Below are 230,686 nucleotides of genomic sequence, written 5' to 3'. Positions count from 1 at the left end.
ATCGAGAATGGTGAGCACCACACCCCACACGAGCGGAATGCCGAAGAGCAGGTTGATGGCAATGGCCGAGCCGATGACTTCGGCCAGGTCGCAGGCAGCAATGGCAATTTCGCACAGCACCCAGAGCACGAACGAAACGGGCCGCGAGTAATGGTCGCGGCAGGCCTGGGCCAGGTCGCGGCCCGTCACGATGCCCAGCTTCACAGCCAGGTGCTGGAGCAGCATGGCAAAGAAGTTGGAAATCAGAATCACCGACAGCAGCATGTAGCCGTAGCGGGCGCCGCCCTCGATGTCGGTGGCCCAGTTGCCGGGGTCCATGTAGCCGACGGCCACCATCAGGCCCGGCCCGGTGAAGGCCCAGAGCTTGCGCCAGAACGAGGCCCCCTCGGGCGGCACCGTAATCGAGGCGTATACCTCGGACAACGAATTGGCGCGGCGGGGGTGCCGCCAGCCGGGTTCGGGAGCAGTAGCGGGCTGGAAGGGCGTGTCGGGGGAGGAGGCGGGTAGCGTTGAGGGCATAGGAGCCGGCAAGAAATCGGGGGGAGTACTTCTCACAAAGTACGGGAATTTTTAGGCCTGTCTAAATTTTAATTTCAAACCGTCTATCTACTCCGTTGTTCAGGAAAAGTTGCGGGCTGCCAGAAAAGAAGGAGTTTTGCTGGGCTGGCTGGCGTCCGGTGTGCTCCTTCAGAACGGTGTAGGGGCGGGGTTTGCCCCCGCCCGTCGTTGAACGATGAAGTTCTGACGGCGGGCGGGGGCAAGCCCCGCCCCTACGTCGTTCCGTGTGACTAGCTCCCCCCACTTTAGTAGCTTGCGCCTTCCTATCTGCTTTGCCATGCCCTTACCGCTGAAAACCCGCTACGCCATTCTCTCGCTCGTGGTAAGCGTGGGGCTGATTGGAATAAAATTCTATGCCTGGGCCGTCACCCGTTCCCAGGTGGTACTGACAGACGCGTTGGAATCCATTATCAACGTGGTGGCCAGCGGTTTTGCGCTTTACAGCATCTACCTGGCCAGCCTGCCCAAGGACGAAAACCACCCCTACGGCCACGGTAAAATCGAGTATCTGTCGGTAGGTTTCGAAGGCGGGCTGATTCTGATAGCCGGTGGCTACGTGTTCTATGCGGCCCTCCAGAGCCTGCTGCACCCCCACGCCGTGGCCCGGCCCGACTGGGGCATTGCGCTGCTGGCCGCCACGGCCCTCGTGAACCTGGTCGTCGGTTTCCTGCTGGTGCGGGCGGGCCGCGAGCACCACTCACCGGCCTTGGTCGGCGACGGCCAGCACCTCTACCTCGACGCCGTGAGCACGTTTGTTTCGTGCGTGGCGCTGGGTTTGGTCATCCTCACCGGCAACGTGCTCTACGACTCGCTGGCGGCGCTGCTGCTGGGCGTGTTCATCGTAGTGAACGGCTACCGCATGGTGCGCCGCTCGGTGTCGGGCCTTATGGACGAGGCCGACGTGACTACCGTGCAGCAGGTAGTGGCCGAGCTGCAGGAGCATCGCCAGCCAAGCTGGATCGACGTGCACAACCTGCGCGTGCAGCGCTACGGCGCCAGCCTGCACATCGACTGCCACGTAACGATGCCTTACTACCTGAGCCTGGAGCAAACCCACGAACAAGTCCACGGCATCGAGGAAGTCGTAACCCAGGAGTTCGGCGTGCCGGTCGAGATGTTCGTGCACGCCGACCCCTGCACGTTTTCGGCCTGCTCGCACTGCCACGTGGCCGCCTGCCCCGTCCGCCAGCATCCGTTCACCCGCGAAATCACCTGGACCCTGGCCAACGTGGCCAAGAACGAGCGGCACGCGCTGGGGCTGAGCGAATGAACTGTTCTGCCGTTGCGCCTCACTCCACTACCAACCGCTGAGTGCTGCGGCCAGTCTGTACCGAGTATAAACCCGGCGTCAACCCCTCAACTGACAGCGTGAGCCGGGTTTGGCCAGCCGGGAAACGGATGGTGCGCACGGTGCGGCCCAGCGCGTCGCGGACTATAACCGTAGCAGCGGCCGTTGGCGCGGGCAGTTCCAGCATGACGGTGCGTTGGGCCGGATTGGGATAGAGGCGCAGTTGGACGGCGGCCGCGCCGGTGGTGGCCGTCACTACAAAGTCGCGGTTTTCGAGCACCACCAGCTGGTCGGCGCCGGCCGCGTTGTTGCTGGTGCTCAGGTACACGCGTCCCTGCGGCGACACGCACACGGCCCGCAGCCGCCCGTAAACGCCCGTCAGGAAATCCTGCTGGCCGCTGATGCCGTTGTTGGTGGCGTTGAGGCGCAGCTGAATAAGCTTGGAGGCCTTGAGAGTTGCTAGCAGCAGGCTGCCGCGCCACTCCGGAATGGCCGGCGAGTTGTAGAACTGCAGGCCGGCGGTGGCAATGGTAGGCGTCCAGGTAACCAGGGGCTCGCGCACGTTGTTGGCGGCGCAGAAGGCCAGCTCGTCGGTGGTGTTGCACACGCCTTCCACGTTGGGCCAGCCGTAGTTGCGGCCTTTCTCAATCAGGTTGATTTCGTCCTCGATGGCGTCGCCGTGCTCAGAGCTGATGATCTGGCCGGTGGGTAGCTGCGTCAGGCCCTGGGGGTTGCGGTGGCCGAAGCTATACACCGGGCTGCCGGGGGTGGGGTTGTCGGCCGGCACGGTCCCGTCGAGGTTCAGGCGCAGGATTTTGCCGTTGAGCGAAGCCATATTCTGGGCTTCGGGCCGCAGTTGGGCGTCGCCGGTGCTCATGAGCAGGGTGCGGTCGGCGAGGATGAGCAAGCGCGAGCCGCTGTGGGTGGTAGTGGAAATGATGCCGTCGAGCAGCACCAGGGGGCTGCTCAGCGTGCCGGCCGTAGCCGAGTAGGTGTAGCGTACCAGCTTTTCCTTCAGCCCGTTATCGGTGTAGTTGTAGACGATGTAGAGGTAGGGCAAGGTGGCAAAATCGGGGTGTAGCACCATGCCCAACAGGCCGCTTTCGCCGGCAGGCGTTACGTCGGGCACCTGTAGCAGGGGCAGCACCGTGCCCGTAGTGGGGTTCACGCGGCTGATGCGGCCCCCGCGCTCCGTCATCCAGAGGAAATTGTCGGGACCCCACACCAGCTCCCAGGGGATGGTGAGGCCCGTAGTGAGGGGAGCGGCCGTAACGGTGGTGGCGCCCACGGCGAAAGTAGTGGTTTGGGCGGCTAGGGGAGCAGCAGTACTTAGCAGCGCCGCCGTTAGCAGGGAATGGATGCGGTTCATGGGCAAGGAGTTGCGGTGGTGGTTGGCCTGGGAAGATAAGCAAAAGGGCGGGCTCAGTAGGCAAGCGGCAACCGTTTCTGGCGGCGGCTGCCGTTCTTGCGGCCTCCCGCCAATTTCCGCCCGCCCATGTTCACCGTCAGCACCGACCCTGCCCGCCTCGACGTGGCCCTGATTCACGACTACCTCAGCCAGCAGTCCTACTGGGCCCTGGGCATGCCCCGCGAAACCCTGGACCGGGCGCTTACAAACTCGCTCAACTTCGGCCTCTACGCCCCCGATGGCCGGCAGGCCGCCTTTGCCCGCGTTGTCACTGATTACGCCACCTTCGCCTGGCTCTGCGACGTATTCGTGCTACCCGAATTCCAGGGCCAGAGCCTGGGTAAGCAGCTCATGCAGGCCGTATTCGAACACCCTGAGTTGCAGGGGTTGCGCCGGTTTCTGCTGGCCACCCTCGACGCCCACGGCCTTTACCGCCGCTTCGGCTTCCAGGATCTGGTCGCCCCCGACCGCTACCTGGAAATCAAGAAAGCCAACCCCTACGGTGTGCCCACGGGGAATTGAGGGAAATTAGCCAACGATGGAAGAACGTCGTTTTGTTGACAGCACTAAACCCTTCCCATGCAAACCCGCTGGAACGCCCTCGTAAGCCCCCTGCTACCCGACGCGGCCCTGCGCGACGCCACGTACCAGCAGCTCGTAGCGGCCTACGACGGCCCGGGCCGCTACTACCACAACCTGCACCACGTACAAACCCTGCTGGCTACGGTAGACGAGTACGTTGAACTGGTTAAGGACCGGCCGGTGCTGGAGCTGGCCATCTGGTTTCACGACGCGGTGTACGACTACCTCTCGTCGGAAAATGAAACCCGCAGCGCCGAGCTGGCCCGGCAGTTTCTGGCCCGCACCAACCTCAGTTTAGAGCGGCAGGCGCGGGTGGCTTACCTCATCGAATGTACTGCCCACCACACCGCGCCCCATGCCCCGGCCCCCGACCTGGATTTCTTCCTCGATGCCGACCTGCGCGTGCTAGGGGCGGAGCCGGCCGCATATGCCGAATACGCCCGCCAGATCCGGCAGGAGTACCGCCTCGTGCCCAATTTTCTCTACCGCCGGGGCCGTCGCAAGGTGCTGGAGCAACTGCTGAACACGCCGGAGCTGTACCGTACCGCCGAGTTCCGGGAGCGGCTGGATGCGGCGGCCCGCCGCAACCTGCGGGCAGAGTTGAACGGGCTGTAGCGCGAAGCGCCAGCTTCGCGTTTTGTTGAACAGAATCGTTTTGAAGTCAGCAGCGACACGCGAAGCCGGCGCTTCGTGCTACGGCGCAACGCCGCCGTTCCGGCCGCGTCCCTTACCTTCCCGCTCAAACCTGCCCCTTATGACCCACCGCTACCTGCTGCCCCTGGCGGCGCTTCTGCTGGCCGGCACCGCCCAGGCCCAGCAACTTGGCCCGCTTACCGTCGAGAAAATCATGCGCGACCCGGCCCAGTGGCTCGGTACTTCGCCCTCCAATATTTCCTGGGCCGAAGATGGCAAGGCCATCTACTTTAGCTGGAATCCCGAAAAGGCCCGCCGCGATTCGCTCTACCGCATCGCCCCCGTCGGGGGGGTAGCCCGCAAGGTAAGCCTGCGTGAACAGCCGGGGTTGCCCGCTGCCGAGGGCGAGTACGACCGGCGCTACGCCCGCAAGCTCTACGAAAAGGCCGGCGACATTTATTTGCTCGACCTCAAAACCCAGCGCATCCGGCGCGTTACCAACACGGCCGAGCAGGAAACCGATCCGCACTTCGCGTTGCAGGACCAGGCCATCAGCTACACCCGCGGCGGCAACCTGTTCACCTGGGACCCCGCCACCGGCGAAACCACCCAGCGCACCGATTTCCGCAAGGGTAACCGCCCGGCTACCGGCGAGCCCACGGAGAAGGCCGAGAAATTCCTCAAAGCCCAGCAACTGGCTTTGTTTGAGGTGCTGCGCGGCAAGGAGCAGGACGCCAAGGCCCGGCAACAGCAGCAGAAGGCGCTGGCCCGGCTGCGGCCCAAGGCCATCTGGCTCGGCACCCAGACCGTGCGCAACCTGCGCCTCGCCCCCGATGGCCGCTACGTGACCTACACCCTGGCCCAGGAGCCCTCGGCCGAGAAAGTGGCCCTGGTGCCCAACTTCGTGACGGCCTCGGGCTTCACGGAGGATATCAACACCCGCACCAAAGTGGGCGCGGCGCAGACGGCCTACCAGCTCGGCCTCTACGACGTGGGCCGCGACACGACTTTCGTGCTGGGTTACGCGGAGCTAAAGGGCCTCGACGAGCAGCCGGCCTACCGCAAAGAGTATCAGCTGAAAGCCCAGGCCCCCGCGCCCGCCGATTCGGCGAAAGCGGCCAAAACGGCCAAAACGGAGAAACCGGCCCCCGATCAGCGCCGGGTGGCACCCTTCGGCCCGTTCTGGTCGCCCGACGGGCAGCACGCCTTCCTCGTCATCCGCAGCACCGACAACAAGGACCGCTGGATCGTGGGCCTCGACCCGGCCACCCAGAAAATCAAGCTCCTCGACCGCCAGCACGACGATGCCTGGATCAACGGCCCCGGCATTGGTTACGACGAGGGCAACGTGGGCTGGCTGCCTGATTCGCGCCACCTCTGGTTCCAGAGCGAGGCCACCGGCTACTCCCACCTTTATAGCTACGACATCGTCAGCGGCCAGAAGCAGGCCCTGACCAGCGGCGCGTTCGAGGTGCAGAAAACCCAGCTCAGCCGCGACGGCAAAACGTGGTACCTGCTGGCCAACAAAACCCACCCCGGCGAGCAGCACCTTTACCGGATGCCGGTAGGAGGTGGCGCGCTCACCCAGCTCACCACCCAGCCCGGCGGCTACGACGAAGCCACCCTCTCGCCCGACGAGAAAACCTGGGCCCTGCGCTACAGCACCAGCAATACGCCCTGGGAGCTGTACACCATGGACAACAAGCCGGGGGCCAAACTGCGCCGCCTCACCCACAGCACGACGCCCGAATTCGAGAGCTACGCCTGGCGCCAGCCCGAGGTAATCGAGTACAAGGCCCGCGACGGGGCCGGCGTGTATGCCCGCCTCTACCGCCCCAGTAACCCCCAGGCCCAGGGCCCGGCCGTGGTATTCGTGCACGGCGCAGGCTACCTCCAGAACGCCCACAAGTGGTGGAGCAGCTACTTCCGCGAGTACATGTTCCACAACCTGCTGGTGGATAAAGGCTACACGGTGCTCGATATCGACTACCGGGGCTCGGCTGGCTACGGCCGCGACGTGCGCACCGGCATCTACCGCTACATGGGCGGCAAAGACCTCACCGACCAGGTGGACGGGGCCAAGCTCCTGACCGAGAAATACGGCGTCAGCCCCCAGCGCATCGGCATTTACGGCGGCTCCTACGGCGGCTTCATCACCCTGATGGCCATGTTCACCCAGCCCGACGTGTTCCAGGCCGGGGCCGCCCTGCGCTCCGTTACCGACTGGGCCCACTACAACCACGGCTACACCGACAACATCCTCAACGAGCCCTACAACGACTCGCTGGCCTACGCCCGCTCCTCGCCCATCAACTACGCCGCCGGCCTCAAAGGGCACCTGCTCATGTGCCACGGCATGGTCGATACCAACGTGCACTTCCAGGATATCGTGCGTCTGAGCCAGCGCCTCATCGAGCTCAAAAAGGAGAACTGGGAACTGGCCGTGTACCCGGTCGAAAACCACGGTTTCGTGGAGCCCTCCTCCTGGACCGACGAGTACCGCCGCATTCTCAGGCTGTTCGAGGAAAACCTGAAGCCCGCCGGAACGGCAGCAGGTAGTACGGGCGGGGAGTAGCGCGCAGCAGCAGCAGCGCTTGTTGTGGAACGAAACGGGCTGGTAGGGAAGGTAATGCGCTGGCCCCGCTGCTGGCGGGCGCACTTGCCAGCAGCGGGGCCACCAGAAGAGCGGAAAGTCGTTTCCTTATCGGGCAACGAAACCAAAAACTGCTCCGGGGCCTAAACGAAACCGGAAGTTGTGGGTTGACTCAGCGCGTAAAGGTTTCGGCTTCTCTTGGGAAACAGCTTCGGCTAACTTCCATAAAACTCGTAGCTTTGCGGCCCCATGTTGGCCCTTCGGCCGTAGTGGGGCAGGGGCTACCGGCCTCTCGCGTACTTCTACCTCATCCAGCCGATGCCCTACCTGTTCACTTCCGAATCTGTTTCGGAAGGCCACCCTGATAAAGTAGCCGACCAGATTTCCGACGCCATCCTCGACGAATATCTGCGCCAGGACCCCACTGCAAAAGTGGCCTGCGAAACCCTGGTAACCACCGATTTTGCCTTGGTTGCCGGCGAAATCAAATCCACGGCCCACGTAGAAGCGGAGCCCATTATCCGGGAAGTGATTCGCCGCATCGGCTACAACAAGCCCGAGTATCTGTTCAACGCCGACACCTGCGAGGTGCTCAACAAGCTGCACGAACAGTCGCCCGACATCAACCAGGGTGTGGAGCGTGCGACGGCCGAAGAACAGGGTGCCGGCGACCAGGGCATGATGTTCGGGTACGCCACCAAGGAAACGGCCAACTACATGCCCCTGGCCCTCGACTTGTCGCACCGTTTGCTGCGCGAACTCTCTGCCATCCGCAAGGCCGGCCAGGAAATGACCTACCTGCGCCCCGATGCCAAAAGCCAGGTAACCATCCGCTACGCCGACGACAACACGCCGGAGGCCATTGAAACCATCGTGGTCAGCACCCAGCACGATGAGTTTGCGGCCACCGAAGCCGAGATGCTCCGCCGGATCGATGAGGACATCCGCACCATTCTGGTGCCCCGCGTGAAGGCCCAGCTCGATGCCGATACCCAACGCCTGTTCACCGCCGACATCATCTACCACATCAACCCGACCGGTAAATTCGTCATCGGTGGTCCCCACGGCGACTCCGGCCTGACGGGTCGTAAAATTATCGTCGATACCTACGGCGGTAAGGGAGCCCACGGCGGCGGCGCTTTCTCGGGCAAGGATTCCAGCAAAGTCGACCGCTCGGCGGCCTACGCGGCCCGGCACATCGCTAAAAACCTGGTGGCCGCCGGTGTGGCCGACCAGGTGCTCGTGCAGGTGGCCTATGCCATCGGGGTGGCCAAGCCGGTGGGCGTATTCGTGACGACCTACAACACCACCAACGCTACTGCCGCCAACGGCGACAAGCTCACCGACGGCCAGATTGCCGAGAAGGTACAGCGCCTCTTCGATCTGCGCCCCTACGCCATCGTGCAGCGGCTGGGCCTCCAGAACCCCATCTTTGCCGAGTCGGCTGCCTATGGCCACATGGGCCGCGAAGCCGGCACCAAAACGGTAAGCCTGCCCGATGGCAGCACCAAAACGGTGGAAACCTTTACCTGGGAAAAGCTGGACTACGTGGACCGCATCAAAGCCGAATTTGGTCTGTAGCCTGATGTTTGAGCTCATAACAAAGCCCCGCCTGACGATTCAGGCGGGGCTTTGTTATGGGCTCAAACATCAGGCTGCAACCGCCGGGTTAATAGTTCACCAGTTTCTCCTTGTGCTTCATGAGCTGGCGGCGCATGCATTCGTAGGCGGCGTCGGTGGCAGCTTCAAACGTGGGCGCTTCCTCCTGGCAGAAGAGGGTGGCACCGGGTACGAGCAGCTTTATTTCCACGGTCTTGTTGGCAACACCGTCCTTATTGTTCAGCTTCAGAATCACTTCGCCTTCCGTGACGCGGTCATAGAAGGTTTCGAGTTTGTCGAGGCGTTTCTGGATGAAATCGAGCAGTTTTTGGTCGGCATCAAAATGGACCGAATGCGTCTGTACTTTCATCGACGGGGGGGTTAAGAGTAAAAAAAGAAACAAATTCAGGCCTTGGGATGGGCCTTCTCAAAAACCGACCTGAGTTTGTCGATACTCAGGTGGGTGTATACCTGGGTGGCTGCCAGATTGGCGTGTCCGAGCAGCTCCTTAATGGCGTTCAGATCAGCCCCTTTGCTGAGCAGATGCGTGGCGAACGAGTGCCGCAGCACGTGGGGGTGCTGCTGGCCAGTAGCCGTGGTAATCTGACTCAAATAGTGCTTCACGGTACGGTAAACAAACTTTTCGTAGAGCGATTCTCCTTTATCCGTAACGAGCAGCGCGCCTTCGGCGTTGCTGCCCGCCCCAAATTCCTGCTCCTGCCGCGCTATATAACGCTCCAGCACCAGTACCAGGGTGGGGTTGAGCGGCACGATGCGCTGCTTGTTGCCCTTGCCGGTTACGCGCACCGTACGGCCGGGCAAGCTCAGATCGGTGGGCCGGATGCCAATGAGCTCCGAGAGCCGAATGCCGGTGCCGTAGAGAAGCTCCAGAATCAACTGGTCGCGGATGCCGGCGAAGGTGTCGGGAAAAGCAAAGGAGTTGAGCAGCCCGTTAAGCGCTTCTTCGGGCACGAACTCGGGGAGCTTTTTGGCCACTTTGGGCGAGGTGATGCGCAGCATCGGATTTTTTTGAATCCGGCCGGTGCGCAGCAGGTAGCTGTAATAGGAGCGCAGGCAGGCAATCTTCCGGTTCACCGTACGCGGGTCGCGCTGCTGCTGCATAAGTTGCACCACCCAGGAACGGACGAGCGTATGATCGGCCTGGGCGGGCTCAGCCAGTTCGTAGGTGCTGTGCAGAAACTCAGCAAACTGCCTCAGATCAGTCTGGTAAGACACGACCGTGTGCGGGCTGTAACGCTTTTCGAACCGCAAGTAGTCAAAAAATAACTCCATACTTCGGGGGCCGGCCCTGGGGGTCGGGCAACCAATGTAGGGATTTCAGCGCAGGAAAAAAACCAGCGGCCATCCGCACGAAAAACCCACCCGATTTACTCCGGAAAGGAGTATCGGGTGGGTTATCGGCTCGAAAAACGGGTAAACCGTAGACGTCGGGCTACTTAGGCTGCGCGTCCGGGCCGTAAGTAGAGAGCTTGTAGATAGCCTTCTGCTTCAGCTTGCGGTTGGTGATGGACGGCTTTTGGAAGAACGTACGGCGACGCAACTCTTTCAGAACGCCGGTGCGCTCGAATTTCTTCTTGAAGCGCTTGAGCGCACGGTCAACCGACTCGTTTTCTTTGATTTGTACGATGATCATATCAGCAGTGAACTTGAGAATGCAAACCTGTGAAGGGCCGCAAAGATACTTACAGATTTTGCGGATTCAAAAAGATAATCGCAGATGGTGCAGATAAAAAGGATAATGCAGATTCGTGCGGGCAACTGTTCATCCAGTCACAGCTTCTGCCAGCACGAATCTGCGTTATTTTTTTACCTGCATCATCTGCGATTTACTTGAGAATGGCGCGGGCAATAACGAGCTTCTGAATCTCGGAAGTGCCCTCGCCGATGGTGCAGAGCTTGGCGTCGCGGTAGTATTTCTCAGCCGGGTAGTCCTTGGTGTAGCCGTAGCCGCCAAAGATCTGCACGCCTTCGTTGGCCACGCGCACGCTCACCTCGGAAGCGTAAAGCTTGGCCATTGCCGATTCCAGGTTCACGTTCAGGCCGCGGTCCTTCATATCGGCGGCGCGGTAAGTCAGCAGCGAAGCCGCTTCGATTTCCGTAGCCATGTCGGCCAGCTTAAAGCTAATGCCCTGGAAGTTGCTGATAGGCTGGTTGAACTGGTGGCGCTCCTTGGAATATTGCAGGGCCGCCTCGTAGGCTCCCTGCGCAATGCCCAGGCTCAGGGCCGCGATGCTGATGCGGCCGCCGTCGAGCACTTTCAGGGCCTGCACGAAACCGTCGCCGACCTTGCCAATCACATTCTCCTTAGGAATCCGGCAATCAGTGAAAATAAGCTCGGTTGTTTCCGAGGCCCGCATTCCCAGTTTGTCTTCCTTGCGGCCGGCCTCGAAGCCGGGCGTGCCCCGCTCCACGATGAAGGCCGTCATGGCCCGTGAATCGCCCACTTCGCCGGTGCGGGCAATCACGACGGCCACGTTACCCGTTTTGCCGTGAGTAATAAAGTTCTTGGCCCCGTTGAGCACGTAATGGTCCCCGTCGGCTATGGCCACGGTACGCATATTGCCCGCGTCGGAGCCAGTGTTCGGCTCGGTGAGGCCCCAAGCCCCGATCCACTCGCCGGAGGCCAGTTTGGGCAGGTACTTGTGCTTCTGCTCCTCCGAGGCATGTTGCAGAATGTGACCAGTGCAAAGCGAGTTGTGCGCCGCCATGCTCAGGCCGATGCTGCCGTCAATCTTGGACAGCTCGGCAATGGCCGTAACGTACTCCACGTACCCGAAGCCTGATCCGCCGTATTCCTGCGGTACCAGCACGCCCATCAGGCCCAGTTCCCCGAGCTGATGGAAGATGTGTTTGGGAAATTCCTGCGACTCATCCCACTCCATCATGTGGGGTTTGATGTGCTGGGCGCCGAAGTCGCGCACCATCTGGGCAATCATGGTCTGATTTTCAGTAGCTACCAGTTCCATAGGGGTGGGGGTGGGATTGGTGAGAATCAAAAGAGGTCCTGAGCCAGCGGAAAGTGCCCTGGCCCCGACTTTGGGTCCGCGAAAGTACGATTTTACGGCCGCACAAGCCAGTACAGGATTCCGGCTTACGAAGGTGTGAATTTTGAAAGAGGCGGTTAATTCGGTTTCTTTGATGGTTTTTAGGCAAATTTCGCCTCGTCCGAAGGGCGGTATTTCGCCCGTAGTTTTCTACCTGAACCCGGTCTGAGCCGGTTTACATGCATAAATCCCTCTTCCGCCGCTTCTTCTACCTGGTGCTGTTGTACGTCCCGACAGCACTGTTTTTTGGTTCCTGTACGGCCAGCCGCATTCAGCAGCAGAATATCCTGTTTCGCACGGATGGGGCGGCCCGCATCGACACGGCGAAGCTACGCGACGTAGTAAATCGGGCTGAGCGCAACTACCTCATTCAGCCCAACGATTACCTGGAAGTACACGTGTACACCAACAACGGAGAGCGAATTCTGGATCCTAACGGGGAACTGCAGTTTGGTACGCCCAGCGGGGTTACTGGTGGGGGCAGCAGTGGCAACCGGCAGGCCGGCAGTGGCGGAGGAACGGTTGGCTCCGGGGCTCGGGGCGGCGGAGGTGCGCAGGGCGGCTCTGAGTTTCTGGTGCAACACGACGGGGTAGTGCGCCTGCCCTTGGTAAACTACCAGCGGATAGCCAACTTAACGCTGTTGCAGGCCGACAGCCTGCTGCAGGTGAAATACACGGAGTTCTACAAGGATGTATTTGTTACTACCCGCGTATCTAACAACCGCATCATCGTAATGGGCGCCATTTCGGGCGGTTCCGGGCAGGTTCTTTCCATGACCAATGACAACATGAACCTGCTGGAGATACTGGCCGCCGCCGGTGGCCTCGATGGGGGGGCAATCGGAACCACCGGGCAGAGCCGGGTTGGCCGGGCAGACAACATCCGCCTGATTCGGGGAGATCTGAAAAACCCGCAGGTTCAAATCATCGACCTGACCACTATTGATGGGATGCGCCGGGCCAACCTGCAAGTGGAACCGAATGATATCATTTATGTTGAGCCCATCCGACGGCCGTTCTACGAACGGCTACAGGAGATTACGCCGCTTTTTAGCCTGGTTGGAAGTCTGGCCGCGCTGGCGAGTTCCGTCTATTTTATTTCCCGCGTAAAATAGGTAGCGACCGAAGGGTTCAATCCAATTTCTGACATTAACCAACGCTACATGGCGGCGAAAGAAGACGCTGAACTGGAAGAACTCATCCGTAACGCAGGCGGAGAACCAGAGGAAGAAGAAGAGGGCGGCGGCCTAGACCTTACGACGCTACTCATGGTAGCCCGCCGGAGTCTGCCGTGGATGGTGCTGCTGATCATGATTGGACTGACTGCCTCGTGGCTGTTTTTGCGCTACACTCCCCCGGTGTACCGGGCATCGTCGACGCTGAAAATTGACGAAAAGTCGGAAGCCGGGGTTTTGCTGGGCGGTATCGGCCAAGCCGCAGAACAAAAGCAGACCCTCAATAAGCTCTCGGGTGAAGTCGAACTCATCAAATCCGATATCATCTATCGGCGGTTGAAAGATTCGCTTACGCTGGACGTCAATTACTACGTTCAGGGCACGGTGCTGGAGTCAGAGCTGTATAGCCTGTCGCCGGTGCGGATTGAATACAAGGCCGGTAAAGGGGCTATGTTCAACCAGAAAATAGGGCTGCAACTTCTCGAAAACGACCGGTTTAGTCTGCAATTGCCGAATGGAGCAAGCGCAACACAAGCGCTGAAATTCGGGCAGCCCATCGATATTGCCGGATTTACGTTGTACATGTACAAAACCGCGCAATATGAGGGGGCTAATCGGGATGCGAATTATTCGTTCATCATTAACGACCAAAATGCAATAAATGGGTATTTAAATCAGAATTTATCGGTCGATATTATAAATCCTGACGCGAGTACGATCAGTATTTCCTTCACGGATTACAACCCGTCGAAAGCAAGTGATATTGTTAATTATGTTGATTCGGTCTATCTGGTAGAAAAGATATTGCGCAAGCAGGAAACCATGGCCCGCGCGACTAATTATATTGACCGGCAGTTAGGCGTCAATAGCGATAAGCTGAGCCAGGCAGAGGCTAAAATGCAGGATTTTGTCCGGAAAAATAAGGTGTTCGACGTAAAATCGGAAGCCGGCCTGGTAACCAACCAGCTTAATATGCTGGAAAGTCAGCAGGAAGAATTGCAGGAACAGGCTGATATGCTGGCGGAGTTGTCCCGGTTGGTGGAGCAGGAACGCCTGACGAGCCGGCAGGACGGGGATGTAATGCAAACCATTCCGGCACTGAGCACCATCGAAGACGCGCAGCTAACCAAGCGGATTACGGAACTCAGCGACTTGCAACTGGACTTAAGTCAGTTGCTGAAATCATATCAGGAAACGACTACGGCCGTCAAATTGCGGCGGGCTGAAATTGCGAACATCAAGGCAATTATCCGGGAGCTGCTGAGTAAGGACCGGCAGCTGGTGCGTCGGAAAATAGCCAAAATGGCCGCCAAGAAAGCGGAGCTGGAGAGCAAGCTGGGCAACCTTCCCGAAAAGCAAACGGAGCAGGCACGGCTGCAACGGCCCTTGGAATTGTACGAAAAGTACAATATGCTGATGATGGATAGCAAAATCCAATTTGGGATTTCGATGGCTGGCACAACCGCCGACTTTCAGATTTTATCGCCCGCTATTGTGCCGGCAGTGCCTATCTCGCCGGTGCGGCTGATGATATATGCTATCGGATTGGCCGCTGGTATTGCGCTGGGGTTAGCCCTGATTGCCGTTCGGTATCTTTTGCATAATACGGTTACCAATATTCGGGAGCTGGAACGAAATACCAATGCCTCGGTACTGGGAGTTATTCCAACCTACGATAAAGAGAAGATGGCCGTGTCGAAACTGGTGGTGGACCGCAACCCCAAATCGGCGCTTTCCGAAGCAATCCGCTCTATCCGGACCAACCTGGAGTTTGTGGCTACTTCCAAGAAAAAACGATTAATCTCCATTACGTCAACTATTAGCGGCGAAGGCAAAACATTTGTCACCGTGAACCTGGCCGGTATCATTGCCGCCTCGGATCAGCGCGTCGTGATTCTGGACCTGGACATGCGCAAGCCGAAAGTAAACCTGGCCTTCGAAGCCGAGAATACCAAAGGCATCAGCACTATTCTGATCGAGAAACACACCTGGCAGGACTGCCTGCAACATACTAGTATTCCTACGCTGGACTTTATTTCGGCCGGCCCCACGCCGCCGAATCCGTCGGAGCTTATTCTGAGTCCGAACTTCGACGCGCTTATTGTGCAATTGCATCAACACTACGACGTTGTGATAATTGATACTCCGCCCGTTGGTCTGGTAACGGACGGTATTCTTATCATGCGGAAAGCCGATGTGCCGATTTATATCGTGCGGGCTAACTACTCCAAAAAGTCTTTTCTGAAGAACATCAATAAGCTGATGCGTGCGAACAACTTCACGAAGCTGACGACCATTCTCAACGATGCCCAGACGACGGGTGGCTACGGCTACGGCTATGGCTATGGCTACGGCTACGGCTACGGCCAAGGCTACTACGACGAGGAAGCCGCGCCGACCGGACTGTTCAGCCGGTTGCGGAAGCGTTTCTCCTGATCCTGTTGGTGCCGCACATGTCCTTTTTTCAGAAGCTATTCAGGCGGCCGAATACCGCGCAGGTCCAGGCGTCTTTGGCGGTATTGGGTGCCGATATGCATTCGCACCTGCTGCCCGGGCTGGACGATGGGGCCGAAACGATAGAACAATCCGTGGAGCTGCTGCGGCAGTTGCAGGCGCTGGGGTACCGCAAGCTCATCATGACGCCCCACGTTATGGGCGACTTCTACCGCAACACGCCCGAGGGCATCCGGGGGGCGTTGGCTTCGTTGCGGCAGGCAGCCGCAGCGGCCGGCATGGGGGGCGTTCAGTTGGAGTGCGCCGCCGAATACTACCTGGACGAGAGCTTCGGGCAGCGGCTGGAGCGGGGGGAGGACCTGCTCACGTTCGGTGGTGAGCAGCGGCTGGTGCTCGTTGAAACCTCCTATATCAACGAGCCCTTCAACCTGGCCGAAACCATCTTCAACCTCAAAGCGGCCGGTTACCAGCCAGTGCTGGCCCACCCCGAGCGCTACACCTATCTGTACGGCCGGTTCGAGGAACTGGTACGGATCCGCGAGCAAGGCGTACTCCTACAGGTCAACCTGAACTCGCTGACCGGTTATTACTCGGCCGGGGCCAAGCGCGTGGCAGAAAAGCTCATTGACGGCGGGCTGGTGGATTTGCTGGGCACGGACGCCCACCACCTCAAACACCTGGATACGCTGCGAACGAAGGTGCTTTCCAGTGCTTATCTGGCCAAGGCGCTGGCCTTGCCGCTGCTCAACAACACGCTTTAAAACGCAGCTTTTTTGGGGATTTGTACACCGGTGAGGTCTGCTGGTAGCGCAAAACACCTCGTTCCGGCCGGACAAAGAGACAGGGGAGAGAATGATGGCTTGCGAAAACGAAAACCACATCCCGAAAAACGAAAGCATGATTCTCGTAACCGGCGGCAGCGGCTTGGTAGGTAGCTTTCTGATAACGGAGCTGCTAGGGCGCGGCCTGAGCGTTCGGGCACTGTACCGCGAGAAGATACCCGTGGCAGCGCATCCGGGCCGCGTGGAGTGGGTGCAGGCCGATATCCGGGATGTTCTGGCGGTACGCGCCGCGCTGGCGGGCATCACGCATGTGTTCCACTGCGCCGGCCTGGTATCGTATGCCCCCCAGGATGAGGAGGCGCTGCTCCGGGTGAACGTGGAGGGAACAGCCAACATCGTGGATGCCTGTTTGGAACAGCCGGGAATCCGGCTGGGGTTTGTGTCGTCGGTGGCGGCTTTGGGGCAGGTGCCGGCCGCGCAGCAGCAAGCACCCGGCCCGCTGCTGGTAGACGAGCAGGCCAAGTGGGATCTGGGGGCCGAGCACAATGCCTATGCCACGTCGAAATACCTGGCCGAGCTGGAAGTATGGCGCGGGGTGGCCGAGGGGCTGTGGGCCGTGATGGTGAACCCCGCCGTGATTCTGGGGCCGGGCAACTGGCAGCGCAGCAGCACCCGTCTGTTGCGGTATGCATACCAGGAGCATCGCTTCTACACGCCCTCCACTATGAATCTGGTGGACGTGCGCGACGTGGTAGCCATGCTGGCGCAACTCACCCTGAACACGGAGCGAAGCGGGGAGCGGTACGTGCTGAGCGCGGGAAGCCTGCCCCTGCGGGAGTTGCTGACGCAAGTGGCCGCCTGCTTCGGCAAGCGCCCTCCCACGGTGCCCGTGCCCGGCTGGGCCGGGGAAGTCGTCTGGCGTCTGGAGCATGTGCGCGCCGTGCTTACGGGCGCGCGCCCCCTCATCACCAAAGCCACTGCCCGCGCCGGCCGCCGCCCGCTGGAATACCGGGCCGATAAAATCCGGCGGGAATTGGGCCAGGAGTTCCGACCTTTGCCGGAAACCATCCGCTGGTGCTGCGAGCAGCTCGTGGCCAACGAGCAGCTCGGTGGCTGAGGCAAGCGCTGTGCGTGTGCGTGTGGGCGAAGGACTGATCCGGCAAGCCAGGCGGTCCTGGCAGTTCCGCTCTTTCCAGGGCCTTGGCCCCGCCCTGAAAGGCAGCGCTTGCTCCCGGTTTCCGAGTCGTCCCGTCACTTATTGTCCGGAGTGGTTGTTGTATATTATGGGCGGAGCGAATTCAACGCTGAAAACGCGCCCGTTCACCCACGAAGCCTGTCTTTTTGGCGGGTTCGTGCTGATAGCTGAAGCATGAGAATGAACGAAAATTTTGAAGACCGGGAAGAAGTGCTGGCCACCGTGCGTCGATTTGAAGACATGGTTGCCAGCAACGAGTCCGTGTTTTTTGATCTGGCCGATTTTGAGAACATCATCGACCATTACACTACCAACACGCAGTACGAAAAAGCCCTCCAGGCCTGCGAGGCGGCCATTGCGCAGTATCCGTTCAGCACGGAGCTGCTCATCGACCGCTCCCAGGTGCTGGCCATGAAGGGCGAATACGGGGCCGCCAGCAGTCAGATTGAGGACGTGGCCCACCTAGACCCCGACAACCCCGATGTGGCCGTGACGCGCGGCATTATTGCCACCCAGAAGGGCGAATTTGCGGAGGCTGTGGCTTTCTTCCTGCAAGCCGTGGAGCGGACCGAGGACCGCGACGACATTTTCTTCAACCTCGGCCTGGCTTACCAGAGCTGGCAGAAGTTCAAGAGTGCCGCCAAGTACTACAAGCAGAGCCTGCGCCTCAACCCCGACAACGAGGTGGCCGTGCAGGAGCTGCTGTATTGCCTGGAAGTGAGCGAGCGGCTGGAAAGCAACCTCGAATTCTTCCGCCGCTTCACCGATGAGGACCCCTACTCGGCCGTGGCCTGGTACAACCTGGGGCAGGCCCACTTCCGGGCCGGCCAGTTCGATGACGCCGTCCGGGCCTTCGATTACGCCATTCTCATTGATGGCGAGTTTTACGATGCGCACGGCTACCTCGCCAGCACCTACGTGAGCCTGGAGCGGTACCGGGCAGCCATCAGCGAGTTTGAGCTGAGCCACCCGCCCGGCGAGCCCAGCCCCGAAGCACTGTGCAACATTGGGGAGTGCCACGAAAAGCTGGCCGAATGGGACCTGGCCCGGCGCTTCTACCAGCGGGCCGTGGATCTGGAGCCCGAAATGGACGAGGCCTGGTTTGGCATCGGCGTGATTATGCAGGCCCAGGAAAAATATTTTGAGGCCATTCACTTCTTCCGCAAAGCGGTGAGTCTGTACGCCGAAAGCGTGGAATACTGGTTGGCCCTGGCTGCCGCCGAGTACCAGATCGGCAACATCGTATCGGCCATTGAAGCGTATGAGAAGGGCACGGAAGTAGGACCTGAGAACAAGGATGGCTGGCTGAACTGGAGCATTCTGCTCTACGAGCAAGGCAACTTCGACGGGGCCATTGACCTGATGCGCAATGCCCTGGAAATCAGTCCGGCCGAGGCGGAGCTGCACTACCGGCTGTGCGCCTACCTGCTGGCGGCCGGCCGCTACCGCGAGGCCTACGCCTGCCTGGAAGGCGCGTTGCTGCTCGATTTCGACAAGCACCGCCTGCTGTTTGAGTACTTCCCCGAGCTGGAGTCGCAGCAGGCCCTGGCCCGCCTGATCGATCAGTACCGGAAGTAGCGAGTCCAAGCGAAAGAGTCAACAGGAAAAGCCGTTGAAGCAGTTTATACCACTGTTCAGCGGCTTTTCTTTTTGACCTTTCTTCCTGGGCTTTTCCCCAAAACCGCACTTACAGAATACGGGCGTACTTTTGCCCCCACAACATCCAAGACTTAAAGCCCTCCGTTTCCAAGCCCCTGCTGCATGAACTACTCCCTCAATCAACTGCCCGAACGTACCGCCAAACCCCGCGAGCAGGGCTTCACCATGGTCATGGACAAAGGCCTGAGCGTGCGGGAAGCCGAAGACTTTTTGGAAGTAGGGGCCGCCTACACCGATATCGTGAAGCTGGGCTGGGCCACTTCCTACGTAAACCCCAACCTCAAGCGCAAGCTGGCCGTGTACAGGGAGGCCGGCATTCCGGTGTATTTCGGGGGCACGCTGTTTGAAGCCTTTATCATCCGCAACCAGTTCGAAGACTACCGCCGCCTGCTCGATACCTTCGGCATGGAGTACGCCGAGGTGTCAGATGGCTCCATCGACCTTAACCACGACAAGAAGCTCGAATTTATCCGCACTCTTTCGCGGGATGTGAAGGTGCTGAGCGAAGTAGGCTCCAAGGATGCGGAGAAGATTATTCCGCCCTACAAGTGGATTTCGCAGATGAAAACGGAGCTTGAAGCCGGGGCCGTGAAGGTGATTGGCGAAGCCCGGGAGGCCGGCAACGTGGGCCTGTTCCGCAGTACCGGGGAGGTGCGCTCGGGGCTGGTAGAAGAAATTCTGACCCAGATTCCGTTCGAGAAAATCATCTGGGAAGCCCCCCAGAAAGCCCAGCAGGTGTGGTTTATCAAGCTGCTCGGGGCCAACGTGAACCTGGGCAACATTGCGCCCAACGAAATCATCAGCCTCGAAACCATCCGTCTGGGCCTGCGCGGCGACACGTTCACCGACTTCCTCGACATGGACGCGGTGGATGAAATGTTCCGGCCCGCGCCCAAAAATCCAAGTCGCCCCGGCACCTCCATGCCCCGGGGCTAGGGGAGGAATAGGGCATGAATCGAAAAGAAGCAGGCTCCGCACTCATGGCGGGGCCTTTTTCGTGCCGGCCGGGGCATCTGGCCCGAAGCTTGCGCGCCCGCCGGGACTGGCGTGGCTAACCCGCAGCCCGCGAAATCAGTAAACGGACAAAGCCGGGCGGCAAGTGGTGCCGGCCTTGCCTATTTCGTACTTTACCCCCTCTATGAATCATATTTTCTCTACCTCGGCAGTGGCCGCCCTGATGTTGCTGGCCGCCTGCGGGGAGCCCACGAAAAAGGAAAAGACTGAAGCGGCCCTTGTTACGCCCGCCGATACCGTGGCCACGGCCACCGACTCGGTGGCGCTGCCGGTGCCCTACGCCACCGAGTCGGTGACCAAGCGCAGCCGGATTGTGGAGTGGCCCCAGGCCGAGATGCCCGCCGTGCCCACCGGCTTTCTGGTGACCCAGTACGCGGCCGGGCTGGAGAGTCCGCGCAATATGTACGTGCTGCCCAACGGCGACGTGCTGGTGGCCGAGGCCAACACGGTGCCGACGGATACCAAGGAAAAAGTAGCCGCCGCCCTCAAGCTGGACCCCTCCAAATCGTTGCGGCCCACCAGTGCCAACCGCATTACGCTGCTACGCGACGAAAAGCAGGACGGCCGCCCCGACGTTCGATCCGTGTTTTTGAAGGACCTGAACCAGCCGTTCGGCATGTTGCTGCTAGGCGGCTTCTTCTACGTGGCCAACACCGATGGCGTGTGGCGTTACCCCTATAAAGAGGGTCAGATGAGCATCACGGCTAAGGGTGAAAAAATTCTGGACCTGCCCGCCGGCGGCTACAACAACCACTGGACCCGCAACCTGCTGGCCCGCCCCGACGGGCAGAAAATCTATGTTTCGGTGGGCTCGGCTTCCAACGTGGGCGAGCACGGCATGGAAGAAGAAAAACGCCGGGCCGATATTCTGGAAATAAACCCCGACGGCAGCGGCGAGCAAGTGTACGCCGCCGGCCTGCGCAACCCTGTGGGCATGGACTGGGCGCCCGGCAGCAACGTGCTCTGGACGGCCGTGAACGAGCGCGACGAGCTGGGCGATGAGCTGGTGCCCGACTACCTGACCAGCGTGCAGGCGGGCGGCTTTTACGGCTGGCCGTATTCCTACTTCGGTCAGCACGAGGACCCGCGCCGCAAGGGCGAAAAGCCGGAGCTGGTGAAAAAGGCTTTGGTGCCCGAAGTGCCGCTGGGCGCGCATACGGCTTCGTTGGGCCTAGCATTTTACGACGCCGAGGCCTTTCCGGAACGCTACCGCAACGGGGCCTTTATCGGGCAGCACGGCTCCTGGAACCGCTCCGAGTTTTCGGGCTACAAAGTGGTGTTCGTGCCCTTCAGCGGGGGCAAACCCAGCGGCCCGCCCGAAGATTTCCTGACCGGCTTCATTGCCAACGCCGAGAAAAACGAGGTGTACGGCCGGCCCGTGGGCGTTACGGTGCTGCCCAACGGCGTGCTATTGGTGGCCGACGATGCCAGCGGCAAAATCTGGCGCGTGGCGGCCCAGTAACCCACTACCGCTGTGCCTGCTCAGGCCCAAGCGCTGCCATCAGAAATACCATCAGAAAAGCAAAAGCCATTTCCCGCCGGGAGGTGGCTTTTGCTTTGGGCGTACCTTCGGGGCCTATGAATAAGCTGCTGAATGCCGGGCGTCGTCTGCTGAGCTACGTGCTGCCCCTCACGCGCCGGGTGGCCTCCGTGCACAGCGGCACGTTGCGCGTCACGCTCTGGCGGGGCCACAAGGTGCTCGACACGGCCCACGCCAACTATAGCTACGGCACCTTGCAGCGGGTGCTGCGCTACGGCCTGCTGTTCGCGCCGGCCCACCCGGCCGGGCCGGTGCTGCTGCTGGGGCTGGGCGGCGGCTCGGTGGTGCCCACGCTGCGGCAGGAGCGGGGCGTTACCGGCCCCATCACGGCCGTGGAGCTAGACCCGGTCGTGATTCGGGTGGCGGCCGAGGAGTTCGGGATTGAGACGGGGCCGGGGCTGCATATCGTCTGCGCCGATGCTTTTGTCTGGGTGCGTACGGCCCCGGCGGCGGCTTTTGAGCTGGTGGTGGTGGATCTGTTTCTCGACCTGGAGCTGCCCGCCGGGCTGGGCGACGGCGCCTTCTGGCGGCACCTGCTGCGCCTCACGCGGCCGGGGGGCTGGGTGCTGTGCAACCTGCTGACCAGCGCCGAGCTATGGCCCGAAGGCCAGCCGTTATCCGGATTTCTGGAACAGCTTGGTTTTGAGGTGAAGGATGTGGAAGTGGAACAGTTCAACCGCCTGCTGATTCTGCGCAAAGCTGGGGACTGAACCACCGGGAGTTGACACCTGATTCGCAGTCGTTTGCTGCTAACCTGCTTTCTTTGCAGGCTCAACCCCCTTCTATGGAAATCCTGAAGCACATCATCGACTTCGTTCTACACCTGGATAAGCACCTGGCGGCCATTATTCAGGACTACGGGGCCTGGACCTACGCCATTCTGTTCCTGATCATCTTCGTGGAAACGGGGGTAGTGGTGCTGCCCTTCCTGCCCGGCGACTCGCTGCTGTTCGCGGCCGGCTCGCTGGTGGCCCTGCCCGGCTCCCCGCTCAACGTGTGGGTGATGATGGGCCTGCTGATTGTGGCTGCCGTACTCGGCGACGCCCTCAACTACCATATTGGCGACTACCTGGGGCCGCGGGTGTTTCGCGAAAATTCGCGCTTCCTGAAGCGTGAGCATTTGGAGCGCACCCAGGCATTTTACGCCAAGCACGGGGCAAAAACCATTATTCTGGCCCGCTTCATCCCCATTCTCCGCACCTTCGCGCCCTTCGTGGCGGGCGTGGGCACCATGAAGTACAGCAAGTTTCTCTCCTACAACTTCACCGGCGCGGTACTGTGGGTGGTGCTGCTCACGGGGGCCGGCTACTTCTTCGGTACTATCCCCATCGTGCAGAAAAACTTCTCGCTGGTAGTGCTGGCCATCATCGTGCTATCGGTGCTGCCGGCGGTGTGGGAGTTCATGAAGGCCCGCCGCGAGAAGAAGACGCCGGTGGCGTAGTCTGGAAAATTCTGCGCCGATACGCGTGAAAACCGCCTGCTTCATGAGGAAAGCAGGCGGTTTTTTTGTTGCTTACCTCCGTATCCACCCCTGCCTTATGCCCGAATTCGGATTGCTCGGCCGCACCCTCCAACATTCGTTCTCCCAGACCTACTTCACCCAGAAGTTCCACAACCTGGACCTGCCGGATCATGAGTACGGGCTGTTTGAGCTGAGCGCCCTGCACGAGCTGCCGGCCCTGCTGGCGGCCCGCCCGGGTCTGCGCGGCCTCAACGTTACGATTCCTTACAAGGAGCAGATCTGGCCGTTTCTGGATGAGGTGGCTCCCTCGGCGGCCCGGGTGGGCGCCGTGAACGTGGTCGAGTTTCGGGCCGACGGCTGCCTGATCGGCCACAACACAGATTATCTGGGCTTCCGCGAGTCGGTGCGCAACCTGTTGCCCGTCCACCTGCCCGCCGACTTCCGGGCTCTGGTACTGGGCAGCGGCGGGGCCTCGAAGGCGGTGGAAGTCGCCCTGCGCGACCTGAACATCGGCTACTGGGTAGTTTCGCGCAACCCGCTGGGCAGCGGCCTGACCTACGACGACCTCACGCCCCGCCTGCTCCACGACCATCCGCTCATCATCAACACCACGCCCCTGGGTACTTTTCCCAACGTGCAGGAGTGCCCGCCCATTCCCTACGCCGCCCTCACGCCCCACCACTACCTGCACGACCTGATTTACAATCCCGCCGAAACCGAATTTATGAAGCGCGGAGCCGCTGCCGGAGCCCAGGTTAAAAACGGCTTCGAAATGCTCTGCCTCCAGGCCGAAGCCTCCTGGAACATCTGGCAGGGGTAGGGCGAAATGGTGAGGGAGGTGAGGGGGTGGGTTTGAGGTTCGGGGCGGCCCCAAGGCGCTACTTGCGCTAATGGTGCATGTTGCGCCAGCGGAACAGCAACTCACCATTTCACCCTCTCACCGTCAGCTGCCCTGGCTACCCTATCAACCAACGGAGGGGGCCGGAACCTGCGTTGTGGCCCGCCCGCCGGCGTTGGTTGATAGGGTGGCTGGGGCTGGTTGAAAATTACGGGGCCGGCGTTGGCCGATGTCGTACTTTGGCCCGCCTTCAACCCCGCACTGCCCTGATACCTCCGGCTACTTCCCGGCCCCGCCGCCTGCTCCCGCTTTCCCCGCCCCCGGCCTGGCTCCGGCGCATTCCGTGGGTGCACCTGGCCTGGGCGAGCCTGCTGCTCTACTTCGATTGGCAGGACTTGCTGCGCCAGAGCGTGCCGGTGCCGCCCGTGCCCGAGGACCACTTCTGGTCCCGGGCCCTCACCACCGATGTGCTCGACTCGGGCCTGTTCTACCTTAACTGGCTGCTGATGCCCCGCCTGTTCCGGCGCGGGTGGCTGGGGGCCTATCTGGCGGTGCTGGTAGTGGGCCTGGCGGCGTTTTGCGCGCTCCGGATTGGGATGAGCTACGGCTTTGACGAAGTGAAAGTGCAGGGCCAGTCGCAGCCGTTGCGTTATTACGTGTGGGTGCTGCAACCCTACTACCTGCTGCTGGGGGGGCAGATTCTGCTGCTGAGCTTCTTTCTGCGGCTGGCCGGCGACTACTTGCGCGAGCGGGAACAGCGCCATGAGCTGGAGCAGCAGCACCTGCGCACCGAGCTGGCCCTGCTCAAAACCCAGCTTCACCCGCACTTCCTGTTCAACACGCTCAACAACATCTATTCGCTCACCCTGCACGCCTCGCCCCAGGCACCCGAGGCGGTGCTGCGCCTGGCCGAGCTCATGCGCTACCAGCTCTACGAAAGCACCGACGACCTGGTGCCGCTGGCCCGCGAAATCAGCCACCTGCAAAGCTTCCTCACGCTCCAGCAGCTGCGCCTGCCCACCGCCGACGAAGCCGACGAGGCCATCGAGTTCCGCATTCTGCTGCCGCCCGGGGCCGCGCACACCCTGCGCCTGCCGCCCATGCTGCTGCTGCCGCTGGTCGAAAACGCCTTCAAGCACGGCGACCTCACGGCCCGCCCCCACGTGGTCCGTCTCAACCTGGAGCTGGCCCCCGGCGGGCAGCTGCACTTCCTGGTCCGCAACCGCGTGGCCCCCGAAGCCGCCCCGCCCGGCGGCGTGGGCCTGGCCAACCTGCGCCGCCGCCTGGAACTGCTCTACCCGGGAACGCACGCGCTGGTAATCACAGCAAATCAGCAGGAGTATGCCGTGCGGCTATCGGTGAAGGTGAAATAGGGCGGTGGGGAAATAGCTGTCATCCTGAGCGGAGCGAAGGACCTTGCACCATCAGCCGTAGTATGGTACAAGGTCCTTCGCTCCGCTCAGGATGACAGCTATTTCCCCACTGCTCCACCCACACCATTTCCGCCGTCCAAATAGCAATTCACTCACTCACTCACTCACTCACTCATTCACCACCCATGGAAACCCGTCGTCCGATTAGCTGTATTGTGGTGGATGATGAGCCGCTGGCGCTGCAAGTGCTGGTGGATTTCTGCCAGCAGGTGCCGTTTCTGGAGTTGCGGGGGCAGTTTCAGGAGGCCCTGGCGGCGGCGGCCTTTTTGCAGGATACGCCCGTGGACGTGGTGTTTCTCGATATTCAGATGCCCCGGCTCACGGGTTTGCAGCTGGCCCAGCTGCTGCCCGCGCCCCGGCCGCGCATCATCTTCACCACCGCCCACCCCGACTACGCCGTGCAGAGCTACGAGCTGCCGGCCCTGGATTACCTGCTCAAGCCGGTTTCCTTCGAGCGGTTTGTGCAGGCCGCCCACCGCGCCCGCGCCGCCCTGTTGCCGCCCGCCGCCCCGGCCGCAGTTGCTGCCGCCCCCGAAAGCCCGGAAGCCGCCGACGAGGTCTTGTTCGTGCGCCACGACGGCCGCCTGCGCCGGGTGCCGGTCGATGCTATGTACTACGTGGAGGGCCAGAAGGAGTACCTGATGTACTACACGGCCACCGGCAAGCTGCTGATTCTGCAGTCCTTCCGCAAGCTCGAAGAGCAGCTGCCGGCCGGCCGCTTCGTGCGCATCCACAAATCCTACCTCATCAACCTGCGCCACCTCGAGTTCGTGGAGCGCCACCGCGTGCAGGTCCACGGTACGTCCCTGCCCATCGGCGAAACCTACCGCGAAGGGCTGCTGGAAGTGCTGCGGTATCATGGGAAATTGGGATAAAAGAACTGTCATCCTGAGCAGAGCGAAGGATCTTATCATGGCTGCGCAATGGCGGCTCAGATGTGATAAGATCCTTCGCTCCGCTCAGGATGACAAACTTTTCGACTTTCTAGATAGCTTCGTTCACTATTTCACTACGCCAAATCGGCGGCCCTTAAAATCGAGCACCACCACGTTGTTTTGGAATAAGGCGTTGCCGGTAATGCCTGCCACTTTTGCCGCTTTCATGAATTCCAGTTGGCGCTGGTCGCGCGTGAACCAGGCGTTGGCGGGGGGCATTTGATACGAGCCTAAATACACCCGCGACTGCATGGGGGCGGCATAGAACGCTACCTGCTTACCCCAGGAATTTACTGTTATGGTGTCGGTTGGCGGTCCTGGCTGGGCCAGTCCGCGCCAGGTTTGCTCGTCGCTGGTGAAGGAGAATAAACTGGACCCCGTATCAAACAATACCCAGTGCGTCTGCTGGGCGATGATGAGGGGGATGTGCATGCGGTTGTTGCTGACCCGGCTCGTTACAAAGGTGGTTCTTGCCTCCCAATAAGTATCAACTGAATTGAGCACGCACATGCGCTGCTGCGGGTAATCGATGACGAGCACCTTGCCCGCGACAAAATCGCCCCCAATAGTACCGACCGATTTCGGCGACTTGGTATGCAGCGAGTCCCGCGAAACTTCATCCCCGTAATCCGACATAAACAGCGGCCGGGCCACCTGCATGGGGCCGAAAACCACGGGCAAGCCAGTGGTGCCGTAGTTGCGGATGCCCGAGTCACTCATCCCGCTGCGGGTGGTATCGAGCAGGGCGTACAGCTGGGCCCGGGTAGCGAAGTAGTTCTTCAGAGCGTCGCCGTACAGGAGAGTTGCATCGCTGCCCAAATCGAACTGCGCAATGAAATTGGCGTCTAAATCCTTGACCTTAACGGGCACCAGAAGAGCAACTTTGTGCTCTTTGTCGCTGAATTTGGCCGTGTGCCAGGTGAACGGAAACCACGGATAAGTAGCGGGCGACTTCGTAACAGGGCGCGGCGCGGCGCAGGCGCTCAGCAGGATGGTGGTAGCGAGCAGGAGCGGCCGGATAGCTAATTTCAAGCAAGTAAGTATAGGTGTGATGGTCGCCCAATAACGGGCAATTCCTTTTAATTTCCCTGCTGGCCTTGCTGCCCGTCGCCGCCGCTCTTGGTGTCGTCGTTGCGGATGCTGCGGCGGCGCTTGGGGGGCTGGTTCGAGACTTTGCCGAAGCGGTAGTTAAAGGCCAGGCGCACCCCACGCAGGTAGATGTAGTTATTGCTTTCCTGGCGGAATTGGTCGGTGTTGAGGGTGGTGCTCAGGTTGCGGGTGGCCGAGAGGAAGTTGTCGGCGTTCAGCGTCAGGTCGGCTTTGTCGTTGAGCAGGTTTTTGCGCAGGCCCAGCGAGTAGAACGTCCAGGCCGCCTGCCGGCCCTGGAGCTGCACCCGGGGCGAGTTCAGGCCCCCGAAAAATTGCAGGCTCAGGCCTTTTTCAAATTTGTAGCTTGAATTCAGGTTCAGGTTGTACTGCACGCCGCCGTTGCTCAGGCCCAGCGAAGGGCTTTTCAGCGAGACGTAGTACACGTTCACGTTGCCGCTCACATCCCATTTCTTGGTGGGCTTGAACGAGCCGAACACGCTGCCCCCGTAGGTGGCGTTGCGGCCGATGTTGGCGTACGTTTGCTCGTTCACACCCTTTTTAACCTCCCGCACTGCTTCGATGGAGTTGCCGGTGCGGCGGGCGTAGGTGCTCAGGTTCAGCACCGAGCCCTTGATGAAAGTCGTGTAGTTGAGTTCGTAGCTGTCGGTGGTTTCGGGTTTCAGCTGGGGGTTGCCGAAGCTTACATTGAGCGTATCGGCGGTGTTGCGGAAAGGGTTGAGGTAGAAAATCTGGGGGCGCTGGATGCGGCGCGAATACGCCAGCCGCACCGATTCGCCGGGTTTCTTCTCGTTCTTGGGCTGGAAGTTCAGGCTCAGGTTGGGTAGCATATTGGTGTAGTTCTGCTCCACGCCCGAGTTCTCGTTTTGCTGCTGCTGAAAGCGGCCATCGATGCGCGTGTTTTCCACCCGGGTGCCCAGCTTGAAGCTCAGCTTCTTGGAGGCCGCAAAGCCGTAGCTCGCGTAGCCGGCCACCACGTCCTGGTCGTAGCTGAACTCATTGGAGCGGGCGGGGTTGAACTGCGGGTCTAGGGTGGCGGCGTTGGGCAGGCTGTTGGCCACGTCGTAGGTGCTGCTCACGCGGCGCAGGATGGCCTTGGCCCCGGTTTCGAGGTTGCTGGTTTCCGAGAATGGGTGGGCGTAATCGGTCTGGAGGGTGGTTTCGAGGTTGCGGGAGAGGTTGTTGCTGGCCTCGCGGTAGTTTCTGGCCGCGTTGTCGGTGGTGCGCCCCCCAAACTGGTCGAGGCTGTAGTCCTGCACGTTGCGGTTGCGCGTGTGCTGGGCCAGCACGCTCCACTCGCGGCCCTTCTGCCCGTCGAAGGTGCGGGCGTAGCCCCCGTTCACGTCGTAGCTCTGGGTGCGGAACTTGCGGTCGGTGTCGCGGGTGAACTCGTTGGCGACGGGCAGCAGCACGTTGTTGTACTGCTCGTAGTTGCCGCTGTTGCGGAACAGGTTGCCCTGCACGTTCAGCGTCAGGTTATGAAACGGGGCCGGGTCGTAGTCGAGGCCCAGCCGGCCGAAGCCGCCGCCGCCCAGCGTGTTGCCGTTGCCCGCTTGGCGCAGGGTTTCGGTTTCCGTCCCGTTCGGCCCCTTGAGTGAGCGGGTGAGGTCGTTGCGGTTGGGGCTGTAGAAAGCAAATCCGCTTGCTGAACTGGTAAGCCCGATTTTACCCTTGCGGTAGTTGAGCGAGGCGTTGCCGTTGGAGCTGCGCGTGCCGGCCGCCGCGCCCACCGAGCCGTTGAGGCCCTGTAAATTGTTCTTCTTGAGGATGATGTTGATGATGCCACCCGTGCCTTCGGCGTCGTACTTGGCCGAGGGCGTCGTAATCACCTCCACGCTCTTAATCTGGTCGGCCGGAATCTGCTTAAGTGCGTCGGCCACGCTGCCGGCCACGATGGCCGAGGGCTTGTTGTCGATGAGCACCCGGATGTTGCTGGAGCCCCGCAGTTGCAGGCCGCCGTCGGGGTCCACGCTCAGCAGGGGTACTTTGCGCAGCACATCGGCCGCCGTGCCGCCCGCGTTGGTCAGGTCCTTGTCGGCATTGTACACAATGCGGTCGGGCTTGGTTTCGATAACGGCCCGCTCCCCGGTCACGGTCACTTCGCCCAGTTTCTGGGCTGTTGAGGCGAGCGTGAGGGTGGGCACCGTCGTCAGGCCTTCACCCACAGTCACGGGCACCGTCTGGGCCACGTACCCAATAAAGCTGATCTGGAGCCGGTACTGCCCGGCGGCCAGCCCCTTCAGGTCGTAGCGGCCCTTCTCGTCGCAAATGGTGCCATCCAGCGGCGTGGTGCCGGTGGCAGGCAGCAAAGCCACGGTGGCAAACTCCACGGGTTTTCGGGTGGTGGCATCCAGCACGGTGCCTTCGAGCCGGCCCGGGCCTTTGGGGGCAATGGGCAGAATGGGTTTGGCCGCCGTGCCGGCCGGTGCCGCGGCCGGGCGCTGGCCGGTGGGCGGAGTGGTCTGGGCCAGGGCCGGGGTAGCCAGCAGGCCGCTGAACAGTAGCAGGAGGGAGGTAGCAGGTTTCATAAGCAAGGGGTATAGCGTGCCGCAACGGGCGGAAAGGGGGGGCGTGAGTAAAAAATCGGGTGACGTTGTACGAGCATAAAAGCGGCGACCATCCGTGCCCGGGCCGGGTGTCCGGCCGGGAATACCGGCCTTCGGCGGATTCGTTACAGGGCCTGGATACTTTGCCGGGTAGCCGCCTCCCCACTGAGCGGGCCGCAGACTGGGCAAGAAGCCGGGGACAAACAGCTGGTCCCGGCCGCCAGCCGCAGGGGCAAGGTGCGGGCAGTGTAGAAGGGGCCACAACCGCCAAGGCCGTTACTGCCTGCGTAAGCGCCCTGTGCGGCCAGCCAGGGAGAACGACTGCAAACATACGGGCCGCGCTATAGTGGCGCGGCCCTATTCAACCAACCTCTCCGTACCACCCCGAAACACGGACTTTTGCCCCCCCAAACGACTCCCGGGGTGTTTCGTAGCCTGGAGCTGGGGATTCGTCGGGCGGGCGGCGGCGTTGGGGCGGTGGCGGCGGGGGTTGATTGAAAAAAAAGCCTGCAAACCGGGACAACGTGGTAGTTTCGAACATGGAAACTGCCTCCTTACCGTCTGCCGGGGCGGGTGTCGCTGCTACCCTCACGCCGCGCGTGGGCTGGCGCCACCGGGTCCGGACCTGGCTGCGACCCACCAACTGGTCGGCCACGGCGGAAGCGGCCAAGGTGCCCCGGTGGGTGCACATCCTGCTCTGGCTCTGGCTGCTGGTGCTCGACGGACTCAAAATCAATAACACGCTTTCGATGCTGCCCCGGCTGCCCGCCACCACTGCCGAGTGGCAGCTGCAACTGCCGTTGCTGGGGCGCCTGCTGGTGGAGGATGCCTGCGCGGCCATGCTGTTCTACCTGACCTGGCGCTGGCTGGTACCCGGCACGCTGGGGCGGGCCCGGGTAATCCAGTACGTGCTGGGGGCGGCCCTGCTGGTATTGCCCTACGCGGCCGTAGTTGGCTGGACGGCTACCCAAACGGCCCGCAAAGGCGTGCAGGTTTCCGCCTATCGGATTACGCGGCCCGTGCCGGGCAGGGGCCGCGGCCAACTGGAAACTACGATTGTGGAGGCCGGCAAAACCCCGGGCCTGACGCCAACTTTCTGGATGCGCCTGTTCAGCTCCTGCATCGTGGGCACGTTCATCGTGGGCAGCGCTTCGGCCCTGCGCATCACCGGCGACTACGTGCGGGGCCAGCGCAACCGCCGGGAGCTGGAGCGCCAGCAGCTGCTCACGGAGCTGGCCATGCTCAAAACCCAGATCAACCCGCACTTTCTTTTCAACACGCTCAACAACATCTACTCGCTCACCAGCCGCAAGTCGGATAAAGCACCGGAAGCGGTGCTGCGCCTGGCCGAAATCATGCGCTACCTGCTCTACGAAAGCAGCACCGATACTGTGCCCCTGAGCCGGGAGCTGACCCATTTGCGCAGCTTCCTGGATTTGCAGCGGCTGCGGCTGGCGGCTTCGGCCCAGGAAGCCATTGTGCTGGAGGTGGCCGGCACCCACCCCGACTGCGCCCACCCCATCGCGCCGCTGCTGCTGCTGCCGCTGGTAGAAAACGCCTTCAAGCACGGCGACCTCACGGCCCGGCCCGTAGCGGTGCACATTGCCCTGCACCTGGCCCCCGACGGGCAGCTGCGCTTTTCGGTCCTCAACTCCGTGGCCCCCGCCGATGCCGGCCGGGAGCTGCCCCGGCAGCCCGGTGGCGTGGGCCTCGTAAATTTGCGCCGCCGCCTGGAACTGCTCTACCCCACCCGCTACGCCCTCGACGTGCAAACGACCCCCGAGCAACACCGCGTCACGCTGGTGCTGCTGCCGTAACGGTGGCTTGGTGAGTGAGTGACTGCTGTTACGCAGGTCGCTTCCGGTATCTGCGGTGGCAGTTCGTTGTTCGTTGCTCGTTTTTCGGGGCTGATTGGTTACTGAAGGTGAAGCAGCCCCGAAAAACGAGCAACGAAAAACGCATGCTTCAACGGCTACTGCGTAACAGCAGTAAGTGAATGAGTGCTGGTGGGTATTGCCCCGGCCGCGCTGCCAATAGTTTCTCCAACTTGTATTCTTCGTCTGCCTACTCACCGAGTCGCTCATTCACCGAGTCGCTCATTCACTCCTTCCCCGATGACCTGCGTAATCCTCGACGACGAACCGCTGGCCCTGGATTTGCTGGCCGACTACTGCGCTCAGGTGCCGGGGCTGGAGCTCAAGGGCCAGTTCGATGATGCGCTGGCGGGCCTGGCCTTTTTGCAGGATAACCCCGTGGATGTCGTGTTTCTGGACATCCACATGCCCCGCCTCACCGGCGTGCAGCTGGCCCAGCTGCTGCCCCAGCCCGGCCCGCGCATCGTCTTCACCACCGCCTACGACCAGTACGCGGTGCGCAGTTACGAGCTGAACGCGGCCGATTACCTGCTCAAGCCCATTGCCTTCGAGCGGTTCGTGCAGGCCGTGCAAAAGGTGCGGCAGCAACTTCAGGCGCCGGCGGCGGCCGGCGGAGCGGTGGCGGCCGCTGCCCCGGCCGAGCCAGTGGCGGCCGATGCTATGTTCGTCAAGAATGAGCACCGGCTGCAACGGGTGGCGTTCGATGATTTGCTCTACATCGAGGGTATGAAGGAATACCTGATGCTTTACACCACCACCGGCAAGGTACTCACGTTGCAGTCGTTCCGGCGGGTGGAGGAAGTGCTGCCGCCCGACCGGTTCGCCCGCATCCACAAATCCTACCTCGTGGCCCTGAGCCACATCGAGCATGTGGAGCGCGGCAAAGTACAGGTAGCGGGCCGCCTGCTGCCCATCGGCGACACTTACCGCGAATCCTTCAACGCCCTCATCAAAGCGTATAATCAGCTCTGATTCAGAGGTGCGTACAAAGAAGGGAGAGGTGAGACGTCCGTGCTGGCAGCCCAATATGTTTGGGTATCAGCACGGGCGTCTCACCTCTCCCTTCTTTGTACGCACCTCTCCGCTACGCCGACAGCTTCTTGGCTATTTCGGCGGAGTGGCGGCCCTGGAAGCGGGCGCCTTCCAGCTCGTTGCTGCTGGGCTGCCGCTCGCCCTGGCCGCCGGCTACGGTGCTGGCTCCGTAGGGCGTGCCGCCGGTTACTTCGTGGTGGCCCATCTGGCCCTGCCAGGCGTAGGGCAGGCCCACAATCACCATGCCCTGGTGCAGGAGCTCGGTGTGCAGGGCGCGCAGGGTGGTTTCCTGGCCGCCGTGCTGGGTGGCCGTACTCACGAAGCCGCCGCCCACTTTGCCGATGAGCTTGCCCTCGGCCCATAGCGCGCCGGTGCCGTCCAGAAATGCCTGAATCTGGCCGCAGACGTTGCCGTAGCGCGTGGGCGTACCGATGAGGATGGCATCGTACTGGTCGAGTTCCCCGGGCGAGGCCACCGGAATATGGGCGAAAGCCTTCTGGGCTTCGGTGGCCCCGATTTTATCGAGTACTTCCCGGGCCAGCGTTTCGGGCACGCGCTTGATAACCACGTCGTTGCCGGCAACCTCGCGGGCACCCTCGGCCACGGCTTCGGCCAGCTTGTACACGTGGCCATAGGTGGAGTAGAACAGGATGAGCGTTTTCATAGGTACAGGGGGTAAAAGGTGAAAAAAGGCGCCTTCAGCCGGATGCGGTGAGTTAGCGAAGTTACTGGTGTATGTACACGAAAAAGCCGGAGGCAGGGTTATCGAAGGAGTAAAAAATTGGGTTGAAACTATTGGTGACGAAAGGATTATCTTGCTGATTCGAAAAAGTGCCGGGGGCCATGCAACCTCCGGTTACCCGTCCGTCCTCTTACGAGCGAACCCCCGGTAGCTAGCCGGGCCGCCTGAATTATTTATCCGACTTCGCAGCATATGCCCCTTTCTTACTTGAGCGCAAACAGCCTCCCGCAGGGAGCTGCCGCAGGTGAGCATCCAGCCACCGGCTCCGGCCGGATTGCCCGATGAGCGCCCTTTCGGTTACGATGGACGACGGGCTGCGCAGCCTGCTGCCCGGCCGCGCAGCCGCGCGGCCGGAGGCTGTATCCTCGTCGTTATCCGCTCCCGTGCGCACCCTTACTCCGCCTTCCCAACTCTCCGACCTGGAGCTGATTGATGGTTGCCTGGCCGGCAGCCGTCTGATGCAGAAGTACCTGTACGAACGATTCGCGGGCCGCATGATGGCCGTGTGCCTGCGCTATGCCCAAACCACCTTCGAGGCCGAGGACGTGTTGCAGGAAGGCTTTCTGACCGTATTCAAAAACCTGGGGAGTTTCCGCCGCGAATGCCCGTTGGAGTTCTGGGTCCGGCGCATTATGGTGAATGCGGCCCTGCGCCAGCACCGCCGCAACGCCCCGCTGGTAGCCGTCAGCGACGGGGGCGAGTACCCCGAAGACCTGGCCGGCGAGGAATTCACGCTTTCTAACTACAACTTTGAAGAGCTGCTGGGCCTGGTTCAGGACCTGGCCCCGCGCTACCAGATGGTGTTCAACCTGTTTGCCATCGAAGGCTACGGCCACAAGGAAATCGGCGAGCTGCTGGGCATTTCCGAAGGAACCAGCAAGTCGCAGTATTCCCGGGCCCGGGCCATTCTCAAAAACAAAATCGAGCGTCTCGACGCTCACCGCTCTCATGGCTTCCGCTCCTAATACACCTACTACTCCCCAGCCCCCGCGCCCATCCGGCGACCTGGAGCACCTGTTCCGGCAGAAAATGGCCGAAGCCGAGGTGACTCCGCGCGCCAACTTCTGGGACCACCTCGACCACGAGCTGGTGGCCCAGCAGCATGAGCAGATCGTGCAACAAAACACCGTGTACCGGCAGCGCGCCGCCGTGTACCGCTGGGTGGCGGCGGCCTGCCTGGTGCTGGCCCTGGGCTTCGGCGGCTGGGCTTTCCTGAACCATTCGGGGCTGGGCAGCAGCCCGCAACTTGCCGCCCAACTGCCCGCGGCGGCCCCGGGCTCCGGAGAAACAGGCCTGCGCTACGGTAACCCGGCTCTGGCTTCGGAGGGGGCAAACAGCCTCGGTTTCGGTACGGCTGCCGACCGGCTCTCCCGCGCCACCACCCAGCAGTCGGCTTATGCTGCTGAAGCCGCGCCTGCCGCGCCGAACCAGTCCGGCCAGCTGCGCACTATGCTGGCCGCGCTCTCCGGTGCCGGCGAAAGCGCGGGGCAGGAATCCCGTTCCGGGGTGGGTCGTTCAGAAGCCTACGCCGGTAGTTTCGAGCGTTTCTTTACGGGGCAGTCGGGTACTTTGAACAACGGTTCTGAAACAGCTTTCCTGGCCAACTTCAATACCCTGGTGCCCCGCTCTTCGCGCCTGCGCGGTGGCTTGGGCTTAGGTTTGGGCCGCCCCGATACTTTGAGAGCGGCCCTGCCGGCCGGCCCCAGCCTGCCCGCTACGGCGCTGGCCGCCGTGGCACCGGAAGCCGAGCCCAAGCCAGCGGCTAAACTGTGGAAGCGCCTGCGTATCGGCGGCAGCTACGCCGTGGGCTCCTTCAACCCCAACATCAACTTCTCCCGCACCGATGCCCGCACCCAGGCCGACCCGGTGACCAGCGCCCTGCGCACGTATTATCAGGAAGAAGCCGAGAACGAGTACCGCCGCAACCTGCGTGCCGGCCTCAGCCAGCGCGTAGCCCTGACGGCCTCCTACGCCCTGGGGCGCCACTGGACGGTGGCCTCCGGGCTGGAAGCGGCCGAGCAACAGGCTACGTCGGCCACCACCTACGGCTTCCTCGATGGCAAGCAGGTGGGCCGCGAGTCGGCCGCGCTGTTTAACCGGCCGGCGGCTTTCGCGGCCCCTAGCCAGCCCCGCACCACTTCTTACCGCTACCGCACAGCCGCCGTGCCCCTGAGCGTGGCCTACGGCTCCAGTAATAAGCCGGGCCTGTCGCTCTACGCCAAGGTAGGGGCGGTGGTAAGCGTGCTGCTGAGCAGCCGCTCGGAGCTGGAGGGCTCCCCCGAGGCCACCCGGAACTACTCACTCAAATCGGCTGAATCGCCGTACCGGCCGGTATTTGCCTCCGTGCGGGGCGGGGCCGGCATCCATTACCAGCCCGTGCTGGCTACCTGGAACGTGGCCGTGGGCCCCACCGCCGAAACCTTCGTAACCACACTCAACGCCAACCCTACCCAGCGCGCCATGAACCAAAGCCGGCCCTACAGCCTTGGGTTGGAAGCCAGCCTGGAATTCGGCGGTACCAAGCCCATGCCGGGCGTTCAATAGCATCTCATTTGGAAAAATCATGACCCGTTTGCGTCTTTATCTGGTCGGCTGGCCGTTGCTTCTGTGGGGGGCAACGGCTTGCTCGGTTACGGCCGATGAGGTGCTGCCCCAGGACTGTCCGGGCAACTTCTCGCTCACCCTCATCGAGCAGCTTAAGCAGCAGCCCAAGCAAACGCCCGCCGCCGAAATCACCCAGTACACCTACCAGGGCCGCACCGTCTACCTCGTCACGGGCGGCGACCCGAGCAACCCCAGCTACCTGTTCAATAACTGCGGTACCGTGGTCTGCGCGGCGGCCGGCGGACCTAAAAACGCCGGCGACGGCCGCTGCTCCGACTTTGCCGCTACCGCCACCAACCCCACCCTCATCTGGCGCGACCAGCGGTGAGATGGCGGGTTTACCGTGTTTGTAGCCCGCTTCTGGCAACAGAAGCGGGCTTTTTGCCTGATTGAACGGCTCTGCGTTTCCTCTGCGGACCTCTGCGGGAAAGCTATTTGCGCCAGCAAAACAATATCCCGAACCCGCCCGAACCAACGCCCCCCGAAAGCAGTTACCACAGGCTACCTAACTTGCCTGCATGAACTACCAGCTCACCTCGGAATTCCAACCCACCGGCGACCAGCCCAAGGCCATCAAGCAGCTCGTGGAAGGCGTGAACAACGGCGAGCCGGCCCAGGTGCTGCTCGGGGCTACGGGCACGGGCAAAACCTTCACCATGGCCAACGTGATTGCCGAAACCGGCAAGCCGGCCCTGGTGCTCTGCCACAACAAAACCCTGGCCGCCCAGCTCTACGGCGAGTTCAAGCAGTTCTTTCCCAACAACGCCGTCGAGTACTACATCAGCTACTACGACTACTACCAGCCCGAGGCCTACATTGCCTCCTCCGACGTATTTATTGAGAAAGACCTGGCCATCAACCAGGAAATTGAGAAGCTGCGCCTGCACACCACTTCCACGCTGCTGAGCGGCCGGCGCGATGTGATTGTGATTGCCTCGGTGTCGTGCATCTACGGCATCGGCAACCCGGAGGAGTTCAGCAAAAACGTGATTTACATGGCTCCCGGCCTGCGGTATTCGCGCAACAACCTGCTCTACCAGTTCGTGCAGATTCTGTACTCGCGCACCGAGGTGGAGTTCACCCGCGGCACGTTCCGGGTGAAGGGCGACACCGTGGACGTGTATCCGGCCTACGCCGACTACGCCTACCGCCTGTTCTTTTTCGGCGACGAAATTGAGGCCATCCACCGCATCGACCCCACCAGCGGCAAGAAGCTGGCCGACGAGAAATCGGTGACCCTGTACCCGGCCCAGCTGTTTGTAACCGGCAAGGACACGCTCAACCAGGCCATCAAGGAAATTCAGGACGACCTGGTGCAGCAGCATGCCTACTTCGAGAAGGAGGGCCGCGACTCGGAGGCCAAGCGGATTATGGAGCGCACCGAGTTCGATCTGGAGATGATCCGGGAGCTGGGCTACTGCTCGGGCATTGAAAACTACTCGCGCTACTTCGACGGCCGCCAGCCCGGGACCCGCCCGTTCTGCCTGCTCGACTACTTCCCCGACGACTACCTGCTGGTGGTAGACGAAAGCCACGCCACTATGCCCCAGATCCGGGCCATGTGGGGCGGCGACCGGAGCCGGAAGACGGCGCTGATTGAGTACGGTTTCCGGCTGCCCTCGGCCTTTGATAACCGCCCGCTCACCTTCAACGAGTTCGAGAGCATGTACCGCCAGGCCGTGTTCGTGAGCGCCACGCCGGCCGACTACGAACTGACCCAATCCAACGGCATCATTGTGGAGCAGATTATCCGGCCTACCGGCCTGCTCGACCCCGAAATTGACCTGCGCCCCAGCACCAACCAGATCGACGACCTGCTCGATGAAGTAGACAACCGCGTGAAAATGGGCGACCGGGTGCTGGTCACCACCCTCACCAAGCGCATGGCCGAGGAGCTCCAGAAGTACATGGAACGCCTCGGCATCAAGTCCAGCTACGTGCACTCCGACGTGAAGACGCTCGACCGGGTGGAAATCCTGCGCCAGCTGCGGCTGGGCGAAATCGACGTGCTCATCGGCGTAAACCTGCTCCGCGAGGGCCTCGACTTGCCCGAGGTGAGCCTCGTAGCCATTCTGGATGCCGACAAGGAAGGCTTCCTGCGCGACCAGCGCAGCCTGATTCAGACCATGGGCCGGGCCGCCCGCAACGACCGGGGCAAGGTGATTATGTACGCCGACCGCATGACGGGCTCCATGCAAAGGGCCATTGACGAAACTAACCGCCGCCGCGCCACCCAGCTGGCCTACAACCAGGAACACGGCATCACGCCCCGCACGGTGCGCAAGAGCCACGCCGAAATCCTGGGCCAGACCTCGCTTTCGGACTACCGCATCCAGGACAACACGGTGTATGCCGGTGCCGACGCCGATGTGAATTTGGCCATTGCCGCCGAGCCGGTCATTTCCACCATGAACCGGGTGGACCTGGAGAAGCTCATCAAGCAGACCGAGAAGAAGATGGAAGCCGCCGCCAAAGACCTCGACTTCCTCACCGCCGCCAAGCTCCGCGACGAACTGGCCGCGCTGAAGCAGGTGCTGAAAACGAAGCGGGAGTAGTTCTGACTATAGCACGGACTTTAGGATGTAGCCCCACCGCTGCCCGCAACCAGCTAATCCGTACAGGGTAGCTTAATTGCGGGCAGTCTACTTGGCATCATCTCTCGATAAATCGGCTATGTTTGCTTTATACATTTATCCAAATCCCCCTCACCATGTATCAAAAATTACCCCGTCTACTGTTCTTCTTTATGCTGCTGCTAAGTACACAGGCAGCTGTAGCCCAAAGCAAGCCGACGTATCAGTATATGCAGCTGTTTTATTACGGGAATGGACCTGTTCTCGGAGCTATTGGCCGCTTTAGTCCAGCGCTGCGAGGTGAAACATATATCACCCTAACCAAGCCAACTACTTATCAACAGCAGCTTATAGCAATTATAGAAGGTCCTGTAGATGGCCAAATCCAAACATCCTACACGGGTAGTGATGGTGCAGGAGGCATATTTATCGACGGAAGAAAACTAACACCTGCCGAAGCCCGGCAAATGAAGGAGAGGGAAAACCGGGAGCAGAAAGAGGCAGAAAAGAAACGCAGCCGTATGATGACCGAGCATACAGATGCCATTACGGAGAGATTGATGCAAAGCATCAACAATGCCGCCGAAGACGGTTGGGAAGTGGTTCAAATGACTGGCACGGATTCCAATGGCTTGGTATATCTGTTGCGCAAGGCCAAATAGCCTACTTGGACGATATCAATCCTTCCAGCCACGCCGGCACTTCGGCCACCGACTGCATTTCGTAGAACGCCACGCCGGCCCGCTCGGCCTCCGATACGCGCTCCATTACCCAGGTGGTGTGGTAGGGCACGTAGGCCGCGTGGCCGCCCAGGCGGGCTACCGGCAGCACATCCGACTTGAGCGAGTTGCCCACCATCACGAACTCGGCAGGGGCCACGTTGTGGCGGTCGAGGATGCGCTGGTAAGTGCCCTCGTTCTTCTCGCTCACGATTTCCACGCGGTCGAACAGGTGGCCGAGGCCGGAGCGGGCCAGCTTGCTTTCCTGATCGAACAAATCCCCCTTGGTGAGCAGCATTAGCGGCAGGCCCAAGGCTTTGACGGCGGCCAGCGTGTCGGCCACGGCGGGCAATAGCTCGATGGGGAAGTCGAGCAGGCGCTTGCCCAGGTCGAGGATGTGCTGGATTTCCCGGCCCGTAATCTGCCCGTCGGTGAGCTGGAGCACGGTTTCAATCATGGAGAGCATGAAGGGCTTGGCCCCGTAGCCGAACAGGGGCAGGTTCTGGCGCTGCACGGCAAAAAACTGGTCGCTGAACTGCTGCGGGGTGCCGTAGTGGGCCAGCAGCTCGTAGAGGCGGGCCTCGGCGGCATCAAAATGGGGCTGGTTGGGCCAGAGCGTATCGTCGGCGTCGAAGGCAATAAGGCGGGGAGTGGGCATGGGCGAAGGTAGCGGCAAAGACGGGCGCGAAGTTACCTTTGCGCCCGTATGAAACACCGTATCGAGCAGGCTGGTTGGAACCGGCAGGAGCATTTTGCCTTCTTCTCGCAGTTTGAGGAGCCCTTCTTCGGCGTGGTAGCCGACCTGGACGCTACCCGGGCCTACGCCCGCGCCGGCGAGCTGAGCGTGTCGTTCTTCCAGCTCTACCTGCACGCCACGCTGGCGGCCGTGCAGACCGTGGAAAACCTGCGCTACCGCATCAACCCCGATGGCCAGGTCGACTGCTACGACCAAATCCACGTTTCGCCCACCCTGGCCCGCCCCGACCACACGTTCGGCTTTGGTTTCGTGCCCTACGTGCCGGATTTAGCCGAATTCGGCCTTGGCCTGGCCGCCGAAAAGGAGCTGGTGCGCCAGACCCCCGGCCTGTGCCTGAGCCCCCGCACGGCCCGGTCCGACGTGATTCACTTCTCGGCCATGCCCTGGATTGCCTTCACCGGCCTCACCCACGCCCGCAGCTTCGCCCACCCCGACAGCATTCCCAAAATATCCGTTGGCCGCCTGCGCCCCGAGGGCAACCGGCAACTCATGTCGGTCGCCATCAACGTCCACCACGGCCTGGCCGACGGCTACCACGTGGGCTTGTTTCTGGCCGAATTGCAGCGGCGGCTGGATGGCTGATCAGGTATTAGTTGTTGAAGGAACGTCATTCCGAGCGGAGCCGAGGAATCTCGCGTGCTGATGTTGGAATGGTAACTCAACATCAGCACGCGAGATTCCTCGGCAAGCTCGGAATGACGTTCCTTCAACTTATCAACTTATCAACTTATCAACTGCCAGCTGCCTACAAGCTCCGCGTGATGCCCAACTCCAAACCGCGCAGTTCGGCCAGGCCGCGCAGGCGGCCGATGGCGGAGTAGCCGGGGTTGGTATGCTTGTGGAGGTCGTCGAGCATCTGGTGGCCGTGGTCGGGGCGCATGGGCAGGCTGGTCTGGCGCTGCCGCATCACTAGCACCACCTCCCGCAGTACGGCGTACATGTCCACGTCGCCTTCGAGGTGGTTGGCTTCGTAGAAGTTGCCGGCCGCGTCGCGCTGGGTGCTGCGCAGGTGCAGGAAGTGAATCCGGTCGGCGAACTGGCGGACCATGCCGGGCAGGTCGTTATCGGGGCGTACGCCGAAGGAGCCGGTGCAGAAGCACAGGCCGTTGTTGGGCGAGGGCACCGCCTCGAACAGGGCCTGCACATCGGCGGCGGTGCTCACCACCCGGGGCAGGCCGAGGATGGGGTAGGGCGGGTCGTCGGGGTGAATGGCCAAGTGGATGCCCACTTCCTCGGCTACCGGCACGATGTCGCGCAGAAACAGCACCAGATGTTCCCGCAATTGGGCTGCGTCGAGGCCGGCGTAGGCGTCCAGGGCCTGCTGGAACTGCTGGAGCGTAAAGCTCTCCTCGCTGCCCGGCAGGCCGGCAATGATGTTGCGCTGGAGCTGCTGCTGCTGCCCGGCGCTCAGGCCGGCCAGGTGGGCTTCGGCGGCGGCTAATTCGGCCGCTGAATACCCGGCGCGGGCACCGGGGCGTTGCAGCAGCAGGGCATCGAAGGCCACGAAGGCTCGCCGCTCGAAGCGCAGGGCCCGGGAACCGTCGGCCAGTGCGTAGGCCAGGTCGGTGCGGGTCCAGTCGAGGACCGGCATAAAGTTGTAGGTAACAGTGCGGATGCCGCAGGCCGCCAGGTGACGCAGGCTCTGCTGGTAGTTGCGGATGTAGCGCTGGTAGTCGCCGGTGCGGGTTTTGATGTGCTCGTGCACCGGCACGCTTTCCACCACGCTCCAGCACAGGCCGGCGGCGGCTACTTCGGCCTGTCGCCGCTCAATTTCCGCCACCGGCCACACCTCCCCGTTCGGAATGTGGTGCAGGGCCGATACCACGTCGGTGGCGCCGGCCTGGCGGATGTCGGTGAGGGAAACGGGGTCCTGGGGGCCGTACCAGCGCCAGCTTTGGATGAGGGGCATTGCGGGGGAGAGGTTGAGGAAGGAAAAACGAGCGAGGGAGGCGGCCAGCGCGGCCGGCCGGAACCGGTTCAGGGCCTCAAATACCGCATTATCGGGCAGGCAGAAGCCAGGGAGCCGGCACTTTATTTACGTAATCGTTTCCGTTTGCCGCCGCTCGTCGGGAGTTGAAATTGGGGGCGAGCGGAAACGATTACGTGAATAAATGTCGCGCAACCTACGGGAGCTCAGCGCTATTCCGTGTACTTATGTGCCGGATTCAGGTTGATAATGTCCTGAAATTCAGCGCGAAGCTTTGCCCCGCTCCGGTGGGTGCTCCGGCCCCGGCTGTTCCGAGCCCGCTTCGCCCTTCTTCCTCCGCTCCGCTTTTCCTCCACCAATTCCCACAACCCCTATGAAGCACCCTTTCCTCTCGTGTTGTGCCGCGTTGCTGCTGGGCCTGCTGGCTTCCAGCGCGCAGGCGCAAACCGGCCGCAAGCCGGCCACGGCCAGCCAGACGGCCGCCGTTATCAATTGCAGCAGCGTGGCGGCCATCCAGAATGCCCTCGCCAATGCCAAACCCGGCGACGAAATCGTGGTGGCGGCCGGCACCTACAAGAGCCTGACCGTAACGGACCTGGCCTGGTTCTCCGCGAAGGCCAGCGGCACGGCGGCCCAGCCCATTACCCTGCGCGGGGCCAGTGCCACCAACCGGCCCATTCTGGAAGGAGCCGGACCCAGTACGGCGGGCTACGTGCTGCGGATTCTGGGCGGCAACTACTGGAAAATTAAGGATCTGGAGCTGCGTCAGGGCTCTAAGGGGCTGGTGTTCGATAACGTCAGCTTCGGCCAGATTACCAACGTGTCGGTGCACGATGTGGCCGACGAAGCCCTGCACCTGCGCGACGGCTCGGGCCGCAACGTGGTGGATGGCTGCCAGATTTATAATACCGGCCTCGTGCAGCCCGGCTACGGGGAAGGCATCTACATCGGCTCCGACGTGGGCCAGCACGACAAGTACCGCCCGCACTGCGACTTCAACACGGTGCAAAACTGCACCATTGGACCCAACGTGGCCGCTGAGGGCTTGGACCTGAAGGAAGGCACCCGTGGGACCATTATCCGCAACAATACCTTTTCGGCCCAGGGGATCAGCGGGGTGAACAGCGCCGACGCTTTTATCGACCTGAAAGGCTCCTACGCCTTCGTGTACGGCAACACCTTTAACCGGGCGGGCTCCACGGTGCTGGCGTCGGGCCTCGATATTCTGGACCGGGGCCTGCCCAGCCGCACGGCCGACAGCCTGGCTATTTTCAACAACACGTTCAACCTGCAAACCGCCGGCGGCCAGATTCCGACGGTGCGCAAGAAGCAGGGCAGCCCCAGCAACATCCACGTCTGGAACAACACCCGGGTGCCCAACACGCCCGATTTTCCGCTCAGCGACGGCACGGAAAGCATCATCACCAAGTCCTGCCCGAGCTGGAACATGGTGGCCTGCAACGGCGGCAGTACGCCGCCGGTTAACCAGCCGCCCACGGTTTCGCTCACCTCCCCGGCCAGCAACAACCAGGAGTACGTGCTGGGTACCACCATCACGCTGGCGGCCACCGCCGCCGACCCCGACGGCTCGATTCAGCAGGTGAGCTTCAAAATCAACGGCACCTTCTACCAGCAGGATACCTCGGCCCCGTACAGCGTGATGTGGACGCCCCCGGCTACGGGTACCTACACCGTGACGGCGCGGGCCATTGAGGCCGGTGCCCAGGCCCTGGCTACCGAAGTTTCCCGGACGGTGATTGTCAAAACGGCCCCGGCGGGTGGGGGAAGTGCCTGCTCGTTCGGTACACCCACGGCCGCCGGGCTGCCCACGTTCAACAACGTGAGCTTTAGCAACGTGCACGTGCTGGGCAGCGGCGGCCCGGCCCTGGGCAACTTCAAAAAATTCAGCCTCTACTGGAACGCTTCGGCCAATGCCCTCTATAAATTCGCCTTCAATACGACCGATGGCGTGCCCGATTACTACGTGGATTTCAGCAAAGCCATGACGTTCCAGCTCAAAAACGCCCGGCCGGAAGTCATGCTCACCAACACCGGCCTGGCCGGCCTAGATGGGGCCTACTGGGTAACCAACGACGGCACCAACTTCGTGCTGGTGTCGAAAACCGGGGGCTTCACGCTCTACTTCAGCAACTCGGCCACCCGCCCCACCTGCGCCAGCTCAGCCACAACCACCGTGCTGAAAACCGCCGCTGCCACCCGTGCCACGGCCCTGCGCGTGTACCCCAATCCGGCTCCTGATGGCGTGCTGACCGTAACCGGCATCGGCGCCCGGAGCACAGCCCTCACCATCACCGACCTGCTGGGCCGCACGGTGCTGCGCCAGTCGCTGGCGGCCGGTGCACCAGAAGTTACCGTGCGCGTGGCGGCTCTGCGTCCCGGCATCTACCTGGTAGTGGTGGGCGAGGGCCGGGACCGGGAAACCGCGCTGTTCAGCCGGCCGTAACGGCGGCGGTCTGGGGTCGGGGAACTCCCCCCCCCGGCCCCCGGCCCCCGGTTCGCTGGATGCGCGAAGCCTCGGGGAGAGGGGGAGCCTGACGAAAAAGCAGGGGTTCCATTTCGCTTGGCCGCTTACGTGTAATAAAAATGCCCCATCCTGCGAGCAGCGTGGGGCATTTGCTATTGTGCTTTGAATAGCCCACCGGCCCGCCGGGCTACTGCAAAGTGGCCAGCGGTACGGCGTCCATGTCGGTGTACGCGCGGTTTTCGCCGGCCATGCCCCAGATGAAGGCGTAGGCGCTGGTGCCGCAGCCGGTGTGGATGGACCAGGGCGGCGAGAGAATGGCCTGCTCGTTGAAAACCCAGAGCGGGCGGGTCTGGGTGGGCTCGCCCATCAGGTGGAGCACCCGCTGGCCCTCGGGTAGGTGGAAGTAGAGGTAGGCCTCCATGCGCCGGTCGTGGGTGTGGGCGGGCATGGTGTTCCACACGTTGCCCGGCTGGAGCTGGGTGAGGCCCATCACCAGCTGGCAGCTCTGGATGCCCTCGGCGTAGATGTACTTGTAAATAGTGCGCTGGTTGGCGGCTTCGGGGGTACCCATTCCCACGGGCGTGGCCTCGGCCTGAGTGCGCCGGGTAGTGGGGTGAGTGGCGTGGGCCGGGGCCGAGAGCAGGTAGTACCGCGCTCCGTTGCCGCCAAACCGCACGTTTTGCGCGCCCCGGCCCACGTACAGGCAGTCCTGGTTGCCCAGCTCGTGGCGGGTACCGTCCACTAGCACGTAGCCGGCCGTGCCCACGTTGAGGATGCCCAGCTCCCGGCGCTCCAGGAAGTAATCGGCTTTGAGGGCTTCGGGGTTGGGCAGCGGGAGTTCCGCGCCGGCCGGCACGGCCCCGCCCACCACCATGCGGTCATAGTGGGTGTACACCAGGGAAATCTGCCCGGTCAGGAACAGGTTTTCGAGCAGAAAATGCTCCCGCAGGGCGGCGGTGTCGAAGGCGGCCGTTTCGCGGGGGCTGCACGCATAGCGTTGCTGCATGGGATGGGGAAAAGGGGGAGGGGTGAACGAATCAGGAAAAGTAAAACGGCCGGGACTCACTTGGCCCAGCATACGGGCAGGGGTGAGGCCAGCCGCCGGGCGAAATCCGCGAGGTAGGCCTCCCAGTCCTGCACGGTTTGTATCCGGCCGGCCTTGGTCCAGGCGAAGCCCGCGTAGAACACCAGGTTTTCGGGTTCCGGTTTGGTGAATACGAGCAGGTGGCTCTGGTCAGTCTGGTCGGTGCGGTAGTCGCGGTACTCGGTTACCCGGCGCGGGTCGAGCACGAGGCCGGTGCCGAGCTGGGCGTCGTCGATGGTTTCCCAATGGCGAAACCAGCCGGCGGCCTTATCAGCGGCCACGGTGCCTTTCTGGTCGTGCAGCGTGATGCCGATAACGAAGTTGGGCAACGGCGCGGAGCTGGTCAGGATTTCCTCGTAGCGGGTGAGCTGGCTGCCCAAATCCAGGGAAATACGTTTTTTCTCGGTAACCACGCGGCCGTTGGCTTCCCAGGGCGCATACGTCAGCTCGAACACCGTGCGGATGGGGCCGGTCGCCAGCAGGCGGTAGCGCACGAAGTTCTTCGATACCAGCAGCCGGTCCTGGTCCCAGACGCCGGTGCCGCCGCAGCCCCGGCTTGCCCCCACGTGGTAGGGGTCGTAGCCCTCGCCCCGGTCCACGTGGTAGTAGCGGTGGTCGGCGGGGTAGCCGCCGTACCACTTGTCGATGATGGGGTAGGGCACCCGCTTGAGCCAGCAGTCCATGCCGCTGGTGAGGGTGCCGTCCTTGCGGCCGGCTTCGGTGAGCTGCTGGGCCACCGGTCCGTAGGTGCGGAAGGCCACCCGGTCGTTTTCCCAGGCGTAGTCATCAATCCGCTCGGGCACGAAGCGGGAGAACGTGGCCGGGCTGCCGGCCGGAGTTGCGGGGGCCGCGCCGGGCGCCACCGCCACGGTGAAGCGCCGGGTGGCCCGCGCCCCAAAATCGGCCTGGAATAGCAATTCCTCGGGCTTTCCGTCGCCGTCGAGGTCCAAAGGCTGGCTGGCTAATACGGCCCCGGTCTGCTGGTCGTGCACTTCCAGGTGGCCGGTGCCGACGGCGGGCAGGCGGGCGGCGGGCAGGCTGATGGTTTCGGCCGGCCGGGCCTGGGCCAGCTTATTGGTGATGGTGAACGAGCAGGTTGCCGCAGCGGGCGGCGGCGTGGGGCCGGCGGTGGGCAGCACCGCGCTCAGCAGGCTACCCAAAGGGAGGAAAACGTACCGCAGCATGAGATGCAAGTGAAGGGATGAAAGCAGGGGCGGCTACCAGTGCGGGCCGCGCCAACCAGATGACGTTTCGAAGCGGCCGGCCCAGGAGCCGGCGCAGTTGGTTCTGAAACGAAACTAAGAATTTATACCGGCGCAAACTGCGGCCGAAGACCCATTTGAAGGCCACTGGCGCACATGCGGACGCCTGATAACTGGGTTTAACCCAATTATATCTTGGGTAAAGTTATTTTTTATTGAATTGGTTATATGTATGACCGGTAAAGTGCAACATGTAAACGTTTCCGTAGATAAATAGGGCATTTCGCCTTTCCGGCCGGGGAAGTTTTAGGTACTTGAGTCCCGAAATCCCCCCCAATCCACATCCCCCTCCTATGCTCAAACCTCAACACCTTCTGCTGCTGGGTGCGCTTCCACTGCTGGCAACCGGGGCGCTGCACGCGCAAACCACCCGGCAAATCACCGGCCGCATCCTCAGCGCCGGCGACCAGGCGACCCTGCCCGGGGTGACCGTGCTGATCAAGGGTACTACCCAGGGCGTGAGCACCAACGGCGACGGCACGTTCACGCTCACCACCACGGAGGCCAACCCCACGCTGGTGGTGTCCTACGTGGGCTTTGCGGGCCAGGAGGTGAACGTGACCGGCACCGCGCCCATCACCATCCGCCTGACGGAGCAAACCACCACCCTGAGCGACGTGGTGGTGGTGGGCTACGGCACCCAGCGCAAGCGCGATATTACGGGTTCGGTGGCCTCTATTTCGGCTGAGCAGGTGGCCGAAACGCCCATTACCCGCCCCGAGCAGATTTTGCAGGGCCGGGTGAGCGGCGTGCAGGTCACGCAGACCAGTGCCGAGCCGGGGGGCGATATTTCGATCCGCATCCGGGGCACCAACTCCATCAGCTCCGGCAACGAGCCTCTGTTTGTGGTGGACGGCTTCCCTGGGGCCGGCGATCTGAACTCCATCAACCCCTCCGATATTGAGTCAGTGGAGATTCTCAAGGATGCCTCCGCCACGGCTATTTACGGCTCGCGGGGGGCCAACGGCGTGGTGATCATCACCACCAAAAAGGGCAAAGACGGCCGCAACGCCATCAACTTCGAGGCCTACACCGGCATCCAGGTGGTGCGCAGGAAGTACGAGCTGATGAACGCCCGTGAGTTTGCCCAGTACCTGAACGACGTGAACTCGGAATCGGGCGGCACGCTGCCCCAGCCCTACCGCGCGGGCCAGATCGACTCCCTGGGTGAGGGCACCGACTGGCAGGACGAGATTCTGCGCACGGCCCGCATGAGCAACTACCAGCTCGGCTTTAATGGCGGCAACAACGGCACCCGCTACAACCTGAGCCTGAACTATTTCGACCAGGAAGGCATCATCCTCAACTCGGGTTTTCAGCGAGGCACCATGCGCCTCAACCTCGACCGCAAAATCAGTAACAAGCTCAGCTTCAGCCTCACGAGCCAGATAGCGGGCACCTTTGAAAAGCGCGCCTTCGTCAACTCCTCGGGCGGCAGCAACGGGGGCGTGCTGCTCGATGCGCTGCGCATCAGCCCCATTATTCCGGTGCGCGACGCAACGGGCGAGTACACCTTCTCGGCCACGCCCCTGCCCTACGTGGAAAACGTGGGCAACCCGGTGGCCTACGCCCTCAAGGCCAAGGACCACCGCACCACGGCCCGGGGCCTGTTCAACCTGGCCGGCAACTACGAAATCATCCAGGGCCTCACGCTGCGCTCCACGGCCGGCCTCGACTACCGGACCACGCAAATCGATATTTACCGGCCCAACGACATCTTCCTGGGCCGCCTCAACAAGGGCCTGGCCACCCGGGGCGAGGTGAACCAATACAGCTGGCTCAACGAAAACACGCTGACCTACGACACGAAAATCAACGAGAACAACGCCCTCAACGTGGTGGGCGGCCTCACGTTCCAGAAGTTCTTCGGCAACGATTTCTCCGTCTCGAACACCAACTTCTTTACCAACACGCTGGGCTCCGACAACATCTCCCTGGGGGCCAGCCTGCTCACGCCGGGCTCCGGCCGCTACTCCAACGCGCTGGCCTCCTATTTCGGGCGCGTCAACTACCGCCTGTTCGAGAAGTACCTGTTCACGTTCACCATGCGGGCCGACGGCTCCTCCCGCTTCGGACCCAACAACAAGTGGGGTTATTTCCCCTCCGCTGCCTTCGCCTACCGCCTGATCGACGAGCCCTTCATGCAGGGCCTCACCGCCCTGAGCGACCTGAAACTGCGGGCAACCTACGGCATTACGGGCAACCAGGAAATCAATAACTACCAGTCGTTGCAGCGCTACGACGTGGCCGGTTACGCCGGCGGCAACACCCGCCTGGTGGGGCTGGCCCCCCAGAACATCGGCAACCCCGACCTGCGCTGGGAGTCCACTTCCTCGAGCAACGTGGGCCTGGACATTGCCTTTCTCAAAAACCGCATCAGCTTCACGACCGACGCCTACTACAAGAAAACCACCGACCTGCTGCTGCAAGTGGCCGTGCCCCGCACCACGGGTTTCCAGACCATTCTGCTCAACGCGGGCAGCGTGGAGAACAAGGGCCTCGAATTCGCGCTCAACACCACCAACTTCGACGCCCCGCAGTTCGGCTGGACCACCAACCTCAACCTCTCACTCAACCGCAACAAGGTGCTCGACCTGAACGGCGAGTTTGAGCGGCCGGTGGGGCAGTCGAGTTCCAGCCTGTTCGTGGGCTCGGGCGTGGGCTTCACCAGCATTCTGCGGGTGGGCGAGCCCATCGGCTCGTTCTACGGCTACCAGTCGGCCGGCCTCTGGCAGTCGCAGGATGAGATTACGGCCAGCGGCATCACCCGGCCCACTTACCGGCCCGGCGACCCGCGCTACGTGGACCAGAACGGCGATAACCAGATTACCTCCGCCGACCGGGTGATTATCGGCAATGCCCAGCCCAAGTTCATTTACGGGGCCACCAACAACGTCCGCTACGGGGGCTTCAACCTGAGCGTGTTCGTGCAGGGCGTGCAGGGCTCCGATGTGCTCAACCTGAACCGCTACGAGCTGGAATCGGGCCTGACGGGCACCAACAAGCTCAAGTCGGTGACCAACCGCTGGACGCCCTCCAACACCGATACCAACATCCCGCGGGCCGGCAGCACGGTGCGCCGCTCCACGGGCATCATCAGCGACTACGTGGAAAACGGCAGCTTCGTGCGCCTCAAAACCGTGACCCTGGGCTACACGGTGCCCAAGTTCAGCGGCCCCATCAAGTCGGCCAGCGTGTACGTAACGGCCCAAAACCTGGTGACGTGGACCAAGTACTCGGGCTACGACCCGGAGGTGAACTCCTTCGGCCGCGACAACCTGAGCCTGAACACCGACTACAACGCCTTTCCCAGCACCCGCACCTTCATCGTGGGCGTGAAAATGGGCTTCTAGTTGAGTTGCCAGTTGTCAGTTGATAGTTGTCAGTTGCCAGTTGTCAGGCTGTTCAACAAGCACCAACCGAACACTGGCAACTGGCAACTGACAACTGGCAACTGACAACTGACCACTGACCACTGACCACTGGCAACTGACAACTGACAACTGACAACTGGCCACTGACAACTGGCAACTGACAACTGGCCACTGACAACTGGCAACTGACAACTGACAACTGACAACTGGCAACTGGCAACTGAACACTGGCCACTGATTCCCACCCTCTGATTCTGACCTATCTGACATGAAAAAGCACCTCCTACTGTTAAGCCTGCTGGGTTTGAGCCTGGGTTCCTGCGAGAAGTTTCTGGAAGAAACCCCGTACGACTTTGTGGCTTCCGAAACGTTTTATACCAGCGAAAACGACGTGGTGGCGGGCCTGAACGGGGCGTTTGGCGCCATGCTGCCCCAGCTCTACTTCGGGCGCACGGCCTGGCAGATGACGGAGCTGCCCGGCGACTACGTGCGCGTGGGTTCCAGCACCGATGAGCGCGCCCAACTTTCCCGCTTCAACTACGACGAGCGCCTGAACGAAGTAAACAACTGGTGGACCAGCATCTACCTGCTGATAAACCGGACCAACGACGTGATTGAGCGCGCCCCCGGCGTGCAGATGGACGAGGCCCGCAAGAACAACCTGATCGGCAACGCCCGTTTCCTGCGCGGTATGGCTTACTTCGACCTGGTGCGCTGCTTCTCCGACGTGCCCCTGGTGCTGAGCACCGTGAAGTCGCCGGGCGACAACCTGAAGCCCGCCCGCACGCCGGCCGCCGAGGTGTACGAGCAGGTACTAGCCGATTTGCAGTTCGCGGAAGCTAACTGCGTGGCCGAAAACCAGATTGCCGGCAACGAGAAGGGCCGGGTATCCAAGGGGGCCGCCGCCGCGCTGCTGGCCAAGGTGTACCTGACCCGCGCCGGCACCCCGGCCGCCAAGCCCACCGACATGGCCGACGCGCTGAGCGCCGTGAACCGGGTGATGAGCTCGGGCCTCTACCGCCTGGTGCCCACCTACTCCGACGTGTTCGACCCGGACAAGGAAAACGGCCCGGAGCACATCTTCTCCATCCAGTTCGATTTGCCGCCCAACATCGGCAGCATCATCGTGCGCCAGTTTACGCCCTCCCAAATCGTGTCCGACGGGCTGGGCACGTTCAGCGTGGAGCCCACCTTCGAGAAATCCTACGCCGCCACCGACGTGCGCCGGGCCTGGAATATCACCAACAAGGCCGGTACTACCACCTTGCCGCGCTACTACTTCGTGAAGTTCAAGGACCCGCTGCGCATCACCAACGACTCGCGGGCCAACTACCTGGTGGCGCGCTACGCCGATATTCTGCTCCTGCAATCGGAAATCCTCAACAACCTCAACCCCGCCGACCCCAAGAAGTACGAGGGTATTAATGCTGTGCGGGTGCGCGCCGGCCTCGCGCCCCTAACCGGCACGAGCACCAAGGAGGTCTTCATCGACCTGCTGGTGCGCGAGCGGGGCTGGGAGCTATGCATTGAGGGCCACCGCTGGTACGACCTGACCCGGCTGAAGCGGCTGGAGCAAACGGTAGTGGCCTCCAAGCCCACCATCGTGGCCAGCGTGGAGCCCAAGTACTACCTGTTCCCGATTCCGACCAACGAGCGGATTCTCAACCCCAACCTGACCCAGAATCCCGGCTATAACTAATGCGGTTGCTTCTTTTCTTTTTGGTGGGCTGGCTGCTGACTACCCCGGGGCGCGCCGCTGCAACGGCCGCCCCCACGGGGTGGCTGCTGCTCGATTCCGCCGTCCTGAGCGCCTACAAAAGTGCGTATCAGGCCCGTCATCAGCCCGAAACCCCGCAGGTGCAGGCCCTGCTGGACCAGGCCGGTAAGCTGCTGAAACGGGAGCCGTATACCATTGTGGGCAAGCCCCAGACCCCGCCCAGCGGCGACAAGCACGACTACATTTCGCAGGCCCCGTACTGGTGGCCCGACCCCAGCAAGCCCGACGGCAAGCCCTACATGCAGAAGGACGGGTTGCGCAACCCGGAGTCGGCGGCCATGAAGGATAGCGAAACCCTGGGCAAGCTGTGCGCCGACGTGCAGACGCTGGCCCTGGCCTATTACTTCTCGGGGGAGGCGCGCTACGCCGAGAAGGCCGCGGACCTGCTGCGGGTGTTTTTCCTGGACCCGGCCACCCGCATGAATCCCAACCTGAACTTCGGGCAGGGCATTCCGGGTATTAACAACGGCCGCAACTTCGGCATCATCGAAACCCGCCACCTGGTGAAAATCCCGGATGCGCTGGCCCTGCTGGCCGGCAGCCGCGCCGTAGACGTGCCGCTGACAACGGGCCTGCAAGCCTGGTTCCGCGACTTTACCACCTGGCTCCTGACCAGCCCGGTGGCCCGGCCGGAGGGCGCGGCCCAGAACAACCACGGCACTTTCTACGACGTGCAGGTGGTGGACTTTGCCCTGTTTACGGGCGACGAGCAGCTGGCCCGCCGGATTCTGCAAACCCAGACCTGGCCCCGGGTGGCGGTGCAGTTCCAGCCCGACGGCGCCCAGCCCCTGGAGCTGGCGCGCACCCGCCCCTGGAACTACACCTCCATGAACCTGCAAGGCTGGGTGCAGCTGGCCCAACTGGCCCCCCACACCGGCCTCGACCTCTGGCACTACGCCACGCCCGATGGCCGGGGCCTGCGCGCCGCCGTGGACTGGTTCCGCCCTTACCTGCTGGGCCAGCGGCAGATGGCCAAGCCCGACGCGGCCGCCACCTCCGACCAAACCATCCTGCACCTCTACCACCAGGCCGCCCGCCGCTACCCCGACCTGAATACGGCCGGGGTGTTTGCCCGCCGCCCCGACTACGTGCCGGTGCCCTGGGCCTTATAAGTGGCTCTTGCTGCCTTCCGCCTTGTTTTCCTTTCCCATGAGACACGTATTTTTTCTGCTGGCCGGTTTTTTTCTGCTGGGTTGTGCGGCGGTCCGGACCCAGCGGCCGGCCCCGGTGCCGGTGGCCCTGGCCGTGGCGCGGGCCGAGGCCCAGTACGCGGCCTACCTGCGCCAGTACCCCGACAGCACCCTGCACCCCCGCAGCACCGCGCCCGACGGCAGCCTGCTGCGCACCACGTCGCGCAACTGGACCAGCGGCTTTTTCGCCGGCAACCTCTGGCAGCTGGCTGCCCTGAGCGGGCACCAGCGGTGGCAGCGGGCCGCCGCCGCCTTCACCGAAACCCTGGCCCCCGAGCAGTTCATCACCACCACCCACGACCTGGGCTTTATCCTCAACGACTCCTACGGCCAGGGCTACGCCCAGACCAAAAACCCCGCCTACCGCGCCGTGCTCTTGCAGGCCGCCGCTTCCCTGGCTACCCGGTTTAACCCCACGGTGGGCGCCATCCGGTCCTGGGACCACCACGCCGAGCAGTGGGCCTACCCGGTAATCGTGGACAACCTCATGAACCTGGAGCTGCTCTTCAACGCCTCCCGGCTCAGCGGCGACTCCAGCTTCGCCCGCCTGGCCCGCCGCCACGCCAACACCGATATGCAGCACCGCTTCCGGGCCGATGGCAGCACCTACCACGTGCTCAACTTCGACCCCGCCACCGGCCAGCTGCGCACGGCCGGCACCCACCAGGGCTTCGCCGATAACTCCTGCTGGGCCCGGGGCCAGGGCTGGGCCATCTACGGCTACACCATGCTCTACCGCGAAACCCGCGACCCGCGCTACCTGGCCACCGCCCGCCGCGCCGCCGACTACTTCCTGCTCCAGACCGCCCGCATCCCCGACCACATTCCGTACTGGGACTTCAACGACCCCGCCATTCCCGAAGCCCCGCGCGATGCCTCGGCGGCAGCCGTGGCGGCCTCGGGGCTGCTGGAGCTGAGTCGGTACGTACCCAAAGACGCGCCGTACTACGGGGCGGCCACGGCCATGCTGACCAGTCTGTGCTCCCCGGCTTACCTGGCCGAAACGGGCACCAACAACTTCTTTCTGCTCAAGCACAGCACCGGCCACAAGCCCATCAACTCCGAAGTGGATGTGCCCCTGGTGTACGCCGACTACTACTTCCTCGAAGCCCTCGGGCGCTACCAGCACTACGCCCGGCTGCCGAAGTAGCGCAGTAATTTTTAGTCGGCGCAGCACCTACGTGGGCTGCGCCGGAAACCCTCATTCTCTCAATCAGCCGTTACATGACTGACCAGTTTTCATTACAGGATAAAGCTATTGTCGTAACCGGGGGTACCGGCATTCTGGGCGACGCCTTTATCAACGGTATCGTGGGGGCCGGCGGGGCCGTGGGCATTCTGGGCCGCAACGCCGAGGTGGCCGAGGCCCGGGCCGCCGCCATCCGGGACCGGGGCGGCCGGGCCGTGGCCCTGGTGGCCGACGTGCTCAATATGGACCAGCTCCGGGCCGCCCGTCAGCGTATGCTCGACACCTTCGGCCGCCTTGACGGCCTCGTGAACGGGGCCGGCGGCAACGCCCCCGACGGCGTGCTAGATGCCGCCACCGACGTATTCGACATGGACCTGGAAGGCATGCAGCGGGTCATGGACCTCAACCTCTGGGGCACCATCCGGCCCACCCAGGTATTCGGGCCGGCCCTGGCCGAGTCGGGGGGCGGCAGCATCGTCAATATCTCGTCCATGAACTCCAAGCGGGCCATTACCAAGGTGCTGGGCTACAACATGGGCAAGGCCGCCGTCGACTGCTACAACCAGTGGTTCGCGGTGGAAATGGCTAACCGCCACGGCGACAAGCTGCGCATGAACGCCCTGGCCCCCGGCTTCTTCCTCACCGAGCAGAACCGCAACCTGCTCACCACCCCCGACGGCGGCTTCACGCCCCGGGGCGAGCTGGTCATCCGCCAGACCCCCTTCAAGCGCTTCGGCCACCCCGACGAGCTGCAAGGGGCCCTCATCTGGCTCCTGAGCGACGCCTCCCGCTTCGTTACCGGCTCCATGATCTGCGTGGATGGCGGCTTCTCGATTTTCGGGGGCGTGTAGGGGCAGTGGTGAAATGGGGATACCCTAAGCGGCGAACTAGAAACTAAAACTAGTTCCCCTCCTTGGAAAATGTCGCGCATCAAGCGAGTGTGGGTTAGGGGTGGTTGATTCCTTGAACAACCCACTGGGTCGACTCGTGCGTGTTCCGTGCGGACAGCATCAACCACCCCTAACCCACACTCGCTTGATGCGCGACATTTTCCAAGGAGGGGAACTAGCGCCAGCTTCTAGTCCGTAGATTTCACGACTCACGACTCACGACTCACGACTCACTACTCCACCACCGGCCCGCGCCTGGCACCCCCTCTCCCCAGGGAGAGGGGGCAGGGGGGTGAGGTCCAATTCCCGCTCCCGTTGAAATTCCCGCTGCTCCTTCGCCTCGCGCTTCTCCTGCTGCTCACCGGCCTCCAGCCCGCCCGTGCCCAGCAAAGCACCCGCCTGACTACGGGCTGGGAGTTCGTGCGCCAGGACCTCGGGGGCATCTGGGAGGCCGTGCGCCCGGCCGCGCCCGGCTCGCCCGAAACCGTGCCGCTCTGGACGCCCGTTGCGCTGCCCCACTGCTTTAACGCCCTTGATGCCGTGGACCCCGACGTGAATTACTACCAGGGTCCCGGCTGGTACCGCACCCGCCTGGCGGTGCAGAACCCGTACCCCGGCGGCCGCACGCTGCTCCACTTCGAGGGAGCCGGCCAGAAAACCGACGTCTACCTCTACACCACCAAAGTGGGCTCTCACGTGGGCGGCTACGACGAATGGACGCTGGACATTACCGACGCGCTGGCCGCCTTCCGGCAGAGCAAGGCTGCCCAGGAGCAGTTCAAAGGCCTCATCCCGCTCTCCATTCGCAGCGACAATACCCGCGACCTGGAGATGATGCCCTCCGACCTGTCCGACTTCAACCTCTACGGGGGCCTCTACCGCTACCTCAACCTGACCTACGTGCCGGCCGTGTCCCTGGAGCGCCTCGCCGCCCGGGCCGAAGTGGACGCGGCTGGCCGGCTCGGCCGGCTCACCCTCCGGGGCGTGCTGCGCGAACCCCGGCCCGCCGGCCCGGTGCCGGTTACCCTGCGCCTGCTCGACCCGCGCGGACGGGTGGTGGGGCAGGAGCGAACCACCCTTATGGCCGCGGCCGGGGAAGTGGCGCTGGGTAGTTTCCGGGTGAAGAATCCGCAATTATGGTCGCCCGCCCGGCCGGCTTTGTACACCGTGCGCGCCACGGTGGGCAGCGGGGCCGGGGCCTACGAGCAGACCGAGCAAATCGGCTTCCGCCACATCGAGTTCGTGGAGCACGGGCCCTTTACGCTCAACGGCCAGCGCCTGCTGCTGCGCGGCACCCACCGCCACGAGGACCACGCCGGGGTGGCCGCCGCCCTCACCGAGTCCCTCATCCGGGAGGAAATGGTGCTCATGAAGCAGATGGGCGTCAACTTTATCCGGCTGGGCCACTACCAACAGTCGCGCATCGTGCTGCGGCTCTGCGACTCGCTGGGCATCACCGTGTGGGAGGAAATTCCGTGGTGCCGGGGCGGGCTGGGCGGGCCGGTGTACCAGGCGCAGGGCAAGCGCATGATGACCAACATGGTGCAGCAGCACTACAACCACCCGGCCATCATCATCTGGGGGCTGGGCAACGAAAATGACTGGCCCAACGACTTCCCCGCGTTCGACCAGCAGAAAATCCGGGCCTACATGACGGAGCTCAACGACCTGGCCCACCAGCTCGACCCCGGCCGTTACACCGCCATCCGCCGCTGCGACTTCTGCAAAGACATTCCCGACGTGTACTCGCCCTCCATCTGGGCGGGCTGGTACCGGGGCAGCTACACCGATTACAAAGAAGTATCGGAGAAGGAATTCGCGGGCGTGAAGCGCTTCCTGCACGTGGAATGGGGCGGCGACAGCCACGCCGGCCGCCACTCCGAAAGCCCCGACAAGGCCCTGGCCGGTATTTCGGGCGGCAAAGGGGCCGACGAGCGGGCCGGCGACGCCGCCCTTATTGGTGGGGCGGCTCGCGTCTCGAAGGACGGCGACTGGAGCGAAACGTACATTTGTAACCTCATCGACTGGCACCTCAAGGAGCAGGAAACCATGCCCTGGCTCAGCGGCGCGGCCTACTGGCCGTTCAAGGATTTTTCCACCCCCGTCCGTCCCGAAAACCCGGTGCCCTACCTGAACCAGAAGGGCGTGGTGGAGCGCGACTTCACCAAAAAGGAGGCCTACTACGTGTTTCAGTCGTACTGGACCACCGCCCCGATGGTGCACCTCTACGGTCACTCCTGGCCCGTGCGCTGGGGCCTGCCCGGGGAGCTGAAGATGGTGAAAGCCTACTCCAACTGCCCCGAGGCCGAGCTGTTCGTGAACGGGAAAAGCTACGGCGTGAAGCAGCGCGACAGCCAGAACTTCCCGGCCGCTGGCCTGCGCTGGCTGGTGCCCCTGAGCGCCGGCCCCAACGTGCTGCGGGTGGTGGCCCGCCGGGGCAAAACGGTGGTGGAGGACCAGATCAATCAAATCTACCAGACCGAAACCTGGGGACCACCCGCCCGGCTGGCTCTTGAAAAGCTGGGCGAAGAAGCCGGCGTGGCTACCTACCAGGCCGCCGTACTCGATGCCGGGGGCGTGCGCTGCCTCGACGCCAAAACCCGCCTCCGCTTCGGCTTCACCGGTGCCGGCCAGCTGCTCGATAACCTGGGCACGTCGTCCGGCGCGCGGGTGGTGGAGGCCTACAACGGCCGGGCCATCATCCGGGTGCGCACCGCCCCCGGCCCCGCCGCCCTGAGCGTGCAGGCCGAAAAGCTGCCCCCGGTGCTGCTGGCCTGGTAGAAAAGGCGCGCCCGGCCGGGGCCGTGACCGGAGCCAACCGGCAATTGGCAGGCCATCAAAACGTCATTCCGAGCGAAGCCGAGGAATCTCGCGTGCTGACGTTGGAATAGTAACTCAACGTCAGCACGCGAGATTCCTCGGCTTCGCTCGGAATGACGTTCTGATGGATGAGTAATCCGGCTTCTGAGGTAGCGGAATCCGCCTGGCGGGCACCGTTGGCGATGTTGGCGTAATTGAAGTAGCTTTAGGGAGCAAGAACCGCTTTTTTGCTGCTCTACCCGACCTCGTCCCCTTCCCTCCGCATGAGTTCCGTGACGCTCAAACAGCTTGCCCAGGAATTAAACCTCTCCATTGCCACCGTGTCCCGCGCGTTGCAGGATAGTCATGAAGTGTCGGCCGAAACCAAGGAGCGGGTGCGGGCGTTGGCGGCCGAACTCAACTACCAGCCCAACGCCTACGCCAGCAGCCTGCGCCGCAACATCAGCAAAACCATTGGCGTGGTTGTTCCCGAGGTCAACAACCACTTCTTCTCCCTGGCTATCAACGGCATTGAGGAAGTGGCCCGCCAGAACGACTACCACGTGCTCATCTACCTCACCCACGACGATTACGAGCGGGAGGTGGCCATCACCCAGTACCTGACCGGGGGCCGGGTCGATGGACTGCTCATGTCGGTTTCCAGCGGCAGCCAGGATTTTTCCCACCTGCAAAGCCTGCAAGTCAGCAAGCCCGCCATCGTGTTCTTCGACCGGGTGTGCCAGGCCCTGAACACGGCCAACGTAACCACCAACGACTACGAGAGCGGCTACCTGGCCACCGAACACCTCATTAAAGCGGGCTGCCGCCACATTGCCCACCTGCTCATTTCCGGCAACCTCTCCATCGGCCGCATCCGGATGCAGGGCTACCAGGCCGCCTTGGCCGCCCATGGCCTGCCCTTCGACGAGGCGCTGGTTTTCGACGGGGCCGGCCCCGACGCCGAGAATACCGCCCGCATCACGGAACTGCTGCGCACCCGCCCCGAAATCGACGGCATGTTTGCCTCCGCCGAGCGGCTGGCCATCAGTAGCTACCTGGCCTGCGAGGCCCTGGGCCGCGCCATTCCCGAACAGGTGAAGGTCATCAGCTTCTCCAACCTCGAAGTGGCGGCCCTGCTCGCTCCGGCCCTCACCACCATCACCCAGCCCGCCTACGAAATCGGTAAGGAAGCTGCCAGCATCCTGCTGCGCGCCATCGAGAAGAAGCGCCCCATCCTGCCCAGCCAGAGCGTGGAGCTAAAGTCCACCCTGGTCCCGCGCCGCTCCACGGCGAGCGGGCAGTAATGCCAACCGGCCAGGCAATGAGCCGCAGAAGTGTCAGGAAATCCAGGTTTGAACAGCCTGCCGGATGTGCCAGCGCCCGTTGGTTTTCTCTACCAGCAGGACTTCCCCAAAACCGCACCGCGAGCCGCACCGCCAGCCATAGCTCAGCAGGGCCTGATCCTGGCGGGCATTGAAAACGACTTCCGATAGGGTAATAGTCCTCGCCGCCGATTCTCGCTGGTGCTGCTCATTGTTCAGGGTCCGCAAACGTGCGGTACAAAGTTGAAATTCCGCCGCCTGCATGGCTGTCTGAACGTGGTTTAGCCTGTCCAGTGTCGCCTGTGGCTGGTGGGGCGTGAGGGCCGTTATCATGGCCACAATGTCTGACCAGGGCCTCAGTGCGGGGAAGGAATCGGGCAACTCGGCCAGCCGCAGCGCGCTCTTCGTAGGCGATATATCCAGGTAGAACGTCTGAAAATGGGCCGAGTCCTGGAATAACTGGTTCTGGAGGCGGGCATTCCGGGCTTGGTGCCACGCGGAATCGTTGGGGCCAGAACTCCCAGCATGGTCCACCTCCGCAAAATGCCTCCAGAGTTCCTCCCGCTCCTTTTCGGGCAGATACGCGTTGTAGAAGCGCCGTTCAATCAGCTCGGTTACGATATCGTTGTACAGCCGTTTGGTTGGGTCGGTGTGCGGGTTGGGGCACTGGCGGAAGGTAGTCGGCTGGCAGGCGCCGCACAGTATAAGCAGGAGATAAAAAGCTAAGCGTACGGGCACGATGTGGCGGGTTTATAGCGGATTGTTCAGTAGAAGGCTGGTATAGGTAGTAAGAATCTGCGTAATCCGGCGGGTAAACCGTCAATAAAAAAGCCACTCGCCTCGAAAGGCAAGTGGCTGATTTACAGTGAGCGAGAAACGAGGTTCGAACTCGCGACCCTCAGCTTGGGAAGCTGATGCTCTACCAACTGAGCTACTCTCGCGGGGTTTGGTAAGGGCAAAAGTACACCGCGAAAATCGAAATCCAACCGGGTTGCGTATCGAAGGCAGCGCCGGGGCCGGCAGCACCCCGCATGTAGCCGCTGCCCGGGCTGGTTTGCGCCTTTGCTGGCGGCCGGTGTAGCTTAGGCGGCGGCTTTCTGCTGGCGGCTTATTGTTTCACTTCCCCMACCCCCTGTCCTATGGCCTGGCCTCTTCCCCCCACTACCCGTCGTATCGTTGCCTGGCTGTTTCTGACGGGCGGCGTGCTGCTGCTGCTGGGCGTGGGCCTGCAACTCTGGATTATGTACGCCGAGTACCAGCGCCTGGGAACCGGCGGCCTCAGCTCCACGGCCCTGGTCGTGCGCCTGATGATGCTGGTGGCCTCCGTGATGATGCTGCGCTACGGCTGGCGCGAGCTGCGCGGCAACGACACCGTGGATTAGGCGCGCTACCTTTGCGGTCCACGTTTCCCGCTTTGCCCCGCTGCCCCATGACGTCTCCGCTCCGCATCACCGTTGCCAAACGCACCCCCGCCACGGCGGCCCAACTGGCCGAAATGGGCCAACGCATGTTCCACGATACCTACGCCGCCCAGAACCGCCCCGAGGATATGGCGGCCTACGAGGCGGCCACCTTCGGCCCGGCCTTGCAGCTGGCCGAGCTCCAGGACCCCGACACGGTGTTTCTGCTGGCCCAGATGGTGCAGGAAGTGGTGGGCTACGCCAAGCTGAAAGTGCGCTCCACCCTGGGCCTCGACCCCGACAAGACGCCCGAGGACCGGCTGGAAATCGAGCGGCTCTACGTGGCCGAAGACTGGATTGGAACCGGCCTGGGCGCGGCCCTCATGCGCCGGGCCATCGAGGAGGCCCGCCAGCACAAGTGCCGGGCCGTGGTGCTGGGCGTCTGGGAAAAGAACGAGCGCGCCCGCCTGTTCTACCAGCGCTTCGGCTTCCGCCCCCTCGGGGAGCACGCCTTCCCCATGGGCTCCGACGTGCAAACCGACCTCATCCTGCGCAAAGGCCTGTAACTGTCACCCGGTGGTCTGTAGAAACGCGGCCCTTCGCGTCGCGTGCTGGCTGTGGGGTACTCGTGGCCTGTCAGCCCACGTTCTGGTTCAGTCCGTTACCTTTGCCGGCCTTTCACCCTCCGTTTTTCCCGTGCACCTGATTCGCTTGCCGTCCGCTGGTTTTGCCTGCTGGAGCCCGCTGCTGGCCGGGGCCCTGCTGCTGAGCGCCTGCTCCGGCAACGGTGGCTCCGAGGCGGCCACGGCCCTGCCCCTGCCCACGGGCCACTACGAAGGCCCCATCAGCTACCAGGGCACCGAGCTGCGGGTGGCCCTGGAGCTGCGCGAAACCCGGCCCGGCCAGCTCACGGCGGCCGTTAGCTTCCCCCAGGTGCCGGGCCTGGAGTTCGACGCCGCCACGGCCCGCTACCGCGCCCCCCAGCTGGTGCTGGAACAGCACCCCGACCAGGCGGGCAGCATCACGATTCAGGCCGTGCGCGAGGGCGACTTCCTGCGGGGTGTGCTGAGCTGGGACAGCGTGCAGGCCGATTTTGTGTGGGTGCGCCGGGGGGAGGCCGCCGCGCCGGGCTACCGCGAAACCACCCTGGCCGTGGGCACCCAACGCCTGCGCCTGCTGCTGCCCGACGATACCCTGGCCCGCCACCCGGCCCTGGCCCTGCTCATGCCGCCCGCCGCCACGGCCGCCGCCGCCCGCCGCGCCACCTACCTGGCCCGCCACGGCATCGCGGCGCTGCTGGTACCCGTGGCGGCCCCCGCCGCCGGCCCGCCCGATTCCCTGGCCTGGCAAGGGGCAGTGGCCGCACTGGCGGGTTTGCGCCGCCAGGCCGCCGTCGATTCGGGGCGGGTGGGCTATTGGGGGCGCGGGCCGGGGTGCCAGCAAGTAGCCGGGGCCGCCGGCCAGCGGCCCCACCCAAGCTTCGTGGTGCTGGAAGCCGCGCCCGTTGCTACCCGCGAGGCAGCCCAGCCCTACCAGGTGCTCAACCGGCTCCGCATTCCGGCCCTGGCCTACTACGCCGGCCTCGATACCACCGTGCAGGCCGCCGTTAGTGCCCGCCGCCTGCGCCCGGCCCTGGGCTACCGCCGCGGCACCGAAATCCGCACTATTCCGCAGGCAACGGCTGGTTTCCTGCGGCCCGCCCGCACCGGCCCCGATGGCCAGTGGCAGTGGCCCCAGCCCGCCCCCGAGTACTGGACCGGCCTGGTCGACTGGCTGAAAGAACGGTAGGAGGCCAGTGCGGTTTACGCTGGTGTGGGTTTAGCGCCGCGTAAGTCGGGCCAGCGTAAGCCAGGGGGAGCCAGCGTGGCTAAGGGCTAGGCATAAGGGTAGGAGCCGAAGCCGGAAAGCAGACGGGTACTTGATCTGCTAGGCCGGGCCGGGTCGCCGGACGCGCGCCCGTTACCTAACCGTTTTTCGCCCGGGCCGCTATAGTGTTAGGTTACCCACTACCTAACACTATAGCGGCCCGGGCGAAAAACGGTTAGGTAACGGGTAACCTAACGGCTTTTGATGGCAATGAAAAAACGGTTAGGTTTGAAGTGGTCCCTCTGATCGGGCCTTCCCCTGGTTTTTTTCGCCCATGAGCAGTGCCGCCTCCTTACGCGCCGTCCGCAGCTGCTTTGGCCTGTCGCAGCCCATGCTGGCTCCCTGGCTGGGGCTGAGCCGCTCCCTGCTGGCCCTGGTGGAAACCGACCGCGAGCAGCTGCCCGCCCACGCCCGGCCCTGGCTGCGGCCCTGGGTAGCGGCCCTGGCCCTGGCCGAAACTACCGCAACCGCCCTGCCTGAACCCGCCCCGGAGGCTGCTGCCGTACCGTCGGCCGGTCCGGCCCTGGTGCTGGCCCGGCTGGCCGAGTGCCACTACCAGGCCCGGCGCCTGGGCCAGCAGTACGCGGCCCTGCAGGCAGCCCACGGCGTAGCGGCCCGCCGCCTGGTAGCCGGCCCGCTGCTGCTGGCCTTTCTCGCCAGTGCCTCTGCCACTACCCTTGAGGCAGCCGCCCTGGCGCGGCGGCGGCGCTGGCTGGTCCGGCTGCTCGAAGAGGCTACCGATGCCCTGGACCCCGCCGCCCCGGCCGGCCCGGTGGCGGCCGTGCTGCTGGACGCCCGCCGCAGTGCCTGGCTCCGGGAAGCGGCCTGCCTGCGGGCCTACCTGGCCGGGGCCGCCCTGCCCGACGTGGCGTAGCCCGGCTCATCCCAGTCGCTTTCGCGCCCCAACGAAGCCCGCATACCCGGTGCGGAATAAAATAGTTGGCCGACCGGATACTACCGGGGCTGGTGGGAGCGTTAGACCCGGGCGGCACGCCGCCGCGCTGCTTCCACCTTCTTATCCCTTATCTGTATGGAGTACCCCGTTGAATTATTGCTCACCCGCGCCGACTGCCTGGCCGTTCTGGCCGACACCCAGGCCGACATTGAGCGCACCGAGTTCCGGATTACGGCCGCCGCCCGGTCGGCCACGCTGCAAACCAGCGAGGCCGAAACCGACACGGCCAACATTATCTCCCTCACGGATCAGATTACGCCCCTCGAAAGCCGCGTAGTCACGATGCCCGCCGGGGAGGCCCGCACCAAGGAAGAACTCCACCTGCGCAGCCTCAAGCGCGAACGGGAGAAGCTCCAGGACGACCAGCTGGGCGGGCAGGGTGGCCGCGGAGCCTTCCGCCGCCGCCGTGAGCTCGACGCCGCCCAACGCCAGCTCGCCGGCTACCAGGACTGCAAAGCCCAGGTGCAGGCCCGCCACGACGCGCTGCCGGGCTAGCGCCCTGCCGCCGGGCCAACCGCCGGGCCGGATGCCCGCAGAACACCCCAAAAAGAAGAGCCTGGTTTCCACGATCAGGCTCTTTTTGTGTGGCCGCTGAGTCCGACCGCCCCGGCCGCTACACCAGCAGCAGCCCCTTTTCGCGCAGCAGCAACCACGCCGGCGACTGGAGGAACTGCTCGAACGACTGCCCGGCCGGGAAGGTGGCGGCGGCTTCCTTGAGCAGGAGTTTGGTGTCGTAGTCGGTGCTGAGGCGGGTGAGCAGCTCCAGCAGCCACTGGCCCAGGGCGGGCGTGGTTTTGAGCTCGAAGTCCTCGGCCTGCTCGTAGAAGACGAGGGTGGCGCGGGCTCCGGGGCGGGTATCCAGGGGCAGCAGCTCGGGGGCGTTGCCCAGCCAGAACAGGCGCAGGTTCTGCTTCGCGAAATCGGGTTTGGTGGGCTCCTGGAGGGCTTTGGGGATGAGCTGCCGGGGCACGGTGGTTTTGGGCACCCGGAAGTCGAACCAGAAGCTGAGGGGCTCGGCCAGGGCCACGCCGTGCAGGTAGTTGTAGAGGGCCTTGGCCAGGCCGGGACCGAACTGCTCGTGGTCGGTGCCGGTGGGGTCCTCGTGCCAGAGGTCGTTCCAGGCGAAGTTGCCGGGCTCGGGGCCGATAGCGGCCACTTTGTACTTGGCCGGGTTCTTCCCCACCGGGGAGTGGGCCGTCATGGAGAAGCGGTGCCAGTAGCCGCTCTGCACGATGCCGGCCTGGAAGAGCTGGCGCACCACTTCCAACGAATCCACGGTTTCCTGGGCCGTTTCGGTGGGGAAGCCATACATGAGGTAGGCGTGCACCATAATGCCGGCCTGGGTGAAGCCGTCGGTCACGCGGGCCACCTGGGCAATGGTCACGCCCTTTTCCATGAGGGCCAGCAGGCGGTCGGAGGCCACTTCCAGGCCCCCGCTCACGGCAATGCAGCCCGAAGCGGCCAGCAGGCGGCACAGGTCGGGCGAGAAGGTTTTCTCGAAGCGGATGTTGCCCCACCACGTAATGCTGACCCGGCGGCGCAGCAGCTCCACGGCCAAATCGCGCAGGGCCAGGGGCGGGGCGGCCTCGTCCACGAAGTGGAAGCCGGTCTGCCCGGTCTGGGCAATGATCTGCTCGATGCGGTCCACGAGCAGGGTGGCCGGGGCCGTTTCGTAGCGCCCGATGTAGTCCAGGGTCACGTCGCAGAACGAGCAGCGCTTCCAGTAGCAGCCGTGGGCAATGGTGAGCTTGTTCCAGCGCCCGTCGCTCCAGAGCCGGTGCATGGGGTTGAGCACCTCAATCACCGAGAGGTACTCGCCCAGCGGCAAATCGGAGTAGTCGGGCGTGCCCACCTCGGGGTGCGGAATGTCGGGCGCGGGATGGTTGACGTACTCGACCCGGCCGGCCGCATTGCGCAGGAAGGTGCGTTGGAGCTTAATCGAGCTATTAGCTATTAGCTGATAGCTAACAGCTCTTTCGTCCAGATTCAGCTGGTTCAGCTCATCTAGCGGAGAGCTAACAGCTAACAGCTCAAAGCTAATAGCTTGAATTAAATGCAGCCAGGGGCCTTCACCGTCGTCGAGGGTCAGGAAGTCGATATAGTCGAAGAAGCGGGGTTCGTTGATGGTGCGCAGCTCCGTGTTGGGGTAGCCGCCGCCCATCAGGGTGTAGGTGCCGGGGCGGGTGTGCTTGATGCGGCCGGCCAGGCGCAGAGCCCCGTAGAGGTTGCCGGGGAAGGGCACCGTGAAGCCCACAATGTCGGGTTGGGTGCGGGCCAGCAGCTCATCGAGCAGCTCCTCCAGCATCCGGTCGAGCAGGTTGGGGGGGGCTTGCAGGGCCTCGTGCAGGGGCTCAAACGTGGTGGCCGACATGGCCAGCTTCTCGGCGTAGCGCGAGAAGCCGAACTGCGGCCCCACAGTTTCCTTGATCAGGTCGGCCAGGTCTTCGAGGTAGAGGGTAGCCAGGTGGCGGGCCTGGTCGGTGAGGCCCATCGTGCCGAAGGCGCTTTCCAGGTCGGCCACGTTGTCGAAGCGGCTGGCTTCGGGCAGGAACCGGGCGTGGCAGATGCGGGAGGCCAGCGTGTTGTCCTTGTTTTGCAGAAACCGGATAACCGGCGCTATCGTGCTCAGGTAGCTGGTGCGCAGGCGCACCATCCGTCGGGCGTTGTCGCTGAGGGCAAACTCCCCGGCCTCAATTTCGGCAAACACCCGCGTGAGGCCCGCCGGCGAGAACAGCCTGAGCACCAGCTCCAGGCCCAGGTCGGCCTGCTGCGCGCGGTAGCCGCGCCCGCCCAGAAACCCCTTCAGGTAGGCCGTGGCCGGGTAGGGGGTGTTGAGCTGGGTGAGCGGCGGGGTAATGAGCAGGATGCGGGGCGACGACGAAGTAGACACGGGAGCAACAACCGCCAACCGGCGGTAAAGGTGCCCCAAAGGTACGGCCCCGCGCACGGCTACCGGCCGGTGCTGTCCCGTTGCTGCTCCCGAACAGGCTGCCGCCACCGCTGCCGCCACCGCTGCCGCCACCGCTGCCGCCACCGCTGCCGCCACCGCTGCCGCCACCGCTGCCGCCACCGCTGCCGCCACCGCTGGCCCACCCGGCGGCCAGGCTGCGCCGCTGCCCGGGCCAGCACGCAGGAGCCCGGCGGCAGGGGCCTCCGAGGGCAAACCGGAATACCAGCACCCGGAAAGCCCAAAAGCCGCTCAACCGACCCTGGCGGGTAGTTGAGCGGCTTTTGGGCGGTGCTGTTTGCGCTACGCCAGTTGGTCGAGGGAGAGGCGGCGGGGCAGCAGGTCGCGGCGGAATTCGCTTACCGAGCGGCCCGTTACCTGGCGGAACTGGTTGCTCAGGTGCTGGCCGGAACTGTAGCGCATCTTCTCGGCAATTTCGCTCAGCGTCATCTCATTGTAGCTCAGCATCTCCTTCACGCGCTCAATCTTGAGGCGGATCAGGTACTTCTCGATGGTGAGGTTGGCGGTGCGCGAGAACACCTTGCTTAGGTGGGAGTAGGTGGCCGCGAACCGGTCGGTGAGGAAGGCCGAGGTAGTCAGGGGCATGCGCGCCGTGCGCAGGTGCTCCAGGTACTCAACCAGGGCCGTTTTGATCTGTTCCGTGAGCTGGTCGGCCCGGCCCATCACCACGTCGAAGCCGGCTTCGCGCAGCAGCGGAGCCACGGTGGCCGGGTCAACGGGCGTGTCGTTGTCGAGTTGGGCCTGGCCCAGCGTAACGTCGGTGGGGGTGTAGCCTGCCTGGACGAGCAGGTTGCGCACGGCCTCGATGCAACGCGGGCAAACCATGTTTTTGATGTGGAGGAGCGTCGTTTTCACGGGTGTTGGGTTGAGTTCAGCCGCGTAGTAGCACGCGTGGGTTTACGGGGAACAGCGGGGCTTGCCGGTGGACGCTTGCGCCGGACGGGGGCCGGGGCGGCATCAGACCAGGTGGCACCGAACCAATTGGCCGCTGCCCAACTTACGAAAGGCACCGCTCCGAGGAACGTAACGGCCAGTAGCCAGAAAAATACGAAAAAAGCACCGAACAGCCGGCTAAAGAAGTGGTCCTGCGTGTCGTACAGATACGCGGTGAGCAGCAGGGCCAGCAGCAGGCTGATGCCGGCCAGCAGGGCCACGCGCCGGAGCAGTGGCAGGTAGCTAACAGGTGGGGCAGTGGATCGGTTCATGGCAGCGTGTAGGGGCCGGCCGCAAAGATACGGGTGCGGGCCTGCTTGGCCCCGGCCCGTCGGCCCCGACGGGAAGTTACGGACAGCGTTGCGACATAGACAAGCAGGCAGAGGAGTGATGGGGGAATCCGGCGGCCCGATTGGGCCGCCGGATTCCGTGTACGCAAAAACCAGCCGGGCGGTCAGCCGTACAGCTAATTAATAGTTCTCCTGTTCTCACCGCCCGCATATGCTCCCACTCATGAAACGGACCTTCTCCCTGCTGCGCCCCGCCGCCGCCGCCCTGCTGCTCACCGGCCTGCTCTCGGCCTGCAATACCGGCACCGACACCGGCTCCACCAACGTGGAGCGCGGCGACAACAAAAGTCTCGACCCCGCAGCCCTGCACCCCGACAACGCCGGGGCCGACTCGGCTACGGCCGGCCTGCGAGCCGATACCAACCGCACGACCGGCCGTCGGCAGTACGAAAAAGCAGCCAACGCCAAAGACCGCAACCACGACGGCATTGCCGATTAGCTCCTATACCCCCCGGCACGCAACAGCCCCGCCTCTTTTGGGAGAGGCGGGGCCGTTTCGTTTTCAAGCTCAGAAAGACGAGCGTAGGTAAAGGGCGGGTAAGTTAGTAAAACACGAAGCCATTTGGCCCGATGCCAACCGTGAACGAATCGATGGGCGCGCCGGTGCTGCGGTAGCGGATGACCTTGTCGGCCGCCGTGAACGAGCCGATGCCGCCGTAGATGGTGTTGTCCTGGGGGTCGATGCCCAGGCCGTAAAACCGGCGCTTGATGAGCGGGGTAGCGGGCAGGGCGGCATCGGTGACGGCCAGCGTGTACACGGCCCCCTTATAGGTGTAGTAGAGCTGGCTGCGGCTGCCGTTGATGGTCAGGCGGCCCGGGGCACTCTGGTTGGAGTCCATTTCCCGGGTGGTAGCTGTGAGCTGGCCTGGTACAATGCGGGAGAGGCTGCCTTTGGTGGTGCGGGCGTAATCCACCGAGTAGTCGGCGTTGTAGGCCACCTTGCCGCCGCTCAGCACCCACACGTTGCCGGCCTGGTCGGCGGCCAGGCTGTTAGGCGAATCGCCCACCGGAATAGTGCCTTCCACGGCATCGGTGCTGGTGTTGATGACCGTGACGGTGTTGCCCCCGCTGTTGGTCACGTAGAGCCGGGAGCCCACGACCAGCAGCTTTTCGGGCTGAACGCCCACGCTAATTGTTTTGAGGACGCTGTTGGTGGTGAGGTCGATGGCCGACACCTGCCCGTTGTTGCCGTCATACTTCACCGTTTCCGTTACGTAGCCCTTGCTGGCGGAAGCAGCCGTGAAATAGCGGGGCAGCTTCAGGCCTTCGATACTCGCGACAGCCTCGAAATGAGGCAGGGACACGACTTGCACCTTGTTGCTGTTGTTGAGCACCACGTAGGCCCGCGGGCCTTCAATGGTGAGGCTTTGGGCCACGTCGCCCAGGGCCGCTTTGTTGGCATCCAGGAAGGCGGCCTTGTAGAGCACGCTGCCGCTGCTGCGCCCCACTACGCTGATATCGGCGTTGCTTTTCTGGAAATTGCCCTCATTCACCACCAGCACGCTGTTGGTCGGGATGGTGACGGGGCGGGGTGCCTCATTCGATTCGCAGGCCAGCAGACTGAAGGCGGCGGCGCTGCCCAGCAGCAGGCGGCCGTAGGTGCTCGTGAAAGCGGATAATGGCTTCATCGGTTAAGAAAGGGTTTAGGGAAAAGAAGGTGACGAATCAATGCCAGAGCACGCGCAGGCTCAGGCTGCCGTGGCGCAGGGGCAGGGCGCGGTTCTGGTAGCTTTGGTACTCTTTGTTGGTGAGGTTGTAGCCCTGGGCCAGCACCAGCACCCGCCAGCCCGGCCCCAGGGCCAGCGTGCGGCCCACCGAGGCATTCAGCAGCAGGTACCGGGGCAAAAAATCGGTGGCCGACGCGTCGGTGTAGCGCTGGCCGGTGAAGGTGAGCGTGGTGCCCAGCTGCCAGCCGTGCCAGGCGTGGTCGGTGCTGAAAGCGGCCGAGTGCAGGGGCACGAAGGGCAACTGCCGGTCCACCGGGTCGGTATCGGCGGCGGTGCCCCGGGTTTTCCGCGACTGGGTATACGCGTAGGCACCCCGGGCCGTGAGCTGGTAGGTGCCCGGCCGCCAGCTCAGGGTGCTGCTACCCTCCAGTCCCTGGGCCCGCACCTGCCGCAAATTGCGCGGCGACCAGTACGCCGCTCCCGGCGTCCACTGCACCCAGTTGTCTACCAGCTGGTGGTAGGCCGTCAGCTCGGTTTGCAGCCGCAGGTGGGCCGCCTGGTTGGTGAGCGTATGCACCAGCCCGCCCTCGTAGCCGAAGCTTTCCTCGGGAAGCAGGTCGGGGTTGCCGCCGGGCCGCCAGTACCGCTCGTTCAGGGTGGGGGCGCGGTAGCTGCGCGAGGCACTGGCTTTCACACGCAGGGCCTGGAAGCCGCTTTGCAGGGCCAGCCACTCGGCGCCGGCCGTGGGCGTGAGCGGGGGCCGCCGGCCCGGCAGCACTGCCTGGCGCAGGTTGAGGGAGAGTTGCAGGCGGGGGCGCGGGTCGTAGCGCAGCAGCAGGAAGCCGGAGTAGCGGTTTTCGGTACGCGGGGCTCGGCCGTAGCCGTCCACCTGGGCCGCGAAGTGCTGGGCTTCGGCCCCCAGCTTGGCCGAAAAGGTGGCCGCTACCCGCCACGTGTGCTCCGCCTGGGCCTGGCTGGTGCGCACCCGGGACTCGCTCAGCCCGTTCAGGTCGTCGCGGTAGTTGAGCACGTCCTCGAACCAGGCGGCCCGGGCCGTCCACTCGTGGCGCCGGCTCACGCGGCGGTAGCTGGCCAGCAGGCGGCGGCTCTGGTCGCGCTCCTGGGCGTGGGTGTTGTTGGTGCCCAGGCCGGGCTGAATCTGGCGGTCGGCGTCGGTGAGCCAGATGGCGGCACTCACCTCGCTGCGCTGACCCAGGCGCAGGGTTACGTCCTGGGTGAAGCTGGTCTGACGGAGGGCGGCATTTTGCTGACGCCGCCGGACCCGGCCCCCAATCTGGCGCAGGTAGTAGGGAAAGTCGTTTTCGGCCTGCCGGTAGCCCGCGCTGGTGCGCACGGCCACTTTTTGGTTGCTGAAGCCGGCCGTCAGCAAACCGGCCCGCAGCCCGAAGCTGCCGTAATCGGTCTGGGCCGAACCCTGCCCGCCCCGCCCCCAGGTGTCGGACTCCGCCCCCGACGAGAGCAGTACCGTGCCGCCCACCGCGCCGTTGCCATAGGTGGCCGCCGCCGGCCCCGGCTGCACGGTTACCGCCGTGGTGCCGCTCACGGGCAGCAGCGAGAAATCGGCCTCGCCCAGGGAGGGCAGGTTGATGTTGACGCCGTTCCAGAGCACGGCCGTGTGCCGGGCCGAGGTGCCCCGCAGCGTGATGGAGGCCAGCTGACCGGGGCCGTAGTTTTTGAGGTAGAGCGCCGTGCGGGCGCTGAGCAGGTCGGTGAGCGTGCCGGTGCGGTAGTTGCTGAGCGCCGCCGAGTCGAGGGTGAGGCGGCGGCTGCCCACGGCAAAGCGCTCCGGCCGCAGTCCGGCCACGCGCACGGTGGGCAGCTGCTGGCGGGCCAGCGTATCGGTGGGGGCCGCCCGCTGGGCCGCGGCCGGCCCGGCCGTAACCAGCCAGGCGGCCATCAGCACCTGCCGGCCGCTAAACGGCCGGAATCCAGGGAAGTACATCGTCCGAACCAAATTTTCGCAATCGAAAAATTCAGTTCAAAACCTTGTCGGGCAGGGGCCGAAGCACGGGTTGCCCCCCAAGGCCGAGGTTGAAAACAGAAGGGTGTTTCACGCCCCGAAAGGGCGCACCTGTAGTCATTCTCCGCCTTTCCTCCGAAGACGCTGAACATGGGGAAACGCAAAGGCAGGTCTCCTGGCTTGCTCCGGGTGCGTCGCCTTCCCATTTCGGTAGCCCTCTCTGGTGAAAGAAAGAACCGGCCGGAAACAGTGGCTGGTGATGACGCGCCAACTCCTGAAGCGTACAGTTGCGGGGACAGCACCGGCTTTGAACCGGATTCCCTTTTCAGCCTCGCCCCCCAATCGGGGTCCGGCCACCTTTACAGCCGCAAAGATAGGGCAAGAAGTTGGGAAGTAGGAGAGGGGGGAGCAACGAGCAAAAGAAGAACGTCATTCCGAGCTTGCCGAGGAATGACGCGTGCTGACGTTGGATTGGTGTTGCAACGTCAGCACGCGAGATTCCTCGGCAAGCTCGGAATGACGTTCCCATTGTACCAAACTTCCGTATTCCCACCTCACCACCTCACCACCTCACCACCTCACATCCATTCATGAAGGTTCCGCCCGAATTTTACCGCCGCCCCGACCCCGTGCAGATTGCCCGCGACTTGCTGGGCAAGCACGTGTTTTCGCGGGTAGACGGGCAGCTGACCGGCGGCCGGATTGTTGAAACCGAAGCGTACTCTCACCTCGGCGACGACTCCATGCAGCTGCACCTGAAGCGGCGCGGAACCCACGGCCATGCCCTGCGCGCGCCCGGCGGCCGGGCCTACCTCTACAGCGTGTACCGCCAGCACACGCTGTTCAACATCTGCACCAACGCGGCCGACAAACCCGATACCGTGCTGTTGCGGGCCATTGAGCCGCTGGTGGGCCTGGAAATAATGGAGCAGCGGCGCGGCCGGACCGCCAAGGACGCCCGCAAGCTCACGGCCGGGCCGGCCATGCTCACCCAGGCCCTCGGCCTCACGCCCGCCCTCACCGGCACCGACCTGCAAGGCGACCTGCTCTGGCTCGAAGACGCCAGTGAAATCATTGCCGACCACCACCTCCTGGCCGGTCCCCGCATCGGCCTCGATTACGCCGGCCCCGCCGCCGCCAACCTGCCCTGGCGCTTCCGGATCACGGATTAGCACGGATTTTAACGGATTACACGGATTTTGTAGCTGGCTTCAATGGGCGGTATGGTACCATCAGGGCCAGCTACAAAATCCGTGTAATCCGTGATCCTGATTCGTGCTCCTAGGCGGTGACCTTCTCGCATACCAGCACCAGTAGCTTGCCTTCCAGGTTGGTGGTGGCGAACAGGTACAAGTCGCCGCCCTCGCGGATGCTGGTGCGGTGGCGGAACTCGGCCACCGTATCGGGGAAGTTGCGGGTCGTGACGTTGGCCCGGACCTCGGGGCCGAGGTGGGCGCGCAGGGCCGGACCATCGTACTTCTCCACGGCCCGGATGCGAAATTTGCGGCCGGGGAAGTCGGTGCGCAAAGTATCGGAGGTGTAGAGGTGGCTGTGCTGGTGGAGCTTGAAGAGCTCGAAGGCCGTGCCCACACTCTTAAATCCGCCGGCTTTGAGCACGGCCACGTTGGGCTCGTACAGAAACTGGCGGGGCTCGGCGTAGCGGGCCACCGCCTTACTCTCCCGGGCCCGGTTCAGCCGGAATTCTTGTTGAGTTCCATCACGCCGCAGGTTCACGGTGTACCGTTCGGGGTCGATGGCCGGCTCAGGCCCCAACTCGTAGAGGACCTCCTTGCACTCGTTGTCCACGGCTACCACCCACAGCCGCCGTACCTGGCGCAGCTCCTGAATAGCCTGCTCAATATCGAGCATGGGGGAGGTTTTGAGCAGCACACTGCGGCTCTTGTGCAGCAGCAGGGGCAGCAGGCGCAGCACGTCGGGCTCGCAGTCCTGGAGGCGGAAAATTTTCTTGGCCGCCGTATCGCGCCGGGCCGGGTCGAGGTAAATCCAGTCGAAGGCGTCGGGAGTGCTCCGCAGAAACTGGGCGGCGTCGGCGGTGTGGCACTGCACGTTTCCGATGCCCAGCTGGGCCAGGTTGAAGCGCACCACCTCGGCCAGGGCCGCGCTGCGCTCCACGTACTGCACCTCCGTTACGGTGGTGGCGAAATGGGCGGCATCCACCCCGAAGCCGCCGGTCAGGTCGGCCAGGCGGTGGCCCTGCACGAGGGAGGCTTTGAAGGCCGCCGTACGGTCGGAAGAAGCCTGCTCCACCGAGAGGGCGGGCGGGAAAACCAGGTCGGGGTTGGCGGCCCAGGTCGGGATTTTGACGCGGGCTTTCTGGCGGGCCTGAATCTGCCGGACCAGGTCGGGTACGGGCAGGCCGGGGTAACGGCGGGCTTGCAGGGCGAGTTGGGCGGGGTCGTCGTGCAGGTGGTCGGCAACGTACTGCCGGGCCGCCGTGGGCAGCGGGTATTCCATGTAGAAAACTGCGAAAAACGGGCCGGAGCCGGCCCCGGGACTTTCCCGGGCCGACGTGTAAGGCGCGGTCAAACCTAAGCAGGAATCCGGCAATGTGCCGGAATCAGGTTTTGGAATAGGGTGTCAGACAAAACAACTAAGCCGTTGCGGCGGGGCTCCCGGCCGTTCCCCGCAGGAAAGCATACCGAAAGTCCCGCCGCAACGGCCTGGTAACCCCAAGGGCGTTAGCGCAGGTTCCAGCTCAGGGCCAGCAGCGGCTGGCCGGTAGCGCTGGCAGCCAGGCCCACCGTGCTGGGGCGCAGCTGGTACAGGACGCCCGTGCGGGCGGCGGGCAACCCGGCGTTGTTGGCCTCCACCGCCCGCTGAAAGTGCGAGTTGGTATTGCGCGAGATAAAGACGTTGCTCAGCAGGCTGAAAGCCGCCAGGCCAACGGCTGCTTTCTGGGTATTGTTGAAATACTGCTGCTTTTCATCCAGTGCCAGCACCTGCTGGCTGTACAACCCCACGGCCCCCACAAACGTGAGCCGCTCGGCCACGAACAGCCACTTCTGCTGCCGGTACCGGTTCAGGTTGCCCAGCGCCTCCTGGTTGCCGGCCAGGTAGGGTCGCAAGTGCTGCCCAAAGAAACCGGCGTTCCGGTAATCGGGGGTAGCAATGCCCGTTTCGGTCGTAAAATAGAAGTTTTTCTGCACCCCGTTCAGTCCGCGCTCCTGGTCTTCCGGGGCCAGCCGGATAATGGTTGCCTGCTGGGCCTGAGCTCCGACAGTCAGGCCAGTGAGGCAAACGACAGCAAGAGCAGAACGGCGTAAAACACGAATGAGAGCGGGGAGAGGCATCTGGGGCATAAGTACAAATCTACGGCGCGTTTGATCAGCTTACTAAGCCGTCAGACGAGAAAAAAGTGCAATTCATCGAGGAAAAGTTTAAGTGCCCGCTCAACAAAACCAGCACGGTATTCGTTGTGGCAGTCAATTCACCCCTAACTCCAGACTATGAAAACGCTGATTTCGTATTTCCGCCCGGCCGCCTTGCTGATGGCCCTGCCCGCCGTGCTGGCTTTCTCGGCCTGCTCCAAGGACGATGAGCCGGTTGCTCCTGCTCCCGACCAGGCCAAAGTGCTGGTGGTTCATGCCGCCGCCGGGGCGAACCTGAAAATTCAGGCCCTGGCCAATACCACCGACCTGGGGCAGCTGGAGTACGGTACCAATACGAACTACTCCACCATCAATGCAGGCAATAACACGTTCAAAATAAACGTGGTTAACGGCGGACAGACGGTAGCTACCCAGGATGTGCTGCTGGCCAAGGATAAGAGCTACTCCGTTTTCGCCTACACAACCGGGACTGCCGCAGTGGCGCTGAACGCGTTTGAGGACGATCTGGCGGCCCCCGCTGCGGGGACGGCCAAGATTCGCATCGTGCACATGGGACAGAATGCTCCCTCGCCCGTGAAACTGTCGCAACAGACGATAAACGGGGCAACCGATCTGGCCGGCGTGAGTGCTGCTTTCGGTAGCGCATCGGCCTTTGCTGCTATCCCGACCGGAACCTACAATCTGCTGGTAACAACTGGTCCGGCGTCTACTACCGTCGTAACCGTGGGAGACGGCAATGGCAACCCAACGGCCAACAAAACCTACGAGGCCGGAAAAATATACACCGTGCTGGTGCGCGGAATCCTGGGCAACATAAACCCCGCCTTGCAGCCTAAAGCTGTGATTATCCAGAACAACTAGCCGGATTCACGATTACCTGATTCAGAAAGCCCGCCCCGGATATCCGGGGCGGGCTTTCTGAATCAGGTAGTTATACCGCAGCGGCTGGACTCAGCTTAACAAATTGAATATCTTTGTGGTTTAGTAAAGAAAAAATCTGTTTTACCATGGTGGATACCAAGATGACGGCCTACGTTCCGTTCAAAGTGAAAGACATGAGCCTCGCCGAGTGGGGCCGCAAGGAGATTCGTTTGGCGGAAGCCGAGATGCCCGGTCTGATGGCCCTGCGTGACGAATTTGGCACCAGCCAGCCGCTGAAAGGTGCCCGCGTAGCCGGCTGCCTGCACATGACCATCCAGACGGCGGTGCTCATCGAAACGCTCATCGCCCTCGGAGCCGACGTAACCTGGTCTTCGTGCAACATCTTCTCGACCCAGGACCACGCTGCTGCGGCCATTGCCGCCGCCGGCATTCCGGTATATGCCTGGAAGGGCATGACGGAAGAGGAGTTCAACTGGTGCATCGAGCAGACCCTGTTCTTTGGTGAGAAGCGTGAGCCCCTGAACATGATTCTCGACGACGGGGGCGACCTGACCAACATGGTGCTCAACCAGTTCCCCGAGCTGGCGGCCGGCATCAAAGGCCTGTCGGAAGAAACGACGACCGGCGTGCTGCGCCTGCTCGACCGCGTGAAGGCCGGCACCCTGCCCATGCCCGCGTTCAACATCAACGACTCGGTGACCAAGTCGAAGTTCGATAACAAGTACGGCTGCAAAGAGTCGGCCGTGGATGCTATCCGCCGGGCTACCGACGTGATGATGGCCGGCAAAATTGCCGTAGTAGCCGGCTACGGCGACGTAGGGAAAGGTACTGCCGCCTCGCTGCGCGGTGCCGGTGCCCGGGTTATTGTAACCGAAATCGACCCGATCTGCGCCCTACAGGCCGCCATGGACGGCTACGCCGTGAAGAAAATGGAGACCGCCATCAAGGAGGCCGACATTGTGGTAACGGCTACCGGCAACTGCGACATCATCACCGAAGCCTCGTTCCGCGCCCTCAAGGACAAGGCCATCGTCTGCAACATCGGCCACTTCGATGATGAGATTGACATGGCTTGGCTGAACAAGAACTACGGTAGTACCAAGGACACCATCAAGCCCCAGGTAGATCTGTACACCATCGACGGCAAAGAAATCATCGTGCTGGCCGAAGGCCGCCTCGTGAACCTGGGCTGCGCCACCGGCCACCCTTCGTTTGTGATGTCGAACTCGTTCACCAATCAGGTACTGGCTCAGCTGGAACTGTGGCAGAACGCCGACCAGTACGAGAACCAGGTATATACCCTGCCCAAGCACCTCGATGAGAAGGTAGCCCGCCTGCACCTCGCCAAAATCGGCGTTGAACTGGAGGAGCTTCGCCCGCATCAGGCCAAGTACATCGGCGTAGACGTGGAAGGTCCGTTCAAGTCGGATTTGTACCGCTACTAGGCTTTCGTGCTTTCAGACTATAGAAAAACCCCGCCCGGCGCTGCGCCGGGCGGGGTTTTAGCTTTTGGTGGGCCGTCAGCTTACTCGCCCGTAGTGAACCAGCTGGCCCCCAACTGGCCGGGCAACTGGTACACGCGAACAGAGTCGCCCACGGCGGTCTGCTCGTAGAAGTCCTGGGTTACCGTTACATCGTCGGGCTGCGGGCGAGGCCCCCAGGGACCCACGTTGAGGTAGTACGTGCTCGATTTGCCGGAGGTGAAGTGCTTGTCGAGCACTGGCACGGCATGCACCTGCACTCCGGAAGTATCGAAAACACAGTTCGCGGCCACTGCCGCCGCGTAGCCGTACAGCAGCGAAACGGCTCCGATTGTCAGTAGCGCGCTTGCCCGATTGGCGCGCACAAACCGCTGGCTGCCCAAAAGCAATGCCGTCGCCAGCAATACCGCCGCACCGAGGGCGTAGGGGAAGAGCGGTTGGTAGGCCAGTAGTTCAAAGTCAAGCAGCGTCCGCAGCAGTAGCGCCAGCCCCGGGATAAACAGCGCAGAGGTCAGGGCTGGGTAGGCGCTTTCTTTGCGCTCATCGGGGCGAATCAGGCCACGGTGCCAGAAAAGGACCAGCGCGGCCAGGGGCGGAAGGGCGAGGGCCACGGCTACGGCCCAGTCGTAGGGTTTAGGAAAAAAGAAAAGCCAGCCGCCCACCAGCCAACCGGCAACGTTCAGCGCCCGGCTCACTTGCCGTGCCCGGGCCAGGTTGGCCTCCCGCTCCAACTCGTCGCGTCCGAACTCAACTTCCTGCCGAAGCGCTTCAGTTTCTTGCTGCTGCTGCTGGACATCTAAGTCCGGAAACCGGTCGGCCAGCCACTCCTGAATCTGCGCATACCCCTCGCTAGTATAGCCGATGCGGATGCCTGGGTATTGCTTCGAGGTAGGAATGATATGGATGTACTTGTCATCGGTGCGGTAGCCTTTCACGCCCGCCAGCGGAATCTCCTTCCGCCGCAAGGCTCCGGCGTACACAATGCTTTGGTCAGAGAAAATATGGCGGGCCTTGTATGTCTCATAGACCGCGAAGGCCATAAACAGCCCGAACATTACAAAAGCTGCAGTCAGCACAACCATCCCGGTGTTCCAGCGTCCATCTGCGAGCCAGAAAGGGGCGGATAGAAAGAGCAATACCAGTAACGGAGCGAACAGATAGATGAAAATTCGCCAGCCTTTGGCGGTGCCATAGCTGTAGGTTGTTTGAGTAGCTGAAATAGCGTTGGACATACAGAGGGCCAAATAGGAAGTAGCAGGAGCATGCCAAAGCTACTGGCCCCAATGCAAACGACCAACTCTCAAGAGTTGGTCGTTTGCATTGAAAGTAAAGTCTTCTCGTTTTTATTTCCCGAAAAACTTCTGGCCCACCATTTCCTCGGTCTGCTCCCAGAGCTGCCGGGCCTTGTCGGGGGCCGTCAAATCGTGCTTCACGGCCTTGGCCTTCTGCTTATCAAAGTAGCCACCACTAACCTGCCCACCCACGGGGTTGGTGGCCAGAAACAGCGTGGTGCGGGCACCTTGCTCGGTCGAAATCATGAACGGCCGGCCCAGTGTAGTCATCAGCGTGAGCCAACCGCCCGACTCCGAGCCGAAGCCACTGGCCACGGCGCCCGGGTGCAGGCTGTTGGTGACGATATTATCGGTGCCCCGCTCGCGCAACTGCCGGGCCAGCTCCTGCGTGAAAAGGATGTTGTAGAGCTTCGTGTTGCCGTACTGCCACAGGGGGTTGTAATCGTGCTCCTGGTTGAGGTCGGCCAGCTTGGGATTAGAGAAGCGGTGGGCCACCGACGCCACGTTGATAATGCGGGCCGCCGGGCTTTTCTCTAGCGCTGGCAATAGCAGGCTGGTAAGCAGAAATGGGCCAAGGTAGTTGGTAGCCAGCGTCATTTCGAAGCCGTCGGCCGATTCCTCGCGCTGCTTGCCAAACAGCAGGCCGGCATTGTTGATGAGCAAATCGAGGTGGTCGTAGCGCTGGAGGAACTCGCCCGCCGCCCGCCGCACCTGGCCCAGGTTCGACAGGTCGCAAAGCAGCACATCGACGCGCTGGCCGGGCCGGGCGATGGCCTGGAAATCCTGGCGGACGCGGGCAGCTTTTTCGGCGTTGCGGGCTAATAGGATTACGTGGTGGCCCTGGCGCACCAGCTCGCGGGCCGTTACTTTGCCAATGCCGGAAGTGGCGCCGGTTACGAGGGTAATCTGTTCAGAAGCAGCAGTTGTCATGGGATAAAGGATTGGTTGCCCGGCTATACGCGCCCGTTGCGGGGCGGTTCGCATCATCACCGCCCAAATCATCCGATATTTGCCGCCTATGCTCGTCCTCCCGCTGTCCGTCGTCGTCATCACCTTCAACGAAGAAGCCAACATTGCCCGCTGCCTCGAAGCCGCCCGCGCCGTGGCCGATGAGTTGGTGGTAATCGACAGCTTTTCCACCGACCGCACCGTGGAAATCTGCCGGGCGCTAGGCGCGCGGGTGGTGCAGCACGCCTTTGCGGGGTACGTGGAGCAGAAGAACTTTGCCACCGCCCAGGCCCGTCACCATCATGTGCTGCAACTTGACGCCGACGAAGTGCTGACCGAGGAGCTGCGCCGTAGCATTCAGGCGGCCCGGGAAAACTGGCGGGGCGGCGGCTACACCCTGGCCCGGCTCACCAACTACTGCGGCAGCTGGGTGCGCCACGGCGGCTGGTACCCCGACCGCAAGTTGCGCCTCTACGACCGCCGCCTGGGGCACTGGGAAGGCTTGTTGCTGCACGAGCGCTACGAACTGGCCGCCGGGCAGCCTGCCCCGCTGCCGTTGGCCGGCGACGCCCTCCACTTTTCCTACGACTCAGTGGAGCAGCACGTGCGGCAGCTTAACCGTTTCACTAGCATCGCCGCCGACGAGCTGTGGCTACGCGGCAAGCGCCGGGTTTCGTGGTTTCACCTGTTGCTGAAGCCCGCCTGGAAATTCGTGCACGGCTATTTTCTGCGGGCGGGTTTTCTGGATGGTTTCGCCGGGCTGAGTATTGCCGTTATTTCCGCCTGGGGTGTCTTTCTGAAATTTGCCAAGCTCAAAACTAAAGCCGCCGCATGAGAACCTTTATCATCAGCCGGACCGACGCCATCGGTGACGTGGTGCTGACGCTGCCAGTGGCCGGCCGGCTAAAACAGCTTTTTCCGGGCTGTCGGGTACTGCTGCTGGGCCGTAACTACACCCGCGCCGTATCGGAGGCTTGCCCTTGGATAGATGATTTCGTGAGCCTCGATGAGTTGCAGCAGTTGCCGCCCAACCAGCAGGTAGCCACTTTGCGTTTGCTCGGGGCCGACACCATTCTGCACGTTTTCCCCAACAAGGACCTGGCTCGGCTGGCGCTGCTGGCTGGTATCAAGGTCCGCATCGGCACCCGCAACCGCTGGTTCCACTGGCTCACCTGCAACCGCCTGGTCGCCCTGAGCCGCAAAAATTCCGACCTCCACGAAAGCCAGCTGAATCTGGCCCTGCTCCAGCCCCTGGGCGAAACTGCCCCGCTACCGTTGCCCACCGTAGCCGCGCTGGTCAAACTCACGCCCGTCGTGGCGTTGCGCCCCGCATTAATGGCCTTGCTGGCCTACCGCGAACCGGAACAGCTCAACATCATCCTGCACCCGCGCAGCCGGGGCAGTGCCCGCGAATGGGGCCTGCCGCACTTCGGCCAGCTGGCCCGGCTGCTGCACCAGGCCGGCCACCGCGTGTTCGTAACGGGTACTGCGGCCGAAGGCGAGGAGCTGCGCGACTGGCTACAAGAACACCAACCCTATCTGGCGGCCGAGCTGACGGGCCAATTAGCCCTTCCTGAATTCTTGGCCTTCATTGCCGCCGCCGATGGCCTGGTGGCGGGCAGCACCGGCCCGCTGCACCTGGCCGCCGCCCTGGGGCGGCACGCTTTGGGCCTGTACCCGCCCATCCGGCCCATGCACCCCGGCCGCTGGGCTCCGCTGGGGCCGCACGCCGGGTTCCTAGTGTTTCAGCGCCCTAACTGCCAGGACTGCCGGACCCGCCCGGCGGGCTGTACCTGCATCAAAGCCCTGGAACCGACTCAGGTGCTGGACCAAATTCGCAATTGGCGACCCTTGTAGGCACCAATGCCGAAGATACCTCCCGGCGCCGCTACTGCCCGCTTACAGCGGCTGCTGCGTGGGCCGCTGGCACAACCCGTCAGCCAACGGAATCCGTACGTGTAGTCAATATTGCTGCTGCCCCCCGGTTACTATGTGCCCAGATCAGCAGTGAATGTCCGGATCAGCCAAGCGCCATCCGGATACGGTAGCAGCCTCCACTGGCCCCGCCGCCGACCGTCAGCCTGTGGTGGTGCGGAAACCTTCTTTTCTCCGGGCGGTATAAGCAGTACATTTGTCTAATCAGCGGTATTTTTTTAATATTCAGCCGCAATTTTCAACGTTCATGAGCGACTCTCCCGAGCGGATTCCAAAACTGAGCAAAGAGGAAAAAGACCGGCGCTTTCAGGCCGAGTTAATGCCCGTGCTCGACCCCCTGTACAACTTTGCCTTTCGCCTCACTCTGGATGAAGATGATGCAAATGACCTCGTACAGGAAACTTATCTGAAAGCATATCGCTTCTTTGAGTACTTCGAATCCGGAACAAACGCCAAAGCATGGCTGTTTCGCATCCTGAAAAATTCGTTCATCAACGATTTTCGCAAAAAGAGCAAGCAACCCGCCAAGGTTGATTACAGCGAAATCGAAGGGTACTACAACTCCGAGGAAGTGGAAGCCGACAGTGATGCCGGAACTACCTCCTCAGACATGCGGCAACAGGCCGTGCGCGACCTCATCGGCGATGAAGTAGCGCGCGCGCTGAATTCGCTGCCCGTGGATTTTCGCACGGTTATTATCCTCTGCGACCTGGAAGGGTTCACGTATGAGGAGATGGCAAAAGTGCTGGACATCCCCATCGGAACGGTGCGCTCTCGCCTGCACCGGGCCCGTAATTTTCTCAAGGAAAAACTGGAGAAATACGCCAAGTCGATGGGTTACGGTACCAATGGTGCCGACCCGGACGAAGAACTTGATTAAGCACAGACCCGCAATAACTCCTCTCAATGCCAAGCTTTCGCTATGGAACGTACTTCTACTAAACCAATCAACCAGAACGGAACCTCCCTCGACGGGCCTGACTGTGAACGCGTGAATACGATTCTTGATCAAATCATTGTGGGACAAGACCCCACGGCGGAGGATGAAGATTACTTCATTAATCATGCCGAAGACTGCTCCCCCTGCTTCGATAGCCTGGATAAACAGAACGTCTTTATCGGCTTTCTGGCCCAGCACGTCGGCCGAAAAGGAGCTCCGGCGAAGCTTTCCCAAACTATTCTTGCGAAACTTCAGACAGAAATGGCCTAATTTCGCCCGATGCAGGGTAAAATCATCGCCTTTTCGGCTCCCTCCGGAGCAGGCAAGACCACCATCGTTCATCGGCTCCTGGAACGAATTCCGGAGCTAAGCTTCTCCATTTCAGCGTGTACCCGCGACAAACGGGGCCGCACCGAGGCCAACGGACAGGATTATTACTTTATCTCCGTGCAGGAGTTTCAGGAAAAAATCCGTCACGATGACTTCGTGGAGTGGGAAGAAGTGTATGAAGGGGCGTTCTATGGGACCCTCAAATCGGAGGTGGAACGCATCTGGGACGAGGGCCATCATGCCGTGCTGGACGTGGACGTGAAAGGTGGTCTCAGCATCAAGGAGTTTTATAAAGACCGGGCCCTCGCGGTGTTCGTAAAGCCCCCGTCGCTGGAAGTGCTAGAACAGCGCCTACGTAAGCGGGCTACGGATTCCGAAGCCAGCATTTCGGCCCGCCTCTATAAAGCCAATTTTGAACTCACGTTTGAGGACCGTTTTGACGTGGTTATCGTCAACGATGATCTGGAGCGTGCCCTCGATGAAGCTGAAAAGCTGGTGCGCTCCTTCATAACGGCTGAATCTGCCATTCTATGAACAGCCCCGCTTCCGCCCGCTCCGGTCGGAAAGTGGGGCTGCTTTTTGGTTCGTTCAATCCCATCCATACGGGGCACCTGATTTTGGCCAATTTCATGGCCACGCATACGGATTTGGAGGCGGTGTGGCTGGTGGTCTCGCCCCAGAGCCCGTTCAAGGTGGGCAAGGAGTTGCTGGGCGAGTCGGAGCGGCTTGACCTAGCGCAGCGGGCCATTGCCGGCAATGACCGGTTGCGCGTGCTGGACGTGGAGTTCAGCCTGCCCAAGCCCAACTACACCATCACGACCCTGGACCGGCTGCGGGCGCAGCACCCGGCCGACCAGTTTGTGCTGCTTATGGGCGGCGACAACCTGTCCGACCTGCACCGTTGGGAAGCGGCCGACCGGATTCAGGCGGAGTTTGAGGTATATGTGTATCCCCGACCGGGTTATGCCGCGCCCGACCCGTTGCCGCCTTCAGTCCGGCTGGTGGAGGCCCCGTTGCTCGACATATCAGCTACTTTTCTGCGGCAGTGCCTGCGGGCAGGGCAGTCCATCCGCTACCTGGTTCCCGAGGCCGTAGAGCAGCGAATTCAGGCCCAGGGATATTATTCTGCGCAGCAGTAAACAGCAGAAAGCAAGAGGGGAGACGTGGGTGCCGATGTTCCGGTTTAGCTGAACATCGGCACCCACGTCTCCCCTCTTGCTTTCTGCTGTTTACTGCTGCGCAGTCAGATCAGATGGTCATGATTTCAGTTTCCTTCTTGCCGAGCAATTCATCCACTTTGCTGATGTAGCTGTCGGTGAACTTCTGCACTTTGGCTTCGGCGTCTTTCACGGCGTCTTCGGAGGCACCTTCCTTCTGAAGCTTGCGCAGGGATTCGTTCACATCCTTGCGGATGCCCCGGATGCGTACTTTGCCGTTTTCCGATTCTGCCTTGGCCTGCTTAACCAGGTCGCGGCGGCGTTCTTCGGTCATGGGCGGAATATTCAGGCGAACCCCTTCGGCATCCGACTGAGGGTTCAGGCCCAGGTCGCTGTTTTTGATGGTCTTGGCGATTTCGCTGATCATGTTCTTCTCCCAGGGCTTGATGAACAGCGTGCGCGCGTCGGGGGCGGCTACGTTGGCCACGTTGGCAATAGGAGTGGGGGTGCCGTAGTAGTCTACCCGCAAAGAATCGAGCATGGCCGGGGAAGCCTTGCCGGCCCGGATGCGGGCGAATTCCACTTGCGTATGGTCCAGGGCTTTGCCCATCGACTCCTCGGCCTCGTCCAGGTAAAACTTGATTTCTTCGTCCACTTCTGAAAAGTTAAGTGTTGAAAATTGAAGGTTGAATGACTGAGCTCACGCGGGGCAGTTAGCGCGCACGGCCCGTTTGGTCCACCGTTGGGGGCAGCCCCCCGGGCGTGGTTGCGCCGTGCATACTCACCAGCGTGCCGATGCTTTCCCCGCTGAGCAGGCGTTGCAGGTTACCGTCCTTGTTCATATCGAACACGATAATCGGTAGATTATTTTCCTTACACAACGTGAAAGCAGTCATGTCCATCACGTTCAGGTTTTTGGCCATTACCTCGTCGAACGTGATGTTGGAGAAGCGTACCGCCTCGGGGTCTTTTTCCGGGTCGGCGGTATAGATGCCATCCACGCGGGTGCCTTTGAGGACCACATCCGCCTCAATTTCGATGGCCCGCAGCGAAGCGGCCGAATCAGTGGTGAAATACGGCGAGCCGATACCGGCCCCGAAAATCACGACCCGGCCTTTCTCCAGATGCCGCATGGCTCGCCGCCGGATATAGGGCTCGCACACCTGCTGAATGGTCAGGCCCGAGAGCAGGCGGGTTTTCACGCCCAGCTTTTCGAGGGCACTTTGTAGAGCCATGGAGTTGATAACCGTAGCCAACATCCCCATGTAGTCGCCCTGCACGCGGTCCAGGCCGAATGCTTCGGCCTGGACGCCCCGGTAGATATTGCCGCCCCCGATAACCACGGCTACCTGCGTTCCGGTTGCGGCGGCCACCTTAATTTCTTCGGCATACTGCATGAGGCGGGAGGCATCAATGCCATACTGCTGCTGACCCATCAGGGCCTCGCCGCTCAGTTTCAGCAGAATTCGGGTGTATTTCAAAACGAGAGAGTTAAGCGTGGAACGCGTGGATACGTAGTGAGGCCGTAAGCGGCTACCGGCGGCAGGGGCCGCAGAGTAGCCCTTACGGCCCGGAAACAACTAAAAGACTAGCTGAACTGAATCAGCACCTGCCCTTTCGTTACGTTGTCGCGCAGGGCAACCTTGATAGCGGCCACCGTGCCTTCGCCGGGAGCTTTGAGAATGTTCTCCATTTTCATGGCTTCGAGCACCAGCAGCGGGTCCCCTTTCTGCACCGTCTGGCCCACCGCAACCCGAATGTCGACAATCAGGCCCGGCATGGGTGCTTTCAGCTCGTTTACCTTGGTGCTGACGGCCGCGCTCATCCCCAACTTGTCGAGCAACAGATCGAAGCGGTCCTTGGCTTGCAGTTCCATTCGCTGTCCGTTGAGCTTGAGCACGAGGCTCTTGGCTGCGTAATCAGCCTCTACCAGCTCTGCCGTGTACGAACGACCCTGGTAGAGCAGGTGGTACCGGTTGTGGCCCAGGGGCGTCAGGTCCCATTCGAAGGGCTGACCATTAAGGGTAACGGCCCCGTCGGGACGGTAATCAACCTCCCAGACATGTTGGGGAGTATCGGCGGTACGGACCTGGAGCATGGGCAAACGGGCAGGGGTAGGGCGGAAAAGGGCTTAAAGATAGGCCAATTCTGAAATAAATGCGGAACTTGACCCTCCCATATCCTAGTACCACTCCGCATGAAATACCCGGTTCTCGGTGCCCTTACGCTGGTGCTGCTTAGCCAGTTTCCGGCTTTTGCCCAAGCAGTTAAATCGAGCCGCGGAGCCTCTTCGCCCGGGCATCCGGCACGTAAAAAAGCGCCTGAACCGCTCGAAGTCAACCCAACTCCGGTGCAGGCAGCACCGGTGCCCAACTGGCTGGCCTCTACCCACGCGCTTCAGCCCTCGGCTACCATGTTGCACGACCTGGTCGATACCAGACTGGAAGTTCGCTTCGACTGGCCCCGGCAATGGCTGCTGGGCGTGGCTACCATCACCCTGCGGCCGCATTTCTATCCGCAAAGCCAACTCGTGCTCGATGCCAAAGGCTTCGACGTGAAGAACGTGGAAATGGTAAATGGCCCCAAGAAAGGGAAGGATCTGAAATTCAGCTACGATAAGAAAAAGCTGACCATCACCCTGGACCGCTCCTATCAGCGTACCGAACAGTACCAGGTCCGGATCCAGTATGTAGCCAAGCCTAACGAGCTGCCCAAGGGCGGCAGCGACGCCATTACGGAAGCCAAGGGCCTCTACTTTATCAATCCGCTGGGCAATGAGAAGGGTAAACCCCGCCAGGTCTGGACCCAGGGCGAAACGGAGGGCAGTTCCTGCTGGTTTCCGACCATCGACCGGCCCAACCAGCGCATGACCCAGGAAATTAGCCTGACGGTGGAGAGCAGCCAGAAAACGCTGTCTAACGGGCTGCTCGTATCGTCGCGCCGCAACTCCGATGGCACCCGCACCGATACGTGGAAACAAAACCAGGCCCACGCCCCTTACCTGGCCATGATGGCCGTCGGCGACTTTGCCGTGGTATCGGACTCGTGGCGCGGCAAGCCCGTCGACTACTACGTGGACCCGGCCTATCAGTACACCGCCAAGCAGGTGTTCGGCAACACGCCCGAGATGCTGGAATTCTTCTCCAAAAAGCTAGGGGTTGACTATCCGTGGGACAAGTATGCCCAGGTGGCCGTGCACGATTTTGTGTCGGGGGCCATGGAAAACACCACGGCCTCCACGTTTCAGCAGCAGCTGGTGCAGTTTACGCCCCGCGAGCTGGCCGATGTAACCTACGACGGCTCCGAATCGGTGATTGCTCACGAGCTGTTTCACCAGTGGTTTGGCGACTACGTAACCACCGAATCCTGGGCCAACCTGCCGCTAAACGAATCCTTCGCCGATTATTCGGAGCTGCTCTGGGCCGAGCATAAGTACGGCCCCGATGCCGCCGCTCTGGTGCAGCAAACCAAGCTGCGCAATTACCTGGATGAGGCCCAGACCAAGCGCGAACCCCTGATCCGCTACCGCTACGCCAATCAGGAAGACATGTTCGACCGCCACTCCTACGATAAAGGGGGGCGCGTACTGCACATGCTGCGCAGCTACGTCGGCGACGAAGCCTTCTTCGCTTCCCTGAGTCGCTACCTGACCCAGAACAAGCTCTCCTCCGTCGAAATAGCCGAGCTGCGCATTGCCTTCGAGGAAACGACTGGCGAAGACCTGATGTGGTTCTTCAACCAGTGGTTTCTGCAACGCGGCCACCCGCAGTTGCGCGTCACGCACAGCTACGAGAACAGCCAGGTACTGCTACGAGTGCAGCAAGTCCAGGATACGCTCTACCAGCCCGTCTACCGGCTGCCCATCAGTGTGGCCACCTGGAGCGGCAACAACCAGTCTACCGAGCATCGCATTCTCATCACGAAGGCGGATCAGACCTTCCGCCTGCCGGCCAGCTCCAAGCCAGCGCTGGTCAAGTTTGATGACCCTGGGATTTTGCTGGCCGACATCGACGAAGTGCAGAGCCAGGAGGAGTTACTCTATCAGCTCAATCACGCCCGCGGGTACCTACAGAAGTTTCAGGCCATTCAGGGGCTGCGGAGTAAATCCGGCGACTTGTTGGTGAGCTCGGCCTTTCGTAGTGCCCTCAACGACCCGTTCTGGGCCACCCGCACGACGGCCCTTGAGGGGCTGCGGCGTTACCGCGGGGCCGAGGGCAGCGTTGTGCGCAAAGATTTGCAGCGCGTCGCGCTCAACGAGAAGAAGGGCACCGTGCGGGCTACCGCTATCAGCGTGCTTTCCTCATTTCCCAACGAGGATTTCAGTGACGTCTACAATCTGGCACTCAAGGACAGCTCTTACGCCGTGGTAGGAGCGGCCGTGGTGGCGCTGGCCAAAGCCCCCACGTCTGCTACCCGCACTCAGATAGCAGCCCTCCAGAACACCCGGAACCCGTCCCTGCTCACCGCCCTGTCGGGGTACTACGGGCTGAATGGTACGCTCGATGATTACCCCTGGTTTCTGCAACGCAGCCAGGATGCGCCCCCGGAAGTGCTCTACGTACTGCTCGAAAACTTCGGAATGCTGATGAAACGGATGCCCCCCATCGAGCGGGAGAAAGGCATTCAGCGCCTCGAAACCCTGGCCCGTACCCATCCCCAGGTGTATGTTCGCCTCGGAGCCTACAAGGGGCTGCACGAGCTGGTCGCCAGTATGCCGGTGCTCAAAACGACGTTGCAGGATATCCGCAATAAGGAGAAGGATAACGACCTGAAGGCGATGTACGCGCTGCTCCAGTAAAAAAAATAAAACTTTTTTTCTCGGGATGCGGCTCATCCGAGTCGGGCGCTTATGCTAGGTAGTCAGATAATTACCCTGCCAGCGCCGCGCCGCCAGAGCGAAAAAGGAGGCAGGCCGGAAAAAGCTTTTTGCCGGAAGATTTGACTTACACCAGAAACCTCCTAATTTTGCAGCTCCAATCCACACAACAACAGCCTCGGCTACGAACGTAAGGAAAGGAGTGGCGCGGCAAACGGCCGTGCAAATACAAGCCGGGGGGGTTCCAGAGCGGCCAAATGGGACAGACTGTAACTCTGTTAGCGTAAGCTTTCGAAGGTTCGAATCCTTCTCCCCCCACGGTTTTTAAGACGAGAAATTTTGAAAGGTGAGAAGTTAACGGACTGGTCCTTCGGGCCGGAAAGAGAGCTTCTCTCCTTTCAGACTTCCTTGCTTTATCTCACACGCGGGAGTAGCTCAGCTGGTAGAGCGGCAGCCTTCCAAGCTGCAGGTCGCGGGTTCGAACCTCGTCTCCCGCTCGATGCTCAGAATGGGCAGGTAGCAACCGCCTCGTTACGGGGGGCTGGTAATTGTTCTTCACCTGTCGTATCTTTGCTGAATATTACTTTAAGCCGTTTTAGCTCAGTGGTAGAGCACTTCCTTGGTAAGGAAGAGGTCATGGGTTCAAATCCCATAAATGGCTCAGAATTACGAGTACCAACGGGGCAGCGCGACTGCACCGTTCGGAACTGTCAGCCTAGAAAAGCGACGTGCAGTCCTCTACTAAACGGAGCTGCGTTTCGCTTTCTTACTGTATAGTCAAGTCGCGTTTCCCCCTCTTCACCTCAAAATTCCTCTTAATCTCTTTACAATGGCTAAAGAAAATTTTGACCGGTCCAAGCCGCACGTAAACATCGGCACGATTGGTCACGTGGACCACGGCAAGACTACCCTCACTGCCGCCATCACCATGGTACTGGCTAACAAGGGTCTGGCTGCCAAGCGCGACTTCTCTTCGATCGATAATGCGCCCGAAGAAAAAGAGCGTGGTATCACGATCAACACATCGCACGTAGAGTACTCTACCGTAAATCGTCACTATGCTCACGTTGACTGCCCCGGTCACGCTGACTACGTGAAGAACATGGTAACGGGTGCTGCCCAGATGGACGGTGCTATCCTCGTGGTAGCCGCCACCGACGGCCCAATGCCCCAGACGCGTGAGCACATCCTGCTCGCTCGCCAGGTAGGTGTTCCCCAGCTGGTGGTGTTCATGAACAAAGTAGACATGGTCGATGACCCCGAGCTCCTCGAGCTGGTGGAAATGGAAATCCGTGAGCTGCTTTCGTTCTACGACTTCGACGGCGACAACATCCCCGTAATTCAGGGCTCGGCTCTGGGTGGCCTGAATGGCGATGCCAACTGGGTTCCCAAGATCGAGGAGCTGATGGACGCTGTTGATAGCTTCATTCCGATTCCTGCTCGTCTGACCGACCTGCCCTTCCTGATGCCCGTAGAGGACGTGTTCTCTATCACCGGCCGTGGAACCGTAGCTACCGGCCGTATCGAGCGTGGCATCATCAACTCCGGTGAGCAGGTAGAGATTCTCGGCATGGGTGCTGAGAACCTCAAGTCGACTGTAACCGGTGTGGAGATGTTCCGCAAGATTCTGGATCGTGGCGAAGCTGGTGACAACGTAGGTCTGCTGCTCCGTGGTATTGAAAAAGAAGCCATCCGTCGTGGTATGGTTATCTGCAAGCCCGGTTCGGTTAAGCCTCACACCAAGTTCAAGGCGGAGGTGTACGTACTCTCGAAAGAGGAAGGTGGCCGTCACACGCCGTTCTTCAACAACTACCGTCCGCAGTTCTATTTCCGCACCACCGACGTAACCGGCATCATCATGCTGGCCGAGGGTGTAGAAATGGTAATGCCCGGTGACAACGTAACTATCTCGGTTGAGCTGATCAACTCGGTAGCTATGGAGAAAGGCCTGCGTTTCGCTATCCGTGAGGGTGGCCGGACGGTAGGTGCCGGTCAGGTAACCGAAATCACTGAGTAATTTTCTCTTGAAAATTGCGTGAATAAGCCAATCCGCCCTCGAAAATTTCGGGGGCGGATTTGTTTTGTTTAAAGAGTTACCTACATTTGCAGTCCCAATCCGGCACCTTGGCCGATCGGGACGCATCCACGGGCGTAGTTCAAGGGTAGAATAGAGGTCTCCAAAACCTTTGATGGGAGTTCGAATCTCTCCGCCCGTGCCACCAAGACTGACGGCTGCTTCGGCAGCCGTAGTTTTAACCACCTAACCGGTGCCACTATCATGAGCAAACTGAGCAACTATATCCGGGAGACTTCCGAAGAGATGCGCTACAAGGTGACGTGGCCTTCGCTGGAAGAATTACAGAAGAGCGCCGGCTTGGTGCTGTTGGGCTCCTTCCTGTTCGCGGTAGTGGTAGGGGTGATGGATGTGATTTTCAAGGAAGGCCTAGAGGCTTTCTATAATTCGTTCCTTTAATCGGCAGCAGATACGACGACAATGGGCGAATTGAAATGGTACGTAGTCCGCTCGGTTAGCGGACAGGAGAAGAAAGCCAAGACTTACCTGGAAACTGAAATCGGCCGCCACGGGCTGTCGGAGTTGGTTCCTCAGGTATTGATTCCGGTGGAGAAGGTGTTTGAGATGCGCAACGGCAAGAAGCGCGTACGCGAGCGGAACCTGTACCCCGGCTATATCATCATCCACGCCGACTTGACCCACGGCGAGGTGGACCACATCATCACCAGCACGCCGGGTATCATCGGCTTCCTCTCCGACAAGGAGGGCAAGGCCGCTAACCAGAACATGAAGCCGGTGCCCCTGCACATTTCGGAAGTTAACCGCATCCTCGGGATTGTGGACGAAGCCGAAGAGCAGACGGCCACGCTGGAAACACCATTCGTGGTGGGAGAACTGGTTAAAATCGTGGACGGCGGTTTCGCAGGCATGTCGGGCACCGTGTCCGAAGTGTTCGAGGAGCGCAAGAAGCTCAATGTAATCGTGAAAATATTCGGCCGTAGCACTCCTATGGAGCTTAGCTACACGCAGGTCGAGAAGGAACTGGAATAGTTGTCAGGAACTAGTTGTTGGTTGCCGATCAGTTTCGCACGGACCAACAACCAGTCACCAGCAACCCGTTCAGCATACGTCATCGGTTATCCGCTCCGGACCGGTGGTGCTTCCACTTTTAGGAGCAATCAAAAAACTGAGGAGGTGGCGTGTTACGATGCCGCATCCGAAGCCTTACAAACCAAATGGCCAAGGAAATTAGAGGTTATCTGAAGCTTCAGATAAAGGGAGGTGCCGCGAATCCCGCGCCGCCGGTTGGACCTGCACTTGGTAGCAAAGGCCTTAACATCATGGAGTTCTGCAAGCAGTTCAATGCGCGCACCCAGGATAAGGCCGGCCAAGTTTGTCCTGTACTCATCACCATGTACACCGACAAGTCGTTCGACTTCGTGGTGAAGACCCCCCCCGTGCCGGTTTTGCTCATGGAAGCTGCTAAGCTCCAGAGCGGTTCGAAAGAGCCTAACCGGAACAAGGTTGGGTCGGTGTCATGGGACCAGGTTCGCACCATTGCCGAAACCAAAATGCCCGACCTGAATGCCTTTAAGGTAGAGTCGGCCATGAAGCAGGTGGCTGGTACGGCGCGCAGCATGGGCATCACCGTGTCGGGCGCTTCTCCTTTTGCTGAATAATTTAACAACGGAGAAGACATGGCAATTAGCAAAAAACGCAAGGAAGCCCTTGCCAAGCACGACCTGACCGAAGTTCGGACTCTGGTGGAGGCTGCCAAAATCGTGAAGGATATCACCTACACGAAATTCGACGCCTCAGTTGATATCGATGTTCGCCTGGGCGTAGACCCCCGCAAAGCTGACCAGATGGTACGTGGCGTGGCCACGCTGCCCCACGGCACCGGCAAAACCGTTCGCGTTCTGGCCCTCGTTACGCCCGACAAAGAAGCCGAAGCTACCGCAGCTGGCGCCGATTTCGTTGGTCTGGACGACTACATCGCCAAGATCGAGAAAGGATGGACGGACATCGACGTTATCATCACGATGCCGGCGGTAATGGCCAAAGTGGGTCGTCTGGGCCGCGTGCTCGGTCCCCGTGGTCTGATGCCAAACCCCAAGTCGGGTACAGTAACGACTGACGTAGCCAAAGCGGTGCAGGAAGTGAAGGCTGGTAAAATCGACTTCAAAGTTGACAAAACCGGTATCATTCACTGCTCGGTTGGCAAGGTATCGTTCGACGACCAGAAGCTGGCTGAAAACGCCATCGAGGTTATTCAGACGCTGTTGCGTCTGAAGCCTTCGTCGGCCAAAGGCACCTACATCAAGAGCATCACGCTCTCGAGCACGATGTCGCCCGGTGTACCGGTTGACACTTCGGTAACTTCCGCCTAACCTTAATCAACACGACGTATGATCCGGGAAGAAAAACAAGCCCTCGTCGACGAGTTGAGCGAGAAGTTTCAATCGCACAACGCGTTCTACATTGCCGATGCGTCGGGAATGTCGGTGGCGAAAATCAACGAATTCCGCCGGTTGTGCTACAACCGCGGCATGGAGTTCAAGGTGTACAAGAACACGTTCATCCGCAAAGCCCTCGACACCCTCGAAGTGGACACGACGGAGATGGACGCGGCACTGGTAGGCCAGTCGGGTATCCTGTTCTCGAAAGAGTCGGGCAACGCGCCGGCCAAGCTGATGCAGGAGTTCCACAAGGCTCAGAACTACAGCAAAACTGCCAAGGTTCGGCCCTCGCTGAAAGGGGCTTACGTAGATGCTGGCATCTACATCGGTCACGACCAGTTAAGCACCCTCAGCACGCTGAAAGGCAAGACGGAACTCATCGGTGAAATCATCGGTTTGCTCCAGTCGCCTGCCAAAAATGTTATCTCTGCTCTGTCGAGCGGTGGTACCAAGCTGGCTGGCATCCTCAAAACGCTTTCCGAAAAAGAAGAGGTTGCAGGCTAACCACTGCTCGTCTTTTTCAAGTCAGTATGGAGTAGGTAGTAGTGAGTAAGCCGTATCTGTGCTGAGCCAGAATCTATTTTGAGTCTCGCTGCACCGTATTGAATACTCTGCTACGTGCCCGATACGCAATACAAATTTTTTCCAACAACCCCCCCTTTTTAACAATCTACAGAAATGGCAGATTTGAAAGCATTCGCCGAGCAGCTCGTTAGCCTGACGGTAAAAGAAGTAAACGAGTTGGCTACCATCCTGAAGGATGAGTACGGCATCGAGCCAGCTGCTGCCGCCGCTGTTGCTGGTCCTGCTGCTGCTGCTGCTGAAGCTCCCGAGGAGAAAACTACCTTCGACGTGATCCTGAAAGCTGCTGGCGGTGCCAAGCTGGCCGTAGTGAAACTGGTGAAAGACCTGACCGGCCTCGGCCTGAAGGAAGCCAAGGAATTGGTTGACGGTGCCCCTAAGGCCCTGAAGGAAGGTGTTTCCAAGGACGAGGCTGAAGGCCTGAAAAAGCAGTTGGAAGAAGCCGGCGCCGAAGTAGAGATTAAGTAATTTCTGCTGCCTGCTCTAACAACCAGCAAATTAGGAGAGGCCTGGCAACTAAGCCAGGTCTTTTCCTGTTTGTAGGCCACAACCTAGTCGGAAGTCCGTTTACGCGCCGCTTTGCGGCTTTTCGCGGCTACGGACGGGCCAGCGCAAAGTGCTACTAGTATTGCTTTGCGCTTCGGCGTGTCTACTAAATTCTGACATTTTTTGCCAAGCCGAGGATTCTGTCCTCCGCCTGGCCTGGATTCTCCAAGTATCCATTTCCTAACCCCACATACATTGGCTACACCGAAAGCACAGACCGGCCTGCAAAAATTGCAGGCAGCTGACGAGCGGATCAACTTCGCCAAGATTAAAAAGGTTATTGAGTACCCGGACTTCCTGGACGTGCAGGTACGCTCGTTCATGGACTTCTTCCAGCTGGAAACGGCTGCTGAGAACCGGACCGATGAGGGCCTTTTTAAAGTATTTGCCGAGAATTTTCCGATTTCGGACTCGCGCGAAAACTTCGTGCTGACCTTCATGGACTACCATGTGGACCCGCCGAAGTACTCCGTTGACGAGTGCATTGACCGGGGCCTGACCTATTCCGTACCCCTGAAGGCCAAGCTCCGTTTGGTCTGCAATGATTCGGATAACGAAGACTTCGAAACGATTGAGCAGGAAGTGTTCCTGGGAAATATTCCCTACATGACTGAGAAAGGCTCGTTCGTTATCAACGGGGCCGAGCGCGTGATTGTATCGCAGCTGCACCGCTCGCCGGGCGTGTTCTTTGCCCAGAGCAAGCACACCAACGGCACCAAGCTGTATTCGGCCCGCATTATCCCGTTCAAGGGCTCGTGGATTGAATTCGCCACGGACGTGAACAACGTGATGTACGCCTACATCGACCGGAAGAAGAAATTCCCGGTTACGACCCTGCTCCGCGCCATCGGCTACGGCACCGACAAAGACATTCTTGACTTGTTCGGGCTGTCGGAAGAGGTGAAGGCCGACAAGAAGAACCTCAAAAAAGCCGTTGGCCGCAAGCTGGCTGCCCGGGTGCTGCGCACCTGGACCGAGGACTTCGTGGACGAGGACACCGGCGAAGTGGTTTCGATTGACCGCAACGAGGTGCTCATGGAGCGCGACTCCGAAATTGCGGAGGAAGATATCGACATCATCCTCAACGCCGGGGCCAAGTCGGTCATTCTGCACCGCGAGAACGTGAATATTGCCGACTACGCAATCATTTACAATACGCTGCAAAAGGACAACTCCAACTCGGAGAAGGAAGCCGTGGAGCAAATCTATCGTCAGCTCCGGAACACGGAGGCGCCCGACGAAGAAACGGCCCGCGACATCATCCAGAAGCTGTTTTTCTCGGACAAGCGTTACGACCTCGGCGACGTAGGCCGCTACCGTATTAATAAGAAGCTGGGTATCGATACCGGTTGGGAGGCGCGCGTGCTGACCAATGAGGACATCGTGCTCATCGTGAAGTACCTGATCGGTCTGATCAACTCGAAGGCCATTGTCGACGACATTGACCACTTGAGCAACCGCCGGGTACGCACGGTAGGCGAGCAGCTATACTCGCAGTTCGGCGTGGGCCTGGCCCGGATGGCCCGGACCATCAAGGAGCGCATGAACGTGCGCGACAACGAGGACTTCAAGCCGGTTGACCTGATCAACGCCCGGACGCTATCGAGCGTGATTAATTCGTTCTTCGGCACCAACCAGTTGTCGCAGTTCATGGACCAGACCAACCCGCTGGCCGAGGTGACGCACAAGCGTCGCGTATCGGCACTGGGGCCGGGAGGTCTGAGCCGCGAACGGGCTGGTTTCGAAGTACGGGACGTTCACTACACCCACTACGGCCGCCTCTGCACCATCGAAACGCCGGAAGGACCCAACATTGGTCTGATTTCGTCGCTGTGCGTGCATGCCCGCGTGAACTCGATGGGCTTCATCGAAACGCCCTACCGCACTGCCCTCAACGGCAAAGTGGACATGACGGAGAACGTGAAGTACCTAACCGCCGAGGAGGAAGATACCCACCACATTGCCCAGGCCAACGCCCTGATTGATGAGGACGGTAACTTCATCAAGGACCTGGTAAAAGGCCGCTTCGAGGGTGACTTCCCCGTGGTAGGCCCCGAGGAGTACAGCTACATGGACGTAGCGCCGAACCAGATTGTATCGGTAGCTGCTTCGCTGATTCCGTTCCTGGAGCACGACGATGCTAACCGCGCCCTGATGGGCTCGAACATGCAGCGCCAGGCAGTTCCGCTGCTCAAGGCCGAAGCCCCCATCGTGGGTACCGGCCTCGAAGGCCGCGTAGCCACCGACTCCCGCACCCTGGTGGTAGCGGAGGGCGACGGGGTTATCGACTACGTGGATGCCAACCGTATCATCGTGAAGTACGACCTGACGGCGGACGAAATTCTGGTCAGCTTCGATGCTGAACGGATTTCCTACGACCTGATCAAGTTCCGCCGTACCAACCAAGATACCTGCATCAACCTGACGCCGCTCGTGAAAACGGGCGAACGGGTGAGCAAGGGCCAAGTGCTGTGCGAAGGCTACGGCACCAACAAAGGCGAGCTGGCCCTGGGCCGCAACATGCAGGTGGCGTTCATGCCGTGGCAGGGCTACAACTTTGAGGATGCCATTGTCATCTCGGAGAAAGTAGTGCGCGACGACATTTTCACCTCGATTCACATTGAGGAGTTTGAGCTGGAAGTGCGCGAAACCAAGCGCGGCGAAGAAGAGCTGACCTCGGAAATTCCGAACGTGAGCGAAGAAGCCGTGCGCAACCTCGACGACAACGGTATCATCCGTCTGGGCGCCGAGGTGAAGGAAGGCGACATTCTGATCGGTAAGATTACGCCCAAGGGCGAAACCGACCCGACCCCGGAAGAGAAGCTGCTCCGCGCCATCTTCGGCGACAAGGCCGGCGACGTGAAAGACGCCTCCCTTAAGGCACCGCCGTCCCTGCAAGGGGTGGTTATCGGCACCAAGCTGTTCTCACGTCCTAAAAAAGACAAAAACCTGCGGGCCAAGTCCAAGAAGGAAGTCGAAGAGCTGAAGGAGTCGTACGCTCGCGAGCTGCGCGGCATCAAAGCCGTGATGGTGGAGAAGCTGACCCAGCTGCTGGAAGGCAAAACCTCCCAGGGCGTGAAGCACAAGTTCGGTGACGAAATCATCACCAAAGGGGCGAAGTTCGGCAAGAAGAACGTGGCCGAAAACCTCTTCCCCGAGAAGAACCCCTACAAGGACGAGAGCAATTACGCCGTGCCCGAGGAGGTGAACATGTTCAAAGACCTCGTGCTGGAAGGCTGGACCGCCGATGCCCGCGTAAACGGGATGGTGCTGGACCTGGTGAAGAACTACGCCAAGCGCCGTAACACCATCACGGCCCGCTTCAAGCGCGACCGGTTCACGCTGGAGGTTGGCGACGAACTGCCCGCTGGTATTGTGCAGCTGGCCAAAGTGTACATCGCCAAGAAGCGCAAGCTGAAGGTAGGTGACAAGATGGCTGGTCGTCACGGTAACAAAGGGGTGGTAGCCCGCATCGTGCGCGATGAGGACATGCCTTTCCTGCCCGACGGCACTCCCATGGACATCGTACTCAACCCGCTTGGTGTACCAAGCCGGATGAACATCGGTCAGATCTACGAAACCGTACTCGGCTGGGCCGGTCTGAAAATGGGCCGTACCTACGCTACCCCGATTTTCGACGGTGCCACCGAGGACGAAGTAGCCAAGGAACTGACCGAAGCCGGTTTGCCCGACTGGGGTCGTGCGTATTTGCACGACGGCCTGACGGGTCAGCGCTTCGACCAGCCGGTAACGGTGGGTGTTATCTACATGCTGAAACTGGGTCACCTGGTGGATGACAAGATGCACGCCCGTTCCATTGGCCCGTACTCGCTCATTACCCAGCAGCCGCTGGGTGGTAAGGCCCAGTTCGGTGGTCAGCGCTTTGGCGAGATGGAAGTGTGGGCGCTGGAAGCCTTCGGCGCTTCCAACGTCCTCCAGGAAATCCTGACGGTGAAGTCGGATGACGTGGTAGGTCGGGCTAAGGCGTACGAAGCCATTGTAAAAGGCGACATTCTGCCCAAGCCGAATATCCCCGAGTCGTTCAACGTACTCATTCACGAGTTGCGCGGTCTGGCCCTGGAAATCACGCTTGACTAACGGTTGAAAAGGGGAGTTGCCGGCGTTCTGACGCTGGCAGCTCCCGCTTTCGAGCGTTTTGCTATACGCGGTTCGGGAAACCGATTGCAGCCTTGGTCGGCGTCGTTTCGAGATATGGTCCGAACGACCCCGCTGCCGACCCTGGCCGCCCGTACCAAGTTTGGCTTTGCCCAAAGCCAAACTGTTATTTACCAGACCTGCTCGAATCTACTGCCCGGCGTACCTATCCGACCGACAGAGCACTTTTAGCAGAGTCGAACTGTTCTGGTTTTTCGGACTCTTCTTAAGAAGGGCCGATTATTCTGAATAGCCCACAAAGCCAACAGCTAATAGCTTCCACACATGGCGTTTGCAAAAAACAAGAAACTGGTACAGGACTTCTCGAAAGTCACCATTTCGCTGGCCTCGCCCGAATCCATTCTGGAGCGGTCGAACGGCGAAGTAGTGAAGCCCGAGACGATCAACTACCGGACCTACAAGCCCGAGATGGGCGGTCTGTTCTGCGAACGGATTTTCGGTCCGGTGAAAGACTGGGAATGCCACTGCGGCAAATACAAGCGCATCCGCTACAAGGGCATCATCTGCGACCGTTGCGGCGTGGAGGTGACCGAGAAGAAAGTTCGCCGGGAGCGGATGGGCCACATCGAACTGGTGGTGCCCGTAGCGCATATCTGGTACTTTAAGTCCCTGCCCAATAAAATCGGCTACCTGCTGGGCCTGCCCACCAAAAAGCTCGACCAAATCATTTACTATGAGCGCTACGCCGTAGTACAGCCGGGCCTGCTGGCTGAGGAAGGCGTGCAGCAGCTCGACTTTCTGACCGAGGACGAATACCTCGACATCATCGACAAGCTCCCCCGGGAGAACCAGATGCTGCCGAACGACGACCCGAACAAGTTCATCGCCCGGATGGGTGCCGAGGCGCTGCAAATGCTGCTCGAGCGCATCAACCTTGATGAACTGAGCTACTCGCTGCGGGATTCCGCCGCCCACGAAACGTCGCAGCAGCGGAAGGCCGAGGCCCTCAAGCGTCTGCGTGTGGTGGAAGCGTTCCGTGACGCGGCCACCCGCGTGGAGAACCGCCCCGAGTGGATGGTTATCCGCATGGTGCCCGTAATTCCGCCGGAACTGCGCCCCTTGGTTCCGCTCGACGGTGGCCGTTTCGCTACCTCCGACCTGAACGACCTGTACCGTCGCGTGATCATCCGCAACAACCGCCTCAAGCGCCTGATCGAAATCAAGGCTCCCGAGGTGATTCTGCGGAACGAGAAGCGCATGTTGCAGGAAGCCGTGGACTCGCTCTTCGACAACTCGCGGAAGGTGAATGCCGTGCGCGCCGAAGGCAACCGGGCCCTGAAGTCGCTGTCCGATATGCTGAAAGGCAAGCAGGGCCGTTTCCGTCAGAACCTGCTCGGTAAGCGGGTCGACTATTCCGGTCGTTCGGTTATTGTAGTAGGTCCCGAGTTGAAGCTGCACGAGTGCGGTCTGCCCAAGAATATGGCAGCCGAACTGTTCAAGCCGTTCATCATCCGCAAGCTCATCGAGCGCGGCATCGTGAAAACGGTGAAGTCGGCCAAGAAAATCGTGGACCGCAAGGACGCCGTGGTATGGGACATTCTGGAGAACGTGCTGAAAGGCCACCCAGTATTGCTCAACCGCGCTCCTACGCTGCACCGCTTGGGTATCCAGGCGTTCCAGCCGCGCCTCATCGAGGGCAAGGCTATCCAGCTGCACCCCCTCGTTTGTACGGCCTTCAACGCTGACTTTGACGGTGACCAGATGGCTGTGCACGTGCCCCTCGGGCCGGCCGCTATCCTGGAAGCCTCCATGCTCATGCTGGCCTCGCACAACATCCTGAACCCGGCCAACGGCGCGCCCATCGCGGTACCGTCGCAGGACATGGTCCTGGGCCTTTACTACGTAACCAAGGGCAAGCGTACCACACCCGAGGAAACGATTCAGGGCGAAGGCATGGTGTTCTACTCCGATGAGGAAGTAGTAATTGCCCTCAACGAAAACCGCCTCTCCAAGCACGCCTACATCAAGGTGCGCACCCAGATTCGCGACGAGGAGGATAACCTCGTGACTAAAATCGTGGAGACTGTGGCTGGCCGCGTGCTGTTCAACCAGCTCGTGCCCGCTGAGGTAGGTTTCGTGGATGAGCTGCTCACCAAGAAGAAGCTCCAGCAGATCATCTCGATGGTCTTCAAGCGCACCGGCATGGCCCGCACCGCGCAGTTCCTCGACGACATCAAGACGCTGGGCTTCCAGTCAGCTTACAAAGGTGGTCTGTCGATGGGTCTGGGCGACATCCAGATTCCTAAGGAGAAGGATGAGCTGGTACTGCAGGCGCAGAACGACGTGAAAGCGGTAACCCAGAACTACCAGATGGGTCTGATTACCGACAACGAGCGGTACAACCAGGTTATTGACATCTGGACGCGTATCAACAACCAAATCACTGAAACCCTCATGGGTCGCCTCGAAAAGGAGAACCAGGGCTTCAACTCGATTTACATGATGATGCACTCCGGTGCCCGGGGTTCGCGCGAGCAGATTCGTCAGCTCGGCGGTATGCGGGGGCTGATGGCCAAGCCGCAGAAGTCGCTCCAGGGTTCGATTGGCGAGATTATCGAGAACCCGATTCTGTCTAACTTCAAAGAAGGTCTGGACGTAATCGAGTACTTTATCTCGACCCACGGTGCCCGGAAAGGTTTGGCCGACACGGCTCTGAAGACGGCTGACGCCGGCTACCTGACCCGTCGTCTGGTGGACGTATCGCAGGACGTTATCGTGAACGAGCCGGATTGCGGCACGTTGCGCGGTATCGAAACCTTCGCCTTGAAGGATAACGAGGACATCGTGGAGCCGTTGGCCGAGCGGATCTTGGGTCGCGTGGCCGTTCACGATATCGTGGACCCGCTCACCGACGAAGTGATTCTGGAAGCCGGTGAGGAAATCGTGGAGGAAACCACCCGTCGCATCGATGCCACGAGCATCGAGTCGGTGGAGATTCGCTCGGTACTGACCTGCGAAAGCAAGCGTGGTATCTGCGCCAAGTGCTACGGCCGTAACCTTTCGTCGGGCCGCATGGTCCAGCGCGGTGAGGCAGTAGGTGTAATTGCCGCTCAGTCCATTGGCGAGCCCGGTACTCAGCTCACGCTGCGTACTTTCCACGTAGGTGGTACGGCCTCCAACATTGCCGTAGAAGCCAGCATCCGCGCTAAGTTCGCGGGCGTGGTCGAGTTCGAAGACATCCGCACCGTGGATACCCTGACCGACGAAGGCGTGAAGGGCAAAGTGGTGATGGGTCGTTCGGGCGAAATCCGTATCGTCGAGAAGGGCACCGGCAAGGTGTTCATCTCGAACCACGTGCCCTACGGCTCGTTCCTGCTGGTCGATGAAGGCCAGGAGGTAGAGAAGGGCCAGGAGCTCAATAATTGGGACCCTTACAACGCCGTTATTCTGGCCGAGTTTGATGGTGCCGTTGTGTACGATGCCATTATTGATGGTATCACTTATCGGGAGGAGTCGGACGAGCAGACGGGTCACCGCGAGAAGGTGATTATCGAATCCAAGTCGGCCAAGGACCAGAACCCCGCCATCATCGTGCGCCCCGGCAAAAAGGGCGACGAGGAGGGACAGAAGGCCTACAGCATTCCGGTGGGTTCCCACATCAATGTGGAGAACGGCCAGAAAATCAAGGCTGGTCAGATTCTGGCCAAGATTCCGCGTGCCGTGGGCAAAACCCGCGACATTACCGGTGGTCTGCCCCGCGTTACGGAACTCTTCGAAGCCCGTAACCCATCGAACCCGGCTGTTGTGGCCGAAATCGATGGCGTGGTAACCTATGGTACGGTGAAGCGTGGTAACCGTGAAATCTTTGTCGAGTCGAAAGACGGCGTCAAGAAGAAGTACATGGTGCCGCTGTCGAAGCACATTCTGGTGCAGGACAACGACTTCATCCGCGCTGGTTCGCCGCTCTCCGATGGGGCCATTACGCCGTCCGATATCCTGAGCATTCAGGGTCCGGGTGCCGTGCAGGAATACCTCGTGAACGAAATTCAGGAAGTGTACCGCTTGCAGGGTGTGAAGATCAACGACAAGCACATCGAGGTGGTCGTCCGCCAGATGATGCAGAAGGTAGTTATCCTCGACGCCGGTGACACGTCGTTCCTCGAACATCAGGTAATCGACAAGATTATCTTCATGGAAGAGAATGATACCATCATCGACATGAAAGTGGTAACGACTGCCGGTGATTCGAGCAACTTCAAGCCCGGCCAGATTGTAACGGCTCGTCGTCTGCGCGACGAGAACAGCAGCCTGCGCCGCCGCGACCTGACGCTGGTCGAAGTGCGCGACGCCCAACCTTCGGTTTCGCGTCCGACGCTCCAGGGTATCACCCAGGCGTCGTTGGGCACCCAGTCGTTCATCTCGGCCGCTTCCTTCCAGGAGACGACCAAGGTGCTGTCGGAAGCCGCCATCCGTGGCAAGGCCGACGAACTGCTGGGCCTCAAGGAGAACGTGATTGTGGGCCACCTCATCCCGGCCGGTACCGGTCTGCGCGAGTACACCCGCCAGATTGTGGGCTCGAAGGAAGAGATGGAAGCTGCTCAGGCCGCCAAGGCCGAGGAGGCTGCCACGCCTACCAAGCGTCCATCGCGCGCCAAGCGCGAGGTATCGGCAGAGTAATCTGCGGAAGTGAGTAAACGAGAAAACCCCAGCCGAAGTGATTCGGCTGGGGTTTTCTTTTTAGCTTTGACGGTTTAGCTAACCTGAAAACTGATGCGGTATCTACTGCTTATTGTAGGTGCAAGCTGGCTGCTCGCATACCAACTATCATGTGCTTGATATTATGTGTCAATAGCTACAACAGTCAGGCTGATTCGAATAGCTTTAATTTCATTGACTATATCAGTGTAGGCTTAACCGTCATCATTTGCGTTTTCACAATCTCTACCGCTAAACAAAAGCGTCGGCAACTAAAGGCCGACCGCAAAAACCTAACCTCATGAACCAACCCACCGAACCCCAGAACCCCGACGCGGCCCAGCCGCAGGACCCGAACGCCATCAACATCGAGCTGTCGGAGGAAATAGCCGAGGGCGAGTACGCCAACCTGGCCATGATTGCCCACAGCAGCAGTGAGTTTGTGATTGACTTTATCCGGCTGATGCCGGGCCTGCCCAAGGCCAAGGTAAAGTCGCGCATCATCCTCACGCCCGAGCACGCCAAGCGTTTGCAAGCAGCACTGGCAGAGAACATCGAGCGGTTCGAGCAGGCTCACGGCAATATCAAGCCCCAGAGCGATACGCCCGCTTACCCGATGGGCTTTGGTGGCACGATGGGGGAAGCGTAATAGTAGGGAAGAAAGTAGGGGCGGGGGCAAGCCACGCCCCTACAATGGGCTGATGTTGACTCCTAAAACAAACTATCTCAACCGGTTTGCTATTGGTCAGCATCTTTTCTACCTTTGCAAGCCTAATTTTTGGGAGAGAACCCTCCTTGACAAAACATTCCGTAAATGCCTACTATCAACCAGTTAGTACGAAAAGGCCGCGAGAAGCTGACGACCAAGTCGAAGTCGCCGGCCCTTGACTCGTGCCCGCAGCGCCGTGGCGTATGCACCCGTGTGTACACCACCACGCCTAAGAAGCCGAACTCGGCTATGCGTAAGGTAGCCCGCGTGCGCCTCACCAACGGCAAAGAAGTAAACGCCTACATCCCCGGTGAAGGCCACAACCTGCAGGAGCACAGCATCGTGCTGATTCGTGGTGGTCGGGTGAAAGATTTGCCCGGCGTGCGTTACCACATCATCCGCGGTGCCCTCGATACGGCTGGTGTAAACGGCCGTACTCAGCGCCGTTCGAAATACGGAGCCAAGCGTCCGAAGCCCGGCCAGGCAGCCGCTGCCGGCAAAGGTGCTCCCGCTAAGAAGAAAAAGTAATTGAAACCGAGTGAGGTAGTGCGAAGTGCTGGATAGCACATGGTTCTTATCCCACTTGCCCGCTACCTCAACTCATTTCTACACCCATGAGAAAGTCAAAACCAAAGAAGCGCATCCTCCTGCCCGACCCCAAATACAAGGAGACGCTGGTAACCCGTTTCGTCAACTATATGATGTATGACGGGAAGAAAAACCTGGCCTACACCATTTTCTACGACGCCTGCGAGCTGGTAGAAGCGCGCACCAAGGAAAGCGGCGTGGAGATGTGGCGCAAAGCCCTGAACAACGTGATGCCGACCGTAGAAGTGAAGAGCCGCCGCGTAGGTGGTGCTACCTTCCAGGTGCCGATCGAAGTTCGTCCCGACCGTCGGATTGCTGTTGGCTCGAAGTGGCTGATTCAGTATGCTCGTCGCCGTGGTGAAAAGACCATGAAAGATAAGCTGGCCGGCGAAATCATTGCCGCCGCGAAAGGGGAAGGTGCTGCCGTGAAGAAAAAGGACGACACGCATCGGATGGCGGAAGCCAACAAGGCCTTCTCGCACTTCCGTTTCTAAGTGGCGAATAAGCGGATGAGTAACGGAGCGAAGTTCAGGAACTGAACTATTCATTCGCCTCACTCATTCACTCATTCACTTACTCACTCATTGAACCAATGGCTGTAAATAAAGATCTGCAATACCTCCGGAATATCGGGATTATGGCGCACATCGACGCCGGTAAAACCACCACGTCGGAGCGCATTCTCTACTATACCGGTAAGACCCACAAAATCGGGGAGGTGCACGAAGGTGCCGCCACGATGGACTGGATGGAGCAGGAGCAGGAGCGGGGTATCACCATTACCTCGGCCGCTACTACCACCTTCTGGAACTACCCGACTGACGCCAACGGCGAACCAGTTGAAAGCACCAAGCAGTACAAAATCAACCTGATTGACACCCCCGGTCACGTAGACTTTACCGTAGAGGTGGAGCGCTCGTTGCGCGTGCTCGACGGCGCTGTGGCGTTGTTCTGTGCTGTATCCGGTGTGGAGCCGCAGTCGGAAACTGTATGGCGTCAGGCTGACAAGTACAAGGTGCCCCGCATCTGCTTCGTCAACAAGATGGACCGTGCAGGTGCCGACTTCTTCAAAGCCGTAAACGAAATCAAGGAGAAGCTGGGCGCTAACCCCGTGCCACTCCAGATTCCGATTGGCGCTGAAGATACCTTCAAAGGCGTAGTTGACCTGCTGACTGGCAAAGCCATTGTGTGGGACGACGCGACCCAGGGCAAATCGTTCCACGAAATCCCCGTTCCCGAGGACCTCGTGGATACGGTAGCCGAGTGGCGCCAGAAGCTGGTGGAAAGCGTTGCCGAATACGACGACGCCCTGCTGGAGAAGTTCTTCGACGACCCGGACTCCATTACCCGTGAGGAAATGATGGTCGTGATCCGCCAGGCGGTTATCGACATGAAGTTTTCGCCCGTGATGTGCGGCTCGGCCTTCAAGAACAAAGGTGTACAGACGATGCTGGACGGCGTAATGGCCTACCTGCCCTCGCCGCTCGACATGCCCCCCATTATCGGCAAAAACCCCGATACGGAAGAGGAAATCGAGCGTCACCCCGACAACTCGGAGCCTTTCACGGCTTTGGCCTTTAAGATTGCCACCGACCCCTTTGTGGGCCGTCTGTGCTTCTTCCGCTGCTACAGCGGGGTGCTTGACGCTGGTTCGTACGTGCACAACAACCGCACGAACAAGAAGGAGCGGATCTCGCGCCTCATGCAGATGCACTCCAACAAGCAGAACCCGATTGATAAGATTCAGGCCGGCGACATTGCCGCCGGTGTGGGTTTCAAGGACATCAAGACCGGTGATACGCTGAGCGACGAGAAGCACCCGATTGTGCTCGAGTCGATGTCGTTCCCTGAGCCCGTTATCGGTTACGCTATTGAGCCGAAGACGCAGGTGGATATGGACCGCATGGGCATGGCTATTGCCAAGCTCGTGGAAGAAGATCCGACCCTAGTGGTACAGACTGACCCCGAGACGGGCCAGACGGTACTGAAAGGCATGGGAGAGCTTCACCTCGAAATTATCATCGACCGGATGCGTCGGGAGTTCAAAGTGGAAATCAACCAGGGTGCCCCGATGGTAGCCTATAAGGAGATTCTCACCAAGAATGTTGAGCACCGCGAAACGTACAAGAAGCAGACGGGTGGCCGGGGTAAATTCGGTGACATCCAGTTTGAACTTGGTCCGAAACTAACTGATCCGGAGAAACCCGGTCTGGAGTTCGTCAACGACATCACGGGTGGTGTCATCCCCCGCGAATTCATCGCGCCGATTCAGAAAGGTTTCGAAGAAGCCATGAAGAACGGTCCGCTGGCGGGCTTCCCTATCGAGGGCATGCGCGTCCGGCTGTACTACGGCTCCTTCCACGACGTTGACTCGGACGCGCTGTCGTTCGAACTCGCCGCCCGGGGTGGTTTCCGGGAAGCCGGCAAGCAAGCCGGTCCGCGACTGCTTGAGCCAATCATGGCTGTCGAAGTAGTTTCGCCGGACGAATACACCGGCTCGGTTACGGGTGACCTGAACCGTCGTCGGGGTATTATGAAGGGCATGGACACGAAGGCAGGTGCCAACGTTATCAAGGCTGACGTTCCGCTATCGGAGCTGTTCGGCTACGTAACTACGCTGCGCACCATTTCGTCGGGTCGGGCCTCCGCTTCGCTTACGTTCTCGCACTACGATCAGGTGCCGAACAACCTCGCGGAAGCCATTATTGCCAAGCAGAAGGGTAACGCCATTCGCTAATCCGCTTTTTCATTAATCGACATGAACCAGAAAATTCGCATTAAACTCAAATCCTACGACCACAATTTGGTGGACAAATCGTCGGAGAAGATTGTTAAGGCGGTGAAGGCTACGGGCGCTATTGTAAGCGGCCCCATTCCCCTGCCCACGAAAAAGGAGAAATTCACCGTGCTCCGTTCGCCCCACGTGAACAAGAAGAGCCGGGAGCAATTCCAGCTTTGCACTTACAAGCGCCTCGTGGACATCTACTCGACTTCGTCGAAAACCGTAGATGCCCTGATGAAGCTGGAGTTGCCCAGCGGCGTTGACGTTGAAATCAAAGTCTGAGGACCGGTTTCTGTTAGCTGATTAGCCAAGCGCCCCACTAACTCCTCGGAGTTGGTGGGGCGTTTTTGTCGTATATAATGCAACTTTGCTGTTCAGCAGCTACTATAGCAGGGTTTTTGAACTCGTCTTTGCCTCTAGGACACTGCCGCCCACTTTCCCATCATCTGTATGAAGTCATTCTGGGGTTTGGTTATGACGCGCGAACGACTGCTACTGGCGGCCACGTTGTTCGGTACGTGCATCATCATCGGACTATTCACCAGCAAATACATTCGCATCCTGCCAAGTATTGGAATGGTGGGATTCACCCTAACGGCCCTGATCCAGTGTGTACTACACGGTTCGTCACCGCCACGTGCCAGCAGATCGGTATACGGGGCCTTTGGCTTGGTCTATCTGGTGCATCTGGCTGCCGGGCTCACTACCTCAGAAGAAGGGTTGGATGCCTTCCGGCAGGACCTAATTTTGCAGCTACCTTATCTGCTGCTGCCATTAGGTTTCTGGTTGCTGCCACCTTTGCCGACCAGCCATTTGCGCGGCCTCTGGCTGACGCTGGTGGCGGCAGCCAGCGTAGCAGCTATTCTGAGCACTGGTAATTACTTGCTGCATTTCGAGCAGATCAATGAAGCCTATCTGCATTCCAAAGTCATGCCTACTGAGCCGGACCACATTCGGTTTAGCCTGCTCGTAACACTGGCTATAACAGCGGGCGTTGCGCTGCTAGCCCATCGAAGCATCGGGAGTCAGTGGGGGAGGGCAGGGCTCTGGACAACGGTAATGTTGCTGGCTTTCTACCAGCATCTGCTGGCGGTACGCAGCGGACTCGTTAGTTTTTACGTGGTGGGTGGAGCAGCTCTGCTATGGTTGCTATTCCGGAGCCGCCAGTATCAGCAGGCGTTGGTGCTGGCAGCGTGTCTGGTGCTGATACCGGGCATCAGCTATTCCGTATTTCCTACGCTGCAAAATAAATCGGCCAACACCCAAGAAGACATGAGCCGGGTGCATCACACCCAGTCGGCCAATAACTACTCGTTGGTTGGTCGCGTGTACTCGTACAAGGTCGCATTGAAAGTGATTAGGGCACATCCGTGGCTGGGAGTAGGCAAAGGCGATATGGCATCAGAAATGGCCGTCTACTACCGGCGCGACTTTCCCAATATTGAGCCGGAGGCCTACATTCTACCCCATAATCAATATTTGTACTCTGCCGTGGCGTTCGGCATTTCGGGCTTGCTGATCTTTATCGTTGGCTTCTATTATGCCGGTATCAGCGTGTGGCCCCGCTACGCGCCGCTATTACTAGCACAGTACTTGATTCTGACCGTTTCGTTTCTGGTCGAATACACCTTGGAAACGCAGGTAGGGCTGGGCTTCGCCCTGTTCTTTTTGCTGCTGGCCCTTGAGGGCAGCAAGTCAGTGTCAGATGCCGAAACCACATGGCGGCCTGCCTGAGCCAATCCGGGTACTTGCTGTCAGATTTTGAGTACCGAGGCGGCCAGGGATGCGGGGGTGAAGTCGCAGCTAACTATGTGGTTCTGAAAATATTTCAGACTGGATTTAGATATTACCGGAACAATTTCCTAGCTTTGCACTCCATTTCCGAAAATGCCACGTGGGCGTTTTCGAGTTGTGTCTTTTTCTAAAACCCCAATTGAATGCCTGGCATCATCGGTAAAAAAATCGGTATGACAAGCCTCTTCACTCCGGACGGGAAGAATATTCCCTGCACGCTCATCGAAGCGGGTCCGTGCGTAGTGACGCAGGTTAAGACCATCGAAACGGACGGCTATTCGGCCATCCAGCTCGGTTACGGCGAGAAAAAAGCGAAAAACACCACCAAAGCATTGGTTGGTCACTTCGCTAAAGCCGGCACCACTCCTAAGCGGAAACTCGTAGAGTTCCGTCTGGATGAGACAGCCGCTTTCGCGGCTGGCAGCGAAATCAACACTTCCCTCTTCGAGGAAGGCGAATTCGTTGACGTAGTAGGTACCTCCAAGGGTAAAGGTTTCCAGGGCGTTGTGAAGCGTTACAACTTCGCCGGTGTTGGTGGCCAGACTCACGGCCAGCATAACCGGGGTCGTCACCCTGGTTCTATCGGTGCCTGCTCCTGGCCTTCGCGCGTATTCAAAGGAATGCGCATGGGTGGCCGCATGGGCAACGACCGGGTGAAAGTGCAGAACCTGAAGGTAATGCGCATTGTAGCCGACAAAAACCTCATCGTGGTGAGCGGCTCGATTCCCGGTGCCAAGAACTCTTTCGTGGTCCTGGAAAAATAACCTAGTAAGATGGAACTGTCAGTAATCAATAGCAAAGGCGAGGACACCGGCCGTAAGGTTACCCTGTCCGATGCCATCTTCGGCCTTGAGCCGAACGAGCACGTGATGTACCTCGACGTGAAGCAATACCTGGCCAACCAGCGCCAGGGTACGCACAAGTCGAAGCAGCGCAATGAAGTGCACGGCACCACCAAGAAGCTCAAGAAGCAGAAAGGTACGGGCGGTGCCCGCGCCGGCTCTATGAAGTCGGGCGTATTCGTCGGTGGCGGCCGCATCTTCGGTCCCCAGCCCCGCGACTATGGCTTCAAGCTCAACAAGAAAACCAAGCGTCTGGCCCGCCTGTCGGCCCTCTCGTCGCTGGCCAAAGACGGCAAGGTATCCGTAGTGGAAAACATTACCATGTCGGCCGTAAAGACCAAGGACTTCGCCGCCATTCTGGCTGGCCTGAAGCTTAACAACGGCAAGAAGACCCTGCTCGTAACGGGCGCAGTTGAAAAGAACGTGATTCTGTCGGCCCGTAATATTCAGCGCGTGAGCGTGGCTACTCCCGTAGCTCTGAACACCCACGATCTGCTGAACACCGACACGCTGCTGCTGTCGGAGGATGGTCTGACGGCCTTGGAACAACTCTATACCAGCGCTGAGTAATGAGCATTCTGAAAAAACCCCTCGTAACTGAAAAGGCAACCGGTCTCAACGACAAAGGAAAATATTCCTTTGAAGTGGCGATCGATGCCAACAAGGTGCAGATCAAGAAGGAAATCGAGCAGATGTATGGCGTAACGGTGACTAACATCAGCACTATGCGCACCATCGGCAAGGTGAAATCCAAATTCACGAAAGGTGGCTCTATCTCGGGCCGTCGTCCGCACGGCAAGAAAGCCGTGGTGACCGTGAAGGAAGGCGACATCATCGACTTCTACAGCGGCCTGTAAGCCTACTTTCCCGCCAAGAATTTTTCCTAAGCAAGAGTAATGGCACTCAAAAAACTAAGACCAACATCACCGGGTCAGCGCTTTCGCATCGCCCCGGCTTTCGACGAGATTACTGCGTCGACGCCGGAGAAGTCGCTGTTGGCACCCCTCAAAAACTCCGGTGGCCGTAACAATTCGGGCAAAATGTCCAACCGCTACATCGGCGGTGGTCATAAAGCCAAGTACCGGATCATCGACTTCAAGCGTGACAAGGCCTCCGTGCCCGCCACGGTGAAGACGATTGAATATGATCCGAACCGCACCGCGCGTATTGCTTTGCTGCAATATGCCGATGGTGAAAAGCGCTACATCATTGCTCCTGCCGGTTTGGTAGTGGGCAACGAAGTGGTGTCGGGTTCGGGCGTTGCACCGGAAGTTGGTAATGCCCTGCCCCTGCGCGAAATTCCGCTGGGTACCATTGTGCACAACATCGAGCTGATGCCCGGTAATGGTGCGGCAATGGCCCGCTCGGCCGGAACTTACGCACAGTTGGTAGCCCGCGAAGACAAATACGCCACCCTGAAACTGCCCTCCGGCGAAATGCGCATGGTCCTGGTGACTTGCATGGCCACGGTAGGCACCGTTTCTAATGGCGACCACATGAACGTTCGTCTCGGCAAAGCCGGTCGTAACCGCTGGTTGGGTCGTCGTCCGCGCGTTCGTGGTGTAGCCATGAACCCCGTCGATCACCCAATGGGTGGTGGTGAAGGTAAGTCGTCGGGTGGTCACCCACGCAGCCGTAACGGTATCTTCTCCAAAGGTCAGAAGACCCGGAACAAGAACAAGTATTCCGAGCAGCTCATCGTCAACCGTAAAGGCAAGAAGTAAGCAATGGCACGTTCACTAAAAAAAGGGCCGTACATTGACTTCCGGCTCGAGAAGAAAGTAACGGCAATGGAAGAATCCGGCAAAAAGTCGGTGGTGAAGACCTGGTCTCGCCGCTCGATGATTTCGCCCGATTTCGTTGGCCACACCTTCGCCGTTCACAACGGCAATAAGTTCATCCCGGTGTATGTCACGGAGAACATGGTAGGACACAAACTCGGTGAGTTTGCTCCAACCCGGAACTTCCGCGGCCATATCGCCAAGAAAGATAAAGGCAAGCGCTAATATGGAAGCAGTAGCTAAACTCCGGAACGTGCCTACCTCGCCGCGCAAGATGCGCCTGGTAGCCAACCTGGTCCGTGGTCAGAAAGTGACCCGGGCCCTCGGCCTGCTGAAATTTGAGGCCAACTCGGGCGCTCCTAAAATCGAGAAACTGCTCCTGTCGGCTTTGGCCAACTGGCAGCAGAAGAACGAGGACGAGCGCATTGAGGATGCTAACCTCTACATCAAAGAGATTTTCGTGGATGAAGGTCGCATGCTGAAGCGTCTGCGCCCCGCCCCCCAGGGTCGTGGCCACCGCATCCGCAAGCGTAGCAACCACGTGACGCTGATCATCGACTCGAAAGTAGAACCGCTCGGTAGCAAAGCTGCCGCCAAGCAGGCTGCTGAGACGAAAGGCACTGAGGCTACGGCGCAAGCTAAGCCGAAAGCCGCGCGTCGTAGCTCGAAGAAATCAACTGAAACCAAGGCAGAAGCCACCGCATAAGCACTATGGGACAGAAAGTAAATCCGGTTGGCTTCCGTCTGGGCGTCATTAAAGGATGGGACTCGAACTGGTACGGCGGCAAGGACTTTGCCGACAAGCTGGTGGAGGACGAGAAAATCCGCAAATACATCAACGCTCGTATTCCGAAGGGCGGCATCAGCCGCATCGTAATCGAGCGCACGCTGAAGCGCGTGACCATTACCATCAACACCGCCCGTCCGGGCGTAGTGATTGGTAAAGGCGGTGCCGAAGTGGACAAGATTAAGGACGAGCTGAAGCAGATAACCGGCAAGGACGTTCAGATCAACATTTTCGAGATCAAGCGCCCTGAACTGGACGCCAAGCTGGTTGGCGAGAGCATCGCTCAGCAGCTGGCTGCCCGGATCTCGTTCCGTCGGGCCATGAAGATGGCTATCCAGGCTGCTATGCGCGTTGGTGCCGAAGGCATCAAAATCCAGTGCGGTGGTCGTTTGGGTGGGGCCGAGATTGCTCGTTCCGAGCAGTACAAAGAAGGCCGCACTCCCCTGCACACGCTGCGGGCTGATATTGACTACGCTCTCTCGGAAGCCCAGACAGTGTATGGCAAAATTGGCATCAAGGTGTGGGTAATGCGTGGCGAAGTGTTCGGCAAGCCCGACCTCTCGCCTAACCAGCAGCCCGCTGGCGGTCAGGGTGGCGACAGCCGCAACGACCGTGGCCCGCGCAGTGAGCGTGGCCCGCGCCGCGACCGCAACGACCGGGGTGGCGACAGCCGCAGCGGTGGTGATCGGGGCGGCGACAGCCGCGGCGGTCAGCGTCGGGGTCCAGGTGGCCAAGGCGGCCAGGGTGGCCAGGGCGGTGCCGGTGGCAACCGGGGCGGTGGCGCACCACGTCGCTAGTCCTTTCCCTTTCTCTCGAATTTTAATACTACATAACTCATGTTACAACCGAAAAGGACCAAGTATCGCAAGATGCAAAAGGGTCGTGTGCATGGCTTAGCCCACCGCGGCAGCTCCATCGACTTCGGTTCGTTCGCTATCAAGTCGCTGGAACAGGCGTGGATTACGGCTCGCCAGATTGAGGCGGCCCGTATCGCCATGACCCGCGCCATGAAACGCGAAGGTCAAGTTTGGATCCGCATCTTCCCCGACAAGCCGATCACCAAGAAGCCCGCCGAAGTGCGGATGGGTAAGGGTAAAGGTTCGCCCGAGTATTGGGTAGCCTGCGTGAAGCCCGGCACCATCATGTTCGAATCGGACGGGGTAACGCTGGAAGTCGCTCAGGAGTCGCTGCGCCTGGCCGCTCAGAAACTGCCGGTACGGACGTCGTTTGTTGTTCGTCGTGACTACGTAGATAACAAGTAAGATGAAGAACGCCGAAATCCGTAACCTCTCAGTAGAGGACCTCAAAAATCAATTGAAGACCGAGCAGACCTCGGGTCAGACCATGCGCTTCGCGCACGCCATCTCGCCGTTGGAAAACCCGCTCCGTCTGAAGCAAGCCCGCAAAAACGTCGCCCGTCTGCTGACTGAGTTGAAGCGTCGCGAGAATGAGCAGGCTACAAACACTGCTAACTAACGATGGCAAACAACGAAGAACAGCAGGGCATTGCCGCTACCACTGAGCGGAACCTGCGCAAAGAAATCATCGGCCGCGTCACCTCCTCCAAGATGGATAAATCTATCACGGTAATGGTGGAGAGCAAGATGAAGCACCCGATCTACGGCAAATTCGTTACCAAGTCGACCAAGTTCATGGCCCACGACGAGAACAACGAGTGCGGCGAAGGCGATACAGTGCGCATCATGAGCACCCGCCCGCTAAGCAAAAGCAAGCGGTGGAGATTGGTAGAAATTGTAGAACGCGCCAAGTAAGATGATACAGCAAGAATCCCGTCTGACCGTCGCTGATAACAGCGGCGCCAAAGAAGTTCTCTGCATTCGTGTCCTCGGTGGCACGGGCAAGAAGTACGCCAGCGTAGGCGACAAGATTGTAGTCGCCATCAAGTCGGCTATTTCTTCCGGCAACGCTAAAAAAGGCACTGTATCGAAAGCAGTTGTTGTTCGTACCAAGAAGGAAGTTCGTCGCAAGGACGGCTCTTACATCCGGTTCGATGACAACGCGGCCGTACTGCTCAACAATAACGACGAGCCTCGCGGTACCCGCATCTTCGGCCCCGTAGCCCGTGAGCTACGTGAGCGCCAGTTCATGAAGATCGTTTCGCTGGCTCCTGAAGTTCTCTAAGCAATGGCAACGAAAACGAAAGCAACGCCTACGAAACTGCACGTGAAAACCGGTGACACCGTTTTGGTGATTTCCGGCGACGAGAAGGGTAAAACCGGCACCATTAAGTCGGTGAACCGTTCGACGCAGCGTGTTATCGTGGAAGGCCTGAACCTGGCAACCAAGCACAACAAACCCAGTGCGAAGAACCCCCAGGGCGGCATCACCAAGATCGAGGCCCCGATTCACGTGAGCAACGTGAAGCGCGTGGACTCGGCCAACGCCTAACCGCTCCCGACCATGGCTCGACTCAAAGAAAAATACAAGAAAGAAGTAGTACCCGCGCTCCAGGAGAAATTCCAGTTCAAGAGCACCATGCAGGTACCGCGCATCACCAAGATCTGCATCAACCGCGGTATCGGATCGGCAGTAGCCGATAAGAAGCTGGTGGACAATGGAGTGGATGAGCTGACGATCATTACTGGTCAGAAAGCGGTTCCTACCATCGCCAAGCGTTCGGTGTCGAACTTCAAACTGCGTGAAGGGATGCCCATAGGAGCCCGCGTAACCCTGCGTGGCGCTCAGATGTACGAATTCCTGGATCGTTTGCTGACTGTGGCACTGCCCCGCGTACGTGACTTCAAAGGCATCAACGATAAGGGCTTCGACGGCCGGGGCAACTATACCCTGGGCGTAAAAGAGCAAATCATTTTCCCGGAAATCTCGATCGACAAGATCAAGGCCATTGCCGGTATGGACATCACTTTTGTGACGACCGCCGAAAACGATGAGCAGAGCTATGAGCTGCTCAAGGCCTTTGGTATGCCGTTCGCTAACGCCAAGAAACAAAACAATGGCTAAGGAAAGCATGAAAGCACGGGAACGGAAGCGTATCGCTACCGTTGCCCGTTACGCCGAAAAGCGTAAGGCCCTGAAAGCGGCTGGCGATTACGAAGGTCTGGACAAGTTGCCCCGCAACGCGTCGCCCGTACGTCTGCATAACCGCGACAAAATCGACGGCCGTCCTCGTGGTTACATGCGCAAGTTCGGCATCAGCCGGGTGCGCTTCCGCGAGATGGCCCTCGCCGGCAAAATTCCCGGCGTAACCAAGTCGAGCTGGTAGATTGAGAATATATGAGGGATAGAGAACGAAGGAACTAGGGATTTAGGTCTGTATTCTTTTTGCTCTCTTATCCTTCATCTTCTCCAAAATTTGGCAGGTTGCCGAAAGAAACCATTGGCCGAGCCTCAACAAGCCGAGCCGAGTAGTCTTAACCGAAAATTTCGCTGACCCTTTCCGGGCCGGCGAAATTTTCATATCTTTGCGGCTCCCTAAAAATGGGCGCTGCCTTTTCACAATCGAATGAACACAGATCCAATTGCCGACTACCTGACCCGGGTACGCAATGCCATCAAGGCAAACCACCGGGTGGTGGAAATTCCGGCCAGCAACATCAAAAAGGAGATTACGAAGGTGCTCTATAAAAAGGGCTACATTCAGAGCTACCGGTTTGATGATGCCGCCGTGCAGGGCACGATTAAAATCGCCCTCAAGTACAACCCCACCACGAAGGTGCCGGCTATTACGAAATTGCAGCGCGTGAGCACGCCCGGTCTGCGCCAGTATGCGCACGTGGGCAACATGCCCCGCGTACTCAGTGGCTTGGGTATCGCCATTCTCTCCACGTCGAAGGGCGTGATGACGGAGAAAGAAGCGAAAGCTGAGAATGTGGGCGGCGAAGTGCTGTGCTACGTTTACTAATCTGAAAGGAAACAGAAACTATGTCACGCATTGGTAAACTGCCCATCAGCCTGCCCGACAACGTGCAGATTGAAGTGAGCAACGAAAACAAGGTAACCGTGAAGGGTCCGAAAGGTACCTTGGTGGTTCCCGTTGACCGCGACATCACCGTGGCCACGGAAGACGGCCAACTGGTGGTAACCCGCCCTACGGAGCAGAAGCGCCATAAAGCTATGCACGGCCTCTACCGCTCGCTGCTCAACAACGCCGTAAGCGGCGTGAGCAACGGTCTGGAAGAAAAGCTGGAATTGGTTGGTGTAGGCTACAAAGCCGCCATGGCTGGTACTACCCTGGAGCTTTCGTTGGGCTACTCGCACAACATCTTCTTGGCTCTGCCAGCCGAGGTTACCGCTACGGCAGTAACTGAAAAAGGTAAAAACCCCATCGTTACCCTCACCAGCATCGACAAGCAGTTGCTGGGCCAGGTAGCAGCAAAGATTCGCTCGTTGCGCAAAGTTGAGCCTTACAAAGGCAAAGGCGTGCGTTTCGTGGGTGAGCAGATTCGTCGTAAGGCTGGTAAAACGGCTTCGAAATAATAACGCACCATGGCTTTCGATAAAGCAACTAGAAGAAAACGGATCCAGCGCATCATCCGCACTAAGGTGGCTGGCACGTCCGAGCGTCCGCGTTTGTCGGTGTTCCGCAGTAATACGGGCATTTATGCTCAGATTATTGATGACACGACCGGTAACACGCTGGCGTCTGCTTCCTCGAAGCACGTTTCGGTGGAAGGGGGCAACGGAGTCGCCCTCGCCGCCGCAGTCGGCAAAGAACTTGCCGCCCGTGCTACTGGAAAAGGAATTTCGAAAGTGGTATTTGACCGCTCCGGTTACCTCTACCACGGCCGCGTAAAATCATTGGCAGAAGGAGCCCGCGAAGGCGGCCTCAATTTCTAATCTATCCTCATGGCAGAATTTAACAACGGCCCTCGGGGTGGTGGTAACGACCGCGGCGGCAACAGCCCCCGGGGTGGTGGCAATGACCGTCGGGGCGGCAATGACCGTAACAAAGAAAACGATTCGCGTACCGGCGACTCCGATCTGAAAGAGAAAGTAGTTGCTATCAACCGCGTTGCCAAAGTGGTAAAAGGTGGTCGTCGCTTCAGCTTCTCGGCTATCGTAGTAGTAGGCGATGGCAATGGCACCGTGGGCTACGGCCTCGGCAAAGCCAACGAAGTAACCGACGCCATTGCCAAAGGCATTGACGACGCGAAGAAAAACCTGGTGAAGGTGCCGCTTTACAAGCACACTGTTCCCCACGTAATGGAAGGCAAGTATTCGGGTGGTTTCGTGCTGGTTCAGCCGGCCGCCGCTGGTACGGGTGTAATTGCGGGCGGTGCTATGCGTGCCGTGTTCGAAAGCGCCGGTATCAAGGATGTACTGGCCAAGTCGAAAGGTTCGTCGAACCCCCACAACGTGGTGAAGGCTACCTTCGACGCCCTGCTGAAAATGCGCGACCCGTTGCAGATTGCTCAGGCCCGTGGCATTACCCTCGCTCAAGTTTTTAACGGTTAAGAGACGATGGCGCAGTTCCAAATCAAACTCGTAAAAAGCACTATTGACCGCCCTGAGCGTCAGAAGCGCACTGTGCAGGCCTTGGGCCTCGGCAAAATGAACAGCTCAAAAACTGTGGAGGGAACTCCGGCAGTAGTGGGCATGATCAAAGCCGTTCAGCATCTGTTGGAAGTAACCGAACTTTAGGAATCTCCCGAAAATGAATCTCAGCAATCTCCAACCCGCCGCCGGCTCGACTCGCAACATCAAGCGTATCGGTCGGGGCACGGGTTCCGGCCGTGGCGGCACATCGACGCGCGGTCACAAAGGTGCCAAGTCCCGTTCGGGTTACTCCAAGAAGTCGGGCTTCGAAGGCGGTCAGATGCCTTTGCAGCGCCGGGTGCCTAAATTTGGCTTCAAAAACATCAATCGGATAGAGTACAAGGCCATCAACATTGATGTGCTGGCTGCCCTGACCGAAAACGGCACCACCACGATGGATGCGGCCTTCTTCGTAACGGCTGGTTTGGCCTCGAAGAGCGCCAAGATCAAAGTTCTGGGCCGTGGTGAAATCACCAAGGCACTGGAAGTACATGCTCACGCTTTCTCCAAGTCGGCTATTGAAGCTATTGAGAAGGCCGGTGGCAAAGCCGTGACGCTGTAGCACCTACCAAGCAATGAAAAAACTTATCGAACAGATAAAGAATGTATTTGCGATTGAAGATCTGCGCACGCGGATCTTCAATACGCTTTTTTTCATTGCCATTTACCGGCTGGGCTCTTACGTAGTGCTCCCGGGCGTCGATCCTAACCGGCTCAAAGCCGGTGCTTCTGGCGTTCTGGGCATTCTGGATACTCTGCTGGGTGGGGCTTTCAGCCACGCGTCTATTTTCGCCCTGGGCATTATGCCCTACATTTCGGCTTCTATTGTATTGCAGCTGCTGACTATTGCAGTGCCTTACTTCCAGAAGCTGCAAAAAGAAGGCGAATCAGGGCGGAAAAAGATCAACCAGTATACGCGTATCCTCACCATTCCCATAGTGGCTTTGCAATCGGTTGGCTTTATTGCAACCATCAATGCGGAAGCTATTATGAATCCGGGGGTATTCTTTACGGTTTCCACAGCCATGATTGTAACGGCGGGTACGCTGTTTTGCATGTGGCTGGGGGAGAAAATTACTGACAAAGGGATAGGCAACGGTATCTCGATGCTGATTATGATCGGTATCGTGTCCCGTCTGCCTGGTGCTTTGATCGGAGAAGCTCAGGCACGCACCATGCGTGGCTCGCTGATTTTCCTGATCGAAATGGCCGTCCTGTTCCTGGTTGTAATGGCCGTTATCATCCTCACCCAAGCGGTGCGGCAGATTCCGGTGCAGTACGCCAAGCAGGTAGGCGGTGCCGCCTCACTCAGCTCCCAGCGTCAGTATATCCCGATGAAAGTAAATGCGGCCGGTGTAATGCCGATCATTTTCGCGCAGTCGTTGATGTTCGTGCCTGCCATTGCCGCTTCGGCCTGGAACAAGAACAGTGACGCCGCTACGATGATTGGAACTTGGTTCCAGCCCAACCATTGGGTATACAATGTAGTATTCGGTTTGCTCATCATCATCTTTACGTACTTCTACACGGCCATCAGCGTCAATCCTAATCAGATTGCGGATGACCTCAAGCGGAGCGGCGGATTCATTCCTGGCGTAAAGCCTGGGCGGGATACGTCGGAGTTTATTGATGAAGTGCTGACGCGCATTACGTTGCCTGGAGCCGTGGCATTGGCTGTTATTGCCATTCTGCCAGCTCTGGCATCTGTGGCCGGGGTTACGCGTTCTTTCGCCCAGTTCTATGGGGGCACTTCGCTTATCATTATGGTAGGCGTGGTGCTTGATACCATGAATCAGGTGAAGAGCTATCTGCTCATGCGGGATTACGACCGGATGATGAAAACGAACAAAACCCGGGGCCGTTCGCAGAATATCGCACTCGCTTCGTAGAAATGATTTTTTACAAAACCGAGGAAGAAATTGATCTGATCAAAGCCAGCGCGAAAGTGCTGGCGCAGGCCCACGGCGAAGTGGCCAAAATGATTCGGGAAGGAGTTTCCACCCGGGCGCTGGATCAGCGGGCCGAGGAATTCATCCGGGACCATGGCGGACAGCCTTCGTTCAAAGGGTATAACGGGTTTGAGTATAGTCTCTGCATCTCTCCCAACTCGGTGGTGGTGCATGGTTTTCCGGGCGACTACACGCTGAAAGGTGGAGACGTTGTTTCGATTGACTGCGGGGTTTTACTCAATGGTTACCATGCCGACAGTGCCTACACCTACCCGGTAGGGGAGGTGGCCCCCGAAGTGACTAAACTGCTGGAGGAAACCAAAAAGTCGTTGTATCTCGGAATCGAGAAAGCCGTGGCGGGTAACCGAATGGGGGACGTCAGTTACGCTATTCAGAACCACGTTGAGAAACTGGGTTATGGCGTAGTTCGGGAACTGGTAGGGCATGGTATCGGCCAGAAACTGCACGAGCGCCCCGAGGTTCCTAACTACGGTAAGCGTGGCGCGGGCCTCAAACTCCAGACCGGACTCACGTTGGCCATTGAGCCGATGGTGAATCTGGGAACGAAGAGCGTGGTTCAGGAAAAGGATGGCTGGACTATCCGAACCAAGGACCTGAAGCCTTCGGCGCACTTTGAACACACCATTGTTGTTCGCAAAGAGAAGGCGGAAATACTTACCTCCTTCGAATACATAGAAAAAGCCTTACAGTAGCCTTATGGCCAAACAAACTTCCATTGAGCAGGACGGTGTCATCCTGGAAGCCTTATCCAACGCCATGTTCCGTGTGGAGCTGGAAAATGGTCACCAGCTGATTGCCCACATTTCGGGTAAGATGCGGATGCACTACATCAAGATCCTGCCGGGAGATAAGGTAAAACTCGAAATGTCGCCCTACGACTTGTCGAAGGGTCGAATTGTGTACCGTTACAAATAACCCGACGACATGAAAGTCAAAGCGTCCGTAAAGAAGCGTAGCGTTGATTGCAAAATCATCCGCCGCAAAGGCAAGCTCTACGTTATCAACAAAAAGAACCCCCGCTACAAGCAGCGGCAGGGCTAATCCATTGGAAGTTGGGGACTATCGGGTGCTGAGGACTTGGTTTTTGAAGGAAAACTGTCCTAACCGAAACCTGGTCCCCAAGACCCTAACTCCCCAAAAACCCAAACTCAACACATGGCTCGTATTGCAGGGGTAGACATCCCAGACAACAAACGCGGTGAAATCGCGCTGACCTACATTTTTGGCATCGGTCGTACTTCGGCCCAGCAGATTCTTTCGAAAGCAGGTGTTGACCTGAACAAGAAAGTGAAGGACTGGACGGAAGAAGAGGCCGGCGAAATTCGTAGCGTCATCACCGGTGAGTATAAGACTGAAGGCGCGTTGCGTTCCGAAGTTCAGCTCAACATCAAGCGTCTCATGGACATCGGTTGCTACCGGGGTCTGCGTCACCGCAAAGGTCTGCCAGTTCGTGGTCAGCGTACCAAGAACAACTCGCGTACCCGCAAGGGTAAGCGTAAGACCGTTGCCGGTAAGAAAAAAGCTACTAAATAATCTGTAGCGGGAATCGAAGCCCGACTCTACCCTTTGGTCGGAGCGGGCTTCAACACCTTCCGCAGTTTTTTGCGATAACCAAATGGCACAAAAAAGAAAAGACAAAGCCAAGAAGCGCGTTGTCGTTGTTGAACCCGTAGGTCAGGTACACATCAAAGCCTCCTTCAACAACATCATCATTTCCATCACCAACAACAACGGCCAGGTTATTTCCTGGGCGTCGGCTGGTAAGATGGGCTTCCGGGGTTCTAAAAAGAACACCCCCTACGCCGCTCAAATGGCTATGACCGATGCTGGCAAAGTTGCGCACGACCTCGGTATGCGCAAAGCCGAAGTATTCGTGAAGGGTCCGGGTGCTGGCCGTGAGTCGGCTATCCGGACGCTGGGTAACGTGGGTATTGAGGTAACGACCATCAAGGACGTGACGCCGCTGCCCCACAATGGCTGCCGTCCGCCCAAACGTCGTCGCGTTTGATTTCTTGAGCCCGTCCGGGCTGCGTCGCCGGCTGCTTCTCACCCCTGCGAAGCGCTGCGCCGGAGCCTTTCGGTTCAACCCCTTCAACACTCAACATCCCCGAAATGGCACGTTATACTGGTCCTAAAACCAAGATTGCCCGTCGCTTCAATGAGCCGATTTTCGGCCCGAGCAAGGCACTCACCAAAAAAGCATACCCTCCCGGCCAGCATGGTCGTAGTCGTCGGAAAAAGCAGAGCGAGTACGCTGTCCAGCTGATGGAGAAGCAGAAAGTGAAGTACATGTACGGCATCCTGGAGAAGCAGTTCGAGAACCTGTTCCACAAGGCCGCCGCGATGCCTGGCATCACCGGCGACAACCTGCTGGCCCTGCTGGAGTCGCGCCTCGATAACACGGTGTACCGTTTGGGCATTGCGCCTACCCGTCGGGCTGCCCGTCAGCTGGTGCTGCATAAGCACATCACCGTGAACGGCGAGATTGTAAACATCGCTTCGTACAAACTCCGCGCTGGCGACATCGTGGCCGTACGGGAGAAGTCGAAGTCGCTGGAAGCCATTACCATCAGCCTGAGTGCCCGCAACGCGCGGGCTTTCTCGTGGCTGGAGTGGGAAGGTAAAGACATGGTGGGCAAATTCATCAGCGCCCCGTCGCGTGAGCTGATTCCGGAGAAAATCACGGAGCAGCTTATCGTCGAGCTGTACTCGAAGTAATGCGGAAACGGCCCGGACGCCCGGGCCGTTTCCCTGCTTCGCCGCTTTTTAATGAATTCAGGTATTGGGTATTAGGTATCAGGACCTCAAAAGACGTCTTCTTACCTGATACCTTTTACTCATCCTAACAAACCGCCCCACTTATGTCAATCTTAGCTTTTCAAATGCCGGAGAAGGTAGTGATGGAGAAATCCGACGACTTCTACGGAACGTTTGAATTTAAACCGCTGGAGAAAGGCTACGGCGTCACGATCGGCAACGCTCTGCGCCGCATCCTGCTGTCGTCGCTGGAGGGCTACGCCATTACGTCGGTGCGCACCAACAGTGTGCTGCACGAGTTCATGACTATTGAAGGCGTGATTGAGGATATGTCCGAAATCATCCTGAACCTGAAGCAGGTTCGTTTCAAGAAAGTGAGCGATGCCATCGAGGACAAAATCACGGTGCGCATCAAAGGACAGGACACTTTCTCGGCCGGCGAAATCAACAAATTCACCAACGGCTTTCAGGTGCTCAATCCGGACCTGGTGATCTGCCACGTGGACCCGGGCACTGAACTGGAGTTTGAGTTCACGATTCAGAAAGGCCGTGGCTATGTTCCCGCTGAGGAGAACAAGCCGGCCGATCAGGTTTTCGGTCAGATTGCGATTGACGCTATCTTCACGCCTATCAAGAACGTGAAGTACAGCATCGAAAACACCCGGGTAGAACAGAAGACCGACTATGAGAAGCTCCTGATCGAGATTCACACGGACGGTTCCATTCATCCCGAGGAAGCTCTGAAAGGAGCTGCCAACATCCTTATCCAGCATTTCATGCTGTTCTCCGACAGCACCATGACCTTCGAAACGGTGAAAGCCGAAGAGGAGGAGACTGTGGACGAGGAGACGCTGCACATGCGCAAAGTTCTGAAGACGCCGCTGGCGGATATGGACCTGAGCGTGCGCGCTTACAACTGCCTCAAGGCCGCCGACATCAAAACCCTCGGTGACCTGGTGCAGCTCGATATGGCCGACATGATGAAGTTCCGCAACTTCGGTAAGAAGTCGTTGACGGAGCTTGAAAACCTCGTGGAGGAAAAGGGCCTGACCTTTGGGATGGACCTGGGCAAGTACAAGCTCGAAGAGGAATAGGCTTACCCGGAAAATGTGCTGCTACTGGATGACGGGCTTCGGCCTATTCCACGGCAGCACATTTTTTGTGTCCGACTATTCCGTACATTTGCAGACTTTTTCACATTTCTCATAGTGCGCCCCCGGGGCAGCGGTTCTAATGAGAGAGTAGCCTTCGGGCACTTTCCGCCGTGGTCGTTGCCCGCAAGCGCACGTTTCTTTCCTTTTTATGCGTCACGGTAAATCCTTCAACCATCTCGGTCGCACGTCCTCGCACCGCAACGCCATGCTTTCGAACATGGCCTCGTCGCTCATCCTGCACAAACGCATCACTACTACGGTTGCCAAGGCCAAGGCCCTGCGCCAGTACGTGGAGCCCCTGCTCACCAAGTCGAAGAACGATACGACGCACTCGCGTCGCCTTGTGTTCTCGACCCTGGGCAACAAGGAAGTGCTGAAGGAGCTGTTCGACAACGTTTCGGCTAAAATTGCTGGACGTCCCGGTGGTTATACCCGCATCATCAAGCTGAGCCAGACCCGTCTGGGTGACAACGCCGACATGTGCATCATCGAGCTGGTGGATTTCAACGACACCATGCTGGAAGCCAAGAACGCCGGCGAAGCCAAAGCTACTACCCGTCGTTCGCGCCGCAGCACTGGTAAGAAAGCTGACACCGAAGCTGCCGCCGGCGAAGGCGATTCTTCGGCCGAAGTAGTAGCTGAGGAGAAGCCCGCCAAGAAGGCCAAGGCGGCTGCTACGGAAGTTTCGGCTCCCGAGGATACGGCTACTGAAACCCTGAAAGACGGCGAAACCCGCGAGGAGAAAGCCGCCGAGTAGTTCGGTTTCCGGTTCGCTCAGCGAATCACGGATTGAAGAAGGCCCGCCGTCTGGCGGGCCTTTTTTTGTGCCGTTCGGGAGGCGGATTTCAACAACCGGCTGGTAGTGAAGCTGCGGGCAGGAGCGGTTTCGCTAATGACCAGCACCGCCCAGAGGCCCGAGTTCCGGCGCTGGCTTGAAGGGTAGGAGCGCCGCAGCGAGGGCTGAAACGTCGGGGATACTATTTACCTTGCGGGCCAGCGGCCGAAAAGCTGTTGCCTAACGCGTAATTCGTTTCACTAACCCCTTTCGCTCATGAGCATTATCACCGAAATTCACGCTCGCCAGATTTTTGACTCGCGCGGCAATCCGACGGTTGAAGTGGACGTAACCACCGACAGCGGCACTGTGGGCCGCGCCGCCGTACCGAGCGGAGCCAGCACCGGCAAGCACGAAGCCGTGGAGCTGCGCGACAACGACAAGAGCCAGTACATGGGTAAGGGCGTGTTGCAGGCGGTGGAGAACGTGAACACCACTATTGCTGAAGAGCTGATCGGCTTCTCGGTGTTCGAGCAGGGACTGCTCGACAAGATTATGCTGGAGCTCGACGGCACGCCCAACAAGGCCAACCTGGGCGCCAACGCCATTCTGGGCGCTTCGCTGGCCATTGCCCGTGCCGCCGCCGCCGAGGCCGGCATGCCGCTCTACCGCTACGTGGGCGGCGTAAACGCCACCACCCTGCCCGTGCCGATGATGAACATCCTCAACGGCGGCTCGCACGCCGACAACAGCATCGACTTCCAGGAATTCATGATTATGCCCGTGGGCGCGTCCAGCTTCTCGGAGGCGCTGCGCTGGGGTACCGAAATCTTCCACCACCTCAAGGAAGTGCTCAAGAAGCAGGGTTTCAGCACCAACGTGGGCGACGAGGGCGGCTTCGCTCCCAACATCAAGAGCAACGAGGACGCCATCAAGATTGTGCTCCAGGCCATTGAGAAGGCCGGTTACAAGCCGGGCGACGACGTGATGATTGCCATGGATGCCGCCGCTTCGGAATTCTACGAAGACGGTCATTACCACTTCAAGAAGAGCACCGGTGACAAGCTGACGTCTTCGGAGATGGTGAGCTACTGGACCGACTGGACCAAGAAGTACCCCATCATCAGCATCGAGGATGGCATGGACGAGGACGACTGGAGCGGCTGGAAGGCCCTGACCGAGAGCATCGGCAACACCACCCAGCTCGTGGGCGACGACCTGTTTGTGACCAACGTGAACCGCCTCCAGCGCGGCATCGATGAGCAGATTGCCAACGCCATCCTCATCAAGGTAAACCAGATTGGTACGCTCTCCGAAACGATTGACGCCATCAACCTGGGCCGCCGCCACGGCTACAAGAGCATCATGAGCCACCGCTCGGGCGAAACCGAGGACAACACCATTGCCGACCTGGCCGTGGCCCTGAACACCGGCCAGATCAAGACCGGCTCGGCCTCGCGCTCCGACCGGATGGCCAAGTACAACCAGCTGCTCCGTATTGAGGAGGAGCTGGGCGAGGTGGCCTACTTCCCCGGCCGCAAAATGTAAACCGCAGATTACGCAGATTTTCAGTTTCGCCGGCAAACGGTACCGTGGCTTTCGGGCGACGGTACCGTTTGTTTTTTGAGGGCCAGGAACCAGGCTTTTTAATCCGGCGAAATTGCCTTTATCTTTGGGTATGTCGGCCAAAGATTTTTTGCTGCGCGTTCCGGGTTTCCTGCGAAGTTTCTACTTCTATGTGGGCCTGGGCTTTCTGGTCTGGATGTTCGTGTTCGACTCCAATGACTTTGTCCGGCAGTATGATATGTATGCCAAGCTGCACGAGCTGGAAGGCGAGCGGGACTATTATCTGCACAATATTGAAACGGTTAAAAAAGAGCGGGCCGAACTTCTGAGCAGCCCCGAGCTGCTGGAAAAATTCGCCCGTGAGAAATATATTATGAAACGCCCCGGTGAAGATGTATTTATTCTGGTGCCTCAACCGCAAGGGGAGGAGTAACCGGCCGCGCCCCCGGGTGCCTGCAACCTGCTCTGTTTAACCCGCTGGCCCGCTCCTGCCCGGAGCCGGGCCAGCGGGCTTTGTCTTTTATCTCTCATTCTTTAGCTGCGGGTATATGGCCCAACTCTACGTACTCATTCACCGCTGGCCCCTTTTGCTGGCAGTCTGCCTGATGCTGGCCGGGGTAGCCGCGCCGGCGGCGGCCCAAACGTACCAGCTACCGGCTTCGGGCACGGCGGCCTATACTACCTGTAGCGGCGCGCTCTACGACGACGGCGGCCCCAACGGCAACTACTCGGCCAACGCCAACGGCACCGTGACGCTGACGCCCGCCATAGCCGGCAACAAAATCCGCCTGGATTTTACCTCCTTGAACATGGAGAGCGGCTACGACTACGTTTACATTTACGACGGGGCCGACATCTACGCGCCCCTGATTGGCTACTACTCGGGGTATGCCAGTGCGTTTACGGTGTACGCCACCAACAGCGCGGGCAAGCTCACGGTGCGCCTGACCAGCGACTACACCGCCCAGTACAGCGGCTTCGCGGCCACCATTTCCTGCGTGAGCACCGTGCCCCTGCCCGATCTGGTCATTCAGTCGCCCTCGGCCCAGCCCCTGGCGGTAGTGCCCGGCGGCTCGCTATCGGCCAGTTGCTCCATCGCCAACCTGGCGAGCGTATCGGCCAGCAGCAGCAACGTGGGCTACTATCTGTCGACGGATGCCGTGCTGAGCGCCAATGATGTGCTGGTAGGTAGCTCGTACGGCTATGCGCTGGGTGGCAACCAGTCCTCATACCGGTCGGCTTACCTGTCGGTGCCGACTTCGGTGGCGGTCGGTAACTACTACCTGCTGTTCGTGGCCGACTACCAGAATCAGGTTGTGGAAAGCAATGAAGCCAACAACACCGCCAGCCTGGCCATAAGCGTGCTGGCCTCCTTCGTCGACCTGACGATTCAGCAGCCGTACGTCTCCGCCAACACGGCGCCGGCGGGTGGCGTGCTGGGCCTTTCGTGCTACATCGCCAACCTGGGCAATGCCCAGGCCAGCAGCAGCTACGTGGGCTACTACCTTTCCACCGATGCCGTGCTGAGCGCCAACGACGTGCTGCTGGGCTCCTCATACGGCGGCACGCTTAGCGGAGGCTCCTACGGCAGCTACCGCGGCATCTCAACCAGCGTGCCGGCGGCCACTGCGCCCGGCAACTACTACGTGCTGTTCGTGGCCGACTACCAGAACCTGGTTGTGGAAAGCACCAAGGCCAACAACGTCAGCGCCGTGGGCCTGACGGTGGTCACGCCCAGCATCGACCTGACGGTAATTCAGGCCCAGGTGAACCCGACCACGACAACGGCCGGGAGCGTGGTGGGGGCCACGGCCAACGTGGTCAACCAGGGCAATGCCCCGGCCAACAGCAGCCGCCTGGGCGTGTATTTCTCCACCGATGCCGTGCTGAGCGCCAACGACGTGCTGCTGGCCAGCGAGAGTGTTCCCGGGCTTGGGGCCAGTGGGAGCTACTACGTCTACCCTCAGTTCACGGTGCCCACCACCACTGCGCCCGGCACGTACTACGTGCTGTTCGTGGCCGATTATCAGAACCAGGTGGCCGAAACCAACGAAACCAACAACGTGCGCAGTGTGGCCCTCACGGTGGCCCTGCCCGCAGTGGACCTGGTGATAACGCAGCCTTCCCTGAGCCCCGGCACTACCCTGGCGGGCAGTTACGTGTACACGGACTGCTACATCCAGAACCTGGGCAATACGGCCGCCGCGCTGACCAACATCGGCTACTACCTTTCTACCGATGCCGTGCTGAGCGCCAACGACGTGCTGCTGAACACTACCTCGGGCGGGGCGCTCAACGGCGGAACTTCCTCTTACCGCTCCGGCGCGGTAACCGTGCCGGCCGCCACGGCCCCGGGCAGCTACTACCTGCTGTTTGTGGCCGACTACCAGAACCAGGTGGCCGAAACCAACGAGAACAACAACGTGAGCAGCGCCAGCCTGACGGTGTTGCCGGCTACCGTAGACCTGTTGATCCAGCAGGCCCAACTAAATCAGGCGGCGACCCCGGCGGGCCTGGCCGTAACGGCGGACAGCTACATCGTTAACCAGGGCAACAGCACGGCCACTTCCTCCGATGTGGGCTACTACCTCTCCACCGATGCCGTACTGAGTGCCAACGACGTGCTGCTGGGCAACTCGCCGGGCGGGGTAATCTACGCCAACAACTACTCCAGCCGCAGCGCCACGCTCACCATTCCCGGTACTACCGCCCCCGGCAGCTACTACGTGCTGTTCGTGGCCGACTACCAGAACAAGGTGGCCGAAACCAACGAGAACAACAACGTGAGCAGTGTGCCTTTGCTCGTGAGCCCGCCCTTCACGGGCACGGTGGTTCCGTACTCCGGCACGGCCTCCATTACCACCTGCAACACCACGGTGTACGACCACGGCGGCCCGAACAACTACGCCAATTACGCCAACGGCACCCTGGTCATTCATCCTGCCACGGCGGGCAGCAAGGTGCAGCTGGGCTTCAACTCGTTCCAGCTCGACGGCGGCGGCGACCGGCTGAGCGTGTACGACGGCCCCACTACCAGCGCCCCACTCATTGGCTCCTACAGCTACACCTCCCCGGGCGTGATTACGGCAACCAGCAGCAGCGGCAGCCTGACGCTGGTCTTCACGTCGGATGGCTACGGCAACTACGCCGGTTTCGAGGCCGTGGTCTCCTGCCTCTCGGGCACTAATACACTGCCCGACCTGGCCCCCTTCCTCTTCAACACATCCCCCACCAGCGGGCTGGCCGGCAGCCCATTGTTCGTGCAGACGGGCATCCGCAACCAGGGCGGCGGTTCGGCAGCCAGCAGCGCGGTGGGCTATTATCTCTCTACCGATAACCTGCTGGATGCTTCCGATGTGCCCCTGGGGGTACTGGCAGGCGGCAGTCTAGCCCCCAACCAGAGCATCAACCGGTCGGGGCAGGTAACTATTCCGGGCACCACGGTGGGGGGGACGTACTACCTGCTGCACGTGGCCGACCCGCAGAATGCGGTGGCGGAAAGCAACGAAACCAACAACGTAGTAAACAGCCTCATCCGCATTACGGTGCCGCCGCTGCCCGATCTGGTCATCACGCAGCCCACCCTTTCGCACACCAGCCGCACGGCGGGCACGGTGCTCACCGTTAGTTGTGAGCTGCGTAACCAGGGTACCAATTTTGCCCCCCCGAGCGTGGTGGGCTTCTATCTGTCTGCCGATGCCATATTCAGCCCCAACGATGTGCTGCTGGCCAACTACCAGGCCGCCGAGCTCAGCCCGGGTACCCTGCTCCGCGCGGCTTCCACGTTCGTGCTGCCGGGCAGCATCACGGCCGGCTCCTACCACGTGCTGTTCGTGGCCGATTACGTGCAGGACATCGGCGAAAGCAACGAAAGCAACAATGTGGCCGCTCTGCCGCTGACGATAACCGTCATTCAGGCGGCCCACAACGAGCAGCTGGCCGGCCTGACGCTAACGGTATTTCCGAACCCGGCCACTGTCGGCCAGTCCTTCAAGGTGGAGCTCGATGGGCCGGCCACTGGCAGGAAAGCCGAGTTGCAGCTCTTCGATGCCCTGGGCCGCGAAGTGGAGCACCGCTCCCTGCTGCTGACCAATCCGCACGGGGCGCAAGTGTTCGATACCCGGAACCTGCCCCGGGGCGTGTACTTGCTGCGCCTGACGGGTGAGGGCCTGAACGCTACCCGCCGCATTCAGGTGGACTAACCATCATTTTACCCAAACAAGGCCACCAGCACCAGGGCGGCGGTTTGCTGAGCTCCTTGGGAGCCAGTGAGCCGCTGCCCTTTTGCTGGCCCTGTTGCCCGCCGGGCTATTAGCGTTGCCCGGCGTTTTCCGCCGCCCGCAACAGGCCTGCCCCCGGCTGCGGGCCGGCCTGTTGCGTATCTTCCGGGCATGAACTCACTGCGTATCCGTGTTGGGGTTTCCTTGATAAGTGGCCTCATGTATTTGACTGGCAGTAGCGCGCTGCCGGCCGCAGCCCAGCTTCTTGAGCCGCCGCTGCCGAAGCCGCCCTCCCAGGTGCAGGTGGCCCGGCAGTTTCTGCTGGCCGTGCTGGCCGGCAACTGGGAGGCAGCCTACGAATGGCTGAGTCCGGCGACCCGGCAGACGCTGCCAATGGCCGCCTTTCGCACTGCCACCCTGCCGCTACTAGCGCATACCCGCCACTACGGCCCCGCCATCGACCTCTACAAGTTAGGCTACCGCCTGCGCGAAGGCCAGCCCGTGCAGCCCTTCGTGGCCTTCACCTACCGCGCCGACACGCTCGGGCCCGGTCCCCACCTCCAGCTCGACATTGCCTTCCCCGATTCCGCCACCCGCCAGATCCAGGAATTCCGCGTTATCCAGTTGGTGAGGGAGTGAAACGAGCGGTCATTCACTCCCTCACCACATCAATCCGGAAAGGAGATTTTGCCCAGGCGGACAGCCGGGATGCGCTGGCGGCCGGCGCCGAGGCTGATGGGCGTGCCGGCCACGGTTTCGTTGGCCAGCAGGGCGAACAGGATGGCCTCCTTGGCATCGGGCAGCACGCCCAGCGTTTCGGTGGAGGCAAAGTGGCAGGCGGGTAGCCGACGCTGCAAAGCTGCCAGCAGCGTGGGGTTGTGCGCCCCGCCGCCACTCACGTACACGGCCAGTTCCGGCCGTGGCCCGAAGGCCTGGTGGGCCGCCCGGGCCACGCCGGTGGCGCTCAGTTCTACCAGCGTCGCCAGCAGATCGGGCAGGGGCAGGGCGAGGGTGATGGTTTGGGCCTGGGCCGCGTGCAGGTAAGTGGGGCCGAACAGTTCGGGGCCGGTGGTTTTGGGCAGCTCGGCCCCGAAGAACGGGTGATCCAGTAGCGCCGCCAGCAGTGCCGGGTGCGCCTGACCGGCGGCGGCCAGGCGGCCGTCTTCGTCGTAACTCCGGTGGGGCAAGTGAGCCCGCACGGTCGCGTCGAGCAGGGTGTTACCGGGGCCGGTATCGGTGCTGAAGGCAGCGGTGGTGGCGGCGCCGGCCCGGGGCAGATAGGTGAAATTAGCAATGCCGCCCAGGTTGAGCAGCAGCCGCTCCTCGGTAGGGCTGCTGAGCAACAGATAGTCGCCGTACACGGCCAGGGGTGCGCCCTCGCCGCCGGCGGCCACGTGCTTCTGCCGGAAATCGCTGAGCGTGATGATGCCGGTTGCTACGGCCAGGTGGTCGGCGTCGCCGAGTTGCAGCGTCGCGTTCAGGCCCTCGAACTCGGGGTGGCGGTGCTGGTGGGCGGGAGCGTGGAAAATGGTCTGGCCGTGGCTGGCAATCAGGTCCACTGCGGTGGGCGGCACCTGCCACTCGCGCAGGCAGGCCAGCACCATATCAGCGTGGAGGCGGCCCAGCCAGGGATTAAGCAGCGTCAGGTATTCCAGGCTCACCTGGTCGTGGGCGAACACCTGCCGGATGCGCCGGCGCACGTCCTCGTTGTAGGGCACCGTGGCAAAGTGCTCCAGCTCCAGCCGCGTAGCCGTGCCGTGCCCGTGCAGGCGGCACAGGGCCACATCCAGCCCATCGAGCGAAGTGCCCGACATCAACCCGATAATCCGGCGGCTGGGCTGTTGGGCAAGTTGGGCGAGGCGGCGCATGGGTTTGATTTTGGGGCTTAGTCAGTAGTGCTTCGTGCATAGGTACGCTTCAGTGCCGAGAATGGCAAAAGCAGCACCTCATGCAGAGTGGAGCTCTGCATGAGGTGCTGCTTACATCAAACTTGCCTAAGCACGAAGCACCATCAACCAAGCACCAAAAACCTACTCAATCTTCTTCCCCGCCATGGCCTCCTTGATGGAAATATCCATGACCCGCTCGGCGAAGGGGCGGGTAAGTTCTTCCAGCTCGTCGACGGCCTTGAGGATGACGTCCTTCTCCTGGGTTTCGAGGGCGGCGCGCAACTGCACCACGCCGGCCTGGGTCTGGGCGGTTTCGTCGGGCGTGAGGTGCTGGCCGTTCTTGGCCACGAACCGCTCCACCTGGTAGAGCAGCTGCTCGGCCACGGTGCGGGCCTCAATTACCATGCGGGCGGCCACGTCTTCGCGGGCGTGGGTGAGCGAGTCCATGAGCATCTGCTCCACCTGCTCGTCGGTGAGGCCGTACTGGGGCTTGATTTCCACCTCCTGGCGCGTATTTGAGCGCAGCTCAACGGCTTCCACTTTCAGAATGCCGTCGGCGTTGAGTAGGAAGTTGACATCGACTTTGGGCAGGCCGGCGGGCATGGCCGGGATGCCGCGCAAATCAAACTCGGCCAGCTTGCGGTTTTCCTTCACCACATCCCGCTCGCCCTGGTACACCGAAATCTTCAGGTTCACCTGCCCGTCCACGCTGGTGGTGTACTGGCGGCCGGCCTTGGTCGGGATTTTGGAGTTGCGCGGGATGATGGGGTCCATGAGGCCACCCAGCGTTTCGATGCCCAGCGTGAGCGGCGTCACATCGAGCAGTAGCACGTCGCGGCGGTTGCCGGCCAGAATATCGGCCTGAATAGCCGCACCCAGGGCCACCACTTCGTCGGGGTTGAGAGAGTTGTTGGCTGGCTGGCCGAAGAACGCCGATACCGACTCGTGCACCAGTGGTACGCGGGTGGAGCCACCCACCAGCAGCACCGCATCGAGCTGATCGGCCGTGAGGCCGGCATCGGCCAGGGCGCGGCGGCAGGAGCCGATGGTGCGCTCCACCAGCGGCCGCACCAGATTCTCAAACTCGCTGCGGCTGAGGCGCACCACCACGTCGTCGCCAAGGTTGCCGGCGAAGTCGTCGTGCTGGCTCAGGTAGCGCTTGGCCGATTCGGCCAGCAGGCGCAGCTCCTGGCGCAGCGGGCCGTTGTCGGTGATTTGGTCCGTGAGGTTGTGCTGGGCGGTCCAGTGCTCCGCCACCAGCCGGTCGAGGTCGTCGCCGCCCAGGTACGTGTCGCCGTTGGTGCTCAGAACCTCAAAAATGCCCTGGTGCAGGCGCAGGATACTCACGTCGAAGGTGCCGCCACCGAGGTCATACACGGCCACCGTTTTTTCCTCGTCGGGGTTGAGGCCGATGCCGTAGGCCAGGGCCGCCGCCGTGGGCTCGTTCACGATGCGCAGCACTTCCAGGCCCGCCAGGCGGCCGGCGTCGCGGGTGGCCTGGCGCTGGGAGTCGTTAAAGTAGGCCGGCACCGTAATCACGGCCTTGTTGACGGGCGTTTTCAGGGCGTGCTCGGCCCGCTGGCGGAGCTCCTTGAGAATTTCGGCCGACAGCTCGATGGGAGAGTAAAACTGCTCGCCCACCCGGATCCGGACCATGCCTTCCGAGTTGTCGTCAATCACCTTATAGCCCAGGTCGCCGGCGTGCTGGTTCACGTCCTGGTAGCTCTTGCCCAGCAGGCGCTTGACCGAATAAATCGTGTTCTGCGGATCGGTGAGCAGGTATCCCTTGGCCTCGTTGCCTACCAGCGGCGCATTGCCCCCACCCGGAAAGTGCACCACCGACGGCACAATGGTGCCCCGGCCCTGGTCGTTGATGGCCAATGGCTGGCGGTTTTCGGGATGGATGTAAGCAACCAGCGAATTGGTCGTGCCCAAGTCGATGCCGACGATGATTTCTTCCTGCTGAATGCTACCGGTGGAAAGGTTGATTGCGACTTTGGCCATATGCGGGGAGAGCGGGCCGGAACCCGCCTGAAGGGCGTGCGAAGTGAGGGGGCGTGGTGGCTATAACCAGTTGCCCGCGCGAAAGGCCCAAAATTACGCAACAAAAGCCCGGCAATCCGTCGGGCAGGCTCTCAGCAGTAAGCGTACAGTTGGATGAAAAAAATCAATAGTTCCGGCCCCATAAAAAAGGTGTACAGGATTCCGGCTATTTAAATCCATGGTTGAGTGTGCCTGCGTAGGCTTTTCTATATTGTTCTACTACCGGCAGCTCTGTTAATCGGGCCGCCGTTTATCTACTACGCAGCCCCTGCCACCTGGCGGCAGGACTGTCCCTCCCACACCGTTTTCCTGCCCGTATTTTCGGCGCTTCCGGGCGCTCAATGGTTTTGCTGCCCTTTAAGGGTAGATTTTTTCACCCTTTCCAACTATTTGTATCATGAAGAAAATGCTTACGCGTCCCATTCTCCCAATCGCCCTGGCCGCTACTACGGTAGCTGGCCTGCTGGCCTGGAGTGGACAACATGCCCCCCTGGAAGCTTCCAGCCACCGCGAAGCTCCGCTGATTGCCGACGACCCGTTGGCCGACAACACCGACCTGTACGCCTTCCGCGACCCGGTAAACGCGGAGATGGTCAACATCATCGCCAACTACATTCCGTTGGAGTTGCCCCAGGGCGGCCCCAACTACAACACGTTCGGTGAGAATGTACGCTACGAGATTCACATCAAGAACTCGGGTGCCAAGCCCGGCGACGAAAAGCGCGTTAACGCCGACGACATCACCTTCCGTTTCACCTTTACCCGGGTGAATGAGGATCCGACCACATTCTTCAACATCCGTAACGCCGGGGCTGGTCCCAAGCAAAACCTGAAGGCTACCTACAAGCTGGAGCGGAGCATAAACGGCGCGGCTTTCACCACCCTCACGAGTTCCGGCGTAGTGCCGCCACCCAACATCGGTCCCCGCTCCATCCGGGGTGCGGCCGGTCTGGGCGCTTCCAGCTACGAGAGCCTGATGACGGGGGCCATCGCCACCATCGACAGCGACATCAAAGTGTTTTGCGGTCCGGTAGATGACCCGTTCTTCACTGACCTGGGAGGCATCTTCGACCTGGGGGGCATTCGTGCAGCGGCTGCCCGCGACGGGCTGGCCCGGAAGAACACTCATACCATCGCCTTGCAGATTCCGATTGCCAAACTCCAGAAGGATGGCAAAACCGGGGCGCAGGCCGCCAACATTCTGGACGGTGACTACGTGATTGGCGTGTGGGCCTCGGCCAGCCGCCCCGCCGTGCGGACCCTGAACACGGACGGTACCCAAACCCATTCGGGTACCTGGGTGCAGGTGTCGCGTCTGGGGATGCCCCTGACCAACGAGGTAATCCAGCCCATCGGAGCCAAGGATGCCTGGAACGCGGCCACTCCTTATACCGAAGTCGTCTCGACGGAGGAATACATGTCGAACCCCGAGCTAGGCCTGTACATGGCCGAAGGCACGGGCTACTTCGGCGGCGTTGTACCTGGCTTGGCACCGCTGCGCATTCAGCGCAATTCGCTGGGCGCGTTCGACTTCGCGAATGGCAAGAACGGGGTTTCGACCCTGCTGGGTGCTGCCGGCACGGCTGGTACGGCCTTCGCCCGGGTAGCTGATGGTGGTTACGGCGAATACCTGCTGCGTACGGGCAAGCCCCGCTCGGTAGACATCCTGCCGATTTTCCATACTGGTGTGCCGAACGTGGCTCCCTACCAGTTGGCTACGGGCAAGCCTGCCAACAACCCGCTGGCCGCTGGTAAGCCGTTCATCAACAACTTCCTGCCCCTGATCGACAACGTCGGTGCCGCTGCCGGAGTAGGTGGCGACATGCTGCGCCTCAACATGGCCGTGCCAACGACGCCCCGTAACTCGGCCGACTTCAGCTCGGAAGGGCTGCTGGCCGCCGCCGTATTGGGTCTGACGGATGCTCGTTACAATACCACGGCTACGCTGCAAGCCATTCCGAACATGGACGGCTTCCCCAACGGCCGCCGTCTGGAGGATGACGTGACCCGCATCGAACTGCAAGCCGTGGGTGGCATCGTGCTGGCGGCCATTGGCCTGCCCTACGAAGCTAACACGCCCGGCCTGGCCGGTGCCCTGGGCTTCACTGTTGGGATCGAGAAAAACGATACCACCTTCCGGGCTGGCTTCCCGTACGTTCAGACGCCCTGGAGCGGTACCAAAGCCCAGACCACTGTTACTTCGCAGCGCGGAGCCGCTGGGTTGGGCCTGAAGCCGTCGGTAGTAGCCGCCGCGCAGAACTACCCGAATCCCTTCACGGAAATGACCACCGTGAAATATGAAGTGGCCGAACGCACGGCCCTCACCATGTTCGTGAGCGACCTGACGGGCCGCCGCGTGGCTACGCTCATGAGCGGTAAGCTGCACAAGCCCGGTGCTTATGACCTGGCCTGGAAGCCCGGTGCGCAAGTAGCGGCTGGCACGTACGTGCTGACCATTGCTACGGGCAGCACCGTGTTGCAGTCCATGAAGCTGGTGCATAACCGCTAACCGCCCGAACAGAATCAACCGGCTCATTCACCTAGGGTGAGTTGGCCGGTTGATGACGGGCAGATAGTCGAGCCCTAGGTGAGTTCGGCTATCTTGTCAACAGTGACGAAGGGAACTGGCCGGCCGGTCGGTTCCCTTCCTGGCTGACTACCGCCTTCAATCTCCTAAATCGACCACGTGAGAAAATACCTCTACCCACTCCTGATTACGCTGTTTCTGGCCGCTGGGGCTGCTATTTTCCTGACCCAAAAGCCCGAACCCGTCCCCACGCTCAAGGACCGCCATGGCGACCTGGCAGTGGGCGGCGAATGGCTCAACACCAAAGCGGCCATTCAGGGCCTGCTGGCCAAGCTGCGCGCCAAGCCCGACGATGTGAAGTCGAAAGTGCTGCTGGCCGAAGCCTATATGCAGGAAGCCCGCGTAACCGGCGACCATCCGTACTACGATACGGCCGCCATGCAGCTGCTGGATGAGGCCCTGCGGGCAGAGCCCGAAAACTTTGAGGCCTTGTGCTGCAAAGCTTCCCTCAGCCTGACCCAGCACCACTTCTCGGAAGGGCTGGCGGTGGCCGAAAAAGCGGTGAGCGTGAACTCCCAGAATGCCTTCGTGTATGGGTTGCTCTGCGACGCCAACGTGGAGCTGGGCCGCTACGCCGAAGCCGTGCGGATGGCCGATAAAATGAACCTGGTCCGCCCCGATCTGCGTTCGTACTCGCGGGTTTCGTACCTGCGCGAAATTCACGGCGACCTGCCCGGGGCCATTGAGGCTATGCAGATGGCCGTGCAGGCCGGCTACACTGGCCTGGAACAAACCGAATGGGCCCGCGTGATGCTGGGCCACCTCTACGAGACGAACGGCAACCTGAACCAGGCCGAACAAACTTACCGCATGGCCCTGGCTGCCCGCCCGCACTACGCCTATGCCATGGCCGGTCTGGGCCGCGTTGAGCAGGCCCGCCAGAACTACCCGGCGGCCATCAACTACTTGAAGCAAGCGCGCAGCACGGTGAAGGATTACGCCTTCGCCGATGAGCTGACTGACCTTTACCACCAGAACAACCAGCCCGCCGAATCGAAGAAGATGGCCCGCGAGGCCATCGATATGCTGGCTTCGGCCGCCGATGAGGCCGACAACAACGAGGCCATGGGCCACTACGCCGACCGGGAGCTGGCCTATGCCTACCTCAAAACCGGAGAATTGGACAAAGCCCTTGCGCACGCTAAAATTGAATACGACCGGCGCCCGGACAACATCGACGTGAATGAAACCATGGCCTGGGTTCATTACAAACGCGGCGAGTTTCCGAAAGCTGCTACCTATATGAAAGCGGCCCGCCGCACCAACTCCAAAAGCCCCGTGCTACTGTGCCGGGCCGGGCTGATTGCCTCCCGTAACGGGCAGGCTACCGAAGGCCAGGCCCTCATCAAGGAGGCGCTGGCCATCAACCCCTACCTCTCGCTCGACCTCGCCGACGAAGGCCGCAAGCTGCTGGCCGCCCGCTAGCCGGGCCGACCGCTCATGTTCCCGCTGATGCGTTCCGCCCGCTTCCCGCGCTACCTGTTGCCCGCCGCCCTGCTGCTGTTGCTGCCGGGGCTGGCCGGCGCGCACGTCCTCGACGCCGACCTGAGCAAGCTTTCGCGGACCGACGTTTTCTTTACCTACCTCCAGCTCGGCTACACTCACATCCTGCCCCTGGGCATCGACCATGTGTTGTTCGTGCTGAGTTTATATCTGCTGGAGCCGCGCCTTAAACCGGTACTCTGGCAGGCTACGGCTTTCACGGTGGCCCATTCCATCACGCTGGGGCTGGCCATGTACGGCTTCGTGTCGCCGCCGGCCAGCCTAGTGGAGCCGCTCATTGCGCTGTCGATTCTGTTCGTGGCCATCGAGAACATCGTGGTGGCCAGGCTCAACCCGTGGCGTATTGTGGTGGTGTTTGCTTTCGGACTGCTCCACGGCTTGGGCTTTGCCGGGGCTCTGACCAGCCTGGGGTTGCCGCGCAACATGTTTGTTGAGTCCTTAGTGGCCTTCAACGTCGGGGTGGAGCTGGGCCAGATTTCGGTGATTCTGCTGGCCTGGCTGCTCATCGGTCGTTGGGCCGCCGATAAGCCCTGGTATAAGCGCCGGGTACTGGTGCCCGCCTCCGTGGCCATCGGCCTGATGGCTGCCTACTGGACGTTTGAACGGCTGAGTTGAAGAAATGTCAAGTAGAGCGCAACGAAGCACGACGTTCCTTTTCCTGACAATGAACAATTACCTACCGCTACCGCGATGCTCCGCCACTTACTCCTGCTGCTGCTCTTGCTGCCCTACTTGGGCGGGCTGGGCGCGGGCCTAGTGGGGCGGCCGGAGCCAGCAGGGCCCACGGCCGCGCATCCATACGTGCACAGCGCCGCCTGCCAGCACGAGAACTACCTGCGCCTCGACTGCTTTGGAACCTGCAACGGCGACCAGTCGGCGGTACAGGCGCAACCCAAACATTGCACGCCGGCCCAGTTGCTGGCTTCGTTCAAGAGTATCGATTTGCACTGCCTGCCGGAACCGCACCGTTTGCAAACGGTGCGGTTCCGGCAGTTTTTAGTATACCAATTGGCCGCCACGCCGGCCGTGCCCGCCGGTATCCGGCCAGTACCCAAGCAGCCGCCCCGTCGCGGATAAATTGTAACGGAGTTCATTAAGGGCTCTGAAGGCCGTGCTATGAGTGTGTGCCGTCGTCAATTTATCTTCTGACTCAGACGTGCTGCCAGTGGGCAGCGCGTCGCCTTGTGGCTGCACCTATGCGCCTTTTTTATTGGATTGCGACCGGCTTTATGCTGGCCGCGTGTGGGTTTGGGCTCGAAGCCCAGGCCCAGAACAGCGCTGTGTTGCGCGGCACCGTGGCCGATTCGCTCTCGGGCCAGCCCCTAGTGGGCGTGAGCGTAGGCTTGGAGGGCCAGCCCGGCGGCACGGCCACCGATGCGCTGGGGAATTTCCGGCTCGGCGGCATTGCGGCCGGCACCTACACACTGCGGGTAAGTGCGCTCGGCTACCGGGGCCAAGTGATGCCGCTGACCCTGGCCGCGGGCGAAAACCGCTCCGTGGCCCTGGCCCTGCCCACAATGGCACTCAATCTGAGCGAGGTGACTGTGAACCAGCCCCGCGACCCCAACCAGAGCCTGGCCGCCATCAGCCACATCGACAAGCTGCTGCGGCCCGTGAACTCGGCCCAGGATCTGCTGCGGTTGGTACCAGGCCTGTTTATTGCCCAACACGCGGGCGGCGGCAAAGCCGAGCAGATTTTTCTGCGCGGTTTCGACGTGGACCACGGCACCGACTTCGCCGTGAGCATCGACGGGCTGCCGGTGAACATGGTGAGCCACGGCCATGGCCAGGGTTACGCCGACTTCCACTTCGTTATCCCCGAAACGGTGGAGCAGCTGAAAGTATACAAAGGCCCGTATACGGCCCGGTTTGGCGACTTTGCCACGGCCGGCGCCGGCGAATTTCTGACCAAAACCCGTCTCGATAAAAGCCAGGTGAAAGTGGAAGTGGGTCAGTTTGATACCTACCGCGGGTTGGTGATGCTGGATTTGCTCGGCAACGACAAGCGTCACTTGTTTTCCAAGAAGTTGGCAAGCGCCTACGTGGCGGCCGAGTACCTGTACACCAACGCCTACTTCGACCAGCCCCAGAACTTCAAGCGCTTCAACGGGCTGGCCAAATATACGGGGCAGCTCTCCGACAAGACCTCGCTTACGCTGCTGGGCTCGCACTTCAGCTCCAACTGGAACGCCAGCGGTCAGATACCTGAGCGGGGCGTGGAGCAGGGCATTATTTCCCGCTTCGGCAGCATCGACCCCAGCGAGGGCGGCCGCACCAACCGCACCAATTCCTCGGCTATCCTGACCACAGCTCTGCCCGGCGACGCCGTGCTGCGCCAGCAGGCGTACTACTCGCGCTACAACTTCGGGCTGTACTCCAACTTCACTTTTTTTCTCAACAATCCCGAAAACGGCGACGAAATCTACCAGACTGACCACCGCAACATTTACGGCTACACTGGTACTTACGACCGCGACACCCAGCTTGGCAGCCGCTCGCTGCACACCACCTTCGGGGTGGGCACGCGCATCGATGCCACCGACGTAACCTTGCTCAGTGCCGTGCGGCGCGTGGTGACTGACACCACCATCAGCGGGCGGGTGAACGAGCAGAACTTCAACGCCTACCTCGACGAAACCCTAACCCTGACCGAGCGCCTGACCCTGAACGCCGCGCTCCGGCTCGACGTATTCCGCTTTCGTTACCGCGACCAGCGCGATGCCACAGATGCCGTGTCGGGCCGGGCCACGGCGGCGCGGGTGTCGCCCAAGCTCAACTTCTACTACCAGCTCCGCCCCACTGCCCAGCTGTTCGTGCGCTCGGGCTTCGGGTTTCACTCCAACGATGCGCGCGGCGTAGTGCGCGGCACCGCCGGCGACAACGTGCTGCCCCGGGCCATCGGCTACGAGGCGGGCAGCACCTTCAAGCCCGTGCCCAGCCTGGTGGTGAACGTGGCCGCCTGGGCCCTGCACCTGCAGGATGAACTGGTGTACATCGGCGACGAGGGCGTTACGGAAAGCACCGGGCCTACCCGCCGCTTCGGCCTCGACCTGGCCGCCCGCTACCAGGTGACCACCCGCCTTTTTACCGATCTGGACGTGAATTTCAACCGCGGCCGGCAGGTGGATGCCCCCGAAGGTGCCAACTTTATTCCACTGGCTCCCAGCCTGACTAGTGTGGCCGGCCTCACTTATAAGGCTCCCAAAGGGTTCAACACCAGCCTGCGCTACCGCTACATCGACGACCGGCCTGCCAACGACGAGGGCAGCATCACGGCTCGGGGCTATTTCCTGCTCGACGCTGTGGTTAACTACACCACCAAGCGTTTCCAGGTGGGGGCCACAGCCGAAAACCTGCTCAACGTGGAGTGGAACCAGGCCCAGTTCGCCACCGAAACCCGCCTGCGTTCCGAGCCGCTGGGCACTTCCGTGGATGAGCTGCACTTCACGCCGGGCACGCCGTTTTACGCCAAGCTCAACGTCAGCGTATTTTTCTAAGCTGCGGGCCGCCGTCGGAAACGGCAGTGCTCAGCTATATCCAATGGGGAGCCGCCAGGATGCGCCAACTATCCATGTGTTGCGGTAACCGCACCGGTGAGCTTCCTGGTTTCTTACTTCTTACCGCAACGAATGATGTCTTCTTTTTCGCTTTCTACTTCTTCCGCTATCCAAGTCATTGTGCAGCAAACGCTGACTGCCAGTAGCATCAAGCCCGTCTTTGAATCCGGCGGACCACCCGTGCCACCCTTGGGGGCGCAACGCCGCAGCCAGGAATTTAAGGCCCAGTCGCATTGCCGCACCCATGCCCGCTCCACGCCCTACGCCTCCGGCAAGCGCTGGTAAAGCAAAAAAAGCTGCTTCCTAAGCCAGGAAGCAGCTTTTTTTTGCTTTACCAATAAGGACAACTAAAGCGCTTTGCTTCGTGTCGCGGCGCTGAGCGGTTGAACCTACCTGACTTAGCTTGCGTCGGCGCCGAATTAGTCCGGCCACCAACCAACCACAGTACGGCAGATTGCATTTGCATCCGGCGTCCTAAATGCGGATTTTGGCGACCATTCCGCCGTTGCCCATGTCCTTCCTGAAACTGTCTGCCCGTTCCTGCCGCCGTTATTCTTCACTTTTGGGGCTGGCCCTCGGGCTAAGCGGCGCATTATCGGGCTGCCAGTCGGCGGGGGGCGAAGTACCAGCACGCTCCATCCCGTCTGTGCGGGCTGCCGCAACTGATTCCGTTTCCCTGGCTGCCGCTACGCCCGTAATGCCCGATTCGTTGGCCCTCACGCCGGTGGCATCCCTGGAAAATGTGCCGACGCAACTGCACGCGGCCGTAGCGGAGCTGCACCGCCAACTCGGCCCGGAGGCTGCCGCGCTGCGGCCCGAAGTATTGGAGCGGGCCTGCGTGGGCTATCTGAACCTGCGCCAGGCTGGTAGAATCATTCATCCCGGCGTGCTGGCCGTGGCCGATATGGATATGCCTTCCTCGGAGCCCCGCCTCTGGGTGCTCGATTTGCGAACAGGTATCGTGCTCCACCGCAGCCCGGTGGCCCATGGCCGCGGCTCAGGGCAGCTGCGGGCGCGGCGCTTCTCCAACACCATCAAATCGGCCTGCACAGCCCTGGGCTTCTACCGCACCCAGGACACCTACCAGGGCAAGCACGGCCTCTCGCGCCGCCTGCGCGGCCTCGACGCGGGCCAGAACGACAACGCCCTGCGCCGCTACGTGGTGCTCCACTCGGCCGATTATGTGAGCCGCGCCTACCTGCAACGCCACGGCCAAACCGGCAACAGTCGCGGCTGCCCCGCCCTGCCCCCCGACCAGTACCGCGCCATTATCAGTGCCGTGGGCGAAGGCGGCTGCCTCTACCTCAGTGGCCCCGGCCTCGAATCCAAGTGGCTCGACGGAGCCGGCGCAGCCCGGCAACTGGCGGCGCAGGGGTGGCGGTGAGCTGTTGAAAATAGCTATAAACAAAACCCCGCCGGACCATTCCAGCGGGGTTTTGTCTTACTTGAAGTACCAACGCAGCAGCTTACCGCACCACTACTTTCCGGCTCAGGTTGAGTTCCGGTACGCTCAGCTGGTACACGCCGGCGGGTAGGGCGCGGCCCAGGTTCAGGCGCTGCTCGGTGGAGCCGGGGTAGAGGCGCACGCGTTGCTCGTGCACGAGGCGGCCGGTGAGGTCGAGCAGGCGCAGGGTGGCCGTCAGGTCGCGGGGCGTCTGGAGCACCACGTCGATGCGCTCGGCGCTGGTGGGGTTGGGGTACACCAGCAGGTCGGTGCCGGTGGGCGCGGCTGTGGTGGTGGCCAGCACGGTGCTTTCGCGCAGGGCGGTGCTGGTGAGCACGGCCGGGGCGGTGTAAGTGGCCTTGATGAAGGCGCGTTGGGCGGGGTTGGCCGTGGAGGCGTTCTTGGCCCGCAGCGTAATCCAGCCGGTGGCCGTGGGCGAGTAGGTGCCGGTAAGGTTGCCGGTGCCGGTTTTGCTGCTCAGAATGCTGCCCGTGCTGCTCACCAGCTCTACGGCCAAGCTGCGGGTAGCATCAGTGGGGAAGAGGGTGTAGGTAATCGGCTTGCCCGACTCCACGTAAATGCGGCCCGCCGTGCGGTAGGCCACGGAGGCAGCCGGCAGCTGTCCGCCCTGCTTGAGCGACGAAGCGTGGGAGTCGCCCAGGTCATCGGCCAGCTCCCACTCCTGGGTGGTGGCCATGGCGGCGCGGTTGTAGTTGGCGCCGATGCCCGTGGGGGCCCACACCGAGTAACCGCGGCGGCCGCTGGCGGCCGTGCCGTTGCAGGGCGGCGTGTTGATGCTCACCGTCTTGGAGCCGCTCACCGTAACGGTAGCCGTGCCGTTGGCCCCGGAGTAATCCTTGAGCACGGTGCCGGGCGCGAAATCTGTGCTGACCGTATTGTTCTGCCAAGCGCTGAAGTTGTCGTTGATGCCGATGATGGCCTTGGTGCTGCGCTCAATCACGAGGTGGTCGGCGGCCTGGTAGCGTACTTTGTAGGCGCCATCCTTGAAGTGCAGGTTCTGGTGGCACCAAATCAGGTTTTCGATGTCGGAACGCTGAGGCAGATCAACGGTGCTGGTGGGCTGGTGCGAATAGCGCTTGCCCGTGCTGCCGATGTTGAACAGGTCCTCGAAGAAGATCTGGGGTGAGCCATCGACGGCCAGCGCAGCGGCGTAGGCGGCCGAAATGCGCGGATCGGACGGCTCGATGTGCGGGGCCAGCTCCGAGCCGGTGTTCCAGCCGGTGTAGTTGCCATCGGTGGAGAGCTGGGGCCGGAACGTGTCGTGGTTGTTCACGAAGGGCACCGTACGGTGCACGAAGGTACCGTTGATGTTGACCACGCGCGTGTTCTGCTGGGAGCCGGGCAGCGAGCCCAGATCGTAGTTGCCACCCCCGCTCACGATGCTGTACAGGGCATTGCGCAGCGAAAAGTCGAAGGTGCCGGCGCGGTTTTGCACGTTGGCCACCCAGCCGTCCATCTGGCCGCTGCTGCCCACCCATTCGCCCACGGCGTACATGGTGGCCCCGCCGTTGGCCCAGCCGGCGTTGGTTTGCAGGTTGTAAAGGAAATCCTCGGAAGCAAAATCGGGGAAGTGCTTCACAGCGTCCATCCGCACGCCATCGAAGCCCTCTTGCTTCTTGTACCACACCAGCCAGTCGCGCACGTTGTTGCGCATGTAGTCGGCGGTTTGGGTGGGGTTGAAGGTGGCGTTGGAGCTCTGGCCGAACGAGCCGTTGTAATAGCTCACGTCGGGCCCGAAGTACACGGCGTTCCAGTCGCCGGAGGTGGAGTTGTTGCCGGGGTTAGGGTTAAAATTCTGCCAGTTCTTGGCGAAGCGGCCGTTGCGGGCCAGGTAGTTGGCCGCCGTTTCGGCCGTAGCGGGCTTGGAGTAGCTCACGTACCGGAAGTTCTTGTACTTGCTGGTCGAGCCGTCTTCCCAGGCCGCCGGGTCGGGGCCGCCGGCCCCGGTCTGCGAGCCGGCCCCGTCGTTTTGGTTCAGCACGATGTCCTGCACCACCTCGATGCCGTTGGCGTGGAGCACGGCCACGGCCCGCAGCAGCTCATCCTTGTTGCCCAGGCGGGTGGCCGTGAAGCCCTTCTGGTACTTGTCGCCGAGGTCATAGTTATCGAAGGGCGAGTAGCCGTTGCCCTGGTTGCCGTTTTTGATGCTCGGCGGCAGTCAGACGGCATCGATGCCCATGGCCTTCAGGCGCGGAGCCAGCAGGGCAATGTAGTTGGCCCAGCCGTTGGGGTAGTTGGTGTTCCAGTAGTCCCACCAGTAGCCTTGCAGGACTACTTTTTGTGCTTTGGCGGGTTGGCCTCCCAGAGCCAGGAGGGCGGCGGCGGCCAGCGTGAGCTTGCGCCACCAGGAATTGGTAGAGATGTGCATGTGGGAATTGGGGGAATTGGTGGAGAATCGGCCGGCAAAACCTGCGGTGTGGAGCCGGCCAAAAAGAGCGGAAGCAAGAGTCCGAAACTCGATAAATAAATAGTAGAATACCGGTGTTGTATTACCGCATTCCGGTAGTGATTTGGCCGGTTGAGTCCGCGCCGGGGAATTTATCGGGTAAAGGCTATGTATACCAGACTACCGGACTTGATTTAGCGCCGTGCCCAACCGCCGGGGCCGCCGTTGCGTATACCGGTACTCGGGCGTCGCGTGCGCGCAGCGCCCTTTCTTGCAACCGAAATGAACTGTGTCGATGGAAAATACAAGTGTGGTTCGCCGTCAGCGGCTTAAACTCAAGTCGCGTCGCATGATCCGGCGGGTGCTGCCGTTTGTGGCGGCCCTGTTCATGGCTACACCGCTGGCCGCGCCCGTTACGCCTTCCCAGGCCGCTACGCGCGTAAAAACGCACGTGGCCTCGGTTGCCGTAACCAAAGCCCACATCTTCGATCAGAAGCTGCACGACCTCTACCGCGACCTGCAAGTGGAAAACCAGGGTCTGCGCTTCGAGGTATTCGAGAAGGCTATGACCGGCTACCTTAACCTCGAAAAAAACGGTAAAATCGGCGACAAAGAAATGCTGACGGTTGTTGATTTCGGCTTGCCATCCACCGAAAAGCGCTTGTGGGTGCTCGATCTGGAGACCAAGCAGGTGAAGTTCCATACGCTGGTGGCCCACGGCCACAACTCGGGCGAGAACATGGCCACTAACTTCTCCAACGAGAACGAGTCGAACATGAGTAGCCTGGGCTTCTACGTAACCGAAGGCGAATACCAGGGCAAGCACGGCCGTTCGCTCAAGCTTGCCGGCCTCGATGAAGGCTACAATACCAACGCCCTGATGCGCTCCGTTGTGATGCACGGCGCCGATTACGTGAGCGAGGACTTCATCCGCCAGAATGGCCGTTTGGGCCGTAGCCTCGGCTGCCCCGCTCTGCCGATGGACCAGAAGGATGCCATCATCGAAGCCATCAGCGGCCAGACCACTATGTTCATCAACGGCCCCGATACCCGCTATTCTTCCAAGTACCTGAACGAAGATATGGCTATGAATACGTTGCTGAATGCCAATACCTAAGGAATCGGAAAACAACTAAAAAGGGGCCGTCTGCTGATGCAGACGGCCCCTTTTTAGTTGGGTTAAAAAGCTGATGCCAATGGGAGCTTAATAGTTGGATCACATAAACCCAGCCATAGAGGCTGTTTAAAAAGTCAAAAAGGCGGTCCTCCTGCGCTTGTGAAGGACCTTGTCACGTCCGCACAACTCGGCAAGAAGTTGACATATGCCCGCGTAATAAGGTCCTTCGCAAGCGCAGGATGACCGCTAACCAACAAAGTGAAATTTCTAATCAGCGTCATATTTTTGATATCAATACGACGCTGATCAGTTCCGTAGTAAAGTTTGACGCTGATAAGATCCGTCTGGGCGTTGCAACAGTAGCAGGTATATTCCCGATACCAGATCACGACCGTCCAAGAACTGCTTGTTAGCCAACTGACCGGAGGCCACTACCCGTCCCTGAACATTGAGCAGTGTGAACTGCCCGTTGCCATCCACAAACCAGCCGTCGATGGTAGGGTTGGGGAATACGGAAAATGAAACGGATTGTCGGGGCACACTAGCGAGTGGATTAGCCGCCGACTGCCCGTAAAAGTTGATGATGCTAACTCCCACACCATAAGTACGGGCCTGCACGTTGATCCACCAATAGCGCCAGCCGCTGTTGGCAACGCTTTTACGAACGACTATGAACCCAGTCTGACCATCCCGAAAGAAACCGCGCCCGCCCAGCCCGCCATTTCCCTGAATGGTATAAGCCACATACCCCCCTCCGGATGACCAAAGCACCAAGCGGTTGATACCGTCTCCGGCAGCAAACCGATGAGCACTATCGAATTCCACAGAGTCGAGGGCAAGTTGAGCGGAAGAGCGTGGGGAAACCGAAAAAGTATGAAGCTCAGGTTGCCCTCCACCCGTAGGGTAAGTGTTGGAATCAGTGAAAGTGACGTCGGGGATATTGTCTCCATCCAAATCAATTGCTAACGCATCCGGATTGGTAGCGGGGCGCCAGTTCAGGATAGACACGGTTGAATTGGGAGGACTCACAACCTGGCCGGCTGCGGTAACGCAGCCGTAAACCAGCAGTGCGCCGGTCAGGGCGAGCGTGCGGGGTAGTTTCATAAACAGTAAGAGCTGGGCAGATTACAGGAATTTACAGCAACGAATATACCAGTGTATCACGCAAAATAGCTACCCGTCTGGTAGAGTTGAACATGGCGGATTATAGCTGCACTCCGAACTTGCTGCCCAGGCTTTCCAGGTCCTGCATCACTGGGTCGAGCAGCGGGATGCCTTCGAGCAGTCGGGTGGCGGCAGTTTCGCGCTCCGGGTCGCCGGGAATGAGCACGTGCTGGCCCTCCACCGCCCGGGCAGCCCGGAAAGTGCTGATCCAGTTGTCCATGTGGGCCTTGAACTCGTCGGCGGGGCGGAAAGCATCGACGCGCATGGCCCCGAAAAAGTGGCCGATACCCTGGCCCACGGGGTTGGCGGCGGGTTGCAGAAAGGCCACGAACGGCGGCACCCAGGGCCCGTAGTTGGCTCCGCTGAGCACGGCCGAGAAAATATCGACCACCGCGCCCAGTCCGTAACCCTTATGCGAGCCGGTGGCGCCGCCGAGCGGGAGCAGGGCTCCACCGTTTTTCACGGCGTTTGGGTCGGTTGAGCCCGCCCCGGCCGCGTCCTGGGCCCAGCCTTCGGGAATGGGCTGCTGCTTGCGCTGGGCAATTTCGAGCTTGCCGTTGGCGGCGGTGGTGGTGGCCATGTCGAGCACGAAGTCGGGCTGCTCGCCGGCGGGTACGGCCACGGCAATGGGGTTGGTGCCCAGCAGCCGCTCCAGCGCGTAAGTGGGCGCCACCAAGGGCGAGGCGTTGGTCATGGCGATGCCGATCATGTCGTGGGCCAGGGCCTGCATGGCGTGGTAGCCGGCAATGCCAAAGTGGTTGGAGTTCTTCACCGACACCCAGCCCGTGCCCACCTGCCGGGCCTTATCAAGGGCTACTTGCATGGCCCGCGGCCCCACCACCAGTCCCAGGCCGCCGTCGCCATCCACGACGGCCGTACTGGGCGTTTCATACGTCACGCCCACCCGGGGCGTAACGTTGATGCGGCCGGCCTCCCAGAGTCGCACGTAACCAATCAGCCGTGCCACGCCGTGCGAGTCTACTCCTCGCAAATCGGCGGAGAGCAGCGTTTCGGTGGCCAGGGTGGCATCCTCATCGGGGCAGCCCATGGCGCGGAACACGTTTTCGGCGAAGGCAAAAAGCTGGGAGTAGGGGAGGGTGGTGGTCATGGATGGAGAAAAGGATAGAGAAACTGTCAGGCTTCATCTGGCTTCCGCAGAAGCGGAGTTGAAGCATTTCTACTGATTCGTTGCAGACGACAGCATTAGTGTGGCGGTAGAGATGCGTCGACTGCGCTCCACTCAGCATGATCATTCTCTCACTACGCCATGCCCTACAACATCTCGGCCAGCAGGCCCTCCTTGAGGGCATAGGCCGAAGTGCGGATGCGGGTGACGCCGGTTAGCTCCAGCACATAGTCGATCAGGATGCAGGCCACTACCAGCATATCAGCGCGCATAGGCAGGATGCCGGGCAGGTTTTTGCGCTCCTCGTGGGGTAGGGTGAGCATTTGGGCATAGCTGCGGCGGAAGCTGTCCAGCTCCAGTTCAGTGCTGGGCGGCAGTTCGGCTTCGGGGCGCAAACGGCCCAGTTGCATGTCGGCGAGGCTGTCGAAACTGCCCGATGCGCCCACCAGGCTTACGGGCCGAAACTCGGCCAGGGCGGCCGTGAGCGGGGCCAGCTTGGTGGTCAGATACTCCTTCTCCCAGGCCACGGCCTCGGCAGTTATCACGCCGCTCGGGTCCGGGAAAAACTGGTCGAGCAGGCGCTGAGCCCCGATTTCGAAGCTACGCTTCCAAAAAATGGTGGTAGCGTTGGCGATGATGAATTCGACCGAGCCGCCGCCGATATCCATGATCAGGTGATGCTCGGAACCCAGCGGGACGGCCTGGCGCACGCCGGCGCAAATCAGCTCCGCCTCCCGGTCGCCGCCAATAATTTCGACCTGAATACCCGACTGCTCGAAAATATCCTTGACCAGCTCGGGGCCGTTCTGGGCCACGCGCATGGCGCTGGTGGCGGTGGCCCGCACGTCGGTTACCGCGTGGAGCTCCATTTCCTCCCGAAACCCAGCTACCGCGTGCAGGGCCCGCTCGTAGGCCGCCTCGGCAATGCGGCCCGCACTGATGCCGCCCTCGCCCAGCCGCACGCCTACTTTGGTGCGCAGCAGCGTGCGCGGCTGGGGCCGGCCGGCTTCGGGCAACTCCACAATCAGCAAATGAAACGTGTTGGTGCCCATATCGATGAGGGCGAGGCGGCGGTGAGTCATTTGGTTATGCGTTTTTTGTTGTTCGTTTTTCGGACCAAGCTGCTCCGTTGGCTTACTACGTCTGGTTCGCCCAAGCAATCAGTACGATATTCCGCTCCTGGCCTACGCAAGAAGTCGAAAAACGAAAAACGAGCAGCGGAAAACGAGAAATCAGGTAGCGAACCGGCAGAACGTGCCCAGCGGCAGCTTACGGGCGCCGGCATCGTGGAGGTAGATTTCCCCGATTTCCCGTTTATCGCGCATCGTGGGGAAAATTTCGCTTACCAGGTTGTCGAGAATCAGGGCCGAGAAACCAAGCGAATAGAGGTTGACGAGGAAGAAGTGGTCTTCGGGGTCGAGCAGCTGCTGGCAGAGCTTGAGCATCTCGTTGAGCTCGTCTTCGAGCTGCCACTTCTCGCCGTTGGGGCCGCGGCCATAGGCGGGCGGGTCGAGAATAAGGCCTTGGTACTTGCTGCCGCGCTTCACCTCGCGCTTCACGTACTTCATGGCATCCTCTACCAGCCAGCGCACCCCATCGATGCCCGAAGCTTCCATATTGTCGCGGGCCCAGAAATTAACCTGCTTTACCGAGTCGAGGTGGGTGACGTCGGCGCCGGCCGCGCGGGCGGCCAGGGTGGCGGCACCCGTGTAGGCAAACAGGTTGAGCACCCGCGGCTGGGCAGCCTTGCGGCGGCGCGTTTCGTTGTAGATGAACTGCCAGTTGGGGTCCTGCTCCGGGAACAGGCCTACATGCTTAAACGACGACATGCCCAGCCGGAACCGCAGTTTCAGGCCGTCGGGCCGCTCGTAATTAATGTGCCACTGCTCGGGCGTACCGGGCTTTATTTTCCACTGGCCGCGCTCCTGGCTGCCCTTCTCGCGGTTGAAAATGGCGTTGGCCCGCTGCCATTCCGAGGCCGGCAGATGCGGGTCCCAGATGGCCTGGGGCTCGGGCCGGGCCAGAATGTGCTGGCCGAAACGCTCCAGCTTCTCAAAATTGCCGGCGTCCAGCAGCTCGTAGTCGGCCCAGGGGCTCGTGGTAAGGAAAGTATACATGCTGGGGCAAAGGTAAAGAACCGTAGATAGTGAACAGTGAGAGAACGTCATTCTGAGCGAAGCGGAGCGGAGTCGAAGAATCTCTACCGCTTCGTTACAATAGTAGTCCTACGAAGCGGTAGAGATTCTTCGACTCCGCTTCGCTCAGAATGACGTTCTTTTTACTCACCCATCTCTCCGCTCGTACCTTTGCCCCATGAGTACCACGCTGCACTTCTACAAATACCAGGGCACCGGCAACGACTTCGTGCTAGTGGACGACCGGGCCAACGAGTTCGACGCTGCCGACCACCAGCGCGTGCGCCACCTCTGCGACCGGCGCCGCGGCATCGGGGCCGACGGCCTGATTCTGCTGCGCCGGCATCCGCAGTACGATTTCGAAATGGTGTATTTCAACGCCGACGGCCACCTGGGCTCCATGTGCGGCAACGGCGGCCGCTGCACCGTGGCCTTCGCCCGGCAGCTGGGCGTAATTGATACCGAAACGCACTTTCTGGCTGCCGACGGAGCCCATGAGGCCCGCGTGGATGCCGACGGCACCGTGCACCTGCGCATGCAGGACGTTATCGGCCAGCAGGACGTGGAAGACTACGGGGTGTTTCTCGATACTGGTTCGCCCCACCTCGTGCGCTTCCAGCCCGCCAGCACTCTGGCCGAGTTGAACGTGTTTGCTGAGGGCCGCGCCCTGCGCTACGGCGAGCTGTTCCGCGAAAAAGGCACCAACGTGAACTTCGTGGAACCGCCCGCTACCCCCGGCCAGCCCTGGCAGGTGCGTACCTACGAGCGGGGCGTGGAAGATGAAACCCTGAGCTGCGGTACCGGCGTCACGGCTGTGGCTCTGGCAGCATCCCGGCGCGGCGCGGCCAGCCCCGTGCACCTGCGCACCCCCGGCGGCGACCTGCGTGTGGCTTTCGAGGCTAAGCCCGACGGCTCGTTCACCAATATCTTCCTCAGCGGCCCCGCCACCTACGTGTTCGAGGGAGAAGTGTAGCCGGAAGTACCGCGAAAATCCGTTTCGCGACGAGCGGAGCGAGTATGCCGCGCCCGCGCCTTTTTGGCTACTTCAGCCCATGCGCAGAGACTTGCTCCGCTCGTCGCGAAACGGATTTTCGCAGTACAGACTGTTTTATTCACCATGCCCGAAACTGACTTTCTGACCGTAGCCAACATTAGCCTGGAGGAGCGCGGGGCAGTGGTGCTAAAGAACATCAGTTTTGAGCAGCACGCCGGCCGCAAGCTGGCGCTGGCCGGAGAATCGGGGGCGGGGAAGAGTACGCTCTTGCAGGTGATTGCCGGGCTGGTGCAGCCCACGGGCGGCGAGGTGCGGCTGGCAGGCCGCCGCGTGAAAGGGCCCCAGAACGTGCTGGTGCCGGGGCACCCGGGCATTGTGTATTTGTCGCAGAAGTCTGATTTGCCCAAGTCGCTGCGCGTGGAGCAGGTACTGCGCTACGCCAGTAAGCGGCCCGCGGCCGAAGCTCAGGCGGTGTACGAGGTCTGCCGCATCAGTCCGCTCATGGCCCGGCGCACCGACCAGCTCTCGGGCGGCGAGCAGCAGCGGGTGGCGCTGGCGCGGCTGCTGCTCTCGGCCCCGCGCCTGCTGCTGCTCGACGAGCCCTTCTCCAACCTCGACCGTACTCACAAGCAGCAGCTCCAGACCGTCATCCGCGACGTAGGGGAGGAGTTGGGCATCACCTGCCTGCTGGTATCGCACGACCCCACCGATACGCTGCCCTGGGCCGACGAGCTGCTGGTGCTGGAGCGCGGCCACCTCGTGCAGCAAGGCCCGCCCGAGCAGGTGTACCGCCAGCCGGTCAGCGAGTACGTCGCTGCCCTGTTCGGCGACTACAACCGCCTCACAGGTTCCGAGTTGCGCGCCTTGATGGGCGTACCCCGCCGCAAGTTACCCGGCTCCGCCCTGCTGGTGCGCCCCGAAAGCCTGGTTTTAGCACCTGATGGCCAACCGGGCGTAGCCGGTACTGTACGGGCCGTGCGGTTCATGGGTAGCTTTTACGAGGCCGAAGTGCAGCTGCCCGTCACGCTGCTGCGGGTACGCCTGCCAGCCGCCACGGTAGCGCCCGGCGCGGCAGTAATGGTGGCGTTGGCCCCCGACGCGCCGATTTCGTTTATCGAATAAGCCCTCTCCACCATGCTGCAATCCGACCTCATCCGCCTGCGCCCGCTGGAAGCCGACGACCTGGAGTTTCTCTACCAGCTGGAAAACGACCCGGCCGTTTGGGGTGTGTCGGATACGCTGGCGCCCGTGTCGCGGCACGTGCTGCGGCAGTACCTGGATAACGCAGCGGTCGATTTTTTTGAGGTGCGGCAGCTGCGGCTGGTACTCGAAGATTCGGCGACTGGGGCGGCCGTGGGTACGCTGGACTTGTTCGGCTTCGAGCCCCTGCACCAGCGGGCGGGTGTGGGCATTACGGTGCTGGCCAGCTACCGGCGTCGCGGCTACGCCCGGGCTGCGCTGGAGTTGCTGCAACCCTACGCCCGGCATGTACTGCGCCTGCATCAGCTTTTCTGCACGATTGGGGCCGATAATGAGGCCAGTCTGCAGCTGTTTGAGGCGGCGGGCTTTGCGCGGGTGGGTGTGCGGCGCGAGTGGTTGCGCACTGCCGAAGGGTGGCAAGATGCGGTGGAAATGCAGCGTCTGCTAGGCTGAGCCATTGAAATGGCGCCTAGGCGGCTGCGTAACCGGGGCTGCCGGGGAAAGTTTGACCAACCCATGTACTAACATGGTTAGCGGATGCTGGCCAAAAAAAATAGTGCTAGCTCGACAATATCCTTTTAAAGGAGCGGGCGTATAGGCGAGTGAACCCCGGCCCGACAGACCTGTGTAGCCGCCGGGAGTTGCTCACTCTTTATCTCGCTTTCTATGTCGCTTGCTTCGCCGGCGGAGTCGCCTGTGCGCACCGCCCACGCTGCTACTTCCTCCAATACAGCTGCCGCTTACCAACTGCCCGCCGTGGTGTGCTTTGCCCACCTGCACTGGGATTTCGTGTGGCAGCGCCCCCAGCACCTGATGACGCGCTTTGCCCAGCAGGGGCCGGTATTTTACGTGGAAGACGCGTTTTATCACGATAATGACCAGGTAGTACCCCACCTCGAAATAAAGGAGCGCCCCCATGGCCTGAAAGTGGTAGTAGCCCACCTGCCCGAGCGCCTGCGCCATGATGCGCCGGCCGCCGATGAGGCGCAGCAGCAGCTTCTGCAACAGTTCTTCCAGGACCAGAACCTCACCAGCTACCTGTTCTGGTACTATACTCCAATGGCCCTGGGCAAGTCACGCGGCTTCGCGCCGGTCCTGACCGTGTACGACTGCATGGATGAGTTGGCCAACTTCAAGTTCGCGCCGCCCGAGCTGCGCGAGCGGGAGCAGGAACTGTTCCAGCAGGCCAACCTGGTATTTACCGGCGGCCACACGCTTTACGAGGCCAAGCGCGAGCAGCACGCCGCCGCTTATCCCTTCCCAAGCAGCATCGACAAAGACCACTTCGGCCAGGCCCGCCACGAAATGCCTGAGCCCGCCGATCAGGCCGGAATTGCCCATCCGCGCGTTGGCTTTTTCGGGGTGATTGATGAGCGACTCGATATTGACTTGCTAGGGCAATTGGCCGAAGCGCATCCTGAGTGGCAGTTTGTTATCATTGGCCCGGTAGTCAAAATCGATTCCGCTACGCTGCCCGGGAATGCCAACATTCATTATCTCGGCGGCAAGGATTATCAGGAACTACCTGCCTACTTGCGGGGTTGGGATGTGGCTACGCTGCTATTCGCCGATAACGAGAGTACGAAGTTCATTTCGCCCACCAAAACGCCCGAGTATCTGGCCGCCGGCCGGCCCGTCGTCAGTACTCCCATCCGCGACGTGGTGCGGCCTTACGGCGAGCTAAATCTGGTACAGATTGCCGCCACCGCCGACGAATTCGGCCAGGCAATCGAAACAGCCCTCACCCAAACCCAGGACGCCAATTGGCGCCAGCGTACCGACGATTACCTGGCCACCATCAGCTGGGACCAGACCTGGCAGCAAATGGTGGACCTGATGCAGCAACACCTGACGGCTAAATAACGCCGGGTTATTGCGCCGGGCAAATGGCTGTACAAAAACAGGTTAGGGCTGCAATGCTTACTGTTCAGCTAGAACAAATGCCGGCCGGCCAGTTACACTCTGCGCAGACTGTTGCGCGCTAGCAGTTGCCCGTTCGGCTCTGCTGCCTCTCCTCTCAAATTCTCCAAACACCTAATTATGTTTGATTATCTCATCGTCGGGGCCGGATTTGCCGGTAGCGTACTGGCCGAGCGCCTGGCCACGCGCTCCAACAAGAAAGTGCTGGTTGTGGACAAGCGCAACCATATTGCCGGCAATGCCTACGACCATTACAACGAGGAGGGCATTCTGGTCCATAAATACGGCCCCCACATCTTCCACACCAATTCCAAGGATGTATTTGAGTACCTCTCCGATTTCACCGACTGGCGGCCCTACGAGCACCGGGTACTGGCCTCGGTGGATGGCCAGCTAGTGCCGATGCCCATCAACCTGGACACCATCAACAAGCTCTACGGCCTCAAGCTGAATAGTTTTGAAGTGGAGGAGTTTTTCGCGTCGGTAGCCGAGCAGGTGCCGGTGGTGCGCACGTCGGAAGATGTGGTGGTGAGCAAGGTGGGCCGGGAGCTGTACGAGAAGTTTTTCCGCAACTACACCCGCAAGCAGTGGGGCATGGACCCCTCGGAACTCGACAAGTCGGTGACCAGCCGCGTGCCGACCCGCACCAACCGCGACGACCGCTACTTCACCGACACCTACCAGGCCATGCCCCTGCACGGCTACACCCGCATGTTTGAGCGCCTGCTGGACCACCCCAACATCAAGGTGATGCTCAACACCGACTACCACGACATTATCGACTTCATTCCCTTCAAGGAAATGATTTTCACGGGGCCGGTGGATGAGTTCTTTGATTTCCAGTACGGCAAGCTGCCTTACCGCTCCCTGGAGTTCAAGCATGAAACGCTGAACACCGAGAACTACCTGGCCGCGCCCGTCGTGAACTACCCCAACGACAACCTCTACACCCGCATCACGGAGTTCAAGGCCCTCACCGGCCAGCAGCACCCCAAAACGGCCATCGTGTACGAGTACCCCAAGGCCGAGGGCGACCCGTATTACCCGGTGCCGCGCCTGGAAAACGCCGAGCTCTACAATAAGTACAAGAAGCTGGCCGACGAAACCCCGAACGTGCACTTCGTGGGTCGTTTGGCTACCTACAAGTACTACAACATGGACCAGGTGGTGGCCCAGGCCCTGACGCTCTATAAGAAGCTGACGGCCACGCCTACTGAGGAGGCCAGCAAGCTCCGCAAGCCCGCCATCGTTGGCTCCGCGTCCATCATGGACAAGCTCGTGTCCCGCGACCCGGCCAAGCCGTGAGCGAGTGAGCTGGTGAACGAGTAGATGAGAGTGCCAATTTCACCACTGCCCCACCTCACCTTTCCTGACAAGTAATCCGACCAGGCAAACCCCGCACACTCTTTGAGGTGCGGGGTTTGTCGTTTCGGGAGCCGGGGCGACGCCATGGCGGTAAAAGAGCCGGGGTATTCCCGAAAAACGCCGTAAATTTGAGTTGCGCCCCGGCGTTTCAATTAAGGTAAACCAACATGCTTGATTTTCTAGGGAAGACCGTCGCCAAATTGTTCGGGTCCAAATCGGACAAAGACTTGAAGGAGATTGTCCCGTACGTGGCGTTGATTAATGCCGAATATGCCAAACTGGCACAACTCAGCGACGACGAGTTGCGCGCCCGCACCGACGAAGTGCGGGGCCGCATCAACGCCCACCTGAAAACCATCGACGACCAGCTGAGTGCGCTGCACGAGCAGGTAAACGCCGAAAACCTCGATGCCCTGCGCAAAGAGGAGTTGTTCGACCAAATCGACACCCTGGAAAAGCAGCGCAACAAGGAGCTGGAAACCGTGCTGCTGGAGGTGCTGCCTCTCTCGTTCGCTATTACCAAGGAAACCGCCCGCCGCTACACCCAGAACAAGCAGCTGGTAGTAACGGCCACCGACTACGACCGCGACTATGCCCGGCGCAAGCCCAACGTGACCATTGAGGGCGACAAAGCCATCTGGAGCAACACGTGGCTGGCCGCCGGCGCCGAAGTCACCTGGGACATGATTCACTACGACGTGCAGCTGATTGGCGGCGTGGTACTGCACCAGGGCAAAATTGCCGAAATGGCCACCGGCGAAGGTAAAACGCTGGTTTCAACCCTGCCGTCCTTCCTTAACGCGCTAGCCAAGCGCGGCGTGCACCTGGTAACGGTAAACGACTACCTGGCCAAGCGCGACTCGGAGTGGAACGCGCCGCTGTTCGAGTTCCACGGCATCACGGTGGACTGCATCGACAAGCATCAGCCCAACACCGATGCCCGCCGTCAGGCCTACCTGGCCGACATCACCTACGGCACCAACAACGAATTTGGCTTCGACTACCTGCGCGACAACATGGCCCGCGACCCCCAGGAGCTGGTGCAGCGCAAGCACCACTACGCCATGGTCGACGAAGTGGACTCCGTGCTGATTGACGACGCCCGGACCCCGCTCATCATCTCGGGTCCCGTGCCTCGCGGCGACGTGCACGAGTTCTACCAGCTCAAGCCCCGGATTCAGAAGGTGGTGGATGCCCAGAAAAAGCAGGTGCAGAACTACCTGGTGGAAGCCCGCAAACTCCTCAAGGAAGGCAACGACGGCCCCAAGGAGGGCGAAGGTGGCTTGGCCCTGTTCCGGGCTTTCCGGGGCTTGCCCAAGAGCAAGCCGCTCATCAAGTTCCTCTCGGAAACCGGCATGCGCGCTATACTGCTGAAGGTGGAAAACCACTACCTCCAGGACAACCAGCGCCAGATGCCCCAGGCCGATATGCCCTTGTTCTTCACCATTGACGAGAAGAACAACCAGATTGAGCTCACGGAGAAGGGCCTCGACCTGATTACGGGCGAGGGCGAAGACCACCACTTCTTCATCATGCCCGACATCGGGACCGAGCTGGCCAACATCGAGAAGGACGCGGCCCTCACGGCCGAGGAGAAGCTGCACACCAAGGAGAAGGTCATGGACGACTTCCAGATCAAGTCGGAGCGCATCCACACCATCAACCAGCTGCTGAAGGCCTACACGCTCTTCGAGAAGGATGACCAGTACATCCTGACCGACGACGGCAAGGTGAAAATTGTGGATGAGCAGACCGGCCGCGTGATGGAAGGCCGCCGCTACTCCGACGGTTTGCACCAGGCCCTGGAAGCCAAGGAAAACGTGCGGGTGGAAGAACTCACCCAGACCTACGCCACCGTGACGCTCCAGAACTACTTCCGCATGTACCACAAGCTGGGCGGCATGACGGGTACGGCCGAAACCGAGGCCGGCGAGTTCTGGGAAATCTACAAGCTCGACGTGGTAGTAGTGCCCACCAACCGGGGCATTGCCCGTCAGGATGAGCACGACAAGGTATACAAAACGGTGCGCGAGAAGTACAACGCCGTAGCCGACGAAATTCAGGAGTTGGTGCAGGCCGGCCGCCCCGTGCTGGTGGGTACCACGAGCGTGGAGATTTCGGAGCTGGTGAGCCGGATGCTCAAGTTCAAAGGCATTCCCCACCAGGTGCTCAACGCCAAGCAGAACCAGCGCGAAGCCGAAATTGTGGCCGGCGCGGGCTTCCCCGGTACCGTGACCATTGCCACCAACATGGCCGGCCGCGGTACCGACATCAAGCTGCGCGAAACGTCTAAGGCGTCGGGCGGTTTGGCCATTATTGGCACTGAGCGCCACGAGTCGCGCCGCGTTGACCGCCAGCTGCGGGGCCGCGCCGGCCGCCAGGGCGACCCGGGCTCCTCGCAGTTCTTCGTGAGCCTCGAGGACAACCTGATGCGCCTGTTCGGTTCCGACCGCATTGCCAAACTCATGGACCGTATGGGCCTGGAGGAAGGCGAGGTGATTCAGCACTCCATGATTACGAGCTCCATTGAGCGGGCCCAGAAGAAGGTGGAGGAAAACAACTTCGGCATCCGTAAGCGCCTGCTCGAGTACGATGACGTGATGAACGCCCAGCGCGAGGTAGTCTACAAGCGCCGCCGCAACGCCCTGCACGGCGAGCGGCTGGAGCTCGACATCTGGAACATGATTTACGATGTCTGCGAGGACATTGTGGTGGGTCACAAGGGCAACAACGATTTCGAGGACTTCAAGCTGGCCGTCATCCGGGTGTTCGGCTACGATACCCACCTCACCGGCCAGGACCTGAGCGGGATGTCGGCCAACGCCCTCACCCAGAAGCTCTACGACGAGTCGCTGGGCTACTACCACAGCAAGAACGAGTTCATTGCCGGCAACTCTATGCCGCTGATCAATGATTTGCTGAACCAGAACTCGCCCTACGAGAACATTGCCGTGCCGTTCACCGACGGCCGCAAGCAGGTGCAGGCCGTTGCCAACCTGCGCCGGGCCCAGGGCAACCAGGGCCACGAGGTGATCCGGGGCATGGAGAAGGTAGTGGTGCTGGCCGTCATCGACGAAGCCTGGACCAAGCACCTGCGCGCCATGGACGACCTGAAGCAGGTGGTGCAGAACGCCGTGTACGAGCAGAAAGACCCGCTGCTGGTCTATAAGTTCGAGTCGTTTGAGCTTTTCAAGCAGATGATCAGCAAGGTGAACGAGGACACCATCCAGTTCCTGTTCCGGGCCGATGTGCCCACTCAGGCCGGCGAGAACGGGGAGGACGAGTTCGAGTACTTCACCGAGGATGAGCTGCCCGTGGCCCCGCCCCAGCCCAAGCTGCAAGCCCAGAAAGAAACCTCGTCCGTGTCGCTCGGCGCGGGTCCGGAGGATCTGGAGCAGGATGGGGCCATGCAGGTAATGGAAAAGCAGCAGCCCGCTAAGTCGCAGAAAGTGGCTAACCGCAACGAAAAGGTGAGCGTGCAGTACCTGGATGGCCGCATCGTGCGCGATGTGAAATTCAAGCAGGTAGAAGATGACCTGCTCAACGAGCGCGCCGTGCTCATCGACTAACTAACTGCTGTTACGCAGGTCGCTTCCGGTAGCTGCGGTGGCAGGTCGTTTTTCGTTGCTCGTTTTTCGGGGCTGATTGGTTACTGAAGGTAAAGCAGCCCCGAAAAACGAAAAACGAAAAACGAATGCTTCAACGGCTACTGCGTAACAGCAGTAACCAATTGCCAGGGTGCAGGAGCGTTGACCAAAGTATGGTCATCCTGCGCTTGTGAAGGACCTTATTACGCTTGAACGGCCGTAACAACGACTCGTTTTAGCGCGGTAAGGTCCTTCCTTCGTCAGAACGACCACCTGCAAACTGTCCCCGGCACCGTCAGAACGTCGCTCAATACCCCAAGCCCTAACGGATGAACCTTGCACCCTATATCGACCACACGCTGCTACGGCCCGATGCCAGTCCGGCGCAGATTGCCCGGCTCTGCGCCGAAGCCGCCGCGCAGCGGTTTGCCAGCGCCTGCGTGCCGCCCAGCTACGTGCGCCAGGCGGCCGAGGCTCTGGAGGGTTCGGGCGTGGCCGTGTGCACCGTTATCGGGTTTCCGCTGGGCTACGCGCTGGCCAAGGTGAAGTTTTTTGAGGCCCATCAGGCCTTGAGCGACGGGGCTACCGAGCTGGATATGGTCCTTAACTTGGGCGATTTGCAGGCCGGCCGCCTGGTCGAGGTGGAGGACGAAATTGGGCAGCTGGCCGAGCTGTGCCGGTTTCGGGGCGCACTGCTGAAGGTTATCATCGAAACGGCCCTGCTGACGGAGGCGGAAATCGTGACGGCCTGCCGGCTCTGCGCCGAAGCCGGGGCCGACTTCGTGAAAACCAGCACCGGCTTCGCCAGCCGGGGCGCTTCGGTGGCCGATGTTGCCCTGATGCGTGCTTCATTGCCCACCCACATCCGCATCAAAGCCTCCGGCGGAATCCGAACCCGGGCGGCGGCCCTGGCCCTGGTGGCCGCCGGCGCCGACCGGATCGGGGCTTCGAACGGCGTAGCTTTGCTCCTTGATTCCGCTCCCGCCCATGACTCCACTGCTTCGTAACGTGCTGCTGTTTTCCGCCCTGTTGTCGCTCGGGGCCTGTGCTGCTTCCGGCCCCGCCGCCCCGGCTGCCGATACGGCCCGCCGCGCCGCGCCCCAGCTGCCACCCGAAGACCTGAGCCGCTTCCGGCCCACGTTCCCGGCCCCCAAACCGGCCCCGGCCGTGGCTCCGGCTCCGGCGCGCCCGGTGCCGCCTACCAACCAGGTCAATGCCCAGATCGACCAACGGCTGCGCGACCAGGCCTTCACCAACCAGAACGTGAAGTATGCCCAGGGCTACCGCATTCTGGCCTACGTGGGGCTGGAGAAAGACAAGGCCATGGCCGTGCGCCGGTCCGTTATCAGCCGCTACCCCGAAGAAACCGACTACCTCACCTACAAGCAGCCTATCTTTCGCCTCCAGATTGGCGACTACCTCACCCGCCTCGAAGCGGCCCAGGCCCTGCTGCGCATCCGCCCCCTCGCGCCCCGCGCCGAGCTGGAGTCCATGCAGGTGAACATCAACAAACGAGGCTATTAGGTTTTGGCTGTTAGCTTTTGGCTTTCGTTCACCCAGCTAACAGCTAAAACGGAATAGCTAACAGATCAGTAATTATGAACCACCTGCTCCCCCGCATCAAGCAACTGGCAAGCGAGGCTGCGGCCGAAACTGTCGCCCTGCGCGAACACCTGCATGCCCACCCGGAGCTCTCGTTCGAGGAACACCAGACGGTGGCCTTCGTGGCGGAGCAACTGCGCAAGCTTGGGTTGCAGCCCCAGCCCATTGCCACTACCGGCCTGGTGGTGCTCATTGAGGGCCGCAACCCCGGCGCGCGCACCGTGGCCCTGCGCGCCGACATGGACGCGCTGCCCATCACGGAACTGAACCAGGTGGCCTACAAGTCGCGGAATCCGGGCGTGATGCACGCCTGCGGCCACGACGTGCATACCTCGTCGCTGCTGGGCGTGGCCCGCATTCTGGTGGCGCTCCGCGACGAGTTTGAAGGCAGCGTGAAACTCCTGTTCCAGCCCGGCGAAGAGGTGCTGCCCGGCGGGGCCTCGCTCATGATTGCCGAAGGCGCGCTCGAAAACCCCAAACCCGCCAGCGTGCTGGGCCAGCACGTATTTCCGCTGCTGCCCGCCGGCAAGGTAGGCCTGCGCGCCGGCCGCTACATGGCCAGCACCGACGAGCTCTACCTGACCGTGCGCGGCAAGGGCGGCCACGGGGCCATGCCCGAGCAGAACGTGGACCCGGTGCTGGTGGCGGCCCATATCATTGTGGCGGCTCAGCAGATTGTGAGCCGCCGGGCTAACCCCAAGCTGCCCTCGGTGCTCTCGTTTGGGAAGGTTATTGCCCAGGGTGCCACCAACGTCATTCCGAACGAGGTGCACCTGGAAGGCACCTTTCGCACCCTGAACGAGGAGTGGCGCAACGAGGCCCACGAGCACCTGCGCCGCCTCTGCGAAGGCCTGGCCGCGAGCATGGGCGCGAGCTGCGAGCTGGAAATCCGCCGGGGCTACCCCTACCTCGAAAACGAGCCCGCCCTCACGGCCCGGACCGAGCAGGCCGCCGTGGAGTATCTGGGTCGCGAGAACGTGGTGGAGCTGGATCAGTGGATGGCCGCCGAGGACTTCGCCTACTTCAGCCAGGCCGCCAGCGCCTGTTTCTACCGCCTCGGCACCGCCGCCGCCGACGGCAGCGGCCGCCTCACCTCCAGCGTCCACACGCCCACCTTCGACATCGACCCCCACGCCCTCGAAGTTGGCCCCGGCCTGATGGCCTGGCTGGCGCTGCGGGAGCTGGCGGAGCAGCCCTAACGTCGTGACACTGTAGCGCGAAGCCTCTGCTTGGCGCTACAGTGTCCTTTTAGTCACATATCCTTCTATGCGCCTTATGCGTTTTCTTCCGCTCTGCGCTGCCGCGCTGCTGGTGCTGCTGGTGCTGCTGGCCGAAACTGCCGCCGCCCAGCGCCGCAGCACCTCCGATTTGGTTGTGCTGCCCGAAGTGCAGGCCGAAATTGCCCTGGCCGGCAACGACTACGTGCTGGTAGGAGTGAATGCGCTTAGTCAGGCCAACCGGGGGGGGGGCACGTTCGCCGGTGGGCAGCTCCGGCTGGGCTACGAGCACTTCTGGGATGAGCACTGGAGCTGGGGGCCTACTCTGCGTATCGGCAGCGACGCGGGCGGGGGCTACGGTGATTTTTTGGGCGTAGCGGGCAATCTGACCCCCGGTGCCCTGCTTCGGCACACCAACTCGCTAGGCCAGTTGACGTTCAGCCAGCGGCTGGCGGCAGAATACGCGGTAGTAACCAACGATTCCTACGGCAACAGCGGTAACCGGGCGCACGCGCGGCTGCGGCTGGGCCTGGAGCGCACGTTTGCCGTCGGAACGCACATGTCGCTGCGGCCCCGGCTTTCTTATGAGGCCCTGGCCTACCTGCGCTTCCAGCGCGACGCCAACCAGAACAAGGAGCGTTTTATCGACTTCGGCAACGCCCGGGCGGAAATAGGGGTGCGGCTCTGCCCGCGCGTGGACTTCACGCCCTGGGTAGCCCTGCAGACCCAGTACATCAACGCCCTACTGCTACGGGATGCCAACGGCAATATCATCACGGGTGGGCGCACCAACCTGCGCGCACCCATTCTGGGCCTCGACCTGCGCCTGTTGCTTGGGAAAAGCGCCTTGTCGGCTGACCGAACCGTGCTGCCTACCCAGCATTAGAGCCTGGATAAGACATTTTGTCTGGCAATGACAAAATTATCGAAAGCCTATTAGAGGTCTATTGGCGCATTATTGCTACTTTAAAGAGAGAATGAGTGAGCTTGAGTAATTGAAAAAAATGTCAATATGGCATGGTTTGCTGGCTGGTACAGAATTTATGAAGAAGCAGTATTGCCGGCTTACAAACCGGTCTTCTATTTCAACCTTAATTCCTGCTTCCCATGGCAACTCTGCTGTATAACAACCGTCCGGCTCGTACTTCCTTCAACTCGGTTCTCAACGAGATGCTGCGCGACACGCTCCCGGCCCAGAACAAACCAGCCGAATCGTTCAGTCCGGCCGCAGATGTGCTGGAAAGTTCCGAGGGCTTCCAACTGCACCTCATGCTGCCCGGCGTAGCGAAGGAAGACGTGCAGATTGACTTCCAGGACGGTCAGCTTACCGTGAGCGGGGAGCGCAAAGCCCCGAAAGCCGCTGAAAACGCCACCGGGAATGCCCCCGCGTTCCGGCGCGTGGAATCGGGTTACGGCAAGTTCGCGCGCACCTTCCGCCTGCCCGACACCGTGGACGTGACGGGCATCGGGGCCGAGCTCACCAACGGCATCCTGCACCTCTCCCTACCCTTCGACAGCAAGAAGGTGACCAAGCACCAGATTGAGGTGCGCTAAATCAGCCACAAAAAAGGGCACCCCACGGGGTGCCCTTTTTTGTGGCCAGCCGCCCGTCGGGGGCCGAATCAGGAGCCTGCGCCCGAAACAATCTACCAACGGGCCTTATTTTACCCTCAACAGGCATGCAACCAGACACTATTCGCGTGGTATCCGGCGTTAGGAAGGCGTGAAAGCTGCCCGGCTGGCCCCGTTCTGGTCATCGGGATATGGGCTGCTCGCATTTTCGTTGTATTTTCAACTCACTATCTTTTCATTCTTCACCTTTTTTTTACCCATGCAAGCAAAACAACTGATGCTCGGCCTGCTGGGCTCCGCCATTCTGGGCGGAGGCGTGGCCGTAGGGGGGTACAAACTGTTGGAGCCGGAGCGCGCCAACTCACCGCAGGCGCTGGCCGCCGACCCCAACGTGCGCTACACCAGCGAATTAAAAAGCAGCACCTACACAGTGCCCGAGGGCCTCAACTTCACGGCCGCCGCCGCCACCGTTACCCCGGCCGTGGTACACGTGATGACCGAATACGCCCCCAAAGCCAGTCAGAACGATATGTCGCGGATGGACCCCTTCCTGCGCCAGTTCTTCGGCGACGAAATGGAACAGGGCCGGAGCCGGGGCCGCCAGCAGGGACCCCAGCAAGGCTCCGGCTCGGGCGTTATCATCGCCGCCAACGGCTACATCGTGACCAACAACCACGTGATTGACAAGGCCGACAAGATTGAGGTGGTGATGGACGACAAGCGCAAGTTTCAGGCAGAGCTGGTCGGTTCCGACCCCACCACCGATCTGGCCCTGCTCAAGGTAAAGGCCGATAACCTGCCCTTCATCCGTTACGGCAACTCCGACGACGTGCGGGTAGGGGAGTGGGTGCTGGCTGTGGGCAACCCCTTCAACCTGAACTCGACCGTGACGGCGGGTATCATCTCGGCTAAGGGCCGTAACATCAACATCCTGCGCCGCGAGGACGGGATGGGCGTGGAGTCGTTTTTGCAAACCGATGCCGTGGTGAACCCCGGTAACTCGGGTGGGGCGCTGGTCAACCTCAACGGCGACCTGATCGGCATCAACTCCGCCATTGCTTCGCAGACGGGCTCGTTCGTGGGCTATTCATTTGCCGTGCCTAGCTCCATCGTGAGCAAGGTGATTGACGATTTGCTCAAGTATAAAGTGGTGCAGCGGGCCTTGCTGGGTGTGCAGATCCGGGAAGTAGATGCCACGCTGGCTGCGGAGAAGAAGCTCAAGAACCTGCGGGGCGTGTACGTGATGAGCGCGGGCAAAAACAGCTCCGCCGCCGAAGCCGGCCTCCAGGAAGGCGACGTTATCACCGAAATCAACGGCGCGAAGGTGAACACGTCGTCGCAATTGCAGGAGCAGGTAGCCCGCTTCCGCCCCGGCGACAAAATCAAGGTGACTTACCTGCGCGACGAAAAGGAGCGTACTGCCACGGCTACGCTGCGCAACGCTACGGGTACTACCGACGTCATCCGGGAGGTAGCCGCGACCGGCCTCACTTATGAGGGAGCGACGCTGGCTCCGGTTACGCGCCAGGAACTAAGCAAGCTCGGGATTGAGGGAGGAGCCAAAATCAGCGGCATCCGCAACTCCAATTTCCGCGAAACCGGTATTGCCGACGGCTTCATCATCACCCGCATCGACAAGAACAAAGTGGCCAGCCCCCAGGACGTGCAGCGCTACCTCGAGGCGGCCAAAGAAACCGACGGCGCCTTGGTGGAAGGCATCTACCCCGACGGCCGCAAAGCCTACTACCCCATTGGGCAGGCCCAGTAAGCGGCCTTGCCAAACGGACCAGAGAACCGGGACTTCGCCTTTTCTGATCTGATTGTGAAAGCCTCCGCTACTCTGGTAGTGGAGGCTTTTTGTTGCTTGCTGCTGTCCGACTGAAAGCAGAAACTTCAGTTGCGGCATTGCAGTCAAGAAGAGCAAGGCTGACGTTGCTTGGCTACACCGTATGCATGGCGGCCAGCGCTTCGTGCGACAAGCCTATAGTCCTCGTGGGCTAAGTCTTGTTTGCGTGCAGTAGGGTGAGGCCTGCCAAACCTGGCCCCAATCTAATTTGCTAGCTTTGTAACAGGCCGCTTTTTCGGGGCGGCCCTGAAAACGTATTTCCCACCCACCCATAGTTACCCCTTTTATGAAGCAAGCACTCGAAGAAGCCGTGGCCACCGGCACCGACGTACAGGACCACGACCACCACGGCATCCGGCAGGTTCTGCGCGAGCTGGGCATCCAGGACCACAACGCTGCCTGGAGCACCGGCCTCGAATGGGGCGGCGCTGATAATAAGAACACCCGCACCATTCACTCGCCCGCCGATGGCCAGGTAATCGGCACTGTGGCTATGGCCACCGCCGAGGACTACGAAGCCGTGGTGGCCAAGGCCCAGGAAGCCTTCAAAACCTGGCGCACCGTGCCGGCGCCCAAGCGCGGCGAAATCGTGCGCCAGATCGGCAACAAGCTCCGCGACTACAAGGACGCGCTGGGCAAGCTGGTGAGCTACGAAATGGGAAAAATCCTGCAGGAAGGCCTCGGCGAAGTGCAGGAAATGATTGACATCTGCGACTTCGCGGTAGGCCTTTCGCGCCAGCTCCACGGCCTGACGATGCACTCCGAGCGCCCCGCCCACCGCATGTACGAGCAGTACCACCCGCTGGGCGTGGTGGGTATCATTTCGGCCTTCAATTTCCCGGTGGCCGTCTGGAGCTGGAACGCCATGCTGGCGGCCGTCTGCGGCGACACCTGCATCTGGAAGCCTTCCGAGAAAACCCCGCTCACCGGCGTAGCCGTGCAGCACATCATCAAAGACGTGCTCAAGGACAACGACCTGCCTGAGGGCATTTTCAACCTGATTATCGGCGACGCCGAGATTGGGGCCAAAATGGCGGCCGATGGGCGCGTGCCGCTGGTTTCGGCCACGGGCAGCACCCGCATGGGCAAGAAAGTAGGGGAGGCCGTGGGAGCCCGGTTGGGCAAGTCGCTGCTGGAGCTGGGCGGCAACAACGCCATCATCCTCACCGAGCACGCCGATTTGGGCATTGCCCTGCCGGGCATCGTGTTCGGGGCCGTGGGCACCTGCGGGCAGCGCTGCACCAGCACCCGCCGCCTCATCATCCACGACTCGATTTACGACGACGTGAAGGCGCGCCTGCTCAAAATCTACCCCAACCTGCCCATCGGCCACCCCTTGCAGGACGGCACGCTGGTTGGCCCGCTGATTGATCAGGATTCGGTGAACGGCTTCAAGAGTGCGCTGGCGGCGGTGCAGAAAGAAGGCGGCAAGCTGCTCATCGGGGGCGAAGTGCTCGAAGGTGATAAGTACGCAACCGGCACCTACGTGACGCCCGCCATTGTGGAAGCGCAGAACGAATACGCCACGGTGCAGGACGAAACCTTCGCGCCCATTCTCTACCTGATTAAGTACAGCGGTGAGGTAACGGCGGCCATCGACCTGCAAAACGGCGTGCGCCAGGGCTTGTCGTCGAGCATTTTCACGCTCAACATGCGCGAGGCCGAAACCTTCCTCAGCTACGGCGGCTCCGACTGCGGCATTGCCAACGTGAACATCGGCACCAGCGGGGCCGAAATCGGGGGGGCCTTCGGGGGCGAGAAGGAAACCGGCGGCGGCCGCGAATCCGGCTCCGACGCCTGGAAGGTGTACATGCGCCGCCAGACCAACACCATCAACTACAGCACCACGCTCCCGCTGGCCCAGGGCATCAAGTTCGACGTGTAGCTTTTGCTCTTCTAAATTACATGAACGGCCCGCTCGGTTTTACCGGGCGGGCCGTTTGGCGTTGCGTAGAGGCGATTAAAGGCCGATCTTGATGTCGCCGTGGCCTTTGTAGTAAATTGCTGTGCCGTCGTACAAGACGTAATAAAGCCGGTAGCGCTTGCCCTGCTGATAAGCGCTGCCAAGCACATTGTAGTAGAACTCCGCGTTGCGAACGGCCGGAGAGCTTAACATCGGTCCCACTACCTGATATTTGGCATCTACGATAACGAATTTGCACGACACGGGCACTGGCGTGTCGTACCGGAAAATAGCTTGGCCAGCCCCAATTGGGTTGGGCCAGGCAATGATTTGCGAGGTGGTGACGTTGCCGGTGGCGGTGGCATTCAGATCCAGGCCTAAACTCCGAAACAAGTCCTGCTCCTGCTGATTCCAAGTGGCATCTACGGTCCAGTCCGTCGGATCAGGGTCGCCCTGGAGCCGGCCGCTGGCGTCGCGCTGGGTAATGCCGCCGTTAGGGCCGAAGTCGATGGTAGGCGAGTCGTTGTGCTTGTTGCAGGCGGCCAAAGTACCGAGAGCCGTAAAAAGCAGGAGGGAAGGAAACTTCATTTGCGCCGGATATCTTTAAGGTGGATGAAATAAGTGGCTGGCCTAAAGATAGGTGGGCGAGCTGTCTGGGCAATAGATGCAACCCCGGCCCGGCCCGGCTGTCTTTCCCCTGCTTACCTGCCAGCACGAACTGTTTCAGCCCGGAAAGGTGGATATTTACAATTCTGCCGCTGTTCCTGAACCACCGCCCAGCCAGACGCAACCTATGGAGGCTTTTGCTTACACCGACATCAACGCCCCGCTGGTCGAGCGGTGCCGTTTGGGCGACCGGCGCGCCCAGGCCGAAATTTATAAGCGCTATGCCAAGGCCATGTTCAACGCCTCGTTGCGCATCACGGGCGACTACGCCGAGGCCGAGGACGTGTTGCAGGAAGCGTTTCTGAGCGCTTTCCGGGAGCTGCACAGCTACAAAGGCGACTCCTCGTTCGGTTCTTGGCTCAAACGCATCGTCATCAACAAGAGCATTAACTGCCTGCGCAACCGCCGCCTGACGCTGGTGCCCCTGGGCGAGCAGCACGATGGAGCCGCCGCCGACTCGGCTGACCACGGCCCCGATCCGGAAATTACCAGCTGGCGGGCCGATGTGGTGCGCCGCTGCGTGCAGGATTTGCCCGATGGCTACCGCGTCGTGCTCACCCTCTACCTGCTCGAAGGTTACGACCACGCCGAAATTGCCGGCATTCTTAACATCACTGAATCCACTTCCAAGTCGCAGTACAGCCGGGCCCGCAAAAAGCTCCTGGAGCTGGCCCGCCAGCACGGTCTGTAAAGCTGCCACCTGATTTTTTCACGCTGACCTGCCCGCGGGAAACAGCGGATACCGGCTCTGGCCCACCCCGCGCCCGACCCGCCGATTCCGCCGCCCGCCTGCCCTACCACCCCACCATGAACGACAAGAATATCGGACTGGAAACCTTCATGGACCACCACCGCGCCGACTTCGACGTGTTCGAGCCGCGCCCCGATTTGTGGGACGATATTGCCCTGGACCTGGACTTGAAAGAGACGGCGGCCCAGCCGCAAGCCCCGCCCCTGCGGGTGCTGCCACTCTTCCCGACGGCCGGCTTGCCGCCGGTTGCCGCCCCCGACGCGGCGGTTCGCTCGGCGCGCCCCTACGGCGTGGCAGCGGCCGTAGCCACGCTGCTGCTGCTGAGCACCTGGTTCTGGCAGCACCGTACCGAGGCCACCATCTGGACGCGTACCGGCCAGCCGGTTGTGGCGGCGGCGGCGGGTAGCCCCGACTCCTATGCCGGCCCCGAACTGGCGGCCACTGCCGCCGCCACCGGCCCCGAGCAGCGTCTGGCCAGCGCCGTGCAGCGCATGGAGGCCTACTATACTACTCAGCTCACGGAGCGGGAGCAGGCCCTGCGCCAGGCCGATACCGAAACGGCCGTCGCGCCCCGGGCCGACTGGCAGCAGGAACTCACCGCCCTCGACTCGACGTACCAGCAGCTTAAAACGGAGCTCTACCGCAACCCCGAGCCCGACGTGGTGCTGGCGGCCATGAACCGCAACATGCAGATTCGGCTGGACCTGCTGGCCCAGCAGCTACGCACCCGGGAACGAATCCGCGAGTATCATAGCCAACCCTACATGGTGGCCGATAGCCGCCGCATTCCGTAACCCCATGCCTCGTTTTTGGTTTCTTGACCGCGGCCGGGCCGGGCAGGGACTGGTGCTGGCGGCTCTGCTCATGCTAACGGTGGCCGCCGGCCACGCCCAGGCTCCGGCCGCTGCCGCGCCTTCGGAAGCGCATTTCTACGAGCCGGCGCCCGCCAGTCTGCCGGGCCAGGGAGTGCCCGACGCGCGTGCGGGCAGCAGTGCCCAGGGGCCGCAGGATGAGGGCCAGCCCGCGCTGGCCGTGGAGAAGGTGCGCAAAATCAGCCGCACGTTTGCCACCAGCGCCACCAAGCTCTACACCCTCGACACCCGTTATGGCCGGGTGCAGGTGAACGTCTGGAACCGGCCTGAAGTGCGCACCGACGTGGACATCATCACCCGGGCCGAAACGGAGGAAAAGGCCCAGGAGCTTCAGGACATGATTCAGGTGCAGATCCAGGACCAGGACCCCGTGACCGGGGGCATCGTGGCCCGGTCGCGCTTCGGAGCCCTGCCCCGGGAGTGCCGCAGCCGCACCAAGCTCTACGAGGTGAACTACACTGTGTGGGTACCCAAAAACAACCCGCTGGCCCTGCACAATACCTTCGGCGAAATCAACCTGACCGGCGACCTGACCGGGGCTACGGAACTCAGCATTGCCTACGGCAGCCTGCGCACGGCCCGTCTGGAGGGGCCGCGCAACACCCTCAAGGTGTGCAATGCTCAGTGCGCCGTACCCTACGCCAAACGAGCCGTTATCGACGCCGCCTACGCCAAAGTGCGCCTCACCGAAGGCGGAGTCGTGGAGCTGCTCAACAACAACTCCGACATTGATATTGCCACGGTGCAGGACCTGACGGTGCACAGCAAGTACGGCGATGTGGCCTTGGGCACGGTGCACAACCTGCGCGGCTCCTCCGGATATTCCAAATTCAGCATCGACAAGCTCAGCAACCAGCTCGATATGAAGGTGCAGTATTGCCCTAATTTTGAGGTGCGCAATACCGGCAAGAACTTCCGCCACATTACCCTGGATGGCGGTTACAGTACCATTCTGCTGAACTTTGCAGACGGCGCGGGCTTTGATTTCGACGTGAATACTGAGTTTGGCAAGCTGCTGGTAGACAAGCGCCTGGTAAGGGTGGACTCGGAAGAATCCAGCTCTTCTTCCAGCGACACGCAGGGAACCTTTGGGGTCGTACCGATGCGCAACCCCGGCAACGTGAGCATCAAAATGCGCTACGGCAACGTGCGCTTTAATCAGTGAAGGCGGTGCTGGCAGTGCCGGCAGGCAGGAGCCCGGAGCTGGAAGCCGGCCAGCCGTAGCCGCCAGAAAGGAAGCTTTCCTTGTGTTTAGCGCGCCAGCGCCCGATTCTTTATTTCTTCCTTCCACCCGACTCCTCCGGCCCCCAATCCTATGCGGTTCATTCTCTGGGCAGTGCTGCTGCTGACCACCGGCCGTGGGGTTGCCCAAACTGTCCCGGCTATGCCTGCTGCTCCGTTACCTGCTCTTGCGGCTTCCTCTTCGCTGCGAACGTACGCGCTGCGGTTGCGGCCGGGCCAGGATGTGCGCCGGGAGCTGCTGGCTTTCGTGCAGCAACAAAATCTGAAAGCGGCCTGCCTGCTGACCGCCGTGGGCAGCCTGACCACGGCCACTTTGCGCCTGGCCAACCAGGAAGGCCCGACGGTGTACCAGGGCCATTTTGAAATCGTATCCCTGGTCGGCACGCTGGCCGTGAGCGGCAGCCACCTGCACTTGTCGGTTGCCGATTCTACGGGGCGCACCATCGGGGGGCATCTGCTGGACGGAAACGTAGTGTATACCACCGTGGAGCTGGTCATCGGGGAGCTACCGGAGTTGGAATTCAGCCGCGAAACCGACCCCACATTCGGCTACCGCGAGCTGACGGTACGGCCCGCTGCGGCTGGCCCCGCTCCGGCCGGTACCGCGCCGCCCGCCCGCCCGGGCCGCCGCAAAAAGTAGGGCTGCCCGACTTCTGATTACCGCCGCCGCCCTGCTATCGATACCGCAGGGACCGGAAGAATACGGTCCTGGCACGAAGTGGCCTGCCGGACTACTCAGGCAGCCGAGGGGTTTACCTATTTGCGGGGGATGATAGTCGGCATGACGAGTAAATTTCGTTCCTTGTAGAAAGCAACCCACCCGCCATGACCAACCCCACCACGCCCGCTGCGGCCGGCACTGCCCGGATGGAGCAGTTCCGCCGCACCATCAGCAACCCCCTGAAACTGCGCCTGTTCATGCTGCGCCGCCTGCCGATGGCCTACCTGGCCGGCCTGCGCCTGGCCGAACTGACGCCGGAGCAGGCCACCATCACGGTGCGCTACAAGTACCTGACCCAGAATCCGTTCAAGAGCATCTATTTTGCCTGCCTGAGCATGGCGGCTGAAATGGCCAGCGGCCTGCTGGCCATGATGCATGTGCAGAGCGGTTCCCCGGTGTCGATGCTGGTGGTGGGCCTGGAGGCCGATTTCAGCAAGAAAGCCGTGGGCCTCATCCGCTTCACCAGCCCCGACGGGGCCGCCATCGGCCAGGCCATTGCCGAGAGCCGCGCCACCGGCGAGGGCCGCACCGTGGTCTGCACCAGTACGGGCCTCGACGAAGCCGGCGACACAGTCGCGGTGTTTCGGATTACGTGGTCGTTTAGGGCGAAACGGTAGCGGTAAATGAGTGAAGTGGAGAATGAGTGTAGATGATCTGTCATCCTGAGCGGAGCGAAGGACCTTATCACATAGGACCGATTCGTTGATACGATTATCGTTCTCACGTGATAAGGTCCTTCGCTCCGCTCAGGATGACAGATCATCTACACCACTTCACTTATCCACCATCTCACTCATCCACTACTCCTCCCGCAGGCTGTCCTTGGTAATCACGTCCACCAGCCCGTCTTCGCTGACGACGATGGCCAGGCAGGGGTAGGGGGAGCTGTCGACGTAGCGGATGGCGGAGTTGTAGCGGGCGCCGCGGGTGCTGGTGCCGTGGCCCGAGGCTTTGCCGTCGAGGATGACGCCGATGGAGTAGCAGAACGCCTCCGGATCGAGGAGTACGGCCCCGTCGATGGCCGTAACGAGGCGGGTGATGAGGGGCGTGAGCGGTACGGGCTCGATGAGGGTGCACTGGAGCTTGAGCCGGTCGGCCTCGGCCAGCGCTTCGGTCGTAATGACGAGCAGGGTACCCGCCTTCTGGCGGCTGGCTTCGAGCACCACATCCCAGAGCTTCTCGATTTTGCCCGCGTCGGTGAGGTGGAAGGTGCGCTTGAGGTCGCGCCGGAACTTGGTACGGTTGAGGCGGGTGCGGGGCAGGCTGGGCTGGCCGTAGTGGGAGCGCATGAGCACCTGCCCGCCGTGCTGGAACTCCCAGGCGTAATGGGTGACGAAGCTGATGACGAATAAATCCTCCCGGGTGGCATCGTACTGCCCGATCTGCCGGCCCAGGGCGTACACGTTCTCGCCGTCGGCCAGCAGGCTCACGTCGGGCGTGGTCATTTCCAGTAGCTTGCGCACGGCCCGGTAGTCGGTGAGCGGGGTGGGGCAGGTGAGGGCGAATACTTCCGACAGGTTGGGGTGGCCGCGGCGGGCCAGCAGCATCTTGCCCACGCCCTCGGCCCCCTCGTAGCGCAACGAGGAAATGGTGTTGCAGGTGGCAAACAGCTTGGTCGCGGCCGGGTTCATGCCCATGTCCTGGGCCGGCGTATCCATGAAGAGCTTGCCGGCCGAGCGGATAATTTCGTCGGTTTCTCGGGGGCGCATCAGCAAACCCGAGCCCGGCTCCGGTTCGGTGAGCGACTTGATGCAGTCCTCGTTGAAGCGCAGGATGGCCGCCATAATGAGCGAGTGCGACAGCAGCCGGCCATCGGTATAGAAGCGGTTGGGCTGGAGGGCAGGGTAGCTGTGGTACACCTTACGGTTGAGCTGGAGCACGGGCATTACCAGGTGGCGGGCCACCTGCACCGGCCATCCGGCAAAGGACAGCACCTTGCCGTTGGCATCCAGCTCGTTGAACACCTCCTGCACGGCCTGGCGCACGCCACGCCCGTACTGCTTGCGGCGCAGCAGCTCCTCACTCTCCAGGTCGAGGTCGGTGGGCTGCCAGGTGTGAGTGAGTTGCAGCACCCGGCCCCGGTTGAGCACCTGGCCGAACTGGGGCGGCTCGAAACCGCAGTCGCGGGGTTCAAACTGGATGTCGGCCGGTGCTTCGCCCTCGGCCAGCAGGTTGGGTTCCAGGGGCAGGGCCAGCAGAAACACGTGGGGGTTCAGGTCTTCGTCAAGGGCTTCAAAAATACCGCTGGCAATGGCCTGGGCCGCCTGCCGGAACCGGGCCTGATAGGGCCAGATAGAGTAGCTGGAGGGCAGGGGCAGAGGAGTCCCGAAACCAACGGGCGGAGCAGAAATCAGCGGCAGGGGTGATAACATAAAGGAAGGCGGAAGGAGCGGGGAACGAACGTTGGCCGTCGGCGGGCAGGGCCGCCGACCGTGGGGCTAACGGATTCGGAGGGAAAGTATTTTAATGCAGGCAGCGGGCGTTGGTTGCTAGTTGTCGGTTGTCAGGAAGAACGTCATTCCGAGCGAAGGCGGAGCCGTAGCCGAGGAATCTCGCGGACTGATGGTGGTAGGGTATGCTGACAACAGGAGTAGTTGGGCAACGTCAGCCCGCGAGATTCCTCGGCTCCGCTCGGAATGACGTTTTTCCTGACAACCGACAACTAGACTACAGCTAGACTACAGCTAGACTACAGCGAGAAGACAACCGGTAGCACCATTTTTTGCTTTATGGGCTGGCCTTTATACATGGCGGGCTCCCACTTGGGGGCCGCCTTAATCAGGCGGATAGCCTCCTCATCCAGGCCCGAGCCGAGACGCTTAATGGGTTTGATATCGGTGAGGGAACCGTCTTTCTCCACGATGAACTCCATCATCACCCGGCCTTCCGCCTTGCGCTGGAGGGCCAGCGCCGGATATTGCTGATTGAGCTGAATCCATTCGAAGAACGCCTCCGTACCGCCCACCGGGCGGGCGGGCTGGTCGGCGCTGACCACTTGGGTGGTAGGCCCGGCGGTGCCCGCCGCCGCTGGCGCAGTGGCCGGAGCCGCTGGGGCGTCGCCGGGAATCTGGAAGCTGATGGGCACCGTGACGCGCTGGCGCACCACGCCGCCCCGGTGCTGGGCGGGCGTCCAGCGCGGGGCGGCCTGCACCAGCCGGATGGCCTCGGCATCGAGCAGCGGGTGGAGGGGCTGGGCCACGGCCACGTTGGAAATAGAACCGGTTTTCTCAATCACGAACGTAACCGTGGCCGTGCCCTGGGCCCCGGCTTGCAGGGCCGCGGTGGGGTATTGCTGATTCTCGGCCAGGTACTGGCCAAACGCCTCGGGGCCGCCGGCGGGCTGGGCGGGCTTCTCCACCGCGTCGTAGATTTCATTGGCGGGCGGGGCCTTCGGATACTTGAGCTTTTGCTGGGCGTAGGCGGGGGCCAGGGCGGCCGTGCTCAGCAAAACGGCCATCAGCAACGGGCGGAAACGATACGACATAGCAGTGGAATCAGGAGAAAAGGGAAGGCGGGCGGCTACAACAACCGCACCAGCCAAGCCTTAAGTTCGCGGATTCTGCCCAAATGCCGGCGTTTCGTAGCTTTGGCAGTATGGCACCTGACGCAACTTCCTCGGCCCACAACTCCGGCCGCGCCCCCGAGCCGGTGGGCCTCTACCCCCACGCCCGCCGCGTGGGCCACCTGCTGTTTCTCTCGGGCGTGGGCCCCCGCCAGCGCGGCCAAACCCAGGTGCCCGGCGTAGAACTGGACGCCGAAGGCCGTATTGTCCGCTACGATTTCGAGAGCCAGTGCCACGCCGTGTTCCGCAACGTGCGCTACATTCTGGAAGAAGCCGGAGCTGGCTGGGACGACCTCGTGGACGTTACCGTGTTCCTGACCAACATGCGGGACGATTTCGCCACCTACAACCGCCTCTACGCCGAGTACTTCCAGACCAACCAGCCCTGCCGCACGACCGTGGAAGTGAACTGCCTGCCCACGCCCATTGCCATCGAACTGAAATGCGTGGCGGCAATGGCGGGATAAAAGATGCACCAAAAGAAGATGACCAAAATAGGGCTGTTTGTCCTGTTGCTGAGCGGCGGTTCGGCTGCCCGGGCACAGGATACGTGGACGGACCTGCGAGCGGAGCAGGTAGCGAAGCTCCGCGCTATGACCGGCGCGTACGAAGGCCAACTGGCCGGCAAATACCCCGTCCGGCTGCTGCTCAGCCCCGGCCCGGCCGATACGCTGGTGACGGGCATGTATTACTACCTCTCGAAGGGCCAGCCCCTGAACCTGACCGGCTTCACCCGCCCCAGTGTGCCGACGCAGAGGCTGGAGTTACGCGAAACGGTGCCTACGGCGGCGGACGCAACGGGCTGGTTCACCCTTGGCCTGAGTTTTCAGCAGGAGTTGCTGGGCTCCTGGTATAATGCTTCCGGCACCACGTTGCTGCCCGTGAGCCTGCGGCGCGTTGGCGGCGCGGCCCGCCCGGCGGCGCTGGTGGCGCACATCACCCCCAAAACTTACCTGAACTCGTTCCGGGTGCCGGTAATTACGATGCCCGACGCCAGCGTGACCCGGCTACTGGCGCACTGGTTTTCGCTACGCAACCTCACGGGCGACGATGTGCCCGACCTGCGCGGGCTGCTGGCGGAGCACAGCGGCATTCAGGCGGCAGATTACACGACCAACTACAACGCCCGGGGCCTGCTGAGCCTAACCGTTCTGACCGAAGGTTTAGGTGCCAGCGTATGGTATGATGCAAAAACCCACAATCTGGACCTGATAACGGGCTTCCCGATTCTGCTGGCCGATGAGCTGAAGCCGGAGTTGCTCCCGCAGTTTTTGGCGCTGGGGCAAGAAAAGCTGGCCGAAAGAAACAACGATTGCGTAGCTAATCAAGCTGGCTTTCTTTCGGATGAAGACAAGGTGGGGGTTTTGGGCCAGGAATTTTCCCTATCCAGCACGCAAGAATATACTATGGGTCCCACCGGCCTCGTACTCGACCACCCGGTGAGCTACGATGGGCTGTCGAACTTCGTGTTTAAAGTGTTGCAGGGAAGTTTCCCAATCACCTTCACATACGCGGAGTTGAAACCATTTTTGCGGTCCAACAGTCCGTTGCGCCGCCTGCTGTAAGCGGAGTTCCGGCGCGCCCTGGCCCTCGGGGGCGAAAGCACCGCATACCCGTACCTTCGCAGCTTCATCCGTTACCGCCGCTCCGTGCCCGAATCCGCCGAATTCCGCAAGCTTACCGTTGCCCCCGCCGAACTGTTTCAGGACAACCTGGTCCACCACACCGAGCGGGAAGCCTACTTCGCGGGCCGGCACCGGCTGGTGGCCCTGGTGCGGCTGGCGCTGTTCGGGGCGGCGGCGGCGGGCTTGTGGGGGCTGCTGAGTGCGGGCCAGACAGCCGCCGCGCTGGGGCTGGGGCTGGCCGCCTACCTGGTGTTTATCGGGCTGGTGGGCTGGCACAACCGGGTGGGCTACCACCGCGAGCATCACCGCCTGCTGGCCCAGCTCAACGAGGGCGAGCAGGCCCGTCTCGCCGGCCAGCTCCAGGGCTTCGACCCCGGCCGGCGCTACCTCGACGCCCAGCACCCCTACGCCGCCGACCTCGACGTATTCGGCGACCACTCGCTGTTTCAGCTCCTGAACCGCAGCACTTCCCGGCTGGGCCAGGACTGGCTGGCCGGCTGGCTGCTGGCCCCGGCCGCGCCCGAAGCGGCCCGGGAGCGGCAGCAGGCCACGGCCGAGCTGGCCCCCGCCGTGGCCTGGCAGCAGGAGTGGCAGGCCCGCGCCCGCCACTACCCGCGCCAGGAAACCGACCCGCGCGCCTTTGCCGGCTGGCTCCGGGAGCCCGACTTTTTTGCCGGGCGCGGGTGGCTGCTGCCGTTGCTGGGGCTGCTGCCGCTGCTGGCCGTGGTGGGCGTGGCGGCGCCGCTGCTGGGCTATGGTACTTGGTTTCTGCTGCTGCTGGCCCCGTCCTTCGCCCTCAACCACCACGTTGCCGGGGTGCGCGCCGCCTACTACGCACACGCCACCACCATGCGCGACGCTCTGCGCGCTGCCCACGACCAGCTCGCGCACTTCGAGGCCGGCAACTGGCAGAGTCCGGCCCTGCGCCGCCTGCACCGCACCCTCCACGATACCGGGAACACCGCCGCCGCCCGGCTGCTGAACCGCCTGACGGGCATTGCGGGCTGGTTTTCGGCGCGGCAGAACCCGGCCGTGGCGGGGGTGCTGAACACGCTGCTGCTCTGGGATTTGTGGGGCATCTGGCAGCTGGAACGCTGGAAACGCCGGATTACGGGCGGGCTGGAACCGCTGCTCGAAGCGGCGGCCGAAATCGACGCGCTGGTGAGCCTGGCGGCGTTCCGGGCCGCCAACCCCGGTTGCACCGAGCCCGACCTCACGGCTCCGGCCCTCACCGTGGAAGCCACCCAGCTGGCCCATCCGCTGCTGTTTGGGGGCGAAGGCGTGCGCAACGACTTCCAAACGGCCGGCCTGGGCCAGACGGTGATTGTGACGGGCTCCAACATGGCCGGCAAAAGCACCTTTCTGCGCACCGTGGGCCTGAACCTGGTGCTGGCCCAGGCCGGCGCGGTAGTTGCCGCCAACGCCTTCCGCTGCGGCCCCGCCCAGGTGTTTACCGCCATGCGCACCCACGACAACCTGGCCGAAAGCACGTCCTCCTTCTACGCCGAGCTCAAGCGCCTGCGCTTGCTGCTGGACCTGACTTCGGGGGGGGAATTAAAAAATAAAAGCTCAACGTTAAAAATGGCTGGTGGGGTAGACTCCCCATCCGCTTTCACCACTTCCCCAGCAACTGACAACCCACAACCAGCAACCAACAAGCAACAACCGGTCACTGAAATCCCCGTTTTTTACCTGCTCGATGAGATTCTGAAGGGGACCAACTCCGAGGACCGGCACCGGGGCGCGCGGGCGCTGGTGTTCCAGCTGCGGGAGCGGGTCGCCAGTGGCCTCATCAGCACCCACGACCTGGAGCTGGCGGCCCTCGAAACCGACCTGCCCGGCCACGTGTGCAACGTGAGCTTCAACAGCTACCTCAACCCCGATGGCACCCTGCGCTTCGATTACCGCCTCACGCCCGGCGTGTGTCGCTCCTTTAATGCCAGCCAGCTCATGCGCCTGATGGGTATTGTGGTGGAATAGGGGGCGGATGCCAAACCAACGGTAGGCGATACGGTTTTTTTGGGGCGGTGACACCCGCTGCGGGGTAGGGCGCGTACCTTGCCACGAAACCTGATCCTTCTGCTCACCTCCCGCCATTATGTACGTCCGAAGAAATATCCGTTGGCATGTTATCTGGCAATTTGCCTGGAAAAGCGTGCTGTTTTTCACGGTTTACTCCTTTCTGGTGTGCCTGACCTATCGGTTGGGGTTTCACTCGCTCGATATTCCGTGGCAGCCGGTGGCCACGCTGGGTATTGCCGTGTCCTTCTACATCGGCTTCAAGAATAACGGGGCTTACGACCGGTTCTGGGAAGGCCGCAAGCTCTGGGGCGGCATTGTGAACTACAGCCGCACCTGGGCCGTGCAGACGCTGGAGTTCATTACGTCTGTGGTGGATGCGCCCGATGTGCAGGCCCCGCCCGCCACGGGCGAGGAGCTGAGCGTGCGCCACCGCCGCATCGTGTACCGCCAGATTGCCTGGTGCAACTCCCTGCGCCTAGCCCTGCGCCGCCAGCCCGGCCTCTGGGACGAGCAGGTAGCCCCGTTCCTGGAGCCGGAAGAATCGGAGCGGCTGCGCAACCGCCAGAACCCACCAGCCCACCTGTTGCGCCAGCAGGCCGCCGATTTGCGGGTGCTGCGCGAGGAGCGCGGCCTGCTCAACGACTTCCAGCACGTGAACATGATGCAGAGTCTGGAAGAGCTCTTTAACCTGCAAGGCGGCTGCGAGCGAATCAAGAATACGCCCTTCCCGCGCCAGTACGCCTATTTCAGCTACGTATTCGTGTGGCTTTTTTCGTTGTTGCTGCCCCTGGGCCTGATCGGGGAATTTGCCAGAATGGGACCCGACCACATCTGGCTTACCATTCCGTTCTCCGTTCTCGTGTCCTGGGTGTTCAACACCATGGAAGTGGTGGGTCACACCTCGGAAAATCCCTTCGAAAACGAAATGAACGACGTGCCGATGACGGCCATCTGCCGCACTATCGAAATCGACCTGCGCGAAATGCTCGGCGAAACCGAACTGCCCCCCAAACTCGCCCCGATTGACGATATCCTGTATTAACAGCGCTGTTCCGGCAACCCGCTCAACCGTCGCCTAACCTGCCCGCCCTCATGGCCGAAACCATCCGTAAGCTGCGCTATTTCTTCTCCAGCCAGGAATTTTCTGATGGGGTGCGCACTACGCTGGCCGTGCTGGTGCCGGGCCTGGGCCTGGGCTTGCTGGGCCAGCTCACGGCAGGCGTCACCATGTCGATTGGAGCCTTGTGCGTGAGCTTTACCGACACGCCCGGGCCGCCCGTGCACAAGCGCAACGCCGGGCTGGCGGCCGTGGCCCTGGCCGGCCTGATGGCCCTGGTCACCGGGTTTCTGCAACCCTATTCGTGGCTGCTGGGCGCGGTAGTGGTGGCCGTGAGCTTCGGGTTTACGATGCTGCTCGTGTACGGCAACCGGGCCGGGGCCGTGGGCACGGCGGGGTTGCTGGTAATGATTCTCATGCTTGATAAGCCCCTGCCGCCCGAGCGCGTGTTCAGCTACGCCGGCCTGATTGTGGCCGGCGGGCTCTGGTACCTGGCCCTGGCGTTGCTGCTCAACCGCCTGCGCCCCTACCGGGTGGCCCAGCAGGCCCTCGGCGAGGCCGTGCTGGCGGTGGCCGAGTTCCTGCGCCTCAAGGCCGATTTCTACCGCCCCGGCACCGACCACCTCGACGCCGACTACCGCCGCCTCGTGGCCCAGCAGGTGCGCGTGAGCGAAAAGCAGGACGTGGTGCGGGAGCTGCTCTTCAAGACCCGGCAGCTGGTGAGCGAATCCACCGGCACGGGCCGGCGGCTGGTGCTCACGTTCGTCGATCTAGTCGACCTCTACGAGCAGGTCACCATCAGCTCCTACGACTACGCCGCCCTGCACCAGCGCTTCGAGGCCAGCGGGGTGCTGGGGGCCGTGGCCACCGAAGTAGATGCGCTGGCCGCCGAGCTGGAGCGGGTGGGCTTCGCCATCCAGGGCAACCACGCCTACCACGCCCGCCCCACCAACGACCCGCTGGCGGGCCTCGAACAGCTCAAAGCCCGCATCGATGCCCTCGAAGCCGCCTCCGCTGGTTCGGCCGGCGCCGGCGCGGGTTCGGTGCTGCCGCTGCGTAAGGTGCTGGTGAACCTGCGCAACCTGGCCCTGCGCCTTCAGGGCATTCAGGGGTATTTCGGGTCCGAGGCTGCGGCCGTGGCGGGCCAGCGCACCGAGCTGGAGCTCGACCGGTTCGTGGCCCACCAGCAGTTCACGGTCCGGCAGCTCACGAGCCAGCTCACGCTGCGCTCGGGCATTTTCCGCCACGCCATGCGCATGCTCATCGCCTCGCTCATTGGCTTCATCATCACCGAAACCCTGCCCGGCCACCACAGCTACTGGGTACTCATGACGATTACCTACATGCTCAAACCCGCCTTCAGCCTCACTAAGCAGCGCAACAGCCAGCGGGTGCTGGGCACGCTGGTTGGGGGCGTGCTTGGGGCGCTGGTGCTCTGGCTGCTACCCAACCAACTGGTGCTGCTGCTGCTGATGGTGGGCTTCATGGTGGTGTCGTTCAGCTTCGTGCGCATCAATTACCTGGTCACGGTTACGTTCATGACGCCCTTCGTGCTCATCCTGTTCAGCTTTCTGGGCCGGGGCTACGTGCGGGTGGTGCAGGACCGTATTTTCGATACCGTGCTGGGCTGCGCCATTGCCTTTGCGGTGAGCTACTGGCTGTTTCCGCGCTGGGAATCGGAGCAGCTCCAGGATTTTCTGCGGCCGGTGCTGCGGGCTAACCTGCGCTACCTGCGCACGCTCCAGCAGGCCCTGCTCGGCTCGCCCGTGGCCGTGCTCGACTACAAGCTGGCCCGCAAGGAAGTGTACGTGAGCTCGGCCAACCTGGGCGCGGCCTTCCAGCGGATGCTCTCTGAACCCCGGACCAAGCAGCGCCACCCGGCCGAAGTCCACGAGTTCGTGGTGCTCAACCACATCCTGTCGGCCAATGTAGCGGCCATCACTTCGGCCCTGCTGGCCGGCGAAACCCGCCCGGGCGTGTCGGGAGCCGGCCTCAAAAACCTGCGCCAGGCCCAGCAGCAGCTCCAGCGCGGCTTGGCGCGTTTGGGCGAACCCGACACAGAAGAGGCCGCCGCTGCCCCAGTCGTAGCCTTCGCGCCGGACGAGCAGCTGGGCGAACAGCTGGAGTTCATCCAGAAACTCAGCGGCGACATCAGTCGGGTAACGGAGGCGGTAGTTGGTGAATGAGTGACTCGGTGAATGAGTAAATGAGTCAGTCCTACTATATTCAGCCCAAAGCCGCCGGGGCAGAGGCGGTGGGTGTGGTGGCTACTTGAGTCAGGCCTACTATATTCAGCCCAAAGCCCCTAACGTATGTACGTCAGGGGCTTTGGGTGTATTGGGGCGTTGTACTGGGTGAACGACGGACTACTGCGCGCTGCGCGCAATGGCAGAACGACTCACTCATTCACCAATTCACTCATTCACCGCTACCGTTCCAGCCTGAAACCGGGTTCGCGGGCCGGGGGCGCGGGGCGGTTGGCTACGGCCCAGCCGGTGAGGTACATCCACTGCGTCATGCGCAGCAGCTTGGCGTAGTCGATGCGGGCGGGCTCGTCGAGGGGCGTGTGGTAGTCGGCGTGCAGCAGCGAGGTGTACATGATGGCCGGGATGCCCAGGCGGGCGTAGGGCAGGTGGTCGGAGCGGAAGTACCAGCCCTCGGGGTGGGTGGCCTTGTCCCACTCGGTGTCGAGCTTGAACTGGGGGCCGGCCTGGTTGGCGGCCAGGGCCGTTTGCACGAGGTCGGAGGAGTTGAGGTGGGGCGGAGTGGAGCCCAGCAGGGCGGCCGAATCGGGGGCGTTGCGGCCCATCATTTCGGCGTTGAGCACGGCCACGATGCTGGTCTTGGGCACGGTGGGCTGGTACGAAAAATAGCGGGAACCCAACAGCCCGCGCTCTTCGGCCCCGTGGTACACGAACAAGGCCGTACGCTTGGCCGGCTGCTGCTTAAAGGCCCGCATGAGGGCCAGCAGAGCCACGCAGCCGGTAGCGTTGTCGTCGGCCCCATTGTAAATCGAGTCGCCCGCCACGGCGGCGCGCACGCCGTCGTGGTCCTGGTGGGTGCTGAAAAGCACGTTCTCCTTTTTCAACTGCCCATCGGTGCCGGGAATTCTGGCCACGATATTCACCGAAGGATACGTGAAGCTCTCGGCCTTCAGGTCGGTGCTGAACTGCTGGCCCCCCTGGCCAATCCACTCCGCAGCCGACATCGGCAGCCACGCCACCGGAACCTGGTCGCCCACGATTTTCACCGACTCATCGGCGGGCAGGCCGTAACGGCCGCGCTCAAAAATATGGCTCCAATGGTCGTATACGGCCTGAGCCGGCTTATCCGACACGAAGACCACGGCCACCGCACCGGCCTTCACCAGCTCGGCAGCCTGTTCGCGCAGCTTCCCGAACAGGTAGCGGCGGTAGCTGATGCCGTCGGTGGGCGCGCCCGAAAGCTGCACGGCCACGGCTTTGCCCTTGATTTTGGCTTTCGCCAGCTCGGCCGGCGTGCCCGTGCCCACGAACACCAGCTTGGCCGTGAAGTGCGCGTTGGTGGGAGCTACTACCACGGCATCGTGGCCGGGCCGCAGCGCGTGGCTCCCGATGGTGAGGGTACTGGCTGGCGTAAGGCGGGTCCGTCGCAGCTCGAAAAACTGGAAGTAAGTGCCATTGTCGCCGGCCGGCTCCGCCCCAATGGCCCGCATCTGCTCGGCCAGCCAGGCCGAGGCCCGCAATTCATCGAGTGTGCCGCCCTCGCGGCCCCGGTACTTATCACCGCCCAGCGCGAACAGGTCGCGTTTCAGGTCGGATTCCCGGATGGCCGCCACCGCGTTTTTAGCTTGAGTGGCTTTCACAGCGGGCGGGCGGCGCTGCTGGGCCGTGGCGGCGGGGGCAGCGGCCAGCAGCAGTCCGGCCAGCAGCAGGGAGGGGAGTCGTAGAGTCATATGGAGTGGTAGAATGAGGTAAGGAAAAGAACGAAGCAACCGCCGCGGGGTTACCGCAGATTTGGGAGGGGCAAAGTAGGACAGAACACTCGTAGAACGTGCGCCCGGTAAATTTTAGCCCTGCCGCGCCGGCGGCCAACCGCTGCCCCTGGCTTTTCCACGCCTGCTCAGCCCCGTAGACTACCGGTACAGCGCCGAAGAGGAGCTGTACCGGTAGTCTTCAAAAACTGAAAAAACATGTACAACCTGCGGGGCTGAGTTGGATAGCTAAATTTCCTTTCTTAACCCAAGTTGCGGAGTGGGTTGCGCAGAACGGTATAGGGGCGGGGCTTGCCCCCGCCCGCCGTCATAACGAGGCGTTGCGGGCCGTTACCTACCGTTCAACGGTGCTGTGCAACGGCGGGCGGGGGCAAGCCCCGCCCCTACACCGTTCTGCGCAACTTGAGTTTCTTAGCACTTACGCACTTGGTGCGTTCTAGCCCCGGAGGGGCGGCATATCGGTAGTAGTAGAGCAGAGAACAGGAAAGCCCCAGCGGGGCGATATCGGCCGTTGAACGATTGATGCCGCCCCGCTGGGGCTTATGCCTGGCAGACAAAGAGGGTGGCTACCGATATGTCGCCCCTCCGGGGCTAGAACGCACCAAGTGTGTAAGTGCTAAGCTGAAAAAGAACGTTGTACCGAACGGCGCGGGGAATGACGTTTTTTTTCCCTCGTTCCTGCTTTCCCACTGCCGGTTCTGGCGCGGCTACGGCACCACCACCAGCCGCTGCACCGTGGTGCGCTTGCCGGATTGCACGCGCACCAGGTAGGTGCCGGCGGGCCAGGCGTTGGTATCGAGCTGGTAGTGGGGGCCGCTGAAGGTGGCCTGCTGGCGGAGCTGGCCGCGCAGATCGAACACGGTGATGGTGGTGTGGGCGGCCGGATCGGCGACCACCACCTGGGCCTGCTGGCGGGCCGGGTTGGGGAAGAGCCGGGCCGAAAGCGACCGGGCCGGTTGGGTGCCGGTAACCGTTTGGGGCATGAGGCGCAGCAGCCAGGTAGCGTTGGCCCCCAGTGCCCCGAGGCCCGTGGGCTGCCAGCTGCTGAACCCACCCTGGGCATCGAGCGTGAGCGTGCCAACGGCCTGGCCCGAGTAAAGCTCCGTGACCCGGTAACCACCCGCTGGCAACGACGAGAGCGGGAGCGTGAACTTCGGCTGACTGATGGCACTGCCGCCCAGGTTGGCGGCTACTACAACGCCCTCCGTGCCGTACACGCGGGCATAGCCCAGCAGGCTGGCGCCGGTGGTGGTTACGGGTAGCAGGTAGCCCTTGCGCAGCGTTTCGTGGGTGGTGCGCAGAGCAATCAGCTTTTTGTAGTGGTTGAGCAGCGAAGCCGGGTCGGCGGTCTGGGTGGCCACGTTGAACTGGGCGTAGTTGCTGTTGAGGCTGCGCCAGGGCGTGCCGGTGCTGAAGCCGGCATTGGTACCCGCCGTCCACTGCATGGGCTTGCGCTTTTCCTCATCGGCCCCGCTACCGAGCAGGCCCACTTCCTCGCCATAGTACAGGAAGGGCACGCCGGGCATCGAGAGGTAGAGGGCCGCCGCCTGCTTCATGCGGGCCAGGTTGCCACCGAGCTGGCCCAGCACCCGGTTCTGGTCGTGGTTGGTGAGGAAGGTGGCGTACTGGAGCTTGGGGTAGGTGGCATCTACCAATTGCAACTGACTGCGCAGCCCGGCCGCGCTGCCCGAGCTCACCCCATTCACGATGGCTTCAGCCAGATCAAATTCAAAGCACACGTCCAGCCGGTTGTTGGTCACGTAGGGCAACACGGCCGGGGTTTGCGACCACGCCTCGCCCACGGTAAAGGCGTTGGCGTTGGCCTGCTTCACCACGCCGTTGAACTCGTGGAGCAGGTCGAGGGTGGCAGGGGTGTCTTCCAGGGTCGGGCCGTTTTCGGCGAGGTATTTCACGGCGTCGAGTCGGTAGCCGTCCACGCCCTTGTTGAGCCAGAAGCGGGTGGCGTCCCACATGGTTTTTTTCAGGTCGGGGTTGTTCCAGTTCAGGTCGGGCATGCCGCTCCAGAAAATGCCGTAGTAGTAGCTGCCGTTGCGCGGGTGCCACACCGTCTGGCCCCAGGGTCCCGAGTAGCTGGGTTTCGTAGCCGACCACCGGTACCAGTCGCGGTAGGGGCTGGTGGCGCTGCCGGCCGCCTGCGTGAACCAGGGGTGCTGGTCGGAGGAGTGGTTGAGCACGAGGTCGATAATGACTTTGATGCCGCGGGCGTGGGCGGCGGCCATGAACGCCTCGAACTCGGCCATGGTGCCGTAATCGGGCTCGGTGGCCTGGTAGTTGGTCACGTCGTAGCCATGGTAGCTCGGCGACTCCATCATGGGCATCAGCCACAGGGCCGTTACGCCCAGGTCGGTGGTGGTGGCCGGGTCGCCGTCGTTGAGGTAGTCGAGCTTCTGCATCAGGCCCTTAAAGTCGCCCTTGCCGTCGCCGTTGCTGTCGTAGAAGCTGCGCACGAACACCTCATAAAACACGGCGTCGTTCCACCAATGGGTGGTGTAGTTGGTGGGCGAGGCCCCGCAGCTGGCGCAGCTGCTGAAGCATACCGGCCCGACCACGTTGGCATCCTGGAGGGCATCGGCGGTGCGGTTACGGTTGCCGCTGCCATCATCCTGGCCGCAGCCAGCCGGCACAATTTCGGCCCCGGCCCAGGTGTCGCCATTGATGAACTTGTACTGGAAGCGGCCCGGGGCAGGCAGCTGCACTTCGGCCTCGTACACGCCGTCGGCGTTGTCGTCGGTGAGCGTAGTGGCGGCTGGGTCCCAGTCGGTGGGGTAGCCGGCCAGCGCCTGGAAATTGCCAGCCACATGGATGCCGGCGGCCGAAACCGTCTGGCCCTGCATGTTCACTATAAAGCGCAGCCGGGTAGCGCAGCCGTTGAAGGCAATTGCCGGCAGGCGCAGGGCCGAGGAGCCCACCGTCACCATGCGGTTGTAGTTGCCGCCGCCGTCGTCCTGGCCGCAGGTAGCCGGCACGGGCTCGGCCCCGCCCCAGGCGTTGCCGTTGATGAATTTGTAGCGGTAGCTGCCGGCTGGCACGTTCACCGTCAACTCGTACACATTATCCCCATCGGGGTCGGTGAGGGCCGTGGTAGCCGGGTTCCAGTCGGCGGCGTACCCGGCGGCTTTCTGGAAGGTGCCCGCCACGTGCACCCCGGCGGCCGAAACCGTGAGCTGGCGCATATCGACCCGGAACGTGAGCGGGGTGGCCCGCAGGTGGAGCGCCCCGCTCAGCAGGGCCAAAAGAAGTACGAGTTGTTTCATGCGGGCAAAAATCAGTCGGAAACCAGGGACCAAGATACGCCCCCGGGGTTGCCTGGCCCAACGCCGTCAGCCGGGAATAGTGCCGCTAACTCGCCGAATCACCCCAAAACAAAGCCCGCCGACGCATGGGCGTCGGCGGGCTAGGGGTTAATCGGCAACGAGCAACCTACCGCTGCGCCGGGCCCTCGGGCTTCAGCGTGCGGCCGAGCCACTCAAAAAACACGCGGTTCCAGAGCACCGCGTTCTGGGGCTTGGAAATCCAGTGGCCCTCGTTGGGGAAGTACAGGAAACGGCTCGGAATGCCGCGCAGCTGGGCCGTGCCGAAGGCTTCCATACCCTGCCCCTCGGGCACCCGGAAATCTTTGGCGCCGTGGATGACCAGGATGGGCGTATCCCAATTCTGGGCGAACTGCTGGGGGTTGAACTCGGTGTAGCTCTTGTGCTGGGGCGACTCCCAGGGCGCGCCGCCGATGTCATGCTTGGCGAAGAACATTTCCTCGGTGCTGGGGTACCAGCTGGTGAGGTTGTAGAGGCCGGCGTGGGCAATAAACGTCTTGAAACGACCCTCATGCTTGCCGGCCAGCTGGTACACCGAGTAGCCGCCGTAGCTGGCCCCCACGCAGCCGCGCCGGTCCTTGTCCACGTAGGCTTCCTGGCTCACCGCATCAATGGCCGAGAGGTAGTCGCGGATGGGCTGGCCGCCCCAGTCGCCCGAGATGCTGTTGTTCCACTCGGTGCCGAAGCCGGGCAGGCCGCGCCGGTTGGGGGCCACCACAATGTAGCCCTGGGCCGCCATCAGCTGGAAATTCCAGCGGTACGAGAAGCTCTGCGAAATGGGGCTCTGGGGGCCGCCCTGGCAGTAAAGCAGGGTCGGGTACTTCTTGGCCGGGTCGAAACCGGGCGGGAAGGTCACGTACACCTGCATCTGCTTGCCGTCGGTGGTGGTCACCATCCGCGACTCCAGCTTGCCGGTTTTCACGCCCGCCAGCTCGGCCTGGTTGATGTTGGTCAGCGCCGTTTCGCGGCCCGATTTCAGGTCCACGCGCACCAAGTCGGCGGGGCTGGCCTGGGTGGTTTTGTTCACGATAACCGCATCCTTACCCACCAGCTCGAAGCCGTTGTAGTTGAACGCGCCTTTGGTGAGCTGCTTCACCTTACCGCCTTTCGCGGGCACCATAAAAATCTGCTGGGTGCCGGCCAGCGCGCTGGCGAAGTAGATAGTTTTGCCGTCGGCGCTCCAGCGCAGATTGCCGGCCGCCTGCTCCGAACCGGCCGTTACGTCCTGGCGTTTTTTAGTCTTGAAATCATACACCACAATGCCGTTGCGGTCCGACTCGAAGCCGGGCGTGGCCATGCTCAGCCAGGCTATCTGGGAGCCATCGGGTGAGAAAACCGGCTCGGTATCGTAGCCGCCCAGGCCCTCGCTCAGGTTGCGCGTCTGGCCCGTGCGGATATCGTAGAGGTAGATGTCGGAGTTGGTGCTTTCGGCCTCGGCCTTACCCGTGAGCTTGCGCGAGGTGTAAGCCAGCGAGTAGCCGTCGGGCGAAAATGCCAGCTGCTCGGAGCCGCCAAACGGCTGCAGCGGCGCGTCGAACTTCTCGCCAGCCATGATGTCTTTGCCGCTGCCGACGGGCTTGCCATCGGTGCCCACGGGCTGGAAATAGACGTGCGACACCTTATAATCGTCCCAGCTGCTCCAGTGGCGGTAGTTGAGGTCGTCGATGATTTTGGCGTCGGCCTTGGGCAGATCCGGGTACCAGTCCTGCACCGATTTACCGGTTTTTACGTCCTGGGTATAGAGGATGAAATTGCCCTTGGGCGCGTACTTGAGGTTGGCTACGCCTTCATCGGCCCCGAAGCTGCTCAGCAGTTGCTTGCCCGAGCCGTCGGCATTCATCACGTAGAGCTGGTCCGAGCCGCCCTCACTGCTCATAAAGGTCAGCTTGCCATCGGCGCGCCAGTTGAGCGTGTTTTCGGAGGTCGCGGGCGTGTTGGTCAGCTGGCGGGCCGCGCCGCCGCTGGTGGGCACCAGCCAGATATCCGACTGGCCCTTGTTGTCGGAGAGCGAGTAGCGCGTGACGGTGTAGGCCACCGTTTTCTGGTCCGGCGACACCTGCATTTCGCCCAGGCGGCCGAGTTTCAGCAGCAGCTCGGGCGTATAGGTGGTTTGGGCCGCGGCCGCCAACGGCAGCAGGAGCAGAGCAGTTAGAAGTGGTTTGTGCATCGTTAGGATTTCGGGTGGAAACGGAGGGCAAGATAACCAAGACTTGGGCAGGTGTCATTTTGCCTTCCGTTCGCCTCACCCCCTAACCCCCTACGCCGCTCGATGCGCGGAATGAAAAAGAGAGGGGGAACTAGATTTTAGATTTCTAGAAATAAAGCAGTTGGAATCAGACTAAAAAATTAGAATTAGTCCCCCCTCTCCTTTTCATTCCGCGCATCGAGCGGCGTAGGGGGCTAGGGGGTGAGGCGCAACGAAAGGTCTACTACCTTTAATCCATGCCCGACTTCCGACTGCGCGTTTTCCAGGCCGTGGCCCGGCACCTGAGCTTTACCAAGGCGGCCCAGGAGCTCTACATCAGCCAGCCCGCCGTGACCAAGCACGTGCGGGAACTGGAAACGAGCTACGGCCAGCGCCTGTTCGAGCGGCGCGCGGGCCGCGTGAGCCTCACCGACGCCGGCCGCCTGCTACTCGCCCACGCCGACGAAGTAGCCCACCTGCACGCCCAGCTCACCGATCAGCTCCAGGAGCTGCACGGCGAGGTGGCCGGCCGCCTGCGCCTGGGGGCCAGCACCACGCTGGCTCAGTACGAGCTGCCGGCGCTGCTGCCCGGTTTCCAGCGCCGCTACCCGCGCCTGGAGCTCACGCTGCTCAACGCCAACTCTGAGCAAATTGCCGAGGCGTTGCTGCAAGGCCAGCTCGACCTGGGTTTCGTGGAGGGCCGGGCCAAGAGCCGCGACCTGCACTACGAGCCCCTGCTGGCCGACGAGCTGGTGGCCGTGCGCCGGGCCACGGCCGCTGGTCCGCCCGCCGTGCCGCTGCCGCTGGCCGAGGCCCTGGCCCATCCGCTGGTACTGCGCGAGCGGGGCTCGGGCACGCTGGAAGTGCTGGAATTCGCGCTCCGGGAGCAGAAAATCAAGCTGTCCAATTTGCAGGTGGCGTTCTACTTCGACAACACCGAAGCTATCAAAACCTACCTCGAAGCGGCTCCCGAGGCCCTGGGTTTCGTTTCGCGCCGGGCCCTGACGCGGGAGCTGGCGGCGGGCCTGTTGGAGCAGGTGCCGGTGGCGGGCCTGCACCTGCCCCGGCAGTTTGAGGCCCTCTGGGTGCAGGGCCAGCCCCTCACCCGGCCCGCCGAACGGTTCCTGCGCTTCGTGCGCCAGCAGTATAACCTGAAGCAATAGCCGATAACTATTTTAGATTATCGGGCGAGGCCGGGTCGCCGTACTTTTGGGGACTGATTTTCTGCCCCCTTGCATGCCCGCTGCCCCAACTGCTCCCCTCGTTTCCGCCGCCCCGTCCCTGGGCTCCAACCCGCCACCGGCCCCCGTAGGCTGGCTGCCGAAAGTGGTGTTCGGGTTGCTGCTCGTGTTCTGCCTCACTCCCTGGGCCTCGCCGCCGGTGGCGCTGGCATTGGGGTTGGTGCTGGCCCAAACGGTGGGCAACCCCTTCCCGGCCTTCACCAAAAAGTACACCGCCAAGCTGCTGCAATACTCGGTTATCGGGCTGGGCTTCGGTCTGAACGCCCACGCGGCGGTGCAGGCCGGGCGGCAGGGCCTGCTATTCACCATCGCCTCCATTTTTGGTACGCTGGCCCTGGGCTACATAGTGGGCCGCTGGCTGAAGCTGGGCCGGGTGGTGACGCACCTGATTTCCTGCGGCACCGCCATCTGCGGGGGCTCGGCCATTGCCGCCGTGGGGCCGGTAGTGGGGGCCAAAGACGAGGAAATGTCGGTGGCCCTGGGCACGGTGTTCGTGCTGAATGCGGTGGCCTTGTTCGCCTTCCCGCCCATCGGCCACGCCCTGGCCATGAGCCAGCAGCAGTTCGGCCTCTGGTGCGCCATTGCCATTCACGATACCTCCTCGGTGGTGGGCGCGGCAGCAGCTTATGGCTCCGAAGCGCTGGGTGTGGCTACTACCATCAAGCTGGCCCGCGCCCTCTGGATTATTCCGGTGGCGTTGGGCACGGCGTACCTGTTCAAGCAGAAAGATGTGAAAGTGAAGCTGCCCTGGTTTATTCTGGGCTTCATCGGGGCCATGCTGCTCAACACCTACGTGCCCGCTACCCGGCTCGTGGGTCCCTGGCTGGGGCAGGCGGCCCGGTTGGGGCTCGTGGTCACGCTGTTCTTTATCGGTGCGGGCCTCTCGCTCAAAACCATCCGGGCCGTTGGCCCCCGCCCGTTCGCGCTGGGCGTGCTGCTGTGGGTGGTGATTTCGAGCGTGTCGCTGTACATGATTGTATCGGTTTAACGAGTAGCACCTGGGTGAAAAAAGGACGTCATTCCGAGCTTGCCGAGGAATCTCGCTCGCTGATGTTGCAGTGCTTATCCAACATCAGCCCGCGAGATTCTCGGCAAGCTCGGAATGACGTTCCATTTACTGGCAACTGGCTACCCAACTGCCAACCGTGTATCTTTGCGGGGTTCCACTGCCTTCGCCGTTTCGTATGCGCCAGCTCGCCATTATTCCCAATCCGCACGCCAAAATCACGCTTTTCAGCTGGAACGGGAAGTACCTCATCAAGCTGGAGAAAGGTTCGCTGGAGCAGACCTACAAGGTGAGCGAGCTGGACCTGACGGGTGAAGACGACATCCACCTGCTGCTCGACGAGGAGTTTGTGCAGGCCGCCGTGGCCCGTTTCGCTGCTATGCAGCAGGATTTGCAGGCCGCCTTCGACCGCCACGACCTCTAGCATCGCACCTGTATTCACCGCTTCAACTACCCGCCTCATGCGTTTTATACTCCCTCTGCTGCTGCTGCTGCTGTTTTTGCTGCCGCTGGCCAGCCGCGCCCAACTCTACGAAGCCCGGACGAGCAGCGTCAATTTCGAAAAACGCGAGCGGGAAGCCCTCAAAGTGCAGGTGGAAGCTTCCGCCGACTGGACCCGCGACTTCTGGCAGAGCTGGCTCAAGGACACGTACAACATCAAGCTCAAGGGCGACGGCCTGTTTGGCGTGGGCAAGAAGGATAATCTCACGGCCAAGCAGGTACCCATGTCCAGCGTCACGGGCAAGCTGCTGGACTTGTATTCCACCGTTACGGCCCCTTCCGATTCGGTAGCCGAGCTCTCGGTGTGGGCCGCTATGGGTCCCGATTCGTTTTTTTCGGCGGCCGGCACGCCCAACGAGTTCAGTTCCCTACGCGGTATTGTGCAAAGCTTTGCCGCCGCCGCCCGCCTCAAAGCCTATCGGGAGCAGATTGCGGAAGCCGAAAAGCAGTTGAGCACCACTGAAAAGGAGAAGGACAAGCTGGAGAAGGAGCGCACCAGCTTGGCGGGCAACACCAAGTCCAACCTCGAAAAAATTGAGCAGCTGTACAAGCAAAATGCCGATAACAAGCTCAAATCGGCCGAAGACTCGGTGAAGCTGCTCGATAACGCCCGCCTTCTGGAAATGCGTAAGGCCCAGCTGGAACGCCGGCGCGCCCGTTTCACCAACCTCGACCGCAAGTAGGCCCCCGCCGCTTTGCCCGCCCCGCCTCAGCCTCATGGAAAAAGACCCTTCCCCCCTCGATACCCTGCGCCAACTTAAGGAGTGGCTGGATGCCGGCACCATTACGCCGGAGGAATTCCAGACGCTCAAGCAGAAGCTGGTTTTCACCGACGCGGCTCCCGGGCTGCCGCCGGACGTTTCGCCCATAGCGCGGGAAACCCCGCCGCCCGTTCCTGAACCGCCCGTTCCTGAACTGCCCGTAACCATAGCTGCCCCGGTAGCAGTGATGCCACCCGCTTTTCCCACGCCGCCCGCGCCTACCGCTACCATTGCCCCCATCAGTGAGCCGCTGCTACCGCCCCTGACCCGGCAAGCGGCCCCTGACAGCTCTGCCGGGGCCGTGCCCCCCGCGCCGCCCGTTACCGGTCCGGGTTTCTCACATCCGCTGGAAGCCGGCCGCCCCCCCGCCTCACCCGGCCGCGCCGACGAGTTTCTGACTCCGGCCCCTGCGCCCGGCCCGCCGCAGGAGTACGTGGAGGACGAAACCTACGTCGTGCCACCCAAAAGCTCCTTGGGCACTATCCTGGTTGTAGCGGGCATTGTGGCGCTGCTGGCTCTCATCGTCTATCTGATGACCGGTAATCAGGCCTCCGAGCGCCTCACCAGCGCCACCATCACGGCTGCCGACTCGGTAGCTACCCGCCCCGATGAAGGCCCGCAGACCGAGCAGATTGAGCTGCCGCCCGTCGCGGCTCCCGAAACTATCCGGGTGACCACTGTTCCGCCCGTTGAGGTTGCGGCCACCCCCGACGCGGCCGAGGAGCCGGAGCTGCCCCCCGCCCCCGAGGCCGCCCCGCCCGAGGCGCCCCCCGTGTCTGACGCCAACGCTGAAGCCCGCGTTACGGGCGTTTTGCAGCGCTATTACACCGACTTGCAGGCGTCGCCATTCACGGCGGCGGCCTACTTCGCACCCCAGGTCGAGCGGTTTTACCTGATGCGCAATACCACGCCGGCGGCCATCAACGCGGAGCTGGAAAAAACCCATTTCCCCGAATTCCTGGAAGGCCAGAGCAGTATCCGGCCCGGCTCGTTACAAATCAGTGCCCCGGTGGCCGATGGCTCGCGGGTGGTGACGTACGTGGAAAACAGCACGGCCCTGCGTCAGTCGTTGCAGAAGCACCAGCAAACGGCCGCCCAGGTGCGGGTACGCTTCGATAAGAACTTCAAAATCGTGTACCTGCGCCAGGAAAAGCTCCTCGAAAACAACTTCAGCGACTAATCAGGCGCCAGCGGCCTGCAACCGTTAGCGCATTATCGGGTTCTTGTGGGCGGGCGTTGTTCGCGGCTGCTCCGCCTCGCCCAGCGGCGGCGTGCCCGGGTAGCGTGCTCCCCCGCGAGTAGTTTATCTCTTTTCTTTGCTATGCGTACCCGTTTGCTGTTGTGGCCCGCGCTGGCCCTGCTGGGGCTGAGTTCCTGCCTGAAAATTATCAAGCCGGGCAAAGACTTTGGCCGCTACACCCCGCCCGCCGCGCCTGACTACCGCATGGAGGACCACTGGGCCGCCTTGCCCGACCGCCGCGACTCGGCCGACGTGGTGCCTCGTGGCTCCCGGTTCGAAAACCAGCAGCGTGACGCACCCGCCGACGTGTTTTTCGTGCACCCCACCACCTACCTCTGGCGCAAGCAGTGGAATGCCGACCTCGACAACGACCGGGTGAACCGCTTCACCGACGACAAAGTGATTCGGGGCCAGGCGTCGGCCTTCAACAACACGGCTCGGGTGTATGCCCCGCGCTACCGCCAGGCCACGCTCTATTCCTTCTTCGACGACGAGAATTCGACCAATGGCGCGCAGGCCATCGAATATGCGTACGGCGACGTAAGGGCGGCTTTTGAATACTACCTGGAGCACTACAACCGGGGCCGGCCCATTATTCTGGCCGGCCACAGCCAGGGCACGGTGCACGCCACCCGCCTGCTCCACGAATTTTTCGATACCAACCCCCAATTGCGCCGGCAACTGGTGGCCGCCTACCTGATCGGCTACGAAGTGAAGCCCGATGAGTACCAGATCCTGCGCCCCTGCGAAGACTCGACCCAGACCGGCTGCTACGTGGCTTGGAACACGGTGGCCTGGGGCAATGAGTACGCGCCTTATCAGAACAGTCTGGCCGTAAATCCGCTCACCTGGACCCGCGACACTATCACGGGGCCTGCCCGCCTCAACCTGGGCGGCGTGCCCTACGATTTCAGGCGGCTCGATAAGCGCATCGTGGACGCCAAAGTGCACAACGGCCTGCTCTGGGTGCATCCGCCCGAACCGAAAGGCTACCCGCGCTTCCTGTTGCCCGGCAATTTCCGCCTCTGGCACTCCTTCCACCTCGCCGATTATGCCCTGTTCTACGGCAACATCCGTCAGAATGCCGCTGCCCGGGTCCGGGCTCACCGCATGCGCCTGGGCGGGCAGTAAAGGGTATACTTGTATCTGCTGCCTTGAATATCTACTACCTCAAGTGCTAATAAACTATGAAGCTACCTGCTCTGGCCGCCGCCCTGTTTTCCCTTAGCACGACGACTCTGGCCCAAACCGCCCCGCCCCGCTACCCGGCCCTGAGTCGTACTATCGATAGCCTGGCCGTCGTGGATCAGTGGCCCATGCAGCGCATGATGCAGCAGCTACCCGATACTGCCGGCCGCAACCTGGAAGGTGTGCAGCATGTGAACTTCGCCCGTCACCAGCCCGTGCTCGAAGCCATCATCCGGCGCTACGGCTACCCCGGTTTCCGGGAAGTAGGGGAGAAAAGTGCCAGCAACTTCTGGCTCCTGGTGCAGCACGCCGATGCCCACCCGAATTTCCAGCGGCGCATGCTCAAGCTGATGCAGCCCCAGGTGAAAGCCAAAAACGCCAGCCCCCGCAACTATGCCTACCTCACCGACCGCATCGCTCAGGCTTCCGGTCAGCCCCAGGAATACGGCACCCAGGTAGAGTACACCGGCCCGGGCATCGGCAACGCCCGTCCCCGCTCCCTGCGCGACCCCAAAAACGTGAATAAGCGCCGGGCCGCCATCGGGATGGAGACGCTGGAAGAATACCTGCGGATGAGCGACGACCTGCACAAGCAGATGAACACGCCGCCGCCGAAAGTTCAGTAAGAAGTATAGAAACCCAAAAAGGCCCCGCCGGCAAGCTGCCAGCGGGGCCTTTTTAAATTCTGAACGGAAAGCTAACGGCTAAAAGCTGTCAGCTAACAGCTCAAACAAACCTAGCCTACGATGGCTACGCGCTTGAACTCGGAAACCGTCAGGCCTTTCTGCGTCTTGTCGAGCAGCTGGGCGATGGTCATCGAGTTGTCCTTCACGAATTCCTGGTTGAGCAGGGTGTTCTCCTTGTAGAACTTGTTGAGCTTGCCCTGGGCAATTTTCTCCAGCATCGCCTCGGGCTTGCCGTCGGCGCGGGCCTGCTCCTTGCCAATTTCGATTTCGCGCTCAATAGTAGCCGAATCCACGCCGTCTTTATCAAGGGCAACGGGCTTCATGGCAACAATTTGCATGGCTACGTCGCGGCCCACGGTAGCCACGTCGGCACCGCCTACGTTCTTCATGGCCACGAGCACACCCTTCTTGTTGTCGGAGTGGATGTAGGAAGCTACTTTCTCAGCCGTGATGTTCTCGTAAGCCGTTACCACCAGCTTCTCGCCGATTTTGCCCATCAGGTCGGTGATGTGCTCCTGCAAGGCGCGGCCATCTTCCTGGGGAGCGGCCAGCAGTTCTTCTTTCGAAGAAGCGTTGGTTTTCACGGCAGCAGCCAAAATGCGCTGACCCAACTCCTTGAAATCGGGAACCTTGGAAACCGGCTCGGTTTCGCAAGCCAGCGACACCAGTTTGCCGTTGGTGCCATCTTCACTCACGGCAGCCAGTACCACGCCTTCGGTCGTCTCGTTGTCCGAACGCTTATCGGCAATTTTCTGGCCCTGCTTGCGGAGTAGGTCCCGGGCCGCTTCGAAGTCGCCTTCGGCTTCCACCAGGGCTTTCTTGCAATCCATCATGCCCGCGCCAGTCATGGTGCGGAGCTTATTTACGTCTGCGGCGGTAATTGCAGCCATAGCTTTTGAGTAGTTAAGAGCTAGAAGCAAGGCGCTAGAATCACAGGGATGAAGCAACCAGCAACCAGCAGAAAGTTTGAATTGAATGAGAGAAAGAGGGGAACGTAACGCGCAGGAACGGAGCAAAAGCAAAAAAAGTCAGGAGCTAAGAGCTAGAATTTGCCAGGCGGTTTCCCTCTGATTCTAGCTCCTAGCTCCTAACTTCTAGCTTCTAAAAGCCGCCTATTCTTCGGCGTCCTGCTTTTCCTTGATGCCTTCTTCTTCGGCTTGCTTCTTATCAGCATCCTCTTTGTCGACTTTACGCTCCGACAGACCATCTTCGATAGCCTTGCCCATCACGCTCACGATGAGCTGGATGGACTTCGAGGCGTCGTCGTTGGCCGGAATGGGGAACTGCACCGACTCGGGGTTGGAGTTCGTGTCGCAGATAGCGAATACCGGAATACCCAGTTTCTGGGCTTCTTTCACGGCAATGTGCTCGCGCTTCACGTCAATCACGAACAGGGCAGCGGGCAGACGGCTCAGGTCGGCAATGCCGCCCAGTACGCGCTCCAGCTTCTCCCGCTCCCGCGACATCATCAGCCGCTCGCGCTTGGCGAGGGCGGCGAAAGCCGTGTTTTCCTTTACCATCTTGTCGATGGTGCTCATCTTCTTCAGCGACTTACGCACGGTGGCGAAGTTGGTGAGCAGACCGCCCAACCACCGGTCGGTGATGTAAGGCATTTTGAGGCGCTTGGCCTCGTCGGTTACGATTTCCTGAGCCTGCTTTTTGGTAGCCACAAACATGATCTTGCGGCCGCTTTTAGCAATGTTACGGATGGCGGACGCTGCGTGATCGAGCGAAGCCAGCGTTTTGTTCAGGTCAATGATGTGGATGCCGTTCTTCTCCATGAAGATGTACGGAGCCATTTTGGGGTCCCACTTGCGGGTGAGGTGACCAAAATGCGAACCGGCGTCCAGCAATTCTTTATAGGTGGTAGTCTGGGCCATGATAGGGTTCCTCTGGAAGATTAGCGTTTCGAGAACTGGAACGAACGACGCGCCTTACGCTTGCCGAATTTCTTGCGTTCCACCATGCGCGGGTCGCGGGTCAGGAAGCCTTCCTTTTTCAGGGCAGGACGAACCTCCGCGTTTTCGCCCACGAGGGCTTTCGAGATGGCCAGACGGATGGCTTCGGCCTGGGCCGAGATGCCACCACCGCGTACGTTCACCTTAATGTCGTACTGGCCGACTTGCTCGACCGTCGCCAAAGGCTGGTTCACGATGTTTTCCAGGAGTTCGTTGCCAAAATAGGCTTTCATTTCCCGGCCGTTGATAGTGATATTCCCTTGCCCGGCCTGCATGTAGATGCGGGCCACCGAGGTTTTTCTTCTACCAGAGGTATTGGAGATTTCCATTAAGTGGAGAATTAGAGAAAATGGGAGCCGGAATGCGGCTTACAGATGCGAGAAAGAAACAGTTTTAGGCTGCTGAGCCTCGTGGGGATGCTGGGTGTCGGCGTACACGAACAGGTTACGGAACTGCTCCGCGCCCAGCTTGTTGCCTTGCAGCATACCACGCACCGCGTGCTCAATCACCCGGGTCGAGTCCTTGGCTTTCTTGTCGCGCAGGTTGATGCGCTTCTGTCCGCCGGGGTAGCCCGAGTGGGTGATGTAAATTTTGTCGGTCATCTTTTTGCCAGTCACGCGGAGGTTGTCGGCGTTGATGACGATGACGTTGTCGCCACAATCCGAGTTGGGCGTGAAGGAGGGTTTGTGCTTGCCACGCAACATGTTGGCAATTTGGCTGGCCAGACGACCCAGGGTAGCGTCGGCGGCGTCAACCACAACCCAGCCCTTGTTGGCGTTGGCTTTGTTGACGGATACCGTCTTGAAGCTCAGATGATCCATTGGGGAGGAGGATAAGCGTTTGAAAATGAAGAAGAAGCCGAACACAGTTCGGGGAAAACGGACACAAAGTTACTGCCTTTCAGCGAATATTCAAATGCCAGGTTAATTATTGTGTCTGAAAGAGTTGTTTAGGTGCCGTTGGAGCCAGTTACGTACTTTTACCCGCACTATGCCCGACTCGTATTCTGCTATGAACCCACCGTCCGGGGCGGCTTTGCCGGCCAGCCGCCGGGCCTACGGGCTGCTGCTGGCTCTGCTGGCCCTCTCGCTGCTCACGGCCCTGCTCACCCGCGGCACCTTCGACTCGGGCGACAGTATCTACCACTACCAGTACGCGCGCTACGCCTTCCGGCACCCGCTTAATTTCCTGGAATCGTGGTCGAAACCGGTGACAGTAGCCCTGATGGCGGGGCCGGCCCAACTAGGGCTGCGCGGCGTGATGGTGCTCCAATGCCTGCTGGTGGCCGCCTCGGCCGCGCTGGCCTACCAGGCGGCCCGCCTGCTGCGCCTGCCTTGGCCCTGGCTGGCCATCGTGGCCTGCTACGCCGCCCCCGACTACTTCCTGATTCAGTTCTCCGGCCTTACGGAGCCACTTTTCAGCCTGCTGCTGATAACGGGCGTGGTGCTGGCCCTGGAGGAGCGGCCGGTTTGGGCGGCGGCCGTCGTGTCGTGGCTGCCCCTGGCCCGCTCCGAAGGGTTCCTGCTGCTGGGCGTGTTCGGGCTGTATCTGCTGCTGAACCGCCGGTGGCGGGCACTGCCCTGGCTGGGGCTGGGCTTCGGGTTTTACGGGCTGATAGGGCTGGCGGCGTACCAGGATTTTTTCTGGGTGCTCACCCGCAACGCCTACCCCCTCCACAACCTCAACTACGCCTTCATCCACCGCGGCAACAACACCCCCTGGCAGTTTATTACCGGCCTCGCCGATTCCATTGGCTGGGTGCAGTTTGGCCTGTTCTGGCTGGGTGTTGTGGGTATGGGGCTGGGCGTGGCGCGGGCCGGGCGGCAGTGGGCCGCCGGCCGGCGTTCGGGGGAGTTGCTGCTGGTGTACGGCAGTATCGCGGTGTTTATTGGTGCCCACACCGTTTTTTGGGTGCTGGGTATTTTTGGCTCGATTGGCCTGCTGCGGGTGCTGTGCTGCCTGGTGCCGCTACTGAGCCTGGTGGTGGTGCGGGGCGTGCAGCTACTGGCCGCGCTGGGGCGCACCGCGCCGCAACGGCAGTACAGCCGGTGGGTGCTGCTGGCCGCTATCGTCTGGTTTCCCTTCAGTGGCTCCCGGGTAGGCCTGCGCTGGCAGCGCGACTTCGGGCAGGCAGCCGACCAGCAGTTGCTGGAGGCCGCCGCCCGTTGGGTGGCCACGCAACCGTCGCCGCCCCGGGTAGTGTATGCCCACCCCTACGCGGCCTCGGCGCTTAACCTGGACCCCTTCGCAGCCAACCGGCTCCGGTTCGGGGCACTCCGGGACGCCAGCTGGCCGGTACCAACGGGTACCCTGCTGGTCTGGGACGATTGGTACGCTCCCGTCGAGGACCAGACCACTTTCGCGCAGCTCCGCCAGAATCCGCAGTTGCGCCTGCGCTGGCAGCGGGGGTTGCCCCGCAACCCCCGTAAGCCCACTATCGATTCGACCCGGATTGCTATTTTCGAGAGACGATAAAAGGGTTTGTAGCTCAAACCCTTTATTGATACTGGCGCATGTTTTCCACCAGCACCCGGAAATCCTTGGGGTAGGGGGCCTCAATGGTCACCGATTCGCCATCGAGCTTGGCAAACGTGAGCTGGGCGGCGTGCAGCGCGAAGCGCTTGATGAAGGGCTGTTCTTCCTCGCCCTGCTTCACGTTGAACTTCTTTTTGAGCGACGACAGGAAAAAATCGTCGCCGCCGTACATGCCGTCGCCCACGATGGGGGCTTGCAGGTAGGCCAGGTGGAGGCGAATCTGATGCATGCGGCCCGTGATGGGCTGGCACTCCAGCAGCGTGTGGCGGGCGTAGGCTTCGAGGGTGCGCACCAGCGTTACGGCCGGTTTGCCCTTGTAGGCCAGCCGGGCCTTGCCCTTGGTAGTGGTTTCGATGCTGCGGTCCACGCGCAGGCCGTCGTAGTGGTGCACGCCCCAAGCCACGGCGTGGTACACCTTGCGCACCTGCCGGTCCTCAAACTGCATGGCCAGGTGGCGGTAAGCAGCCGGGTTTTTGGCCAGCGCCAGCGCCCCGCTCGTTTCCTTGTCGAGGCGGTGGCAGGCCTGCACGTCCTCGTACTTCTCCCGGGCCAGGCGCAGAATGTTAGGTGCCCCGCCAAACCGCTCGTCGAGCGTGGCCAAGAAAGGGGGTTTGTTGATGATGATGAAATCATCGTCTTCAAACAAAATCAGGTCGTTGAAATCAGGCAGCTTCATAGAAGCCGCAAAGGTAGGGGATTCGGAAGTGGAAAGGGAACGTCACCCCACAACTGCCTTCACCCTGGGGCGGGGGAGTTTGAATTCCAGGGTGGTGCCCTGGCCGGGCTCGCTCTGCACGCGGATGGTGGATTTATGGGCCTCAATGATGTGCTTGCTGATGGCCAGACCCAGGCCGGAACCGCCGGCATCCCTCGACTCGCGGGTGCGGCTTTTATCGATGCGGTAAAACCGCTCGAAAATGCGGCTCTGGTGCTGCTTCGGGATTCCCTCCCCATCGTCCTGCACGCTGATGCGGATGCTTTTGCCGCTTTCCTCCAGGCAAATCCGCACGTGGCCCTGCTCGCGGCCGTACTTGATGGCGTTGTCGATCAGGTTGATGAGTACCTGCCGGATGCGGTTGCGGTCGGCCAGCACGCGCATGGGCTGGGTCGCGGGGCCATCGGGGCAGCGCAGCTCCAGCGTTACCCGGCGCTTGGCGGCTTTTAGCTCCAGTTGCTCGAAAATGTCGCGTACGAGCTGGGCCAGATCGAAGCGCTGGCGACGCATGCGTACCACACCCTTTTCGAGCTGGGAAATGGTGACCAAATCCTGCACCAGGGCGTCCAGGGCATCGAGGCTGGTGGCGGCTTTGCGCAGGAACCTCTTCCGGGTGAAGGCGTCCATGCCGTCCTCTTCCTCCTCCTCCAGCACCGTATGCACAAACCCCTGGGCCGCGAAGATGGGCGTTTTCAGCTCGTGCGAGACATCGGCCAGAAACTCGCGCCGCAGCTCCTGGAGGCGGTGCAGCTCGTCGATTTCCTGCTGTTTGCGCTGGGCCATGTCCAGAATCTCGTCGCGCATGCGCTTGAGCGGTTCCGGCCGGAACAGAAACTTGTTCGACATGCGTCGGAACTCCTTGCGCTTGATGTGTTCCAGCCCCTCATAAATGTTGTTGATTTCCCGAAAAATCAGGGCCTCAAACATGAGGTAAAGCAGCAGGAAGCAGGCCGCGATGGTGATGCCGGCCGCCAGCACGCCCTGCTGCAAGGGCATGGCAGGCGCAATGAAAGCCAGCGCCGTCAGCACCGTCGCCACCAGAATCGACAGCAGAATGGCAATGCTCCGGGAAGTAATGTTGAGACGCATGGCGGTCAATTAAAAATTAAAAGTGAAAAATTAAAAATTGGCCGTGTCACTTCTCCGCCCGAAAACGGATAGAACGGCCAATTTTTAATTTTTCACTTTTAATTTTTAATTCAGATTTAGTTGTCCGTGTTGAACTTGTAGCCCACGCCCTTAATGGTCTGGATGTGGTGGTCGCCCACTTTTTCGCGCACTTTGCGCACGTGTACGTCCACGGTGCGGGCCAGCACGAACACATCGTTGCCCCAGATATTCTGGAGTAGCTCGTCGCGGCCGAATACCTTGTGGGGGGAGGCCGCCAGGAAGGCCAGCAGCTCAAACTCCTTCTTGGGCAGCGTGATTTTGCGGCCGTCCTGGTACACGGCGAAGCCAGTGCGGTCGATGATGAGGCCGTTGATTTCAGTGGTGTCGGAAACGTGCTGGGGGTCTTTGTCGCGGCGCACAAAGGCGGCCAGGCGGCTGAGCAAAGCCCGGGGCTTGATGGGCTTGGCGATAAAGTCGTCGGCCCCGGCATCGAAGGCCGCCACTTCCGAAAATTCCTCGGCCCGGGCCGTCAGGAAAATGATGTAGGTGTCCTTGAACTTGGGCAGCTCGCGTAACTGGCGGCAGGCCGCGATGCCGTCCAGGTGGGGCATCATCACGTCCAGCAGAATGATGTCGGGCGCGAACTGGGGCGCTATTTCCAGGGCCTGGCGGCCGTCGGGGGCGCTGGCCACTTCGTAACCTTCTTTGCGCAGGTTGTATTCCAGTAGCTCCACGATGTCGGGGTCATCATCGACGACCAGAATCTTGTAGGCATTGGGGTGGGTGGTTGGTTGCACGGCTCGGGGCGCTTTAGGGTAGAAGAGAAGGCGTGACGACAAAAGTACCGCCGGCCGGCGGGCGCGGCGTGTTACGTTTTCGTTACCCGTTCCGCGCCGGTTGAAAACCAGACCCGGGGGCAGCTTGGCCGGCACCGGATTCGGAATAGGCCAGACGAAATCGACCAGGGCGGAAGGCGCGGGCGGCGCGGGCAGCAGCACCGAGCGGCGACGGGTAGCAACGGGAAGCAGCATCGGAAGGCGGAAAAAAAGCGGAACGGACTAAAAAAAAAGGCGGCCCCAACTGGGAGCCGCCTTATCAAGCATCAATTCTTGGCTACTAAATTCAATCGGTTTCGCAAGCCTTTGTATTTGTAGAGGTCCACTTTCACGGAACCCACGAACATTTCGGCCTGGATGAGAACCGGAATCTTGTTCCGGTCGTCGGAAAGAAACACGGAAACCGCGTTTTCGCCCTTGAAAATTTTATTGCTGGGCATTTTGGGTACCAGCCGGATCACGCGAATAGTGCCGGCCTTGGTTTCCACCGTTTCCCGGCCCTTGTAGGTGACGTCCATACTAAATACGTTCTCATCGAAAAAGCCCTGGACCTTGATGACTTCTCCGGGCCGGCGCTGGTCGTAGTTGATGGTGCGCAGAAAGTAGAAACCGCTCACGATGTCCTGCACGTTGTTAGGCACTTTGTAGGTACCCTTCTTCACGTCGTTCTTGTCTTTCTTGTAGCTCTCCACATCGGCCACAGCGCGCTGGTGGTCGAAATCCACCGTTTCCCGCTTGCGGTAGTTGTTTTCCTCAATGTTGCGAAAGAAGCGTTGGGGCAGAATGCTGGTCGTGTCGATGTAGGAGCGCCAGGTGTCGCGGATGCGCAGGAAGAAGTCGAACGAGCCGGTGGTGCGGCCCGTGACGGTGGCCCGGTAGCAAGGGCGCTCGTTCACCCGGTGCACGTTATCATCGAGTTCAATGGTGGCCTCGGCGGCGTTGATGAGGCCGTAGTGCACCTTGTACTGAAGGGTTTCGCCCCGATCGAAGCTGGTGTTTGCCAGGGACCGGGACGCATCGGCGGCCGGCGGACCAAAAGCAGCCAGCGGGAGCAGAAAAGCAGGTAATAAGATCCAGCGACGGATGGCCATGTGGGGAACGACGAACGGTGAAGTAGCCGGTATCTTCTCAAATGCGGTGCCAGTAAAGGTACTCGGATTCCGGCAGGGCAAAAAACGGGACGAGTAAATGAGCGGGTTTCCCACTTTTCCCGGAAGGCAGGGCGGTGATGCTCAAGGCACAAAAAAAGCTTCCCCGACGGATCGGGGAAGCTTTCAATGGTTGCCAGTGCTCTACGCTTAGTCTTCGGCTTCAACCGGCTCAACAGCCTCTTCGGCGTCCACGGTGCGGTCTTCCTCCAGCACGGCCAGGGCCTGCTCGGGGTTGCCCTTCACCTTGGCCCGAATCTGGGCTTCAATTTTGTCGGCCAGCTCGGGGTTGTCCTGCAAGATGGTTTTCACCCCCTCGCGGCCCTGGCCGAGCCGGTTGCCGTCGTAGCTGAACCAGGAGCCCGACTTGGCGATAATGCCCATATCGACGCCCAGATCGAGGATTTCGCCCACTTTGGAAATGCCTTCGCCGTAGATGATGTCGAACTCAATTACTTTAAAGGGTGGGGCTACCTTGTTCTTGGCCACCTTCACTTTGGTGCGGTTGCCGGTGATGTTGTCCTTGTCCTCTTTTATCTGGCCAATGCGGCGGATGTCGAGGCGTACGGAGGCGTAGAATTTGAGGGCGTTACCGCCGGTCGTGGTTTCGGGCGAGCCGAACATCACCCCGATTTTCTCGCGCAGCTGGTTGATGAAAATGCAGCAGCAGCCGGTTTTGTTGATGGTGCCGGTGAGCTTGCGCAGGGCCTGCGACATAAGGCGGGCGTGCAGACCTACCTTCGAGTCGCCCATATCGCCTTCCAGTTCGCCTTTGGGCACCAGGGCGGCTACAGAGTCGATAACAATGATGTCGATGGCGCCGCTGGAAATCAGCTGGTCGGCAATTTCAAGGGCCTGCTCGCCATTGTCGGGCTGGGCGATGAGCAGGTTGGCCGTGTCGATGCCGAGCTTGCGGGCGTACACCGGGTCGAAGGCGTGCTCGGCGTCGATGAAGGCGGCAATGCCCCCTTTTTTCTGGGCTTCGGCGATGCAGTGCATGGTGAGCGTGGTTTTACCCGACGACTCGGGGCCGTAGATTTCCACCACGCGGCCCTTGGGCAAACCACCCACGCCGAGGGCAATATCGAGGCCCAGCGAACCGGTGCTGATAACTTCCACATCCTGCACCTTGCTGCTGTCGAGCTTCATCACGGTGCCCTTGCCGTAGCTCTTGTCGAGCTTGTCGAGGGTGAGTTGGAGCGCCTTTAGCTTCTCGGCCTGGGGGTTCGAGTCTTTTTTGTCGGCTTTTTCAGCTTTATCGGAGTTTGCGGCCATTAGAAAGGGGGTAAGTAGAATTGCTTAGGTTTGGTGAATGTAAGCGTTTTGGCCAGTCCACACAACCCGCCAGGGGGGCGTTTCGGGGCTGGGCAATGGTAACGCCGCCGGGCTATATTTTGTGCCCGCAATGCTAAAGAAATTCGTTGAATTCCGAAGTTTTTTTCTGTGCTAAAATTTTTAGAAAGTCAGGTCCGCGCCAGCACCCTGATCCTGACCAGCCTAGCGTGGCTGCTCACCGCTTCGGCCGCCTGGGCCCAGCTCGACAACCGCGCTTTTCTGTCCCGCGCCCCGCTCGGTCCGGCCTACGAGCACCAACTGCGGCTGGATGTGCGGGGGTTTATGTTCAACAAGGACAACGAGTACTTCAATAAAATCGACCCTGGCCTGACCTATTTCGGGGCGCAGCTGGCCCCGCGGCTGGTGTACTACCCGGCCGGCAACCTGCGCCTGGAAGCGGGCGTGTTTCTGTGGAAAAACTACGGTACGACCCGGCTGCGGCAGGTCCGGCCGCTGTTCACGCTCAAATACCGGCAGGGGCCGCACACGCTGCTGTTCGGTAATCTGGAGGGCAACCTGCACCACGGCTACATCGAGCCGCTGTTCGATTTTGAGCGGGTGATGACCAACCAGCTGGAAGAAGGCGTGCAGTACCAGCTGCAAACCCCGCGCACCAGCCTCGATGCCTGGGTGAACTGGGTGCGGCAGCAGTACCGGTTCAGCAACTTTCAGGAGGAAGTAGCCGGCGGCCTCGCCCTGGAACACCGCCTGCTCACCGACTCGGCCCGGTGGCTGGTGGCGCTGCCAGTGCAGTTCACGGCCACCCACCGCGGCGGCCAGATTGATACCATCGACAAGCCTTTGCAGACCTTATTCAACGGGGCCACCGGGCTGCGGGTGCGGCGCGGCCTCACGTCCCGGTTCGTCAGCGCCCTGCACTTCGATGGGTACGTAACCTACTTCAACGACTACTCTTTCACCGAAGAGCTGCCCTTTAAAAGCGGTACGGGGCTCTACCTGAATGTGGGGGCCGATACGCGGCTTTCCAACCTGCAACTGGCTTACTGGAGCGGCAAAGGCCATATCTCGCCCCTGGGCGGGCGGCTCTATCAATCGGTGTCGTCCTCGCCGGTAGATGTAAACTACACCGAGCGGCAGCGGCAACTGCTGATTCTGCGGGTGCTGCGCGACTACCGCCTGCCGGGCCAGGTGACGCTGACCACCCGCTTCGAGCCCCTCTACGACCTCAACAACGGCCTGTTCGATTTCTCCTTCGCGCTCTACCTCAATTTCAACCAGAGCTTTTTGCTGAGCACGCTGCGGCCCAATCGGTAGATGATGGTTCGCATTGCGCCGCAAGGCGGAGCTTGAGGAGTAGAGCACGGTGGGAAAACTATTAAGCTCCTATGTAGGAGTCAGATAATTAGCTTGTAGGATTTGAATTTCACTTTGCGACTTCGTATTCTTGTCCCGGAATTTTTCCTTACGAACCGCCTCTTTTTCACCGCTATGAAACAAAAGAATACACGAGTCCTATCTACTCTATTATTGGGGGGGGTAATTGCTTTATGGGGATGTGAGAAAGCCCTTCAACCAGAACCGAAACCTAGTGCAGTACAAGTAAAACAGTTGTTGGCTAATACTGAATCTGCCAAATCAACCTCTAAAGCGCAGGCTGAGTGGCTGCGCTTTGTAGAGCGGGTTGAACGCGGCGAAATCGTGGACCCCGTAGGCCAGTATGTAGCGAAGGGAACCCCCACCTTGTTAGATGCAGAAGGACACCCGATTGCACGTCCTAAGTGTGATGTAAGCTTGCGGGACCCAAACAAAGGGTTCGCGCTACGCACCATTCGGTATACTCGCTCGACAGCCGCTATTAGCAGGTCTATAGATGAGCCATGCGACCCGAGCACTCTCGACCCTGGTTCGCCGTGCTATCAAGGGCCTGTAGGTGGCGGCTCGTCTCCATCGGCTACCGTGTTCGTTAGCAGCGAAACTACCTCAACATATACGGACGCAGTAAATCCGAATGGATATATTTATGACCTTAAAATAGTGAAAGGGGAACTTGAGCAGCCACTCGCTGGCTATTACAAGATTGCCGTCGATTTGAACCGAGGTACGGGAGGAATGCGAATGTTTCTCACGTTCACCAGAAGACCCAGCTATGTTCGGCTCGGTGATGAGACAGGCTGGGGTTGGGCTCAGGATGATATATCAGGGCCGGTACGTGAAATTCAGGCGTTCAAGACACCGACGGGGATAAGTTCTCCCGTAAACCAGCCTAGGGGCTTTGTACCATTGTGGACGTTAAATCCTGTTCCCGGAAGCACTTGGAAGCATCCCGACTTAAATGATGGAGCTCATGGTCGATACATTTATGGCTATCAATTCAAGGCCCCAAGCTATGGCCGTCCAATAGAAGTCGGGGTGATTTCTAGTAATAATGCGCGTCCGGTGCCACCAGTTGGGTGGGATGCAGATTATACTCAGGACTTGAATGAAGGAGCTGGGGGTGATTATATTTATTTCTGTTCCAAAAAGAAGTAAGGTATGAGAACCTCAATTGTTTCTTACATCACATTACTACTCGTAGTAGGAGGAATGCAGGCCAGAGCTCAGACTCTACTTGAGCCTGCTCCCCTGTCTTGGTACGCAACCGCTCAACTAGCCGACCATGATTTTGAAATAGTTGTTGTAGGCTCTGCTCCCGGCCTGACAGGAGTGGGGCCATATCAGTTTAAATTAGGTCGTTGGCTTACCCCTCGCTGGGCAGTGGAGATGGGGTATTCGGCTTATCACTTTTTGGATGAACGTACCGCTTACGGCACTACCATAGCGGGGGAGCCAACCTCGCGGTATAGCTACGCTGAGGCTTGGGTTAAGGCTCTGCCCGTGTTATTGCGTCGCCGCCTTACCCGCCAAGTCGAGCATCGTATCCAATTCGATGGATTAGCAGGCCTGACCGTTGTTCATTACCGCGATAAGTTGAAAGCAGTGAGTGAAGTGAATCAGCAGGTCGTGCTAAATAATTCATGGGGTGACCGTGTCACTAACTCCTATTTAACGTTCGGTCCTGCCGTCTCCTATCGATTCGGGCGGCACTTTGAAGCTGCGCTGGATGTGTCGCTGACCAAAAACCTGCGCGCTATCGACCGTACTTTCAGCACCCAGCAACTAAATAGCACCTTCGGATTCCAGCGCGGCTGGAATCTTGGGCTGCGTTACCGATTCGACGTGAAGAAGAAGCAGTAAGGGATAAGCGTTCAATCCATCACCGCTTCAGTATATAATACAGCACCGGCGGGCTGCCGCCCAGCATCCGGCGCAGCCAGGCCGGGCGCGGGCGCACCGGCAGCGGCTGGAAGCCCAAGGCCACGGCTACGGCGAGGCTACGCGGGTTGTCGGGGCGGCAGCGGATGAGCAGGCGTTTGGCGTGCAGGGTGTCGAAGCCGAAGCCGGTAACGGCGGCCAGCGCCTCGCGGGCATAGCCCTGGCCCTCGGCGGCCGTGGCTAGGTAATACCCGATTTCGAGGGTGATGGGCGGGGTCCAGTTGGGTTTGAGGCTGATGTCGCCGAGGTATTCGCCGGTCTGGCGGTGCCAGATGCCGAGCACGTAGAGGCGGCCGGTCGTCCAGTCGTGGCGGAACTGATGGAGCAGGCGGGTGGCGGCGGCCGGCGTGGCGGCCGTGGCTTCGCGGGCCGGAAACGAGGGGCGCAGACGGGTGCGGTCGGCGTCGATGAGCCCAAAAAACGCCGCCCCATCCGGGGGCTGGTAGGGCCGCAGCATCAGGCGCGCCGTCAGCAGCGGGGTATCGGGCGGGGCAGGAGTGGGAAAGGCAGTGTACATAACAGGGAGCCGGAGTGGCCGCAGGGCCGTAAGCAGCCCAGAAATACGTCTTTTACGGCCGGTTTTGCAACTCCGCTACCAGAAGGCAGCCATTCCGGGGGCTACTCCGAACCAGGCTAAGCAGGGCGGCCCAACAAGCCCGCACAGCAGCATTACAGATCCAGCAGATCCAGCAGATCCAGCAGATCCAGCAGGAAGCAGGACCAGCAGACTACCGTACTCCGCCATCAAAACGCAAAAAGGCTGCCCCAAAACGAGACACCCTTCTGAGGGAGGCTGTCAGAGCCCCGCACCGTCCACAAAATCCGCGAAATCCGTTAAAATCCGCGCCAATCCGTGATCAGCCTTTCTGCAATTCCAGCCCTACGCCGGAGCGCGACTGGGGGGGGCTGCCGAGGGCGAACTGGTTACGCATCACGTTCACCTGGCGGGCGGCTTCGTTGAAATACTCCAGCCGGCGGATGAGCATTTCCTTGGTTAGCACGCGGCCTTCCGGGGTACGCATCAGGGCCTTTTTATCCGCCAGAATGCGCTGCATCAGGGCCTCGTTGTGGGCTTCGTGGCGCTGAAACTGCGCCAGAAACTCGCGCACCTGCTCGCCGGGCGCGAGGTTGTCGGAGAGGCGGAACTGGCCGCCGCCCTGGTTAAGCACTTCGCTCAGCACGTACACCTCCAGCGGCAACGACACGTTCAGGGCCGTGGTGCTGATGTTGAGGCCCGCGTCGAGGCCGCTGAGGATGATTTCGAGGTTGCGCTCGAACTGCTGGTAATAACCGGCTGCTTCCATCTTGTTCAAGTAAGAAGTAAGAAGTAAGAAGTAAGAAGTAAGAAGTAAGAATGGATAGTAACAGGACTTTCAGGCAATCATCAGTCCTCGCTGCGAATTCTTCGTTCTCAATTATCACTCAATTTAAAGGAGTTCTTTCACAATCTGATCCACCGAAATACCTTCGGCTTCGGCCTTGAAGTTGCGCACGAGGCGGTGACGCAGAATGGGTAGCGCCACGGCCTTCACGTCCTCAATATCGGGCGAGTACTTGCCGTGGATGAGGGCGTGGCACTTGGCCCCCACGATGAGGTGCTGGGAAGCGCGGGGGCCGGCACCCCACTCCAGGAGCTGAGTGGCGCGGGCGGCCCCGCGGCCGGTGTTGGGACGGGTTTTGTGCACCAGGCCCACGGCGTATTCTACCACGTTATCGGCCACCGGCACCCGGCGCACGAGTTGCTGGTAGGCCTGAATTTCGTCGGCGTGCAGCACCTTGCTCACCGTGGCTTTGTGGTTGGAAGTGGTGTTCTTCACGATTTGCAGCTCGGCCTCGTAGCTGGGGTAATCCAGCTCGATGTTGAACATGAACCGGTCGAGCTGGGCCTCGGGCAGCGGGTAGGTGCCCTCCTGCTCGATGGGGTTCTGGGTGGCCAGCACGAAGAACGGGCGCTGCAAGGGGTAGCGCTTGCCGGCCACCGTCACGGCATACTCCTGCATACTTTCGAGCAGGGCAGCCTGGGTTTTGGGCGGCGTCCGGTTGATTTCGTCGGCCAGCACGATGTTGGCGAAAATCGGCCCCGGCACAAAGTGGAAGTCGCGCTGCTGATTGAGCGTTTCCGAGCCCACAATGTCGGAGGGCATCAGGTCGGGCGTGAACTGGACGCGGTTGAAGGACAGGTCCAGCGAGTCGGCAATGGTTTGGATGAGCAGGGTTTTGGCCAGCCCGGGCACACCTACCAGCAGGCAGTGGCCCTGCGAAAACACGGCCGTCAGCACCAGTTCCACCACCTCTTCCTGCCCAATAATGACTTTGCCGATTTCCTGGCGCAGCTGCTGGTAGGAGCGGGCCAGCGCATCGGCGGCTTCTTTATCGGAGGCGAAGGGCATTCGGGGTGGTTTTTCGTTTTCCGTTCTTCGTTTTTCAACCACATTCATGGGTGGCGAAAAACGAAGAACGGAAAACGGATAACGAAAATTAGTTAATCGAATTCAGCAGCTGGCAGCCGGCGTACTCGGGGTCTACTTCGAGGTAAACGGTGCCCCGGTTGAGGGCAAACCAGGCGTCGAGGGCTTTGTTTTTCTTCTGGTTGAGGGCGGCGGCGGCAATTTTCTGGTAGTCGTCGTCGAGGTTGGCCTGGTGGGGCGGGCTGTTCGACTTGAGGTAGAGAATGCGCACGGCATCCTTGCCGTCGTCGGTGCGGTAGGGTAGGGGTGGGGTCACGCTGCCCACCTTCATGGTGTCGATGGTGAAGAAGATGGCCGGGTCGAGCTGGTCGAGGGGCAGGTAGGTGCTGCCGTCGCGGCGGTTCTGGAGCAGGCCGCCGTTGCCGCTGGTCAGCTTGTCGTCGGAGTTGTCTTTAGCGGCTTTGGCAAAGCTCACGCTGTCGCCCAGGATGCGCAGGCGCACTCTGGCCAGCTCCCGGGCGGCTTCGTTGGTATCGGCGGTGCCGGTTTCGGGCTTGAGCAGGATGTGGCGGGTGCTGTAGGAGTCGCCCTTGCGCTCGATGAGCTGAATGAGGTGGAAGCCAAACTGCGACTCCACGATGGGCGAGAGGCCTCCGGGCTCCAGACGCAGGGCGGCGGCTTCGTACTCGGGCACCAGTTCGCGGCGCTTAAAGAAGCCGAGGTAGCCGCCTTCCACGGCCGAGCCGGGGTCCTGGGAAAACTGCTTGGCCAGGGTGGCAAAATCCTCGCCGGCCAGAATGCGGGCCCGCAAATCGTTGAGCTGCGTCTGGGATGCCTGCTTGGCCTTGTTGTTAGTTTGGGCCAGCTTCACAATCTGGCCTACCTCCACCTCGGTGGAGTAGTAGGGCAGGCTGTCTTTGGGCATCCGGCTGAAAAACTGGCGCACTTCCCGGGGCGTCACCGACACTTTGCCGGCAATCTGCTCCTGCATTTTCTGCTGCACCAGCTGCTCCTTCACCTGGATGCGCAAGTCGTCTTTTAGGTCCTTGAGCGACTTATTGTAGTACTCCTCCAGCTTCTTCTCGGAGCCAATCTGCTGCACGAAGTAGGCCATGCGGCGGTCCAGCTCGCTTTTCACCTGCGATTCTTCCACCACCACGGAGTCGGTTTCGGCCTTGGCCAGCAGCAGCTTGTTGAGGGCCAAGCTTTGCAGGATTTTGCACTTGGTGTCGGGGGGCAGGGGTTTGCCCTCGGCCCGGGCTACTTCCTGGGCATAAATGGTTTCCAGGTCCGACTTCAGCACAATCTGGTTGTCGACTTTGGCGATGATGCCATCGACCACCCGCAGGCCTACCGGCCGGCCCACGCCCAACTGAGCATACCCGGCCGTGGCCGAAACAACCAGCAGGGCCGCACTCAGCAGTACCTGCCGGACTGGTACTCGCAAACATTGAATCATGGAATCTTTCTCTAAACCCCTCCCCGGCAACCGCACGGTTCAGGCCAGACGACTGGCAAAACGCCAAAAGCCGCCCGCAAATTTCGTCATAAATCCTTGCACCGGCAAAAACCCCGGATTTCCCCGGATTCCGGCCGGCTCTAATGCCCAGAGCCGGTTCGGGCCTGTAGCGTTGCATGGGGAGAGAGTAGGGGAGAATAAGAACGTCATTCTGAGTGTAGGCGGAGCCGTAGTCGAAGAATCTCTACCGCTTCGTAGATGCGTTGCCCAACGTCAGCACGCGAGATTCTTCGACTACGGCTCCGCCTGCACTCAGAATGACGTTCTGTTTACGGCCGGTTCCCGTACTGCTTCTCACTACTCACTTGGTCACCAGCTTGTCTACTTCCGACTGGTTGATAGTGACCGGGTATTGGGTGCGCAGCTGCTCAATCCACTGCTTCTCCAGGTAGTTCTGGTAGTCGGAAGTAGCCTGGCCACGGGCCTCCGACAGGGCCTTGGGACCGGCGGGCAGCTGCTTATCGACTACCACGGCGTAGAAGCGGCCATCGGCCTCGGTGGTGTAGGTGCCGGGGGCGCTGGTCAGGAACTGGTCCACGGCCTTGTTGTCGCCCTTCTGGAAGTTGCGCTGCTGAATCTGGACGGCCAGCGGGTTCCGGGTGTTGAGCGTTTCTTCCAGGGCTACCGGGTTGGTGCTGATGAGGCTAAGCTGGGCGTCGGCGGCGGCGGGCTTGCCGGTGGCCGTTTGCAGCTGGCCGGCGGGTACGCCCAGGGCTGTGAGGTACTTCACCACGCTGGCGTTGCGGCGGGCGGCCAGCGCGGCCGGCTCCCCGCGCTTGGTGCGGCTGCTGATGGTAAGCGTCAGGGCATTATCGGCGGCCAGGCGGCCGGCCAACTCCTCGAGGGCGGCGCGGCCGGCGGGCTGCACGTCGGCGGTGTTGGCTGCGAAGGCCACGCTGGCCGGCACGCCCTGGCGCACCACGAAGCGGCCGGTTTTGAGCTGCTGCTGGGCCCGGGTGCGCAGCTCGGGCGAGGCGGCGCTCACCACGGTGGCCTGTACGCGGGGCTCCCACTGGTACTTGCTCTGGTTGTCGGCGAAGAACTGCTTGAGGCCCACGGTGTCCTCAATAGCCTTGCTCCACACCTTCTCGTCCATGAGCTGGAAGAGCAGAATCCCGTCGCGGTACTCCTTCACCAGCATCCGGTAATCCTCGTACTTGGTTTCCAGGTTGGCCTTCTCGAACTCGGTCAGGCTCTCGTCCACGTACTGGTCGTAGAGCTGCTGCATGGCGAAGCGGGGCTCGGCCCCGGGCCGGGGCCGCTGGTTTTGCTGGGCGAAAGTCAGGAAATCCTTCACCAGATACGGCTTGCCCTTGATGGTGAACAGGGTGGCGTAATCGGTCGGGGTTTTGCTGGCCTTGGTGGGGGCCGACGGAGCGGTATAGGCGAAGCTGCCCTGCACGAGGGCGGTGTCGGCTTTAGCCAGCAGATAGTCTTTGGCGGCCGGAATTTCCACGAAGTTGTTTTCCTGGCGCACCCGCTTGAGGAAAGCGGTTTTGTTGAGCTCCGAGCGCGAGTCCTTGGAAACCTTGCTTTTAAGCGTGGGCTCCATCGATTCGAACGAGGGCACGGGCTGCTTTTCGATCAGCTTGATGATGTGCCAGCCGTAGGGCGTTTGCACGGGCGGGGCCAGGTCGCCGGGCTTCTGGAGCTTGAAGGCGGCTTCCTCGAAGGAGGGAATCATGCGGCCGGTGCCGAAGGGCGGCAGCTCGCCCCCGTTGGCAGCCGAGCCGGCATCCTCCGAAAACTGCGTGACCAGCTTCTCCCAGTTCTCGCCGCGTTTGGTAAGGCGGCTGTACAACTCGTCTACTTTCTTGCGGGCCGTTACCGAGTCGGCGGCGGGCATGCCGGGCGTGGCCCGGATCATGAGGTGGGCCACCTTGATTTCGCCCTGGGCCTGGCGCACGTCGTTCACCTTGATGAGGTGGTAGCCAAAGCGGGTGCGCACCGGCGCCGACACCTGCCCGGCGGGCGTGGCGTAGGCGGCCGACTCGAAGGGATACACCATCTGCATGGCTGTGAAGTAGCCCAGCTTGCCGCCGTTTTCGCGGGCCGAAGGGTCTTCGGAAGTTTCGCGGGCTACCTGGTTGAAGTCTTCGCCGCCGGCAATGCGCTGGCGCAGGGCCACGATCTTCTGGTAGGCGGCCAGCGTGTCCTTGGGGGCCGCGTCGGGCTGTAGGCGGAGCAGGATGTGGGAGGCGCTGACCTCCTTGCTCATCCGGTCGTAGGCTTCGCGCACCAGCTGATCGGTCACGCTCTTCTCCGTGAGGTAGGGCTGAGCCAGCTGCTGCTTGTAGCCCTCCAGCTCGCGCTGAAACGCCTGGGTGGTATCGAGGCCGCGCTGCTCGGCGGCCAGCACCTTCAGCTTGAAGTTGGTGTAAAGGTCGAGGTACTCCTGCACGCCGGCTTTGGTTCCGAAATCAGGAGCCGAGCTGTTGTTTTTACGGTACACGTAAGCGAATTCCGCGGCCGGAACGGCCGTGGTGCCCAGGGTTTCGACGGTGGGAGAGGCCGGGGTGGCGGTGGTGGATTTGGTAGCCTGGCACCCGGCCAGCAAAGTGGCCGCGGCGGTACCGGCAAACAAAATGCGTTTGTGCATACGAAGGGAAGGGAATCGGCTGAGCAAGGAATCCGGCCGGGGAATAACCCGGGTGCGGAGGGCATAGTGTCGCAATTTTACGGATTTTTTTTCGGCCGTCGGTGTCCCGGCCTTCCCGCGCCGGGCTATAAAAAAAGCACCCCGCAGGCGGAGTGCTCTTCTGGTGGGTGACGGGCGCCAAACCTGGTTTAGATCAGGTGCTTATAGAGGCGACAAATGTTGTGGCTGTTGTGGGTGGTGAACTCCACCCGGTCCATGATGCGGTTGACCAGCATCATGCCCACGCCGCCTTTCTTGCCGATGCGCACGTACTCCTGCAAATCGGGCTCCTGGTAGCTGCCGGGCGAGTAGGACGTACGGTTGGTGTCTTCCAGCTCAATGCCGAATTCCCGGTCCTGCACCCCCACCCGCACGTCCAGGTGCTTCGATTCGTCCTCGCCGTTGCCGTGGATAATCAGGTTGGCCACTACCTCATCCACGGCCAGCACAATCTGGTTGATCTGCACTTCGGAGAGCTGGTAGCTGGTCAGAAAGTCGCTCACGAAGTCACGCACCACCTTGAGGTTGCGGCGGGTGCAGCTGATTCGGAGGGCCTGTTTCATTCCGGGGAGGGTGGAGCGGTCGAGCGGAGGGGCGGTCGGAATTAAGCAGCCTCGGCTTCGGCCGAAGAAGGAACAATGGTCATCAGCGAATCCAGGCCCAGGATTTCAAATACGTTGTGCACTTTCTCCTGCATATTGAAGAACACCAGCTTCACATTGGCATCCTGAAACGTTTGCAGGTGAGAAATAAAAACGCCCAGGCCCGCCGAGGAGATGTAGTTGAGCTGGCGGCAGTCAACCAGGATTTTCTGGTTGCGCAGGATTTCGGGCTTGCTCAACTCATTGTCCAGCAACACGGAAGAGCTGGCATCCAGTTCGCCGTCGAGGATCAGGGTAAGCGTGGTATCGGTGGAATTCTGAGTGATTTTCATGGCTTCGTGCTACGTTAAAGACCGGCTTCGGGTTGGGCGGCCTTGAATTTAATCACCAGCAGCGTCTGGTCGTCGTGCATGGGCTGGCCTTTGCTGAACTCGTTGAGGTCGGCCAGCATGTACTCCTTGATCTGGTCGGCATCCAGGTAAAACGACTGTTCCAGCATCCGGAGCAGGCGGTCTTCGCCGTACTCATCCTGGGCCGCGTCGCGGGCCTCCACGATGCCGTCGGTGTAAATCACCATCACATCGCCCGGGTTGTAGTCGTAAAACTGGTTTTTGATGTGCTTCTCGTAGCCGTCGTTGCGGATGATGCCCAGGCCCAGGCCCGTGGTGCGGAAGTAGGACACTTCCTCCTTGATGGAATGGTAGTAGAGCGTGTGGCAGTGGCCGGCGCGGGCGAATACGAAGCCGCCGTGCTCGTAGTCGATGATGTAGAGCGAGGCCGTGATGAAGGCCGATTTCTCGAGGCAGCGGGCCAGCGCGTCGTTGGCCTGGGCCATAAACTTGCTGGGTACCGGGAACTTCTCCCGCTCGTTACGGGCCAGGGGGTTTTCCTGCATCAGGGCGTGAAAAATCCCTTTCATCTGGGCCACGTGGAAGGCGGCCGTCACACCCTTGCCGCTCACATCACCGATGAGCACGGCCAGCCGCCGGCCGGGCAGGTGGAGGAAGTCGTAGAAGTCGCCGCCGACTTCGGTGGCCGATACGGCGTGGGAGCTGATTTCGAACCAGTTGTCGATGGGCAGGTTTTTCGGAATCAGGCTTTCCTGCACGGCCGAGGCAATCTTAAGCTCGTCCTGCACGCGCTGGGTGTTGAGCGACGCCTGAATCAGCTGGAGGTTCTCGATGCTGAGCACCGTCTGGCTGGCGAAGGTTTGCAGGATGCTCAGGTTTTCGCGGTCGAAGGCCTGGGCGTACTGCTTGAGCACGTAGATGTTGCCGTACTGCTGCTTGCTGGATTGCAGCGGCATCACCATCAGGGAGCCATAGGGCAGATTGAGCTGGCGGAAGCTGCTGCCGGCCAAATCGTTGTTGAGGTACTCAATGTTGCTGAGGTTGTAGTCGGCCAGCAGCAGCCGGATGGCGTTGCCCTGTTCGGGCGTGAGGTGGTGGTGGTGTTCCAGATAGTTCTTCTCCTGTTCTTCCACCAGCAGCCAGGCTGCATCCGCGCCCACCGTCTGGATGGCCGATTCGAAGAACATGCGGTACACCTCTGCCGCCGTCTGGCCGCGCTGGATAAGCTGGGTGAGGCGCTGCATACTCAGAATCTCCTCACGCTTTTGCTCAAATACGCCCGCCGTGGGCAGGTGCAGGAGCGTGACCAGCAAACCCACCAGGGCGTAGAAACCGGCGAAAAAAGCGCAGAGCAACAGAAAGGCGCTTTGCGTGGGTGGCACCAGCAGGCGCAGCGTGTTCTGGGTGCGCTGGAAGTAGAACACGAACAAGGCCATAACCGCGATAATGGCCAGCTGGAGCAGCAGGACTTCCAGCTTCTGCCGACGGCTCAGGTAGGCCACCCACTTCTGCCGGCCACTCAGGTAGGCCCCGAAAGCGCCTAACGCGCCAAACAGCGCAGTAGCCAGGCCCAGCGGCGGCGTCCAGGGCAGCAGGTGGAGCAGCAGCGTGGCCCCCAGCAGCACCTCAAACCAGGTCCAATGCTGCCTGAGGCGGTCGGTATTATGGAACAGTACCAGGGAGCGCCAGGCGTAGGTAGTGCGGGCCAGCAGGACCATAAACAGCCCTACGTTGCTGAGGTAGATGCCCGTGAGCAGCAGGGAGCCGGTGGCCGGCGGCGGCTGCACATAGTACAGTACCAGGTGCAGGCCCACGCCAGCTGCCGCCAGCAGGCCCGGACCCCTTACCAGCCGGCCCATGAGGCGGTTGAAATCGATACCCCGCAGGCGTTCCGGCCGGTAGCGCTCCCGCAGGAAGAGAGCAACCGTAAACAGGGCCAGTAAGGCCAGTACCATCCAGCCGGAAGGCATAAACCGGCCTTCTGTGAGGGCCGGATGCACGTATAGCAGCGTGCCGGTCAGCAGGGCCAACCAGCTCAGCACGGAAAAAGGCAACAGGAAGGGATGGATCTTCCGAACGAATGACATGCGGGGAGGCTAAGGACGCGGAGCCGGAACGGAGAGCCGAACGGGAGGCCAAGATACGGGCCACCGGGTAAAAACCGCAACTGTTTGCTAAAGTCGCCGGCCCCGGGTTTGGGCAAGCTCAACCGTAAGCCCACAGGACGGCCGGCCCGGGCACCAGGGTAGCCGAACTGCTGCCGAACCGCTTACCGACCGGTTCACCTGCCTTGGTATCCGGTGAAAGGACAAAAAAACGGCCACGGCTTCCTGAGGAAGCCGTGGCCGTGCGCGCCCCTGAAAACTCCGGAGCTGGCCGGCTAGCGGCTGCTGTAGTTCGGCGACTCGCGGGTAATCTGCACGTCGTGGGGGTGGGATTCGCGCAGGCCGGCCCCGGTAATGCGTACGAAGCGGGCGGTTTGCAGCTGCTCGATGGTGGCCGCTCCGCAGTAGCCCATGCCGGCCCGCAGGCCGCCCGTGAGCTGGTAGAGTACTTCGGCAGCCAGCCCTTTATAGGGCACGCGGCCCACGATGCCCTCGGGCACCAGCTTCTTTACATCATCCTCGGCATCCTGGAAATAGCGGTCCTTGCTGCCCTCTTCCATGGCTTCCACCGAGCCCATGCCGCGGTAGCTCTTGTACTTGCGGCCCTCGAACAGGGTCATCTCACCGGGGGCTTCCTCGGTGCCGGCCAGCAACGAGCCCACCATCACGGTGCTGGCCCCGGCGGCCAGGGCCTTCACCACGTCGCCGGAGTACTTGATGCCGCCGTCGGCGATGATGGGGACGCCGGTGCCTTCCAGGCCGCGGGCCGCTTCGAGCACAGCCGAGAGCTGGGGCACGCCGATACCGGCAATGATGCGGGTGGTGCAGATGCTCCCTGGCCCCACTCCGACCTTCACGGCGTCGGCCCCGGCATCGGCCAGGGCGCGGGCGCCTTCGGCGGTGGCCACGTTGCCGGCAATTACGTCCAGGTCGGGGAACTGCTGCTTGAGGCTGCGCACGGCATCGAGCACGCCCTTGCTGTGGCCGTGGGCGGTATCTACGCTCACCACGTCCACGCCGGCCTCCACCAGGGCGGCCACGCGGTCGAACAAGTCGGCCGTAACGCCCACGGCGGCCCCTACCATCAGGCGGCCCAGCTCGTCCTTGCAGGCGTTGGGGGTGCGGCGGCGCTTGCGGATGTCCTTGTAGGTGATGAGGCCCACCAGCCGGCCTTCGGGGTCGATGACGGGTAGTTTCTCGACTTTGGAATCCTGGAGGATGTCTTCGGCAGCGGCCAGCTCGGTGCCGGCCTTGGCCGTTACGAGCGGGGTGGCCGTCATCACGGCCGTTACGGGCCGGCTCATATCCTTCTCGAAGCGCAGGTCGCGGTTGGTGAGAATGCCCTTGAGGCGGCGCTCGGCGTCGATGATGGGAATGCCACCGATGTTGTTGTCGCGCATCAGCTTCTTGGCGTCGGCCAGGGTAGCGGTTTCCTCCAGCGTGAAGGGGTCGAGGATCATCCCGCTCTCGGAGCGTTTCACGCGGCGCACCAGCTCGGCCTGGGCCCGGATGCTCATGTTTTTGTGGATGATGCCCAGGCCGCCTTCCTGGGCCAGGGCAATGGCCATTTCGGCCTCCGTGACGGTATCCATGGCGGCCGAGATGAAGGGCAGCTGGAGCCGGATGTTGCGGGTGAGCCGGGTGCTGGGGTCGACGTCGCGGGGTAGCGTTTCCGAGTACCCGGGCAGCAGCAGGACGTCGTCGTAGGTAAGCGCCTCGAAGGCAATTTTGGCAGCGTGGTCGGCCATGGCAACAAGAGGGTTAAGGGGTGGCTTGTTGCCGGACAAAGCTACGGCGCAAAGTTGGGTTTCGGGTTATGGCAAGGGTGTATTTTCCGGGAAGCCGGTGAAGCCGTGCAGAAAGTCGGAAAATCGGTCATCCTGCGCCTGGGAAGCACCCTGCTCCGTCCGCGCCGCTTGAAATCAGGTCCGGGCAGGCATTCGGGATAAGGTCCTTCGCCAGCGCAGGAGGACAAGCCACGCAAACGCCGGCTTTTCGATACGATTTACGCACAGGGGTTTTCTATAAACAGCGCGCCCCTCCGGGGGGCAAAAGCAACCCGAGTGGGTAAGTCCTGTTCAAACAGCTTCAGTTCAAGCCGCAAACAGGGCAGGCCCCGCACCCTGCTCCGGGCCAACATGTTACCCCGCACCCTGGAGTATACAATTTTGCTTGCCCTGCATCGTCAGCTATGCTCACCAATCTTTCTATTTCCTATGGCTAGAGTAAAGAATAACATCGTGACGCAGGGATTAAGCGGCATGATCGGGGGCACGCTGGTGTTCCGGCAGCAGGGCGGGCGCACCATCGTATCGGCAGCCCCGGGCGAAACAACGGGCGAGCCCTCGGCGGCCCAGCAGGCGCAGCGGCAGCGGTTTCAGGAGGCAGCCGTGTATGCCAAAGCCCAGATAAGCGACCCGGCCGCTAAGGCCGAATACGCCACCCGGCTGGACGGGCGCCACGGCAGCGCCTACGCCATTGCCGTGGCCGACTTTCTGAAAGCCCCTGACATCCGCGAGATTGACCTGAGCCGGTACGCCGGCAAAAAGGGCGACGTCATCCGGGTGCGGGCCACCGACGACTTCAAGGTGGTGGCCGTGCGGGTGCGCATCGAAAACGGGGATGGCTCCTTGGTAGAAGAAGGAGCCGCCGTGCAGCAGCCCAACGCCCTGGACTGGCTCTACACGGCCACCACGGCCAACGCCGACCTGAACGGGGACAAAATCACGATCCGGGCCAGCGACCAGCCGGGCCACTTCGACGAGGCCACGCGCACGCTCTAAGGGTGTTTCCTGGTTTCGTACTATTTCCGGTGGAAGGCTTGGGCGACCCGGCAAAGCCAGCACAAGCCAGGCAGATGGGAGGCATCGGCCAGGCAGGCCAAAGCAGCCGTATCGGAAACGTGCAAGTTAAAGGGAAGCCCGCTGCTCGGGGAGCAGCGGGCTTTTTGATGTAGTTGCTATAGCGGTTTCGTGAGCGGTGTAGCTGGACAACGAGGAGAAGCAAGGAGGCGTGTACGCTTCCCCGTGAAGTAGGCCAGTGAAAAGTAGAGGAAGGGGGTATCTTTTCCATCCTTTTCCTACTACCCATGAAAAAGAGTCGCTTTAGTGAAGCCCAAATCATCGGCATCCTGCGCCAGCAAGGCCAGGGCCAAACCGTGGTCCAGATTTGCCGCGAGCACAGTATCAGTGAGCCTACGTTTTATCAGTGGAAGAGCAAGTACGGCGGCCTGGAACTGACCGAGCTGCAACGGCTCAAGCATCTGGAAGAAGAAAATCGCCGGCTCAAGCAACTGGTGGCCGATTTGAGCCTGGAAAACCAAGTGGTCAAGGAGGTGCTGCGAAAAAAGTAGTGGCCCCGGCCGAGCGGCGAGCCGTGGCCCAGCACGCCGTGGCGCGGGGCCTGAGCCAGCGGCAGGCTTGTACTCTGGCGCGAGCCAGCTACGCCAGAGTACAAGCCTGCCGGGGCGACCAAAACGAACGGCCGACGGCCGACGCACTGCTCGTCGACGCGTTGCTGGCGTTGGTCAAACGCCACGCGGGCTGGGGCTTTTGGAAATACTACCATCGGCTGCGCAAAGATGGCCTGCTGGTCAACCACAAGCGGCTGTAGCGGCTCTATCAGGCTCAGCGCCTGCAACTGAGCAAGCGGCGCAAAAAACGCCGCTTGCCTGAGCGCGTCCGCCAGCCGCTGGCCGTGCCCGCGTCGGCGAACCAATGCTGGTCGATGGACTTTATGAGCGACGCGCTGACCGATGGGCGGCGTTTTCGGACGCTCAACGTGGTCGAGGACTGGAATCGCGAAGTGCTGGGCATCGAGGTCGATTTCTCGCTGCCGGCCGGCCGCGTCGTGCGTTTGCTCCAGACCCTGGTCGAACGCCACGGCCCGCCGGCACGGCTGCGCGTCGATAATGGGCCGGAATTTATCAGCCAGGCACTACAGGACTGGTGTGGCTCCCAGGGCATTGTGCTGCACTGGATTCAACCCGCCAGCCCCACCCAAAACGCCTATGTGGAACGCTTCAACGGCTCGTTTCGCCGCGAACTGCTCAACGGCTACCTCTTCGCTACCTTGCAGCAAGTGCGCGAGCACTGCCGCTTGTGGCAGTACGATTACAACCACCTGCGCCCTCACCAGGCGTTGCACTTTATGACCCCAACTGAGTTTCGTCAAGCCGCCTAACCTCTACTTTTCACTGGCCTACTTTATGGGGAAGCCTACACCGCTACCCGCTACCCGCTGCCGCAAATCAAGTGAATAGGCTTTCATGGCCAGAAGATAAGCTCAAAACCATACACTAACCCAAGAACCGCTCTAACGACACGTTTGATGCAAATGTCCTGAACAAAGAAGATTCAACTTGTTATTTGTCTGTCTTCAGTATAGTATTGCGTTGTTATTGAGCTCCGTCTACCTACCCTAGTGCTACATAACCTGCCGCATTAGACTACGCACCTATTCATCGCTAGCGCAACACATAGTTGTTTAGATCTTCCCTCCGGGCGAGCATTTGCTTAGCCCCTTCTCTTTTACTTGTATGAATAGCAACATCGCTAGTGAATCTCCGATTCACTACAGTCTAGACTTGTTCCCGAATAAGAAACGGCTGAAATTTTTCATTGCTTTTGGCAATCGGATAACCCTTTTCGCTTGGCTAAGCCAGCATCCGCTGGTTCTTTGAGTCGCCAACGTTTCTGGCCCCAAATACCGCTTGAAAAATCACTGATTTCTTATTGAGGAACAAGTCTTCTACCTATGCCCCGTGTCTTCTGGATCATGTTCATGCTGTTGGCGGCGTTTAGCCTGCGACCGGAAGCAAGTATAGCCCAAACGGCCTTACCGCCCGATATGCTGAATCATAACCTGCTGCCAACTTCCCCGGAAGCGGCGGCGCTGGGCCGGTTTGGCGAAGTGCCGGTCAGTCTGTATACGGGCGTGCCCTCGGTCAGCATTCCTCTCTTCACGCTCCCCGGCCGCACTGTTTCGGTGCCCCTCTCGCTGCAATATCATGGCGGCGGCGTGCGGCCCGATCAAGTATCCCCGTGGACTGGTATGAGTTGGACACTCAACGCCGGTGGCGCTATCGTGCGTACCTGCCGGGGCATTGATGATTTTGACGTTCAGGGGTATCCATATCACGCCGCCCCTTTACCTGAATACCTCAATGAATCGTGCTACAATGGCTCAACTGATGGAACGGGAGCGGATCCGCTGAATTATTACCAATACTTGACCGACGTATTCGAGGGTCGCTTGGATACGCAGCCCGACTTGTTCAGTTTTAACTTCATGGGATACAGTGGCAAGATTATTTTTGATCAGTATGGTACCCCATACACCACTCCGTCGCAACCACTGAAGATCGTTTCTCCTCTTACTTCGGGTACCGGAGGATGGGAGCTCACCACCCCCGACGGCACCCAGTATATGTTCACGGCAGCTGAAATTACGAACATAGAAAACAGCGTGGAGTCGCCAGCATCCAAATCCGGCGCTTCCGCTTGGTTCCTAACCCGCATTACAACCGCGCAGCATGAAATGGTGAATTTTATTTACCAGGATTACACTACCCACATCAATTACCTCTACACTGATCTAACGAACACCATACCGCGGCCTGCCATGAGCACCCAGACGGTAGTGGACCAGGACAAGCATCCGATTCTATGTAATGAGCTTAACGCACGGGATTTGAAAACCTCGATTCGCCCAACCACCCACATTCGGGGCAAGTACCTAAGCCGCATCGTCAGTGCCACCCATTGTGTAGAACTGGTCAGCTCAGCTAACCGGCCAGATCAGCCGGGTATGCGCCGATTGGATGCGGTACGCCTTAAATATCTCCCCGATAGCGCGCGCTACCAGGAGGTTCGCTTCCAATACGGAGACTACGCGGCACCAGCAGACCGATTGTTCTTGCAACAGGTGCAACGCTTCGGTGTGCAAGCCGATGGCCGTCAGCTAACGGAGCCGCCGTATCTGCTCACCTATGTTCCACCCTTCTATACAAGTGCCGAATATGCCGGCCCGGCTCGTGGCACGCACGCCATTGACCGGTGGGGCTACTATAATGCCGCGCCTAACCGGTGGCCCTTTCCACGGGATAACCGGCAGACTCGCCAAGTACTGGCGGCTGTTTCCCGGGAAACGAATCCGGCAGCAGTAACCTTTGGCTTACTTTCCCGGATTCAATATCCAACGGGTGGGGTCACGACGCTGGAGTTTGAATCCCATGATTTCAGTAATGCCAATGAGGCTTCCTACACGGAAACGCTTCTCCAGCGTACGGCCTGCCTAGCTACTGCCGGCGCGATGGACTGCGGGGCGCAAACCGATACCGTCAGCTTCGTACTGACCCACGCGCAAACAGTGCACTTTAAAATAGCCATCTCTTCTGCCGATGGTGAGCCCGTCGGTGAGTTTGACGGTTACGGGACTCTTTTCGATAAGAGTGGAAAGCAAATCGCCCGAATTGAATATTTGAAAGGGAGAGCTCCGGGAGGGGATGAGCGAACTATTTCACTGCCGCCCGGTCGCTACCGCTTGCAAGCCATCGTGGCGCAGCCGCGCGCCTTGCAGGTTAGTGTAGCGGTTAACTATGCCCAACGCTTCTACACTGATAGAAAATGGCGTGGAGGAGGGACCCGCATTAAGCGGATAAGCACATATGATGGGCAGGATCATATGCGTGACCAAGTCAAGGAATATTATTACGATACCGATAACCACACTGTTTCTACAGGTAGGCTGATACATCAGCCGGTTTTCCACTCTACCTACAAGTACATCATTGTTCCCGTCACCTCGACAGATGAAACCGGCTGCGCATTTACGCGTAATGTTGGAGACCCTGGCGGGCAGTTTACGTGCCATTATATCGTGCATTTTGCGGAAGATATTGCAGCCAGTAATGGTAGTGCTCAAGGTAGTGCTGTTGGCTACGATACAGTGAGCGTGGTGCAGCGTAGCGGCCAACAGACAACGCGTACTACTTCCGTCTTCTTTAACCTAGCAGCCGGACAAGTAGACTTTAGTGACCAAGCCAACCAATACCAGGGCTTTATTTCCAATGATTTTTATGAACAGAACGGGCTGGAACTGCTTACCCTGGACTACGCCGTGCGGGAAGGAGGAGACCCGTTCCGATCAACTGATATTCAGCTGGTGCGGCGGGTTGCGCAAACATTCGGCATTGATTCCATCCCGGATAAGAAAATTTTAGGACTCTCCATTGAGGGAAGTCTGGGGGAGTTGCCAAGGTGGTATCCAACCCCTTGCCGGGGAGCCGTAGTGCAAAGCTATTACACAACTGTTGGTTGGTGGCCCCTCACGCTTAGAGAGGAAATGCGCTATGATGACCGCCGTCAGCCGATGACGACTACAACACGCCTATTGTACCGCTCCAGTGCTCATTATCAACCTTACAGTCAAGAGGTAACGGTTTCGAACGGGCTACAACGAAGCACTCGTTACAAGTATGCACTGGACTATGCTCCTACGGCTGACGCAGGCGTGCAACAACTACAAGCCCGCTATATGGTTACAACGCCCGTAGAAATGCAGCAGTGGGTACAGCAGCCGGGAAAAGCAGCCCGTTGGCTGGGTGGGCAGCTAACCCAGTTCACTACGACGGCTGACGGCGTAGTTGTTCCGCGACGCGTGTATCAGGCAGCGCTTGCGGCTCCCGCGTCAGGGCTGACGGAACCTCGTTCGGCCGCCGGCTATACTTCGCTGGTGCCGGGCTCGGGGGTGTATCAGCCGCAGGCTGAGTTTTCGTACGGTCCAGCCGGGGTATTGCGAGAACAGGCCGTGACGGCTGGTTCACCTACTGCTTACGTATGGGGCTATGGCAACTTACATCCCATTGCCGAAATTAAGAACGCCACGGCGGCCCAGGTCGCCTACACGAGCTTCGAGGCTGGGGAACTTGGCCGCTGGCAGGCGGGTGGAAATGGTGGGCATCTTGTGGCCACGAGTAGCTACACCGGCCAAGCTAGCTACCAGCTTACGGCCACCAGCCAGTTGTCATGCCTGGGAGTGCCAGTCGGGTCCTATCGGTTCTCTTGCTGGCTCAGGAATGGCGGCGGCGCACCGACTATCAACGGCCAAAACCTGCTAGATACTGGCTTGGGTTTCCAGGACTGGAAACTCTTCCAGGCTGTCGTGCCAGTGAATAATCAGGGGAATATCACTCTGGTCGGTTCGTGCCAGTTGGATGAAGTGCGCCTACACCCGGTCGGGACCCAACTTACCACGCTTACTTACGATCCTTTATTTGGCACTAGTTCCCAAACCGGCCCGGATGGGCGCACCATCTTCTACGAATACGACGCACTGGGTCGGCTGTTGCGGGTGCGCGACGAGCAGAATCGGGTGCTGAGTGAGAACGAGTACCGCTACGCCCGGCCATAACTCTGCCCGGCTCTCATTAATCTTTCGTTTCTGCCTGGCGGTCCTATCCGCTGCTGCTATTCTGTTTATCCGCTATGTCGCACGTCTACTCCCGGTCCCTGATGCGCTTGCCCGCTCGTTTTGCCGTTATCGCACGACCGTTTCTGCTGGCTCTGCTAGCTCTGGTGCTATGGCTGCCCCGGAGTGTATCGGCGCAGTCGTTGGCCGACTCGGCGAAGGTGCGTATCCTGCGCCAGCTCTACCTGGGCACGGGCGGCGACCAGTGGTACCAGCGGGCGGGCTGGCCCACGGCGGCCCAGTGGCAGACGCCGGGTTTCGCCGACACGCTCAGCAGCCGGCACTTCCGCACCTGGCAGGGCCTGCAAGTGTACGGCAGCCAGGTTTATGGGGTGCATCTGGCGGGTAACAACCTGCGCGGCCCCTTCCCGGCCAGCCTGCCGGAGCTGGGCGGCGATTTGGTGCAGCTGCACCTGGGCAACAACCAGCTCACCGGCGAGTTGCCCCAAAACATCGGCCAACTGAACGGCATCAGTATTCTGGACCTGAACACCAACTTGCTCAGCGGCCCGCTGCCCGCCTCGCTGAGCCAATTGCGCACGGTCTACATCCTGGGCCTGGCCCAGAATCAGTTTACCGGCCCGCTGCCCCCGGACATCGGCAACCTGACGGGCGTGGTCATCTTCAACCTGTCCGATAACCGGCTCAGCGGGCCGCTGCCGGCCTCGATGGGCCAGATGGTTTCGCTCAGCTACTGCCACCTGGACAACAACCAGCTCACCGGGAGTTTGCCCGCCAGCCTGGGCCAGCTCACGCGGCTGATCTACCTGACGCTGCCCCGTAACCGGTTGAGCGGGGTGCTGCCGGCCGGCGTGTTGTCGCTGCCCACCACGACCTCGATTCAACTCCAGGGCAACGAGCTTACGGGCATCGGGCCGCTGGGGGCGGGGCCGTTTCCCAGCTACCCCGACCTGAGCGGCAACTACCTGGGTTTCGACGCGATGGAGCAGCTGCTCACCGGCCCGGGCCAGAACAAGCACCCCTACTTCCCGGCCCCCCACCAGCGCCAGCGGTTGCTGCGGGCTGATACAGTGGCCTTGGTTAAGGGGCAGTGGAAGACACTCGACGGCACGCTGCCGGGCCAGCACAACCGCTACCAGTGGGAGCGCAAAGTGGGGGTAACCTGGGTAGCGCTGCCAGGCCAGACCCAACCAACCTACGCGCTGCATATGCTGGGCGAGAGCGAGGAAGGCGAGTACCGCACCCGCGTGACTAACGACTGGATGCCCTACCAGGCCGGCACCGGCGTAACGCTCTACGGGCGGGGTCACTACGTGAGCCTGCTGCCCTACGCGCCGCTGGCGCTCAACGAGCCCACGGACGCGGGCTGCCCGGCCCCGCCCAGCGGGCCGCTGCCCGTCAACCGCCCGCTGGGGCAGACCGATTCGGTGAACTACGTGCGCACTTACGCGGCCCGCGTGGCCTTCACCGACCCGGCGAAGCTGCGCGCCGCCCGCCCCGACTCGGGGCGGGTGCAGGTGAGCACCCAGTACCTGGACGGGCTGGGGCGGCCGGTGCAGACGGTGCGACACGGGGCCTCGCCCACGGGGCGGGACCTGGTGCAGCTGACCCAGTACGACGCGCTGGGCCGCGAGCCGAAGCAGTTTCTGTCCTACTCGGCCGCGCCGGCCTCGGCTGACGCGGTGGGCTACCACCCGGACGCGGTGGCCGAGCAGGGCCAGTTCTACCGGGGCCAGGGCGGGCGCGACCCGCTGCTGGCCAGCCTCACGCAGCACTTGCCCCAAACGGCGGTGCCCTACGCCGAGACGGTCTTCGAGGCCTCGCCCCTGAACCGGCCGCTGGTGCAGGCCAGCGCGGGCGAGTCGTGGCAGCTGGGCGCAGGCCACGAAGTGACGCTCAGCGAGCGACCCAACGCGGTGGCCGACTCGGTGCAGCGCTGGAGCCCGGGCTACGACAATGAGCGGGAGGAGCTGACGCATGAGGGCGCGTACGGGGCGGGGGAGCTGTGGGTGAAAACCAGCCGCGACGAGCAGGGCCAGTGGCGGCAGGCGTTCACGGATAAGGAAGGGCGGGTGGTGCTCACCCAGGTGGGCACCAACGGCAGCTACGCGAGCGAGGCCACCAGCTGGCTCAAGACGTACTACGTGTTCGACGAGTTCGGCCGGTTGCGGGCCGTGCTGCCCCCGCTGGCCGTGCAGCGGCTGCGCCAGAACGCCTGGCGGGTGAGCGGGGCGGGGGTGGAGCGGCTCTTGTTCCGGTATCATCATGATGCGCGGGGGCGGCTGACAGAGAAGCAGGTGCCGGACCAGGCGGGCTACGCCTACACGCTCTACAACGCGTTGGACCAGCCGATTCTGAGCCAGGACGTGGCCCAGCAGGCGGCCAAGGAGTGGACGGCCAGCAAGTACGACGCGCTGGGCCGGGTGGTGTACGCGGGCCTGGTGCACTTTGCCGATCTGAGCGGGACGCCCAGCCAGCAGCGCGACCAGCTCCAGACCTGGCAGACGAACTGGCTGGCGCAGAACCCCACGGTGCCCCTGTGGG

199 protein-coding genes, 5 tRNA genes, 2 pseudogenes and 1 riboswitch (1 of these 207 cut by a window edge) are annotated in these 230,686 nt (G+C 61.1%); of the genes and pseudogenes, 147 read left to right on the top strand and 59 right to left on the bottom strand.

The window, feature by feature from the left end; genetic code table 11:
• A protein-coding gene (locus tag D0T11_RS01030; RefSeq protein WP_119653917.1) for an Nramp family divalent metal transporter crosses the window boundary here: on the bottom strand, positions 1 to 519 show its start. The gene continues 864 nt to the left of window position 1, outside the view; only the first 519 of its 1,383 coding nucleotides appear in the window; its start codon is at positions 517 to 519; its stop codon lies beyond the left edge, outside the window.
• Positions 520 to 835: 316 nt separating this feature from the next.
• On the opposite strand from D0T11_RS01030, the gene D0T11_RS01025 reads away from it, so the two are divergent.
• Positions 836 to 1,828, top strand: coding sequence for a cation diffusion facilitator family transporter (locus D0T11_RS01025; protein WP_119653916.1), 993 nt, complete (start codon positions 836 to 838; stop codon positions 1,826 to 1,828).
• Between the two features lie 19 nt (positions 1,829 to 1,847).
• On the opposite strand, the gene D0T11_RS01020 is transcribed toward D0T11_RS01025, so the two are convergent.
• Complete coding sequence (locus D0T11_RS01020; RefSeq protein WP_119653915.1) at positions 1,848 to 3,215, bottom strand: PQQ-dependent sugar dehydrogenase; 1,368 nt, start codon at positions 3,213 to 3,215, stop codon at positions 1,848 to 1,850.
• A gap of 126 nt (positions 3,216 to 3,341) precedes the next feature.
• On the opposite strand from D0T11_RS01020, the gene D0T11_RS01015 reads away from it, so the two are divergent.
• The 4 genes from D0T11_RS01015 (at position 3,342) to metK (ending at position 8,643) form a co-directional block, all read left to right on the top strand.
• Positions 3,342 to 3,776 carry a GNAT family N-acetyltransferase gene (locus tag D0T11_RS01015; protein ID WP_119653914.1) on the top strand — a complete coding sequence of 145 codons (435 nt, stop codon included), beginning with the start codon at positions 3,342 to 3,344 and terminating at the stop codon, positions 3,774 to 3,776.
• A 57-nt stretch (positions 3,777 to 3,833) separates the two neighbouring features.
• Positions 3,834 to 4,451, top strand: coding sequence for an HD domain-containing protein (locus D0T11_RS01010; RefSeq protein WP_119653913.1), 618 nt, complete (start codon positions 3,834 to 3,836; stop codon positions 4,449 to 4,451).
• Positions 4,452 to 4,590: 139 nt separating this feature from the next.
• Positions 4,591 to 7,044, top strand: coding sequence for a S9 family peptidase (locus D0T11_RS01005; RefSeq protein ID WP_119653912.1), 2,454 nt, complete (start codon positions 4,591 to 4,593; stop codon positions 7,042 to 7,044).
• Between the two features lie 336 nt (positions 7,045 to 7,380).
• Positions 7,381 to 8,643 (top strand): methionine adenosyltransferase, encoded by a 1,263-nt coding sequence (metK, locus tag D0T11_RS01000; protein ID WP_119653911.1) that lies wholly within the window; start codon positions 7,381 to 7,383, stop codon positions 8,641 to 8,643.
• A gap of 88 nt (positions 8,644 to 8,731) precedes the next feature.
• On the opposite strand, the gene hpf is transcribed toward metK, so the two are convergent.
• From hpf to D0T11_RS00980, 4 genes are all read right to left on the bottom strand, one after another.
• Complete coding sequence (hpf, locus tag D0T11_RS00995; RefSeq protein WP_119653910.1) at positions 8,732 to 9,031, bottom strand: ribosome hibernation-promoting factor, HPF/YfiA family; 300 nt, start codon at positions 9,029 to 9,031, stop codon at positions 8,732 to 8,734.
• A gap of 35 nt (positions 9,032 to 9,066) precedes the next feature.
• Entirely contained in the window at positions 9,067 to 9,954 is an 888-nt protein-coding gene (locus D0T11_RS00990) for a tyrosine-type recombinase/integrase (RefSeq protein ID WP_119653909.1), read from the bottom strand.
• Between the two features lie 160 nt (positions 9,955 to 10,114).
• Entirely contained in the window at positions 10,115 to 10,315 is a 201-nt protein-coding gene (gene rpsU / locus D0T11_RS00985) for a 30S ribosomal protein S21 (protein ID WP_119653908.1), read from the bottom strand.
• 193 nt (positions 10,316 to 10,508) lie between these two features.
• The gene (locus D0T11_RS00980; RefSeq protein WP_119653907.1) at positions 10,509 to 11,648 is read right to left on the bottom strand and encodes an acyl-CoA dehydrogenase; all 1,140 of its coding nucleotides are present in this window, start codon (positions 11,646 to 11,648) and stop codon (positions 10,509 to 10,511) included.
• A gap of 257 nt (positions 11,649 to 11,905) precedes the next feature.
• Here D0T11_RS00980 and D0T11_RS00975 point away from each other — a divergent pair, with 257 nt between their 5' ends.
• From D0T11_RS00975 to D0T11_RS00920, 12 genes are all read left to right on the top strand, one after another.
• Positions 11,906 to 12,841 carry a polysaccharide biosynthesis/export family protein gene (locus D0T11_RS00975; RefSeq protein WP_119653906.1) on the top strand — a complete coding sequence of 312 codons (936 nt, stop codon included), beginning with the start codon at positions 11,906 to 11,908 and terminating at the stop codon, positions 12,839 to 12,841.
• Between the two features lie 48 nt (positions 12,842 to 12,889).
• The gene (locus D0T11_RS00970; RefSeq protein ID WP_119653905.1) at positions 12,890 to 15,337 is read left to right on the top strand and encodes a polysaccharide biosynthesis tyrosine autokinase; all 2,448 of its coding nucleotides are present in this window, start codon (positions 12,890 to 12,892) and stop codon (positions 15,335 to 15,337) included.
• Positions 15,338 to 15,432: 95 nt separating this feature from the next.
• Positions 15,433 to 16,116 carry a tyrosine-protein phosphatase gene (locus tag D0T11_RS00965; RefSeq protein WP_245990564.1) on the top strand — a complete coding sequence of 228 codons (684 nt, stop codon included), beginning with the start codon at positions 15,433 to 15,435 and terminating at the stop codon, positions 16,114 to 16,116.
• Between the two features lie 136 nt (positions 16,117 to 16,252).
• On the top strand, positions 16,253 to 17,254 hold the full coding sequence (locus D0T11_RS00960) for an NAD-dependent epimerase/dehydratase family protein (RefSeq protein ID WP_119653931.1): 1,002 nt from the start codon (positions 16,253 to 16,255) through the stop codon (positions 17,252 to 17,254).
• Between the two features lie 258 nt (positions 17,255 to 17,512).
• Positions 17,513 to 18,910 (top strand): tetratricopeptide repeat protein, encoded by a 1,398-nt coding sequence (locus tag D0T11_RS00955; RefSeq protein WP_119653903.1) that lies wholly within the window; start codon positions 17,513 to 17,515, stop codon positions 18,908 to 18,910.
• A gap of 183 nt (positions 18,911 to 19,093) precedes the next feature.
• Positions 19,094 to 19,927, top strand: coding sequence for a phosphosulfolactate synthase (locus tag D0T11_RS00950; RefSeq protein WP_119653902.1), 834 nt, complete (start codon positions 19,094 to 19,096; stop codon positions 19,925 to 19,927).
• 202 nt (positions 19,928 to 20,129) lie between these two features.
• Positions 20,130 to 21,467 carry a PQQ-dependent sugar dehydrogenase gene (locus tag D0T11_RS00945; RefSeq protein WP_119653901.1) on the top strand — a complete coding sequence of 446 codons (1,338 nt, stop codon included), beginning with the start codon at positions 20,130 to 20,132 and terminating at the stop codon, positions 21,465 to 21,467.
• 116 nt (positions 21,468 to 21,583) lie between these two features.
• Positions 21,584 to 22,255: a spermidine synthase gene (locus tag D0T11_RS00940; RefSeq protein ID WP_119653900.1), complete on the top strand. Its 672-nt coding sequence runs from the start codon at positions 21,584 to 21,586 to the stop codon at positions 22,253 to 22,255.
• A gap of 74 nt (positions 22,256 to 22,329) precedes the next feature.
• Positions 22,330 to 22,986 carry a DedA family protein gene (locus tag D0T11_RS00935; RefSeq protein WP_119653899.1) on the top strand — a complete coding sequence of 219 codons (657 nt, stop codon included), beginning with the start codon at positions 22,330 to 22,332 and terminating at the stop codon, positions 22,984 to 22,986.
• Between the two features lie 97 nt (positions 22,987 to 23,083).
• Positions 23,084 to 23,827, top strand: a complete 744-nt coding sequence (locus D0T11_RS00930; RefSeq protein ID WP_119653898.1) for a shikimate dehydrogenase family protein — start codon at positions 23,084 to 23,086, stop codon at positions 23,825 to 23,827.
• Between the two features lie 257 nt (positions 23,828 to 24,084).
• Entirely contained in the window at positions 24,085 to 25,218 is a 1,134-nt protein-coding gene (locus D0T11_RS00925) for a sensor histidine kinase (protein WP_182888186.1), read from the top strand.
• A gap of 185 nt (positions 25,219 to 25,403) precedes the next feature.
• Complete coding sequence (locus D0T11_RS00920; protein WP_119653896.1) at positions 25,404 to 26,153, top strand: LytR/AlgR family response regulator transcription factor; 750 nt, start codon at positions 25,404 to 25,406, stop codon at positions 26,151 to 26,153.
• 126 nt (positions 26,154 to 26,279) lie between these two features.
• On the opposite strand, the gene D0T11_RS00915 is transcribed toward D0T11_RS00920, so the two are convergent.
• Entirely contained in the window at positions 26,280 to 27,245 is a 966-nt protein-coding gene (locus D0T11_RS00915) for a hypothetical protein (protein WP_119653895.1), read from the bottom strand.
• Between the two features lie 47 nt (positions 27,246 to 27,292).
• Positions 27,293 to 29,848 (bottom strand): TonB-dependent receptor domain-containing protein, encoded by a 2,556-nt coding sequence (locus tag D0T11_RS00910; protein WP_119653894.1) that lies wholly within the window; start codon positions 29,846 to 29,848, stop codon positions 27,293 to 27,295.
• Between the two features lie 557 nt (positions 29,849 to 30,405).
• Here D0T11_RS00910 and D0T11_RS00905 point away from each other — a divergent pair.
• Together D0T11_RS00905 and D0T11_RS00900 are read left to right on the top strand one after the other, a co-directional pair.
• Positions 30,406 to 31,683: a sensor histidine kinase gene (locus tag D0T11_RS00905; protein ID WP_119653893.1), complete on the top strand. Its 1,278-nt coding sequence runs from the start codon at positions 30,406 to 30,408 to the stop codon at positions 31,681 to 31,683.
• 297 nt (positions 31,684 to 31,980) lie between these two features.
• Positions 31,981 to 32,712 (top strand): LytR/AlgR family response regulator transcription factor, encoded by a 732-nt coding sequence (locus D0T11_RS00900; RefSeq protein WP_119653892.1) that lies wholly within the window; start codon positions 31,981 to 31,983, stop codon positions 32,710 to 32,712.
• Positions 32,713 to 32,824: 112 nt separating this feature from the next.
• Here D0T11_RS00900 and wrbA read toward each other — a convergent pair whose 3' ends face one another.
• A complete protein-coding gene (wrbA, locus tag D0T11_RS00895; RefSeq protein ID WP_119653891.1) occupies positions 32,825 to 33,436 on the bottom strand; it encodes an NAD(P)H:quinone oxidoreductase in 612 nt (203 codons plus the stop codon).
• Positions 33,437 to 33,795: 359 nt separating this feature from the next.
• Between wrbA and D0T11_RS00890 the strand changes: the two genes are divergently transcribed.
• The 5 genes from D0T11_RS00890 to D0T11_RS00870 all read left to right on the top strand — a co-directional run bounded on the left by D0T11_RS00890 (position 33,796) and on the right by D0T11_RS00870 (position 39,353).
• Positions 33,796 to 34,479: an RNA polymerase sigma factor gene (locus tag D0T11_RS00890; RefSeq protein WP_119653890.1), complete on the top strand. Its 684-nt coding sequence runs from the start codon at positions 33,796 to 33,798 to the stop codon at positions 34,477 to 34,479.
• The gene (locus D0T11_RS00885; RefSeq protein ID WP_147374466.1) at positions 34,463 to 36,058 is read left to right on the top strand and encodes a hypothetical protein; all 1,596 of its coding nucleotides are present in this window, start codon (positions 34,463 to 34,465) and stop codon (positions 36,056 to 36,058) included. Before D0T11_RS00890 ends, D0T11_RS00885 begins: the two co-directional genes overlap by 17 nt.
• Before the next feature lie 19 nt (positions 36,059 to 36,077).
• Positions 36,078 to 36,446 (top strand): DUF6970 domain-containing protein, encoded by a 369-nt coding sequence (locus D0T11_RS00880; RefSeq protein WP_147374465.1) that lies wholly within the window; start codon positions 36,078 to 36,080, stop codon positions 36,444 to 36,446.
• A 190-nt stretch (positions 36,447 to 36,636) separates the two neighbouring features.
• On the top strand, positions 36,637 to 38,673 hold the full coding sequence (uvrB, locus tag D0T11_RS00875; protein WP_119653887.1) for an excinuclease ABC subunit UvrB: 2,037 nt from the start codon (positions 36,637 to 36,639) through the stop codon (positions 38,671 to 38,673).
• 155 nt (positions 38,674 to 38,828) lie between these two features.
• The gene (locus D0T11_RS00870) at positions 38,829 to 39,353 is read left to right on the top strand and encodes a hypothetical protein (protein WP_182888185.1); all 525 of its coding nucleotides are present in this window, start codon (positions 38,829 to 38,831) and stop codon (positions 39,351 to 39,353) included.
• A gap of 1 nt (position 39,354) precedes the next feature.
• On the opposite strand, the gene D0T11_RS00865 is transcribed toward D0T11_RS00870, so the two are convergent.
• Complete coding sequence (locus D0T11_RS00865; protein ID WP_119653885.1) at positions 39,355 to 40,068, bottom strand: HAD family hydrolase; 714 nt, start codon at positions 40,066 to 40,068, stop codon at positions 39,355 to 39,357.
• 48 nt (positions 40,069 to 40,116) lie between these two features.
• Between D0T11_RS00865 and D0T11_RS00860 the strand changes: the two genes are divergently transcribed.
• A complete protein-coding gene (locus D0T11_RS00860; protein WP_119653884.1) occupies positions 40,117 to 40,749 on the top strand; it encodes a chloramphenicol acetyltransferase in 633 nt (210 codons plus the stop codon).
• A 163-nt stretch (positions 40,750 to 40,912) separates the two neighbouring features.
• Here the strand turns inward: D0T11_RS00860 and uxuA are convergent, their stop codons facing one another.
• Entirely contained in the window at positions 40,913 to 42,076 is a 1,164-nt protein-coding gene (gene uxuA / locus D0T11_RS00855; protein WP_119653883.1) for a mannonate dehydratase, read from the bottom strand.
• Positions 42,077 to 42,467: 391 nt separating this feature from the next.
• On the opposite strand from uxuA, the gene D0T11_RS00850 reads away from it, so the two are divergent.
• Positions 42,468 to 44,558, top strand: coding sequence for an Ig-like domain-containing protein (locus D0T11_RS00850; RefSeq protein ID WP_119653882.1), 2,091 nt, complete (start codon positions 42,468 to 42,470; stop codon positions 44,556 to 44,558).
• Between the two features lie 208 nt (positions 44,559 to 44,766).
• Here D0T11_RS00850 and kduI read toward each other — a convergent pair whose 3' ends face one another.
• Positions 44,767 to 45,585, bottom strand: a complete 819-nt coding sequence (gene kduI / locus D0T11_RS00845) for a 5-dehydro-4-deoxy-D-glucuronate isomerase (RefSeq protein WP_119653881.1) — start codon at positions 45,583 to 45,585, stop codon at positions 44,767 to 44,769.
• A 56-nt stretch (positions 45,586 to 45,641) separates the two neighbouring features.
• Positions 45,642 to 46,847, bottom strand: a complete 1,206-nt coding sequence (locus tag D0T11_RS00840) for a DUF4861 family protein (RefSeq protein WP_119653880.1) — start codon at positions 46,845 to 46,847, stop codon at positions 45,642 to 45,644.
• Between the two features lie 371 nt (positions 46,848 to 47,218).
• Between D0T11_RS00840 and D0T11_RS00835 the strand changes: the two genes are divergently transcribed.
• From D0T11_RS00835 to D0T11_RS00800, 7 genes are all read left to right on the top strand, one after another.
• Entirely contained in the window at positions 47,219 to 50,278 is a 3,060-nt protein-coding gene (locus D0T11_RS00835) for a SusC/RagA family TonB-linked outer membrane protein (RefSeq protein WP_119653879.1), read from the top strand.
• A 289-nt stretch (positions 50,279 to 50,567) separates the two neighbouring features.
• Entirely contained in the window at positions 50,568 to 51,998 is a 1,431-nt protein-coding gene (locus D0T11_RS00825) for a RagB/SusD family nutrient uptake outer membrane protein (RefSeq protein WP_119653878.1), read from the top strand.
• A complete protein-coding gene (locus D0T11_RS00820) occupies positions 51,998 to 53,188 on the top strand; it encodes an alginate lyase family protein (RefSeq protein ID WP_119653877.1) in 1,191 nt (396 codons plus the stop codon). The genes D0T11_RS00825 and D0T11_RS00820 overlap by 1 nt, the downstream gene beginning before the upstream one ends.
• Before the next feature lie 37 nt (positions 53,189 to 53,225).
• Positions 53,226 to 54,416, top strand: a complete 1,191-nt coding sequence (locus D0T11_RS00815; RefSeq protein WP_119653876.1) for a glycoside hydrolase family 88 protein — start codon at positions 53,226 to 53,228, stop codon at positions 54,414 to 54,416.
• A gap of 74 nt (positions 54,417 to 54,490) precedes the next feature.
• Positions 54,491 to 55,306: an SDR family oxidoreductase gene (locus D0T11_RS00810; RefSeq protein ID WP_119653875.1), complete on the top strand. Its 816-nt coding sequence runs from the start codon at positions 54,491 to 54,493 to the stop codon at positions 55,304 to 55,306.
• Positions 55,307 to 55,660: 354 nt separating this feature from the next.
• Positions 55,661 to 58,126 (top strand): glycoside hydrolase family 2 TIM barrel-domain containing protein, encoded by a 2,466-nt coding sequence (locus tag D0T11_RS00805; RefSeq protein ID WP_119653874.1) that lies wholly within the window; start codon positions 55,661 to 55,663, stop codon positions 58,124 to 58,126.
• A gap of 302 nt (positions 58,127 to 58,428) precedes the next feature.
• On the top strand, positions 58,429 to 59,448 hold the full coding sequence (locus D0T11_RS00800) for a LacI family DNA-binding transcriptional regulator (RefSeq protein ID WP_119653873.1): 1,020 nt from the start codon (positions 58,429 to 58,431) through the stop codon (positions 59,446 to 59,448).
• 33 nt (positions 59,449 to 59,481) lie between these two features.
• Here D0T11_RS00800 and D0T11_RS00795 read toward each other — a convergent pair whose 3' ends face one another.
• The gene (locus tag D0T11_RS00795; RefSeq protein ID WP_119653872.1) at positions 59,482 to 60,204 is read right to left on the bottom strand and encodes a hypothetical protein; all 723 of its coding nucleotides are present in this window, start codon (positions 60,202 to 60,204) and stop codon (positions 59,482 to 59,484) included.
• A 130-nt stretch (positions 60,205 to 60,334) separates the two neighbouring features.
• Positions 60,335 to 60,407 (bottom strand) — tRNA-Gly (locus tag D0T11_RS00790).
• A 198-nt stretch (positions 60,408 to 60,605) separates the two neighbouring features.
• On the opposite strand from D0T11_RS00790, the gene D0T11_RS00785 reads away from it, so the two are divergent.
• The 5 genes from D0T11_RS00785 (at position 60,606) to D0T11_RS00765 (ending at position 64,182) form a co-directional block, all read left to right on the top strand.
• Entirely contained in the window at positions 60,606 to 60,848 is a 243-nt protein-coding gene (locus D0T11_RS00785) for a hypothetical protein (RefSeq protein WP_119653871.1), read from the top strand.
• 47 nt (positions 60,849 to 60,895) lie between these two features.
• Positions 60,896 to 61,432, top strand: coding sequence for a GNAT family N-acetyltransferase (locus tag D0T11_RS00780; protein ID WP_119653870.1), 537 nt, complete (start codon positions 60,896 to 60,898; stop codon positions 61,430 to 61,432).
• Between the two features lie 130 nt (positions 61,433 to 61,562).
• Positions 61,563 to 62,654 (top strand): dienelactone hydrolase family protein, encoded by a 1,092-nt coding sequence (locus D0T11_RS00775; RefSeq protein WP_119653869.1) that lies wholly within the window; start codon positions 61,563 to 61,565, stop codon positions 62,652 to 62,654.
• 352 nt (positions 62,655 to 63,006) lie between these two features.
• A complete protein-coding gene (locus D0T11_RS22375) occupies positions 63,007 to 63,606 on the top strand; it encodes a hypothetical protein (protein ID WP_182888184.1) in 600 nt (199 codons plus the stop codon).
• A gap of 156 nt (positions 63,607 to 63,762) precedes the next feature.
• A complete protein-coding gene (locus D0T11_RS00765; RefSeq protein WP_119653868.1) occupies positions 63,763 to 64,182 on the top strand; it encodes a hypothetical protein in 420 nt (139 codons plus the stop codon).
• Positions 64,183 to 64,300: 118 nt separating this feature from the next.
• On the opposite strand, the gene D0T11_RS00760 is transcribed toward D0T11_RS00765, so the two are convergent.
• The 3 genes from D0T11_RS00760 to D0T11_RS00745 all read right to left on the bottom strand — a co-directional run bounded on the left by D0T11_RS00760 (position 64,301) and on the right by D0T11_RS00745 (position 67,860).
• Entirely contained in the window at positions 64,301 to 66,577 is a 2,277-nt protein-coding gene (locus D0T11_RS00760; protein WP_119653867.1) for a B12-binding domain-containing radical SAM protein, read from the bottom strand.
• A 360-nt stretch (positions 66,578 to 66,937) separates the two neighbouring features.
• Positions 66,938 to 67,510 (bottom strand): AraC family transcriptional regulator, encoded by a 573-nt coding sequence (locus tag D0T11_RS00750; RefSeq protein WP_119653866.1) that lies wholly within the window; start codon positions 67,508 to 67,510, stop codon positions 66,938 to 66,940.
• Positions 67,507 to 67,860 carry a hypothetical protein gene (locus D0T11_RS00745; RefSeq protein WP_147374464.1) on the bottom strand — a complete coding sequence of 118 codons (354 nt, stop codon included), beginning with the start codon at positions 67,858 to 67,860 and terminating at the stop codon, positions 67,507 to 67,509. Before D0T11_RS00745 ends, D0T11_RS00750 begins: the two co-directional genes overlap by 4 nt.
• 241 nt (positions 67,861 to 68,101) lie before the next feature.
• On the opposite strand from D0T11_RS00745, the gene D0T11_RS00740 reads away from it, so the two are divergent.
• Positions 68,102 to 68,377, top strand: a complete 276-nt coding sequence (locus D0T11_RS00740) for a hypothetical protein (RefSeq protein ID WP_119653864.1) — start codon at positions 68,102 to 68,104, stop codon at positions 68,375 to 68,377.
• Between the two features lie 103 nt (positions 68,378 to 68,480).
• On the opposite strand, the gene D0T11_RS00735 is transcribed toward D0T11_RS00740, so the two are convergent.
• A complete protein-coding gene (locus D0T11_RS00735; protein ID WP_119653863.1) occupies positions 68,481 to 69,566 on the bottom strand; it encodes a YncE family protein in 1,086 nt (361 codons plus the stop codon).
• 37 nt (positions 69,567 to 69,603) lie between these two features.
• Complete coding sequence (locus D0T11_RS00730; RefSeq protein ID WP_119653862.1) at positions 69,604 to 71,568, bottom strand: TonB-dependent receptor; 1,965 nt, start codon at positions 71,566 to 71,568, stop codon at positions 69,604 to 69,606.
• Between the two features lie 166 nt (positions 71,569 to 71,734).
• Positions 71,735 to 71,962, bottom strand: a riboswitch (cobalamin riboswitch).
• Between the two features lie 214 nt (positions 71,963 to 72,176).
• Here D0T11_RS00730 and D0T11_RS00725 point away from each other — a divergent pair.
• Positions 72,177 to 72,758, top strand: coding sequence for a DNA-3-methyladenine glycosylase (locus tag D0T11_RS00725; RefSeq protein ID WP_119653861.1), 582 nt, complete (start codon positions 72,177 to 72,179; stop codon positions 72,756 to 72,758).
• 109 nt (positions 72,759 to 72,867) lie between these two features.
• Here D0T11_RS00725 and D0T11_RS00720 read toward each other — a convergent pair whose 3' ends face one another.
• Together D0T11_RS00720 and D0T11_RS00715 are read right to left on the bottom strand one after the other, a co-directional pair.
• On the bottom strand, positions 72,868 to 74,133 hold the full coding sequence (locus D0T11_RS00720) for a class I SAM-dependent methyltransferase (protein WP_245990563.1): 1,266 nt from the start codon (positions 74,131 to 74,133) through the stop codon (positions 72,868 to 72,870).
• 152 nt (positions 74,134 to 74,285) lie between these two features.
• Positions 74,286 to 74,897 carry a hypothetical protein gene (locus D0T11_RS00715; protein WP_147374463.1) on the bottom strand — a complete coding sequence of 204 codons (612 nt, stop codon included), beginning with the start codon at positions 74,895 to 74,897 and terminating at the stop codon, positions 74,286 to 74,288.
• A 156-nt stretch (positions 74,898 to 75,053) separates the two neighbouring features.
• Here D0T11_RS00715 and D0T11_RS00710 point away from each other — a divergent pair, with 156 nt between their 5' ends.
• Both D0T11_RS00710 and ahcY read left to right on the top strand, forming a co-directional pair.
• Entirely contained in the window at positions 75,054 to 75,797 is a 744-nt protein-coding gene (locus tag D0T11_RS00710) for a DUF4397 domain-containing protein (RefSeq protein WP_119653859.1), read from the top strand.
• Positions 75,798 to 75,943: 146 nt separating this feature from the next.
• The gene (gene ahcY / locus D0T11_RS00705) at positions 75,944 to 77,263 is read left to right on the top strand and encodes an adenosylhomocysteinase (protein ID WP_119653858.1); all 1,320 of its coding nucleotides are present in this window, start codon (positions 75,944 to 75,946) and stop codon (positions 77,261 to 77,263) included.
• An 80-nt stretch (positions 77,264 to 77,343) separates the two neighbouring features.
• On the opposite strand, the gene D0T11_RS00700 is transcribed toward ahcY, so the two are convergent.
• Entirely contained in the window at positions 77,344 to 78,354 is a 1,011-nt protein-coding gene (locus D0T11_RS00700; protein ID WP_119653857.1) for a hypothetical protein, read from the bottom strand.
• A gap of 288 nt (positions 78,355 to 78,642) precedes the next feature.
• On the bottom strand, positions 78,643 to 79,521 hold the full coding sequence (locus tag D0T11_RS00695) for an SDR family oxidoreductase (protein ID WP_182888183.1): 879 nt from the start codon (positions 79,519 to 79,521) through the stop codon (positions 78,643 to 78,645).
• A gap of 88 nt (positions 79,522 to 79,609) precedes the next feature.
• Between D0T11_RS00695 and D0T11_RS00690 the strand changes: the two genes are divergently transcribed.
• The 6 genes from D0T11_RS00690 (at position 79,610) to nadD (ending at position 83,883) form a co-directional block, all read left to right on the top strand.
• Positions 79,610 to 80,374, top strand: a complete 765-nt coding sequence (locus D0T11_RS00690) for a glycosyltransferase family 2 protein (protein ID WP_119653855.1) — start codon at positions 79,610 to 79,612, stop codon at positions 80,372 to 80,374.
• Positions 80,371 to 81,396, top strand: coding sequence for a glycosyltransferase family 9 protein (locus D0T11_RS00685; RefSeq protein WP_119653854.1), 1,026 nt, complete (start codon positions 80,371 to 80,373; stop codon positions 81,394 to 81,396). The genes D0T11_RS00690 and D0T11_RS00685 overlap by 4 nt, the downstream gene beginning before the upstream one ends.
• 325 nt (positions 81,397 to 81,721) lie before the next feature.
• Positions 81,722 to 82,354, top strand: a complete 633-nt coding sequence (locus tag D0T11_RS00680) for a sigma-70 family RNA polymerase sigma factor (RefSeq protein WP_119653853.1) — start codon at positions 81,722 to 81,724, stop codon at positions 82,352 to 82,354.
• Positions 82,355 to 82,396: 42 nt separating this feature from the next.
• Entirely contained in the window at positions 82,397 to 82,684 is a 288-nt protein-coding gene (locus tag D0T11_RS00675) for a hypothetical protein (RefSeq protein WP_119653852.1), read from the top strand.
• Between the two features lie 9 nt (positions 82,685 to 82,693).
• Complete coding sequence (gene gmk, locus D0T11_RS00670) at positions 82,694 to 83,278, top strand: guanylate kinase (protein ID WP_119653851.1); 585 nt, start codon at positions 82,694 to 82,696, stop codon at positions 83,276 to 83,278.
• Positions 83,275 to 83,883, top strand: a complete 609-nt coding sequence (gene nadD / locus D0T11_RS00665; protein ID WP_119653850.1) for a nicotinate (nicotinamide) nucleotide adenylyltransferase — start codon at positions 83,275 to 83,277, stop codon at positions 83,881 to 83,883. Before gmk ends, nadD begins: the two co-directional genes overlap by 4 nt.
• 109 nt (positions 83,884 to 83,992) lie before the next feature.
• On the opposite strand, the gene frr is transcribed toward nadD, so the two are convergent.
• The 3 genes from frr to D0T11_RS00650 form a co-directional block, all read right to left on the bottom strand.
• Positions 83,993 to 84,556: a ribosome recycling factor gene (gene frr, locus D0T11_RS00660; RefSeq protein WP_119653849.1), complete on the bottom strand. Its 564-nt coding sequence runs from the start codon at positions 84,554 to 84,556 to the stop codon at positions 83,993 to 83,995.
• 58 nt (positions 84,557 to 84,614) lie between these two features.
• On the bottom strand, positions 84,615 to 85,382 hold the full coding sequence (gene pyrH, locus D0T11_RS00655; protein WP_119653848.1) for a UMP kinase: 768 nt from the start codon (positions 85,380 to 85,382) through the stop codon (positions 84,615 to 84,617).
• Between the two features lie 107 nt (positions 85,383 to 85,489).
• Positions 85,490 to 85,999, bottom strand: coding sequence for a biotin/lipoyl-containing protein (locus D0T11_RS00650; protein ID WP_119653847.1), 510 nt, complete (start codon positions 85,997 to 85,999; stop codon positions 85,490 to 85,492).
• A 99-nt stretch (positions 86,000 to 86,098) separates the two neighbouring features.
• On the opposite strand from D0T11_RS00650, the gene D0T11_RS00645 reads away from it, so the two are divergent.
• The 53 genes and pseudogenes from D0T11_RS00645 to D0T11_RS00385 all read left to right on the top strand — a co-directional run bounded on the left by D0T11_RS00645 (position 86,099) and on the right by D0T11_RS00385 (position 131,010).
• Positions 86,099 to 88,699: a M1 family metallopeptidase gene (locus D0T11_RS00645; protein WP_119653846.1), complete on the top strand. Its 2,601-nt coding sequence runs from the start codon at positions 86,099 to 86,101 to the stop codon at positions 88,697 to 88,699.
• Between the two features lie 253 nt (positions 88,700 to 88,952).
• Positions 88,953 to 89,035: transfer RNA gene (locus D0T11_RS00640), tRNA-Tyr, on the top strand.
• Between the two features lie 106 nt (positions 89,036 to 89,141).
• Positions 89,142 to 89,214: transfer RNA gene (locus D0T11_RS00635), tRNA-Gly, on the top strand.
• Between the two features lie 92 nt (positions 89,215 to 89,306).
• Positions 89,307 to 89,378 (top strand) — tRNA-Thr (locus tag D0T11_RS00630).
• A gap of 168 nt (positions 89,379 to 89,546) precedes the next feature.
• Positions 89,547 to 90,734: an elongation factor Tu gene (gene tuf / locus D0T11_RS00625; RefSeq protein ID WP_119653845.1), complete on the top strand. Its 1,188-nt coding sequence runs from the start codon at positions 89,547 to 89,549 to the stop codon at positions 90,732 to 90,734.
• A gap of 128 nt (positions 90,735 to 90,862) precedes the next feature.
• Positions 90,863 to 90,936, top strand: a tRNA-Trp gene (locus D0T11_RS00620).
• 59 nt (positions 90,937 to 90,995) lie between these two features.
• A complete protein-coding gene (secE, locus tag D0T11_RS00615; protein WP_119653844.1) occupies positions 90,996 to 91,190 on the top strand; it encodes a preprotein translocase subunit SecE in 195 nt (64 codons plus the stop codon).
• Between the two features lie 21 nt (positions 91,191 to 91,211).
• Positions 91,212 to 91,781 (top strand): transcription termination/antitermination protein NusG, encoded by a 570-nt coding sequence (gene nusG / locus D0T11_RS00610; protein ID WP_119653843.1) that lies wholly within the window; start codon positions 91,212 to 91,214, stop codon positions 91,779 to 91,781.
• 185 nt (positions 91,782 to 91,966) lie between these two features.
• The gene (gene rplK, locus D0T11_RS00605) at positions 91,967 to 92,410 is read left to right on the top strand and encodes a 50S ribosomal protein L11 (protein WP_119653842.1); all 444 of its coding nucleotides are present in this window, start codon (positions 91,967 to 91,969) and stop codon (positions 92,408 to 92,410) included.
• An 18-nt stretch (positions 92,411 to 92,428) separates the two neighbouring features.
• Entirely contained in the window at positions 92,429 to 93,121 is a 693-nt protein-coding gene (gene rplA / locus D0T11_RS00600) for a 50S ribosomal protein L1 (protein WP_119653841.1), read from the top strand.
• 18 nt (positions 93,122 to 93,139) lie between these two features.
• Positions 93,140 to 93,694: a 50S ribosomal protein L10 gene (gene rplJ, locus D0T11_RS00595; RefSeq protein ID WP_119653840.1), complete on the top strand. Its 555-nt coding sequence runs from the start codon at positions 93,140 to 93,142 to the stop codon at positions 93,692 to 93,694.
• A 174-nt stretch (positions 93,695 to 93,868) separates the two neighbouring features.
• On the top strand, positions 93,869 to 94,240 hold the full coding sequence (gene rplL / locus D0T11_RS00590; RefSeq protein WP_119653839.1) for a 50S ribosomal protein L7/L12: 372 nt from the start codon (positions 93,869 to 93,871) through the stop codon (positions 94,238 to 94,240).
• Between the two features lie 300 nt (positions 94,241 to 94,540).
• The gene (rpoB, locus tag D0T11_RS00585) at positions 94,541 to 98,416 is read left to right on the top strand and encodes a DNA-directed RNA polymerase subunit beta (RefSeq protein WP_182888188.1); all 3,876 of its coding nucleotides are present in this window, start codon (positions 94,541 to 94,543) and stop codon (positions 98,414 to 98,416) included.
• A 342-nt stretch (positions 98,417 to 98,758) separates the two neighbouring features.
• A complete protein-coding gene (gene rpoC / locus D0T11_RS00580; protein WP_119653838.1) occupies positions 98,759 to 103,111 on the top strand; it encodes a DNA-directed RNA polymerase subunit beta' in 4,353 nt (1,450 codons plus the stop codon).
• A 319-nt stretch (positions 103,112 to 103,430) separates the two neighbouring features.
• Entirely contained in the window at positions 103,431 to 103,778 is a 348-nt protein-coding gene (locus D0T11_RS00575; protein ID WP_119653837.1) for a DUF3467 domain-containing protein, read from the top strand.
• A 165-nt stretch (positions 103,779 to 103,943) separates the two neighbouring features.
• Positions 103,944 to 104,366 carry a 30S ribosomal protein S12 gene (rpsL, locus tag D0T11_RS00570; protein ID WP_019946178.1) on the top strand — a complete coding sequence of 141 codons (423 nt, stop codon included), beginning with the start codon at positions 103,944 to 103,946 and terminating at the stop codon, positions 104,364 to 104,366.
• An 86-nt stretch (positions 104,367 to 104,452) separates the two neighbouring features.
• Complete coding sequence (gene rpsG / locus D0T11_RS00565) at positions 104,453 to 104,920, top strand: 30S ribosomal protein S7 (protein ID WP_019946177.1); 468 nt, start codon at positions 104,453 to 104,455, stop codon at positions 104,918 to 104,920.
• A gap of 98 nt (positions 104,921 to 105,018) precedes the next feature.
• The gene (gene fusA / locus D0T11_RS00560) at positions 105,019 to 107,163 is read left to right on the top strand and encodes an elongation factor G (RefSeq protein WP_119653836.1); all 2,145 of its coding nucleotides are present in this window, start codon (positions 105,019 to 105,021) and stop codon (positions 107,161 to 107,163) included.
• 21 nt (positions 107,164 to 107,184) lie between these two features.
• Positions 107,185 to 107,490 (top strand): 30S ribosomal protein S10, encoded by a 306-nt coding sequence (gene rpsJ, locus D0T11_RS00555; RefSeq protein WP_084445992.1) that lies wholly within the window; start codon positions 107,185 to 107,187, stop codon positions 107,488 to 107,490.
• Between the two features lie 168 nt (positions 107,491 to 107,658).
• Positions 107,659 to 108,942 (top strand): O-antigen ligase family protein, encoded by a 1,284-nt coding sequence (locus D0T11_RS00550; RefSeq protein ID WP_119653835.1) that lies wholly within the window; start codon positions 107,659 to 107,661, stop codon positions 108,940 to 108,942.
• A gap of 203 nt (positions 108,943 to 109,145) precedes the next feature.
• Positions 109,146 to 109,766: a 50S ribosomal protein L3 gene (gene rplC / locus D0T11_RS00545; RefSeq protein ID WP_119653834.1), complete on the top strand. Its 621-nt coding sequence runs from the start codon at positions 109,146 to 109,148 to the stop codon at positions 109,764 to 109,766.
• Positions 109,767 to 109,775: 9 nt separating this feature from the next.
• On the top strand, positions 109,776 to 110,414 hold the full coding sequence (rplD, locus tag D0T11_RS00540) for a 50S ribosomal protein L4 (RefSeq protein WP_119653833.1): 639 nt from the start codon (positions 109,776 to 109,778) through the stop codon (positions 110,412 to 110,414).
• Positions 110,414 to 110,701 carry a 50S ribosomal protein L23 gene (gene rplW / locus D0T11_RS00535; protein WP_119653832.1) on the top strand — a complete coding sequence of 96 codons (288 nt, stop codon included), beginning with the start codon at positions 110,414 to 110,416 and terminating at the stop codon, positions 110,699 to 110,701. Before rplD ends, rplW begins: the two co-directional genes overlap by 1 nt.
• Before the next feature lie 39 nt (positions 110,702 to 110,740).
• The gene (gene rplB / locus D0T11_RS00530) at positions 110,741 to 111,568 is read left to right on the top strand and encodes a 50S ribosomal protein L2 (RefSeq protein WP_119653831.1); all 828 of its coding nucleotides are present in this window, start codon (positions 110,741 to 110,743) and stop codon (positions 111,566 to 111,568) included.
• A 3-nt stretch (positions 111,569 to 111,571) separates the two neighbouring features.
• Positions 111,572 to 111,850 carry a 30S ribosomal protein S19 gene (gene rpsS / locus D0T11_RS00525; RefSeq protein ID WP_088462464.1) on the top strand — a complete coding sequence of 93 codons (279 nt, stop codon included), beginning with the start codon at positions 111,572 to 111,574 and terminating at the stop codon, positions 111,848 to 111,850.
• A 1-nt stretch (position 111,851) separates the two neighbouring features.
• Positions 111,852 to 112,331 carry a 50S ribosomal protein L22 gene (rplV, locus tag D0T11_RS00520; RefSeq protein ID WP_119653830.1) on the top strand — a complete coding sequence of 160 codons (480 nt, stop codon included), beginning with the start codon at positions 111,852 to 111,854 and terminating at the stop codon, positions 112,329 to 112,331.
• Positions 112,332 to 112,336: 5 nt separating this feature from the next.
• Positions 112,337 to 113,209, top strand: a complete 873-nt coding sequence (gene rpsC, locus D0T11_RS00515; protein WP_119653829.1) for a 30S ribosomal protein S3 — start codon at positions 112,337 to 112,339, stop codon at positions 113,207 to 113,209.
• Positions 113,210 to 113,248: 39 nt separating this feature from the next.
• Positions 113,249 to 113,674, top strand: a complete 426-nt coding sequence (gene rplP / locus D0T11_RS00510) for a 50S ribosomal protein L16 (protein ID WP_119653828.1) — start codon at positions 113,249 to 113,251, stop codon at positions 113,672 to 113,674.
• Position 113,675: 1 nt separating this feature from the next.
• Entirely contained in the window at positions 113,676 to 113,888 is a 213-nt protein-coding gene (rpmC, locus tag D0T11_RS00505) for a 50S ribosomal protein L29 (RefSeq protein ID WP_119653827.1), read from the top strand.
• A 2-nt stretch (positions 113,889 to 113,890) separates the two neighbouring features.
• The gene (rpsQ, locus tag D0T11_RS00500; RefSeq protein WP_119653826.1) at positions 113,891 to 114,184 is read left to right on the top strand and encodes a 30S ribosomal protein S17; all 294 of its coding nucleotides are present in this window, start codon (positions 113,891 to 113,893) and stop codon (positions 114,182 to 114,184) included.
• 1 nt (position 114,185) lies between these two features.
• Complete coding sequence (gene rplN, locus D0T11_RS00495) at positions 114,186 to 114,554, top strand: 50S ribosomal protein L14 (RefSeq protein WP_119653825.1); 369 nt, start codon at positions 114,186 to 114,188, stop codon at positions 114,552 to 114,554.
• 3 nt (positions 114,555 to 114,557) lie between these two features.
• Positions 114,558 to 114,806 (top strand): annotated as a pseudogene (rplX, locus tag D0T11_RS00490) (50S ribosomal protein L24); the annotation flags it as partial.
• A gap of 27 nt (positions 114,807 to 114,833) precedes the next feature.
• On the top strand, positions 114,834 to 115,394 hold the full coding sequence (gene rplE, locus D0T11_RS00485; RefSeq protein ID WP_119653823.1) for a 50S ribosomal protein L5: 561 nt from the start codon (positions 114,834 to 114,836) through the stop codon (positions 115,392 to 115,394).
• Positions 115,387 to 115,656 carry a 30S ribosomal protein S14 gene (gene rpsN, locus D0T11_RS00480; RefSeq protein WP_092738469.1) on the top strand — a complete coding sequence of 90 codons (270 nt, stop codon included), beginning with the start codon at positions 115,387 to 115,389 and terminating at the stop codon, positions 115,654 to 115,656. Before rplE ends, rpsN begins: the two co-directional genes overlap by 8 nt.
• Before the next feature lie 240 nt (positions 115,657 to 115,896).
• A complete protein-coding gene (gene rpsH / locus D0T11_RS00475) occupies positions 115,897 to 116,295 on the top strand; it encodes a 30S ribosomal protein S8 (protein ID WP_119653822.1) in 399 nt (132 codons plus the stop codon).
• Positions 116,296 to 116,315: 20 nt separating this feature from the next.
• Positions 116,316 to 116,870, top strand: coding sequence for a 50S ribosomal protein L6 (rplF, locus tag D0T11_RS00470; protein ID WP_119653821.1), 555 nt, complete (start codon positions 116,316 to 116,318; stop codon positions 116,868 to 116,870).
• A 9-nt stretch (positions 116,871 to 116,879) separates the two neighbouring features.
• Positions 116,880 to 117,230 (top strand): 50S ribosomal protein L18, encoded by a 351-nt coding sequence (rplR, locus tag D0T11_RS00465; RefSeq protein ID WP_044515439.1) that lies wholly within the window; start codon positions 116,880 to 116,882, stop codon positions 117,228 to 117,230.
• 9 nt (positions 117,231 to 117,239) lie between these two features.
• A complete protein-coding gene (rpsE, locus tag D0T11_RS00460) occupies positions 117,240 to 117,848 on the top strand; it encodes a 30S ribosomal protein S5 (RefSeq protein ID WP_245990562.1) in 609 nt (202 codons plus the stop codon).
• A 6-nt stretch (positions 117,849 to 117,854) separates the two neighbouring features.
• Entirely contained in the window at positions 117,855 to 118,034 is a 180-nt protein-coding gene (gene rpmD, locus D0T11_RS00455; RefSeq protein WP_119653820.1) for a 50S ribosomal protein L30, read from the top strand.
• A 13-nt stretch (positions 118,035 to 118,047) separates the two neighbouring features.
• A complete protein-coding gene (gene rplO / locus D0T11_RS00450) occupies positions 118,048 to 118,491 on the top strand; it encodes a 50S ribosomal protein L15 (RefSeq protein WP_119653819.1) in 444 nt (147 codons plus the stop codon).
• Between the two features lie 13 nt (positions 118,492 to 118,504).
• Complete coding sequence (secY, locus tag D0T11_RS00445) at positions 118,505 to 119,818, top strand: preprotein translocase subunit SecY (protein WP_119653818.1); 1,314 nt, start codon at positions 118,505 to 118,507, stop codon at positions 119,816 to 119,818.
• Positions 119,819 to 119,820: 2 nt separating this feature from the next.
• Positions 119,821 to 120,591 (top strand): type I methionyl aminopeptidase, encoded by a 771-nt coding sequence (map, locus tag D0T11_RS00440; protein ID WP_119653817.1) that lies wholly within the window; start codon positions 119,821 to 119,823, stop codon positions 120,589 to 120,591.
• A gap of 4 nt (positions 120,592 to 120,595) precedes the next feature.
• Positions 120,596 to 120,814 carry a translation initiation factor IF-1 gene (infA, locus tag D0T11_RS00435; protein WP_022822146.1) on the top strand — a complete coding sequence of 73 codons (219 nt, stop codon included), beginning with the start codon at positions 120,596 to 120,598 and terminating at the stop codon, positions 120,812 to 120,814.
• Between the two features lie 9 nt (positions 120,815 to 120,823).
• Positions 120,824 to 120,940 (top strand): 50S ribosomal protein L36, encoded by a 117-nt coding sequence (rpmJ, locus tag D0T11_RS00430; RefSeq protein WP_045688470.1) that lies wholly within the window; start codon positions 120,824 to 120,826, stop codon positions 120,938 to 120,940.
• A gap of 114 nt (positions 120,941 to 121,054) precedes the next feature.
• A complete protein-coding gene (rpsM, locus tag D0T11_RS00425; RefSeq protein WP_119653816.1) occupies positions 121,055 to 121,432 on the top strand; it encodes a 30S ribosomal protein S13 in 378 nt (125 codons plus the stop codon).
• Positions 121,433 to 121,514: 82 nt separating this feature from the next.
• Positions 121,515 to 121,907, top strand: coding sequence for a 30S ribosomal protein S11 (gene rpsK, locus D0T11_RS00420; protein WP_088462446.1), 393 nt, complete (start codon positions 121,515 to 121,517; stop codon positions 121,905 to 121,907).
• A 104-nt stretch (positions 121,908 to 122,011) separates the two neighbouring features.
• A complete protein-coding gene (gene rpsD / locus D0T11_RS00415) occupies positions 122,012 to 122,617 on the top strand; it encodes a 30S ribosomal protein S4 (protein ID WP_119653815.1) in 606 nt (201 codons plus the stop codon).
• Between the two features lie 143 nt (positions 122,618 to 122,760).
• Complete coding sequence (locus D0T11_RS00410; protein ID WP_119653814.1) at positions 122,761 to 123,750, top strand: DNA-directed RNA polymerase subunit alpha; 990 nt, start codon at positions 122,761 to 122,763, stop codon at positions 123,748 to 123,750.
• A gap of 208 nt (positions 123,751 to 123,958) precedes the next feature.
• Positions 123,959 to 124,567 (top strand): 50S ribosomal protein L17, encoded by a 609-nt coding sequence (gene rplQ, locus D0T11_RS00405; protein ID WP_119653813.1) that lies wholly within the window; start codon positions 123,959 to 123,961, stop codon positions 124,565 to 124,567.
• 294 nt (positions 124,568 to 124,861) lie between these two features.
• Positions 124,862 to 126,133: a phosphopyruvate hydratase gene (gene eno, locus D0T11_RS00400; RefSeq protein ID WP_119653812.1), complete on the top strand. Its 1,272-nt coding sequence runs from the start codon at positions 124,862 to 124,864 to the stop codon at positions 126,131 to 126,133.
• 130 nt (positions 126,134 to 126,263) lie between these two features.
• Entirely contained in the window at positions 126,264 to 126,584 is a 321-nt protein-coding gene (locus D0T11_RS00395; protein WP_119653811.1) for an FtsB family cell division protein, read from the top strand.
• Positions 126,585 to 126,699: 115 nt separating this feature from the next.
• Complete coding sequence (locus D0T11_RS00390) at positions 126,700 to 130,353, top strand: CARDB domain-containing protein (protein ID WP_119653810.1); 3,654 nt, start codon at positions 126,700 to 126,702, stop codon at positions 130,351 to 130,353.
• A gap of 237 nt (positions 130,354 to 130,590) precedes the next feature.
• On the top strand, positions 130,591 to 131,010 hold the full coding sequence (locus tag D0T11_RS00385) for a hypothetical protein (protein ID WP_119653809.1): 420 nt from the start codon (positions 130,591 to 130,593) through the stop codon (positions 131,008 to 131,010).
• A gap of 29 nt (positions 131,011 to 131,039) precedes the next feature.
• On the opposite strand, the gene D0T11_RS00380 is transcribed toward D0T11_RS00385, so the two are convergent.
• Both D0T11_RS00380 and hscA read right to left on the bottom strand, forming a co-directional pair.
• Entirely contained in the window at positions 131,040 to 132,239 is a 1,200-nt protein-coding gene (locus D0T11_RS00380; protein WP_119653808.1) for an anhydro-N-acetylmuramic acid kinase, read from the bottom strand.
• Positions 132,240 to 132,401: 162 nt separating this feature from the next.
• A complete protein-coding gene (gene hscA / locus D0T11_RS00375; RefSeq protein WP_119653807.1) occupies positions 132,402 to 134,264 on the bottom strand; it encodes a Fe-S protein assembly chaperone HscA in 1,863 nt (620 codons plus the stop codon).
• 436 nt (positions 134,265 to 134,700) lie between these two features.
• On the opposite strand from hscA, the gene D0T11_RS00370 reads away from it, so the two are divergent.
• The 7 genes from D0T11_RS00370 (at position 134,701) to D0T11_RS00345 (ending at position 143,334) form a co-directional block, all read left to right on the top strand.
• A complete protein-coding gene (locus D0T11_RS00370; protein ID WP_119653806.1) occupies positions 134,701 to 136,812 on the top strand; it encodes a DUF4331 family protein in 2,112 nt (703 codons plus the stop codon).
• Positions 136,813 to 136,989: 177 nt separating this feature from the next.
• The gene (locus tag D0T11_RS00365; RefSeq protein ID WP_119653805.1) at positions 136,990 to 138,315 is read left to right on the top strand and encodes a tetratricopeptide repeat protein; all 1,326 of its coding nucleotides are present in this window, start codon (positions 136,990 to 136,992) and stop codon (positions 138,313 to 138,315) included.
• Positions 138,316 to 138,342: 27 nt separating this feature from the next.
• Complete coding sequence (locus tag D0T11_RS00360) at positions 138,343 to 139,008, top strand: HupE/UreJ family protein (protein WP_119653927.1); 666 nt, start codon at positions 138,343 to 138,345, stop codon at positions 139,006 to 139,008.
• Positions 139,009 to 139,083: 75 nt separating this feature from the next.
• On the top strand, positions 139,084 to 139,470 hold the full coding sequence (locus tag D0T11_RS00355; RefSeq protein ID WP_119653804.1) for a hypothetical protein: 387 nt from the start codon (positions 139,084 to 139,086) through the stop codon (positions 139,468 to 139,470).
• A 119-nt stretch (positions 139,471 to 139,589) separates the two neighbouring features.
• The gene (locus D0T11_RS00350) at positions 139,590 to 141,890 is read left to right on the top strand and encodes a TonB-dependent receptor (protein ID WP_119653803.1); all 2,301 of its coding nucleotides are present in this window, start codon (positions 139,590 to 139,592) and stop codon (positions 141,888 to 141,890) included.
• Between the two features lie 132 nt (positions 141,891 to 142,022).
• Positions 142,023 to 142,235 carry a hypothetical protein gene (locus D0T11_RS21925; RefSeq protein WP_147374462.1) on the top strand — a complete coding sequence of 71 codons (213 nt, stop codon included), beginning with the start codon at positions 142,023 to 142,025 and terminating at the stop codon, positions 142,233 to 142,235.
• Between the two features lie 226 nt (positions 142,236 to 142,461).
• Complete coding sequence (locus tag D0T11_RS00345; protein WP_182888182.1) at positions 142,462 to 143,334, top strand: murein L,D-transpeptidase catalytic domain family protein; 873 nt, start codon at positions 142,462 to 142,464, stop codon at positions 143,332 to 143,334.
• An 82-nt stretch (positions 143,335 to 143,416) separates the two neighbouring features.
• Here the strand turns inward: D0T11_RS00345 and D0T11_RS00340 are convergent, their stop codons facing one another.
• Together D0T11_RS00340 and D0T11_RS00335 are read right to left on the bottom strand one after the other, a co-directional pair.
• Positions 143,417 to 145,471: a T9SS type A sorting domain-containing protein gene (locus tag D0T11_RS00340; protein ID WP_262681346.1), complete on the bottom strand. Its 2,055-nt coding sequence runs from the start codon at positions 145,469 to 145,471 to the stop codon at positions 143,417 to 143,419.
• 102 nt (positions 145,472 to 145,573) lie between these two features.
• The gene (locus D0T11_RS00335) at positions 145,574 to 145,783 is read right to left on the bottom strand and encodes a hypothetical protein (protein ID WP_119653800.1); all 210 of its coding nucleotides are present in this window, start codon (positions 145,781 to 145,783) and stop codon (positions 145,574 to 145,576) included.
• Between the two features lie 313 nt (positions 145,784 to 146,096).
• Here D0T11_RS00335 and D0T11_RS00330 point away from each other — a divergent pair, with 313 nt between their 5' ends.
• Complete coding sequence (locus tag D0T11_RS00330) at positions 146,097 to 146,918, top strand: murein L,D-transpeptidase catalytic domain family protein (protein WP_119653799.1); 822 nt, start codon at positions 146,097 to 146,099, stop codon at positions 146,916 to 146,918.
• Positions 146,919 to 147,224: 306 nt separating this feature from the next.
• Here D0T11_RS00330 and D0T11_RS00325 read toward each other — a convergent pair whose 3' ends face one another.
• The 4 genes from D0T11_RS00325 to D0T11_RS00310 form a co-directional block, all read right to left on the bottom strand.
• Positions 147,225 to 148,022, bottom strand: coding sequence for a T9SS type A sorting domain-containing protein (locus D0T11_RS00325; RefSeq protein WP_119653798.1), 798 nt, complete (start codon positions 148,020 to 148,022; stop codon positions 147,225 to 147,227).
• 100 nt (positions 148,023 to 148,122) lie between these two features.
• The gene (locus D0T11_RS00320) at positions 148,123 to 149,190 is read right to left on the bottom strand and encodes an Ldh family oxidoreductase (protein WP_119653797.1); all 1,068 of its coding nucleotides are present in this window, start codon (positions 149,188 to 149,190) and stop codon (positions 148,123 to 148,125) included.
• Positions 149,191 to 149,354: 164 nt separating this feature from the next.
• A complete protein-coding gene (locus tag D0T11_RS00315; RefSeq protein WP_119653796.1) occupies positions 149,355 to 150,290 on the bottom strand; it encodes a Ppx/GppA phosphatase family protein in 936 nt (311 codons plus the stop codon).
• 150 nt (positions 150,291 to 150,440) lie between these two features.
• Positions 150,441 to 151,325 (bottom strand): class I SAM-dependent methyltransferase, encoded by an 885-nt coding sequence (locus D0T11_RS00310; protein WP_119653795.1) that lies wholly within the window; start codon positions 151,323 to 151,325, stop codon positions 150,441 to 150,443.
• Positions 151,326 to 151,521: 196 nt separating this feature from the next.
• Between D0T11_RS00310 and dapF the strand changes: the two genes are divergently transcribed.
• The 13 genes from dapF to amaB all read left to right on the top strand — a co-directional run bounded on the left by dapF (position 151,522) and on the right by amaB (position 168,531).
• Positions 151,522 to 152,316 carry a diaminopimelate epimerase gene (gene dapF, locus D0T11_RS00305; protein WP_119653794.1) on the top strand — a complete coding sequence of 265 codons (795 nt, stop codon included), beginning with the start codon at positions 151,522 to 151,524 and terminating at the stop codon, positions 152,314 to 152,316.
• Between the two features lie 144 nt (positions 152,317 to 152,460).
• Positions 152,461 to 153,459 (top strand): ABC transporter ATP-binding protein, encoded by a 999-nt coding sequence (locus D0T11_RS00300; RefSeq protein ID WP_119653793.1) that lies wholly within the window; start codon positions 152,461 to 152,463, stop codon positions 153,457 to 153,459.
• A 12-nt stretch (positions 153,460 to 153,471) separates the two neighbouring features.
• A complete protein-coding gene (locus tag D0T11_RS00295) occupies positions 153,472 to 153,990 on the top strand; it encodes a GNAT family N-acetyltransferase (RefSeq protein WP_119653792.1) in 519 nt (172 codons plus the stop codon).
• 213 nt (positions 153,991 to 154,203) lie between these two features.
• Positions 154,204 to 155,400: a glycosyltransferase family 1 protein gene (locus D0T11_RS00290; protein ID WP_119653791.1), complete on the top strand. Its 1,197-nt coding sequence runs from the start codon at positions 154,204 to 154,206 to the stop codon at positions 155,398 to 155,400.
• A gap of 177 nt (positions 155,401 to 155,577) precedes the next feature.
• Positions 155,578 to 156,762, top strand: coding sequence for a UDP-galactopyranose mutase (glf, locus tag D0T11_RS00285; protein ID WP_119653790.1), 1,185 nt, complete (start codon positions 155,578 to 155,580; stop codon positions 156,760 to 156,762).
• A gap of 227 nt (positions 156,763 to 156,989) precedes the next feature.
• Entirely contained in the window at positions 156,990 to 160,391 is a 3,402-nt protein-coding gene (secA, locus tag D0T11_RS00280; RefSeq protein WP_119653789.1) for a preprotein translocase subunit SecA, read from the top strand.
• Between the two features lie 347 nt (positions 160,392 to 160,738).
• Positions 160,739 to 161,416, top strand: a complete 678-nt coding sequence (gene deoC, locus D0T11_RS00275) for a deoxyribose-phosphate aldolase (RefSeq protein ID WP_119653788.1) — start codon at positions 160,739 to 160,741, stop codon at positions 161,414 to 161,416.
• Entirely contained in the window at positions 161,397 to 161,933 is a 537-nt protein-coding gene (locus D0T11_RS00270; protein ID WP_147374461.1) for a sporulation protein, read from the top strand. The genes deoC and D0T11_RS00270 overlap by 20 nt, the downstream gene beginning before the upstream one ends.
• Before the next feature lie 74 nt (positions 161,934 to 162,007).
• A complete protein-coding gene (locus D0T11_RS00265; protein WP_119653786.1) occupies positions 162,008 to 163,210 on the top strand; it encodes a M20 metallopeptidase family protein in 1,203 nt (400 codons plus the stop codon).
• A gap of 76 nt (positions 163,211 to 163,286) precedes the next feature.
• A complete protein-coding gene (locus D0T11_RS00260) occupies positions 163,287 to 164,114 on the top strand; it encodes a hypothetical protein (protein WP_119653785.1) in 828 nt (275 codons plus the stop codon).
• A gap of 221 nt (positions 164,115 to 164,335) precedes the next feature.
• Positions 164,336 to 164,782, top strand: a complete 447-nt coding sequence (locus D0T11_RS00255) for an Hsp20/alpha crystallin family protein (protein ID WP_119653784.1) — start codon at positions 164,336 to 164,338, stop codon at positions 164,780 to 164,782.
• Positions 164,783 to 165,059: 277 nt separating this feature from the next.
• The gene (locus D0T11_RS00250) at positions 165,060 to 166,568 is read left to right on the top strand and encodes a Do family serine endopeptidase (RefSeq protein WP_245990561.1); all 1,509 of its coding nucleotides are present in this window, start codon (positions 165,060 to 165,062) and stop codon (positions 166,566 to 166,568) included.
• Positions 166,569 to 166,932: 364 nt separating this feature from the next.
• A complete protein-coding gene (gene amaB, locus D0T11_RS00245; protein WP_245990560.1) occupies positions 166,933 to 168,531 on the top strand; it encodes an L-piperidine-6-carboxylate dehydrogenase in 1,599 nt (532 codons plus the stop codon).
• A gap of 75 nt (positions 168,532 to 168,606) precedes the next feature.
• On the opposite strand, the gene D0T11_RS00240 is transcribed toward amaB, so the two are convergent.
• Positions 168,607 to 169,137 (bottom strand): hypothetical protein, encoded by a 531-nt coding sequence (locus D0T11_RS00240; protein WP_119653782.1) that lies wholly within the window; start codon positions 169,135 to 169,137, stop codon positions 168,607 to 168,609.
• 205 nt (positions 169,138 to 169,342) lie between these two features.
• Between D0T11_RS00240 and D0T11_RS00235 the strand changes: the two genes are divergently transcribed.
• From D0T11_RS00235 to D0T11_RS00215, 5 genes are all read left to right on the top strand, one after another.
• Positions 169,343 to 169,906: an RNA polymerase sigma factor gene (locus tag D0T11_RS00235; protein ID WP_119653781.1), complete on the top strand. Its 564-nt coding sequence runs from the start codon at positions 169,343 to 169,345 to the stop codon at positions 169,904 to 169,906.
• 116 nt (positions 169,907 to 170,022) lie between these two features.
• Positions 170,023 to 170,760, top strand: a complete 738-nt coding sequence (locus D0T11_RS00230; RefSeq protein ID WP_119653780.1) for a hypothetical protein — start codon at positions 170,023 to 170,025, stop codon at positions 170,758 to 170,760.
• A gap of 4 nt (positions 170,761 to 170,764) precedes the next feature.
• Positions 170,765 to 172,003, top strand: a complete 1,239-nt coding sequence (locus tag D0T11_RS00225) for a hypothetical protein (protein WP_147374460.1) — start codon at positions 170,765 to 170,767, stop codon at positions 172,001 to 172,003.
• A 150-nt stretch (positions 172,004 to 172,153) separates the two neighbouring features.
• Entirely contained in the window at positions 172,154 to 172,720 is a 567-nt protein-coding gene (locus tag D0T11_RS00220) for a PPC domain-containing DNA-binding protein (RefSeq protein ID WP_119653778.1), read from the top strand.
• Positions 172,721 to 172,905: 185 nt separating this feature from the next.
• Complete coding sequence (locus tag D0T11_RS00215) at positions 172,906 to 173,418, top strand: PaaI family thioesterase (protein ID WP_119653777.1); 513 nt, start codon at positions 172,906 to 172,908, stop codon at positions 173,416 to 173,418.
• A gap of 183 nt (positions 173,419 to 173,601) precedes the next feature.
• Here D0T11_RS00215 and D0T11_RS00210 read toward each other — a convergent pair whose 3' ends face one another.
• Positions 173,602 to 175,173, bottom strand: coding sequence for a diadenylate cyclase (locus D0T11_RS00210; RefSeq protein ID WP_119653776.1), 1,572 nt, complete (start codon positions 175,171 to 175,173; stop codon positions 173,602 to 173,604).
• A gap of 317 nt (positions 175,174 to 175,490) precedes the next feature.
• Entirely contained in the window at positions 175,491 to 176,285 is a 795-nt protein-coding gene (locus tag D0T11_RS00205) for an energy transducer TonB (RefSeq protein WP_119653775.1), read from the bottom strand.
• Positions 176,286 to 176,395: 110 nt separating this feature from the next.
• Between D0T11_RS00205 and D0T11_RS00200 the strand changes: the two genes are divergently transcribed.
• The 5 genes from D0T11_RS00200 to D0T11_RS00180 all read left to right on the top strand — a co-directional run bounded on the left by D0T11_RS00200 (position 176,396) and on the right by D0T11_RS00180 (position 183,253).
• A complete protein-coding gene (locus tag D0T11_RS00200; protein WP_119653774.1) occupies positions 176,396 to 176,830 on the top strand; it encodes a RidA family protein in 435 nt (144 codons plus the stop codon).
• A 3-nt stretch (positions 176,831 to 176,833) separates the two neighbouring features.
• Positions 176,834 to 177,928: a hypothetical protein gene (locus tag D0T11_RS00195; RefSeq protein WP_119653773.1), complete on the top strand. Its 1,095-nt coding sequence runs from the start codon at positions 176,834 to 176,836 to the stop codon at positions 177,926 to 177,928.
• An 84-nt stretch (positions 177,929 to 178,012) separates the two neighbouring features.
• Positions 178,013 to 179,968 carry a MutS-related protein gene (locus tag D0T11_RS00190; protein WP_119653772.1) on the top strand — a complete coding sequence of 652 codons (1,956 nt, stop codon included), beginning with the start codon at positions 178,013 to 178,015 and terminating at the stop codon, positions 179,966 to 179,968.
• Positions 179,969 to 180,086: 118 nt separating this feature from the next.
• Positions 180,087 to 181,052 (top strand): bestrophin family protein, encoded by a 966-nt coding sequence (locus D0T11_RS00185; RefSeq protein WP_119653771.1) that lies wholly within the window; start codon positions 180,087 to 180,089, stop codon positions 181,050 to 181,052.
• A 50-nt stretch (positions 181,053 to 181,102) separates the two neighbouring features.
• Positions 181,103 to 183,253, top strand: coding sequence for an FUSC family protein (locus D0T11_RS00180; protein WP_119653770.1), 2,151 nt, complete (start codon positions 181,103 to 181,105; stop codon positions 183,251 to 183,253).
• 242 nt (positions 183,254 to 183,495) lie between these two features.
• On the opposite strand, the gene D0T11_RS00175 is transcribed toward D0T11_RS00180, so the two are convergent.
• From D0T11_RS00175 to D0T11_RS00165, 3 genes are all read right to left on the bottom strand, one after another.
• A complete protein-coding gene (locus tag D0T11_RS00175; protein ID WP_119653769.1) occupies positions 183,496 to 185,001 on the bottom strand; it encodes a M28 family peptidase in 1,506 nt (501 codons plus the stop codon).
• Positions 185,002 to 185,747: 746 nt separating this feature from the next.
• Positions 185,748 to 188,315, bottom strand: a complete 2,568-nt coding sequence (locus tag D0T11_RS00170) for an alpha-amylase family glycosyl hydrolase (RefSeq protein ID WP_119653768.1) — start codon at positions 188,313 to 188,315, stop codon at positions 185,748 to 185,750.
• Positions 188,316 to 188,481: 166 nt separating this feature from the next.
• Positions 188,482 to 190,539: a S9 family peptidase gene (locus tag D0T11_RS00165; RefSeq protein ID WP_119653767.1), complete on the bottom strand. Its 2,058-nt coding sequence runs from the start codon at positions 190,537 to 190,539 to the stop codon at positions 188,482 to 188,484.
• A gap of 275 nt (positions 190,540 to 190,814) precedes the next feature.
• Here D0T11_RS00165 and D0T11_RS00160 point away from each other — a divergent pair, with 275 nt between their 5' ends.
• From D0T11_RS00160 to D0T11_RS00130, 7 genes are all read left to right on the top strand, one after another.
• A complete protein-coding gene (locus D0T11_RS00160) occupies positions 190,815 to 191,720 on the top strand; it encodes a LysR substrate-binding domain-containing protein (protein WP_119653766.1) in 906 nt (301 codons plus the stop codon).
• A gap of 73 nt (positions 191,721 to 191,793) precedes the next feature.
• On the top strand, positions 191,794 to 192,786 hold the full coding sequence (locus tag D0T11_RS00155) for a YeiH family protein (RefSeq protein ID WP_182888181.1): 993 nt from the start codon (positions 191,794 to 191,796) through the stop codon (positions 192,784 to 192,786).
• 196 nt (positions 192,787 to 192,982) lie between these two features.
• Complete coding sequence (locus tag D0T11_RS00150) at positions 192,983 to 193,228, top strand: hypothetical protein (RefSeq protein ID WP_119653765.1); 246 nt, start codon at positions 192,983 to 192,985, stop codon at positions 193,226 to 193,228.
• Between the two features lie 37 nt (positions 193,229 to 193,265).
• Complete coding sequence (locus D0T11_RS00145; protein WP_119653764.1) at positions 193,266 to 193,988, top strand: hypothetical protein; 723 nt, start codon at positions 193,266 to 193,268, stop codon at positions 193,986 to 193,988.
• A gap of 34 nt (positions 193,989 to 194,022) precedes the next feature.
• Positions 194,023 to 195,246, top strand: a complete 1,224-nt coding sequence (locus D0T11_RS00140; RefSeq protein WP_119653763.1) for an SHOCT domain-containing protein — start codon at positions 194,023 to 194,025, stop codon at positions 195,244 to 195,246.
• A 141-nt stretch (positions 195,247 to 195,387) separates the two neighbouring features.
• The gene (locus tag D0T11_RS00135; protein WP_119653762.1) at positions 195,388 to 196,437 is read left to right on the top strand and encodes a DUF3089 domain-containing protein; all 1,050 of its coding nucleotides are present in this window, start codon (positions 195,388 to 195,390) and stop codon (positions 196,435 to 196,437) included.
• Between the two features lie 56 nt (positions 196,438 to 196,493).
• Positions 196,494 to 197,120 (top strand): DUF6624 domain-containing protein, encoded by a 627-nt coding sequence (locus tag D0T11_RS00130; RefSeq protein ID WP_119653761.1) that lies wholly within the window; start codon positions 196,494 to 196,496, stop codon positions 197,118 to 197,120.
• 110 nt (positions 197,121 to 197,230) lie between these two features.
• Here D0T11_RS00130 and tsf read toward each other — a convergent pair whose 3' ends face one another.
• The 4 genes from tsf to rplM all read right to left on the bottom strand — a co-directional run bounded on the left by tsf (position 197,231) and on the right by rplM (position 199,959).
• Positions 197,231 to 198,070, bottom strand: a complete 840-nt coding sequence (tsf, locus tag D0T11_RS00125) for a translation elongation factor Ts (protein WP_119653760.1) — start codon at positions 198,068 to 198,070, stop codon at positions 197,231 to 197,233.
• 222 nt (positions 198,071 to 198,292) lie between these two features.
• A complete protein-coding gene (rpsB, locus tag D0T11_RS00120; protein ID WP_119653759.1) occupies positions 198,293 to 199,060 on the bottom strand; it encodes a 30S ribosomal protein S2 in 768 nt (255 codons plus the stop codon).
• Between the two features lie 20 nt (positions 199,061 to 199,080).
• Positions 199,081 to 199,467: a 30S ribosomal protein S9 gene (rpsI, locus tag D0T11_RS00115; RefSeq protein WP_088464402.1), complete on the bottom strand. Its 387-nt coding sequence runs from the start codon at positions 199,465 to 199,467 to the stop codon at positions 199,081 to 199,083.
• Between the two features lie 39 nt (positions 199,468 to 199,506).
• On the bottom strand, positions 199,507 to 199,959 hold the full coding sequence (rplM, locus tag D0T11_RS00110; RefSeq protein WP_119653758.1) for a 50S ribosomal protein L13: 453 nt from the start codon (positions 199,957 to 199,959) through the stop codon (positions 199,507 to 199,509).
• 190 nt (positions 199,960 to 200,149) lie between these two features.
• Between rplM and D0T11_RS00105 the strand changes: the two genes are divergently transcribed.
• A complete protein-coding gene (locus D0T11_RS00105) occupies positions 200,150 to 201,613 on the top strand; it encodes a hypothetical protein (RefSeq protein ID WP_119653757.1) in 1,464 nt (487 codons plus the stop codon).
• A gap of 22 nt (positions 201,614 to 201,635) precedes the next feature.
• Here the strand turns inward: D0T11_RS00105 and D0T11_RS00100 are convergent, their stop codons facing one another.
• From D0T11_RS00100 to recA, 5 genes are all read right to left on the bottom strand, one after another.
• The gene (locus D0T11_RS00100) at positions 201,636 to 202,349 is read right to left on the bottom strand and encodes an RluA family pseudouridine synthase (RefSeq protein ID WP_119653756.1); all 714 of its coding nucleotides are present in this window, start codon (positions 202,347 to 202,349) and stop codon (positions 201,636 to 201,638) included.
• Between the two features lie 42 nt (positions 202,350 to 202,391).
• Complete coding sequence (locus D0T11_RS00095) at positions 202,392 to 203,477, bottom strand: sensor histidine kinase (RefSeq protein WP_119653755.1); 1,086 nt, start codon at positions 203,475 to 203,477, stop codon at positions 202,392 to 202,394.
• 116 nt (positions 203,478 to 203,593) lie between these two features.
• Positions 203,594 to 204,295: a response regulator transcription factor gene (locus tag D0T11_RS00090; protein WP_245990565.1), complete on the bottom strand. Its 702-nt coding sequence runs from the start codon at positions 204,293 to 204,295 to the stop codon at positions 203,594 to 203,596.
• Positions 204,296 to 204,600: 305 nt separating this feature from the next.
• On the bottom strand, positions 204,601 to 205,425 hold the full coding sequence (locus D0T11_RS00085; RefSeq protein ID WP_119653753.1) for a DUF3108 domain-containing protein: 825 nt from the start codon (positions 205,423 to 205,425) through the stop codon (positions 204,601 to 204,603).
• Between the two features lie 207 nt (positions 205,426 to 205,632).
• On the bottom strand, positions 205,633 to 206,757 hold the full coding sequence (gene recA / locus D0T11_RS00080) for a recombinase RecA (RefSeq protein ID WP_119653752.1): 1,125 nt from the start codon (positions 206,755 to 206,757) through the stop codon (positions 205,633 to 205,635).
• Positions 206,758 to 206,925: 168 nt separating this feature from the next.
• On the opposite strand from recA, the gene D0T11_RS00075 reads away from it, so the two are divergent.
• The 3 genes from D0T11_RS00075 (at position 206,926) to D0T11_RS00070 (ending at position 210,012) form a co-directional block, all read left to right on the top strand.
• On the top strand, positions 206,926 to 208,092 hold the full coding sequence (locus D0T11_RS00075) for a hypothetical protein (protein WP_119653751.1): 1,167 nt from the start codon (positions 206,926 to 206,928) through the stop codon (positions 208,090 to 208,092).
• 102 nt (positions 208,093 to 208,194) lie between these two features.
• The gene (locus tag D0T11_RS21920; RefSeq protein ID WP_147374459.1) at positions 208,195 to 209,307 is read left to right on the top strand and encodes a hypothetical protein; all 1,113 of its coding nucleotides are present in this window, start codon (positions 208,195 to 208,197) and stop codon (positions 209,305 to 209,307) included.
• Positions 209,308 to 209,310: 3 nt separating this feature from the next.
• Complete coding sequence (locus D0T11_RS00070) at positions 209,311 to 210,012, top strand: hypothetical protein (RefSeq protein WP_147374458.1); 702 nt, start codon at positions 209,311 to 209,313, stop codon at positions 210,010 to 210,012.
• 19 nt (positions 210,013 to 210,031) lie between these two features.
• Here D0T11_RS00070 and D0T11_RS00065 read toward each other — a convergent pair whose 3' ends face one another.
• From D0T11_RS00065 to guaB, 9 genes are all read right to left on the bottom strand, one after another.
• Entirely contained in the window at positions 210,032 to 210,607 is a 576-nt protein-coding gene (locus D0T11_RS00065) for a GNAT family N-acetyltransferase (protein ID WP_119653749.1), read from the bottom strand.
• A 340-nt stretch (positions 210,608 to 210,947) separates the two neighbouring features.
• Positions 210,948 to 211,394 (bottom strand): hypothetical protein, encoded by a 447-nt coding sequence (locus D0T11_RS00060; RefSeq protein WP_119653748.1) that lies wholly within the window; start codon positions 211,392 to 211,394, stop codon positions 210,948 to 210,950.
• 123 nt (positions 211,395 to 211,517) lie between these two features.
• On the bottom strand, positions 211,518 to 212,480 hold the full coding sequence (locus tag D0T11_RS00055) for an AAA family ATPase (protein ID WP_119653747.1): 963 nt from the start codon (positions 212,478 to 212,480) through the stop codon (positions 211,518 to 211,520).
• 88 nt (positions 212,481 to 212,568) lie between these two features.
• Positions 212,569 to 213,945 (bottom strand): peptidylprolyl isomerase, encoded by a 1,377-nt coding sequence (locus D0T11_RS00050; protein ID WP_245990559.1) that lies wholly within the window; start codon positions 213,943 to 213,945, stop codon positions 212,569 to 212,571.
• Between the two features lie 373 nt (positions 213,946 to 214,318).
• On the bottom strand, positions 214,319 to 216,616 hold the full coding sequence (locus D0T11_RS00045; protein WP_119653746.1) for a peptidylprolyl isomerase: 2,298 nt from the start codon (positions 216,614 to 216,616) through the stop codon (positions 214,319 to 214,321).
• Between the two features lie 188 nt (positions 216,617 to 216,804).
• On the bottom strand, positions 216,805 to 217,218 hold the full coding sequence (locus D0T11_RS00040; RefSeq protein WP_119653745.1) for an ATP-binding protein: 414 nt from the start codon (positions 217,216 to 217,218) through the stop codon (positions 216,805 to 216,807).
• Positions 217,219 to 217,259: 41 nt separating this feature from the next.
• The gene (locus D0T11_RS00035; protein WP_119653744.1) at positions 217,260 to 217,589 is read right to left on the bottom strand and encodes an STAS domain-containing protein; all 330 of its coding nucleotides are present in this window, start codon (positions 217,587 to 217,589) and stop codon (positions 217,260 to 217,262) included.
• Between the two features lie 14 nt (positions 217,590 to 217,603).
• Positions 217,604 to 219,694: a SpoIIE family protein phosphatase gene (locus D0T11_RS00030; RefSeq protein WP_119653743.1), complete on the bottom strand. Its 2,091-nt coding sequence runs from the start codon at positions 219,692 to 219,694 to the stop codon at positions 217,604 to 217,606.
• A gap of 293 nt (positions 219,695 to 219,987) precedes the next feature.
• Entirely contained in the window at positions 219,988 to 221,460 is a 1,473-nt protein-coding gene (guaB, locus tag D0T11_RS00025) for an IMP dehydrogenase (RefSeq protein WP_119653742.1), read from the bottom strand.
• 468 nt (positions 221,461 to 221,928) lie between these two features.
• Between guaB and D0T11_RS00020 the strand changes: the two genes are divergently transcribed.
• From D0T11_RS00020 to D0T11_RS00005, 4 genes and pseudogenes are all read left to right on the top strand, one after another.
• A complete protein-coding gene (locus D0T11_RS00020) occupies positions 221,929 to 222,495 on the top strand; it encodes a hypothetical protein (RefSeq protein ID WP_119653741.1) in 567 nt (188 codons plus the stop codon).
• 305 nt (positions 222,496 to 222,800) lie between these two features.
• Positions 222,801 to 223,894 (top strand): annotated as a pseudogene (locus D0T11_RS00015) (IS3 family transposase).
• A 573-nt stretch (positions 223,895 to 224,467) separates the two neighbouring features.
• On the top strand, positions 224,468 to 228,124 hold the full coding sequence (locus tag D0T11_RS00010; RefSeq protein WP_119653740.1) for an RHS repeat domain-containing protein: 3,657 nt from the start codon (positions 224,468 to 224,470) through the stop codon (positions 228,122 to 228,124).
• Positions 228,125 to 228,198: 74 nt separating this feature from the next.
• Positions 228,199 to 230,686: DUF6443 domain-containing protein (locus tag D0T11_RS00005; protein WP_245990558.1), on the top strand; the 2,488-nt coding region annotated here is incomplete at its 3' end.

The sequence above is a fragment of the Hymenobacter rubripertinctus genome, from assembly GCF_003583925.1.
In the GTDB taxonomy this organism is placed as follows: domain Bacteria; phylum Bacteroidota; class Bacteroidia; order Cytophagales; family Hymenobacteraceae; genus Hymenobacter; species Hymenobacter rubripertinctus.
This window is presented reverse-complemented; position numbering and strand designations above follow the sequence as displayed.

Bases quoted from the DNA above. Each gene is read 5' to 3' on its own strand.
- D0T11_RS01025 (WP_119653916.1), top strand. From the start codon at position 836: ATGCCCTTACCGCTGAAAACCCGCTACGCCATTCTCTCGCTCGTGGTA.
- D0T11_RS01020 (WP_119653915.1), bottom strand. From the start codon at position 3,215: ATGAACCGCATCCATTCCCTGCTAACGGCGGCGCTGCTAAGTACTGCT.
- D0T11_RS01015 (WP_119653914.1), top strand. From the start codon at position 3,342: ATGTTCACCGTCAGCACCGACCCTGCCCGCCTCGACGTGGCCCTGATT.
- D0T11_RS01010 (WP_119653913.1), top strand. From the start codon at position 3,834: ATGCAAACCCGCTGGAACGCCCTCGTAAGCCCCCTGCTACCCGACGCG.
- D0T11_RS01005 (WP_119653912.1), top strand. From the start codon at position 4,591: ATGACCCACCGCTACCTGCTGCCCCTGGCGGCGCTTCTGCTGGCCGGC.
- metK (WP_119653911.1), top strand. From the start codon at position 7,381: ATGCCCTACCTGTTCACTTCCGAATCTGTTTCGGAAGGCCACCCTGAT.
- hpf (WP_119653910.1), bottom strand. From the start codon at position 9,031: ATGAAAGTACAGACGCATTCGGTCCATTTTGATGCCGACCAAAAACTG.
- D0T11_RS00990 (WP_119653909.1), bottom strand. From the start codon at position 9,954: ATGGAGTTATTTTTTGACTACTTGCGGTTCGAAAAGCGTTACAGCCCG.
- rpsU (WP_119653908.1), bottom strand. From the start codon at position 10,315: ATGATCATCGTACAAATCAAAGAAAACGAGTCGGTTGACCGTGCGCTC.
- D0T11_RS00980 (WP_119653907.1), bottom strand. From the start codon at position 11,648: ATGGAACTGGTAGCTACTGAAAATCAGACCATGATTGCCCAGATGGTG.
- D0T11_RS00975 (WP_119653906.1), top strand. From the start codon at position 11,906: ATGCATAAATCCCTCTTCCGCCGCTTCTTCTACCTGGTGCTGTTGTAC.
- D0T11_RS00970 (WP_119653905.1), top strand. From the start codon at position 12,890: ATGGCGGCGAAAGAAGACGCTGAACTGGAAGAACTCATCCGTAACGCA.
- D0T11_RS00965 (WP_245990564.1), top strand. From the start codon at position 15,433: ATGCATTCGCACCTGCTGCCCGGGCTGGACGATGGGGCCGAAACGATA.
- D0T11_RS00960 (WP_119653931.1), top strand. From the start codon at position 16,253: ATGATTCTCGTAACCGGCGGCAGCGGCTTGGTAGGTAGCTTTCTGATA.
- D0T11_RS00955 (WP_119653903.1), top strand. From the start codon at position 17,513: ATGAACGAAAATTTTGAAGACCGGGAAGAAGTGCTGGCCACCGTGCGT.
- D0T11_RS00950 (WP_119653902.1), top strand. From the start codon at position 19,094: ATGAACTACTCCCTCAATCAACTGCCCGAACGTACCGCCAAACCCCGC.
- D0T11_RS00945 (WP_119653901.1), top strand. From the start codon at position 20,130: ATGAATCATATTTTCTCTACCTCGGCAGTGGCCGCCCTGATGTTGCTG.
- D0T11_RS00940 (WP_119653900.1), top strand. From the start codon at position 21,584: ATGAATAAGCTGCTGAATGCCGGGCGTCGTCTGCTGAGCTACGTGCTG.
- D0T11_RS00935 (WP_119653899.1), top strand. From the start codon at position 22,330: ATGGAAATCCTGAAGCACATCATCGACTTCGTTCTACACCTGGATAAG.
- D0T11_RS00930 (WP_119653898.1), top strand. From the start codon at position 23,084: ATGCCCGAATTCGGATTGCTCGGCCGCACCCTCCAACATTCGTTCTCC.
- D0T11_RS00920 (WP_119653896.1), top strand. From the start codon at position 25,404: ATGGAAACCCGTCGTCCGATTAGCTGTATTGTGGTGGATGATGAGCCG.
- D0T11_RS00910 (WP_119653894.1), bottom strand. From the start codon at position 29,848: ATGAAACCTGCTACCTCCCTCCTGCTACTGTTCAGCGGCCTGCTGGCT.
- D0T11_RS00905 (WP_119653893.1), top strand. From the start codon at position 30,406: ATGGAAACTGCCTCCTTACCGTCTGCCGGGGCGGGTGTCGCTGCTACC.
- D0T11_RS00900 (WP_119653892.1), top strand. From the start codon at position 31,981: ATGACCTGCGTAATCCTCGACGACGAACCGCTGGCCCTGGATTTGCTG.
- wrbA (WP_119653891.1), bottom strand. From the start codon at position 33,436: ATGAAAACGCTCATCCTGTTCTACTCCACCTATGGCCACGTGTACAAG.
- D0T11_RS00890 (WP_119653890.1), top strand. From the start codon at position 33,796: ATGAGCGCCCTTTCGGTTACGATGGACGACGGGCTGCGCAGCCTGCTG.
- D0T11_RS00885 (WP_147374466.1), top strand. From the start codon at position 34,463: ATGGCTTCCGCTCCTAATACACCTACTACTCCCCAGCCCCCGCGCCCA.
- D0T11_RS00880 (WP_147374465.1), top strand. From the start codon at position 36,078: ATGACCCGTTTGCGTCTTTATCTGGTCGGCTGGCCGTTGCTTCTGTGG.
- uvrB (WP_119653887.1), top strand. From the start codon at position 36,637: ATGAACTACCAGCTCACCTCGGAATTCCAACCCACCGGCGACCAGCCC.
- D0T11_RS00870 (WP_182888185.1), top strand. From the start codon at position 38,829: ATGTATCAAAAATTACCCCGTCTACTGTTCTTCTTTATGCTGCTGCTA.
- D0T11_RS00865 (WP_119653885.1), bottom strand. From the start codon at position 40,068: ATGCCCACTCCCCGCCTTATTGCCTTCGACGCCGACGATACGCTCTGG.
- D0T11_RS00860 (WP_119653884.1), top strand. From the start codon at position 40,117: ATGAAACACCGTATCGAGCAGGCTGGTTGGAACCGGCAGGAGCATTTT.
- uxuA (WP_119653883.1), bottom strand. From the start codon at position 42,076: ATGCCCCTCATCCAAAGCTGGCGCTGGTACGGCCCCCAGGACCCCGTT.
- D0T11_RS00850 (WP_119653882.1), top strand. From the start codon at position 42,468: ATGAAGCACCCTTTCCTCTCGTGTTGTGCCGCGTTGCTGCTGGGCCTG.
- kduI (WP_119653881.1), bottom strand. From the start codon at position 45,585: ATGCAGCAACGCTATGCGTGCAGCCCCCGCGAAACGGCCGCCTTCGAC.
- D0T11_RS00840 (WP_119653880.1), bottom strand. From the start codon at position 46,847: ATGCTGCGGTACGTTTTCCTCCCTTTGGGTAGCCTGCTGAGCGCGGTG.
- D0T11_RS00835 (WP_119653879.1), top strand. From the start codon at position 47,219: ATGCTCAAACCTCAACACCTTCTGCTGCTGGGTGCGCTTCCACTGCTG.
- D0T11_RS00825 (WP_119653878.1), top strand. From the start codon at position 50,568: ATGAAAAAGCACCTCCTACTGTTAAGCCTGCTGGGTTTGAGCCTGGGT.
- D0T11_RS00820 (WP_119653877.1), top strand. From the start codon at position 51,998: ATGCGGTTGCTTCTTTTCTTTTTGGTGGGCTGGCTGCTGACTACCCCG.
- D0T11_RS00815 (WP_119653876.1), top strand. From the start codon at position 53,226: ATGAGACACGTATTTTTTCTGCTGGCCGGTTTTTTTCTGCTGGGTTGT.
- D0T11_RS00810 (WP_119653875.1), top strand. From the start codon at position 54,491: ATGACTGACCAGTTTTCATTACAGGATAAAGCTATTGTCGTAACCGGG.
- D0T11_RS00800 (WP_119653873.1), top strand. From the start codon at position 58,429: ATGAGTTCCGTGACGCTCAAACAGCTTGCCCAGGAATTAAACCTCTCC.
- D0T11_RS00785 (WP_119653871.1), top strand. From the start codon at position 60,606: ATGGCCTGGCCTCTTCCCCCCACTACCCGTCGTATCGTTGCCTGGCTG.
- D0T11_RS00780 (WP_119653870.1), top strand. From the start codon at position 60,896: ATGACGTCTCCGCTCCGCATCACCGTTGCCAAACGCACCCCCGCCACG.
- D0T11_RS22375 (WP_182888184.1), top strand. From the start codon at position 63,007: ATGAGCAGTGCCGCCTCCTTACGCGCCGTCCGCAGCTGCTTTGGCCTG.
- D0T11_RS00765 (WP_119653868.1), top strand. From the start codon at position 63,763: ATGGAGTACCCCGTTGAATTATTGCTCACCCGCGCCGACTGCCTGGCC.
- D0T11_RS00745 (WP_147374464.1), bottom strand. From the start codon at position 67,860: ATGAACCGATCCACTGCCCCACCTGTTAGCTACCTGCCACTGCTCCGG.
- D0T11_RS00740 (WP_119653864.1), top strand. From the start codon at position 68,102: ATGAAACGGACCTTCTCCCTGCTGCGCCCCGCCGCCGCCGCCCTGCTG.
- D0T11_RS00735 (WP_119653863.1), bottom strand. From the start codon at position 69,566: ATGAAGCCATTATCCGCTTTCACGAGCACCTACGGCCGCCTGCTGCTG.
- D0T11_RS00730 (WP_119653862.1), bottom strand. From the start codon at position 71,568: ATGTACTTCCCTGGATTCCGGCCGTTTAGCGGCCGGCAGGTGCTGATG.
- D0T11_RS00725 (WP_119653861.1), top strand. From the start codon at position 72,177: ATGAAGGTTCCGCCCGAATTTTACCGCCGCCCCGACCCCGTGCAGATT.
- D0T11_RS00715 (WP_147374463.1), bottom strand. From the start codon at position 74,897: ATGCCTCTCCCCGCTCTCATTCGTGTTTTACGCCGTTCTGCTCTTGCT.
- D0T11_RS00710 (WP_119653859.1), top strand. From the start codon at position 75,054: ATGAAAACGCTGATTTCGTATTTCCGCCCGGCCGCCTTGCTGATGGCC.
- ahcY (WP_119653858.1), top strand. From the start codon at position 75,944: ATGGTGGATACCAAGATGACGGCCTACGTTCCGTTCAAAGTGAAAGAC.
- D0T11_RS00700 (WP_119653857.1), bottom strand. From the start codon at position 78,354: ATGTTCGGGCTGTTTATGGCCTTCGCGGTCTATGAGACATACAAGGCC.
- D0T11_RS00695 (WP_182888183.1), bottom strand. From the start codon at position 79,521: ATGACAACTGCTGCTTCTGAACAGATTACCCTCGTAACCGGCGCCACT.
- D0T11_RS00690 (WP_119653855.1), top strand. From the start codon at position 79,610: ATGCTCGTCCTCCCGCTGTCCGTCGTCGTCATCACCTTCAACGAAGAA.
- D0T11_RS00685 (WP_119653854.1), top strand. From the start codon at position 80,371: ATGAGAACCTTTATCATCAGCCGGACCGACGCCATCGGTGACGTGGTG.
- D0T11_RS00680 (WP_119653853.1), top strand. From the start codon at position 81,722: ATGAGCGACTCTCCCGAGCGGATTCCAAAACTGAGCAAAGAGGAAAAA.
- D0T11_RS00675 (WP_119653852.1), top strand. From the start codon at position 82,397: ATGGAACGTACTTCTACTAAACCAATCAACCAGAACGGAACCTCCCTC.
- gmk (WP_119653851.1), top strand. From the start codon at position 82,694: ATGCAGGGTAAAATCATCGCCTTTTCGGCTCCCTCCGGAGCAGGCAAG.
- nadD (WP_119653850.1), top strand. From the start codon at position 83,275: ATGAACAGCCCCGCTTCCGCCCGCTCCGGTCGGAAAGTGGGGCTGCTT.
- D0T11_RS00650 (WP_119653847.1), bottom strand. From the start codon at position 85,999: ATGCTCCAGGTCCGTACCGCCGATACTCCCCAACATGTCTGGGAGGTT.
- D0T11_RS00645 (WP_119653846.1), top strand. From the start codon at position 86,099: ATGAAATACCCGGTTCTCGGTGCCCTTACGCTGGTGCTGCTTAGCCAG.
- tuf (WP_119653845.1), top strand. From the start codon at position 89,547: ATGGCTAAAGAAAATTTTGACCGGTCCAAGCCGCACGTAAACATCGGC.
- secE (WP_119653844.1), top strand. From the start codon at position 90,996: ATGAGCAAACTGAGCAACTATATCCGGGAGACTTCCGAAGAGATGCGC.
- nusG (WP_119653843.1), top strand. From the start codon at position 91,212: ATGGGCGAATTGAAATGGTACGTAGTCCGCTCGGTTAGCGGACAGGAG.
- rplK (WP_119653842.1), top strand. From the start codon at position 91,967: ATGGCCAAGGAAATTAGAGGTTATCTGAAGCTTCAGATAAAGGGAGGT.
- rplA (WP_119653841.1), top strand. From the start codon at position 92,429: ATGGCAATTAGCAAAAAACGCAAGGAAGCCCTTGCCAAGCACGACCTG.
- rplJ (WP_119653840.1), top strand. From the start codon at position 93,140: ATGATCCGGGAAGAAAAACAAGCCCTCGTCGACGAGTTGAGCGAGAAG.
- rplL (WP_119653839.1), top strand. From the start codon at position 93,869: ATGGCAGATTTGAAAGCATTCGCCGAGCAGCTCGTTAGCCTGACGGTA.
- rpoC (WP_119653838.1), top strand. From the start codon at position 98,759: ATGGCGTTTGCAAAAAACAAGAAACTGGTACAGGACTTCTCGAAAGTC.
- D0T11_RS00575 (WP_119653837.1), top strand. From the start codon at position 103,431: ATGAACCAACCCACCGAACCCCAGAACCCCGACGCGGCCCAGCCGCAG.
- rpsL (WP_019946178.1), top strand. From the start codon at position 103,944: ATGCCTACTATCAACCAGTTAGTACGAAAAGGCCGCGAGAAGCTGACG.
- rpsG (WP_019946177.1), top strand. From the start codon at position 104,453: ATGAGAAAGTCAAAACCAAAGAAGCGCATCCTCCTGCCCGACCCCAAA.
- fusA (WP_119653836.1), top strand. From the start codon at position 105,019: ATGGCTGTAAATAAAGATCTGCAATACCTCCGGAATATCGGGATTATG.
- rpsJ (WP_084445992.1), top strand. From the start codon at position 107,185: ATGAACCAGAAAATTCGCATTAAACTCAAATCCTACGACCACAATTTG.
- D0T11_RS00550 (WP_119653835.1), top strand. From the start codon at position 107,659: ATGAAGTCATTCTGGGGTTTGGTTATGACGCGCGAACGACTGCTACTG.
- rplC (WP_119653834.1), top strand. From the start codon at position 109,146: ATGCCTGGCATCATCGGTAAAAAAATCGGTATGACAAGCCTCTTCACT.
- rplD (WP_119653833.1), top strand. From the start codon at position 109,776: ATGGAACTGTCAGTAATCAATAGCAAAGGCGAGGACACCGGCCGTAAG.
- rplW (WP_119653832.1), top strand. From the start codon at position 110,414: ATGAGCATTCTGAAAAAACCCCTCGTAACTGAAAAGGCAACCGGTCTC.
- rplB (WP_119653831.1), top strand. From the start codon at position 110,741: ATGGCACTCAAAAAACTAAGACCAACATCACCGGGTCAGCGCTTTCGC.
- rpsS (WP_088462464.1), top strand. From the start codon at position 111,572: ATGGCACGTTCACTAAAAAAAGGGCCGTACATTGACTTCCGGCTCGAG.
- rplV (WP_119653830.1), top strand. From the start codon at position 111,852: ATGGAAGCAGTAGCTAAACTCCGGAACGTGCCTACCTCGCCGCGCAAG.
- rpsC (WP_119653829.1), top strand. From the start codon at position 112,337: ATGGGACAGAAAGTAAATCCGGTTGGCTTCCGTCTGGGCGTCATTAAA.
- rplP (WP_119653828.1), top strand. From the start codon at position 113,249: ATGTTACAACCGAAAAGGACCAAGTATCGCAAGATGCAAAAGGGTCGT.
- rpmC (WP_119653827.1), top strand. From the start codon at position 113,676: ATGAAGAACGCCGAAATCCGTAACCTCTCAGTAGAGGACCTCAAAAAT.
- rpsQ (WP_119653826.1), top strand. From the start codon at position 113,891: ATGGCAAACAACGAAGAACAGCAGGGCATTGCCGCTACCACTGAGCGG.
- rplN (WP_119653825.1), top strand. From the start codon at position 114,186: ATGATACAGCAAGAATCCCGTCTGACCGTCGCTGATAACAGCGGCGCC.
- rplE (WP_119653823.1), top strand. From the start codon at position 114,834: ATGGCTCGACTCAAAGAAAAATACAAGAAAGAAGTAGTACCCGCGCTC.
- rpsN (WP_092738469.1), top strand. From the start codon at position 115,387: ATGGCTAAGGAAAGCATGAAAGCACGGGAACGGAAGCGTATCGCTACC.
- rpsH (WP_119653822.1), top strand. From the start codon at position 115,897: ATGAACACAGATCCAATTGCCGACTACCTGACCCGGGTACGCAATGCC.
- rplF (WP_119653821.1), top strand. From the start codon at position 116,316: ATGTCACGCATTGGTAAACTGCCCATCAGCCTGCCCGACAACGTGCAG.
- rplR (WP_044515439.1), top strand. From the start codon at position 116,880: ATGGCTTTCGATAAAGCAACTAGAAGAAAACGGATCCAGCGCATCATC.
- rpsE (WP_245990562.1), top strand. From the start codon at position 117,240: ATGGCAGAATTTAACAACGGCCCTCGGGGTGGTGGTAACGACCGCGGC.
- rpmD (WP_119653820.1), top strand. From the start codon at position 117,855: ATGGCGCAGTTCCAAATCAAACTCGTAAAAAGCACTATTGACCGCCCT.
- rplO (WP_119653819.1), top strand. From the start codon at position 118,048: ATGAATCTCAGCAATCTCCAACCCGCCGCCGGCTCGACTCGCAACATC.
- secY (WP_119653818.1), top strand. From the start codon at position 118,505: ATGAAAAAACTTATCGAACAGATAAAGAATGTATTTGCGATTGAAGAT.
- map (WP_119653817.1), top strand. From the start codon at position 119,821: ATGATTTTTTACAAAACCGAGGAAGAAATTGATCTGATCAAAGCCAGC.
- infA (WP_022822146.1), top strand. From the start codon at position 120,596: ATGGCCAAACAAACTTCCATTGAGCAGGACGGTGTCATCCTGGAAGCC.
- rpmJ (WP_045688470.1), top strand. From the start codon at position 120,824: ATGAAAGTCAAAGCGTCCGTAAAGAAGCGTAGCGTTGATTGCAAAATC.
- rpsM (WP_119653816.1), top strand. From the start codon at position 121,055: ATGGCTCGTATTGCAGGGGTAGACATCCCAGACAACAAACGCGGTGAA.
- rpsK (WP_088462446.1), top strand. From the start codon at position 121,515: ATGGCACAAAAAAGAAAAGACAAAGCCAAGAAGCGCGTTGTCGTTGTT.
- rpsD (WP_119653815.1), top strand. From the start codon at position 122,012: ATGGCACGTTATACTGGTCCTAAAACCAAGATTGCCCGTCGCTTCAAT.
- D0T11_RS00410 (WP_119653814.1), top strand. From the start codon at position 122,761: ATGTCAATCTTAGCTTTTCAAATGCCGGAGAAGGTAGTGATGGAGAAA.
- rplQ (WP_119653813.1), top strand. From the start codon at position 123,959: ATGCGTCACGGTAAATCCTTCAACCATCTCGGTCGCACGTCCTCGCAC.
- eno (WP_119653812.1), top strand. From the start codon at position 124,862: ATGAGCATTATCACCGAAATTCACGCTCGCCAGATTTTTGACTCGCGC.
- D0T11_RS00395 (WP_119653811.1), top strand. From the start codon at position 126,264: ATGTCGGCCAAAGATTTTTTGCTGCGCGTTCCGGGTTTCCTGCGAAGT.
- D0T11_RS00390 (WP_119653810.1), top strand. From the start codon at position 126,700: ATGGCCCAACTCTACGTACTCATTCACCGCTGGCCCCTTTTGCTGGCA.
- D0T11_RS00385 (WP_119653809.1), top strand. From the start codon at position 130,591: ATGTATTTGACTGGCAGTAGCGCGCTGCCGGCCGCAGCCCAGCTTCTT.
- D0T11_RS00380 (WP_119653808.1), bottom strand. From the start codon at position 132,239: ATGCGCCGCCTCGCCCAACTTGCCCAACAGCCCAGCCGCCGGATTATC.
- hscA (WP_119653807.1), bottom strand. From the start codon at position 134,264: ATGGCCAAAGTCGCAATCAACCTTTCCACCGGTAGCATTCAGCAGGAA.
- D0T11_RS00370 (WP_119653806.1), top strand. From the start codon at position 134,701: ATGAAGAAAATGCTTACGCGTCCCATTCTCCCAATCGCCCTGGCCGCT.
- D0T11_RS00360 (WP_119653927.1), top strand. From the start codon at position 138,343: ATGCGTTCCGCCCGCTTCCCGCGCTACCTGTTGCCCGCCGCCCTGCTG.
- D0T11_RS00355 (WP_119653804.1), top strand. From the start codon at position 139,084: ATGCTCCGCCACTTACTCCTGCTGCTGCTCTTGCTGCCCTACTTGGGC.
- D0T11_RS00350 (WP_119653803.1), top strand. From the start codon at position 139,590: ATGCGCCTTTTTTATTGGATTGCGACCGGCTTTATGCTGGCCGCGTGT.
- D0T11_RS21925 (WP_147374462.1), top strand. From the start codon at position 142,023: ATGATGTCTTCTTTTTCGCTTTCTACTTCTTCCGCTATCCAAGTCATT.
- D0T11_RS00345 (WP_182888182.1), top strand. From the start codon at position 142,462: ATGTCCTTCCTGAAACTGTCTGCCCGTTCCTGCCGCCGTTATTCTTCA.
- D0T11_RS00335 (WP_119653800.1), bottom strand. From the start codon at position 145,783: ATGCACATCTCTACCAATTCCTGGTGGCGCAAGCTCACGCTGGCCGCC.
- D0T11_RS00330 (WP_119653799.1), top strand. From the start codon at position 146,097: ATGGAAAATACAAGTGTGGTTCGCCGTCAGCGGCTTAAACTCAAGTCG.
- D0T11_RS00325 (WP_119653798.1), bottom strand. From the start codon at position 148,022: ATGAAACTACCCCGCACGCTCGCCCTGACCGGCGCACTGCTGGTTTAC.
- D0T11_RS00320 (WP_119653797.1), bottom strand. From the start codon at position 149,190: ATGACCACCACCCTCCCCTACTCCCAGCTTTTTGCCTTCGCCGAAAAC.
- D0T11_RS00315 (WP_119653796.1), bottom strand. From the start codon at position 150,290: ATGACTCACCGCCGCCTCGCCCTCATCGATATGGGCACCAACACGTTT.
- D0T11_RS00310 (WP_119653795.1), bottom strand. From the start codon at position 151,325: ATGTATACTTTCCTTACCACGAGCCCCTGGGCCGACTACGAGCTGCTG.
- dapF (WP_119653794.1), top strand. From the start codon at position 151,522: ATGAGTACCACGCTGCACTTCTACAAATACCAGGGCACCGGCAACGAC.
- D0T11_RS00300 (WP_119653793.1), top strand. From the start codon at position 152,461: ATGCCCGAAACTGACTTTCTGACCGTAGCCAACATTAGCCTGGAGGAG.
- D0T11_RS00295 (WP_119653792.1), top strand. From the start codon at position 153,472: ATGCTGCAATCCGACCTCATCCGCCTGCGCCCGCTGGAAGCCGACGAC.
- D0T11_RS00290 (WP_119653791.1), top strand. From the start codon at position 154,204: ATGTCGCTTGCTTCGCCGGCGGAGTCGCCTGTGCGCACCGCCCACGCT.
- glf (WP_119653790.1), top strand. From the start codon at position 155,578: ATGTTTGATTATCTCATCGTCGGGGCCGGATTTGCCGGTAGCGTACTG.
- secA (WP_119653789.1), top strand. From the start codon at position 156,990: ATGCTTGATTTTCTAGGGAAGACCGTCGCCAAATTGTTCGGGTCCAAA.
- deoC (WP_119653788.1), top strand. From the start codon at position 160,739: ATGAACCTTGCACCCTATATCGACCACACGCTGCTACGGCCCGATGCC.
- D0T11_RS00270 (WP_147374461.1), top strand. From the start codon at position 161,397: ATGACTCCACTGCTTCGTAACGTGCTGCTGTTTTCCGCCCTGTTGTCG.
- D0T11_RS00265 (WP_119653786.1), top strand. From the start codon at position 162,008: ATGAACCACCTGCTCCCCCGCATCAAGCAACTGGCAAGCGAGGCTGCG.
- D0T11_RS00260 (WP_119653785.1), top strand. From the start codon at position 163,287: ATGCGTTTTCTTCCGCTCTGCGCTGCCGCGCTGCTGGTGCTGCTGGTG.
- D0T11_RS00255 (WP_119653784.1), top strand. From the start codon at position 164,336: ATGGCAACTCTGCTGTATAACAACCGTCCGGCTCGTACTTCCTTCAAC.
- D0T11_RS00250 (WP_245990561.1), top strand. From the start codon at position 165,060: ATGCAAGCAAAACAACTGATGCTCGGCCTGCTGGGCTCCGCCATTCTG.
- amaB (WP_245990560.1), top strand. From the start codon at position 166,933: ATGAAGCAAGCACTCGAAGAAGCCGTGGCCACCGGCACCGACGTACAG.
- D0T11_RS00240 (WP_119653782.1), bottom strand. From the start codon at position 169,137: ATGAAGTTTCCTTCCCTCCTGCTTTTTACGGCTCTCGGTACTTTGGCC.
- D0T11_RS00235 (WP_119653781.1), top strand. From the start codon at position 169,343: ATGGAGGCTTTTGCTTACACCGACATCAACGCCCCGCTGGTCGAGCGG.
- D0T11_RS00230 (WP_119653780.1), top strand. From the start codon at position 170,023: ATGAACGACAAGAATATCGGACTGGAAACCTTCATGGACCACCACCGC.
- D0T11_RS00225 (WP_147374460.1), top strand. From the start codon at position 170,765: ATGCCTCGTTTTTGGTTTCTTGACCGCGGCCGGGCCGGGCAGGGACTG.
- D0T11_RS00220 (WP_119653778.1), top strand. From the start codon at position 172,154: ATGCGGTTCATTCTCTGGGCAGTGCTGCTGCTGACCACCGGCCGTGGG.
- D0T11_RS00215 (WP_119653777.1), top strand. From the start codon at position 172,906: ATGACCAACCCCACCACGCCCGCTGCGGCCGGCACTGCCCGGATGGAG.
- D0T11_RS00210 (WP_119653776.1), bottom strand. From the start codon at position 175,173: ATGTTATCACCCCTGCCGCTGATTTCTGCTCCGCCCGTTGGTTTCGGG.
- D0T11_RS00205 (WP_119653775.1), bottom strand. From the start codon at position 176,285: ATGTCGTATCGTTTCCGCCCGTTGCTGATGGCCGTTTTGCTGAGCACG.
- D0T11_RS00200 (WP_119653774.1), top strand. From the start codon at position 176,396: ATGGCACCTGACGCAACTTCCTCGGCCCACAACTCCGGCCGCGCCCCC.
- D0T11_RS00195 (WP_119653773.1), top strand. From the start codon at position 176,834: ATGCACCAAAAGAAGATGACCAAAATAGGGCTGTTTGTCCTGTTGCTG.
- D0T11_RS00185 (WP_119653771.1), top strand. From the start codon at position 180,087: ATGTACGTCCGAAGAAATATCCGTTGGCATGTTATCTGGCAATTTGCC.
- D0T11_RS00180 (WP_119653770.1), top strand. From the start codon at position 181,103: ATGGCCGAAACCATCCGTAAGCTGCGCTATTTCTTCTCCAGCCAGGAA.
- D0T11_RS00175 (WP_119653769.1), bottom strand. From the start codon at position 185,001: ATGACTCTACGACTCCCCTCCCTGCTGCTGGCCGGACTGCTGCTGGCC.
- D0T11_RS00170 (WP_119653768.1), bottom strand. From the start codon at position 188,315: ATGAAACAACTCGTACTTCTTTTGGCCCTGCTGAGCGGGGCGCTCCAC.
- D0T11_RS00165 (WP_119653767.1), bottom strand. From the start codon at position 190,539: ATGCACAAACCACTTCTAACTGCTCTGCTCCTGCTGCCGTTGGCGGCC.
- D0T11_RS00160 (WP_119653766.1), top strand. From the start codon at position 190,815: ATGCCCGACTTCCGACTGCGCGTTTTCCAGGCCGTGGCCCGGCACCTG.
- D0T11_RS00155 (WP_182888181.1), top strand. From the start codon at position 191,794: ATGCCCGCTGCCCCAACTGCTCCCCTCGTTTCCGCCGCCCCGTCCCTG.
- D0T11_RS00150 (WP_119653765.1), top strand. From the start codon at position 192,983: ATGCGCCAGCTCGCCATTATTCCCAATCCGCACGCCAAAATCACGCTT.
- D0T11_RS00145 (WP_119653764.1), top strand. From the start codon at position 193,266: ATGCGTTTTATACTCCCTCTGCTGCTGCTGCTGCTGTTTTTGCTGCCG.
- D0T11_RS00140 (WP_119653763.1), top strand. From the start codon at position 194,023: ATGGAAAAAGACCCTTCCCCCCTCGATACCCTGCGCCAACTTAAGGAG.
- D0T11_RS00135 (WP_119653762.1), top strand. From the start codon at position 195,388: ATGCGTACCCGTTTGCTGTTGTGGCCCGCGCTGGCCCTGCTGGGGCTG.
- D0T11_RS00130 (WP_119653761.1), top strand. From the start codon at position 196,494: ATGAAGCTACCTGCTCTGGCCGCCGCCCTGTTTTCCCTTAGCACGACG.
- tsf (WP_119653760.1), bottom strand. From the start codon at position 198,070: ATGGCTGCAATTACCGCCGCAGACGTAAATAAGCTCCGCACCATGACT.
- rpsB (WP_119653759.1), bottom strand. From the start codon at position 199,060: ATGGCCCAGACTACCACCTATAAAGAATTGCTGGACGCCGGTTCGCAT.
- rpsI (WP_088464402.1), bottom strand. From the start codon at position 199,467: ATGGAAATCTCCAATACCTCTGGTAGAAGAAAAACCTCGGTGGCCCGC.
- rplM (WP_119653758.1), bottom strand. From the start codon at position 199,959: ATGGATCATCTGAGCTTCAAGACGGTATCCGTCAACAAAGCCAACGCC.
- D0T11_RS00105 (WP_119653757.1), top strand. From the start codon at position 200,150: ATGAACCCACCGTCCGGGGCGGCTTTGCCGGCCAGCCGCCGGGCCTAC.
- D0T11_RS00100 (WP_119653756.1), bottom strand. From the start codon at position 202,349: ATGAAGCTGCCTGATTTCAACGACCTGATTTTGTTTGAAGACGATGAT.
- D0T11_RS00095 (WP_119653755.1), bottom strand. From the start codon at position 203,477: ATGCGTCTCAACATTACTTCCCGGAGCATTGCCATTCTGCTGTCGATT.
- D0T11_RS00085 (WP_119653753.1), bottom strand. From the start codon at position 205,425: ATGGCCATCCGTCGCTGGATCTTATTACCTGCTTTTCTGCTCCCGCTG.
- recA (WP_119653752.1), bottom strand. From the start codon at position 206,757: ATGGCCGCAAACTCCGATAAAGCTGAAAAAGCCGACAAAAAAGACTCG.
- D0T11_RS00070 (WP_147374458.1), top strand. From the start codon at position 209,311: ATGAGAACCTCAATTGTTTCTTACATCACATTACTACTCGTAGTAGGA.
- D0T11_RS00065 (WP_119653749.1), bottom strand. From the start codon at position 210,607: ATGTACACTGCCTTTCCCACTCCTGCCCCGCCCGATACCCCGCTGCTG.
- D0T11_RS00060 (WP_119653748.1), bottom strand. From the start codon at position 211,394: ATGGAAGCAGCCGGTTATTACCAGCAGTTCGAGCGCAACCTCGAAATC.
- D0T11_RS00055 (WP_119653747.1), bottom strand. From the start codon at position 212,480: ATGCCCTTCGCCTCCGATAAAGAAGCCGCCGATGCGCTGGCCCGCTCC.
- D0T11_RS00045 (WP_119653746.1), bottom strand. From the start codon at position 216,616: ATGCACAAACGCATTTTGTTTGCCGGTACCGCCGCGGCCACTTTGCTG.
- D0T11_RS00040 (WP_119653745.1), bottom strand. From the start codon at position 217,218: ATGAAACAGGCCCTCCGAATCAGCTGCACCCGCCGCAACCTCAAGGTG.
- D0T11_RS00035 (WP_119653744.1), bottom strand. From the start codon at position 217,589: ATGAAAATCACTCAGAATTCCACCGATACCACGCTTACCCTGATCCTC.
- D0T11_RS00030 (WP_119653743.1), bottom strand. From the start codon at position 219,694: ATGTCATTCGTTCGGAAGATCCATCCCTTCCTGTTGCCTTTTTCCGTG.
- guaB (WP_119653742.1), bottom strand. From the start codon at position 221,460: ATGGCCGACCACGCTGCCAAAATTGCCTTCGAGGCGCTTACCTACGAC.
- D0T11_RS00020 (WP_119653741.1), top strand. From the start codon at position 221,929: ATGGCTAGAGTAAAGAATAACATCGTGACGCAGGGATTAAGCGGCATG.
- D0T11_RS00010 (WP_119653740.1), top strand. From the start codon at position 224,468: ATGCCCCGTGTCTTCTGGATCATGTTCATGCTGTTGGCGGCGTTTAGC.